We start from the raw sequence: 168,143 nt of genomic DNA, 5'->3' as shown, positions 1-168,143 counted from the left end.
GCTAACAGTTCCTACTGCCAAGCCTGTAGTGGACTTTCACCACCAAGTAATCACCCATGCCGGGCGCACTTAAAAAACCCTTATCCCAAGTAGGATAAGGGTTTGGAAAATATATAGGAATTAATTATTTTAATTCAGAAATATATTTAGCCATAGCATCAAGTTCTGCACCTGAAACTAAACCAGCAGGCATACCGCTGCCTTTACCGTTAGTAAGAATGTCTTTTACTTCAGCTTCTTTTAAACCTGTACCATGCAAGTTTGGACCTACTTGGCCTTTAAGGTCTCCACCGTGACAAGATATGCATTTTTGTTTAGCAACTGCTTCTGGATCAACGTCACCAGATGCTGATTCTTTATCACCAGCTGCTTGTTCAGTTTTTGCTTTGTCTCCGCCTTTAGCGATATCGGCTTTATTTCCTGCTCCTTCTACAGACAAGAAGAAGATTAAACCTAAACCGAACGCCATGATTAAGATATACGGAATAATAGGATTCTTTTTCATATATTTACCCTCCCTCATAAGTTCAATCTATTTCTATAAATAGAATCAGTCAACACTTTATATTGTACTTCATAACTCAAGAAACGAAAAGGCTTTCTGGACAAGTTTTCGCCTGTTTGTGACAAATTTGACACAATAGACAGATTAACAACCAATTTGTCTTGCAATAACCATTCTTTGTACTTCAGAGGTTCCCTCACCAATTTCTAACAGTTTTGCATCTCTTAAATACCTTTCAACTTCAAATTCCTTCATATATCCGTATCCTCCATGAATTTGTATTGCTTCTCTTGCGATTTCCATTGCTATTTCAGTTGCATATAATTTAGCCATTGCAGCCTCTTTTGTAAACATTTTTTGCTGATCTTTTAACCAAGATGCTTTATAAACCATATTTCGTGCTAATTCGATTTTTAAGGCCATATCTGCCAGCTTAAATTGTGTTACTTGGAATGAACTAATCGCTTGTCCGAATTGTTTTCTTTCCTTTGCATAATTTAATGCCTTTGTATAGGCTGCCTGAGCAATTCCAACAGCCATTGCTGCAATTCCTATCCTTCCACCATCTAATGTAACGAGAAATTGTTTAAACCCTTCTCCTTCTACACCCAATAAATACTCTTTTGGAACTTGCACATCCTGTAATATAAGTTCTGTCGTATTTGAAGAATTTAACCCCATTTTTTCATATGGCTCAGAGATTGTAAATCCATTACAATCTGTTGGTACGATTATTGAACTTATTTGTTTTTTACCTTTTTTGTTACCAGTAACAGCAGTTAATGCTAGATGCTTAGCGTAACTTGCATTTGTGATAAACATTTTACTTCCATTTATCGTATAAATGCCATCATCAAGTTTTGCTGTTGTTTCAGTTCCACCAGCATCAGAACCTGCATTAGGCTCTGTTAGACCAAATGCCCCCAAAGATTCACCTGTACAAATTGGTGTTAAAAATTTTTCCTTTTGTTCTTTCGTTCCAAATAAATGGAGTGGAGCACCTCCTAAGGAGATATGAGCAGAATACGTTATTCCAGTGGATGCACATGCTTTACTAAGCTCTTCTGTTACGATTGCAAAACTAACGGTGTCAGAACCTGCCCCACCATAAGTTTCTTCAAAAGGTAGTCCCATTATTCCCATTTCACCTAATTGTTTAAAAATTTCTTTTGGAAACTCTTTTGTACGATCTCTTTCTATTGCTCCTGGAGCTACTACTTCTTCCGCAAACTCTCTTATCATTTTTTGTAACATTTTTTGTTCATCAGTTAGATTAAAATTCATCTACTATCACTCCTCATCGAATTTTACAAAACACTTATATAAAATCATATTTTTCAGGACTAAAAAAAAGAAGCTATTTTTAAAATAGCTTCTGACTTAATCGATTCAGTTCGTGATTTATAAATTTTAAAATAGTTAAATTTTCTTTATAGAGAACAATAGAATGACCATCTTTTGAAATAAGATTTATATAAACAACATATAAAAAATAATAATAATTAGCCCAATAATACCTGAAATTTTAAAATAGATTAGATTTAATACTCTACCAGTTAACAACCATAAAATACAATTGCCAAGTAGAACACCGTATAGAAGTGAAGGTTGTCCATCAAAATAGAAATTCACAATTTTTATCGAAACTCCAAAAATGAGTAGAGCTATTGTGGCATATGTAAAAGTTGTTCTTACTGTCTTATTTGGCTTAAATTTAAAAAGAAATATTAACAACCCTACAATTATGCCAATACTTAAAATAAGCGGAATAAGAACGAATGGAGCCTTTAAAACAAATAACGCCCCAAATATCAAGATGATACCAATGATGGCTAAAATCATTTTCCAATTTTTTGAATAATTATCTGCTAATAAAGAATTGGCGGCATTTATTTTTAGTTGGGTACTATTATTTTCTTCTACTTCTTGACCTTCTGAATATAAAGTCATTAAAAAATCACAATAATGTTCCGGTAATAATTTATTTTTCTTCCAGAATGAGATTTCGTTTAGGATGACTGCTTTCTTTTGACTGTTCATGTATTTGCCCCCAGCTATTGAAACCATTTTCATCCCCAATTTTACCTTAATTAAACGAAAAAAGCACCCCTTTAAAGGGTGCCTTTTTGACTATTCTAGGAAATCTTTTAGACGTTTGCTTCTTGAAGGATGGCGCAATTTTCTTAGTGCTTTTGCTTCTATTTGTCGAATACGTTCTCTTGTAACACCAAAGACTTTACCTACTTCTTCAAGCGTACGAGTACGTCCATCATCTAAACCAAAGCGTAAACGTAGTACATTTTCTTCTCGGTCTGTTAATGTATCTAATACATCTTCTAATTGTTCTTTTAAAAGCTCATATGCAGCATGTTCAGAAGGTGATTGAGCTTCTGAGTCCTCTATAAAATCACCTAAATGTGAATCATCTTCTTCACCAATTGGTGTTTCCAATGAGACTGGTTCTTGAGCGATTTTAAGAATTTCACGAACCTTTTCTGGTGTAAGATCCATTTCTTCACCGATTTCTTCAGGTGTTGGTTCACGCCCTAAGTCTTGAAGTAATTGACGTTGAACACGGATTAACTTGTTAATGGTTTCAACCATATGCACAGGAATACGAATTGTACGAGCTTGGTCAGCGATTGCACGAGTTATTGCTTGACGAATCCACCAAGTTGCATATGTTGAGAATTTGAATCCTTTTCGATAATCGAATTTTTCAACTGCTTTAATAAGCCCCATGTTACCTTCTTGAATAAGGTCAAGGAAAAGCATACCACGTCCTACATAGCGTTTTGCAATACTTACAACAAGTCGTAAGTTTGCTTCAGCTAGTCGTTTACGTGCTTCATCATCACCTTGTTCAATACGTTCAGCAAGTGCAATTTCTTCTTCTGCACTTAGTAAGTCAACCCGACCAATTTCTTTCAAATACATACGAACTGGGTCATTTATCTTAACGCCTGGTGGAACACTTAAATCATTCAAGTCAAACGTTTCTTCATGGTCCTTACCTTTTAGTAGTCGATCTAAGTTTTCTTCATCACCATCTTTACCACCTAATTCAATACCATTAGATTCAAGTTTTTCGATGAATTCTTCTACTTGATCGGCTTCCATTTCATATGTTTGCAATTTATCTGCAATTTCTGCATATGTTAATTCGCCATTTTTCTTACCAATAGCTAATAAGAATTTTTTTGTTTCTTCTAAAGTATGTTCATGTTCTACTACTTTTTTTTCATCAGTTGAACGTTTAGACTTGTCCGCCACAGGTGTTTCCTCCTTCTAACCATCACTATCCCATTACACTTTTGATAGTGAATTCTTTAAATCAATAACTTCTTTTAAAAGCTGCATGGCACTATTCAAATCGTGCATTTTCTCTGCTTCTTGAATAGCATGTTTTTTATCTTGTATAATTTGCTTAATCCTGAATTTTCTTATTTGTTTTAAGCAATCAGAAATTTCTTCCTCAGTATGATCAGGATCTCTTTCTACAAGTGCAGCTTCCATTATGATTTTGCGTAGCTCTCTATCACCAATGACTTCAGCAAAACGCTGGTAATCAGCTTTTTGATGTTCTTCATAAAAACCAATTAGGTGAATATAGATTGCCATATAATCTTCCCGTACAAAGGGATTTTCATCCTCTTCTTGGCGAATTCGATCGACAACGTCAATGTTGTGTAACATATGTGCTAAGAGTAGTCTTTCTGCACGGTCAGTCGCTGTGATTTTATCTTTTTGAAGAGTAATTTGTTGAGTTATTGGTTGCACTTGTTGCTCAAATCGTTTAGAATTCTTTGCAAGCTGTGCTTCCTTTTGACGTAATTGCATTTGTAATGTTTCTTCGGAAATATTCGTGTCCATTGAAATCTGTTTGATATATAATTCTTTTTCAATAGGTGAAATTCCTTCAACTAAAAAGCCTAAAGCCTCATCCACATATTGCAATATGTCATTCTGATATTGAAAATTTTTGTTCCGCCTAGCATACATTAACATAAATGCAACATAACTTTGAGGTTCACTGATTACCTTTTCTTTAAAAGCTTCTGGACCAAATTGCTGTATATATTCATCCGGGTCTAAACCTGTAGGAAGCACTGCAACTTCAATATTTAATCTTTCAGCATGTAACATTTCTGCCGCTTTTCTTGCAGCTTCCCAACCAGCTTTGTCACCATCGTAGCAAACAATTATATGATCAGTTAGACGTTTTAACTTATTCATATGTTGCATCGTTAAGGCAGTCCCCATAGACGCAACACCATTAAAAACGTCTGCTCTCTTTGCCGAGAGCACATCCATAAAACCTTCAAATAAAACAACTTTACGTTCTTTTCGTATAATTGGTCTTGCTTGATCCAAGTTGTATAACACTTGCCCTTTATGGAAAATAGGCGATTCAGGACTATTTAAGTACTTGGCATCTTCTCCTCCACTATCAAGAATACGACCAGAGAACGCAATAATTTTACCTTGCTCATCACGAATTGGGAACATGACGCGGCCTCTGAAACGGTCAAAGTAACCCGAACCGTCCTCTCGTTTGATAATTAATCCGCTCTGTTCCATTTCATCTAAGTCAAAGCCTTTTCGTGTTAAAAGTTGCGTTAAAGAATCCCAATGGGGTAAAGAATAACCTATCCCATTTGTTTCGATTTCTTCTCTGGTAAAACCTCGTTGTTGCAAATACTCAAGCCCTTTTTCGCCTTCTTCAGTATTTAAAAGTAAGTGCTGATAATAATCTGCTGCAAAAGAATGGGCATCTTTCATACGTCCTTCTTCAGGAGAAATAGGATGTGTATGAATATTAGGTGTTGATGAAACATCGACATGAATGCCAACACGTTCACCAAGCTTAGCCGTAGCCTCTTGGAAGGATATATTATCAATGTCCATTAAAAATGTAATGGCACTTCCTCCAGCACCGCAACCAAAGCAATGGAAAATTTGCTTATCAGTGGATACAGAAAAAGAAGGGGTTTGCTCGCCATGAAAAGGGCATAAGCCAAAATAATTCCTTCCTCTTTTTGTCAACTGGACATATTCACCAATAACATCCACAATATCTGTTTTTGAACGTATTTGTTCAATAATCTCTTCAGGTATTTTTTGCGCCATTCCATCACCATCTTTTTTCGCTCATAACTGAATTCGAGATAATTATCAAAAAGTCCTTCATTTTTCGACAAAAAATTTTAAATTTAAGTTAGTATGGGCTAAATACTTGTAATTATTTTTACCACAATTTTTTATTATAAAACATTACACCCGAAAATTCTATTTCTTTTTTAACATTTTCATACTAAAACGTAAAAAAACCTCCCTAGAAAGGAGGATTGCATAGTTAGTTTATTGTTTAGATAATTGAATACGATGAATAATATCGTTAGCTGTTTCTTCAACAGCTTTATTGGTCACATCAATCACCTGACAACCGATTCGATCAACTACTTTTTTAAAATGCAAAATTTCTTCGTTTATCCGTTCCAGTTTTGCATAATTCGCTCCATCATTTAATCCCAAAGCTAGTAAACGTTCTTTTCGTATGCTATTCAATTTTTCTGGAGAAATTACAAGACCAAAGCATTTGGCTGGATCCACTAAAAATAATTCTTCTGGGGGTTCTACCTCAGGAACTAATGGGACATTAGCTACTTTGAATCGTTTGTGTGCTAAAAATTGTGATAATGGGGTTTTGGAAGTTCGTGAAACGCCTATTAAAACAATATCCGCCTTTAGTAATCCTCTCGGGTCGCGTCCATCATCATATTTTACTGCAAACTCGATAGCCTCTATTTTTTGGAAATAATCATCATCTAATTTGCGAACTAGTCCAGGTTCTTCTAAAGGTTCTACTTGTAAAGTATCTCCTAAGATTCCTAAAATAGGCCCCATTAAATCTACACATGGAATATTATGCTCCTGGCACATTCCATTTAAAAAAATACGCATTGTTTCTTTTACTAAAGTGTAAACAATCATAGCATTCTGCTCTACTGCTAGATGAACAATCTCTGTAAGCTGTTCTTTACTCTCTATATGGGGAAAACGTTGAATTTTAGTATCCTGCATTCCTGGTCTAAATTGACTAATAGCTGCTTTTGTAACTAAATCACCCGTTTCACCTACTGAGTCCGAAATGATAAAAACAGTTAAATTATTCATGGAAGCATCACCTCACAAATCATGATTTTCAGCAAGCGACAAGAACGCTCGTGTTATATTTGTTTTTGTCAAACGACCTATGACCTCTAAGCCATCTGGATGTTCGATAACGACAGGTAATGCATCTATTTGCCTTTCAATAAGCTTATGTGCAGCCTGTATTAAACCGTCCGATTTAAAACAGTATGCAATATTTGGCATCCTCGTCATGATTATATGTACGGGAATATGATTCAAATCCTGACTTCCTATACTTGTTCGAAGTAAATCTTTTCTTGAAAGCACACCTGTCAAGTATGAGTTGTGGTCTACCACAAATAGTGTACCCACATCTTCTAAGAACATTTGACAAATGGCATCATATACAGAAACATCCTCAGAAACTACCACTGGTATCGATTGAAAGTCCTTCACTTTCATATTGGTCATGCTATCGATAACAGCTTGGTTTGTCTTTTTACCAGAGTAAAAATAACCGACACGCGGTCTAGCATCCAAAAAACCTGCCATTGTAAGTATGGCTAAATCCGGTCTAAGTGTCGCCCTAGTCAGAGAAAGACGCTCAGCTATTTGTTCCCCGGTAATGGGACCATTTTCTTTGACAATTTCTAAGATCTCTTCCTGACGTTTGTTGAGTTCTATTGGACTCACCGCCTCAAAAAATGTTATACTCAATACTCAATTATTATATACTATTTTTCAATTTATTGCGAAGAAAAGAATCACATGATACAATAAGCATCAATACAAATAAGCAATGAACGGTCTATAAGTACGATTTCATCTACTGAAAGCGAGTAGTGATGGTGAAAGACTACACGAAATCAGAAAAAGGCAACCGGGAGCTAATATTCTTGAAAGAGGGTTACTATTTTTTAGTAGCCAATCGGGGTGGAACCGCGGGTCTATATGCACTCGTCCCCGGGTACAAAATTGTGCCCGGAGACGGGTGCTTTAATATTTGGAGGGATTTTCTAATGGCAAAAACAATGGAAAGCATCGTAAGCTTAGCCAAACATCGTGGCTTTGTCTTCCCTGGTTCTGAAATCTACGGAGGTTTAGCTAACACTTGGGATTACGGTCCACTTGGTGTTGAATTGAAAAACAACGTAAAAAAAGCATGGTGGCAAAAATTCGTTCAAGAATCACAATATAACGTAGGTCTTGACGCAGCTATTTTGATGAACCCAAAAACTTGGGTAGCTTCTGGCCATGTGGGTAACTTTAATGACCCTATGATTGACTGTAAACAATGTAAAGCTCGTCATCGTGCCGACAAACTAATTGAAGAAGCAGCACTAGAAAAAGGCGAAGAAATCATCGTTGATGGCATGCCTTTCGATAAAATGGCTGATGTTATGAAAGAATATGACGTACACTGTCCTGATTGTGGCGCTCAAGATTTCACTGAAATTCGCCAGTTCAATTTAATGTTCAAAACATTCCAAGGTGTTACAGAGGATTCAACAAACGAAATTTTCCTACGTCCAGAAACTGCACAAGGTATTTTTGTTAACTTCAAAAATGTTCAACGCTCTATGCGCAAACGTACACCATTTGGTATTGCACAAATCGGTAAATCATTCCGTAACGAAATTACACCGGGTAACTTTACTTTCCGTACTCGTGAATTTGAACAAATGGAACTAGAATTCTTCTGTAAGCCAGGAACAGAACTTGAATGGCATGCATATTGGAAAGAATTCTGTAAAAACTTCTTATTGAACTTGAATATGAATGAAGATTCTATGCGTCTTCGCGATCACGAAGATGAAGAACTTTCTCATTATTCAAATGCAACAACAGATATTGAATTTAAATTCCCATTTGGTTGGGGCGAATTATGGGGTGTTGCATCTCGTACAGATTTCGACCTTAAACGACATATGGAACACTCTGGTGAAGATTTCACTTATATTGATCCAATTTCAAACGAACGTTATGTACCATACTGTATCGAACCATCACTTGGTGCCGATCGTGTGACATTAGCATTCTTATGTGATGCATATGATGAGGAAGAATTAGAAGGTGGCGATACTCGTACAGTACTTCACCTACACCCTGCTCTAGCACCATTTAAAGCAGCAGTATTACCTCTATCTAAAAAATTATCTGATAAAGCTACTGAAGTATGGGCTGAATTACGTAAAGCTTTCCCAGTAGATTATGATGAATCACAATCTATTGGTAAACGTTACCGTCGTCAAGATGAAATTGGTACACCATTCTGTATCACTTACGACTTCGATTCAGTTGAAGACGGTCAAGTAACAGTACGTCACCGCGACTCTATGAACCAAGAACGTATGCCTATCGCTGAAGTTAAAGAATATATCGAAAAGCATCTAGCTTTTTAGTATCAATACTCTAACCTAATTTTCGCTATATCTAGATAAATCAAAACCAACATTTAAGATGGCGTTAACCGACAATGGTTGCGCCATCTTTTTTCGCATTCATGTGGAATAATACCTGAAATAGTGAAAAGTTTTCGAACTATATCGACTTACCAATTGAGAAGTGTTATCATAAATGCGTGATTAGATGTGAAAAAAATTTGGAGTGAACAACATGTCATTAAATGAATTGAAACTTGGTGAAAGCGCGATTATCGTCAATTTATCAACATTAAATAAATATATTAAAAGAAGATTATTAGATTTTGGGATTTTAGAAGGCGAAGAAGTCTTGTTAAAAAATCGAATGCCATTTCATGGTCCTTTCATGATTGAACATAACGGTCAAATGTTAGGGATTCGATATAAAGAAGCTATGCAAATCGAGATTGAAAGACAATGGTAAATATAGCGCTAGTAGGGAACCCTAATACAGGAAAAACTTCATTATTCAATTATTTGACTGGCTCTTATGAATACGTCGGAAATTGGAGCGGCGTTACAGTTGAAAAGAAAGTTGGAACATTAAAGGATAAATTAGGTCATCTAATTGACCTACCCGGAATTTATTCATTAAGTCCATTATCAAAAGATGAGAGTGTTGTTTCTAAATTCTTTATCTCAGAGGAATTTAATAGCATTATCAATATCGTAGATGCTTCTCAATTGGAGCGGAATTTAGTCTTAACCATTCAACTTTTGGAATATGGAAAGCCTCTTATCATCGGGCTGAATATGTCTGATGTTGCCAAGCATCGAGGAATTTCTTTGAACGAAGAAAAACTATCTGAAGCCTTACATACACCGGTTGTTTCCATTGTTGCGAGAACTGGTGAAGGTTGTAACAATATGATGAATTATATGACTTCACTTAATACGAAGCCTGTCGAGCAGCTAACATTAAATTATGGAAAAGATATTGAAAATGGCATTGATCAATTATTATCAATTTTGCCACTAGAAGATATTCAACATCTTCCTCATCGATGGCTTGCGTTACAGTTTTTCGAAGGAAATGTAGTCATACGAAATTATTTAGAAACGCTTGTTTCAAAAGAACTGTTGGATAAACTGTACCAACAAACTGAAGCAGAACTAAAGAAAAGTAATCATATTAATAGTATAGCTCAAAGGATTTATCAGATAAGAAAGAATTACATTACAACTATTTTAGAACAATCTGTGAGTCATGAAAAACAACAACAAGTTCATTTGTCTGACAGAATTGATGCAATCGTTACAAATAAATATTTAGGAATGCCTATCTTTTTATTATGTATGTTATTCATGTTTAAACTAACATTCGATTGGCTTGGAACCCCTCTTTCAGATTTATTGGATCAATTTATTTCTGGTAGATTAACAGATTGGATAACTATTCTATTGAATGATCTTGGTACATCTCAGTTTATTCAATCGCTAGTTTTAGATGGTATAGTTGCTGGTGTTGGCGGTGTACTTGTTTTTGTACCACAAATCTTTATCTTATTTTTCTTTATTTCATTTTTGGAAGACTCAGGTTATATGGCACGTGCGGCACTTGTGATGGATAAGTTAATGGAAGCTGTTGGTCTAAACGGAAAGGCTTTTATACCGATGATTATTGGTTTCGGCTGTAATGTGCCTGGTGTAATGGCAGCGAGAACGATTGAACAGCCAAAAGAACGATTAATCACGATTTTGTTGACTCCATTAATGTCTTGTTCAGCAAGATTACCTGTCTACGCATTATTTGTCGGTGCATTTTTTGCTGGTCATCAAACAATTATTGTCTTTTCACTTTATTTGTTAGGGATTACTTTGGCATTACTGATGGCGAAAATCTTTTCAAAGCTTTTACTTAAGAGTGAAACTTCTATTTTTGTAGTGGAATTACCTCCTTATCGAATTCCTCAATCAAAAACATTATTAAGAAGTACTTGGGATAAAGGAAAGGGTTTTATTCGTAAAGCCGGTACATTCATATTCGGAGGTTCTGTTATTATTTGGCTATTATCATATGCTGGTCCAGGTGGATTAGGTGTAGAAATGGATGATAGTTTTCTAGCAGTAATTGGTGGATTATTTGCACCGATACTCGCTCCCCTTGGGTTTGGTACATGGCAAGCTGGAGCATCCCTTTTAACAGGATTTTTGGCAAAAGAGGTAGTTGTTTCAAGCATGAATATTATCTATCATGCTCCAAATATGGATAGTTTACAAGGATTGTTAACACAAGCTTACAATCCATTGTCATCATTTACATTCATTGTTTTCATCTTACTATATGTTCCTTGTCTAGCTACTGTTGGTACGATAAAAAAAGAAACTGGTTCAACAAAGTGGACATATTTTGCAGTCGTTTACGCGTTGATTTTAGCATACATCATTGCGTTGATTATTTACCAAGGTGGTAAACTATTAGGATTTTAAGGAAGGAAGCATCGAGATGATCGCTAATATTATTATAGGTCTACTTATTTTCGGATACGCAGGATGGACTATTTATCGCCATATTCAAAAAAGTAAGGAAGGTAAATGCGGTACATGTGAACTAAAAAGTAATTGCAAAAGCTGCGGCACACCGACTGCTATCAAATCAAATAATAATGACCATATAAGTACATTACACAAATAGGTACGGGGTTATCCGATTTTAGGATAACCTCTTTCTTATGGTGAAATATTAATACATCAATTGAATAGTGACCAACATTATTAGAGATTACCCTCACCACTATCAATTTTCAGATGAGGGTATTACTCTTTAATGCAAGAAAAAGTTTTGACGTTTTTCTATCGTCAGTGAATTTCCTCTATTTTTCTTTTACCACAGAAATGCCGAAGCTAGACCGATTCCTACGATTGCCCCAAGAGCGATTCCTACGCCAAATCCTGGTCTATAATATCCGTATCCCGGTCCGTATCCATAACCACCCCAACCCCAGCCTAGGCCATATCCGCCCATTCCACTTTGTGGGTTAATCCATACCATTTTTTGATCTACTCTTGTAATTTGTCCTACATGTACTGTTCCATCATTACATCTAATTCTTACCATTTTCCCATGATATCTATTACATAAATTATACGCATCTGCCGGATTCATGTTCACCCTCCTTCCAAACTTATATTGCATATGAGTATGCATTGTATTATATGGTCAGTGAAATAGAATCTTATGGATAAAGGTCTAAGGAATAAAAATTCATATTCACTTAAATTTTCGAAAGCAATAACATTTTCAAAACATAACATAAATATAAAAGTAAAAGAGGATGAGGTAATTGTCAGTAATTCAAACAAAACAATGGCTTTATGAATTTATAAATAGATGTAAAGAGAAATCGATTCTTGACTATCCTACTATTCAACGTGAAACGCTCTGTGACCCATTAAAAAAGGTATTCCCTAATATTGCTCCTCAATCATTACATCACGAATTATTAAATCATGGATTATTTGATCCTTTTGAATGGTTTAAAATTGAAACAGTAGTTGAGAAAATGGAAGAATTAAATGTTTGGAAAATTGTGCAGAAGGAATATAAAAAATTAAAGAAATTGTGGAACGGACCAAATGTTCCAATATATATTTTTCCTATAAAAGGGATGGGATTCAAAAGAGATTTTCGGAAAAATGGTGTTGCTTATAAAGAAGGTGTCTTTTTATTCTTTTCGAATAGTCTCTCTGAAACGGAAATAAAAGCAATGTTTGCACATGAGTATAACCATGTATGCCGTATTCACCTTAATAATCTATCACTAGATCAAATTCCTTTAAAAGAGTCAATTATTATTGAAGGACTTGGAGAATATGCAATAAAAGATTTATACGGTGAAAAGTTCGTCGGTCCATGGACAAATCTCTATTCATATGAACAGTCTTTAGAAATATGGAAGAGATACTTTTTAACTTCATTGTATTTAAAAGGTTTAAAGAATCATTATCCTTTCTTATATGGTCAAAAAGGTAGTCCGTTACCTAAATGGATTGGATACCATATTGGTTATCAGATTATTAATAGCTATCAAGAAAAAAATGGTCCCTTCAAAAATGATGAGCTTTATCGAAAATCCTCAGATACAATAATTTCTGGTTCGAAATTCCCGAAAGAATAATTTTTTTATACAGGGTTAGTAATAGTCGAATAAATTATAAAAAAACTATGCAAGAGAACATTTAAATGCACGATAACCTACTAGATGATTATTTTTCTCTACAAAATCATTATGTTCATCCCACAGATTATAAAAATGTATCGGTATTTTTTCAGATTCATCGATATCATCAATCTCACTTGGAAGGAGGAATGGAGGCGTTAGGATTTCTTTTACATTTGTAAATCCTGCCTGCCGCAAACACGTGATCCATTCTTCTTCCGTTAAAACTTGATTGACCCCATATAATTCTAAAATTTTTTCTCTTACTTCGTTTGATAATGGTTGCTCGGCAGTCATTTCAATTATGATCATACTACCTTCTCTTTTTAAAACTCTTACTAACTCTTTTAAAGTCTCTGGTATATTTGTAAATGAAATAACCGATTCAGATAGTACAAAATCAAAGGTTTCATCAGCGAATTTCATTTTTTGTACATCACCTAAAACGGTTTTAATATTAAGCCCTTCGTTCACAAATCTTTTTTTGGCTTTCTCCACCATCATTGAATTTATGTCGATTGCTGTTACACTACATCCAAACTTTTTTGTTAAATAAGATGCGGTTTGTCCTGTACCGCAACCAATATCTAGTACACTAAAATGCGGTTCAATTTTTTCTTTTTCAAAAATAGATTGAGTTAGCGCAAAACCACCAGGATGTGCACCACCAATACCGAAATAGGCAAGTAAATCTAAATATTGATTCATCAAATAACCCCTCTACAATAAGATACTGTTATTGTATGCGAATGAGGGAAGCTTCAAAGTGTACGAAAACCTAGAAATATATGAAACTAGTCAATCAATGAAATACCTCTAAAAAATAAAAAATACTCCTCATTAGTTAACAAATAAAATTTGTTTAGACTATGAGGAGTATTTCATTTACCTTATCGATTTAAAGAAATTGATATGGTATGGGGAAATCATTGTAATCCCCCAAAAAGTTCATGCTATTAATCATTTTCAAATACTCTTTTTGAGTATAGTTGAATAATATATAACATTGTGGCGACAATCAGTAATTTTACAGAACTAGGATGGTATTTCGACTTTTACAGTCGTCATAAAGCGCATTGCCCTACTTATTGCAGTAGGTACAACAGATGCATGATTTTCATCTTCTGCTTTATAAAAAGAAATATTGTTCATAAATCTTGGTTGAAGTAATTCGTGCATCTTTTCCGAATCTTCAACCATAAATCCTTCTTCACTCCCAACAGCCACAAATAAGGGAGAAACTTTACAATCTTGATCATTTATAAATGATTGCGCTAAATTTTCTATTTCATATTGGTTCCACCAAATAGATGGACTAAATGCAATGTAACGGTCAAAATAATGCTTATTCATAAACAAAAGCCAGAGTACATAATACCCTGCAAGAGAGTGACCGAATATAATTTCATCACCATGGTTTGGAAATTTTTCATGTATTGCCGGTTTCAATTCTCTCATGAGAAATTGAGTAAATTTTGTTGCTCCTCCATTTTTACGAACCTTTCCCTTTTGCAATAAACGCTGGGGATATATATACACCTTCGCCGGTGCAGTAAAATCATAAAAGCGACGATCTCGCATATCCTCACCATGCTCAATACTTACGACAATTGCCGGACAAACCTTTGTCTTGGGTGAATTTAAACATTGCAATTTAATCGTTTGATTGGCAAATGTAAAATATGAACTACCATCTAAAATATAATAAATAGGCAACTGATCTGAATTTTTTACATTCTCAGGAATATAAATTTGAACAGTATACGTATAATCTGCACACGTAGAATGTATTTTAAAAGTCTCTATACTTGGGGCCATTTATAATCCTCCTAAGCCTTAGTCTTAATTAGTAAATAAAGAAAATACGGAATACCGATGATAGATACAACTATCCCAACTGATAATTCTAAAGGTGCAAATACCGTTTTGCCGATAAAATCTGCGAAAATTAAAAGAAAAGCTCCCATTAATGCACTAATAATGACAACAGAGCGGTGATGATTTCCAACAAGCTGTTTTGCGATATGAGGAGCCATTAGGCCGATAAACCCAATGCTTCCCGAAACAGATACACAAGCACTTACTAAACCAACACTTGCAATCATTAACTTTCTTTTTTCGCTCTCTGTTTTAATCCCTAAACTGATCATATTCTCTTCCCCTAGTTGGAAGTAATCTAAGAGATGCGCTTTATAAAAAATATAGATAGCCAAAATGACTACCCATGGTAAAATTGTCCAAATAAACATCCAATCAGCATTATAAATGGAACCATTCATCCAAACTGCTGCCGCTTCAAAATCAGATGCATTCATCTTTAAAGAAAAGAATAATGACAATGCACTAAAACCACTGTTAATCGCGATTCCTGTTAAAATGAGCCTTTGCATATCAAGTCGTTTTTGTTTATAAGCGAATGAGAATATAATAGCAGCTGCTAATCCTCCTCCAACAAAACCGAAAATAGGCATCATCATAACAGCTAGCCAGTTCTGAATATCTGCCTGAACTACTTGAATTTGAAAGAAAAACATAAACAATACAATAGCTGTCCCTGCTCCTGCATTTATGCCTAGAATCCCTGGATCTGCCAATGGGTTTCTCGTAATCCCTTGTAATACAACACCAGCAAGAGCTAATCCTACTCCTACGATGGCCGCAATAATAATGCGTGGTAACCTAAATTCAAAAATAACTAGTTTAAACCGTTCATCATCTTCAAATCCTAAAATTGTTTTTAAAACATCTTTTACACTAATATCAAAGACGCCATTTGTAATATGTATATAGCTTGCAAGAGCAATGCAACCTAGCAACAATACTGCTATTAGAGATGTTGTAAGTTTTTTATGCCGCATGTTTCCCACCTCCATGCGTACGAATTAAATATAAGAAAAATGGTACACCAATCAATGATGTAACTACTCCAATTGGCGTTTCAAACGGAAAGTTTATATAGCGACTAATTAAGTCACATAAAGATAAATACATCGCACCTAAAAGTGCTGAGAAAGGAATAATTCTACGATAATCTACTCCTACTAAAAAGCGAGTAATATGCGGAATTACTAATCCAACAAATCCAATTTTACCAACAAGAGCTACTGCTGTTCCCGTTAAACAAACCACAGCTATCATGCAAATGATTTTGATCCATTTCGTATTTTGCCCTAAACCTGTAGCTATATCTTCTCCTAATGATGTTATCGTAATAGATTTAGAACTAGCTATTGCAAGTATTAAGCCAAGAACGCCAAATGGAATGGAAATGATCAATAATTTAGGATCGACCATATGAATTTTAGTATTATACCAAGAACTAATAGATTGAGATGCTTGAAAATACATTGCAATCGCTGTCGCTATACTACTTAGAAAAGTACCTATAACTGTCCCTATAATCGCTAGTCTAACTGGTGACAATCCATTCCGAATAAGCGACCCAAATCCAAAAACAAGCCCTGCGCCTAAAGCAGAACCTAGCATTGAAAGTAAGATTAATTGGTAATTCGCAAGTCCAGGTAAAAAAATCATTGCTAATGTAATAACAAAAGCTGAGCCATCATTCACGCCCATTAATGATGGAGACGCAAGATAATTCCTTGTAATCCCTTGCATTATTGCACCAGCGACTGCTAAAAATGCTCCAACAGACGCTACTGCTACAGCTCTTGGAAGTCTACTCGTCCAAATTATTTGGTGATTTACACTTGTTGCATCATAGTTTATGATTGCCTGCCAAACCGTTGACAAAGGAATATCCTTTGTACCTAGTATGATAGAAACAATCATAACAGCTATGATTAAAACTGGTGATACAAAAGAAATAACAATTGCATTCCAGCGCTGTTTATTCATTGTGACACCTCATTTATATAAAAAGAATACACTTTCAAAAATATAGTGTTTTAATAATGAGAAAAAGAGCAGATGGACGAGAAAAATAGATTCTCTCCAACTGCTTTGTTGATAAAATGGACAAATCAAACGAAGCTTTTAAGATACGTTTGGGTCAATTGACTGAAAAGCATTAGGCTATTCGCTTTTTCAAACTTACTATTTTAGAAGGTCTTTAGAGATTGCATCTAAAAATCTTGTTTTAGACCAAGCTGTTCCTCCTTGTGCTGAAGGAGAAATACTATTGACAAATACTTTGTCATTTTTAGCAGCATTTACACTTTTGAAGATATCATTTTTTAATACTTCATCTAATGCTTTTGGTGTTTTAGTATTTTCCGATTCGTCAAATTGAAGGAAGATCACATCAGGATTGATTTTTGATAATGTTTCGTATGATAATTCCATTTGTGTTTTTGCATCTGCTATTTCTTTTGGTACCTCAAGTCCTAAATCATCATATAAAACAGGATTTAAATAAAGAGAAGGGCCATAAGCCATCATGGTACCACGAACACGGATAATCATTACTTTTTTATCTTTTAGTTCTTTAACCGCTTTATCTTTTAATTCAGCTACTTTTGTTTCATAATCACTAATTACTTTATCCGCTTGGTTTTCTTTACCTGTCAATTGACCTAATAATTGCAAGTTTTCACGCCATTTTTCTGCAACAAAAGTGTATGGGAAGGTTGTTGCCACTTTATCATATTTAGCTAATTTTTTTGCATCCATTTTATCAGAAGCTAAAATGACATCTGGTTCAAGCTTTAGCATAGCTTCTGCATTTGGTTCAAATTTATTTCCCACAACAGTCGCTCCATCAAAGTCATCTTTAAGATATTCTGGCATATCGTTTCCGGCTATTGAAACAACACCTGTTGGCTTGACACCAAGAACTGCAGCATCTTCCATAGATTCTAAACTTGCTGCGATAATATTATCTGTTTTAGCTGGCACTGTATATTCCTTACCAAGGTATGTAATTTGTTTTGTAGTAGATTCCTTGTCAGCACTTGCACTACTTTCCGATACTTTTGTATCATTTGATTTTTTTGTATCACTGTTTGAATTGCATCCTGTTGCAATTGCTAAAGAAAGTAAAGCAACCGCTCCTAATTTCCAATATTTCCCCATATTGATCCTCCTAGTAAATTATAAATTTTCATTTATTGATAATGATTATCATTGCCGATTATTAATTTACCAAAAAGATTAGAAAATGAGAATGGACAAAATGTTTTTTCGCATGGACTTTTGCCGATTTATGTAATCTCTCTGCGATATGCTGTCGGAGATACACCTACATATTTTTTAAATATTCTACTAAAGTAAAATGGATCATCATAGCTTAATTGAAAGGCAATTACTGCTATGGAAAGATCACTCTGACGAAGCATCTCTTTTGCCTCTTTCATCCTTAATTCGATGATATAATTTGATGGATTTAACCCAGTATGTCGTTCAAATAATTCTGTAAAACGACGTCTATTTATTTTAAAACGCTTTGAAATTTCTGCTACTGAAATTTTCTCTGTATAATGTTGATGCATAAAATCCACCGCTTGTTCAATTACTGTGTCCCTATCGGATTTACTGTTTCGTTTTGCACCCTGCACTAGTTCTTCAATAATTTGATGGAACAATGTTCTCGCCGTAATTTTAGAGATGGGACCTGGAACAGAATACGCCTTTATTAACTCTTTAATATATCGAGTAATTCTTGTTTGATTGTCCACTTTTAAAGAAAAATGTTGATGATAAAGCTGATATACTTCCTTCTCTTTAGCTGGGATTTCATAATGTAATACCACATACCTCCAAATTTTCTCGCTTGAATTATCTACTTTTATACTCATTTGGGGCCCTGCATGGACGATTGTACCTATCCCCATTGCAAAGGTTTGATTATTCAATGTAAAATTTGCACTTCCTTGCAAAGGGATAATAAGACCACACATTCCAGGTGCTGTCCTACGTCCTACATCACTCTTACCTGGATTTAAATTGGCAACAAATATATTGGAAAAAGATACAGATGCATTTGCATAATAATTTATAATCTCATTTAATGAAATGTCCATTTTTCTATTCTCACCCACAATTGAAAACGATTATCAATTAACATGGTAATATGTAGAAAGTGAATTGTAAAGATTTTTTAAAGGAAAACTGCTATTAATGCTACTATAAAAAAATGCACCACCGTTTGATTTTTTATCAATCGGGGTGCATTTCATGTTCATGAATTTTCTCTACTTATATTATTTTTAAATGTTTTTTAATGTTCATGATGATGACTATGTCTTTCTTCTAATTTACAAAGGATTGTATTATCATGTTTGTGTCGGTCATTTTCTAATTGAACTGTCATATGCCCTATCCCTAAGTGCAATAATTTATGTTCGAGTTCTTGTAAAATAATTTGGCTATCTTTTACTGTAAGCTTTCCATCTACAACTACATGGCAAGAAAGTGCATTTTGACCACTTGTAATACTCCATATGTGTAAATCATGAATAGCAAGTATGCCCTCCGTTGTTTGGAAAGTACTAATAATATCATCTGTCTCAACATTCGAAGGCGTCCCTTCCATCAACACATGTATAGAAGCTTTCGTAACACGCCATCCACTTGTTAAAACAAGTATTGCTACAATTATACTGGCAACCGGGTCTGCCCATTCCCAACCGAATAACATGATAAGAATAGCCGCGATAATTGCACCGACAGAGCCTAACATATCACTAATGACATGTAAAAAAGCGGCACGCATGTTCAAATTATCATGTGTATCACCACCACGCATTAAGATCCACGCAACAAGGATGTTTACCAATAAACCGATTATTGCAATGATAAGCATACCACTTGAAGCAATTTCCTGTGGTTTCGTAAAGCGTTGTATTGCTTCTACACATATAAAAATAGCTATTAAAATTAATGTCACACCATTGAAAACAGCTGCTAAAATTTCAAAGCGTTTATATCCATACGTATTTCTATTATTAGCCACCTTCTCACTTATCGTAAAGGCTAATACACCCACCCCAAGTGCAATGGCATCACTTAACATATGCCCCGCATCAGATAACAGTGCTAGGCTGTTTGTGTAAAGACCACCTACAACTTCAACTATCATATAAGATGTAATAATTATGAAAGCTATCATTAAGGTCTTTTTGTTTGCACCATGTGTATGATCATGACTGTGACCGTGCTCATGTGAATGTCCCATTATTCATTTCACCTCTAATTATGTTTCGCATGCTCAATCGTTTGTTGTAGAATGGCCATGACATGCGCATCATCTTGTGAATAAAAAACTGTCGTCCCTTCGCGACGGAATTTCACTAATCTTAAATTTTTCAAAAAACTTAATTGATGAGAAACAGTAGACTGTTTTAAATTTAACTTCTCACCAAGTTCACTAACAGAACATTCTTTTTTACTCAATAAGTTTAAAATACGAATTCGAGTTGGATCACTGATTGCTTTAAATGTTTGAGATACTAAAAATAAAATTTCTTCATCTAAATCTTCATTATTGAATGAAATTTGTTCCTCAATCACGTGAACGCCCCCTTTTTTAATGTTCTTAGATTCTTTATATGATTAGTTGTTCATATATACATATTATATGTACGATGAATTGAAAAAGTCAAAACAATTGAATAAAAAACAAAAAGCCACGATATAGCTTTTTATAGCTAGTATCGAAGCTTTTTATGATTGATGATCTTCCTCGTCCTTAGTAAAGTGTGCATCGAACAGTAATGGGGTGCGTTCTAATTGGTCTATAAATGAGCGACTTTTAAAGCGCATACCCGTTTGTTCTTCATATATAGTCGTAACAATTTTACGGATAAATTTCTTTGTTTCTTTTTTTAAAGTTAGCTTACCAATTTGGTCTATTGGTACACTATAGAACATCCTTATAAGCTTTAGCTGTGTTGGTGTTAAACGGATAAGATATGGATCTCGTTGGAAGCAACGGTGGCATAGGAAACCTCCCTGTGTAAACGAAAACGCAAATTCTCCTTCAACTGAACCACAACTTGCACATGCATGTAGAATAGGCTGTACGCCTGTGTAAGGTAACATTTTCCACTCTACGAACATGGCAATTGCTTCTGGATCATATCCTTCTTCTATTGCATGTAGTGCTTGTGTTAATACATCAAATGCATAGGGTTCTGGTTTTTCAGATTCTACTAAACGATCAATAATTTCAACAACATAGCTAGCGTATGCTGTTGCTACAATATCTTCTTGAATATGCCGCATAGATTCTAAAGGTTCCCCTTGTTGCAATGTCCCCATGCCACGGCCTTGTTGAATCATAAAAGTACCATGTACAAAGGGTTGGCTAATCGCAGCTAAACGGCTAGACGGTTTTTTTGCCCCTCTAGCCATTGCTGCAACTTTGCCAACCTCTCTTGTCATTAGTGTGACGACTTTATTTGTTTCGCCATACGGTCGTGTTTTTAAGACAATGCCTTCCCATTTATTCAGCAATTGTCTTCACTTCCTATTTCCTAGTATTCATCATCACGGTATCCATAATCACGAAGTTGTGATGCACGGTCACGCCAGTCTTTTTGTACTTTGACCCAAAGTTCTAAATAGACTTTACTTCCAAGTAATGTTTCAATGTCTTTACGAGCACGTGTACCAATTTCTTTTAACAAGGCACCACGTTTACCAATGACGATTCCTTTTTGTGAATCACGTTCAACAATAATAGAAGCATTGATGCGTACTAAGTCCTTATTTTCATCTTTTGCAATTTTTTCAATTTCAACAGCTATAGAATGTGGTACTTCATCGCGTGTTAAATGCAATACCTTCTCACGTATTAACTCTGCAATTATAAATCGTTCAGGATGGTCTGTTACTTGATCTGCTGGGTAATATTGTGGGCCTTCTGGTAAGTACTTTTTCAATGTATCAAGTAGTTGTTGTACATTGTTCCCTTGTAGTGCTGAAATAGGTACAATTTCTGCAAATTCGAATTCTGCTTTATACGAATCGATAATATTCAAAAGCTCATCAGGATGCACTGCATCTATTTTATTGACTACTAAAAAGACAGGTGTTTTCGTGCCTTTTAGCATTTCCATTACATATTTGTCACCTGCGCCAAGTTTTTGAGTCGCATTTACCATGAACATAATAGCTTCAACTTCACGCAAAGCATTTTTAGATACTTTTAACATGAATTCGCCTAGTTTATGTTTTGGTTTATGAATTCCTGGTGTATCAATGAAAATCATTTGAGCATCATCTGTTGTATAAACACCTTGAACTTTGTTTCGAGTAGTTTGTGGTTTGTCACTCATGATTGCGATTTTTTGTCCGATGACATTATTTAAAAATGTAGATTTTCCTACGTTTGGACGTCCAACAATTGTGACAAATCCTGATTTAAAAACTTTATTTTCCTGCATTCAATAAATCCTCCGGTGAAAATGCGCCTGGTAACAACTCTTTTACAGTTGTTTCTTGCACATCGCCTTTCATATTTGTTAAGTAAACTGGCATATTCGGTGCACAAAACTCTGAAATAACTTGTCGACATGCTCCGCATGGTGAACAAGGACCTTCTGTATCTGCAACAATTGCAATTGCAGCAAAATCTCTTTCACCCTCAGAAACAGCTTTGAACATTGCAGTACGTTCAGCACAGTTAGTCATAGAATAACCAGAGTTTTCAATATTACAGCCTTTAAATACTTTGCCGTCAGTTGTTAACAGCGCTGCTCCTACTTTAAATTTTGAATATGGAACATAAGCTTTTTCGCGGCCTTCTTTTGCAAGTTCTATTAACTGTTCTTTTTCCATTTCATACACCTCAATCCCATAAATTTATCCATTTCGGTATAAAGATAAGTATACCGATTATAACACTTGCACAAGCAAAAACAAGCACAGCCCCTGCTGCTATATCTTTTGCAGCCTTTGCTAATGGGTGTATTCCAGGAGAAGCAAGGTCAACAACCCTCTCAATAGCTGTATTCATCATTTCAAGTGACAGCATAATAGCCATCACAACGATTAATATAATCCATTCTAGCTGAGATAGGCCTGTAAATACACCTGCTACTACAACAATAAACACCATCATTAAGTCAAAACGAAAATTTTGTTCGACCATTACTTGTTTAATGCCTTCAATCGCATATTTAAAGGAATGTAAAAACTTACGCACGATCATTATTTTCACGAGATAATCCATAGGATTCTAATATCTCATCTTGTTTTCCAAACATCACTTTTTCATCTTCAGGAACCATATGATCATAGCCAAGAACATGTAGAAAACCATGTACAGCTAGAAAACCAAGTTCACGTTCAAATGAATGGCCGTATTCTTCTGCTTGTTCTCTTGTACGATCAATTGAAATAATGACATCGCCTAAAATACGTGGCATTCCTTCTGCAATAATAGGTGTTTCACCTTCGCCCACTTCTTCAAGAGCAAAAGAAATAACATCTGTTGGCGCATCTTTGTGGCGGTACTCTCGGTTAATCTTATGGATTTCTTCGTTAGTGACGAAAGTAATGGAGATTTCTGTACCATCTTCAATATTTTCAATCTTCGCTGCATGTTGCAAAAGATTTTCCACTAATGCAATATCAGATTCCTTTACTTTTCCTGTTTCATCTAAAAAATCAATATTCAAACTCATTTTATGCCTCCTAGGCTTATTTTGGCTTCGGATATTCGATACGTGAATGGAAGGTTCCATTTAAAGTTTCACAAAAAACGCGTTCAGCCGTTTTCAGTTCACGGATAGAAAGATCACATTCATCAAACTGTCCGTCTAGCAATTTATCTTGTACGATATTGTGAACAAGCTGTCTGATACCTTCCGATGTTGGATTCTTCATCGAGCGTACAGCAGCTTCTACACTATCTGCTACACTTATTATAGCAATTTCTTTCGTTTGTGGCTTAGGTCCAGCATAACGAAATGCTGATTCCTCCACATCTGGGTTATTTTCTTTCTCTTTAAAGTAAAAGAATTTCACCAAGCTTGTACCATGATGTTGTCTTGCAATATCTACAATTTCCTTTGGCATTTTATGCTGCTCTAATATTTTAACACCATCTTCCACATGTGCAATAATTATATCTTTACTTGTATTCGGTGGGAGCTGATCATGTGGGTTAATACCTGACATTTGATTTTCCACAAAAAAGCCTGGCCTTTTTGTCTTTCCAATATCATGATAATAACAACCTACTCGAGCTAGTAAGCCATCAGCTCCAATTGCTTCACAAGCAGCGTCTGCTAAATTTGCTACCATCACACTATGATGATAAGTACCAGGTGTTTCTACTAAAATCTTCTTTAATAATGGATGATTTGGATTAGATAGTTCAATCAAGCGATACGTAGATAACAATCCAAATGCTGATTCAATGAAAGGAAGTAATCCAAGCATCAATGCTCCCGATAAAATAGCTGAAACAATTGCTGCTAATAAATAGTAAGCTAATTCTCTTACCTCGTAATTGGACTGAGATAAAAGCAAATAAAATGCGATAAAGGCAATATTTACTGCAGCTACATATAAGCTTGTTGTCATCACACTAGATCTCTTCTTGGCATTTCGCATAAAATAAATACTAGCAAATCCGCTGAAGATAATATATAGAGATACTTCCATTTGCATAACAGAAGAATAACCTTCTTGGAAGACAATTCCTCCAACAGCTGCTGTCATAATAGTGGTCAGCAATGCAATACGTTCGTTCACCAAAACTCGAATAAGCATAGGTACGACTGCCGCCGGGAATAGAAAACCAATTGTCACATCAAAGTCACTCGAAACTAAATTTAATAATTCCATCACAATGATAGAAGTTAAATATACAATCATTGTAATAATTAAATTACGTGTTTTTAACTTTTTATCAGCTTTCCAATTATAAAATGCTACATAAAAGAAAGCCATTTGTAAGAAGATAAAAAGCCCTAATCCAACAATCGGTTTCTTAGATTGCTGATTTGACAGCATCCCTGTTATTTCCAATTGGTGATATACTTCTCTATCAATCAGTTGTCCTTCTTGTACAATAATTTGACCTTGTAGAATTCTTGTTGGGTCGACATTTGCCTTTTCTTGCTCAATTCTTTCTTTCGTTAACTTATTATCCTTTTTTTCAGTCTCTACAATAGATGTTCTGGCTAATGTTATAGCAATAGATTGAATACTTTCAGGTATTGTATAACTTCCTCGAACTATTTTTTCTACACTTGCTTTTTCATCTGATACTTGTTCTTGACGAATAGGCTCCGATAAAGATTTAGTGATAATAGAAGTCAAAGTATCTCTTGTTTTAATAAGATCTTCTTCATTTTGCGCGAGTAATGTTGATATTTCTTGACCAGTTAATCGAACAGTTTGTCCATTTGTACTAATCTCATCTAGTTTATTTCTTAAATTTTTTATCTGTTCTTCCTTTTCTATGTCTTTTTTAGATTTGCTCTTTTCTTTATTAATCGTCTTTTGAACTTCAATTATGTAATCAAATGTAGAACTAATAATTGCTGCTTGGTTTTTAGCAATATCAGGCGAAAAAGTATAAACAGGCTTAACTTCGCTAGCAATTTTTTCTCTGTCACTTTCCGTTTTTTCCGTATCTTCTATTGTTTTGGTGGAGCGAATTGTTTCAGGTGACAATTGGAATAATTTAATGTCATATTGCTCCCCTTCAATATCCTTGACCATTAAGAAAAATTGTATGATTCCCGTTAGAAATAATAAACTTGCTAGTAATAAGGGGAAACGTACATATTGGTTGAGTGTTTTTATGATATTAATCATCTCGTCACCTCCTCTTCTTATCATACCAATAGAAAAGAGATTTTCCATCATTATTTTATAGAATATTAGTAAAATTATTTTATTTATCCTTTAAATGGAAAGTTCTATGTACGGTTCAATCACTATTATAGGTGGCTTTTTATTTTTTAAGAAATGCAAAAAATCAGAGATACAATTGCACCTCTGATTTCATGCTATTTTTGTTGTTCGTATGCTTGAATTATTTTTGCAACAAGCGGATGTCGGACAACATCACCTTGTTCTAAAATTCTGAATTCAATATTTTTAACGTGGCGCAACGTTTTTTCTGCACTAATTAGACCTGATTTTGCTCCATGTGGTAAGTCAATTTGTGTTTCATCACCAGTAATCACCATTTTAGATCCAAATCCTAATCGTGTTAAGAACATTTTCATCTGTGCTTCCGTTGTATTTTGTGCTTCATCGAGAATGACAAAAGCATCATCCAATGTTCTTCCACGCATGTACGCGAGTGGTGCGATTTCAATTGTTCCACGTTCAATCATACGTCCTGTTTGTTCTGCGCCTAATACATCATGTAACGCATCATATAACGGTCTTAAATATGGGTCAACTTTTTCTTTTAAATCTCCTGGTAAAAAGCCTAAACTTTCACCGGCTTCTACAGCTGGTCTTGTCAAGATTATTCGTTTTACTTGACTATTTTTTAAAGCTTGAACTGCCATCACAACAGCTAAGTATGTCTTCCCTGTTCCTGCTGGCCCAATACAAAATACTAGATCCTTATGGCGAATTGCTTGAATATACTGTCTTTGACCTATTGTTTTTGCTCGTATAGCTTTTCCTTTTGTATTCCGCGCAATAACTTCATCATAGAGCTCCGCAAAATATTCAATCGTTCCTGTTTTAGACATCTCAAGTGCAGAGACAACATCGCGCTGATTAATGTTAATACCTTTACGAATAACTTTTAATAATTGCTGTACTAATTGACTTGCGTGTTGTTTATTTTCTTCTTCTCCAACAATGACAATTGAATCACCGCGGGTAATCATCTGAATTTGGAAAGCTTCTTCGATTAATTTTAAATTGGCATCAGATATGCCCAGAAGCATGACTGCTTCGTTTGGATCTTGCATTTGTAATTGAATAGGTTGTTGTTCTGTCATGCTCAATCTCCTTGGTTAATCGCTTGTTTAATCGCAATATTTTCATTTACTAAAAACAATACTTTCCCCTTTACTGTATCATTATCAATTGTAACATTCAAAAGTTTTTCTTGTTTAACGACTGTTTTACGGGGTAATTTTTCTAAATACTTTTGATGCAATAGTGGTATCACAAAATCCTCCACTGATTTTTCATCGATTGTCACCTTCTTTTTAATCAATTCTTGTTGTATATAAACTTCCCCAATCATTGAAAACCATTTTGGAAGGTTTGCAACTTTCCATTCTTTTTCAGTCTTTTTTTCATTTGCCCAACGGAAATGATATGTTTTTTCCCCCATGGTTTGATAAGTAATCTCCTTGGGTAACGAAAACTCTGATTCTATCCAATAATCAGCATAAACTTCACCTTCTGCTCCATAAATGATATCCTTTTCACCACGTTTTAAAATTCCAGTTACTAATAATTGTCCATTTTTTACAGCATCATTTTCTTCTACTACTCGTTCACCTTTCGATAAATTAAAATGAGTAACAACACCATTTTTTTTAGCAATTAAATTTCCTTTAATAGGGTCATTAATGACTTCATTTTCAATAATAGGTGCAGCCAGAGGTTCAAATATTATTCTGCTCCCTCTGCGATGGATGTGTACCCAAGATAAATCACGATGCTTTGTCAATATATTCTGCCTAATTATAGTGTCATCAGGTTTATCCCTTTTCAGAAATGGTCCTGCAAGATGCATTTCATGTAATGTTTCAAATAATTCATCCGTCTGTTCAGGTGTAGCATTTTCAACTGAAACTTGCCATATCCACTGTGAAAAGAAAAAAGGAATTGCGAATAATATCAGTAAACCGGCATAGACAATCCATTCTTTTCTTAAAACGTGGTCATCATCTAATGATTCAATGCGGAATGTAATACCATATTGATACCGTAGTTTCCTAATTATACGTAAATTTTTTCTAGTTGTATGGAATGATACTTCATTTTCTGTAGTGATAAGATGACGTAAGACAATATTATTTTTTGTTAAGGCAGTTAAAAAAGCTGGGACTCTTTTCGTTCGTTTAATACGAATGCGAACAATACGATATTCTCGACTTTTTTTCATACTTCCTAATCCTCTATTCTGGTTAGCTCAATTTTTTTTAAGTTTTCCATGTCAAGTGCTAAAAGCTCATCTCGAAGAAGCTTTACATGAAATGAATCTGCTTCAATTTTTATACGATAATCTTCATGTATAAAAATCATATGGTTATCTGCAATTGTCTCAAGCAATAAATCTCCTCTGATTCGCATATGCTGGAAGTTTTCAATTTCGACCAGAGGCATTACTTGAAATAGCCTTTTCGACATAAAAAACCTCCTCTCTTTTTAGCATATGCTTAAAGAGAGGAGGGCATGTTATCTTTTCGATTTAGGCGGGCCTAAAATTTCAGCCATAACCATTGCTTGAGCTAACTCATTTGGGGTTTGAGGAAATTTAAAGCTGTTGTTTGTTTGATTATTATCATCTTTTGCAACTTGCTTTTTTGTAACATTTTGAAGCATTTCAGAACGGTCATAAGAAGTGTGATTCAAATGTTCAAAAACATTTTTTTCAATATTTCTCTCTTGTTTCTGAATCATTTCATTTGCCTGTTTTCTCAACTCATCAGGCTGTGGAATCTTCTTTTCTACCTCTTGTATAACGTTCTTTGAAGCTTCAGTAAGCTTTCTACGCATTGTTTGCTCTATTTTCTTTGGCTCAGAGCGTTGGACTCTACGATTAACAGGTGGAGGCGTGTTGGATTGCTCTTCTTTGTTTTTTAAGAAATAGCCTATAAGTGAAGAGATGACGAGTAAAATAATCGCTTCCAAGTTACACCCTCCTTTCTTCGTTTAAGTTATTGTTCCTTAGTGTTGTTAGCGTCATGTCCATTTTGATTCATTTTACCAATTGAATCACGCATTCCTGTATCAGCTTGAATGTTTTTGTAATTCATATAATCCATAATACCGATATTACCTGTGCGTAAAGCTTCTGCCATCGCCATAGGAACTTCTGCTTCTGCTTCAACTACTTTTGCTTTCATTTCTTGTACCTTTGCAATCATCTCTTGTTCAGAAGCAACTGCCATTGCACGACGTTCTTCGGCTTTTGCCTGTGCAATATTTTTATCTGCTTGGGATTGTTCAATTTGAAGTTCTGCCCCAATGTTCTTGCCGATATCAACATCCGCAATATCGATGGAAAGAATTTCAAATGCTGTACCTGAGTCTAATCCTTTTGATAATACAGTTTGTGAAATGGAGTCTGGATTTTCAAGTACATCCGTATGGCTTTGTGAACTACCAATCGTACTGACAATCCCTTCACCTACACGGGCAACGATTGTTTCTTCACCGGCCCCACCGACTAAACGGTCAATATTTGCACGAACAGTTATACGTGCTTTTGCTTTCACTTCAATACCATTCATCGCAACACCAGCGATAAATGGTGTTTCGATAACTTTAGGGTTAACAGACATTTGTACTGCCTCTAAAACATCACGCCCTGCTAAATCGATTGCTGCACAACGTTCAAATGTTAGAGAAATATTCGCACGGTGAGCTGCTATTAATGCATTTACTACTCGATCGACATTACCACCTGCTAAATAGTGACTTTCTAATTGGTTAATAGTAACAGGTAAGCCTGCTTTATGTGCTTTGATCAAAGGATTAACAATTCTTGATGGGATAACCCGACGTAAACGCATCCCTATTAATGTGAAAATACTAATTTTAACACCTGCAGCTAATGCTGAAATCCATAATGCTACTGGCACAAAAGTAAATAGAATTACTAGCGCTAAAAAAGCAACAACAATTCCGATAATTGTAACGATGAAACTACCACTTAATGCTGTCATTGTTCTCCTCCTATACTTTATGAGACTCTCGTACGACTATACGAACGCCTTCTACTTTAATAATAGTGACTTTTTTATGAGCTTCAATATAGCCACCTTCTGATACGACATCAATGCGCTCATCTCCTAACATCGCTGTGCCAGAGGGACGAAGAGGTGTTGTCGTAATCGCTTCCAATCCTAACAAATCTGTACGACTCTTATTGGATATATATCCTTTTTCAGTATCCGTTGAATCCTTTAAAACCATTTTGTTTAGCATATTCAGTTTTTTACCAAAAAACTTCATCATAATCACCATTCCTAAAACTGCCATAATTAAAGCAGTCAATATTGCATATGCCATATGCGTCGTATCTGCTCCTGAACTCAACAAACTAATAATAATTGCAACAAACCCTATGATTCCTACAATACCACCAGGCAAGATCAGCTCCAGTAATAATAAAATAATACCAAATACCAGTATAAATATACTTTGCCAAGTTGCAAATCCTGTAATCATATGAATTACGTAAAAAATTAATAGCGCCAAGATGCTTATAATACCGCCAAATCCAAAATGTGGTTGAAATAACTGAAAGACAATACCGATACTAGCTATACAAAGTAAAATGGCTACAACAAAAGGATGCGTCATCCACAGTAACATGCCATCTGTCGTATGAGTTGTTAAGTTGTCACTGGCATAACTTGGACTAGAAACATAAAACACTAAGAACATTGCAATAATCAATATTTTTGTTTTCTGCATTCTCCTTTACATTTACCCCTCCTCCGTCTAAAAACCTATCATTATAGTATACGGATAAATCCACAATAAGTTTCATTTATGCCTTTTTAGAATTTCTAATAGCATGAATGGACAACCGTACAAGAATTATTAAACTTAAGAATAACCCCAAGAACGAAGCCGTATTTAGATAAATGGCAGAAGCCGAATTGATGAATTGTGAAATGGCCAATAAAGATACGGAAATAATGCCAATTGTTATACCGACGATTAACAACATAAAATAGGATAGCCATTGGTTGACAAATGTGCTACTGGCTTTCTCCGAAAAAACATCTAACTTAACGGTTACTTTGCCTTTTTCTATGGTCTCTGCCATATTTTCAAATCGTCTTGGTAAATCTCTTAAAGAAGGTAATAACATGATCAATTCTTGTTCTAACAGAGCTTTTGTTTCTCTAATATTTGAAACAGGTAGGAATTTGCTTTTGTTGTCTGAAGTAAATAGTTTTGCTTCGGAAAACAAATCGAAATCTGTATCTAAAAAATTCAACGTCCCCTCCAAAGTAATTAGCGCTCGTAATGCTACACCTACCATTGGATATAGACGTAACTCATGCTTCTGCATAATGGTAAAAAGAGATTGAACAAGTTCTTCTGCAGAAATTCGCTTGTAAAAGATTTTCCTCATGATTGATTTTATCATCTTGAACTAATTTCTTTACTCCTTCAAGTACTACTTTAGGATCATTCCGCTCAATACCGATAAACATCGTGCGTAAGCCTTGTTGTTGTATCGGTCCAATTCTTCCTACAGCACCAAAATCTAAGAAACAAGCTTGACCAGTTTCCTCAAGTACATAAATATTCCCAGGGTGTGGATCTGCATGGAAAACGCCCGCTACGAGCAACTGATGTAAGAATGTAAAGTAAATGGAGCGCAATAATTCTTTCTCTTCAATTTTATGTTGTTTAAGTAGTAATGCGCTATCTTTTATACTTACCCCTTGTATGAACTCTATAACTAAAATCATTCGATTACTATACTCTTTATAAATTTTAGGAATTTTTACAATCTTTTTGTTTTTGCCTAATGAATTTGTTATTTGTTCCATATTTCTAGCTTCAATTTCAAAATTAATCTCTTCACGAAGATTATCAGCAAAACCTTTTGCTAGTTGAAATATGCCAAGATTTTCAGCCCAAGAAGATTCTTCTGAAAGCCAATTCGCAAAATGCAGAAGAATATCTAAATCTTGATTCATAACTGATACTACTTCTGGGCGTAATATTTTTACTATCACTTCATCACCATTAGCTTTTAACTGCGCTCTATGTACTTGACCAATTGAACCTGCTGCTAGTGGTTCGTCATCAAAATATTTAAAAATATCCTCTAAAGGTTGTGATAGATTTTCTGATAATTGTTCATGTATTTGCTCTGTTGTCATTGGTTTAACAAATTGCTGTAATTTTGATAATTCTAAAATATATGCAGAGGGAAGGATATCTTTTCGAGTTGATAATACTTGACCAAACTTGATAAAGATTCCACCGCAATCTTCTAATGTTTTTCGTAAGATACTCGCAAGAAAACGGTCATTTTCATATGTCCTTTTATAGCTTAAAGTCCGTCCAATACCTTGTCGAAAGGCAATTCTGAAAACTTGAGAAAGGCGTCTTTGTCTTCTCCAACTACCGCGTAATCTAGTTATTATATTTCGGTTTCCTGTTAATCGTTCTCCTCGCTCTCCTAATTTAATCGGATCAAATAATTCTAGGATTAAGTAAAACAACATGGCGATTAACAACATACTTCCAATCCAAACAAGTGTACTGATATTTGTGACTTCTTGAATCATATCTTCTTTCGGAAAATCTGTATGACGCAAATACGAGTACCAATAAACAAATGTCGTAAATACAACGCTTAGCGTAGCTGATAATACCTTTTTGATAAAATTAAGCTTTGTCCCAATAAGACGCCCACTAACGAAATAGATCAGCAATCCTATTCCTATCAGTTGTAAAGCTGTCCATAAATAATGCATGGAATCACCTTCGCATAATAATTTCGTTACTTCTATTAAACCACAATACATTTGGTAAGGCTTGTAAAAACATTTAGTATGCTATTCAAATTTTTGAATAGCTAAAGGAATTATGTAATAAGACTGTTGAAAAATAAATAAGCCGAGAAACCAATTAAGATTTCCCGGCTTAGATTATTTGCGAGTTTAATAAATCATGATAGTGCGTGTTTAGAACGTAGGGATTGTCTAGGAATGGATATTACCACTTACGTTTACGTGCAGCTTCTGATTTCTTTTTGCGTTTTACGCTAGGTTTTTCATAAAATTCGCGTTTTCTTACCTCTTGAATAGTACCACTTTTAGAAACAGTACGTTTGAAGCGGCGAAGAGCATCTTCAAGCGATTCGTTTTTTCTAACGACAGTTTTTGTCATCTCTTTTTCCCTCCCTCCGAACACACGTCAAAACAGCAACATTACTTATTTACATAATAACGTTGTGTACTAAAGAATTATAACGTATATCTAGGCTTAGGTCAATACTATTGGGCGAATTAATAGTCTGTTTTTGAAATTTGTCCTTTTATAATTTTAACTCCAGAACTTGCACCGATACGAGTAGCTCCTGCTGCTACCATAGATTCTAAGTCTTCTAAACTTCTAACACCGCCTGATGCTTTAACTCCAATTTCAGGGCCAACAGTTTTACGCATTAATGCAACATCTTCTGCTTTAGCGCCTGCTGTTGAAAATCCAGTTGAAGTTTTAACAAAATCAGCTCCTGCTTTAACAGATAATTCACATGCTTTGATCTTTTCTTCATCTGAAAGAAGGCATGTTTCGATAATAACTTTCACTAAAGTACCGTTTGCAGCTTCAACAACAGCTTTAATATCATTTTCCACTACATCATACTGTTCGCTTTTTAATGCACCAATATTAATCACCATATCAATTTCTTCTGCGCCATTTGCGATTGCATCTTTTGTTTCAAATGCTTTTGTTGCGCTTGTAGAAGCTCCTAATGGGAATCCAATTACTGTACAAACTTTAGATGTTGCATCTTTTAGCTCTGATGCAGCTAAGCTAACCCAAGTGGGGTTTACACAAACTGAAGCAAAACCATATTCTTTTGCTTCTGCACAGATCTTTTTAATTTGTTCTTCAGTTGCTTCTGGTTTTAATAATGTGTGATCAATATATGAAGCATAATTTTTTGTCATTTTGTAAAACTCCTTTAATAACTAAGATGTACGTACATCTCAAGTCTAACATGAATAGCTATATCCTTTCCATTAAAACAAATATAAATAAATGATTTTCCAAGTATAGATTGCCCTTGATATATTCCGATAGTTCTGAAAACAATAAAAAGAAAAAGTGCACAATAAGAAGAACGTTCTTGTCTTTTGTGCACTAGCTTTTACTTTGTTTTATCTAAATATTCACTAACACCATCAGAAATTGATGTCGATAACTTATCAAGATAATGGCTGTTAGATAGATTTCTGTCTTCTTGTGGATTAGAGATATAACCTAACTCTACAAGAATAACGGGTACTTTAGACCAATTAAATCCTGCCAAATCGCTACGATAAATAAGGCCATTTTGGTAGAGTACAAAATCCTTTTCTACTTGTTTAACAATGGTTTGAGCAGCTATTTTACTCTCTCGGAATACTTTCTTCGTGTAAGGATTATCCTTTCCGGGGGCTATGATTGAGAACCCATGTACATTTGGATTTTCCGCACCATCAGCATGTATTCTGATGAATAACGATGACTGACGTTTGTTTGCGATTTTAGCGCGCTCAATATTCGATAAGTCTACTTCATTTGTATACCGAGTTAAAAAAACTTTATAACCCTTTTTCTGTAGTTTTTTTTGCAGCATTTTAGAAGCATCTAAAGTAATCGCATACTCACTCTTTTTTGTTATGGCACCTCTTGAACCGACAGTCGCTTTAAATTTGGTCATTTTAGATTTTGGTGCAACAGGTTCTTGTCCCAAATTTGCTTTTTCTTGATGACCTGGATCAATGGTAACCACAATATCCTTTTTAACCTTTTTGGGTCGTACTTGCTTTTTCTCTTTTATGTTAACTTTTGGTGCTTCTTTTGTTGTTCCCTTGGTTAAATCTTTCGATGGCTTTGTAGAAACAGTTGAATTCATATAATTACGATTACTATTTTTTAATAATCCTTGGTCTGTTTGATGATTGACGATTAACACAGCACTTGAGACAACGAGTGTCATAATGATTAATATAAGTGCCAACTTTTTCATCTGCATCGCCTCAATTCATTTTTCTACATTCAATAATATAACTATAACAAAAAAGCCCAGCTTTGGTCGCTAGGCTTTTTGACATATTCTAAAATTAGGCTTCAACAGTGTCCAATACGCGAACGAATTGTGCATGTGAATGTGGATATCCTGCCTTGTCAATTTTGACTTTGACTAGTTTACCAATCATATCTTCAGTGCCTTCAAATACAATTTTCAAATAGTTCGGAGTATAACCAGTCACTAATCCAGCTTCTTCGCCTTCTTTAATCACTTCTTCTGGAATGATTTCAAGAACTTCACCTTCAAATTTTGAAGCGTATTCTTTAGCTAATTGATCATTTAAAGTTAACAAACGATGTACACGTTCATTTTTAACTTCTTCATCAACTTGGTCTTCCATTCGAGCAGCAGGAGTACCTGTACGTTTTGAGAATGGGAATACATGAAGTTCTGCAAATTTATGTTTTGCGATGAAGTTATAAGTTTCCATAAATTCTTCTTCAGTTTCACCAGGGAAACCTACAATGACGTCTGAAGTTACAGCTAAGTCTGGTAATACTTCACGTAAGCGATCTAAACGTTCTCCGAAAAATTCCATCGTGTATTTACGACGCATCCGTTTTAAAACTGTGTCAGAACCAGATTGGATAGGAATGTGTAAATGATTGACAACAATTTTAGAATCACGTAACACTTCAATTACTTCATCTGTTAATTGACTTGCTTCAATTGAACTGATTCGTAGACGTTTTAAACCTTTAACATTTGCTTCAATATCTCGTAGAAGTTGTGCCAAATTATAGTCTTTTAAGTCTTGTCCATAACCACCTGTATGGATACCTGTTAAAACGATTTCTAAATAGCCAGCATCCACAAGTTGTTGTGCTTGACGTACAACTTCTTTTGGATCACGAGAACGCATTAAACCGCGTGCCCATGGGATAATACAGAAAGTACAGAAGTTATTGCACCCTTCTTGAATTTTCAAAGAAGCGCGTGTACGGTCAGTGAAATAAGGTACATCCAATTCTTCATATACTCTGTTTTTCATAATATTTTTTACTGCATTGATAGGTTGTCGTTCTTGCTTGTATTGTTCAATATATCCAAGCATTTTCGTACGGTCTTGTGTTCCGACTACTATATCAACACCTGGAATAGCCATAATCTCTGCAGGTGAAGTTTGTGCATAGCATCCTGTTACACAAATTACTGCATCTGGATTTTGACGTATCGCACGGCGAATGACTTGACGACTTTTTTTGTCCCCTGTATTCGTAACTGTACATGTATTAATCACATATACATCCGCTTGATGATCAAATTCTTTACGTTCATAACCTTCATCTTTGAACAGTTGCCAAATTGCTTCTGTTTCATAGTGATTCACTTTACATCCAAGTGTGTGAAAAGCCACTGAAGACAAGGCTGCTCACCTCTTTCATTCAAATTCATAAGAAATAGCAGAAAGCACATAGAAAGGTGCTGTTTCTGCTCGTAATATTCTAGGTCCTAGTGATATGCACTGACATCCTAATTGTTGTAGAGCTTGTGCCTCTTCGCGGGCAATTCCACCTTCTGGACCGAAGATAACAAGCATTGATTTATAATCATACACCTTTTTTAGTTGTTCGGCAAATCTCGTACGTACTTCTTGTTTCGCATCTTCTTCATCCGCAAGAAAGACTACATCATAGTTTTCTACTTCTTGTAAAAGTTTTTTAAAACTAATAGGTTCTTCAATTGTCGGAATATGTGTACGATGCGATTGTTCAGCTGCTTCTTTTGCAATCTTTTGCAAACGTTCTTGTTTCTTTTTGCCTTTTTTATAATCCCATTTTACAATTGAGCGTTCCGCCTCAAAAGGTATAAAAGAGTACATTCCAAGCTCTGTTGACTTTTGAACAATTAAATCTAGCTTATCACCTTTAGGTAAACCACAAGCAATCGTTACATGAATCGGAAGTTCTGGAGAACGGAGTGTACGTGTTGTTTTTTTCACATGCACTCCTTCTTCAGTTAGATTTGCAATTTCACAAATGGTTGCTTCACCATTATGTACGACGATAATTTCATCGCCAGCACGCATTCGCATGACTTTCGTTATATGGTGAGCGTCATCCCCGACGATGATGGCTAATTCATTGTCAAATGATTCGTTGATAAAATATCTTTGCATAAGTACACTCCATTAAATTTCAGCTTTGCGTGAAACAATTGTAACCCAGTCTTCCATCATCATAACCTCTTCAATCAAAAAGCCCGCTTTTTCAAGAGATGCTTTCACATCTTCTTTTTTTGCTTCGATAATACCTGATGTGATGAAATATCCACCTGGTTTAACAACCGTATATGCATCATCAGTAAAAGTCATAATAATTTCCGCTAATATGTTCGCGACAACAATTTCAGCAGGTTCTTTTACCGTATTCAATAAATTCCCTTGTACTACATCAATATGGTCTTGAACTTTGTTTAGCTTAACATTTAATTTAGCGGATTTCACAGCTACTTCATCCAAGTCAAGTGCATGAATATGTTTTGCACCTAACATAGCTGCTCCAATTGCTAACACACCAGAGCCAGTCCCTACATCAATAACTGTAGAATCTTTTGTAATATATTTTTCAAGTGCTTGCAAACTCATAACTGTAGTAGGATGAGTCCCTGTACCAAATGCCATTCCGGGATCTAATTCAATGATTAGTTCATCACTATCAACCGGTTCATACATTTCCCATGTCGGAACGATTGTAAAGCGATTGGAGATTTTCACTGGGTGGTAATATTTCTTCCAAGCAGTTGCCCATTCTTCTTCGTTCACTTCACTAATAGAAACTTCATTGGCACCTATATTAATATCAAAATTAATCAGATTAGTGATTGCAAGTTTGATTTCTTCTACTGTTTCTCCTAAAAAGCTTGTGACAGGTAAGTACGCCTTTATAATTACTCCATCTACTGGGAAATCGGATGGATCTAAATCATATATTTCACCAAATTCATTTTCATGAACTTTGATAAGATCTTCTGAATCTTCAATTACAACTCCACTTGCACCGGCCTCATGCAATATATTTGAGATAGGTTCAACAGCTTCATTTGTAGTATGGATGGATAATTCCGACCATTTCACTTACAATCACTCCTCTAATTATTCACCTTTAAATTTTTTCTTTAACTTATCAATTAATGAGCTACTTTGTTCCTCAGGAATATCACCTGAAACATTAGCGAACTCACGTAGTAATTCTTTTTGTTTTTCCGTAAGTTTTTTCGGAGTTTTAATTTGAACAATGACATGTTGGTCACCTGTACCATAACCATGAACGTTTTTGACACCCTTACCTTTCAAACGGAAACGATCACCTGATTGTGTACCTGCAGGTATTTTCATTTTCACTTTGCCATTGATTGTCGGCACTTCAATTTCATCACCAAGGGCAGCTTGAGGGAATGTGATTGGTAATTCTAAATAGATATCATCACCATCACGTTCAAATTTATCGCTAGCTCGGACATGGAACACAATGTATAAATCCCCTGCTGGACCACCGTTTATACCTGCTTCACCTTGACCACTTAAACGTAATTGTTGGCCGTCATCCACACCTGCTGGAATGTTGACTTTAATCTTCTTACGTTTTTTAACAGTACCTGCACCATGACATGTTGAACATTTATCTTTAATGATTTGACCTGTACCTTGACAGTGGCTACATGTGCGACGGTTAACCATTTGACCAAATGGTGTGTTAACTGTTTCTGATGTTTGACCAGATCCATTACAGTATGAACATGTTTCTTTTGAAGTTCCTGGTTTAGCACCAGTACCATGACAAGTTTCACAAGTTTCTTCTCGAGGAATTTCAATTTCTTTTTCTTTACCAAAGACAGCTTCTTCAAAGCTAATTGTCATTCGGTATTGAAGATCGTCGCCTTTACGTGGTGCATTCGGATCGCGGCGAGTTCTTCCGCCACCACCAAAGAATGAACTAAAGATATCTTCAAAGCCTCCAAAGCCTTCAGAACCACTAAAGCCTCCGAAACCTCCGAAGCCTTGATTTGGATCTTGATGTCCAAATTGATCATATCGAGCACGTTTTTGATCATCACTCAATACTTCATAGGCTTCTGCAATTTCTTTGAATTTTTCTTCTGCCCCTGGTTCCTTGTTTAAATCAGGATGGTATTTTTTTGATAGTTTACGATATGCTTTTTTAATTTCATCTTTAGATGCTGTTTTTGCAATACCTAAGACTTCGTAGTAATCGCGTTTTTCCATCTTCCACACTCCGCTCTATTCACATAATTATTATTGTATCATGTATCGATAATATGGCAAAAGTAATATTTTGCGAGTATCTTTTATTTTCTCATATTCGATTTTTCTAGAAGAACTTTAATTTAAAAAGCCAAAGCCCGAGAGCGGTCTTTGGCTTTTCAATATTTCTTTATTACGATGAATAGTCAGGCTTTCAGCACTCTTATTTGTCGTTTACTTCTGTGAAGTCTGCGTCAACTACACCATCGTCTTTTTTATCTGTTGCTTGGCCTTCAGCACCTGCTTGAGCTTGTTGAGCTTCTGCAGCTTTTTGGTAAACTTTCATCACTAATGGTTGAAGAACGCCTTCTAATTTTTCTTTAGCTGATTTAATTGTTTCGATTTCACCAGCTTCAAGAGCTTTTTGTAATTCTTCTTTTGCATCAGTTACTGATTTCTTTTCATCTTCAGTAATTTGATCTCCTAGGTCAGTGATTGTTTTGTCTACTTGGAAGACTAATTGATCTGCTTCGTTTTTAAGATCTACTTCTTCTTTACGTTTTTTATCAGCTTCAGCATTTGCTTCTGCTTCTTTAACCATACGTTCGATGTCTTCTTCTGATAGACCTGAATCAGATTGGATAGTAATATTTTGTTCTTTTTGTGTACCTAGATCTTTTGCTTTTACATTAACGATACCATTTTTATCAATATCGAATGTTACTTCGATTTGAGGTACACCACGTGGAGCTGGTGGAATATCAGTTAATTGGAAGCGACCTAAAGTTTTGTTATCAGCAGCCATTGAACGTTCACCTTGTAATACGTGAATGTCTACTGCAGGTTGGTTATCAGCAGCTGTTGAGAATACTTGAGATTTAGATGTTGGGATTGTTGTGTTACGATCGATTAATTTTGTGAACACACCACCCATTGTTTCAATACCAAGTGATAATGGAGTTACGTCAAGAAGTACTACATCTTTAACATCACCAGTTAGTACACCACCTTGAACAGCAGCACCCATTGCTACTACTTCATCAGGGTTTACACCTTTATGAGGTTCTTTACCTGTTGCTTTTTTAACTGCTTCTTGAACTGCAGGAATACGAGTTGAACCACCAACAAGAATTACTTGGTCAATATCTGAAGCAGAAAGGTTAGCATCTGATAATGCTTGACGAGTTGGAACCATTGTACGTTCTACTAAATCTGAAGTAATTTCGTTAAATTTAGCACGTGATAGAGATACTTCTAAGTGTAATGGACCAGCTTCACCAGCAGTGATGAATGGAAGTGAAATTTGTGTAGTTGTTACACCAGATAATTCTTTTTTCGCTTTTTCAGCTGCATCTTTTAAACGTTGTAGAGCCATTTTATCTTGTGATAAATCAATACCGTTTTCTTTTTTGAATTCTGCTACTAAATAGTCAATGATTTTTTGGTCAAAGTCATCGCCACCAAGACGGTTATCACCAGCAGTAGCTAATACTTCGAATACACCATCACCAAGTTCAAGGATTGATACGTCGAAAGTACCGCCACCAAGGTCAAATACTAAAACTTTTTGATCTTGATCCATTTTTTCTAAACCATATGCTAGTGCTGCAGCTGTTGGTTCGTTAATAATACGTTCAACTTCAAGTCCAGCAATTTTACCAGCATCTTTAGTAGCTTGACGTTGAGCATCATTGAAGTAAGCAGGAACAGTGATAACTGCTTTTGATACTTTTTCACCTAGATAATCTTCAGCGTATTCTTTTAAGTGTGTAAGAATCATTGCTGAAACTTCTTGAGGAGTGTATTCTTTATCTTCAACTTTAACTTTATAGTCAGTACCCATGTGACGTTTAATAGAGATAATAGTATTTGGGTTTGTAATTGATTGACGTTTAGCTACTTCACCAACTTGGCGTTCACCATTTTTGAATGCTACAACTGATGGAGTTGTACGAGCGCCTTCTTTGTTTGCGATTACTACAGGTTCGCCACCTTCTAATACAGATACGCAAGAGTTAGTTGTACCTAAGTCAATACCAATAATTTTACTCATTTGAATTTCCTCCTAGATTTCTATTCATCAAATTATGATGTGATTTATTCATTAACTTTAACCATTGCTGGTCGGAGTACACGATCTTTTAGCATATAACCTTTTTGCAATTCTTGTAACACAATTCCTGATTCTTTTGAGTCATCTTTTTCTTGCATTACTGCATGATGAATATTCGGATCAAATTGTGCATTTTCTGTTGCAACTGGTTCTAAGCCTTCTTTTTTTGTAGCTTCTATTAATGAACGGTAAACCATTTCGATTCCTTGTTTCATCGATTTGGCATCTTCCGTTGTTGCCTCTACTTGTAACGCACGTTCAAAATTATCTAGCACTGGTAATAAATCAGTTAATAAATTTTGAGCACGATACTTTTCTTGTGCTACACGGTCAATTTGGTTACGACGTTTTAAATTGTCGAAATCGGCGCGTAGACGTATATAACGCTCTTCTTCTTGTGCTAGCTTTTCTTTTAACAGCGCTAGTTCATCTGGTTGTTCTTGGGATACATTTTCTTCCGTTGTTTCTTCAGTAGTTGTTTCTTCGTTTTCTACTGTTTCATCTAATGAAGTTTCATCAGAACTTTCTACAGTTGACTTTTCTTCATTTTCAACTAATTGTTCTTTTTCTTCTCTTGTCTGAGACAATTGTCATCCTCCTCTAATGTCGATCGTTACCGGATTCTTTTCGTAATCTCATTTGACATAAAATCCAATATTGAAACTACTCTTTTGTAATCCATCCGTGTAGGACCGATGATAGCAATAGATCCTTTTTGCTCTGTACCAATTAAATAAGACGCAGTAATAACACTACAACCTTCCATAGCTAAGTGATTATTCTCAGAGCCTATTCGAATATGAATACCTTGTTCATCTAATGGGAAAATCGTTTGAATTTGACTTGTCTTCTCCATTAGTTCCATTAACATTCGGACTTTATTTAAGTCATGGAATTCTGGCTGGTTAAGCATGTTCGTCTTTCCACCATAGTATATTTTACCTTCTCCTTGATAGTTGTTAATATCAAAGATTGACGATAGCAGGCCATCATAAGTGCCTATATGTTGTTTAATCACTGCCGCTGCCTCTTGCTCAAGCTTATTATGAAGCTGCTCAAGCGGAACACCGACAAGTCGATCATTTAAAATGTTCACGACTTTTTCAATATCCGAAGGTGAGAAATTCTTCGGTATTGAAATCAAGCGGTTTTCAACATGACCATTGTCAGTAACAATAATAGCCACGGCTGAGTCAGCTGTTAAAGGAACAATTGAAAATTGTTTTACTTTATGAAGCTGAACATCTGGACCCAAAATAATGGAAGTATATGTCGTCAAATCCGATAAAATAGCTGCAGATTTACGAATCACCTGTTCCGTTTCCATCATCCGATCTTGAAACAAAGATTGGATGGTTTTGATATCTTGAGTAGTAATAACTTGAGGCTTTAACAAATGATCTACATAAAATCTATAGCCTTTTTCTGAAGGTACTCGCCCGGAAGAAGTATGCGTTTTTTCCAAATAACCTAGATCCTCTAAATCAGCCATCTCATTTCGAATGGTAGCTGCACTAAAGGTCATCCCATCTTTCTTCGCAATTTGGCGAGACCCTACTGGCTGTGCTGTCGCTATGAAGTCATCTATGATTACTTGCAAAATTTGCAACTGTCGATTTGTTAGCATGATCATCACCTCTCGTTGTTAGCACTCACGATAGAGGAGTGCTAATACAATTATTAATTTATCACCTCTATATTATGATGTCAACGGAAATGCATAGGTTTATAGCAAAAATTCTTCAAATACTTCATTTCCAACAAAACGTCCTTTACGGGTTAGTTTTATATAGTCTCCTTCGATAGCAATGAGTTCTGTTTTCAATAGCTCCTGTATCTGTTTTTCATAAATACTTTCTATTGTGCAATTAAATTTGGTAAAGAAATGTTTTTTGCTTACGCCTTCTGTTTTGCGTAAACCTAAAAACAACTCTTCTTCAATACGTTCTTGCTTTGTTTCAGTATGTGTTTCATGAATCGGCTTATCCCCGTTTGCAATAGCTTCCATATATTTTTTTAGTGGACCATGATTTGAATAACGGATTCCTTTACTATACCCATGCGCTCCGGCACCAAGCCCAACGTATTCATCATTATCCCAATAAATACGATTATGAAGAGAAGAATAACCCTCTTTACTAAAATTACTAATTTCATATTGATGAAGGCCATGCTGTTCCATTTGTTGCATTAATACATCATACATTTCAGCTTCTAAGTCTTCGCCTGGTAATCGTAATTTTCTTTTTGCCATGAGATTATAAAAAATAGTTTTGGGCTCCACGATCAATGAATACGCTGAGTAATGTGGCAACCAAAGTGAAAATGCTATATCTAAAGTTTCTTTCCATTGCTCCATTGTTTGACCAGGTAATCCATACATCAGGTCGATACTAATATTTTTGAAACCTATTTTCTTAGCTTCTTCAATTGTTTGAAAAACATGTTTATTTGAATGGGTTCTTCCTAGTTTTCTTAATAAGTCTTCTTGGAAGGCTTGTACACCTAAACTTAACCGATTGACACCGCCATTATAGAGCACTTCTAGCTTTTCTTTAGTTAGTTCGTCCGGATTTGCTTCTGATGTAAATTCTGTGACATGTTCCATTGGTATATACATATGGATTAAGGTCAATAATCTTTTCAATTGTGTAGGTGATAATGATGTTGGTGTCCCTCCACCTAAAAATACTGTTTCAATGCTTTGAAAATCACTTTCTGCTGCCCATAGTCGCAGTTCTTCACCTAACGATTCTATATATTCATCGACTGGCTGATTTTTGAAAAATACCTTGTTGAAATCGCAATAGTTGCAAATCTGATGGCAAAATGGAATATGAATATAAATACCTCTAGCCAATCTAAAACCCTCTTTCAAATTATCTTTCCATAAACTTTTTATCAATTGACATTATGTATAGTGTAAAGGATTATACGCTATTATCAAAATTTCCCGTATTTTTTAGGAAACAACATCATTGCACCCTAAAAACGTTATCATAAAAGCCGTATGCTGAATTCACATACGGCTTACTTATGTATTACTTTAAATATTCAAATCGATTCAAATTATAGCATTCATCACATGCAACTTCTACTTCAATTGCGTCCTTGTCAGTAAAAGTAATTTTTGCGACGTTACCAGCCATTTCTCTTGAAGCACTTACTGTTTCAGAAGTGATGGGTGGGTTAAAATATACACCTTTCCATTCAAATACACGACCACAATTAAAACATTTATGGGTGTCTTTGATCTTTTCAATATTTCTCATAGCAATCGCCTCCAGCTATATTATTTCATAATTCCATTCAAATTAACCGAAAAAAAGTGACTATTTTAGGAAGTTTTTTCATACAGTAAGAGGCAAAATAGGAGCGATTATTTGACCGCTATTTATTAGAAAGGAAGCATATATCTTTTTCAAATAAAAAAAGAAGCATTTGTTTTCGCTTCAGTAATTTGGCTAAATAGCAGTTTTAAGTTGCAAATGTTGTACATCATATATGTTATCTTGCTTTTTTATTTCATCTAATTTTTTTTGCATATGATCGATATGTCCTTCAAATGCATCTAGATTATTTTCAATCGTTTTCATTAAACGCTCTAGGTAATCTACTTCTTCATTTAATACCATTTTATCATTCCTTTATTTACATTTAACACTGTACTAATAGTGTAAAACTAATGTAGTAAATGAAAAATACCCATAAATAATCACTAAGTAATTTTTCAAAATACTACTATATTTTATATTACTTATTTTGAGAATTAATATCATTTCATTTGACCTAATACTATTTTACCCATAAAACCTATTTGCGTCTAGGGTTTTGACAATTCTTTTTGAAAAACTATAAAAAAATGATAAAACCATTAATTCAGCTTTGAAATAACTTGTTATCTTGTTATCTCTTTACCTTACTCCCTAATATCTCTTCACTTTTATCTATGAAATCGGGTCTTTCATAGATTTCGTTACATAATAGACCTAAGAAATTTTCTCTTGAATATTCCTTAATACTGACTAACTCCTTAGTTTCTAGTTGCTCTAAATAATTATCCAAGGTAGGTACTTTACGAAGATAACAATAAGTTTGAGGAGCAAAAAAATTCGGTTCTATTTTTCGTGCGTCATCTAATGAAACAAACTTATTAAAAATTTCAATTTTTTCAATTGGAATAACATATTTAGCTCCCTCTTCTTGATGAAGTTTTAATCTACCAACAGTTTTCCATTCACTTGTAATCTTATCATCTAATAGTAAATCATTGATTTTTTCTTTTTCAGAAAAAATTATCTTTCCTACAATAGACTTCACTGGGCTACTTAGATAAATATACGCTTCTATTTTTCCATTTGGAAATTGCCTTCTATACTCAAATTGTTTTAGCCCACTACATAACGCTGGAAATACACGTGGTTGGAAGCTCAATATTATTTTCATGTTATCATTTCCTCCCAAAGTAAAAATACTTTCATAGTAATTTAAAAGCTATTTTTGATTTCAGATTATCATCTTGTTCCCAGTTCATCATATAACTTCACGTTCTATAAGGAACTGGGAACACTGCAGGAATGTTATTGATATAGACTCTTACCAGAAAAATTCTCCAGTGTTTTCTATAACATTCTCAACAAAAGTTACAAACGATTCTTCTGTCGCCTCGGGCATTATATGTCCTACATAAATTGCACCTTGCGAAGAATGCTTTTTAAGCTTACGCGCGTCCATTATTATATATCCAGCATCCGGGAATTGGCCGATAGGATAATCTTTTGTTGGTTCAAGATCATCTTCTTCGCGATCTTCTTGTACAATTAAGAAATTCTCACGAATTTCGTCCAAGCCATAAAATTTATATTCAACAAGATATGTACTAAACAATGTCATGCCATTATGATGTAATAAAAATTCTCTATAATCATAAGGAATAGTTATACCTAATTCTATTTCTAAAGAATTAATCTCGCCTTCTGTTGCAGGCTCTTTAAAAATACATTCTTCTCGTAGAATATTTTTATCGTCTCTGTCTAATAACCCTCTAGGATGAAGTCTAGTTAAGTTCTCATCTAATTGACTTTTTAATTTATCTAATACAGTTTTAATATTTGCCATTTTAATCTCACCTCTCTTTAATAACTATTTAATTTACCAGCTGAGAACTTACTCCATATACTATAGGTTTTATATGATGCAAATCAATTTTATCTTCCTTATAATACTGGATGAGCCATACATTTCTTCTCGTCCTCGGTCATATTTTTCCCCTTCGCCCAATCGTTACGAATATTAGAGGCTACTTTTTAGACCACTTATCTTTATAATCAGGAAATCTATAATTTTGCTGACCAAAAATAAAAGCGGTGGCAATACGGTGGCAAAATCCACCTAGTATTACACATCCGCTTATTGTTAATCAAACAAAACGTTGAGATATCAATATTACTTTTTCGGTTGGTCGTCGTCCATTTTTAATACTGCCATAAAGGCTTCTTGCGGAACTTCAACGGAACCAACTTGTTTCATACGTTTTTTACCTTCTTTTTGTTTTTCAAGAAGTTTACGTTTACGTGAGATATCCCCACCGTAACATTTCGCCAATACATTTTTACGCATTGCTTTAATCGTAGAACGTGCGACAATTTTTTGTCCGATAGCAGCTTGTACGGGTACTTCAAATTGTTGGCGTGGGATAAGCTCTTTTAGCTTTTCAACAATGACTTTACCACGTTCATAGGCAAAATCTTTGTGTACGATAAAGCTTAATGCATCGACTTGCTCTGCATTTAATAAGATATCCATTTTCACTAGATTAGATGGTTTATAGCCAATCAATTCATAGTCAAAAGAAGCATATCCTTTTGTGCTAGATTTCAGTTGATCGAAGAAATCGTAGACAATTTCAGATAACGGAATTTCATAAAAAATATTGACACGTGTTGTATCGATGTAATCCATTGTTAAGAAATTACCACGTTTTCGTTGGCAAATTTCCATAACAGCACCAACATAATCATTTGGCACCATGATGTTTGCTTTTACATATGGCTCTTCTACACGATCTATTTTTTGTGGTTCTGGCATCATAGATGGGTTGTCCACTTTTACTTCTTCCCCATCGGTCATGTGTACATGGTAAATAACACTAGGCGCAGTAGTAATCAAATCAATATTAAATTCACGTTCAATACGTTCTTGAATAATTTCCATGTGAAGTAGACCTAGGAATCCACAACGGAAACCAAAACCTAGTGCTTGAGATGTCTCTGGTTCGTACTGTAACGCAGAGTCATTTAGCTCTAATTTTTCAAGTGCATCACGTAAATCATTGTATCTTGCTGTGTCGATTGGATATAAACCGCAATATACCATTGGATTTAGTTTTCGATAACCTGGTAAGGCTTCAGAGGCTGGATTTTCTGCAAAAGTAATCGTATCCCCTACTCGTGTATCACCAACATTTTTGATAGAAGCCGTTAAATATCCAACATCTCCGACTGTTAAAAATTCAGTTGGTGTAATTTTAGGTGTATGAACACCAACTTCGATTACTTCGAATTCAGCACCAGTTGCCATCATACGAATTTTATCTCCTGGCTTCACTGTTCCTTCAACAATTCGAATGGATGTAATAACACCTCGATATGCATCGTAAACCGAGTCAAATATCAATGCTTGTAAAGGTGCTTCAGGATCACCAGTTGGCGCAGGAACTTTTTCTACAATCTGTTCCAGTATTTCCTCTATACCAATGCCAGCTTTTGCAGATGCTAAAACAGCTTCAGAGGCATCTAATCCTATGACATCTTCAACTTCTGTTCGAACACGTTCAGGGTCAGCTGAAGGAAGGTCAATTTTGTTGATGACAGGTAGTATTTCTAGGTCATTATCTAAAGCAAGATATACGTTTGCTAAAGTCTGTGCCTCAATCCCTTGTGCTGCATCTACAACTAAAATTGCACCTTCACAGGCAGCTAAGCTTCGTGACACTTCATATGTGAAATCGACATGTCCTGGTGTGTCGATTAGATGAAAAATATACGTCTCTCCATCTTTAGCAGTGTATTTTAATTGTACTGCATTTAATTTAATCGTAATTCCACGTTCTCTTTCAAGATCCATAGAATCTAGAAGTTGTTCTTTCATTTCACGTGCAGTAAGTGCATGTGTTTTCTCTAATATACGGTCTGCTAATGTAGATTTTCCGTGGTCAATATGCGCGATAATAGAGAAATTTCGTATATGTTCTTGTCGTTTAATCAGTTCTTCTCGATTCATGCGTTCCACTCCTATTTAAACTACTAGAATTATAGCAGTGATTCGCCTTATATTGCAATGTTAGGATGATGCTGGTTCAACAAATGCTTCTTGGATCGCTCTTCCCAAAATAGCAATTGAACGATTTAACTCTTCTTCATTGTTATTAACTCCACCAAGTTCGATTAAAATAATCTGTTTGGATAGATCTTGATTATAAATTCCATTAACCCCATCACCCGTTTTTCTCAATACACCTCTTGATATTCCCGGAACAAGGCTATTTAGCTTTTTCGATAATTGTTCAGCATAGGCTTCATTTGCCTGGTATTGCTGATTCTTTCCTCCAATAACAAGAGCCATTCGAGCATATGAAGAACCTTTATAAGTTGTTGTGGTTACTTTTTTACCAGCAGAATCTCTATGAATATCCATGATTAAATCATAATCTTTTTTTCCAATTTGATTTTTCACATAGGGACGGACTGCATCGTATGCCTGATAGAATGTCATATCTTGTTTTTTCATAACTTTCATCGCATCTACATTCAATAAATCCGTATTAATATTATTTTGTTTAAAGTGTTTGACAAATAAGTTTCCTAAGGATTGGACGTTTGTCGCATCATGATAGACTGTAATGGTTTGTTGCCGTTCTTTCAACATTGGATAGTATGCTTCATGAGAGTGGGTGAAATAAATTAATGTGTTAAAACTTTTTCCTTTTTTTGTTTCAGATACTTTTGTTGGAATTGTCTTGTTGGCTGCATAAGCAATTTTAGTGTCCTGTTTTGACGATTCAATAACATGTTGCTTTTCAGCCAAAAATGGTAACTTTGCTGCAAGAATCGGTAGTGAAAAAAAGATTGCTAAGAATAATAAAATAAATTTCCATCGATGTTGTTGTCTCCGCATCCAATATCCCTCCTCCAGTTACTTTATGGAGAAAAGATATGGATTAGAACTTTATGCGACGCTTAACCATCTTGTACAAACGCTTGCAAGCATTGATACATAAGCTGAAACCCAATCATCAATATTTTTTGGCGTAACAAATAATCGTTGTTGTCCGGTTAATGCTTCCTGAAACAGTTGTAACCTTTCTTGTCTTTCCCATTTTACCCATTCACCAAAAATCGGCAATAATGCTTCCGTCAAAATTTTAGTATTTTCATCTACAGAATAGGAAGAAACGGATAAAGCTGATGAAGGTCTTTTATCTTCGTCTATTTTTGCAGAAATATATTTAAATAACGATTCGACTGCATCTGTAATTAGAACAGGACCATCAACTACTGTCGGTAATCCAATAGCAGTTACTGGACATCCCATTGTCTCTTCGGAAATTTCTTTTCTAGAATTCCCAACTCCAGCACCAGGTTGAATACCTGTATTGGTAATCTGAACGGTTTTGCAAAGTCGATCACTAGAATTAGTAGCAAGGGCATCAATAATAACGATTAAAGAAGGTTTAATATTATCAGCAAGTGCTTTAACGAATTCACTTGTTTCATACCCTGTTTGCGCGGTAACTCCAGGTGCATAAATAATACAATTATCTTGGATTACTTCCGCTTGATTATGCAGATGGTCAATTGTTAAAGGTCCAATTGCATCCGGTGTAATTGTTCGATTCCCTAGACCAATGATTAGAACTTTTTTTAAACTTGCTTTTGAATGAATCTTTTTTAAAGATTTGATAATAGTTTCTTCGAAAATTTTAAGTCCTTCAAGGTCATAAGCTTCTAACGATGGTACTGATAATGTTATATAGGTACCTTCTTTTTTCCCTATATGTTCTTCACCTTGTTTAGATACAGTTACTTCTGTGATCTTTACGATTTCATCCCAGTTTTCTTTAATATCAATTCCGTTAGAATTTCTTAACTTCGCTCTTTCTTCTTCTGTCTTATGTTTGATGTATGCTTCTGTTTCATCAACTAAATCTGTTGTTGACCATTGAAAATTTTCCATATTCTCACCTCGTTTCTATTCTGTACATTGTGTCAAGTAAATATTCTTTGCAATTCGCTCTTGATTTTTCTATTAGGATTTTGATATAATGATGCTTGTTGTATAGACACATGAAACAGTTGAGAATTTACTCATCTCGATCCTTTTTAGGAGGTGAATGTTAATGCCAAATATTAAATCTGCTATCAAACGCGTGAAAACTGCTTCTGAAGCAAACGCACAAAACGCACAAGCAAAATCTGCTATGCGTACTGCTGTTAAAAAAGCTGACGCTGCATTAGTCGCAAAAGATGAAAACGCAAAAGAATTAGTAAAAGTTGCTGTTAAAACTTTAGATAAAGCAGCTTCTAAAGGCTTAATCCACAAAAACGCAGCTTCTCGTCAAAAAGCTCGTTTAATGAAAAAAGCTTAATCCATTTGGATTCAAAAAGACTAGAGAATTATTCTCTAGTCTTTTTTTGTATACAAGTATTATAATGGGCGCATCAAGAACAATTCCAAAAATCGTTCCCGCTTACCACTCATAGATTTTAATTGTAAATCTACTTCACTTAATCCATACAAAGCTTTGAGTAAAGATTCTTCAGATACTTTCCGTCGATCTTCTACTATTCTTTTTACACGATACGGATTTACCTTTAATTGTTTTGAAATTTGTTGTGAATGATATCCTTTAGACAATAGATAATATACATTAGACATCAAGCGAATTTGAGATGCCAATAAAGCCACAAGCATTATAGGCTCTTGCTTCTGTCTTATTAAATCATGATAAATTGAAAGTGCCTCCGCAACATCGTTTCTCATATACGCATTGAGCATCTTAAAAGCATCTTGCTCTAATGTTTTCGATACTAATTCTTCCACTAATGCAACCGTTATATTCTTATCCTCACCAAGATATAAACAAATTTTCTCAATTTCAGAGCGTAAATGTAACATATCCATTCCGACTAATTCCATTAATTTTGCAATTGCTTCTTCATCAATTGTTTTAGCAAAGGATGAAATTTCGTTTTTAACCCATACTGATAAATCATTCTCTTTTGGAGTCTCTGCTAGCATGTATACCGCATGCTCTTTCATTTGCTTCGTTACTTTTTTACGTTCATCAAGCTTTTCATACGGTGCAATAAAAATAGTGATGGATGTATCTGAAGGAAACTCTAGCCATTTTGCAAGTCTCTTCAAATCATGATCAATTTTTTCTTTTGTTTTGTCTGTTGCTTTTAAAAATGATGCATTCTTAGCAATAATCAATTTTTTGCTAGAGAAAAAAGGAATCGTATCTGATTCATCAATCACAAAGTCTACTGGCTTTTCATCCAGATCAATTGTAATTGTCTCAATTTCTCCACTTTCTTCTAGCTTAGATTTAATACGATGGATTGTTTCGTCTATAAAATAGGATTCAAGCCCTGCTAAAAGATAAACAGGTGCTAGTTTTCCTTTTTGTATATCATTCCATAATTTTGAGAACATGGTCTTCCTCCTAGCACAACACTAACTCTAGTATACATTCATTTTGAGTAAAGGGAAACTCAGCAAGTTGTAGTTCAACTTCCTTGAAATATAGTTAAGCAATAGACATTTTACTGCTTATATACTCTCTAATTATTTTTTCTAAAGCACTTCAATTTAGGTGAGAGAATCTTTCTTCTTATGAAAACGGTTGAATATGTGAGTATGTCCAAATTGTGTCAAAGCCGATAGAACTATGTAATTTCGCCATTCAATATAGCTTTTTTGAATGCGTTACCGTATAATTAATAAGAATTAGGAGGGATATTAATGAATCCATTTGAAAAAGATGTACAAAGTAAAAGAAATGACGCTATTGATTCAGGTGTAGGCTTCGGCGTATCATTCGTATTCTTCGCACTTATGTTCATTATCGCTACTGTTATCGATTACGTAAATCTATAAGCGTCTACACAAAAAAGCTTTGTCACTTTGACAAAGCTTTTTTCATTTCTACTAATTGAGATGTTGTTGTAATCTCACAGTTTTCTTTTGTCATTTTCAGTTCAATCGAACCTACTTCTGCAGTGTTTAAAGTAGGTAATCCAAGTTTTTGAAATCGCTCAACTACTTCTTGACTCGGATGTTTGTACCGATTATTTAACCCCGTTGAAAATATCGATAGTGAAGGTTTAGTATGTTTTAAAAATGCTTCTGCACTAGATGTTTTACTTCCATGATGTCCTACTTTCAATATACTTAAATGAGTAATTTTCTGCTCATTATTTTTAACAAGTTGCATCTCCCCATCTTCTTCGAGATCACCTGTTAATAATATTTTATACTTACCAAAGCTAACTAATAATACAAGTGAATCATTATTTCCCTCGTACTGTGTGTCCGTTGGAGATAAATATTCGAAATAAGCATCTCCCACTCTCCACTTTTCATCTGCTATTTTCTCTTTTAGCGGTATTTTTTCTTTTTTTATATGAGCGATAATATCTTCCATCACTGACTTCTCCCATGAGTTGGGACTTACATGAATTTCTTTTACTTTTATTTCTTCCATCACTTCTTCTGCACCCTCTGCATGATCCGCATCCGCATGCGTAATAATCATTGTATCTACCGCTTTTATCCCTCGGCCTTTTAAGTATGGAACAACAATTCGCCTTCCAACTTCATATTCCGTCTTCGATTGCTTCCACTTTTCCTGCTCAAAACGTAATAATCCACCCGTATCAACTACGTAAACTTTTTTACGATACGGTAACTCAATTACTATGCTATCTCCTTGTCCAACACTTAAAAACGTGATACGGATATCTTTATGCATTCTAGGAGCAAGATGAATAACAAGTGCAGGTATTAAAATACATATCAAAGCCATTTTAAATTTTCTTTTCTCTATATAAACGAAAGCACATAAAACACCTAAAAACGCTAGACTACACAAAAGCACACTTGGTCTTCCGGTAACCCACATTTGATATGGGATTGACTGGCACCACATAATTACCTTTGTGACAAATCCTCGAAGTGGCTCATAGATTAAAAATAGCACTTGTGCACCTGGTTTAAATAGTAGCGTTAAAACAAATAAAACAAGGTTTACCGGCAATATTATGAATGAAAATAACGGCACAAATACAATATTAGCTATAAATGATGATAGGCTTAATTCGAAAAAGTGATAAATTAGAAGTGGATAGACAAGTAATTGGCATACGCTCGTTATATAAAAAGATTGAAAAAGCGCACTTTGAGTTGATTGTAAAATCACGTTAGAAAATACGAGTGCTACCGTTGCCAAATAGGATAATTGAAAACCTATTTGAAATATTATACTCGGTTGATACAATACAAGAGCAATAAAACTTAAAGATAACGCATCATCAATCGATAACTTCTTAGAAAAGATTTTGCTAATCATTATCATTTCTACTACCGTAACAGAGCGCCAAACAGAGGGAGCACCACCTGCTATACATGCGTATAAAGGTAAGGCAATGATAATTATAATTGTTGCATGTTCTCTTCTTATATGAAGCCTTAATAACAGTTCAAATACTAACAGAGAGACAAGGGCTACATGAAGTCCTGAAATAGCAAATAGATGTGTGATTCCTAGTTTTTGATAGGCTCTATTTAACTCTTGGTCTACATTCTCTTGTTCTCCAATAATAAGTGCTTGCGCTTCTGCTATTAAACTGTTTGGAAATGTAGCTTCAATGTGCTTCTTTACACGAAATCTCTGCTCAGCTAGTAAAGATGAAAGAGAGTTTTTCTTTTCTTTATATGTCGATTGTTCGATTTCATATATTCCTTGTGCAGCATGACTTAAAATGTAATTTTCCATTGAAAAAGCAAATTGATGTGAGGGCAATGTTGGAGGGACTAAATTACCTTTTACCAGGAAAGTGTGACCACTTAAGGAAATTTGCTCGTAGTTCTGCTTTTCATGCTCAGATTGAAAGGTTTGAACCGCGTACACTTTTGCTCCATTTTCTAAATAAGCAAATCCTCGAAGTTTTGCTCCGTTAATTGTATAAGTGTCTGTCCAAGTTAAAGTTGTTTCTTTTGGAATATCCATTTCTCTATGTTGTAGTGTTTGTGAGATATAAATAAAGGCAGAAAAAGAGATGCCAACAAGGATTACAATTATCCAAGTGTTTTCTTTTTTCCACCTTAGAAAAAGACTAAAAGGGATTAACAACCCTAATAACCAAATGTTTATATGTGCCGCAAGTGAGGCTAGTAATATTACAAGTGCTACAAAAATTAGTTTATGTCTAATGTTGATAGACCAAATAATTCTTCCACCTTCTGTTCATATGGCTCCAATTCTTCAGCTGTTGCACCATGATTACGAAGTTTCGACAATAGATCAACATATAGTGCGATTTTTTCATTACTTAAAAAGTCAATTTTCCGTTCGTCAAATGGGACATGTACGACTTCTACTCCTGCTTGTTCCAAAAGTTCTAATGCATATGGGTTATTTTTATAATCTGTTGCATAATATAAGCTTTTAATACCTGCTTGAATAATAGATTTTGTACATGGTAAACAAGGAAAATGTGTGACATATAAATCTGCACCATCAGTTGGTGTACCGTATTTCGCACATTGTAACAAAGCATTTACTTCCGCATGTACTGTTCGAACGCAATGATTGTCTATTACATAACAACCTTTATCAATACAATGGTCATCACCAGAAATTGAACCATTATACCCACCTGCAATAATTCTTTTATCTCGAACAATCGTAGCTCCGACTGATAATCTTGTGCAAGTACTTCTTAATGCTAATAAATGGCTTTGTGCCATGAAAAATTGGTTCCATGTAATACGCTCCATATGAATGCCTCCTGATTAGTTGTACTACTATTAGTTTAGTTTTAGAAACTAGCTTTTTCAACAGTCAATATTTTGCTTCAGTTTACAGTCAGATAATCTTTCAACGATTCGAAAGTCTTATCACCAATTCCAGTTACATTTTTTAATTCTTCGATAGTCTTGAAAGGGCCATTTTCTGTGCGATAAGCAATAATAGCTTGAGCTTTAGCAGGTCCAACTCCATTTAATGTTGTTAATCCTGCTTCATCGGCTGTATTAATATTCACTAAATTCGAATTTTCTCCATGTGCTGTGCTTCCTTGTGTTGACGGTGCAGATGTAGACGTTTGCTGTGATGCAATAGCCAGAACCTCTTCTGTATCTTCACCTTTTTGAGGTACATAAATGACCATTTCATCTTGTAATTTTTGCGCATGGTTAATCTGACGCGACTGTGCATTCTTCGCATAACCGCCAGCAAGTAAAATGGCGTCAATGACACGACTATCTGCATCTAACTGATAAACACCAGGATTTTTGACCGCTCCCTTAACATCTACCATGATTGAAGTAGTGGCTACAATACCTTGTTTTTGGGCGTCTTGTTGATTCTTTTTCTCCTTTGGTTCTGTTTTTTCTGTACTTGCTTGTTGATCATCCTGAATAGTTGAGAATAGCTCGTCCTGTGGGGGTGTGGACGATTGTTTGGAGATATAAAATATGACTAAACATACTAATAATACAGCAATGGGGGTGCCGTACTTTTTAGCATTTTTCTTCAAAAAAGAAGGAATTAGCTCACACATCCTTTCTTCTCAGAAGGCAATTGATATGGAACTAATTCCAATATAAATGATTTTACAATATTTGAAAAGTCTATTTTATAGCACGGAAGAAAATTCTTTCTGATTCTTCAGTAGGTGACGTATCAGTAAAGTCTGCTGTAACAAAAATTTCATGAAAGCCCGCATGACGTAACATTTCGATATATATTTCTATCGGGAAAGTTCGTTGATAATGGTATTCTTCAAACCGTTCGTATAAACCGTTTTGCTGTTGCACATAGAAAACCATATCATGATGAACGGAATGCGGTGCTTCTCCTGGTTCTGTTACCCATAAATACGTAATTTCACCATCGTCATATGTAAATGGAGAATCCATGAAGATCTCGTCCATTTTAAACAATGAATGTACATCAAAGAATAATTGTCCTCCCTGTTTTAGGGATTGATAAATACGCGAAAAAGTTTCTTGAACAGCCTCGCGCTCTTGTACATAATTTAAAGAATCTATTGCAATTGTTACAATATCCAATTCTTCAAAACCTTCGAGCTCATCCATTGACATACAATATAAAGGAACATTATAACTTTGCGCTATGAGTCGCTGAGATGCTATCATCAGCATCTCTTCAGATAAATCCAATCCACTTACTTCATAACCATTTGAAGCAAATTTTGCAGTCAGTGTCCCTGTACCACATCCTATATCTAATAACTTTTTATGTTGTGCTGAAGGTGCATATTTTTCAACCCAACGGACATAGTCGTCGTACGGAACATCTGTCATTAATGCATCATAAACTTCTGCAAATCGACCGTAGCTACTCATTCTGGCTCAACTGCTACAAATTTTTCGGGTGCATCTCCCCATAGACGTTCTAAATTGTAGTATTGTCGTTCATCCTTATGGAAAACGTGACATACTACATCACCTAGGTCTACAAGTATCCATCTAGCTGAATCAAAGCCTTCCATGCGTTTTACTTGGTATCCAGCTTTGTGTGCTGCATCTGCAATTTCACGTGCAATAGCTTGCGTTTGACGATCAGAATTACCGTGGCAAATTAAAAAATAATCTGCTAGTAAAGAAATCCCTTGCATATTTAGTATGACAATATCTTCTGCGCGTTTGTCATCTGCTGCTTTAAAGGCAATATCTAATAATGTACTTTTTGTCATTCTTTCACTTATCCTTTCTTTTGCAATAACAAATCGTTATAGCATTCAAATGAATCAGGGAATACAGGTTGATGTTTGCTAATTAAAAATGATATTGAATGCGCTAAGCATTTTATCATCAAATCGTGTAATGCCAAATCTTCAGATGCTTTTCTTAATTCATCTACACCTGGAAATTTACGATTTGGTTCAATCATATCTGCTATATAGACAATCTTTTCTAAATTGCTTTGTGCCACTCGTCCCGTAGTATGGAAACGAATCGCATTTAATACATCATCATCTGTAACATTAAATTCTGTTTTTGCAACATACGCACCTACTGGACCATGCCACAATTCATGATGATATTGAAGTAATGTCGGATCCATCTTTTGATCAATAATGGTTTGTCTCATCCAATCACGGTCAGCATATTTACATGAATCATGTAAAATAGCTGCTAACTCAGCTTTTTTAGGATCTTCTCCAAAACGTTTTGCAAGTTTTATGGCTGTATCCGTCACACCTATTGTATGGATATAACGTTTTTCCGGCATACGGTCTTTCATCGCTACTAATAGTTCATCGCGTTCCATATAGACCTTCCTCTCGTATATACTGTTCAACGGCTGTCGGCACTAAAAATGTCACAGTTCGTCCTTCTTGTAATCGATTGCGAATCATCGTTGAAGATAAATCCATAAGTGGTGCTTCTATTAGCTGTACCGGCAAATTTGTAACACCAGAAGTACCTGGTCGATGAACACCAACAAAATGAACTAACTTTGTCAGTTCTTTTATATGGTACCATTCATCCAGCATATCTATCATATCGCCACCAATGATAAAATAGAATTCTGTATCAGGCTCACGTTCTGTCAAACCTTTCAAAGTATCATATGAATAAGATACTCCTCCACGTTCAATTTCATACAGTTCTATGTTAAAGTATGGAATCGATTGAATAGCAAGTTCCGTCATATGCAACCTGTCTTCTGTAGTGGCATCTTCCGGTTTTACTTTATGGGGTGGTACAGCATTTGGCATAAAACGGACTTCATCCAATCCAAGAACATCATAAGCCTCATTGGCCATCAATAAATGTGCCATGTGAGGAGGATTAAAAGTGCCACCTAGAAGACCAACTTTTTTCATCTCATCAAATCCTTATTTTACTTTTGGTAATTCGATTTTACGATGTTCGCGTTTTGATGCTTGTTTATATAAAACAACTGTTAAACCAATTAGTTGAACAAGTTCTGCATTTGTTCCTTCAGCTAATTGCTCAGCTACTTCATGTTTGTCGACTTCACAATTATCTAAAATACGGACTTTTAATAATTCGCGTACTTCTAATGCTTGTTTAATCTGAACAAGCATTGCTTCATTTACTCCACCTTTCCCAACTTGAAAAATGGGTTGTAAATGATGTGCTTCCGCACGTAAAAAACGTTTTTGTTTACCTGTTAACATGTGATTATTTTCCTCCTAATTGCTCAAGCAAAAGACTACGTACGACTTTTGCTTCAGGATACGAATCTGTCCAATAACTATAAGCAAGCGCACCCTGATGGATGAACATACCGAGTCCAGTTACGACAGTCGCTCCTTTTTTCTTTGCTTCAATTAAAAATGGTGTCATTAAAGGATTATACACAATATCTGCAACAATTGCAGTGCTTGATAATCGGTCCATTGAAATAGGTAATGCAAATTCACTATGATTTAATCCAGCTGATGTTGTTTGAATAAGAATTTCAAACTTGTTCAGTTGTTCAGATGCCGTTTCCAATGATAGAGCATTCGCATCAACATCTAACTCATCACAAATAGCTTCCGCTTTGGAAACAGTACGATTAGCAATCGTAATATGCGTATATCCTGTAGCAACCAAAGCAAATGCAATACCACGCGCTGCTCCACCTGCTCCAATGATTAATACCTGCTGATTACGATGATTATCTCCTATCTCATCTTCTAAAGAACGGACAAAACCTAAACCATCGGTATTATAGCCTTTATACGTACCATCTGATTGTCTAACTACAGTATTCACTGCTCCCATTTTTCGTGCCATTTCATCGAGATCATCTAAAAACGGAATAATTTTCTCTTTATGAGGAATTGTAATATTCCACCCACTGCACCCCAGTAGTTTTAAAGATGCAACAGCTTGTTCTAAATTCTCTGGCTTCACATGTAATGGAATATAACTAGCATCTCTACCTTCTTCTGCCATCCAAGCGTTGTGCATAAGTGGCGACATTGAATGTTCAATCGGGTCGCCAATTACTGAATACCATTTTCTCAAAATTAATTCCCCCTAGATTAAAGAAGGACGAACTTGAACTTCTACACCTTCTGGGGCATATGCTGCAACTACTACGTTTGGATCTTGAATTGTTATCCAGCCTAGGCCTGAGAAAACAATATCAGTTTTTGCTTCTTTAATCGAAAATTCATGACGTACTAATTCTGGTAGTTGATCAATATACTTTTCAGATGGCGGAGCAAGTAATTCGCCTTTATGATTTTTATATAGTTCATCTGCATTCTCTAATTTTGTACGATGAATATTTAAATCATTTGCAATATACACCGTGAACGCTGATCGTTTTCCTTTTATAAAGTCAAAACGTGCCAAAGCACCAACAAATAATGATTGTTCTTCATTCAGCTGGAATATTTTCGGCTTAATCTCTTTTTTAGGCATTATATATTTCAACTCTGTTGGATCAATATAATGTGCCATTTGATGGTGATTGATAATTCCTGGTGTATCATAAATCGCATGACCGTCATCCAGTGGGATTTCAATCATGTCGAGTGTTGTACCTGGGAAGTATGAAGTAGTAATAATATCGCCAGCACCGGTAGCTTGTTTAATAATTCGGTTAATGAAAGTAGATTTCCCTACATTCGTACATCCAACAACATAGACATCTTGCCCATTTCGATATTCATCGATAGCATCCATGGCTTCTTGCATACCTTTTCCTTTATGTGCACTAACTAATAAAACATCGATTGGTTTTAAACCAAGTGCTTTAGCTTCTCTCTTAATCCAATTAATCACCTTATTCTTTTTCACGGATTTAGGAAGCAAATCTGCCTTATTTGCAATTAGTAGTACAGGATTGTTTCCTACGAATCGATGTAGGCCTGGTAACCAACTTCCATTGAAATCGAATATATCTACAATTTTCACGATCAACCCTTTATGTTTTCCTAAGCCATTTAAAATACGTAAGAAATCATCATCTGTTAAAGATACTGGTTGAAGCTCATTGTAGTTTTTCAAACGGAAGCAGCGTTGGCAAATCACATCTTCTTTTTCTAAAGTAGATGCAGGTGCGTATCCTGGTGCATTTTTGTCTTCTGTTTGGATTTGTGTACCACAACCGATACAATGTGGCATTTCGTTCATTATTTTTCCTCCCAAGTTTTAATACCTTTTTTGCTTAAATATTTGTAAACACGTCTTTCGATAAAACGATTAAAACGAGTTACAAGTCCATCCGATTGAGCTACTGGTTTTACTAAGATGGTATGTAATTTTTTACGGTTTGCACCCATCATATCTGTAAGCATTTGGTCGCCCAACATTAAGACTTCTTCTGGTCTCATTTTTAATAGCTCAAGTGCTCGTTTAAACCCACTAGAAAGTGGTTTTCGTGCTTTATATATATAAGGAATTCCCAATGGATCAGCAAATTTTTTGACACGAGGTTCTTTATTGTTTGATAATATGACGATTTGAATTCCAGCATCATGCATTTTCTTGAACCACTCTATTAGTTCCTCTGTTGCATCTGCTCGATTCCATTCAATTAGTGTATTATCAAGGTCTGTAATAATCCCTCTTATGCCCGTTTTCTTTAGCTTTTCAGGCGTAATGTCAAATACTGAAAAGACAAATTCCTTTGGCATGATCAATTTATACAAATTTCTTTCTCCTATTCTTATAAGTACTTCAGTTTTTTCGCACTGCAACTAACTTCTAAAATTATAACATATGTGCGAACGCTTGACCCACCTGTATGTGCGTTCCTTGTACAACATTCTCTAAAAATTGAATGCTGTTTTCATTAAATAACATTACAACCGTTGAACCAAACCCAAAAAAACCAACTTCTTCCCCTTTATTCCATTCTTCTTTTGTATTAGTAATATGAATCGAATTGACAAACATCGCTCCAACTTTAATAAAAGCACAACGCGATCCGTTATTCGTGACCAGTTCTGTAATTTGACGATAGTTTTTTGAAATTGGTTGATTTCCATATGTTAATCCTAGACTGTTAACAGGGTACGATTTTCTCCCAAGTGTGAATTGGTTAACTACCTTTCCGTCAATTGGGCTATGGAACCGGTGGTAATCAGCCGGGCTAAGGTAAAAGACAATATATTTTCCATTTACATACTGGTCAACAATTTCTTCTTTAGCTAATAAGTCCTTTAAATCATATGATTTTCCTTTGACATAAAATATAGTGTTTTTTTGAATATCACCAAATGATTCAATTTTTGCATCTACAGGACTTGTATAAACATGCTTACCAACTTCAATAAGTCTTGCATCTTCTTTTAAATGTCTAATAAAGAATTCTTGAAGATTTTGAAATTCTTCCTTTTTTTCTGAAACCTCATCTAGTTTTATTCCGTATATATTTATGTAGGATGAAATCAATCTTTTACTAATTCTTGATGTTGTAAATCGCTTAAGTAAAAAAGATGACCATCTTCCATTCGTTAACTCGACTATTGATTGGTATATTTTTTCTCTTAACAATTCAATACCTCTTTCTGAAATAGTTTTACAGTAACACTTAAAAAGCAGTATAATATTATAATACTGAACAAATAAAGGAGTGCTGTCCATTGTTTCTTATTCATAAAGTGGATACCACAATTAAAAAAATGAAATCACATATTGCTAATTTAATTACAATCGGAAATATCTCATTTGGTGGAGCCTCAATAATGGCGACTATACATGAATCATATAATTTCGCAGTTTTATTTATTTTTATCGCTGCGTTTTTAGATCGTTATGATGGTAAAGTAGCTAGAAAATTTAACCAAGAGTCTGAACTAGGTAAACAACTGGATTCCATGAGTGATATTATATCATTTGGAGTAGCTCCTGCGATATTAATGTACGAAATGACTCTGATGCAATTTGGTACAATCGGGATGATTGTAGCTGTATTATACATCGCTTGTGGAGCATTCCGTCTCGCTAGGTTTAATATTACTGAATCGAACGGTTACTTTTGTGGTTTACCTATAACAGCAGCAGGCGCTATTTTAACGGTATCATTTTTCTTTATACCTCTATTTTCAACTGTTTTTTATATGTTTTTGTTCCCAATCTTATCTATTTTGATGATTAGTACATTTTCTTTAAAAAAAGTATAAAAATTATTTTTTAATGATCTACCAATGTAGGTCATTTTTTTGTTGTAAAAAAGAGGTTCATGTCATATGTTGTATTAAACACTTACGAAAGGATGACGATCATAAGTACCCTTTTAACAGCCATCCTACAGCTTTGGGTTGATCTCCCCGTATTACTTGGCTATTTAAAAGGGCAATCATTTCCTCAGCCCTTTACGAAGGAAGAAGAAGCAGAATGTCTTGAACGCTATTTAAATGGTGATGAATCAGCCAAAATGGAACTAATCGAAAGAAACATGCGCTTAGTCGCGCATGTAGTTAAAAAATTCCATCCAAAACATGAACAATTAGATGATTATATTTCAATAGGAACAATTGGTTTGATGAAAGCCGTTGCCAGTTTTACACCTCAGAAGAAAACCCGATTAGCCACATATGCTGCACGATGTATTGAAAATGAAATTCTTATGCATTTAAGAAGCCAAAAAAAGGTACAAAAGGATGTTTCCCTTTTTGAAACAATTGGTTCCGACAAAGATGGAAACCCTCTTGAAATCGCTGATTTTCTTCAAAGTGATGCACCCTCTACTGAACAACAAATTGAACGCCTTGAAGAAGAACAAAAACTGTATGAACACCTAGATTTACTTGATGAAAGAGAATTATCTATTATTCAACAACGGTATGGACTTGGGCAACAGGAGGCCAAAACACAAAAAGAAATTGCTCAGGAGATGAATATCTCAAGAAGTTATGTGAGTAGAATTGAGAAAAGGGCATTGATCAAACTTTATCAGCACTTTAAGCGTAAAAACTCCTGATTTATAGCTCATTAATTGTTCCGAAAGGTTCCTTACATCTTACTAATCTAAGAAGGATGAGGTTGCCAAAAATATGACGTAAAAAAGGAGTTGCCCAAATTGTCTGGGAAACTCCTTTTAACGTGTAATTTAGAACATTAGTCTAAGCAACTTCTGAAACCATAATTAGGCTTAAAATTGCAGTTATAGCCATAGAGCCAATCATGATGAATGTCATATTAACCCCTCCAAACATCCCTAGAATGTAGTAACTTATTTACCTATATCTTATCACTCTCGAGATGTCTTACTAGGGGGTGTTTTTGAACATATAAGGTCAAATAGATGACAGAATTGTGACACCTTATAACTTAGAAATAACTTTTAATACAATTTGTGTTGAATGTTTTGCAGCAACTGGTAAAAACTCATCAAAGCTTATATTTGATTGTTTACCTGCTATATCTGATAAAGCACGAATCACTACAAATGGAGTACCAAATTGATAACAAACTTGTGCAACTGCTGCTGCTTCCATCTCAACTGCTTTCATAGTTGGGAAATAACCTCTTACTTTTTCAACTCGAACTGGATCATTCATAAACGAATCACCTGTTGTGATTAAACCAACTGCAAATTGATGTTCTCCTATTTCTGCTACTGCTTCTTCTGCAAGTTTCATCAATTGCTCATCAGATTTAAAAGATGCTGGCATTTGTGGGACTTGTCCCATTTCATATCCAAAAATAGTTGCATCTACATCATGGTGACGCACTTCATCGGAAATAACGATTGCACCTACTTCTAGATTTTCATCATAACCACCAGCAGAACCAGTGTTAATCACAACATCTGGTTTATATTCGTTTAACAAGATAGATGTGGACATCGCAGCATTTACTTTACCGATACCACTTTTTAATAACACTACATCTTTTCCAGCGTATGTACCTTCTGTATATTCACTATTAGCAATAGTTTTAGTTGATGTATTTTGAAGTGTGCTTCTTAATAATTCTACTTCTTCTTCCATTGCGCCAATTACAGCAATTTTCATTTGATAAATCTTCCTCTCTTATACGGTGCTTTTCTATCAAGCTTTAGTAAAAACTTTGAATCAGTCAAGTTTTCAGTTCAAATGATCCATATAATCTATCTTCAAAATTATTGAAATACCTTCACAATAACTGATACTTTGGCGTGACAAGCAACCTTCTCTTTTTAATCTAAAGCAAAAAACGGTTATCCGTCAAGAACCGGATAACCGTCTTATATATTAATATGCACCTTTATACGTTTTTAGTACTTCTAATTTTGTTGGTTTCCAACCTTCTTCAGGAACCCATTTCAACGATACGCGATAACTTTTTTCCTTATCTTTTGATGAAACAATCCCAACAGATGTATCTGGACTGCCTCCATTTTTTACATACCATACAATCATATCTTTTTCATCTAGACCAGCTGTATTTGCAATGGTTGTAATTTTTTCGTTCCAATCGACAGATCCTTTAGTATAGCTAGATACATGGGAACTGCCCTTATCTTTTTGAGAAGTTTTTGTAGGTTTCCAATTTGAGTCAGTAACGACTTTTAATACATTAGCATCCCCAGATGTTTCAGTAGTAGCTGTTTCACTTTCTTCATAGTTATAACTACTAGAGTTGGAATTAGTTGCTGTAGAATTGCTTTCTTCATCAGTTGCTAGATTACTATTATTTTCTTCACTTGTATTTTCTGCTGCAGAATTTACATCATTCGTATCTTCTGTCTGAGTTTGATCTTGTTCATCCTTTTTTTGAGATTCCTCAGCTTGTTTAGCTTTCTCTTTTTCTAGCTCTTTTGAATTATTTTTTTCTACTATTTTTTCATCTTGCTTATCATTGTCTTGTTCAACTGTTTTTGCCACTTTATCATTTGCAGTATCTTTGCTATCTGATCCGCCAATCACGATAAAACCAGCAACTATTAATATTAGGACAACTACTACTCCGATTAAAACATTTAAAATTTTGTCCATTTTTTTCTTACCTGTATTTTTAGGCTTTTTTTCTTTTGGTTTATATCGACGTCCAATTTCAGCCATATGTACTCCCCCTGTTCATCTTTAAATTTGGTTCTAGGTTGAAGCTAACAAAGGTTGCCTATATCATAATTATCATAGCATAGAATGGAATATATCTTCTAGCAAATACCAAAAACGCAACTAATGACATCTATATGAACCATTGTTAGGAAATATTCTAACTGATGCATAATGTAATAACTTTTTTGAATGAAAGAATTCTGAAATCCATAGCTTTAAGTGAAAAAGCGAGTATGAGAAGGATTCATCCGTTCTCATACTCGCTATAAAAGTCTTTTTAGTAAATCAAAAATAAATTATTTGATTTCGATAATTTGAACGTCCATATCTCCACCAGGAGTGACGATTTTAACTTTATCGCCGACCTTGTTACCTAATAGACCTTTGGCAATTGGTGAATCATTTGAAATACGTCCTTCAAATGGGTCTGCTTCTGCTGAACCAACGATTGTATAAGTTTCTGGATCTTCATCTGGAAGCTCTTTGAATGTTACAGTACGGCCGATTGTAACAATGTCAGAAGCACTTGTACCTTCTTCAATAATCATTGCGTTACGAATCATAGTTTGAAGAAGTGTAATACGTCCTTCTACGAAACCTTGTTCGTCTTTTGCTGCATCATACTCTGAGTTTTCAGAAAGGTCACCGAAACCACGAGCTATTTTAATACGTTCTACTACTTCTTTACGTTTTGTAGTGATTAAGTATTCTAATTCTTCTTCCAATTTTTTCTTACCAGCGGCAGTCATTGGATATTGTTTTTCAGTTGACATTTACATTCACTCCTTAACTTACATCTTAGCTTAATGGCTCTGTTAATCGATATTTATATATGTGAAGAATCCGCTTTATATAGACCAAAAGAAGTAAAGCCCTTCCACTAGTGGACACTCGATTGAATCGTTTATATGCATGATATGCTCACAATAAAATTCATATGAAATAAACATAGCCTAACTTAATAAAAATACTATGTCGCGATTTCAATAAGAATGCGACATAGTTTTTAAAAAGAATATTTGTTCATCATTTACCATGATATTACACAATACTATCAGATTCAAGGATTGTTTTAATTTTTGTGACCATTAAATCAATCGCTACCTCATTTTGTCCGCCTTCTGGAATAATGATATCTGCATATCTTTTTGTTGGTTCTATGAATTGGTTATGCATTGGACGAACAACTGAAAGATATTGTTCAATAACCGAATCCATTGAACGTCCTCGTTCATTAATATCCCTTAAAATACGGCGAATAATACGTAAATCTGCATCTGTATCTACAAATAATTTAATATCCATTAAATCCCGTAGACTTGGGTCACTTAAAACAAGGATTCCTTCCAAAATAATGACATCTTGTGGATCAATATGAATCGTTTCCTTTGAACGAGTATGAAGTGCATAATCGTATACTGGTTTCTCAATTGCTTCACGATTTAAAAGACGTTTTATATCTTCAATTAATAAATCAGTATCAAATGCATCTGGATGATCGTAATTCGTTTCCAGACGTTGTTCAAACTCTAAGTGACTTTGATCTTTATAATAATAATCTTGTTCAATTACAACTACTGAATGCTCTTTAAATACATCATGGATGGCATGGGTAACACTTGTTTTACCTGAACCAGAACCTCCAGCAATTCCAATTAGGACTGGACGTTTTTTTCCCATTATCGCATCTCCTTGCGCATCATATTATGCGGATATAATTTATGTTCACATTTAAAGCGAACGATTTGTAATGGGTGTCGTGCAGCATCTAAAGATTCTCCATCTTCATCCCAAACTTCATTAATTACAACTGTAAAGTTTTCAATTTCAGGGCCAAAGAATTCTACTTCATCTCCTGGTTTGAAGTAATTACGTTGTTGTAATGTTACCATTTTTGTTTCTTCATCGTAATCTAAAACCATACCTACGAAGTCGAATTTTGTTTGTTTACCATGTACACCAAACATTTGTTGTTCGTATCCTGGTTCTCCTTCAAAGTATGAAGAAGCAGTTTCACGGTTTGCACATTTATCTAATTCTTCAAGCCATTCACGTTTAATCTTGAAGTGATCTGGGTCTGCACAATAAGCATCGATTACTTTACGATAAACGCTGACTACTGTTGCAACATAATGGATAGATTTCATACGTCCTTCAACTTTTAACGAATCGATACCTAATTCAATAATTTTCGGAATTGATTCGATAAGTTTTAAGTCTTTAGGGCTCATAGCAAATGCTTCATCACCTTTATCAAATAAAGGTTTTGACTCACCATCTTCTACTGCATACAAATCATAATCCCAACGACATGATTGACAGCAACCTCCACGGTTTGAATCACGTGCAGTCATATGATTAGATAATACGCATCGACCTGAATAAGCGATACACATTGCGCCATGAACGAAAGATTCGATTTCGATATCTACCTTTTCTTTCATCAATTTAATCTCTTCTGCACCTGTTTCTCTGGCAAGAACAACACGTTGTAAACCTTCTTCTTTCCAATATTGAACAGCTTTCCAGTTTGAAAGAGATTGTTGTGTACTTAAGTGAATTTCAAGTTTTGGTGCAACTTTTTTACTTGTTTCAATGATTAACGGGTCAGCTACAATAATTCCTGCTGCTCCAGCATTTTCAAGTGCACGTAGATAATCTTCGAGTCCATCCATATTGTCATTATGAGCAAAAATATTTGTAGTTACATAAATTCTTGCTCCATATTTTTTGGCAAACTCTACACCTTCATGAATTTCCTCGATTGAGAAATTCCCTGCATTTGAACGAAGTCCAAACTCTTGTCCACCTATAAACACTGCATCTGCGCCGTAGTGAACAGCAATTTTCAATTTTTCTAAGTTACCAGCTGGTGCTAATAACTCTGGTTTTTTGACGATAACTCTTTTACCGTCACGTATTTCACTAATATGATCATTTTGTAATAATGTCACAGGATCTCCTCCTTCCTAATAGACAGTTTCTTTAAAGAAGAAGCCGGTATCAAGTGGGCGTAGTTCAGGTTGAATTTCTTCAATTTTCGCTAATAATTCTTCTTTAATATCAAAATAAGTATCTGGTGATTCTGCATAGGCATCGATTGCTTTACGATAACATTCTGTTACTGTTACAACATATTCTTCAGATTGCAAGACACCTTCAATTTTAAAAGCGTCAATCTCTGCTTCAAATAATTCATCTAGTTCATCAATGATACACATATCATTTGGACTATATATGTGTGTTCCATTTAAATCTTCATAGATCGGATATCTACTATTACGTTCTTTATCATATAAGTACATATTTCGTGCACTTTTACGATTTTCAACTTCCATAGCTTTTCCTTCATACATGAAATAATGGCCTAGTAGTGGGCGTTTTGACTGGAACATACATGTCATACCATGTACTTGTACTTGAATTTCAACTTCAGCATTTTCTTTAATCTCAATAATTTCTTCCATGCTCAATTCACGTGCTAGTACTGCACGAGTTGCGCCACGTTTTCCCCAGTAATTTGCTTGGAACCAGTTAGTGGCAATTGTTTCAGGACTCCAATGTAATGGAATGTCCACTTCTGCTTCTCGTTTTGCAATAATTACAGCAGGATCGCCAAAGACAATCCCATCAACGCCTATTTTCGCTAATTTTCGCATATATGGCGCAAGCCCATCTACACGATCGTTATGGAAAATGGCATTCATAGCAACATAAACTTTTTTCCCTGCATCATGTATTAAAGTTGTAGCTTCTGCTACTTGTTCAATAGTAAATTCTCCTGCTAAACGCAAACCAAATTGTTGTTCACCTATTAAAAAAGCATCTGCTCCGGCTTGGATAAGTGCTTTAACGTGGGCAATAGATTGTGGTGTCACGAGTAATTCAGGTTTTTTCATCAATGGTCACCTCTTTATACAAATCAATAACCCATCACCAACTGGGAAGAATGAGGATTGATAGTCCGGATTGGCAATAATCCATTCAGCAAATTGGTGTAGATTTCGAATCATTGTTCTTTTTCGCTTTGGCACGTCTTTCATATCTAAATCTGAAAGGCCATGCATATACATATTATCGATGTATAGTATTCCGCCTTTTTTCACAAGTGGGCTATACTTTTCAAAAAACTTTTTATATTGCCCTTTTGCAGCATCAATAAAAACAGCATCAAAAGATGGATAGGTACTTTCTACATCCACTTCTAACGCGTCTCCTTCAAGTAATACAATATGATCTTTCACATCGGACTTTGATAGGAATTGCTTCGCTTGTTCAATCCTTGTTTCATCACGTTCGATTGTAACAATTTTGGCATCCTTAACGGTTTCAGCCATACGAATTGCTGAGTAACCAATAGCACTTCCGATTTCTAGAATTGTGGCGGGATTTTGTATACGAAGCATTTGAAGTAAGATTTCAATTGCTGGTAATTGCATAATAGGAACATAGTTTTCTTCTGCAAATTGTTCCATTTCCATTAGTAATGCATTACGTGGTTGAATGAAGGATTTTGTATATGCATCCGAAATAGCCATTCAACACTCACTCCTTCATTTCTGATCCAGTAGCTAAATGAGCTACTTTTGTTATTAGATTGGTTGTTTATGAATACTGTTAAATCATATGATTCGTAAAAAACACTATCATAATCAAAACCTTATTATAAAAATACACTTTATCTTATCATGAAAATAGAAGAAAAGCGAGAGTCGCCTTTCTTCTATCTGGTTATTTAATATGTTGATCGACTTTATTTAAATGCTCATTGTATGTTTTAGAGAAATGGTTGTTTCCTTTTTCATCTGCTACAAAGTATAGATAGTCGGTTTCAGCTGGATTAATAGCTGCTTCTAACGACTCTTTACCTGCATTAGAAATTGGACCTGGTGGTAATCCTGCGTTCTTATATGTGTTGTATGGATTATCGACTTCTAAATCTTTGTACAATACACGAGATTTATGTTTTCCTAAAGCATAGAGAACAGTTGGGTCTGTTTGTAATGGCATTTTTTTATCAATACGATTGTAAAATACGCTTGCAATTGTTTCACGATCTGCTTTAGCTGTAGCTTCTCGTTCGAGCAATGAGGCAAAAGTCAAAAATTTATGAACAGACATGCGTTTTTCTTTCAATTGTACTGCGTATGATCCTACAACTTCATCTGTTTGAGCAACCATTTGTTCAGCTATCTCTTCAAGTTTAGGTTTTTCTTCAAAGAATGGATATGTTGATGGGTATAAATATCCTTCTAGTGCATAACGAATATTCTTGTTGTATACAGCCTTAGTGACCGTTTTAGGATATTTTTTTCTCATATCCTTTACAAATTCTTTACTTGTCACTAAATCCATAAATTCCTTCTTAGAGTAGTCGGTACTTTTAGATACTCGTTCAGCTATTTGGTCAAGAGTCAATCCTTCAGGAACGGTTATCGTAAATTCAGGTTGGCGATAAACTTTTCCTGTTTTTAAACTTTTAATAATTTCATCAATGGTCATTGATTGTGTTAATTCATATGTACCAGCTTGAAAGGCTGATTCATTTTTGAATTTTGCATAGTATTTAAATACTTTAGCATTTTTGATAATTCCTTTTTCTTCTAAAGTTTGCGAGATTGAATCTAAAGAAGAACCAATTGGAAATTCTATTTTTACTGATTTGTTAGCACTTTCGTTTACAGGTTTCAATGCACCTTTTATATAGAAATACATACTAATCCCTACAACAAGTACTAGTGCTACAATTATAGTCGAAATGATTAATACAATTTTTCGAACAAGCTTTTTTTCTGCTTGTCTTTCTTTTAACATATTGATTTGATCTTTTTTTGATGAATTTGTACTCAATTGCAAGTCCTCCTTTGAAAAGAGTATATCTCGCTTATTGTAAACTTATCCAGCCTGATGATTGGACTCACTTTCAATAAAAAAAGCGGAATGCTAAGTACTCATTCCGCTTGGGCGATTTTACTCGTTACTCTTCACCAAATTCAGCATCAAGAGTGTTTAATACTTCTTCAACCATATCCCATTCTTCGTCTGTTTCGATAGGAACAAGTTCTCCACCTTCACCATCTTCAGCAGGGTTGATTGCAGATGCAAAAATTTCTACTTCTTCGCCTTCTTCTGCGCCTTCTTTATAATACAGTACATATGATTTACCGAAGTCGTCTGAATCGAAAGTGTATAGTACAGCGTATACTTGTTCATTTCCTTCATCGTCTACTGCAATAATATGTTCGTGATTGTGTTCGTGTTCTTGTGTCATTTCCAGTCACCTCTTCTGATTATTTGAGTTACTTATTCTTGCTCAATTCCTTCATCTAATTCTTCAATAACAGATTCAATATAATCCCATTCTTCTTCGGTTTCGATTGGTGATAATTCACCATCTGTACCATCATCAGAAGGAATAAAAGATGATGCGAAAATTTCAACAGTACCATCTTCATCTTCAGAACCAATTACAGAATAAAGGACATAAGATTTTCCAAATTCTGCGGAGTCAAATGTATGAAGCACTTCACAAAGTTGCTCATTACCATCTTCATCAACGACTGTGATATGACGTTGTTCTAATTCTTCTTCCATTTTTTCACCTCATAATTGTTTTCGGTCTAAAAATCCTTGTAGGATCATGACCGCAGCCATCTTATCAATGACTTTTTTACGATTTTTGCGTCGAACATCTGCTTCAATAAGCAATCGTTCTGCTGCCATCGTAGTTAAACGCTCGTCCCAAAGTGTGACAGGCATTGAAAAAGTATCTTCTAAAAGCTTTGCATAAGCTTGTGATGCTTCTCCTCTGGGACCAATTGTATTATTCATATTTTTCGGGAATCCAACAACGAATTCCGTTACTCCATATTGTTGGACGAGTTCACTGATTCTTTCGATACCGAATTCACCATTTTCCTCATCAATTTTAACAGTTTCAACGCCTTGAGCTGTCCACCCAAGGGCGTCGCTAACTGCTACTCCAACAGTTTTGGAGCCTACATCTAAACCCATTATTCTCATCATTTTGCTCCGTTATTCTTCTTAATATAGAACTTAACTAGTTCTTCTAAAATTTCGTCACGTTCAAGCTTACGAATTTTGTTACGAGCATCTTGATGACGAGGAATATAAGCGGGATCTCCCGATAATAGGTATCCAACTATTTGGTTAATCGGGTTGTACCCTTTTTCTTCTAGTGCTGCATGAACATGAAGCATGGTTTCTCTTACTTCTTGTTCCATAGATTCTTCTGGGAAATTAAATTTCATCGTTTGATCAAACTTACTCATGCTCAGCACCTCACTTTAAAGTTGTTGGAAATTAAAACATCTTATAATTTTTAGTATACCTGATTCTTAATGCCTTTTAAATAGATTTTACATAATTATACACAGAATCCAACGCTTCTGCCAATTTTGAGCCATCTTTTGCTCCAGCCATTGCCATGTCAGGGCGACCGCCGCCTTTACCACCGCATTGTTCTGCTACATGTTTGACGATATTACCAGCGTGATAATTTCCACCTGCTATATCTTTTGTTACACCTGCACATAACATAACTTTTTCACCAGCTGTTGCTCCAAGAACAATTATGCTGTTATCCATTTTACCTTTTAAATCATCCATTAATTGGCGTAATTGATTATTATCTTTTGCATCTACTTTTGTAGAAAGAACTGTAACATTACCAATTTGTTGAGCTGCAGAAAGAATATTAGATGCTTGAGCTCCAGCAATTTTAGCTGAAAGTGATGCATTTTCACGTTGTTGTTCTTTTAACTCATGTTGTAATCCTTCTACACGAGCAACCAAATCTTTTGGATTTGCTTTTAGAAGTCCCGCAGCTTGTTCTAGAATATGTTGTTCTTCTTTTGCGGCAATATATGCTGCTTGTCCTGTAACTGCCTCGATACGTCGAGTACCTGCCCCGATACCACCTTCGGAAATAATTTTGAAGAAGCCAATTTCAGAAGTATTTTTTACATGAATACCACCACATAATTCAATTGAGTAGTCAGATACTTGAACAACTCGAACAACATCACCATATTTTTCTCCGAACAATGCCATTGCTCCCATTGCTTTTGCGTCTGCAATCGGCATTTCTTCGATAACGACTTGAATGCCTTCCCAAACTTTTTCATTGACAATTTGTTCGATTTTTTCTAATTCTTCTTTTGTCACAGCACCAAAGTGAGAGAAGTCGAAACGTAAACGATCTGGCCCTACATATGAACCTGCTTGGTTTACATGTTCGCCAAGAGTATCTTTTAATGCGCGTTGTAAAAGGTGAGTTGCAGTATGGTTTTTCACAATTAAGTTTCGTTCAGCGCGATCGACTTTTGCGAACACTTCATCTTCTACATGCATTTCACCAGATTCAATAAGTACAGTGTGTAACGGTTGACCATTTGGTGCTTTTTGTACATCTTTGACAGATGCAGTGAATGAATCGTTTGAAATTGTACCATGGTCTGCGATTTGTCCACCCATTTCTGCATAAAATGGTGTTTCAGCTAAAATAACTAATACTTCGTCACCTTCAGATGCTGTTTTTGCTTCTTGTCCGCCAACAACCATTGCAGCAACTCTTGTATTTGTTTCTAATGTATCGTAACCAACAAAAGTACTTTCTTGTTTTAAGTTTGCTAACACTTCTGATTGTACATGCATAGAGTCAACATCTTGACGAGCATTACGAGCACGCTCACGTTGTGCTTCCATTTCAGCTTCAAAACCAGCTTCATCTACTGTCATACCTACTTCTTCAGCATATTCTTCAGTAAGTTCTACTGGGAAACCATACGTATCATACAAACGGAATGCATCAGCGCCTGGAATAACTGTTTCACCTTTTGCTTTTTGTGATTCTACAACTTCATTGAAAATAGCTAAACCATCGTGTAGTGTTTCATGGAAACGAACTTCTTCGTTTTTAATAACACGTGAAATAAATTCTGCCTTTTCTTGTACTTGTGGATAAAAATCAGCCATAATTGCACCAACAGTTGAAACTAATTCGAACATAAATGGCTTTTCAATACCAATTTGTTTTGCATAACGAACAGCACGACGCAATAAACGACGTAATACATAGCCTCGGCCTTCATTTGAAGGTAGAGCACCATCACCAATAGCAAATGCTACAGTACGAATATGGTCTGCGATTACTTTGAATGGTGTGTTTATATCTTCTTCACTACCGAAAATTTCATTGAAATCTATTTCGTTAGGGCGTTTATATTTGCGATTTGCAAATTCTTCAATTTTTTCAATGATTGGCATAAATAAATCTGTATCAAAGTTTGTAGGTACATTTTGGACAACTGAAGCCATACGTTCAAGTCCCATACCTGTATCAATATTTTGCTTTGGTAGTGGAGTGTAAGTACCATCTGGATTATGGTTGAATTGTGAGAACACAAGGTTCCAGATTTCTAGATAACGTTCATTTTCCCCACCTGGATATAATTCAGGGTCTTTTGGGTTATTGCCATATTCTTCGCCACGATCATAGAAGATTTCTGAGTTTGGACCACTTGGACCTTCACCAATATCCCAGAAGTTACCTTCTAAACGGATTAGGCGTTCTTCAGGCACACCGATTTCATCTTTCCAAATATTATATGCTTCTTGGTCTTCAGGGTGAATTGTAATGGATAATTTAGCACCATCGAATCCCATCCATTTTGGATCAGTTAAAAATTCCCAAGCAAAATGAATAGCTTCTTTTTTAAAGTAATCACCGATAGAAAAGTTACCAAGCATTTCAAAGAAAGTATGGTGTCTTGCTGTTTTACCAACATTTTCGATATCGTTTGTACGAATTGCTTTTTGAGCATTTGTTATACGTGGATTTTCAGGTATAACGGAACCATCAAAGTATTTTTTTAATGTTGCTACACCAGAGTTAATCCAAAGTAATGATGCGTCATTAATTGGAACAAGTGGCATACTTGGCTCTTGTTTATGATTTTTTTCTTCGAAGAATTGAATGAATTTACGACGAATTTCTGCAGATGTTTGCATAGAAATTATTTCCTCCTTTAATACAATAAAAAAAACCCCATCCTCTTAAAAGGGACGAAGGTTATATTCGCGGTACCACCCTAATTATAATAATTTACACTATTATCTCTTACTTTACCTTAACGCGGTTAACGACAGTTTTTAACTGCACTCAGGACGAGCTTTTCCAAATTGGAAGTTGAAGATTCTCGCAGCCAAGGAATCTCTTTCTGAACACTTTCCAATAAGTACTTTTTTCCTTCAACGATTTCTAAATATAGGGTTTAAAAATAGTACATTTGCGTTATATGACTAGTTGTATCCATTTTTTCTCTTTCTTATTTTAAAAAATGCCTGTCATTATGTCAATTCTCATTATTCATAAAGTCATATGGACTAATACCATTCATGCCGATCATGGGATGGATGCTATATACATTCTCCATAGTCAGCTTAGCAGGTTCTCCATTCGTTTCTGCTAAATCTGATTCTATAGGGGCTTCTTCTACATTTATCGTTTCTGATGATGAGTCAACATTTTCTATAGGACTTTTCACTGTTTTTTCAACAGGTGTATCACTCATTAACCGATCTGCCAGACTAGTATGCCTTTTTGAATCATCAGTTCTTTGGAAACCATAGATAAAAGTATCAGGTTCTCCACAAAGGATAAGAAAGTTTTTAGCTCTTGTAATACCCGTATAGAGTAAATTCTTCCGAAGCATTTTAGAATAGCTTCTAACAATCGGCATAATTACCATTGGAAATTCGCTACCTTGGGATTTATGAATCGAGCAACAATACGCTAGTGTTAGTTGATTTAAATCACCTTTTTGATATGTTACTTCAATACCATCGAAAGAAACTATTAATAAGTCTGTTTTTTCAACCGTTTCTTTCGCTTTTATAATGGAAATTACTTCCCCCATATCTCCATTGAATACATTATTATTTGGTTGGTTGACGAGTTGCAATACCTTATCACCAATTCGATAAATCGTATCTCCAAAAGCAATTTCTTTTGTTTTTTCGCTTTTCTTAGGATTCAAAAGTTCTTGCAACAATTTGTTCAAAGCATCAATACCAGCAGTTCCCCGATACATCGGTGCTAATACTTGTATGTCATGAATAGAAAATCCTTTTTTTATGGCACTTTTCACTACTTGACCAACTACATCTGCAATTTGCTCTTGACCAACTCGGATAAATGATCGATCACTTGTTTTAACTGTTAAGTCTTGAGGAATTTCGCCTTGTTTCATCTGATGTGCCAGTTCAATAATTGAAGAACCTTCTGATTGACGATAAACATCGGTAAGTTCAACAGTTGGAATTGACTTCGAGGCAAGTAAGTCTTTTAGTACTTGCCCTGGCCCAACTGGTGGTAGTTGGTCTTGGTCCCCAACAAAAATCACTTGGCAATCATCGTTCAATGCTTTTAATAATTGGTGAGCTAACCAAGTATCTACCATCGACATTTCATCCACGATTATAAGTCTACCCGCGACTTCGCGATCTGAATCTTCATCTTTTTCTTGACCTGTAAATCCTAATAATCGGTGAATAGTCATCGCAGGGAGTTCAGTAGATTCGCTAAGTCGTTTTGCTGCACGACCTGTTGGAGCAACTAAAACAATTGGAAAATCTTCATCTTTTTCGGCATACTCCTTTGGATTCAATGACAACCCATGCAATTCTGCATAGACATCTACAATTCCTTTGACAACAGTTGTTTTCCCAGTACCTGGACCACCTGTTAAGATCATTACAGCGGAATTAATGGCGGTTTCAATTGCTTCGATTTGCGTTTCTGCGTAACTAACACCAAACCTTTCCTCAGCATCCCCTATTCGCTTACGAATTTCTGATGCTGGAAAAGCAGAATGTTCTTTGTTTTTTTTGACTAGTTCAGTTATTTTCGATGCAATACCAATTTCCGAATAATAGAGTGAGGGCATATAGATTCTTGTTTCTTCGCCACATACTTTACCATCTTCACCTAATTCGATAATACATTTTGAGATATCATCGTATTCTATCGCACATCGTTGGCTTGTTTCTAGAAGTCGTTTAGCTTCAGGTATTATTTCACTAGCATCAAGAAAAACATGTCCTTCTGATAGTGCAGCTACATTCAAAAGATGTAAAATCGCAGCTTTAATCCGATCTGGATGGTTTCCTGTTATATGTAATCTTGCACCAAGTTCATCTGCACGTTGGAAACCAATTCCTTCAATATCTTCAATTAATCGATAAGGATTTTTTTGCAACACTTGCAATGTTTCACCTTCGTACATTTGGTAAATCTTCACTGCAATTTGTGCGCCAAATCCCCATTCATTGAGTTGAATCATAATGCGATCGAGTCCAAGATTTTGTTCCAAAACTGAACGTAGTGTTTGCTTTTTTTCTTCAGTTAATCGAGGAATTTCATCTAATGCATCTGGGTTTTCAATAATCACTTTGATAGCATTTGCCCCTAGTTTTTTGACGATAATATCAGCAGTACGACGACCGATTCCAGGGAATAAATCACTAGCTAAATATTGAACGACCCCAGTTTCAGTTGCTGGAATCTCTTTTTCAAAAGTAGCAGCTTGAAACTGTAGGCCGTATTTAGGATGTTGCTTCAGTTGACCTGTATAGCGGTATATAGCATCCTCGACAACTTTAGGAAAATAACCTGTGACGATTATTTCCTTTTCTTTATAGTCCGTATTTGTTTCTTGAATTTTCAACTTTACAATTGAAAACAAATTTTGTGCATTATGAAAAATGGTAACGACAGGTCGACCGACGATAAAAAGCTGCTCGTCTGTAAATAATGTTAAATTCCCAGTCAACTCTGTCCCCTTCTTTCAAATTAGTTCTTTTTCATCGCAAGCATGTCATGAATATATCGTGCTTGTTCAAATTCAGGTTGTAATGTATAAGCTTGTTTTAAATGATACATTGCATCATCAATTTGGTCGGTAGAAACAGCATATAATACTCCTAAATTATAGTGAGCATCTGCATTATTCCAATCTTCATCGATGACAAACTTTAGTTCTTTCTCTGCTTGTTCAAATAATTCTAATGTACATAGCATAATGCCATAAGATAGTCTTATTTGTAAATCTTGCGGTGCAAGTTCAGCTGCTCGTTGCATATAAGGCAGGCCAAGCTTATGTTGTCCTTCATGTTCAAAACTTTTACCTAACATATAATAGGCATCAGCACCTTCAATTCCATGACGAATTGATTTCTCATATAATTTTGCAGCTTCTAAATATCTTTCTGAATTATAATATAAATTCGCTAAACCGTAGTATGCTGTTGCCGTATTTTCATCTAATGTTATTGCTTTTTGGAAAAAACGTTCTGCTCGTTCTATATCATCCATTGATGCTAGTAGATTACCGAAGTTAATATAACCCACTGGATCATTAGGATTTTCGTCTATTGCTTGAGTAAATGCTTTAGCTGCATCTTCATAACGTTTTTCTTGAATAGCTTTTACGCCTTCTTCATTAAAATCCATTTCTATCACCTCTATATTACCCAACGTAAGTTAGTTTTTCGCCATTTTTAAATACTTCATCAATCGTAGCGCCACCTAGACATTCATCTCCATCGTATAAAACAACAGATTGTCCTGGTGTGATAGCACGCGTTGGTTCACTAAAGGTAACTTGCCATTTATCTTCGCCCAAAATTTCTACTTCTACAGGTACGTCCTTTTGACGATAACGGAATTTAGCTGTAGCTTTGAACTTTTTAGGCATTTCGCGATGTGTTGTAAAACTTGTTTTCACTGCAGTTAAGCTAGTAGAAAATAGTTTATCGTTATAGAAGTTTTGACCAACTAATAAGACATTTCTTTCTAAATCTTTTCCTAGTACAAACCATGGATCACCATCTCCGCCGATTCCAAGGCCATGACGTTGTCCAATTGTGTAATACATTAATCCATCGTGTTTGCCCATCACTTGACCATCAAATGTTTCCATATTGCCTGGTTGCGCAGGTAAGTATTGACTTAAGAACTCTTTGAAATTACGTTCTCCGATAAAACAGATACCTGTTGAGTCTTTTTTCTTGGCAGTTGCTAAACCTGCTTCAGCTGCGATTTCACGGACACGAGGTTTTTCTAATTCTCCAATTGGGAACATAACTTTCGACAATTGTTCTTGAGATAATTGGTTTAAGAAATACGTTTGGTCTTTGTTTTGATCGACGCCGCGTAACATTCTTGTTTCACCGTCTCGTACTTCTACTCGTGCATAATGCCCTGTTGCCACATAATCAGCACCAAGTTTTAAAGCATGTTCTAGGAATGCCTTAAATTTGATTTCTTTGTTGCACATAACATCAGGATTTGGTGTACGACCTGCTTTATATTCCTCTAAGAAATAAGTAAATACTTTATCCCAATATTGTTTTTCAAAGTTTACTGCATAATAAGGAATTCCGATTTGATTGCAAACTTTAATGACATCTTCATAATCTTCTGTAGCTGTACAAACACCATTTTCGTCTGTATCATCCCAGTTTTTCATAAAAATACCGATGACGTCATAGCCTTGTTTCTTTAATAAGTAAGCCGTCACAGAAGAATCGACTCCTCCAGACATTCCGACGACAACCCGGGTTTGTGAGGGGTCTTTCGTTACGTTCATATTGTTTCACCTTTTTCTATTATTTCACTAGACGTTTTACGATCTCGATTGTTTTAACTGCAGCTGTTTCAATGTCCTCCAGTGTTAAGCCATAGCCAAAGCTAAAGCGAATAGAGTTGCGGAGTTCATCGGCATCTTTTCCGTACATAGCAACTAGTACATGTGAAGGATCGATAGAACCAGCTGTACATGCAGAACCACTTGAAGCTGCTATACCTGCGATATCCAAATTAACTAAAAAAGATTCTACATCCATTCCTTTAAAGCTAATATTTAAAACATGAGGTAAATAGTCAACTTCATCACCATTTACATGATAAGTGATACCTGCTTGATCTAATTTATCTAAAAATGTTTTGCGGAATTGTTTAAATAATTGTTGTTTTTCTTCAAAACTATCTTGTGCAATTTTTGTAGCTTCTGCTAAACCAACAACTGCCGGTACATTTTCAGTTCCTGCACGACGTTTGCGCTCCTGTTCTCCCCCGAAAATAATTGGTTGAATTTTTGCGTTATCACGTTGATATAAAAAGCCTAAGCCTTTCGGGCCGTTCAATTTATGAGAAGAAACAGATAGTAAATCTACTTGTAATTCATTGACATCAATCTTTTGAATACCAAATGCTTGAACTGCATCCGTATGGAAACTCGCTTGATGATCCTTTAATAAGGCACCGATTTCTTTAATCGGTTGTAATGTACCGACTTCGTTGTTACCAAACATAACTGTTACCAAAATGGTATCGTCTCGAAGAGCTTTTTTTAGATCATCAAGTGAGATCATTCCTTTTTCGTTGACTGGAAGATATGTCACTTCAAAGCCTTCTCTTTCTAGTTGTTGGCAAGTATGAAGTACTGCATGATGCTCGATTTGTGTTGTAATAATATGGCGACCTTCTGCACGTCTTGCATGTGCTGTACCAGTAATCGCTAAATTATCAGCTTCACTACCACCACTGGTAAAGATGATTTCGCGGTCTTTTGCACCAATAGATTTTGCAATTACTGTTCTTGCTTCGTCCAAATATTTGCGAGCATATCGACCAATGCCATGAATACTAGAGGGATTGCCAAAAACTACTCCCATAGTTTCTGCCATCTTCTCAATTACAGCTGGATGCATAGGAGAAGTTGCAGCATGGTCAAGATAAATTTCTTTCATGATAAAAAACTCCTTTTAAATATAAAACATATAGCCATCGTCATTATGTTCTTCTGTATAAGTTGCTAAATCATCAAGTGTTGTTGTTTCAAGTACGTCTTTTACAGCATCTCGAACACGTAACCAAAGCTCTCGTTGTGGTGGAGCTTCTTCTTCAATACCTTCAACAGGTTGAATTGGACCTTCTAAAACTTTAATCACATCTGCTGAAGAGATTAAATGGGGTGCTTTTGACAGCATATAACCACCGTATGCACCACGAACACTTTTTACAAGGCCTGAGTTTCTTAAAGGAGAAACAAGTTGTTCTAAATAAGCTTCTGATAAGTTGTTCTCAGATGCAATTTGTCTAAGTGGGATTGGTCCTTGACCATATTCTTTAGCCAACTCAATCATAATAGTTAGGCCATAACGACCTTTTGTTGATATTTTCATATATACACCTCTAAAATTAGCTATTTGTCTAGATTAAAGTATAGCATATTTCCTTTCATTCTACTCGGGAATGATTTATGATTATTGTTACGAGTTATCGAAACTTGTCTAATTATCAAAACAAGTAATTTTATCTACTACTTTATCACTTATAACATAAATTTTTCTTAGTAAAGATACATTAAATTTACAACAACTTACTGGATACAAATAAATGAAGGAGGTGTCTGCATGCCGAACGAACCACTTGCTTTTCGTATGCGACCACGTAACCTTGATGAAGTTGTTGGTCATCAAGAAATTATTGGACAAAATACTACATTATATAAAATGATAAAAAATGGGCATATACCTTCTATGTTACTTTACGGTGAACCTGGTATTGGAAAAACATCGATTGCCTTTGCAATAGCTGGTTCTTCTAAATTACCATTTTTCGCCTTGAATGCTACACGTGCAGGAAAAAAAGATGTGGAGGATGTTGTAGGCGAAGCAAAATTATCAGGACAAGTCATCTTATTTTTAGATGAAATTCATCGTTTCAATAAATTGCAACAAGATACTCTACTTCCACATGTTGAAAACGGTTCAATTGTATTAATAGGGGCAACAACCGAAAATCCATTTCACGATGTCAATCCTGCCATTCGATCCCGCTGTGGAGAGATTAAGCAACTTAAGAGATTGACAGATGATGATATTGATACATTGATACTTCGAGCTTTAGAAGATAAAGAACGCGGACTAGGTCGTTATAAAATCCGCATGACAGATGATCAACGTACACTCATCGTACAAGCTGCACATGGAGATGCCCGAAAAGCACTAACTCTTTTGGAGTCTGTCTACTATTCTTCAGATGAAGAAAACGATGAGACGATTGTACAAGATTCAATCGTCAAAAATCTAGCAGAACGCATCGGAGTTTATGGGGATAAAAAAGGAAGTCACTTCTATAATCTTATTTCAGCATTACAAAAATCTATTCGTGGAAGTGATGTAAACGCAGCAATCTACTATTTAGCGAACTGTTTGGAAAATGGTGATTTGGTTGCGGTCAGTCGACGATTGCTTGTAATCAGTTATGAAGATATAGGTTTAGCTGCTCCTGAAGTAGGTTCACATGTTCTTGCAGCAGTACAGGCTGCTGAACGTCTTGGAATGCCGGAAGCACGTATTCCGCTTGCACATGCTGTTATTGAAATGTGTCTAGCAGAAAAATCCAATTCAGCTATTGCTGCTATTGATGCAGCAACAGCAGCTATTCACGCTGGTAAAACAGGAGACATCCCGATGCATTTACGAGATGCTCACTATGCAGGTGCAAAAGTACTCGGCGTAGAAGGATATCAATATCCGCATAATACACCTATTGGTACATTTGGTGGCTGGGTAGATCAGCAATATTTACCCGATGAACTAGAAGGCACGGAATTCTACAAACCAGTCATTGCAGGACAAGAAAAACGCATGGCAGGAATCTATGATCATTTGAATAGTTTAAAAAAGAATAGAAAAAAATAGCCTATTTATTAGTAATCTAAGACTATGGACGACCCTAACAAATTTAGAGTTTGTCTATAGTCTTTTTATAGTTTATTTTATCCAAATAAGTAGAACAATAATCATCTTGAATCCATTAGTTATATAAGGATATTACCGACAAACACTTTTTAAGACTATTTCGAAGAGGAATTAAGTCACGATTGGATTCAACTTTAATATAAAAACTTTTTAAGAATGTCTTACAGTTTGAATATAAAAACCAATACTGTTCTTCCTCTATCTGTTCTTTTTGATTTTTTAGTTGTATCGGTATATTTTGCACTAATGTTTCGATCTCTTTTTGCTCCAATCCTCTATTTAACATTTCTAATATGGGAATCAAAATTCTTTCGTCTTCATCATGTATATAAACACTTGTAGAAACGAAAATCTTATTCCATAGCATTTTAAGTATTTCTATAAAGGATTCCTGATTTATTTTTGGATTCTTTATAAGTTCTTCAAAAGCATCAGCTACATGAGCTATACTGTGTGCCCATCCTTTTACTGAAACATAGCCCCTTAAATCATTCTCTAAATTTATATAATCGATTAACCTGTCCTTAATTTTATAAACTGTACTTTTGGAAAGAAAATTATCTTCGTTATCTCTATAAAGAATAAGTGCCACTAAAAGTGAAGTAAAAGATCTTATGAAAACTGTATCCGTTCCATTTTCCTCAATTCCTTTAAATAACAATTCATTTATACTCAAGTCTAAGAGTTTTTTTAACATGTTATGTTCGAGAATATTTTTCTCTATTATTAATTGACAAAATGAGCCATATATCAAGTTGTCCCTTAACTCACTATCAATTGAACCGATATGGTTAATCATTGATTGAACTATAAGCGACTTATTCTTTTCATCCCAGTCGTTTTGTCCATTTTGAATATCCTTTAAAACCATTCTTAGTTCATCTTCATCTAATAAAATTGTGTTTGTAAGTAGATTCAATATTAATCACCTTTGCAGATATGTTTTTTTACAATACTTTTTACTTATCATAATTCAACTTTCGCAGTTGAAATTTCATTTGTCTCTATCCTACATATTTTTTGAATGAAATGTGGTACTTTTGATTGTTAGAAATCTGTTCTTTCTTGACAGATTTATTTATATTTATAAATTTGTATGTTGATTGGAGTGGATGGCGGTGACTCCTGCGGGAAAGCGAGACAGGTGAGACCCCGGAACGAAGTGAGGAGACTCACCGCTCGCCCGCGGAAAGCGTCCGCCAGTAACGGAAATCAACAGATTATCATAGAAAAAAACAAGGCCATCAAGAGTTAAATTCAATGCACCCTGATTTTTCCATTTTAAAAGTTTGGATTTAAGATATTACGTAGTAACTTTCAACACAGTTTTAATTTTTTGAATAACCCCACCAGAACTATAAGTCAGTACGCTTCGTTTATAGAATGAAAAACTAATATAGAACAGTACGATAACTGTAACGATTAAAACAATTAATGCAATAAGTGGTTCTGCAGGTGACAAGTCCGTCGCACCTATTCGAAGCGGCATAACCATCACTGTCGTAAATGGGATAAAAGAAAAGACTTTTACAAGCAATGTATCTGGATTGGATAAACCTGATAACAATACGTAAAAACCCGCCATACCAACGAACATAGCTGGCATCATCGTTTGGCCCGCTTCCTCTACTTTAGAAACAAGTGAACCAAAGAGGGCACCCATAATTAAGAAAAGGAAAATAGATAACAATAAGTATGCAAGAGTGTATAGAACATAACTTATCGATAAATGATCAACAATATCCGCAACTTTCCCCCACTTTTCTCCTCCGTTTACTATTAACAATAGAATAATTTGTACACCAAATATCAATATGACTTGCGTAAATGCTAATAAATAAGTACCCGTAATCTTTGCCAAAAAGTGGGTTGAAGGTTTAACACTTGCAAGTAATACTTCTAATACCCGTGAACCTTTTTCGGAAGCAACATCTGTCGTAATAATAGATAAAAACGAAATAACGATTGAGTAGACTATTGAACCTACTAAAATAGAAGCTCCAATGCCTGCCGCTTTTTCATCCTCGCTCTTTCCACTTTCTTTTTCAGTATTTAAATTTTTCATATTAATCGGTGTTTCAGATTCAATAATTTGAGCTGCTTGTTCAGCCGATAAATTGAGTTGTTGTACCGAATAGATTTTTCCAGCATACTGAATCATCGAAGATAATTTCGTTTGATCATTGAATTCAAGTGGTGTATATGTGGCAATTTCAGCGTTTAACTTACCGTCTTTTTCATTTAGAAAGACTGCCGCATCTAATTTCTCATCTTTGACCTGTTTTTCAATTTTTGCTGAATCATCATTAGAAAAAGAAAATTTCAAATCGTTATCTGATTGAAATACTTCTTTAAAATCCTGTTTTGTATTGTTAATCATAGCAATCTTAAGTGGTTCTTCGGAAAAAAGAGCAGCTTTAATATCAGACCAAAATATAATCCCACTGATAATTGCAACATATAATAATGTCCCAAAAATAAATGATTTTGCTTTAATCTTTTGCTTATAAAGCTGAGTTACTAATATCCAAAATTTAGACATGCTCTCCACCTACCAAGTCTTTGAAGATTTCATCCAGCGATAAATAATCCATACTAAACTTCTCCATATATTTTCCTTTTCCAAGAGTATCAAATAATTGTTCTCCGTACGATTCATCTTCCAATAATAAGGTGAAACCATCTTTTGTTTCTTTAACATTCCCAACACCAGGAAGGGCAAATAGTTGTGATTTATCCAGATCTGTACGGATACTTAGTTTAATCTTGCCGTATTGCTCCTTTAAATCTACTAAACTACCAGTAAATAAAGACTCACCTTTTTTTAATATACAAAGATGATCACAAAGCTCTTCCACATTATCCATTTGATGACTTGAGAAAAGAATCGTTGTACCTTTTTCTTTTAGATATAAAATTGCATCCATTAATAATTGCCGATTAACAGGATCAAGACCACTAAAAGGCTCATCTAATATTAGAAACTCTGGTTGGTGGATAAAACTTGCGATTAGCTGTACTTTTTGCTGATTTCCTTTTGACAGTGTTTCAGCCTTTGCTTTTCGTTTATCATCCAATTCAAATCGAGTAATCCAGTAATCTACTTCTTGTTTCAAATCCGTCCTAGTCCACCCTCGTAATACACCAAAAAAATAAAGTTGTTCTTCTACTGTCATAGTAGGGAAAATACCACGTTCTTCTGGCAAATAGCCAAGTACATCTCGATTGACTCTATTCATCGGTTGACCATTCCAAGATATATTCCCCTCAGTCGTATCCTGTAAATCTAAAATCATACGAAATGTTGTAGTTTTTCCAGCTCCATTCTGTCCTATTAATCCAAAGATTTCTCCTTTTTCAATAGTAAAAGATAGCTGGTTCACTGCTTTAAAATCATGATACCTTTTTGTAACTTGCTCGATTACTAGTGCCATAAACCTTCTCCTTTTTTAAAAATTCTGAACATAATACTTATACGTTTCTAACCACGAAATGTATTCACCTTAATTGAAATTAAATAGATATGGTTATCATAAATAAAATGTTTGTCTCTTTTGTAAGAACAAATAGAAAAATCACAACAAAAGAACTTGATGCTACAGTTAAAATTATATATCAATTTAACTAATAATGGTAAAAAATAAAATTTCATATTACCATATTTAACTAATATTCCTATTACATAATAAAAACCGTATTCACAGATTAATGTGTAAATACGGTTTTGGTAAATATATTAGCCTTGTACTCGATTAATTTTAATATCTTTCAAAATATCACGTACTACCCAGCTTGCAGCTATTAAACCTGCTGTAGAAGGGGCAAAAGCATTTGATGATGGTGGCATTTTAGCTTTTCTAATTTCAGCATCCGGTTTACCAACTGTTTCGGCAACATCTGGTCGAATAACAATTGGACTTTCATCAGAGAAAATAACAGGAACACCTTTTTTAATGCCATCCTTACGTAATTTTAAACGAATGACTTTAGCAAGTGGGTCTGTATGCGTTTTTGATATATCTGCGATTTTAAAACGAGTTGGGTCCATTTTGTTGGCAGCACCCATACTAGAGATAATTTTAATCTTTCTTTTTAGACATTCTTTAATAATATGAATTTTGTATTTCACAGTATCTGAAGCATCAATGACATAATCAGGTTGATAGCTAAAGAATTTTTCATATGTTTCTTCTGTATAGAACATATGTAAATCGATTACTTCACATTCCGGATTAATATCCGCAATTCTTTCTTTCATAACTGCTGATTTTGATTTACCGATTGTAGATATATAAGCAACTAATTGACGGTTAATATTCGTAATATCAACATCATCCTTATCTACTAAAATAATTCGACCAACACCACTTCTTGCGCATGCTTCAGCAGCAAATGAACCAACACCACCAACGCCTAGAATGGCAACGGTCGTATTTTTTAGTTTATCTAAACCTTCTTGTCCAATTGCAAGCTCATTTCTTGAAAATTGATGTAACATGAACGTCTCTCCTATTAATAAAGTAATCCTATTCTTTTACTTATATAATTGCTCCATCAAAAATATAAACCTAAAGTATGTAACAATGCAAGTAAAGTATAGAAAAAACTCTAGTTTACATCTTTCCTAAATTGACACCGCAATACTTTTGAGTTCTAACATTCAACATCAATACCCTCTGAAAAAATTACTTCGGATAATTTTGCAAGAGCTTCTTCTGCATCTGATCCTTCTGCAGAAATTGTAATTTCTGCCCCTGATAGTTACTTTCCCTATTCGTTTATGTTAGTTTTTTCAATTAAGCATATAATGTTGCTTCGACGTAATACCCATTTGTTTACATGCATTTGTAGAAGACATAGCAACTAATTCTTGGAGTGTGCAATTTGTAGCTTTTCGCATGTTTCGAACTGCTAAATCCATCGTTAATACACTTCCAGCTAAGGAGCCATTTGGTAAATATGCTCCTTTTGGTGTTAGATGAACTAGTTGTCCACCTAAATCGTAATGACCGTTTGGTTCACCTTTTGCTCTCATTGCATCCGTAATAAGAATAATATTATTTGCCCCTTTGACACGGTAAGTAAAGTCAACTGCTCTTGGATGAACATGGATAAAATCAACAATCAACTCTACCTTCACATTTTCAGATAGCAATACGCCTCCCACTACTCCTAATTCACGATGATGGAAAGGTCGCATTTTATTATATAAATGTGTCACTTGTTTTACACCTAGAGAAATGGCTTTTTCTACTTCTTCAATTGTTGCATCAGAATGACCAATCGATATGACAACACTCTCTTTGGCTAAAGCTTCTACAAATTCAAAACCACCATTTACTTCTGGTGCAACTGTGATTTCTTTTATTTTATAGCCACTTAATCTTTGCCATTGTGTGAATTGATCAATAGATGGGGGAATAATATGTTCTACTGGTTGTGCGCCAGCACATTTTTTTGAAATATATGGACCTTCAACATGAATACCAATAACTTCTGCTTCATTTTCTGCACTTTCAAAGTTAGCTATATTCTTTAAAGCCGATTTAATTGCTTGTTGTTCTTGTGTCATAGTAGTAGCTAAAAAGCTAGTTGTCCCCTCTTTAACTAATGATCTTGCTATTATATGAAGTGACTCTGTTGTTGCATCCATCGTATCTTTTCCTGCTGATCCATGAATATGCATATCAATATAGCCTGGAAAAAGTATTTTGCCACTACCATCAATTTCTTTATCCGCTTTTAATCGAAGTGAGGATCCAATTTTTTTGATTTTCCCATCTTCAACAAGTATATCTGCAATGTACTCTTTTTCATTTGCATTAATAATCTTAACTCCAGATATAAACAATGTTTGCACCGATATCATACCCCCTTTTTTAACAGACTATAGAAATACTTATTATCTATTTAATGTATTTTATTAATGTATTCTGACGTTATGAATTTAGCATCTAACTATATAAAACGATTTTCGTATTTTGAATAATCCGTATCCTTATATTAATAATGATGCACCAAAAAAACTCCAATCCTATTAGAATTGGAGGTTAATGGTCTCTTTAAATAGCAAATCCCAATTATGCCGTTGTTTTTACAAATCGCTTTGAACCCGCACTCTTTGCAGGTGGGTGTCGTATTTGAAACTTTAAAAGTCCCATTACAGGCATGTTTGCCATTCCAAAATGACAACTCCCAACGATATTATGTTCGGTCAAAACTGATTAAGTTTCAACAAACATATCAGGATTTGCTGTTGATTTAATACTAACATTAATGTTCAGAAAAATCAAAATAAATAATGATAATTATCTGTTAAATTTGAAAATAAATCTCCCTTTTCTATACATAAAAAGAGGATATCCCATAAGTGTGATTACACGCTTATAAAGATATCCCCTTATTTAAAAGCTTTTAGATGAGTCTAGTCTTCGTCGGCTAAAGTTTTAGTACGAATGTGTAAGTCATCTAATTGAGCGGTTGCAACAGAACTTGGAGCATCTGTTAGTAAGCAACTTGCTGAAGCTGTTTTAGGGAATGCGATTGTGTCACGTAAATTATCGCGACCAGCTAATAGCATGATGAAACGGTCAAGACCGAATGCTAAACCACCATGTGGAGGAACGCCGTATTCAAATGCATCCATTAAGAAACCAAATTGTTCTTGTGCTTGTTCTTGAGTGAAACCAAGTACTTTGAACATTTTTTCTTGTAATTCTTTTTCATAGATACGAAGTGAACCACCACCAAGTTCGTAACCATTTAATACGATATCGTATGCTTGAGCACGAACTTCGCCAGGAGCTGTTTCCATTTTATCAAGATCTTCATCAAATGGACGTGTGAATGGGTGGTGAGCTGCAGTATAGCGTCCTTCTTCTTCTGAGTATTCAAGTAATGGCCAATCAGTAATCCATAAGAATGCGAATTGTGATTCGTCAATTAAGTTTAATTCTTTACCTAGTTTTTTACGAAGTGCACCTAGAGCATCAGCAACAACAGATTTTTTATCTGCTACGAATACTAATGTATCTCCTGGTTCTGCTTTCATGCGTTCAACTAATTTTTGACCATATTCATCTTGGAAGAACTTACCGATAGGACCTGTAAGACCATCTTCAGTGACTTTAATCCATGCAAGACCTTTTGCACCATAACGGCCAACGAATTTTGTTAATTCATCTAAGTCTTTACGAGAATATTTGCCGTTTGCACCTTTAATGTTAAGACCTTTAACTTGGTTACCTGCTTCAACTGTTTGAGCAAATACTTTAAAGTTACATCCATCAACAACATCTGTTAAATCGATTAACTCTAAACCAAAACGAACATCTGGTTTATCTGAACCATAGCGAGACATTGCTTCGTCATATTTCATACGTTGGAATGGACGTGGAATATCGATTCCTTTAATTTCTTTCATCACTTTTTGGATTAAGCGTTCGTTAATATCAAGAATTTCTTCTTGTGTTAAGAAACTCATTTCCATATCGATTTGAGTGAATTCTGGTTGACGATCAGCACGTAAGTCTTCATCACGGAAACAACGAGCGATTTGGAAGTATTTTTCAAATCCAGATACCATCAATAATTGTTTAAATAATTGTGGTGATTGTGGAAGTGCATAAAATTCACCTTCGTGAACACGTGATGGAACAAGATAATCACGAGCACCTTCAGGAGTTGATTTTGTTAAGATAGGTGTTTCCACTTCTAGGAAGCCTTCATCTTGTAAGAAGTTACGTACCACTTTTGTTACGTCAGAACGTAATTTAAATGTTTTATACATTACAGGACGACGTAAATCTATATAACGGTATTTTAAACGTAAATCTTCGTTTACTTGGATACGATTTTCAATTTGGAATGGTGGTGTTTTTGATTTGTTGATTAATGTTACTTTATCAACATAAACTTCAATCATACCAGTATCTAAGTTAGGGTTAACCATATCTGGTGTACGTGGACGTACTTCACCTTCTACTTCGATAATATATTCACTACGGAATGTATCTGCAAGATCTAGTGCCTCTTGAGAGTTTTCTGGTGTGAACACAACTTGTGTTAAACCAGTACGGTCACGTAAATCGATGAAGATTAAACCACCGAAGTCACGACGATATTGTACCCAACCTTTTAATACGACGCGCTCGCCAATATTTTCAGCGCGCAAAACTCCACATTCATGTGTGCGTGTTGCCATGTATGATTCCTCCAATTAATGTGTTTGTAAATAGTTTACCAAGTCATGGAATGGTACTTTTTCTTGGTTGCCTGATTCCATATTTTTCACACTTGCAGCATTTTCTTCTAGCTCTTGTTCGCCAAGTACAATCACCCATTTAGCACCTTGACGATCAGCTGCTTTCATTTGTGCTTTCATTTTACGACCTGCGTAATCTAGTTCTGTCGCAATACCTTTTGTACGGAAAGTACTTGCAAGCTCTACAGCCTTTTCCTTTGCTGCATCGTCCATTGCGACGATGAATAGATCAAGTGAAGAATCTGTATCAAGACTCTTTTCTTCAGCTTCAAGAGCTAGTAATAAGCGTTCAATACTCATCGCAAAACCGATACCAGCCACATCAGGACCGCCAACTTCTTCAACTAGTCCGTGATAACGACCACCACCACAAAGTGTTGTAATTGAACCAAAACCTTTTGATGTACTCATAATTTCAAATGCTGTGTGGTTATAGTAGTCAAGACCACGTACAAGGTTAGGATCCACTTCATATTCGATTCCTAAAACATCTAAATAATGTTTTACTTGCTCAAAGTAAGTTGCTGATTCTTCGTTCAAGAAATCTGTTAAAGCAGGCGCAGTAGCCATTAATGGGTTGTCGTGATCTACTTTACAGTCCAAAATACGAAGAGGGTTTTTCTCTAAGCGATTTTGGCAATCAGAGCAAAATTCATGAATATGCGGTTGGAAGTGATTAATAAGTGCTTCACGGTGCGCATCACGAACCTCCTTGTCACCTAGTGAGTTAATGACTAATTTTAAGTCTGTTAAACCAACAGCACGATAGACATTCATCGCTAGTGAAATAACTTCTGCATCAATAGCAGGGTCTTTACTGCCAATAGCCTCAACGCCAAACTGTACGAATTGGCGATAGCGACCTGCTTGTTGGCGCTCATAGCGGAACATTGGACCAATATAAGATAATTTAACTGGTTGGTCAGGTTGACCGAACATTTTATGTTCTACATAAGCACGAACAGCACCGGCTGTACCTTCTGGGCGAAGTGTTAAAGAACGACCACCACGGTCTTCAAATGTGTACATTTCTTTTTGAACGATATCTGTTGTATCGCCTACACCACGTTGGAATAATTCAGTAGACTCGAACATTGGCGTACGAATTTCTTCATAACGATACGTATGGCATAAATGACGAATAATTCCCTCAACTTTTTGCCATTTTTCTGATTGACCAGGCAGAATATCTTGTGTGCCTCTAGGTACTTTAAAACTCATAACAGTCTCCTTTCTATATTTAATAGCTCAACCAACTAAGCTGCCAACTCAATTTCGGATAGTTTGAATAATTGAGATTGTCTAAAATCCCAAAGAAAAATAAAAAAGCCCTCATCCCCTGCATTACGCAAGGGACGAGAGCTATTAAGCTTCCGCGGTTCCACCCTAGTTGATCTAGCTAATACTAAATCCTCTCAAATCGGATAACGGCCGATACCGTTTTCCCCTACTAGATAAATCGTTCGAAGAAAAGCCTCTCAAGTGTTTTTCACTAATCAGTACTATAGAAAAGCTTTCAGCCACGTCTTTTCCTCTCTAAAAAGTACTTTTTGATCGTTACTTTCTTGGTCATAGGCATACATTTTTTCTTAAAGATTACTTCATATGATAACATTTCAGCGAAATATGTCAACTGTTTGAAAAAACTTATAGTTTTTTATCTCTTTTCATCTTACAATGGAAGAAAGGAGGAAGAAAATGAATACTATTAAACTAAATACAGCGACTATTGTCTCAATTTGTCTAGTTTTAATCTTTTCAATGTTCGCAGTAGTTCCCAATGCAAATGCCGCTTCTACGAAGTTAAAGGTTACTGCAACTTCGCTTAATATTCGAACTGCTCCTAACACTAGTTCAAAAGTCATGACGACTGTAAAGAAGAATACTACTTTGCTAAAGGTAAAGAAAAGTGGAAATTGGTATCAAGTGAAGTATAAAAACAAAACGGGTTGGGCTTCTGCCAAATATTTAAAAACTGTCAAAACAACGGTTTCAACCGCATCAACTACTTCAAAAATTGTTACTTCTAAGACGGACAACCTTAATATTCGAAAATCCAATTCCATTAACTCTAAATCATTAGGAAAATTAAACAAAGGAAAAACTGCTACATATATCCAACAAAAAAATGGTTGGGTAAAGATTAAAACTTCAAGTATTACTGGTTGGGTTAGCGCTACATATGTAACAATTTCTAACAAAGCTAAAACTACAAGTCCTAAAATCACAAATGCAAAAAAGAATTTATACTTTGTCGTTACAGCTAACTCTTTAACTGTAAGATCAAAACCAGATTCGTCTTCAAAATTTTTAGCTTATGTAAAGAAAAACGAATCTCTATTAGTTTCTCGTATTGCTAGTAATAATTGGGTTGAAGTAACATACCAAACAGGAAAAAAAGGTTGGGTTTCTGCAAAGTATGGTACTCAAAAAGTTAAAGAACCTACTACAAGTTCTATCACTGTTGTTGTACCAGAAGAAACTACCTACTATTATGTTACAGAACCAACCGGTCTAACAATAAGAGATAATTATAGTGCAAGTGCTAAATCTCTTGGACAAGAAGTACCATTTGAGACAAAGGTCCAAATTTTAAAACAAGCAAGTAACGGATGGATTTATGTCAATTACGATGATATTGAAGGTTGGATTAACGGTAGTACTTACTATGGATTTGCTTCCACAAAGAACATAACATTTACTGCTGAAAAACCATCTAAAACAAAATACTTTGTGATGAAATCTGGTACTTTAAATGTTCGCTCTTTACCAACTACTGCAGCTCCTTCTCTTGGTAAAGTTTCGAAAGGAAACTACTTTAAAGTTTTACGAGTGTCTAATAATAATTGGGTTGAAGTTCAATATACATCAAAACAAAAAGGTTGGATTTCAGCGAATACCGCAAGTAGTAATATCACTACTAAGAAACCAACAACAACCGTTTCTGACAGTGTTAAAGGCTCTCTAAAAGGGATAAAAATCGTCATTGATGCAGGCCACGGTAAACAAGATAACGGCGCTTCTGGTAATAAGGTTGTAGAAAAAACATTAAATTTAAAAGCCGCAAAAGAAATTCAGGCTGCGATTGAAAAAGTTGGCGGAACAGTGTACATGACACGTACTAATGATGATCAGTTCTTAACACTTGATCAGCGTGCTGCCTATGCAAAACAAAAAGGTGCAAATGCCTTTATTAGTGTTCATCACAATTCTGCTAGTCCATCTGCTACTGGCTATGAAAGTTATTATTCAAGTTCAGCTAAAGTAAGTAGTAAAAAATTTGCAGAAGCCATTCACAACGGTATTAAAGATGCTGTTGAAGAAGAATACCCTCATTACAACGATCGTAAATTAAGAGCAATGGACTTTTACGTTGTAAGATATAATTCTGTTGTTTCTGTACTATTAGAACTAGGCTTTGTGTCAAATTCTTCAGACGCTAAATTAGTAAATACGAATGCATATCGTGAAACTGTAGCAAAAGGTGTTGTAAACGGTCTTTTATCTTATTATGGTCGTGATTAACATCTAATGAAATGCCAACAAAAAACACCTGATTTATAATCAGGTGTTTTTTGTTTACTTAGATTCAAGAATAATTGTAACAGGTCCATCATTTGTTAGTTTTACATCCATCATTGCACCAAAGACACCTGTTTCAACATGAAGTCCCAGTGCACACAGAGTACTATTAAAGTATTCCCATAAACCAAACGCTTCTTCAGGGCGGGCTGCATCTGTAAAACTTGGCCGATTCCCTTTTTTTGTATCAGCATATAAAGTGAATTGAGAAACAGATAAAATGTCTCCCCCATGTTCTTTAATAGAGTGATTCATCTTACCTTCATCATCTTCCCAAATACGCATTTTAACAATTTTCTTTGCTAAGTAATCTGCATCATCTTTTGTATCTCCATGTGTAATTCCAACTAATAACACATATCCTTGATCAATTTTCCCTGTTACTTTTCCATCCACTGTAACAGATGCTTCTTTACTTCGTTGCAAAACGACTCTCATTAAAATATCTCCAATCTTAGTGCATTACACGTTGAACAGAATAGACATCTGGAATTTGTTTTACGCGATCTACTACTTTATATAGATGTTGAATATGTTTGATTTGTAAAGTTAGACTAATGGTAGCAATTTTATCACGATCAGTTCGTGCACTAATACCACTAATCGAAGTTTTCGTTTCTGTAACGACTTGTATCACTTCGTTTAACAAGCCTACTCGGTCAAAGCCTGAAATTTCAATATCTACATTGAATAATTTATGTTGTTCTAAATTGTGTCCCCATTCAACATCGATTAATCGTTCACGATCTTCTGATGTTTGGATATTCGAACAATCTGCACGGTGTACAGAAACACCACGGCCTTTTGTGATAAAGCCAACTATGTTATCACCTGGTACCGGATTACAACAACGAGATAAGCGAATGAGTAAATTATCCAATCCCTTAACAATTACACCTGTTTCAGTAACCTTTTCTTTTGAAGGTGCTTTCATCTCTTTTGTAATTTTCTCTAAAGTTTCCTCTTGACTACGTTGTTTTCTGACACGCTCAGCAAGGCGATTAACGACTTGAAGAGCCGTCATACCATTAAATCCTACAGCTGCAACTAAATCATCTTCGTTGGCATAATTCATTTTCTCACATACACGTTTAAAGTTTTCAGATGTAAGAATTTCTTTTGGGTCAAACCCTTGTTCAATGATTTCCTTTTCAATCATTTCTCGACCTTTGTTGACATTATCTTCACGCAATTGCTTTTTAAAGAATTGCTTAATCTTATGCTTTGCTTGTGACGATTGTGCAATATTCAACCAATCTCGGCTCGGTCCAAATGATTGTTTAGAAGTCATAATTTCTATAATGTCACCTGTTTTTAAAGGTGTATCAAGAGGCACCATTTTCCCATTTACTTTGGCACCAATTGTTTTGTTACCGATTTCTGAGTGTACACGATAAGCAAAATCAATTGGTACTGAACCTGATGGTAATTCAATAACATCACCTTTTGGAGAAAATACATAAACCATATCAGAAAACAAATCGAATTTAAGAGATTCCATAAATTCTTCTGCATTAGAAGACTCATTTTGGAATTCTAAAATTTCACGGAACCAAGTTAACTTATTATCAATATTCGATTTATTATTATCTACTGTTTTGCCTTCTTTATATGCCCAATGCGCAGCAACCCCGTATTCAGCAATTTTATGCATATCTTTAGTACGAATTTGGACTTCTAGAGGATCTCCATATGGCCCTATTACAGTTGTATGAAGTGATTGATAAAGGTTTTGCTTTGGCATTGCAATATAGTCTTTGAAACGACCCGGCATTGGCTTCCAAAGCGTATGGATAATTCCTAGTACTGCGTAGCAATCTTTAATACTATCCACAATGACTCGTACAGCTAGCAAGTCGTAGATTTCGTTAAATTGCTTGTTTTGCAATACCATTTTGCGATAAATACTATAAATATGTTTCGGACGTCCTGATAAATCCGCATTAATGCTGATATCATCTAGTTGAACATGAATTTCATCCATTACAGATTTTAAATAGTCCTCACGTTCAACTCGTTTACGTTTCATCAGATTGACAATGCGGTAATATTGCTGAGGATTTAAATAACGAAGAGCAGTATCTTCTAACTCCCACTTAATAGCTGAAATTCCTAGACGGTGAGCTAATGGAGCAAAGATTTCAAGTGTTTCTTTTGAGATACGGCGTTGTTTTTCGACTGGTAAATGTTTTAACGTTCTCATATTATGTAATCTGTCTGCTAATTTAATGAGAATGACACGTATATCTTGCGCCATTGCTACGAACATTTTGCGATGATTCTCGGCTTGTTGTTCTGCTTTTGACTTATATTTAATTTTCCCTAATTTTGTAACACCATCTACAAGCATTGCGACTTCTTCACTAAATTGTTCAACCAGGTCTTCTCGTGTGACAGGTGTATCCTCAACGACATCATGCAAAAAACCTGCTGCAACTGTTTCTGGATCCATTTGTAAATTCGCCAAAATACCTGCAACTTGTACAGGATGTAAGATATATGGCTCACCTGAACTTCTGAACTGTTCTTTATGTGCATCCTTTGCCAGTTCATATGCTTTTTTTACGAATGCAACGTGTTCTTCATTCATATATGATGTTAGAATTGAGAAAACTTCTTCTACTGTCATCACTTGATCTTTCGCCATGTTAGCCCACCCTATTTCATAATTTTTCCGATTAGGTATAAAGTTAATTGTATAAAAAAAATAGCCTATTTGTAAAGGCTATTTCCTCGAAAAAATTGATAATTCGACAAATTTCACATAGTTTTGAAGCAATATCTTCAAGGATTCACAATATGTATTAAAAATCATAAAAGAAAACCCTCATGCAAATGCAATGAGGGCTAAAAGATTAGTATTTCATAAGTGTAAAGACATCATAATTTTGAATTTTATCGCGGCCATGTAATTCTTCTAATTCGATTAAGAAAGCACATCCGACAACTTCCCCACCAAGTTGTTCAACTAAGCGAATTGCCGCATCTACTGTACCACCAGTAGCTAGTAAATCATCTACGATTAATACTTTTTGACCTGGTTTTACTGCGTCTTTATGCATTGTCAATGTATCTTTACCGTATTCAAGGCCATAATCTGCAGTAATGACTTCACGTGGTAATTTACCTGGTTTACGTACTGGTGCAAAACCTATTTCAAGTGCATAAGCAACCGGACATCCTGTGATAAATCCACGTGCTTCTGGACCTACGATCAATTCTGCTCCAACTTTTTTTGCATATTCTACAATTTGGTCGGTTGCATATTTATATGCTTTACCATTATCCATAATTGTTGTGATATCTTTAAAAGAAATACCTTCTTTAGGCCAATCTTCTACGATTGTCACATATTGTTTTAAATCCATTATTATTGTTCCTCCTCAGAAACTGATTGACCATTTAAACGAAGGTCAAACCACTCTCTTAAATCCTTATAGGGTGCATACAATAGGGTTTGTTCTAAATCCATTTGTTGCGCGCGTTGTTGATAGATTTTCGCACTTGTTAACTCTTTTTTCGGTGGATGATCTACAACTTTCGCGAGTCCATTCTCTATTGTAACAAATCCAAGTTCAAAAAACACCTGTGTCATAAAAATAAGCATATCTCGGCTCCAACCTTTATGCTTTGCCAACTCATTTAAATGTTGTCGTAATTGAAATACTTGTCTTTTTCTTAAAAAAGTATAATACCAGACAAACTGCTCTCTTGTAGGCATTCCATCAAAATAATGAGAATCTGGGATGTAAAAATGTGCATAAATTCTGCTTGGTTTTACATTTTCTAAAAGCTGCTCTAACATTTGAACATTTTGTGGCAAATCTAAAACTACAATATATTTCATACAACTTTCTTCTGATATATCATCCGAATAACTTTGAATTTTTTTAGGTATTAAAGATTCATAATAGTTTAAAGTTTCTTCCCTGAAAGCTATAAAAGTTGCACTTTCAAGTGGGATTGTTTGGAGCCACCTAGCAACTTGTCTAATTCCTCTAAGATCAAATAATTGCCATTCATCAGTATGAACATCTTGTAACATCAATTGTGGCTTCTTTTTGCCATTCCATTCATTAATTTGTAAATCGCCTGCAAAGTATACTTTGATACCATATGTTAACTCGTCAGCAAGATTCCCTTTATGGAATCCTACAGCATCAAGTTCATAATTATTTGAAACTATTTGTATTTTTATATGATCTTCGTTGGCACCAATTTTTCGCATTGATTGAATTGAAGCATCTTCAATTCCATAGACAGGTTTGGCAAAACTAGTACCGAATGGACCTAGCATACGGACGTCTTCGATTGCATGTATATCAATTTCCTCAAGAGTGAGCGGTATATCAATATCTAAAACAGGTGTTAAATCCTCTTCTGTTAAACATTCTCTAGCTTGCTTGTCTAATCGATAGCGCAGTTCGTCAACATCTTCCATTGCGAGTGTCATCCCTGCAGCCATAGGGTGCCCCCCAAAAGCCGGTAAGATATCTCTATTTTTTGCAAGCTCTTTATACATATGGAATCCTTCTATAGAACGTGCAGAACCTTTGGCAATCCCTTTTTCCACATCAACTGAAAGTATAATAGTTGGTCTGTAATATTTTTCTACTAATCTTGATGCAACTATTCCAACTACTCCAGGGTTCCATCCTTCTTCTGCAATGACTAATACTTGTGAATTTCCAATTTCTTCATCATTTTCAACCATTGTAATAGCTTGTTCAGTTATATTTTTAACCATTTCTTGCCGTTCTTTGTTCTGCTCGTTCAAATATTCGGCCATCGACATCGCTTCAGACATATCTTGAGACATTAAGAAGTCAACACCAGGAGCTGCATCTCCCAATCTTCCTAATGCATTTAATCTTGGCGCAAAAGCAAAACCAATTGTTTCTTCATCAATTTCTTGTTGATTTACACCGGATACTTTGGCTATTGCTTTAATAGCGGGTCTCGTAGAATATTGCAGTGCTTCAATACCAGCTTTTACTAGATATCGATTTTCATCTAATAGTGGAACTAAATCGGCTACAGTCCCGATTGCCGCAATTTCCAATAAGTGCTTTGGAAATTCTCCATATAATGCGTGTGCCACTTTAAATGCAACACCTACACCAGCCAATTCTCCAAAAGGATAATGTCCATCTGGGTGTCTTGGATGGATGATAACATCTGCTGGAGGTAGTGTTTCACCTGGTTCATGGTGGTCCGTGATGATTACATCCATCCCTAACTCTTTAGCCAACTGAACTTCTTTGTTTCCAGCAATCCCATTATCCACAGTAATAATAAGTTGATAGCCTTTTTCATGTGCTTCTCTAAATAATCTTTCACTAGGCCCATAACCATCGGTAAATCTATTTGGAATCATATGTGAGACATCAGCTCCTAAATCTTGAAGCGCCGTTTTCATCACAGTTGTACTTGTAATCCCGTCAGCATCGTAATCCCCATATATTAATATTTTTTCTCTATTTTGTATGGCTTTATTTATTCGTTCAACAGCTTCTTTCATGCCGTGCATTTCAAATGGGTCATGGATAGCATGCTCATCTATCATTAAAAAAGCACGAGCTTCTTCAATTGTTGTGAAACCACGTGCTACTAAAATTTTTGCTGATATAGAAGAGATTTTAAGTCCGTCAACAAGATTTTTCACTAGTTGTTCATCTGGGCGATTAATACGCCATCTTTTTTCAGTTGCTGTCATTATGTCACTTCCTCATGAAATTCATTATACAAAATATATGCTCATTATTGAAAGTAGAATACTATTTTAAATCGAATGCGTGGATGATAGAGATAGAATAGCCAAAGAAAAGAGACATTTTCTGTTTAAGTTTGAACAAAAAGCGTCTCTTTCCATTTTGGAAAATTCGTTATTATAAATGTTTGTTATTCAGTTTCTTCTACATTACTATTGTTTCTTTAAATTATTTTAAGACATATTCAATTGCAATTGGTCTAGATAATTGTTTTCCTTTTGAAGTTTTGACACCTTTGTTATTTATGAAGATTACGTAATTTCCTTTCGCTAACGTTTTGGTTGTTGATAGTTTAATTGTTTTTCCTTTTGTATCCTTTTTAAGTTTAAAACCAGTTATTTTTTTACCAGCATGAATAATCGACACTTTACTTGTTGTTAATGTTTTAGTTTTTAAAGCTGTGCCAAATGTAATAGTTGTTGTTTTTTTTGATTTAAGACTTTTTAAGTTTGATGCTTTTACATAACTAGATGTTGAAGTAGAAGAAATAATAACTAGTTTTATCTTCTTATTATAATTAGAGAGCAATTTTTTTTGAGACTTTGATAAACCTTCTTTTATTGAATAAAGGTAGGCAAATTGTGTTTGGAACGTTAATGATTGTCCTTTTTCAACTCGAGAAATCCAACTTGTAATAGTATTTCTATATTTTTTTATGTACTGTTCCTCTACAGTTGGTTTTATCGTTGTAAAGGCAATATCTTTACCTGCTGAAGCAATATTATTAGCACTCACTGATTCAACTAAAACTTTGTAGGTAGTACCCTCTTTTAAATTAGTAAAAGTATAGTCATGTCCTGTTGTTGTAGCAATTCGTTTATTATTTATATATATATTATATTTTTCAGAAGGTATTATAGAATTTTCTTTGGGCGCAAATGAAATCATTGCTGAATTTTCTGTGATGTTATGAACTTCAAGCTTTTGGACGTCATCTGGTGTTGTTAAATTATAATTCACTAAACCATATCCATAGTATGGATCTTTTCCTTTACTTCCTAAATCTATTGTATAATTTCTGAGAACTTTACGAAGCTTTTCGTTATTATAATCTGGATATTGCTGGGTTAGTAATGCTAAAATGCCCGTAACATGAGGAGCAGCAAAAGAAGTACCAGAACCTTTTTCGTATTTGCCATTAATTCCTAAGCTATAAATATCACTTCCTGGTGCTGTAAATTCCACCTTTGAACCGGTGTTTGAAAAATAAGAAATCTGATTGCTACGATCCACTGAAGAAACAGCAATCACACCATCATATCTTGCAGGATATTCTACATTTTTTCCGATACCATCATTTCCTGCAGCAGCGACAATTGTTAAACCAGCGTTATAAGCTGCTTGGATCGCATTTTTTAAGATTGGGTCATCATCTGGAGTTCCAAGCGACATATTAACAATATCTATCTTATTTTCAATCGACCATTCAAGTGCTTTTAATATAGATTCCATACTTGCTCCATCTTTTTCAAATACTTTTAGACTATATATCGTAGCATCCGGAGCAATCCCTACAATATTGCCGTATAATTGGCTTGAAGTTAAACTTGCAGCAATGATTCCTGAGACAAATGTGCCATGCCCATCTATATCATATGGTGAACTTTCATCAATACGAGTTGTTGGATTATCATCTACAAATGAATATCGCTTCACATTAGGTAATGAGCTATTGATAGCCACACCTGTATCAATGACTGCTACCTTTACATTTTGCCCTGTTAAACCGGAAGCCCATGCTTTTTGTGCGTTAACCGCATTGATATTCCAATTTGGTGTAATTGTTGTAAGTATTGAACTAGATGTATTTTCGATTTGAAGTGTTACTGGATTTTTTTCAACAACTTTAATACCAGATGTCTTCTTTAAAGAATTGATTGCTTCTTTTGAAAATGTCCCCTCAATCGTATGTAGATTTTCATATGTATGTTCCGTTTTAGTTGCCTGTTTTAAAACTTGCTTTTTACCGTCGTCATCATTATAAACGACCATCACATTTTGATATTGCTCATCTTTTGCTTGAGAAAATAATGGGGAAATCACGAAAATAATACACATTGTCAAATATGCTACGATCCATTTTTTTGTACTCATCATTTAATTCTCCACTTTCTATTAAAATTTAGCACATCCCACCGCACCAAATTTTTACGAATCCGCAAAAGTAGTTCTAATAACCTTATTTTATTACATATTAAGTACTTTATACACTTTTATAATATCATAATTTTATGCCTATTTTAATACTTTATTAATACTATCCAGTAACATTTATACTATTTTTCAAAATAAAAACCAACCTACTGAAATACAATAGGTTGGTTTTTCATTTTTTAAATACTGGAGAAATAGATTACACTACAGGCTCGTCTGATCCCCATTGTTTTTTCTTTTTATCTACATCAACATGCCCTTTTTTCTTCATTTCACGTACTTTTAATACGTACCAAATTTGGGCTGCAATGTAGATAGAAGAATACATACCTGTTACTAAACCAATTAATAACGCGATTGAGAATGTGGATATAGAGCTTGCACCGAAGATTAATAGCGCTACAACTACTACAATTACGGTCATAACTGTATTAACAGAACGTCCTAAAGTTTGACGTAATGATTTATTGACAATATGCGCTAAATCGTCAGCATCTTTAATCTTCTTAACGCGATGTAAGTTTTCTCGAATACGGTCAAATGTTACGATTGTATCATTAATTGAGTAACCGACAATGGTTAATACAGCTGCGATAAAAGTAATGTCTACTTCTATACGGAATAGACTGAATATCGCTACCATAAAGAATACGTCATGAAGTAATGAGGCAATTGCACCAATACCCATTCGCCATTCGAATCGGAAAGCGACATAAATAATGATACCAAGTGCTGCCCAAAGTAATGCTTTTACAGCATTTTTCGCTAATTCTGTACCGATTGTTGGTGAAACTGTACTAATACTAGGTGTATCACCATATTCTTTTTTGAACTCAGCATTTAACTTTTTAACATCATCTTTTGAAAAATCGTGTTTATATCGGATGACTGCTCGGTCATTTTTGTTTCCTGAAATGACAATATCATCTGAAGAAAAACCAATTTTATCAATATAAGATTCTACATCATCTTTCGTTAATGCATGATTAGATGTAACTTCAACACGAGAACCATGTGTGAAATCAATACCAAGGTTCAGTTTGAAAATACCTAGTATAATCATACCTGCGATGATTAAGACTGCTGATAATGCGAAGAATTTATTGCGATTGTGTACAAAGTCGAAACGATCGAAATGTGTTGATAGATCAAGTGTATCAACACCCTCTTCAATCTTATGAACACGAGATTTTTTGACACCAAATAATCCAACTTTTCCATCTAAATAACCACTATTAACAAGCAATCCTAATAGGATACGTGTACCCCATACAGCTGTTAGAAAGCTGACTAAGATTGAAATGATTAATGTTGTCGCAAAACCTTTAACGGAGCTTGTACCAAAAGCAAATAATACGCCAGCTGCAAGTAACGTTGTAATATTCGCATCAAAAATCGCAGTGAATGACGATTTTGAGCCCGAATGGAACGCAGCTTTTACAGATTTACCAACACGTAATTCTTCTTTGATACGTTCATACATAAGGATATTCGCATCAACTGCCATCCCTATCCCAAGAACTAAAGCAGCAATACCTGGTAGAGTTAAGACTACATGAATCCAGTCAAACAATACTAAAACAATAAATGTGAAAATAGTAAGTGTAATATCTGCTATTAAACCTGGTAAACGATAAACCAATAACATAAAGATAAAGATTAGCGCTACACCAATAATACTAGCAAATACTGTACTATTTAAAGCTTCATCACCGAACTGTGCACCAACAGAAGTTGAATACATTTCAGTAAGTTTAGCAGGAAGTGCACCAGCATTTAAAATACCTGCTAAATCTTTAGTTTCTTGTACTGTATAATTACCAGTGATTTGAACATCTTTTGAATTGATTGTTTGAGTAACTTGTGGATTAGATTCAAATCTAGGATTTTTTTTCAAAACTTCTTTTTTATAAGAATCTTTTCCTTCATCGAAGTCTAACCAAATTACCAATAAATTATTAGGTGATCCCATTGCAGCAATCTTGCTAGTTACTTGACCAAACTTATCAGGGTCCTTCAGTTTAAGTGTAACCATCGGACGACCCTCTTGGTCAAATGCTGCTTTTGCTCCGCCTTGTTGCAAATCATTACCGTCTAATAACACTTTGTCATTGACGTCACGGAAAGTTAGATTTGCTTGGTTTGAAAGAACTTCACGTGCTGATTCTTGATCCTTAACACCTGCTAATTGAACACGGATACGATTTCCGCTTTCAATTTGGATGCTTGGTTCACTAACACCAAGAACATTGACACGTTTACTAATGGCCTCTGCTGTTGCTTTAACATCACTTTCCGTGATTTTCTGTCCTTTTTTCAACGGTTCTACTTGATAAAGAACTTCGAAGCCGCCTTGAAGATCTAGGCCTAAGTTAATATTACTTAGTACGCCTTTAACGGTCGTTCCCATAAGTGCGCCAATTACAACGACAATCATCAGGAACGCGACGATTCGGCTTTTTAATTTCATTAAAACTTCCTCCTCAAACAATACCGCGGTATTACTAATGACAGTAGACAATTCTTAATGTCCGTTTTGTTAGCTAGTTGTCCTGTCACTACTTTGTATAGAAGTGTTGTCCTAGTCAGTAAACTATCTTCCAATTACGAGCATGAATTGCCCTTATGAAGCGTAGAATTCTTCTAAATACATAATTCTAATTCTATTGATTCTAGCTTACATTTTATTGCATAACACGTTTATTATGAAACAGGTTTGTCTACCTGTCAAATCAATCCCATATACTATTTACAATTTTATGAAGAAATTTCTTGTGAACTTGAGTTTCCTTTACCTATTAATAATTGAAATTCTTCTTCGTTAATAGGAGCAAACCAATTTGAACTTTTTAGTTCTTCTACTTGTGTGAAAGTCATATACTGAGCAGCAGTTAAAGAAAATATATCTTCAATTACTTTATGTAAAGCTAAATCGGATTCATCTATCTTTCTCCATTTTTTAGAAACCAAAAATCGCCAAATATCTTGTTCAGTAATATGTTTTAAACCTTCCATCTTAAAATCAGCTTTTCTAATCGATAGGACAGGTAATACTTTTTGAAACAATTGCTCATATTGAACTACCAATATACTCACGTCCTTTTCCGTATTTTGAACGTACAAGATTTATTCTTCCGATGAAATTGTATATATAGAAAGAAGGGACCTTATGACTTCATTTTTCCATGGCACATTTTTATTAATGGGAGCGGTTCTACTCTCTAAATTATTAGGATTCTTATATCGAATGCAATTTATGCGAGTTGCTGGTGAAGACGCTGTTGGAGTTTACATGACAGCATATCCAGCATTTATATTCTTTTTATCCCTTGTCCAATTAGGTATACCAACTGCCATTGCGAAAATCGTTGCAGAACTAGAGGCAAAAGGTAAAAGAGTTGAAATTAGTAAGTTAATGCGAACATCAAGACTATTAAGCTATATATCTATACTTATTTTCTTTCCACTTATACTATTATTCATCCCGTATTTAGCTGAAAATCTCTTACATGATAATCATGTGCGAATGCTTTTATATGTCTCATTGTTCACTGTTCCACTTTCAATTGCTTCTGCTCTTTTGAAAGGATTATTCCAAGGCCTTGCACGTATTGAAGAAACAGCTTGGTCCCAAACAATCGAACAAGTCATTCGAATTGCAATGATTACATGGCTTTTACCATATGGCGTTGTACAAGATAACCCAGCTATGACAGCAACCTACGCAATGGTAATTACAGGGCTCGCTGAAGCAGCTGCTCTAATCTATTTGTATTGGAAATATTTACATGCAAAACAAAAAGGACTCGTGCTATCATCGACTGGTTATTCTTCTCCAAAACCGATTTTAGATATTGCGTTACCATCAACAGGTAGTAGACTATTTGGATCTTTTACTTGGTTTTTAGAACCAATTGTATTTTTAAAAGCTTTGACTTTAGCAGGATTAACCGCTGCAGCTGCAACAAAGCAATATGGCATTATTTCAGGTGTGCATATACCATTATTGCTGTTCCCATCATTTATTCCTTTTGCTTTAGCTGTTGTACTAATTCCCGCAGTAAGTGATGCTGTCGCCCGAGGCAATCAATCATTGCTAAGAGAGAGAGTGCATATCGCTCTAAGATTATCCACAATTGTCGGTTGCTTTAGCGCTGTTTTCTTTTATCTATATGGTGATGAATTTGCAACCAAGCTTTTCCATCTATCAGAAGATAGAGGGTATATGAAATTATTAGCACCTATTTTCTTCTTTTATTACATTCAGAGCCCATTAAATTCTATCTTGCAAGCATTAGATGAAGCAAAAGCTGCTATGATGAATTCTGTATATGGCGGAGTTGGCAAACTTTTAGTAATGCTCGCTCTCGCATCTCAACCAGAAATTGCGGAAACGGGTGCTGTTATTGCAATCGGTTTTGGTGTACTCATCACTTCCTTCTTGCATATCGCAACTATTCGAAAAAAGAAATATGTCGATACCGGGTTTAAGTTATTTATCATACCTTACTGGGCTTCCATTTTAATCGTTGTTTTTCGCGAATACATTATTCCTACTTCTCAATTTAACCTATGGATAAATGGTTCGATTACTCTTGCGATCATATTTGTTGTACTAATGTTTACCAATCAAATTCGTATCAATGATTTTCGTTACTTAACGAAGACATTAAGAAAAAGACTATGATTTCAATTGGACATGGATCTTACCATCTTCAAAACAACAGTAAAAAATTTTACTATGATCGTCATGTCCAATTTTACTTAATTCACTTCTTAACCATCGTTCGCTTTTTTTGATTAATAATAGATGTCTTTTTTGAATCTCACCGTCTACTATTAATGGCAAAATTGGCGGTAAATTATCCTTCATAAATACCGACAGATTTCCGGATGGTTCTAAAAATGCATACGCTATTTTTTGTACAGAACCTATGTCTTTTTCTCTAAGCTGTTGGAACAAATCATCTAAATTATAACGCTGTCTTTTCATCTCTTTTTCTAAAAGTACACCATCACGAATAATTATTGTTGGATCACCATCTATTTTATCACGAACTTTCTTACTTTTTAAGGAAATAAATGAAATAGTTACTTGTATAACTAATAGGATGATCATTGGTAAAATGGATTCAAATAAACTTCTTTTCGGGTTATCCACTGCAAACGAAGCTACATCTGCAATTAATATAAAAATCACCAAATCCATTACGCTTAATTCCCCAACTTCACGTTTCCCCATTAACTTGAAAATAATTAAAATGACAAAGTATAGGAAGAACGTACGAAATGCGATTATTATAAAATCGTTCACATCATGACCCCTTTTTAACTTCTATCCTTTGTCTTTCCCATAAAATTATGCATTATAACAAAAGAGAAATTGCAACTATTACTAATCCACACATAAGTAATATAAAAACAATGAACCCTAATGAGCGAATCCATTTTGGTTTAGTAGGTACTCTAACACGATTGCTTCCTGAACGATTTTGAAACATACGCTGTTTTGCAGTCAAGCGTGCATGAATCGTATCATCATCAAATCCTAACTGTTCAATTTTCTTATGAATATTGTGTTGTCTTTTAGACACCGTCACTGCTTCCCTTCAGAATGGTATACTATTAATTTCTACAAATATGGAAAAAAGCCTTTATTTCAAGAGAAATAAAGGCTTTTTAATGTATGAATAGTATTCAACTCACAATATTATTTATACGATAATAATTATTTATTAAATTATTTTGTAGCTGTTGCTCCATCTAGTACTTTCCCTATTGCAGCACGTTCAAAACGTAATTTTGAGCCATCTTCAACTTTGATCAACACTGATGAGTCATCGATTGCTTCGATTTCACCGTGTAAACCACCAATTGTAACAACCTTATTACCTTTTGCCAAACTATTTTGCATTGATTGAGTATTTTTACGTTGTTTTTGAGCTGGACGAATCAACATAAAATACATTAACGCAAAAATAATAATCATCGGTATTAGACCTTGTAAACCTTGCATTTATATCCCCCTTTCTATCTCTAGCATTTATTATACAAGAATTAGAAATTTTTTGCATTTGGTTTATTAAAACCATATTGTTCAAAGAATTCTTCACGGAAGTCACCAAGGCGATCTTCACGGATTGCTTGACGAACTTGACGCATCAAATCTTGTAAGAAGTATAGATTATGATATGAAGTTAAACGAATACCAAATGTTTCATCTGCTTTGATCAAATGACGAATATATGCACGTGAATAGTTTTTGCAAGTATAGCAATCACAGTTAGGATCAAGTGGTCCAAAGTCACGAGCATACTTAGCATTTTTCACAACTAAACGTCCTTGACTAGTCATACATGTACCATTTCGTGCAATACGAGTTGGTAAAACGCAGTCAAACATATCAATACCACGAATGGCTCCATCGATTAATGAATCTGGTGAACCTACTCCCATTAAATAACGTGGTTTGTTGGAAGGTAACAATGGTGTCGTATATTCAAGCATTCTATTCATAATATCTTTTGGTTCACCAACTGATAAACCACCAATTGCATAACCAGGGAAATCAAGAGAAACTAAATCCTTCGCAGATTGTTTACGAAGGTCTTCGAATTCCCCACCTTGTACTATCCCAAATAACCCTTGGTCTTCTGGACGAGCATGCGCTTTTAAGCAACGTTCTGCCCATCTTGAAGTTCGTTCCACAGAATTCTTCATATATTCATACGTAGCTGGATATGGAGGGCATTCATCAAATGCCATCATAATATCTGAACCAAGAGCATTTTGAATTTCCATTGATTTTTCTGGGCTTAAGAAAAGCTTGTCTCCATTTAGATGGTTACGGAAATGAACGCCTTCTTCTTCAATACGACGAATATCGCTTAAACTAAATACTTGGAAACCGCCTGAGTCCGTTAAAATTGCTCGATCCCAGTTCATAAATTTGTGTAGCCCACCTGCTTCACGAATAATTTCGTGACCTGGACGAAGCCATAAGTGATACGTATTACTTAAAATAATGCCAGCACCCATTCCTTTTACTTCTTCTGGCGACATTGTTTTAACTGTTGCTTGTGTGCCAACTGGCATAAATGCTGGTGTTTCAAAGGAGCCGTGCGGTGTATGCACAATTCCTAACCTTGCACCTGTTTGCTTATCTGTTTTAATAAGCTCATATCGAATTGCTTGAGACATGTATTAATTTCCTTTCTTTGCTTTTGGTCGGATGAACATTGCATCACCGAAACTGAAGAAACGATATTTATTTTCTACAGCAATTTTATATGCATTTAACACATTTTCACGGCCTGCGAGTGCACTGATCATCATAACAAGCGTAGATTTTGGTAAGTGGAAGTTTGTAACCATTCCATCAATTGCTTGGTATTCAAAACCTGGGTAGATGAAAATAGTTGTCCAACCTGATTCTGCAACAATTTGGCCATCATTACGATGTGCAATTGTTTCAAGAGTACGAGTAGAAGTTGTTCCAACTGCGATGACACGTCCGCCATTTGCTTTTGTATCATTGATCACTTTTGCAGTTTCTTCAGATAGGTTATAAAATTCTGCATGCATATCGTGTTCTTCGATATTTTCAACACTTACTGGACGGAAAGTACCGATTCCGACATGTAATGTTAGGAATGCTACTTTTACACCTTTTGCACGAATTTGATCTAACAATTCTTCTGTAAAGTGAAGACCTGCTGTTGGAGCAGCTGCGGATCCAAGTTCTTTAGAGTAAACAGTTTGGTAACGTTCTTGATCTTCTAGTTGTTCATGAATATATGGTGGTAATGGCATTGTACCAAGTTTTTCAAGAATTTCGATGAAAATTCCTTCGTAATCGAATTTAAACATACGGCCACCGTGTTCTAATTCGCCAGTACATGTTGCTTTTAGTAAACCGTCACCAAAAGTGATTTCAGTACCCACTTTTACACGTTTAGCTGGTTTTACAAGTGTTTCCCATTGGTCATCACTTGTTTGTTTTAATAATAATACTTCAATATGAGCACCTGTTTCTTCTTTCACACCGATTAAACGTGCAGGTAATACTCGAGTATTATTTAGAATTAGGCAATCCCCTTCATGTAATTCATCCAAAATATCACGGAAATGATGATGGGAAACTTCACCAGTTTCACGATCTAACACCATAAGACGACTAGAAGCACGGTCTTTTAATGGTGTTTGTGCGATTAATTCTTCTGGTAAATAGTAATCAAAATCTTCTAATTTCATGTTAAACTTCCTTCTTATTATTTGGTTTGTTAATGGATTTATAGAAATATCCAATTTCACATCAAATTATGACCCTGATGGATAAGCAAAGCCAAAATGTTCATATGCAAGTGCAGTAGCTATGCGACCTCTTGGTGTTCTTTGGATAAAACCAATCTGCATTAAATATGGTTCATATACGTCTTCAATAGTCATCGATTCTTCTCCAATGCTTGCGGCAATAGTATCTAACCCTACTGGTCCCCCACGGAAGCGTTCAATCATATTCTCAATTAGTTTATGATCTATATGATCTAATCCAAGCGGATCAACTTGAAGAAGTTCTAATGCGTCTTGTGCTAATTTAAGGGTAATATCACCGTCTCCAATTACTTGAGCATAATCACGCACTCGTTTTAAAAGACGGTTGGCAATTCTCGGTGTTCCACGAGAGCGCCTTGCAATCTCTCCTGCTGCAATTTTATCGATATTCACTCCAAACAATTCAGAGCTTCTACGAACAATTTCAGTCAATGAATATTCATCATAGTAGTCTAAACGTAATAATACACCAAAACGGTCTCTAAGTGGAGCAGATAGTGCTCCAGCTCTCGTTGTTGCACCAACTAATGTAAAAGGAGGCAAATCTAGTCTTACTGAACGTGCTTGAGGTCCCTTCCCTACTACAATATCTAAACAAAAGTCTTCCATAGCAGGATATAAAACTTCTTCAATAGCTCGTGGTAATCGATGAATTTCATCGATAAATAAGACATCTCCCGGTTCAAGTGAACTGACAATAGCAGCTAAATCTCCTGGTCTTTCAATCGCTGGGCCACTTGTCATACGAATATTAACGCCCATTTCATTGGCAATAACTGCTGCCAACGTTGTTTTACCAAGTCCAGGAGGTCCATATAGCAGGACATGGTCAAGACTCTCTTCGCGCATTTTAGCAGCTTCTATGAAAATCTTCAAATTCTCTTTTACTTTATCCTGCCCTATATATTGCACAAGGTTTTGGGGACGTAACGACAATTCATACTGATCATCATCTTTTGTAGCTTCACTTGAAACGACACGGTCATCCATTGTATTACCTCCTTTCTATCTACTGTTGTTTTAACAAAAGTTTCAAAGCTTGTTTCATATACTCTTCTGTTGTGCTTAAACGATCATCTTCATCCAATTGTGGGTGAATCTTCGTAAGCTCTCTTTCAGAATAGCCAAGAGCACTAAGGGCTAAAAGCGCCTCCTCTAATTCATGCTTATTCGGATTTACACCGAACAATGGTAATTCGTCGTCAGCACTAGGTAATTCTATATCTCCAAGTAAACTATCTAACTTCCCTTTCAAATCTAAAATCATTTGTCTAGCTGTTTTCTTACCGACTCCAGGGAATTTTACTAGGAATTTTTCATCCTCTTGTTCAATAGCAGAAATTACTTGACTAGGGTTACCACTTGCTAATATTGCCAATGCACCTTTTGGTCCAATTCCTGATACTTGAATAAGTTTGCGGAATAATTCACGTTGTTCTAACGTTTTAAAAGCAAATAATAGTTGTGCATCTTCACGTACATGTAAATGAGTAAAGACCTTTATTGTTTCCTTATTCACTTGAAATGCAAATGGATTTGGCGTATATAATTGCCAGCCAATCCCTTGTTGCTCAATCACAATATATTCAGGCGTTACACGAGTAACAGTCCCCATTATGTAGTCATACATAGCAATTCTCCTTTTGTTCAACGCTATCGATTATAGCATAATTTTATATATGTCATAAAACGTCAACCTACTTTAATAGTGAAAAAAGATAGGCCAAAACCGGCCTATCCTAGAAAACTTGCTTTTATACTATTTTCACTTACCACAATCATACCACAGTTTTGGCCATGAAGAGAGCGCGACTTCCGTAAAGCTTATTAGTTCTTCTACAAATGCCTGTTGTCTTTCCGTTATTACGTTTTTTACATACATCCATTCACGTAATAACTCGTTAGGAAAACGTAATGTCTGTAAGTATGTTTCTGGTACTCTTTTAAGTGATGGTTGTTCTCTAAGTAATGCATTTAAATTGTAATTTACGTTTGGCAGTACCCGATGCATCCACATAATCAGTTCTTCCTCTGGGTGCCCATAAGAAGCCAAATCAAAATCTATTAAAATGTTTTTCCCATTCGAACTCTTTAAAAAGTTATGATGTACGATATCTCCATGAAGTAATGTCTTTTCACTTTTTAAAGGTTCTAGGTGTTTAAATCCTGCTAACGCTTCTTGAGCATATAAGATTAACTGATTACAATTGTCTGCACCAAGGTATACAGATACTTGTGTATAATGCAACATGAATTTCTGTAACCTTTCTTGCCATTTAAGTCTCAAATCATATGTTGGTAAACGAAATTCTTCTTTTGACCAATCTATTTTTTCTCCGGTTTGATGTAGCTGATGTAAAATTGCTAGAGAATTTGTACGATCCAATCTGGATTGATAATTAAATGCTCTAGCATTTTTTATCCATGGTTGTATAAGTATGTTTTTATCTTCTAACTTAACTTCTGATAACGTATGCGGAAACTGAATGTCAGCAAGACTTTCATGAATCGCTTTTACTTTTTTAGCAACCGCTAAATTATCGTACTTTTTCATAACAAATTCTTTTTTATCTAACTGACAATGCCAGACATTAGATTTAATCTTCTTTTTCACGTCGAAGTTGCTCACGTATTACCACTCATTACCTGCTTGCGGGAAATCTTGCATGTAATATGGTTGTGGTTGTGGATAATGATGAACTGGTGGATACGGTGAACAACAATGTCCATGTCCAGGCCACATCATATGTTGGTATGGCATTGGCTGATAAGACATTGGTGGTGCAAAGTTCCAAGATTCAGCATGCTGTGCATAAGGAATCGCCGGCATGTTCTGCCACGCATCTACTTGTTGCTGTTGAGTAGTTTCATATATTGATGATTCACATTCTCTTGTAGATTCTGGCATATTCCAGTTTGGCGCAGCCATTGGCATTTCTTCCATTGGTGACATCATGGATTCGGACCATTGTTGAGCCATATTCTGTGTTGGCCATTGCTGCATCATTGGCGCTGGCTGCATTGCTGCGGGCCATTGCTGCATCATCTGTGCTGGCTGCATTGCTGCGGGCCATTGCTGCATCATCTGTGCCGGCTGCATTGCTGCAGGCCATTGCTGCATCATTTGATGTCCACCACAGCCACACGGTTGTGGTTGTGCTACGATTGGTTGACATGGGATTGGCATTGGTTGGCATGGAATTGGCATTGGTTGACACGGCATTTGCACCGGTACTGGCATTGGCATTGGTGGTGGAGTAGGGATCGGGATTGGTGCTGGCATCTGGACTTCCTTTGTACATGGTTCACAGATTGGTTCCTGCTTATTTTCATGTTCCGGTTTGATAAAGAATTCCTCCTCATGTTGTTCTATTATCTCGATTCTTGCTCTGACGGGGCGGGCTTCTTCATATGGATGTATATGAGGTATTGGTTTGGGTTCTTCAATTGGTATAGGCATTTCTTTTGGAGGTGCTTTTGGTTGCTCTTTTACTTTAATCGGCTGTTCTTTTGGTCTTACAATTGGTTGCTCTTTTGGTTTTGGTAAGACTGGTTGTTCTTTCGGCTTTGAAATTGGCTGTTCTTTTGGCTTTGGTGCCACCGGCTGTTCTTTTGGTTTTGCTATCGGTTGCTCCTTTGGCTTTGGCGCTACTGGTTGCTCTTTTGGCTTTGCTACTGGTTGCTCCTTTGGTTTTGGTGCCACCGGTTGTTCTTTTGGTCTTACTACCGGTTGCTCCTTCGGCTGCGCTACAGAAGATTCTTCCACCTGTTTCTGAGGTAATTCCTTTTTGGGCGCATCAGGTAAAAATAATTCCATTCCTGGAACAATGTAATCAGGATTAGCTAAATGGGCGTTTAATCTTTTCATGTCCTCAAAAGGAACACCGTATTGCCTTGCGATTTTCCAGAGAGTTTCGCCCTTTTTGACAGTATGAACGCGCACGTTTTTCCTCCTTCCGTCTCTATACAATATGAAAAGCATCATTATTTGGACACTCGAATCTTATTTGTTTACGCCTTTCATGTTACACTATGAATGTAGAAGTACTATTTATGCTTGTATTTTGAGGTGTTATATATGAAAAAATTACTTGGTGAAGAGCGGAGAGCGTTTTTATTAAATTTATTAAAGACAGAAGAAACAGCCATCACTGGAACTGAATTAGCGAAAAGAGCAAGTGTTTCAAGACAAGTAATCGTCAATGATATTGCCTTGTTAAAAGCGAGAAATGAACCAATTATCGCCACTAGTCAGGGGTATCTATATTTTAATCAGCATGAAAGTGTACAAAATTACGAACGTCAAATTGCAGCTTTGCATACTTCAGAGCAAACAGAAGACGAATTAAACACTCTAGTTGATGCAGGCATTACGGTAAAAGACGTAACAGTTGAACATCCAGTATACGGTGAAATAACAGCTAATATTATGGTTAAAAATCGATTTGATGTACAACAATTTTTGAAAAAGCTTCAAGAAACTAATGCAAGTCCCTTAATGGCATTAACAGACGGCGCTCATCTCCATACCATTTCTGCTCCATCCGAAGCGCAACTAGACTTAGCTGAAAAATTATTAAAAGAAAAAGGGTATCTACTTTCGTAGAAATAAAAAAGTGTCCAAATTTATGATTTGGACACTTTTTTTATATCTTGTTTGGAATGATGCTTGTAAGTGTAATAGCTTCCTAGAGTCTTAACAGAGCAACCGAGAGCAGCAAGTTCCTCCATAGCACCATTCATCATTGGAGCATTTTCATCTTCTAACACATCTAAGATGAAGAAATAATTACCTAAACCTGTTTTTAAAGGTCTCGATTCGATTTTGCTTAAATTAATCTTACGCCATGCGAATACAGATAAAATTTGATGTAATGCACCTGAACGATCGTCTGGTAATTCAACCATAAGCGTTGTTTTAATCTGTGCCTCACGTTCTGCTAATTCAATACGGCGATTCTTTTTGGAAAGTATGACGAACCGAGTATGATTAAAATGGAAATCATGAACTCCTGGTTGCACAATTTCTAAATTATATGTTTCGGCTGCAGCTAAATTTCCAATTGCAGCGATACAATCATCTGGATGTTCAGAAACTAACTTCGCTGCTGCTGCAGTAGATGTTGTTTGATGTAAAGGAACACCTTTAAAGCGATAATATAAATATTTATGACATTGCGCTAAGGCATGAGGATGAGAATAGATACCCTGGATATTCTTCTCCCAATTTTCTACTTGCTTTTTATGTACCATTAAATGTTGCTCAATAGGTGTTAATACCTCTCCTACAACGTATAAATTAACTTCATGGTATAAATAGTCGATAGTCAACGGGACAGTACCCTCTAGAGCGTTTTCTAAAGGAACAATGGCTAATTCAACTTGTTCTTCAGCCACAGCTTCAATACATTCCGGAATAGTTTTATATGGAATCATCCATTCATTTTGAAATAGTTCTTGTGCTGCTAAATTAGTAAACGTACCTTTTGGACCTAAATAAGCTACTCTATTTTCCCATTCTCTAGCTGCCAAATCGAAATGCCTCCTTATAATGCGCCTGAACTAATTACCTCTGCTGACTCTACAAAGTCTAATTTTTTAAGACTCTGTAATAATTCATCTAACTCTACATCCATTGCTGTCACATCTAGTGATAACGTAACATTTGCTCGTCCTTGAATCGGAATCGTTTGATGTATTGTTAGCACGTTGCAATGTGTATCTGTTACGGTGGATAGTAGTCGAGCTAGCGTCCCTTTTCGGTCCTCTAGCTGTAAAAAAACTGTTAAAATACGTTCTTGTACAATAGAGTGAAAGGGGAAAACAGCATCTCGATATTTATAAAACGCACTTCTTGATAAATCGACTTGTTTAACAGCATCCCATATAGAAGTAACAGCACCTGTTTGCAACAAGTGCTTTGCTTCTAATGTTTTTTGCATGGCATCTGTTAACACATCTTCGCGTACTAAATAATAGCGTTGATCTGCAATGTTTTTCATCTTTTTCCCCCCTATAATTACTCTACAAAGTCAAACTCAAATTCTAATAAGCGAACAGTATCACCGTTTTTAGCACCGCGTTCACGTAGTGCTTCATCAACACCCATACCACGTAATTGACGTGAGAAACGACGTACTGATTCTTCACGGCTAAAGTCTGTCATTTTAAATAAGCGTTCAATTGTATAGCCTGTTAATACATAAGCTCCATCATCATCACGACTGATAACAAAATCTTCACCTTTAGCTTCATGTTTATATAGAACAGTTGCGTCTGTTTCTTCATCTTCTATTTCATGAAGTGGGAATTCAGGTGTTTCATCTAATAAATCTGCAACTGCAAATAACATCTCTTTTAATCCTTGACGAGAGACAGCGGAAATAGGGAAAATTTTTGCATCCTCAGCTAGTTGATCTTTGAATACTTTTAAGTTTTCTTCAGCATCAGGCATGTCCATTTTATTTGCAACAATAATTTGTGGACGTTCTGTTAAACGCATATTATATTGTTCTAACTCTTTGTTGATAGTCAAATAATCTTCGTATGGGTCGCGACCTTCCATACCAGACATATCAATAACATGGACGATTACTCTAGTACGTTCGATATGTCGTAGGAATTGGTGTCCTAAACCTACACCTTCAGAAGCCCCTTCAATAAGTCCTGGAAGATCGGCCATTGCGAAACTTCTTCCATCATCAATTCGTACCATTCCTAAGTTTGGTACAATTGTTGTAAAATGATAAGCTCCGATTTTCGGTTTTGCTGATGTAACAACAGATAATAATGTAGATTTCCCTACACTCGGGAATCCAACTAAACCAACATCAGCTAATACTTTTAACTCTAATATAACATTAAGTTCTTGTCCTGGCTCCCCTTTTTCAGAAAGTTCTGGCGCAGGATTTGCAGGTGTAGCAAAACGAGAGTTACCACGGCCTCCACGTCCACCTTTTGCGATGACCGCTTTTTGACCATGTTCAACTAAGTCTGCAATTACTCTACCTGTTTCTTCTTCGGTAACAACTGTACCAGGTGGGACAGAAACATATAAAGGCTCTGCTTTTTTACCATGTTGGTTTTTACTCATACCATGTTCTCCACGGTCAGCTTTGAAATGGCGTTTATAACGGAAATCCATTAATGTACGTAATCCTTCGTCTACTACGAATACTACGTCACCACCCTTACCACCATCTCCACCAGCAGGGCCACCATTTGGTACAAATTTTTCACGACGGAAGGCTACCATACCATTCCCGCCATCTCCACCTTTAACATACACTTTTACGTGGTCGACAAACATTAAAGTCTTTCCTCCTGACTCGAAATGACATATTGCCATTCCTGTTCTGAATATTGCTCATCTTCAATCGTTAGCTTTGAAGTTAACGGTTGTTTGAATACTTCTTTTTCGTTCCAATGACCTTTTGCATGAAATACAATTTCAAATTGCTGTTCTGTTGAATAAAGTTGTAACGAAAGATTTTGTTCAGTAAATGGATCTAATGATGGGTAGATATGCAAGATGGATTGTTCTAAATAATTAGAAATAGCATCATCTAATGTAGAATCTACTTCATGTTCAACTATACTCTGAATCGTAACATGGAAGCTTGGGTATCGCCATCCTAATGTATGGATCCATTCAATTGTTTTGGGAAGTCCTAATTTATTGATATTGAAAAAGGTTTTACTTTGTTCAGCAATTTCCTCTACAGCATTCTTTGCTGAATCTGTTCTACCTAGATCAAGATTCATTTTAATCAGTTGAAGTTGATTTAGAAAGTCATGGTTAGCAAAACGTAGTGCTTCATTTACGGTGAGTGTCTTAATGTTCTTCATCTTTCACTCTCCTTCGATGAGATGTTCATCTTACAGTATACCAATTTTTAAATGATTTTGCTCCTAATAAGAAAAATTCGACTTTCACAAATTATTGTAAAAGCCGAATTTGTATTGCAAATTTCATTTTTTAGAATAAATTTTTTGAATATAAAAAGGACTGCACTAATGCAGTCCTTTTGTATTCATTATGCTTCTTGAGCAACTGGGTACACGCTGACTTTACGTTTATCGCGACCAAAGCGTTCAAATTTAACAACGCCATCAACTTTTGCGAATAAAGTATCGTCTCCACCGCGACCAACGTTTTCTCCTGGATAGATTTTAGTACCGCGTTGACGGTATAAAATAGAACCAGCAGTAGCGAATTGACCATCAGCACGTTTAGCACCTAAACGTTTTGCTTCAGAGTCACGACCGTTCTTAGTAGAACCTACACCTTTTTTAGAAGAGAAGAATTGTAAATCTAAAGATACTAGTAACATATGTTCCACCTCCTAGATCATCTTATATTTTAACTCGATAAAATCTCCATAACTAGCAACCATCGTATATACTTGTGTTACCATTGTTTGAAGAATAATTTGCAGTTTTGCATCGGTTTCAGCGTCAAGATCATTTTGGTCAATTATGCAGGATAGATATCCCCCATTTTCACCTTGTTCTATGCCTGGTTGTAATTGTAGTAGTTGTCCAATTGCATTCACCGTACCAAAGGCAATGGCGGATGCGCCCGCACAAACTAAATCATGACCAGGTTCACCAGAATAGGCATGACCTGAAATTTCAAATCCATAAGATTTACGATTTTCATCGCTATGAATTCCAACAGTGATCATATTATCACCTCACTATTAAGCGTTGATAGATTCAACAACTAGTTTAGTGTAAGGTTGACGGTGACCTTGTTTACGACGGTAGTTCTTTTTAGCTTTCAATTTGAAAACAACAACTTTTTTAGCACGGCCTTGTTTTTCAACTTTAGCTGTAACTGTTGCGCCTTCAACGAAAGGAGCTCCAACTTTAACATCTTCGCCACCAACGAAAAGAACTTTGTCAAAAGTAACTGTTTCACCAGCTTCAGCGTTGATTTTTTCAACGTAGATTTCTTGGCCAGCTTCTACTTTAACTTGTTTACCACCAGTTTCAATAATTGCGTACATAACTGCACCTCCTCAAAGTCTCAGACTCGCCCTCAATAGGTGATTCACAAGGAATTCTTAAAGTAACCTTTTCAGTGCGGTTGTAGCACGGGTGCTACATAACGTTAAAATATTACCACACAAAAACTATGACGTCAACCTATTTAACACAACGTTTTCAAATGCTTGTTCATATTTTCTGTATCGAAAAGCTTGGATATTTTGAAAAAAAAGCAAAACAAGAATAAGCATAAAATAGATAGATTGCGGAAAATACCAAAGTGAAATTACAAAACAGGTGATACAAAAAGTAATTGATACTAATAAAAATGACGTTTTGGTAGCTTGTAACGACTTTTTTTCACTCCATATTATTTCTAAAATCCGACCTCCATCTAGTGGCCAAATAGGCAATAAATTGATCAACAACAAAATAATTTGTATCGATTGTAAAGGTTCACTTAAAGTTTTTGGTAAGAAAAATGCGCATATATATATGATCAATGTTGCAATTGGACCACCTAAAGCGATTAACAATTGCTGTTTTTTCGTTATTAACCATCTCGTTGCAAATTGAATTTCTCCTCCATATGGCATGATTATGCATGTTTTTATTTTGACTTTTAATATATAGGCAATGAGTAAATGGCCAAATTCATGCAAACATAGCGATATGAAAAGTAATGCATAGTTAGAGAATTGCCCAGTAATGATCAACCATACTATTAAAGGCAAGAGTGTAGGATGAAGCTTAAGCTTCCGCATCAACGAAGCCAATCCTTTAACGAATCTGGATCCAACATTGCTCCTTTTCTTTCTACTTGCAAATAGAACGTCCCTGAATCCATTGTTGCAAGAGGTTCTCCCTCTCTAATAGTCGTATATGGTAAATAGTCTAATGATTTTAATAATCCATACGTTACTCTTTCCCCTGTTTCGTATGTAATTGTCATTGTTTTACCAAGAGACTTTGTATGTCCTGTAAAAATAACAAACCCTTCATGCTTCGCATAAATAGTCAAAGGCTTATCGTAGGATAATAACACTCCATTCGAAAAGGATTGCATTGTGTTAAATTCACCTATCCGTGAGTCTATAACAGGAGCTGTAACAGTTACTTTTTCATCATGAAATACATCCTTTGTCCAATTTGTAAGAATTAATAAATCATCGTTTGATAATACGTAGGCCGTTACATCACTATTTATTATTTGCTTTTTTTCTAATACGATTACACTAAATAATAAGAATGCGACAAACAACATTAGTTTCCACTTTTTCAAGAACTACCACCCCAAAACTGCATTTTCTTTCAGTTTATGAGCCAAGCATCGTAAAAATGAAAAAAGAGTCTCTAGAGATTATTACCTCTCTAGAAACTCTTTTCATAAATGTCTAAATAATTATTTAGCAAATAAAGCTTTAATTTTTGCAAATACACCTTTATGTTCATTTTCTAATGACATAAGCGGCACAGATTCACCTAAAATTCTACGCACAATATTACGATAAGCAATAGCAGCTTGTGTAGAAGGCTCCATTACAATCGGTTCACCTTTGTTTGAAGAACGGATTACTTGTTCATCATCAGGAATGATTCCTAATAAATCTATAGATAGATGTGTTGTAATTTCATTGACATCCATTGAATCTCCGTTTTTCATTAACTGTGGTCGAATACGGTTAATAATGAGTTTAGGCGGTTCTATTTCTTCTTGTTCTAATAAACCAATAATTCGGTCAGCATCACGAACTGCTGAAATTTCAGGCGTTGTAACAACAATCGCTCTGTCAGCACCAGCAACGGCATTTTTATAACCTTGTTCAATTCCGGCAGGACAGTCAATTAGGACATAGTCAAAATCTAGTTTTAACTCTTCCACTAACGTCTTCATTTGCTGAGGAGTTACAGCATTCTTATCGGAAGTTTGAGCAGCTGGCAATAAAAATAGTAAATCATCAAAACGTTTATCTTTTACCAATGCCTGCTGAATTTTACAACGCCCTTCAACAGTATCTACTAAATCATAGATAATACGGTTTTCTAAACCTAAAATCACGTCTAAGTTGCGCAAACCAATATCTGTGTCTATTAAGCATACTTTTTTATTTTGAAGGGCCAATGCAGTACCTAAATTGGCAGTAGTAGTTGTTTTCCCTACTCCACCTTTACCAGAAGTAATTACAATAGCTTCACCCACATTAGCTTCCTCCCTTAAATGTCGATAAATTTGGTCTTAAAATACGTAAATCCTGTAAACGGTCAATAGCAATTTGTCCGTTTGAATGAATATAAGCACATTCCATTTCAGGTTTTTCTGCTAGAATTGTCACCTCATTGGTCATCAATTCCATTAGATCCGCAATCTTTAAATGAGTTGCTTCTAACCATGAAGCAGCAATCACACAATCACGATTTCCTTGTGCCCCTGCATGTGCAATCCCCTTCAAACGTCCCATAACATAAATACTACCTCCAGCAACTACTTTACCATTGGGATTAACATCGCCAATAACAACAAGATCGCCTTCAGCTCGTATTTCTTGTCCAGAACGTACAATTCCTATGTAAGTTGCAGATTGACTTTTCAAAAGCTTTTGGTTACATTCTTCCACAGTAATAACATCACTTTTAATCTTTGAAACTTTCAGGTGTTTGGATTGTTGCACAATATGAAGAATTTCTTTTAATTGCTCTTGACAGCAATATCGGTTTCCTACATGAATTGTTACTTCTGCCTGTCCTTCTAGACCATCTTCAGTGACTTTACGCTTTAATTCATCCAATAAATCAGAGTAAGCGCATTGATCATCAAGCTGAAGCACGAGTCCTTCTTTTGTTCCTTTGATCAAGACTAGTTGCTTAGTTGTCAAATGCTTCACCCCACGCTTCACTACTATAACGTTAATCGACTTGTGTTTTTCAATAGTCGAGCTTCAATCAAATACTTAAATGTCCAACCTAGCATGATTAAATAGATACAGTTTGCAATCATAGTTGGAATAAGTCTTTGATTTAAAAACTCTGTAAATGGAACCGAAGTAAAAGAAATCAATAAGAAAAATTGATGTAAAACAATCTCTAATAGGGCTACAAGCACCAATGAAAGAATTGTTGATATAGCTAGATGTTGATGGATATATTTTACTGTATAACCTGCTATAAAACAAATAAACGGGTAGAGGAATGTATATAATCCAATAATATCAATATAGAAAATATCATACAATACCCCAAATACTAATCCATACCACATCGCACGTTTACGGTCATAGTAGATTGACAAGAAGATTAAGTAAATAATCAAAAATCTAGGCACTAGGTAATATAAATGGCCATGCCATTTAATGGGTGAATAGAGTGAAAACTCCGTTTCTAAAAAGAACAATACAACAGCTACAAAAGGTATAAGAAATCTAGCCATTATTTTTGAGCTCCAGTTCCTGTAATAGCTTTATTTGTATTATTGCCATCAGAACCATCAATAGTAATCGATTGACGATTAGCAATTACAACATGATCCAACATAGAAAAATCAGCCGCTGGTTTCACATAAGCTAGTTTTGTTAAGCCATAGTCATCCGTAGAAACTTTTGTAATTTCACCAATCAATACACCTTTAGGGAAAATCCCTCCTAGACCAGATGTTGTAACTTTATCACCCTTTTTAACAGGTAAGCTTGAATCGATTCTTTTTAAAATCAATTCACCACGTTTTGGTTCAAAACCTTCAACAAGGCCAAATGCTTCTGATTTTTTATTTGCCACAACAGCAGATACACGATAATTTGAGTTATTCGTAGATAATAACTCAACTTGAGATGTATAAGGTGTTGTTTGAACAATTTTACCTATTAAACCTTTTGAAGTTAGTACTGCCATATTAACCTTTACACCGCTCATAGAACCCTCATTTAGAATGAGTTTTTCTTCCCATTGATCAGGGTTTCGTGCAATGACATTTGCTTGAATTGGATTAAAGTTACGTAAATCATCTTTCTTTCCGACTAAATCTTTTAACTTGTCATTCTCAACTTTCAATTCATTGACTTTAGCTTGTAATGTTCCAAATTCCTCCAAGCGCGATTTTAAACGTTTATTTTCATCGTAGGTGTTTAATAAATCATCTACATTATTGACGAATCCTGTTATATAGCTAGCTGGTTTTGCAACAATAGATTGCACAAAACCAACAGTATCTTTAATTATTTGTTCAGGAAGAGAAGCGTTTTGACGATCGCGTAAGGAAAAGCTAATCAATGCCACTAAGAAGATTACGCCGACAAGCAGCAATATCAATCGCTTATTCGAGAAAAACTGTGGCATTGTCTAATCCCCCTTATTTTGTTTGGTGACGACGCATTAAGTCGATATGATCTAATGCCATACCAGTACCAATTGCAACACAATCTAATGGATTTTCTGCGATAAATACAGGCATTTTTGTTTCATCACTAATAACCTTGTCCAAATTTTTAAGTAAAGCGCCACCGCCAGTTAACACAATTCCTCTTTCCATAACGTCAGCAGAAAGTTCTGGTGGAGTTTGTTCTAATGTTTTTTTCACGCCATCGATAATTGCAGCGATTGATTCTTTCAATGCATCTACAATTTCAACAGATGAAATTTCGATTGTTTTCGGTAATCCTGTTACTAAATCACGTCCGCGAATTTCCATTTTTTCTTCTGGACCTTCAGTGCTTGCAGAACCAATTTCCATTTTAACTGATTCAGCTGTACGTTCACCGATTGTAAGGTTATATGTCTTACGAATATATGCTGTAATAGCAGAGTCCATTGCATCCCCACCGACGCGTACAGATTCACTTGTTACGATACCGCCTAAAGAAATAACTGCAACTTCAGAAGTACCACCACCGATATCTACTACCATACTACCTGTTGGTTCCCAAACTGGTAGATTTGCACCGATTGCTGCTGCAAATGGTTCTTCAATTGTATAAGCTTCTTTAGCACCAGCTTGACGTGATGCATCGATTACTGCACGTTGTTCTACAGATGTAATGCCGTAAGGAACACAAACCATAACATTTGGTTTCTTCCAGTTACCACCTGAAGCTTTCATAGCTTCTTTCATATAATATTCAATCATCGCAGTTGTAATGTCGAAATCTGCGATAACACCATCTTTCATAGGACGAATTGCCACTATTGAACCTGGTGTACGACCAATCATATTTTTGGCATCATTACCTACTGCAACGATTTCGCCAGTTTTTGTATTTTTCGCTACTACAGAAGGTTCTCTGAGTACGATTCCTTTACCTTTTAAAAATACCAATGTATTTGCTGTGCCGAGGTCAATCCCGACATCTTTTCCACCTAATCCAAACACTATTCTGTTCTTCCTTTCTCTTTTAGCCATAACTTTCGTAGCTGTTCATAAAATCATAAGTTTCATTATAACGGAAAAGAGCAAAAAATTACAGTCCTACATGTACCCTTTCTCCTTTAAACTTATAAATTGATGATCTCCAATGATGACATGGTCTAATAATTCGATTCCGATGATTAAACCAGCTTCTTGTAAACGCTTAGTTACATCTATATCTTCTGGGCTAGGAGAGGGGTTTCCTGACGGATGATTATGTGCACAAATAATTGAGGCAGCCGATCGCTTAACAGCTTCACGAAAAATTTCACGGGGATGTACAATACTTGCATTTAAACTCCCTATAAAAATCGTTTGCTGATGGATAATTTGGTTTTTAACATTTAAAAATAGCGTCACAAAATTTTCCTGCAATAAAGATGACATGTCTGGCATCAAATAAGTGGCTGCATCTTGTGGTGAGCGAATGGTGAAACGTTCATCGGTCCTTTTTTTATGTAAACGTCTACCTAATTCAATTGATGCTAACAATTGGATAGCTTTTGCCTCACCAATTCCTTTGATACACATGATTTCTTCAATTGTCGCATTCTTTAATTCGTGAAGCTGTTCAAAATGAGTTAATACGCGATTTGCAACATGTAGAACAGATTCATGTTTTGTCCCTGTTCGAAGAAGAATTGCTAATAACTCTTGATTTGATAAACTATCTGCACCTTGTCGCTTAAGTCTTTCTCTCGGCCTATCATCAAGATGAACGTCACGAATCATTAATGGATTTTCAACACTAGTTGAAGTTGCCATAAACTGATTCCCCCTCTTCAACAGATATAATCTCTTTATCTGTTAAAAATTTTTTCAGTACATCTAATGGTAACCCCGCAACATTATATTTACTTCCGTCAATCCTCTTCACTAAATTCTGTCCAACTCCCATTATATTATAACCAACATCTTGTTCAAAAGGTTCCCCTGTTTCGATATATTGTACAATTATTTTTTTGGATAAATGGTGCATTAAAACTTCAGATTCTACCACAAATGATGAGATTTTATCATCATAACGGATTCCCACTGCTGAAGTAACTAAATGTCTTCTATTTGATAGCTTTTGAAAGAAAGTTATTGCTTCATGTCTACTACGGGGTAAAGGCAAGATCTCGCCATTAAAACTAACGACTCTTTTAACATTCATATAACATAGGGAAGGGTGTGGAGCTTTCATCCGTAATAATTGAACAACAACAAAACTGTTTACAAATTCAATAGGGTTAGTAGGTAGCGTAAAATCCATTGATACATTTTGGTGAACAACTGAAAAAGGGAGCTGCAGTTTTCCTAACAACTCTTCACAATTTCCTTGTGGATTTAATAATATAATGTCTTTTTTTAACTGAATTGACATTCTATCAACCTCCTTTTTAGTCATCATAATCCAAAAGTAAAAATTAGGGAAATTTACGAAAATAAGCAAAAATGTTATTTTGAATACTATTTAACTATCAAAATTTAATTTGTAAACAGTCATTTTGGGATACATAATGCTCTAAAATCATTAACTTTACGATTTCCAATTCTTTCGAAACCTTAGTGGCAGTAGTAACGGCCGTCTTCCAATCAACCGGTGTTGCCTGTCCAGATTTAGAATCGCTAATATTTAATTTTGCCACTTTGTCAACAGCTAACAATTGAGGTATAATTTTTACCCCCTTTTCTTCACATGCAGCACCATTTAAAACAAAAGGCTTCACAAAAGAGTCTTTAGTTACAATCGATTTAATCTTCTTCTCACTATTACTAATAGCTCCCCACAAATAGAATTGCTTATCAGCTCTAATAATAGAAACATTCTCAAATTCAGGATGTGCTGCTAAAAAATCTGAAGCAGCTTGTGATGATGAGTAAACTCCATACTGCATTGCATAGAATTTGACTGGTTTATTTTCTACACTAGCACTTTTTTGTGAATCTACAGAAAGAGTTTCCCCATTCGAATCTCCTACTTTTTTCTCAACTACCTGTAATAGGAAGAAAAATAGTAGTACACCTGCAGCTCCAATAATGACACCATGTATAACCGCAGCAAGTAAAAACTGCTTTTCTTCCTTTTTCTGTCTTGTATTAAATTTCATATCGACATCACCCCTATTCAATACCCTAGCAGAATAGACATAAAAAAAGGCGAGACTGATGTCGTCTCGCCTTAAAAAGTTTTCTCGCTAAAATAACAAATTCATATACCATTCGAGTATATCTGTACCGTAAAAATACGTCACAACACTCCCTAGAGCAATCCAAGGTCCAAAAGGCACAGGGTGTTTGCGGCCTTTCTTTTGCCATACTAACTGTGAAACACCTGCTACAAGGCCAATGATAGAAGAGACAAACAGTGCCAAGATCGTTAGTTTACTTCCTAAAACAAGGCCAATGACGAAAAATAGCTTTATATCTCCACCACCCATTCCACCTTTCGACACAAAGGCTATCAAAAACAAAATACCAAACCCAATGACTGCTCCAACAAATGCGTCCCACCATGGGTTTAAAGGTGAAAAGATCCGAGAAATAATGAGTAAAATACCAAATGGCAATAAAACCTTATCAGGTATTAACATATATGCTATATCAGACACTGTAATAATAATTAGTAGTGATATAAAAAGAATAGCGACAACTAGTTCTAGTGTAAATCCAAAGTGTAAATAGGCGAAGGCATATAAAACCCCTGTTAACAGCTCCATTAATGGATGGAAAAATCCAATCTTTGCCCCACAACTACGACATTTTCCTCGTAAAAAAAGATAAGAAAATACTGGTACTAAATCGAGTGCAGTTAATCTCCTATTACACCCTTCACAATGGGAAGGTGGAGAAATAATAGATTGTCCTTTTGGCACTCTTAAACCCACTACATTAAAGAACGAGCCAAATACTAATCCAAATATCATAAAAAATACCGCATAAACTATTTCCATCATCTTTTCCCTCTCTATCTATACCAAAAGACAGAAATCTCCCTGAAAGGCTTTACTGGAGAATTACTGCCTGTTTTTGTTGTGCTCATTTCTTTTCGTTTTGTTCATCCAGTTGACCGACATAATAGAAGGTAGTAAGTTGAATAGTCGCTTGTAATGGATCTTCTTTCGTATCCGCAGATGAATTTGTTACCTCTATATTGGGTGTTTCATAAGAAACAGAGTCTATTCGCATGATTCGAGGCAAAAATTCAATTTCCCTCAAAAACTGTTTAATCTCTTTTTTATCAGTTGCATCAACCGTTAAGTTCATCGTTAATAGTTTCAAGGATTCTGGCAAACTACTAGTAGCAATAGGTGACACAGGTGCTATATTTTTTTCACTATTTTGCGTAGCATCTGTATTCTGGTTATTTGAATCTGGTGCAGTCGTATTTAAATTTTGTGATTGAGTTGAGTCAACCTGTTGCGCATCTGTGGATTGGGTAGATGAATTACTATTTGTTGCCCCATCTTTTTGCTCTTCTGTGTTAATTGTTTCTTTCACAGCTGCATCATAATTATTAAAAGCAATATCGACAATTTCCGTGTTACTAACAGATTCTAATTGCTCAATCGAATCGATTAAGCTATCAAGCTCTCTTTCTGTAGGGACTTCTGTTTTTAGTTCAGACGTACTCTTTTTCTCTGCCTGCTGATTAGATTTTAAGTTATCTAATTGTTTCTCCAAGTCTTTTGATTCTGTTTTTAAATTTGTAATTTGGTATTGCAAAGAATCTCTTTCTTCCATCTTTGGATAAACTACATAGTAAAAAATCGCAAATCCCAATACAAATACAAGTGCTGCGATAAATAAGGAAGTTAGTTTTTTGTTCGTACCAAATGATTTCATGGGCGTTCACCCTCTGCTAGTAGATTTGCTTGATTGATCTTAAGTTGAATGGTTGCTTTATAGCGAGGGACAAGCAGCTCACTCGCTGTCGCGTTTTGGTACTCTGCTTTCTCTGGTTTAAAAGAAGAAACAGAAGAAACTTGCACATCTGTATACAATTTATCTGTCATTAAATTTTGAACATATGTAGAGACACCATGTAATGTTTCAAAATCTGCTGTAATTTCAACGCCTGATTCACCATATGTAATATCCGTCAATTTTTCATAAGATTCTAGATGACTTTCAATACTGTCAATAATCGGTGTAACAGGGTATGAAACAGCTTCAACAAACTTCACTGATTGTTCAAAAGAACCTGGTGATTCCTTTTGAAAATTAGCAATTTGTTTATGATAAGAATCTACCTCGCTCGATAATGCTTGTTGTTGTGAGTCAAGAGATTTTATATCACTTGCAAGCGAAAAATAATATAAACCAAATACGAGCGCCATTAAACCAGCTATTAAGACGGCAAGCCATACAGCTGGTTTTTGCGATGTACTTTTTTCCACATTGGGTAAGAGGTTAATATCTGGAATCATGCCTTGACAACCTCCTTCAATGCCAAACTAATGAGACTGGCTTGTGATGCTTTAAAGTTTGGAAACTCTTCTTCCATTACTTGATCTGTTAAAACGTGAACAGGTAAAGTAACTTGACTTTCTATCATTTCTGCAATGTATTCCAGCTCAGGAGAGTCTCCCAATACGACAATTTGATCTACCCCTTTTTCCCCTTTGTTCAATGAATATTGATAAAAGTTAATAATTCGTTCAATTTCAGCTAGCGGCTCAAATAGCGCGTTTTGATACTGACTAATCTCATCATTGTAAAAATAATCAAAATCATCTTCTGTATAACGCGATTGCCATTTACTACGCTCTGTCTCAATCGTTTGGAAACGCAAAAACTCTACCTCGCCAAATGAATAGATGACGAGCGACAATTCATTGATTGACCAGTTGGCTAGCAATGTTGTAGTATTCACCAAATTTGGTAAGAGTAAATTGACTAAACGAATCAATGAAATCACTTTAATATCTGCTACAACAGGTGTTAAGCCTGCATCTGTCAGTAATCCAACTACTTTTTGCACTTCTTCCGCATTCGTTGCGAAGATTGTTGCTTTACCATCGCCTTGCTTCGCATCATAAATATCAATCAGAGGATTTTCAAATGGTAGATGGATCGTTCGACCAATCTCCATCTCCACATACTGTTTAATAGATACAACATCTTCTAATTCTTGCGGATGCTCAATAGCTTTCATCATTACCGTACTTTCCGGTACATAAAAGCTCACATTTTGGCCCTTAATCCCCCAATTTTTCACATGATCTTTTAACAATTCAAAAAATGCTAGTTCATCCTCGATAATTCCATCGACCACAATACCTTCATCTAGCGGAATCGAGTGAACCTCTGCATGTGCTAAATCATTCGAACTGGACGCTAACACTTTCAATGCAAAATCATTATATACAAGCGACACTTGTCGCTTCTTCTTTCCAAAAAACATATGTATTCCTCCCACATGAAAGCTTTAATACTTCGGTGGAGAAAGCCGAATCATCGATGTAAAGTCAAAGTTGGATTGTTGGCTTTCTTCAACGAAAGATTAAAATTGGATAGTAGCGGGGAGCTGCTGTGTTCAAAAGAGATTATTTATTACCCATCAGTTCCGCTAACTCTTTACTTGTGATTGTTTTATTTGTAACTTTATCTTTAAATTTGCCATTTAACTTGCCAAATCCTTCATAAACAAGAGAATAACCTTTATCGACTTTTGTAACTGAATCACTAGAAGTTAATTTAACACCTTCCTTTTCAACATAAGGCTCTAATTCATCACCTGTGCATTTATTAGCATCTTTACAAGCCCCATCCGCAAATGCAATTTTTGAAGCAGAGATAATTTGAGACGCATCAGCAAGAATAGCTTTATCCTTAGAATTATTAATAATATTCCCAATCGCAGGAATTGCAATTAAAGCAATAATCGCAATAATAACGATAACTGCTAAAAGCTCGATTAAAGTCATGCCTTTTTGATTTTTCATCAATTTTTTCATTTTTGTTTTCATTGTTTTTCCTCCTTTTTTATATGTAGGTTCTTCACCTGGGAAATTTTGTGTAACATCGTCTTTCATTTCTTTTTCACCTCCTTTCAATTGTTCTTCTTTACATTTGTTCATATAGGCTAAACATCGGTAGCATAACTGCTGCCATGATAAATCCAACTACAACTGCCAATAAAAGAATCATGATTGGCTCGATTAACGCTTTCAATGAATCTACTGTTCGGTCGACATCATCTTCATAGAACTCCGCAATTTTCTCCAGCATATAATCGAGGGAACCTGTTTGTTCGCCGATTGATACCATTTGTGTTACTAAAGGAGGGAAAACCCAACTTTGCACTAATGGCTCTGCTAACGAACTCCCTTTTTCAAGTGAAGACTTTGATTGTTTTACAACTTCTTCAATGACTGGGTCTCCAATAATTTTCTCAACAATTGCTAATGCATTTAAAATCGGGACAGAACTACTAAACAATGTAGCGAGTGTCCTTGTCATTCGAGCAATTGCCGATTTTTGCAACACTTTTCCGAAAATCGGCATTTTCAACAGTGCATAATGAATATAAAAATTAAATTTTGTGTTGTTCTTATAGAGATATAGGAAAACGCCAATGACCACTATTCCCCCGAGTAGAAATATCCACCAAAAGTTTTTTAATGAATCACTTAAGGCTAGTACCATTAATGTAATGGCGGGTAACTCAGCACCAAAGCTCGCGAAGTTTGCGGTGAATTTTGGCACTAACCAAATGAGCATAAAAGCAGATACAAAAAAGATGAGAATGAGTAAAACAATTGGATATGCCATCGTTGACTGGATCTTCTTCTTCAATTTAAAAGACTTCTCGTAACTAAATGCCATACGGTCTAATGTATCATCCAAATTTCCTGTTGCTTCACCAGCTTTCATCATATTGACAAATAGCACAGGGAATATCTTTGGGAATTTCGTTGCGGCATCCGAAAAAGCAATCCCAGAACGTAAGTCTTCTTCGACACCATTTAGTGCTTTTTTTAAGCCTTTGCTTGATGTTTGTTCAGATAGAATATGGGTAGCCTCAACAATGGATATCCCAGCTCTTATTAATGTTGCAAATTGCCGGCAATAGATAACAAAATCTTCATTTTTCATGCCATTGCCAATCGTCAAATCTTTGTGCAATAAGCTCTTGGATTCTTCAACTTGTCTTGGATTAATACCTTTATCACGCAATTTTTTAATCGCTAGTTGTTTTGAACCCGCTTCAATCGTGCCCTTTTCCATTGCCCCTTGCATAGTACGGCCGCTAAATCGATAAACTGTCATACAAATTCACCTGCATTCATATAAACTTTTGCTGTATCAAAATCGATTAGTCTTTTGGCAAGTAGCTGCTGTATTGAGCTATCAATTGTATGCATACCAAGTGCTCGATTCGTTTGCATAATATTTGTCAATTGATGTACTTTGTCATTGCGGATTAAGTTAGCTACTGATGATGTATGTATCAAAATTTCAGTAGCAGCAATACGACCAGGCTTGTCTATTCGTTTAAATAGACGTTGAGAAATAATTCCTTGCAAAACATTCGCTAATTGAATACGAATTTGCCCCTGCTGATGAGGAGGAAAAACATCGATAATGCGATCAATCGTTGTAGGTGCACTGCTCGTATGAAGCGTTGCCATCACTAAATGACCAGTTTCTGCAGCAGTAATTGCTGTGGAAATCGTCTCTAAATCTCGCATTTCTCCGACTAGAATAATATCTGGATCTTGGCGAAGTGCAGCACGAAGCCCATTTGCAAAGCTTTTCGTATCTGAACCAATTTCACGTTGATTGACAATTGACTGTTTGTGCTTATGCAAATATTCAATTGGATCTTCTAATGTGATAATATGTTTTGCTTGATTTTCATTGATATTGTCAATCATCGCTGCCAATGTAGTCGATTTTCCTGAACCCGTGGGACCCGTTACTAGAATAAGCCCTTGAGGTTTTTGACATAAATCTTTTAATACAGTAGGCATTCCTAATTGTTCAATGGTCGGTATTTCCGCTGTAATCTTACGAGCGGCTAATGTACAACTATTGCGTTGATGATAAGCATTCATACGAAAACGACATCTTCCTGGTAACGAATAGTTAAAGTCTACTTCGCCATTCGTCTCAAATTCTTCCATCCGATGAGGTGGCAACACATCACAAATCATTCGCTTTAAATCCTCAGGCGTTAGTATTTCTTCTCCATGCGGTTGTAATTGACCGTTGATTCGATAATAAGGAGGTACCCCTACAGTTACATGTAAATCCGAAGCATCCTTTTCTTCAGCAAACGTTAGTAAATCTACAATTGATTTTGTCATTTCCTCACATCCTACTCATCTGTCGCCACACGTAATATTTCTTCGGTTGTCGTTAGACCATCTGCTACTTTTAATAGTCCATCTTCTAATAACGTGCGATATCCATGCTTGTACATATGTTTTTTTATATCTGCTAGACTTGCCTTATTAAGTATTAACTCTTTAACTTGTTCATCTACTACCAAAATTTCGTGAACTGCTAGCCTTCCTCTATACCCCGTATTATTACAAGATGGGCAACCTGACCCACGTTTTACTTGTGAAATTGGAATTTGATGTTTCTCAAATATACCTGATTCTCGACTTGATAATTGTTGGTATTCTCCACAATCTCGACAAACTCGACGAACAAGACGTTGTGCTACCACGCCAACCACTGAAGAAGAAAGTAAAAAAGGTTCAATCCCCATATCAAATAGGCGAGAGATAGATTCAGCTGCACTATTCGTATGTAACGTGCTTAATACTAAATGTCCTGTTAAGGATGCTCTTGTTGCAATTTGAGCAGTTTCTAAATCTCGTATTTCTCCAATCATGATAATATCTGGGTCTTGGCGCAAAATTGAACGTAAGCCAGTCGCAAATGTTAAGCCAATTTCTTCACGGACTTGAATTTGGTTGACACCTTCCAATTGATATTCCACCGGATCTTCAACCGTAATAATATTAACCTCTTCATTATTCAAGTAGGTAAGAGCAGTTGATAATGTAGAAGATTTCCCTGATCCTGTTGGACCTGTTATCAATACAATTCCATTTGGTTTGCTAATCATTTCTTTAAAATGATTTAAATTTGCTTCTGAAAAACCCAGTTTATGGAGATCTCCGTGTGAATTGTTTAAATCTAAAACACGCATAACCACTTTCTCACCGTAAACAGTCGGTAAAGTAGATAATCGTATATCAACTGGATGAAGATTAATATTAGCTTTAATCCGTCCATCCTGTGGTAAGCGATTTTCTGTAATATTTAAATTCCCCATAATTTTTATACGCGCAATAATCATATTCTGCATCGTTTTCGGTAAAGATCTTTCAGTTCTTAAGACACCATCAATTCGATACCGAATGCGAAGTTCTGTTTCTTGAGGATCAAAATGAATATCACTTGCTCTTTGAACAACAGCATTTGAAATAATTTGATTGACGAGCTTAACAATTGGCGAATCATCATCCAGCATTTCGTTTTCATCATTCTTTTCTGTAGGCATAAGATCATTTAATGCCGCATCCATTGTTTCTTGTAAGTCATAGTACTTACTAATCGCTCGTCGTAAATCATCTTTTGTCGCAATACAAGTTTCGATTTGACAGCCTGTAGCCATTCGCACTTCTTCAATCGCAAAATAATCCATTGGGTCTGCCATTGCGATCAATAACTTATTCTTTTCACGGGATAAAGGCATAAGTAAAGCACGTTTTGCCAAACCTTTAGGAAGCAACTGTATTAGGTCTTGATCAATAGCAAACTGACTAATACTAATGTGCGGAATGTCTAATTGAATTTCTAATACTTCTATAAGTTGTTGCTCAGTTAATAAGTTTTCGCGTATTAAAAAGTCACCAAGCTTTTCATCTTTGCTCTTATTATGTAAAGCAAATTCTAATTGTTCCCCTGTTATAGCCCCTGCTTCAACTAGTAAATCACCCAATCGTTTCCTAGTCGTTAAACTCATCATATTCACATCCTACAATGTTATTTAGTATCTTTTGGTGTTAATATATCGCCAGATTTGTTATAGTAACTGCCTTTCGGTACAGATCCACCATTTTTACTCTTTGTAGCTTCTTTATGATTTGCTGAAATTGAATTTTGCTCTTTACTATTTGAACTTTCGCTATTACTATTTAAATTTCCGCTCGAATTATCCTGATTACTTAAATCCTCAGAAACTGATTGTCCATTTGAACCTACTGAATCTTCGTTTGTATCATCATTATTATTCGTTGGTTGAATAGATGATTTTTCGATAATTTCATTTTGTGGAGCATAGTAATTTTGACTTATGAGTTGGGTCTTTGAATCACCATTTCCCTCTGTAATAGTTCGATAGATTAATAGCTGTAAACCCGGTTTCGCTTGTTGAATTTTTTTACTTTCACCTTTCGATAAATTCTTAGAGTAGCGATAGATTTTACGCGATTGAACTGTCTTTTTATCTTTCTCTGAAACAACGACTTTTGGGCTACCTGGCAAAGAAAATAATTCGATTTTTAGAGTATTCAATTTAACAGAAGCTACAATTTTTGTAGGAACTGTACTATGAGAGATGAATTTCAAATCCTTTTCTAAAAAAGGACTTACGGTAGCTTCGTATCCCGGTTTTATATAAGTTGGGATTTTCTCAGCTTGATGTCTTTCCATAATTTCAAAGCTACTTTGCAAAACTGCACTATATAATGCTGATGCCACAAGCGTCATAGAATCATCGTTGCTACCAGCTTTTGTGGCGATATCATTAAAAGAAAACGGCGTTTCTGGCTCAATCATAACACCATCTAATTCTTTAGCAATTGCTGTAGCATCTAAAACTTGAGCATCTTTTAGTGCAATTGACTGAAATGAGATACGCTCTGCATCTTTCATAGAAAAATCGTTCACTTTTATATTAATAGGAGATTTTTTCAAATAAGATGCTGCTTCAAGTACTTGTGATTTTATTTCTAAATTATGTAGATTTGTTTCACTTTTAATTTTTTTCATTAACGACGCACTTGCTCTAACATCTAACGGTTCATCAACAGTAGGAGAATCTTGCCAAAATGCATACCAAGGCTTTTCAGTATGCTGCTTAAATTTTCTAATAGATTTATCAATATTAAATAGAAAATCATCGCCACTTAATATTATTTTCTTAGAACCAACTGTTACGTAAATTTCTTCACTTTCCCAGTCTTCTATTGCGGCATTTAGTTGTCTTTTTATCTCTTTATCTGATAATTCATCCACAATAACAGTTCCAATCGTTGATCCATTAGAAGTTGCATACGCAGTAACATCCGCATTTTTTAAAGAAATTAGTAATATTGATAAAAATAGTATTATTGCCATTGTTTTAGACAAAAATCTCATACTTATATCCCCTATCAAAATCATTCTATTACGCATATATTTTTAACTTTATTTAACATTATATCTTATTCTTCTGAAAAAATCTGTGACTTTTTACATCTTTTTTGTTCAAAAAAATAAAAAAATAAATAATTAATATGATTTTTTTCATACAAATTATCTAAATTAGTGTATATAATATATATGCATGGATTAACTGTAAATTTATAGAATATCGTTCATGATATTTTCACCATATTAATCTAGTAACGATTTAATACTAAAGTAAAAAGATTATGAGAAAGGATATTAAAATGATGTCAAATAATGTTTATCGTAGCGAAAGAGGGGCGACATTAGTCGAGGTCATTGCTTCATTTGTCATCTTAGTCATTCTATTAGTATCATTTTTCACCTTTTTCATTCAAACGAAGCAAACAACGAAAAATTCAGAGGAAATAGTCGATGCAACTTATATAGCCCAAACTGAAATGGAGAAAATTTATCGTTTGAGCACTAACAATTCTAAATCTAATGCGGAAATTTCGATTACAAAAGATATTAATGCCGGAGGATTGGGCTATACAAAAGAATGCACTGGTTATGAAAGTCAAGCAAATTATACTCTTTATAAAAATGAGCAAAAAACAAACCCAAATGTAACTATTATTTTAAAATTAACAGAGAAAAAAAAGCTTCCAGTTACACTTACTAATGCACAAATTAAAGTTTATGTAACTAAAGGAAATAATAAAATTGATAACATTTGTGTAAAAGATGAAGATATTAAGCAAAGAAAAAAGGCACAAATAGAAAATATTATTGAATGGAAGGCTGGATCATAATGCGAGAAAATTTACATAATGAAAAGGGAATCTCTCTAGTTGAAATCCTTGCAGCAATAGTCATTATGAGCATTCTTTCTATATTAATCTTATATTTACTTACTAAAAGTACTACACAATATAATGAACAACTAAATGAAGCCAACCAATTAAATGACATTTCCTATGTACTAAAAATTATTACGAAAGAGATTCGAAAAACGACTGTTGATAATATTCAACCCATAAATAATGGTATTAAAATCAATAACACGAACTATCGATTAGATAATTCTACTCATACTATTTATAAATATACGGGGAATCCAGACGACTTTTCAAAAAATGACGAAGTTCTTGCTACGAATGTAGAAATATTTGATATACAAAGATTTTCATATTTAAATAGAGCGGAATGGACTATTACTATAAAAGATATGAAAAAAGAGGGCGTTCATAAAGCGAAAGAAATAACAACTACAATTGTGTCAAGGAGTGGAAAGGAATGAAAAAAGGATTTTATCAAAAATCATATTTTAATAATGAAAATGGATACACTCTTATTATCGTAATTCTTACACTTGTAGTAATAACTATTCTAGGATTAGGTTTGATGGGGACAACAGCTAATTCTTTAAAAATTTCATCACATGAGCGTGACAATCAATCAGCCTACTATATCGCAGAAGCAGGATTGGTACAAAAAAGAGCGGAAATAAAAGAGAAATTAAGTTCGGAAGAAACTGTTAATGAAGCTATAAAAAAAACATCTTTGTACTATAATTCACTCTCTAAATCTGAAAAAGAATCATTTAATTTCGCAGACTATGCTGTGAGTTTAATTTTAGGCCCAGATTCAACCACAACATATAGCAGCGATAATGGTGACTTTGAAAAACAATTTAATAAAGAGACAAAAGCAACAGTAAAGTCTAAAAAAATCAATAGTTTAATGTATAAAATAATCTCAGAAGGTAGAATAGGCACAATACAAAGTAGAACAATTTCTCAAGTAATTGATATCTCAAATACTTCAGATAACCCAGATAATCCAACTTCATTATCTAATAATACGGTTTACGTAGCAGGGCATATTCAACTAAATGGGAGTGCTCAACTTAAAAACATAACTATTGCTTCACCTTCACCATCAAAGGATGGGCATACGATTAATGGAAACTTAGATAAGGTAAAGTGGAACACTCCATTCAACTATAAGTTACCTGAGTTTCCCAGTAACCAGTTTAATAACTTTCCATCTAATTCTATAAATTTCAATTCTGAAAAAATCACTCTAGATAAAGATGTAACCATACAAAATTTTAAATCAAACTCTTTAACGATTGATGTTGGCTCTTCAAATCGATCAATTTATATTACTAATCTGGATTTATCAGGTAAAACCATAAAAATAATAGGATCCGGCAAGTTAACGATTTATATTAATAATTTAGCTCCACTTAATAAAAATGCATTTATTAATTCAGAGGGTAATAAGGATAACCTACAAATCTATGTTGAAAACCAAATCAATATTAATGGAAACTCATCACTTTCTATTGACGGTTCAATCTATGCATATAACGGAATTAACACAAGTAAAAAATTATATGTGGCTGGAGATATTATTATCGGAAAAGGAGATTTACACATTAATGGGAATGGGAAAGATAACTATATAAGTAGCGTTTCTGCAAACGGTATATATGCACCTAATTCTAAAATACACTTTAATGGGGGTAGTAAAACAGAAATAAAAAGTAATATTATTGTAAATGAAGTAATATTTAATGGTAATTCCACCATAGAAGGTATTGGGGACGAAACGTCCAATGAAAATAATGACAATATTAATAACAATAAAAACATTATTTTTAGATTAAATCCCCATTCTATTATCGAAAACAATTAATTCATAAAAAAGCAGAAGAATCCTATAGTTCTTCTGCTAACCTATTTAGTACACCCATCAAAACCCAGCAACCCGATTTCTCCCCTTTTGCTTTGCGCCAATATACATTGCTTGATCGGCGTTTCGTAGTAATGAAGGGCCATCATCGGCATCTTCATATGCAGAAGATACACCTATGCTAGCAGTGACATGCACGACTAGATGTGAGACATCTTCTATTAAATCTGGAGAAATTTCAAATGGTTGTTGCTCGATAGCTTTACGTAGATGCTCTGCAATTTTTAATGCTGCTGCTTTTGAATAGTTTGGTAGAAGAACGACGAACTCTTCCCCTCCGTATCTAGCAATGGTTCCTTGAGCAGCTACTTCTCTTCGTAAAAGATCTGCAATTCCACATAAAATATCATTACCACTTTGATGACCGTAATTATCGTTAATTCTTTTAAAATAGTCGATATCGAGCATGATCAAAGATAAATTACCAATATTCTGACACTTTAGTTCATCCATCATTTTTGTTAAATGCTCATCAAAGTATCTATAATTATATAAACCCGTCAAACCACAACGTTCGCTACTTTGTTTTGCATTTTCTACATATCTTGCTTTTTCTAACGAAACGATAAAATATGAACAAATAAGTTCTAAGATTTTAATTTGGTAATCTTTAAAGAAGTTTTTCTTTTTAGAAGTTAATAATAAGATTCCTTCCATACTTTTTTCTCTTAATAGAGGTAGCGCTAAAATACTTTGAGTATCAGAGGGTAAATAGTCATTTGAACACAAATCTAATTCTGAGCGTTTATTTATCCCAAATTTTGTTTCTGTAGTTAATATTTCAGTTAATAGACCCGTACTTAGTTCTTTGTGTGTAACGTTTTTCAAAATCATTTTTCCATTTTCATATGCCCTTAAAACTGAAAGAGTACCTGTCTGTTTTCTTCGATCAATCATATAAAGTCCATCAACAGAAACCATTTGGGGCACACGATCCATAAATAAGTCGAGTGTTTCTTCTGAACTTAAGCGATCAGCTAATTGATGTCCAAAGTGCGCTGCGTTAGAAAGCTCCTTATTTAACTTACTCGAAGTCCCATACAGTTCTAATAATTTTATCGCAATAAAAAATGGAATGCCGAGTAAAATGATAGCAATGACACCTACATGCTCACCTAAAATATACAAACTGATCCCCATCGGAAGCACAAAGCAACAGGTTAGATAATCCCATGCATCTTCCATCGTAAAAAATGGTGATCTATTTCCTAATAAAAGACCACTAAGTTTTAGTAAAATATGATTTGCTGTAATATTTACCAAGATATAAAGCAAACCATAACCAACTATCTCCTTAATACCATCTGTATGGATTTCTCCACCAAATTCTAAAAAGGCAAAACCACTTAGAAATGAAACAAGTAAGAACATAATCGAATTCCATGGCATACGGTAAAGTTGTTGCCGAGGTAGTTGTAAACGATAGATAAAAGGAATCATCGAAATTTGGAAAACAATAATTTCAATAAATAATCCAAATCTCAAAAATACAGCAAGACTTACCCATTGAATTAGGAAATAAGGTACACCATTAATATTCGCTGGCCAATAAGCAGTTACAAGACTTAAACAAGTAAGTCCTAGTAATAATCCCCAATCTATATCACCAGTAGGAGGGTATTTGAGATATATAGCATAGATGCTTAAAGGAACAATAGCAATCCATGCGATAAAGATCATTATTTGAAAAGTAAATGACTTTTTCATACTTCCCTCCCACTCAATCTTAATTTATTGTAAATTATAGCATAAATAATTTCCATTTCAATACAAATATATAGGTTATTTAAACCTTATTAATAGTGTATTCCTCCATTGGGCTAAAAGATAAAGCGACCCTGTCATAATAATAATACCACTCATATCTAGCTTTTTTTCCATAATTTGAATTATATTATCTTTGGATACAGATTTATTTTCACTATGACTTAAGTCGTATATCATATTAGCTGGCATTGCCCGTTCATTATCTACATCAACAAAAGTAAAACTATTACCTACTTCTTCTAATAACCTTAAAACACCTTCTACATCTTTATCCTTTAATATCCCCATAACAAAATGAATCTTTTGTCCTGGAAATTCTTCTTTAATCGTCTCAATAAGTGTTTTTGCACTTGCAGGATTATGTGCACCATCAAGATATAAGTTTTGAGTGATTTTTTCAAAACGTCCAGCCAAATGTGCTTCGTGAACACCTTTTTTTATCTTTTCTACATTAATTTCTATACCCTGTTCTTCTGCAAATTTTATAAAGGCGGTAATCGCAAGAGCCATATTACTACGTTGATGGGCACCTGGCATGATACGTTTCAAATGTGAAATTTCATAATTAGGTTTATAGTATCTTTCATCATCTTCCGTTACTTCAATAGAGAAATCTTTGTCGTACACATAGAGTGATGCATTTTGTTTTTTTGCTTCATCGATGAAAACCGTCATTGCTTCAGGTGGAAGCTCTCCGGTAATAATTGGTCTTTCTTTCTTAATAATGCCTGATTTGTGATAAGCAATTTTAGCTAACGTATCTCCTAAAAAGCGGGTATGTTCTAATGAGATACTAGGTACAACTGAAACAATAGGGATCATTACATTTGTAGAATCATAACGGCCACCCATACCACATTCGATAATCGCAATATCGGGTTTAAATCGACTAAATGCCAGATAGGCTGCTACTGTAAGAAGCTCAAAATCCGTTAATCTTCCACTTAAACCTGCCTCACTCATAATTTCAAAAATTGCATCCATCTCATTTGTTGTAATTGGCATTTCATTAAGCTGGATTTGGTCGTGAACATCTTCTATACATGGAGACATAAATGTAGCTGTCTTTAAGCCATGACTTCTAGCAATATGTTCAATAAATGTTACTGTAGAACCCTTTCCATTTGTACCAGCTAGATGAATTACCGGTATACTATTTTGAGGATTTCCCACTAAAGCTAATGCTTCTTTCATCGCATCTAATCCTGGTTTAATCGCTGGATCGCTGGAAATTTGCCAACGTTCCTTATATTCATCTAATTTAGGAATCATCTTAACACTCCGTCCTATATATTCAATCATTTTCGTGCTAAACTTTTATATATTATTATAGCACTGTGTTAAGGGGATTTTTATGATGAAAACTTGTTGGATTATATACAATGGTAGTCTTGTAAATGACAAATTTCTCGACCAAGCAAGACTAATGGCCGAAGCATGTGAACAGCTTAATGTTCAACCAATTATTTATAAAAATTATGAAATTATGATGAAGCTAGACGAAAAACTTCAAAACAAACCCGATTTCGTCATCTTTTTAGACAAAGATATTCTACTCGCAACTTTCTTAAAAAATAGTGGTATTCCAGTTTTTAATGATCCTGAGGTCATTGAGACTTGTGATAATAAGGCCAAACAATACATACAGCTCGCAAAAGCAAATGTACCAATGCCAACGACAATTATTGCACCAAAGGTCTATGCTAAGTTTACTATTCGAGATAGCGGTTATTTTAAAAATGTTTTACAAACATTAGGCTTACCCATGATTATTAAAGAAGGTCATGGATCATTTGGGATGCATGTCTATCTGATTCATACAAAGGAAGAATTTTATGAAAAAGTGGATGCACTTAGAGGTGTAGATTTTGTCTTCCAACAGTTTATCGATTCAAGCCGTGGTCGCGATATTCGGGTCAATATTATTGGTGATGAAGTCGTGGCATCCATGTATCGCCATTCTGAAACTGATTTTAGAGCAAATATCACAAATGGTGGTCATGCAGAAAAAGTAGTGTTGACGGATACACAGAAAGAAGTGGCTATTCAAGCAGCTAAAGCAGTTGGTGCTGAATTTGCAGGTGTAGATTTATTATTCGGACCAGATGAAGAGCCTCTAGTTTGTGAAGTAAATGCTGCAGCACATATTCGAAACCTTTATAATGTTACGGGCATTAATGTAGGTGTTAAGTTTGTCGAGTATATTTTGAAGAAAATTGGGTGATTTGATGGAAAAGGCTTATCTTATATATGAACGGGAAGACTCTAAGAAAAATACAATTTTTATCGAACAAATGATAGCTGCAGCACGGGGAGTGGAAATCGAGCTTATTTTAGCAATAGCTGATGAAATTGAGCAAAATATTATGGATATACCTTTCAATGGGGCACTATTTGTTTGGAATCGTACACGTAATCCTGAAATTGCTAAAAAGTTAGAATCGATTGGCATTAAAGTATTTAATCGTTCAACTGTAAATGAGCTTGCGAACAATAAAAAAGAGACCTTAAAGTTTGCCCATCTACACGGAATTCCTACCGTTCCTATCTTACGTGAAGAACAAATACAACAGTATCCTATTATTATTAAAACAATTGATGGACATGGTGGGAATGAAGTTGCTCTATGTAACTCAAGTGAAGATCTTAAATTTTTTCAATTAAAGTGGCGAGGGCGAAAACTATTAACGCAACCTTATATTGAGACAAACTCCACAGATGTACGGGTATGGGTTGTAGGTTCAAAGATTATTGGTGCTGTTAAAAGAAAAGGAAGTCACGATTTTCGATCTAATTACACTTTAGGCGGATCTATTGAAAAATATAATCTATCTCATGAGCAGCGTTTACAAGTGTTGACACTTCAAAAAGCATTAAATAGTAATTATATCGGCATTGACTTTTTACTACGACCGGATGGCAAATGGCTCTTAAACGAAATTGAAGATCCAGTCGGTGCAAGATCATTTTACAATTTATATGATGAAGATTTACCTACTATATTAATGGACTATTTCGTTCAGGAATTGGAAGGTTTATAGTTTCTTGGTGATGCGGGGGTGTCTGATGACTCTCCCGTATTTTTATTAGCTGTTTCTCACGCGATTTTCGGGTGGTCTCCCGCGGTTTCGACTGCTCCTCCCGCGGTTTTCAGTCTGTCTCCCGCGATTTTGACTAATTCTCACGCGATTTTGACAATTTATATCCTACTACATTTGTTAATTAGATTTATAATTTAAATAAGGAAGCATATATTTTACCCTGCTTGTTTTTCCCAATTTTATTAAATTCATATTTTTCAACATTCTATAAGATTGATCAACACTTTTTATATTAAGAAATTTTCTACATTCTTCATTGGATATTTTATTATTTATTATTGTTAAATAATCATAAATTGCCCTTTCATGAGCTTTTGAACTTTTAGAATAGCAATTAGGGCATCTCCAGTAATGGGATAATCTCTTCATTCCAAGTGTATTGCACTTATTACAGATTACACCATTTGAAACATCCTCTCGCGGAATATTATATCGTTCAATTAATGGGTAAGGTATAAATTCCTTATGCTTATCTAAAATGGAATGCCTCAAATATTCTAGCTCATCGTCAGTAATAGAATCGCATTTTGTCACAATCCTTCGTAAGAATGGCTTTATTTCATTTTTTTGTAGGACTGTAGTTTTGTTAGAACTTTGCTTAATAAAGCTTGATGTAAAAGGAAAAATTATTGCTCCGTAGACTGGAATATGAATATTTTTATTTTGGAAAAATTTTTGAAGTTGGTAAATATATTCTTCTAATTGAGGCTCTGGACTTTTAAAAACATGAATTTCACCATCAGGTAGTGTACGGATAAGTTGACTAGGATTGTCTGTCAATTCAATAGCGCCTTTAATATTTTTCACTTCAAAAATAAATGCATAGTAACGCGTTAATATTAAAATGTCAATTTGGATATGGCTTTCTATAGACAAATAGAGATCATGAAAAATGTAAAACTGGTATGGTAATTGGAGTTGCTCAAGAGAGTTCATTACAACTTTTTCGCCAAAGTTTCCTGCTTTAATACGGTTATATTCGTTCAATAACTCTTGCCTTTTTGGATTTGACAATGAGAGTCTTTGAATTAGTCCATATAGTGCATCTAAATAATGTGTATCAGAATACCCTTTTCCAATCAAATTGCTTCCTCCTTCCACTCTAGGTCAAACAAAGTATAAAAGGGTTCCCTAAATCATGCAAAGTAGCGAAATTAAAAAGCGTGCATTTTTTATTTGATAAAAAATCATTTTTTTATCATTTTCATTTATTTAAGCGAAATAAATACAAATTTTACTATACAAAAAATAGTTTTGCTTAATTTTGATATTTTCTATTTCTGCGATTTTCTCAGTTACTCATTCCTACTCACGCGATTTTCGGTTGGTCTCCCGCGATTTTGACTGCTCCTTTCGCGATTTTCGTTCGGTCTCCCGCGATTTTGACTAATTCTCCCGCGATTTTGACAATTTATATCCTACTTCACTTGTTAATTAGATTTTTTATTAGCTGTTTCTCCCGCGTTTTCCGGTTGGTCTCCCGCGATTCCAACTGCTCCTCCCGCGATTTTCAGTCTGTCTCACGCGATTCTGTCTAATTCTCCCGCGGTTCCGACAATTTATATCCCAAAACTCATCTCATCCATAGTAATCTACATAAAAAAACGCCCAAGCTACAAATAGTTAGCTTGAGCATTTTTTCTTTGTATTAAAAACTACATATTTTTCAATTCAGCAATACGTTTTTCTACAGTTGCAAATTTTTCTAGGTAATCTGCTTCTTTTTCACGTTCAGCAGCTACTACTGCTTCTGGTGCTTTTGATACGAAGCGTTCATTGTTTAATTTACCTTGAACACGTTTTACTTCTTTATCCCATTTTTCAAGTTCATGAGTAAGACGTTCAATTTCAGCAGATACATCGATCAAACCTTCAAGAGGTAAGAATAGTTCAGCTCCTGATACAACAGCTGACATTGTTTTCATAGAAGGTTGTAGGTTTTCACCTAAAGTTAGTGTTTCTGGATTACAGAATCTTTCGATGTATGCTTTGTTTTCTTCAAGAACTGCAAGAGTTGCTGCATCTTTAGCAGAAATGTACATAGGTACTTTTTTGCTCATTGGTGTATTTACTTCTGCACGGATATTACGAACAGCACGAATGATATCCATTAACAATTTCATATCTTGAGATTGTTGGTTGAAAGTAAATTCTGGGTTCACAACTGGCCATGAAGCTTGTGTAATTGATACACCTTCATGAGGAAGGTTTTGCCAGATTTCTTCAGTAATGAATGGCATTAATGGATGTAATAGACGCATAGTATTGTCTAAAACATATGCAAGTACGGAACGTGTTGTTTTCTTAGCCGCTTCGTCTTCACCGTATAATGGCAATTTAGCCATTTCAATATACCAGTCACAGAAATCATCCCAGATAAAGTTGTGTAAATGACGACCAACTTCACCAAATTCATATTTATCTGCAAGACGAGTAACTTCTTCGATTGTTTCGTTTAAGCGAGTTAAAATCCATTTATCTGCAACAGATTTTTCGCCAGTTAAATCGATTTCATCATATGTCATGCCATCCATGTTCATAAGAGCGAAACGTGACGCATTCCAAATTTTGTTAGAGAAGTTCCAAACAGCTTCTACTTTTTCTGTTGTATAACGTAAATCTTGACCTGGAGATGAACCAGTTGCTAAGAAGTAACGTAAAGAGTCAGCACCATATTTTTCGATAACATCCATTGGGTCAACCCCGTTACCAAGCGATTTAGACATTTTGCGACCTTCACCGTCACGAACTAAACCATGGATTAATACATCTTTAAATGGACGTTCGCCTGTGAATTCAAGACCTTGGAAGATCATACGAGATACCCAGAAGAAGATAATATCGTAACCTGTAACTAACGCACCAGTTGGATAGTATCGTTTGAAATCTGGGGCATCAGTATCTGGCCAACCCATTGTAGAGAAAGGCCATAATGCAGATGAGAACCAAGTATCTAATACGTCTTCATCACGAGTCCAGTTTTCTTCATCTGCTGGTGCTTCTTTACCAACGTAAACTTCACCAGTTTCTTTATGATACCAAGCTGGAATTTGGTGACCCCACCATAATTGACGAGAAATACACCAATCGTGGACATTTTCCATCCAACGAGTATATGTGTTTTCAAAACGATTTGGCACGAAGTTTACCTTTTCTGCTTCTTTTTCTTGAAGTTCAAGAGCAGCTTTTGCAAGTGGTCCCATTTTAACAAACCATTGTGCTGAAAGATAAGGTTCTACGACAACACCAGTACGTTCTGAGTGACCAACAGAGTGAGTGTATGGTTCAATGCGGATCAATACGCCCATTTCTTGTAAATCTTTAACGATTTGTTTACGACATTCGAAGCGATCCATGCCTTGGTATTTACCAGCATTTTCGTTCATCGTACCGTCTTCGTTCATCACGATAATACGTTCTAAATTGTGGCGATTACCAACTTCAAAGTCATTAGGGTCATGTGCTGGAGTCATTTTTACAACACCAGTACCGAATTCCATATCTACATAATCATCGGCAACAATTGGAATTTCGCGACCTACGATTGGAAGAATTGCTGTTTTACCTACTAAGTGAGCATAACGTTCGTCTTTTGGATTTACAGCAATACCACTATCACCAAGCATTGTTTCTGGGCGAGTTGTTGCAATTTCAAGTTTGCCAGAACCGTCAGCTAATGGATATTCCATATGATAGAAAGCACCTTCGATATCTTTGTAAATAACTTCGATATCAGATAATGCAGTTTTTGCTTGTGGATCCCAGTTTATAATACGTTCACCACGGTAGATTAAACCTTTTTCATAAAGCTTAACAAATACTTCTTTTACTGCATCTGAAAGACCGTCGTCTAAAGTGAATCTTTCACGAGAATAATCAAGAGCCAATCCTAATTTTGCCCATTGTTGTCGGATTGTGCCTGCAAAATTTTCTTTCCATTCCCACGTTTTTTCGAGGAATTTTTCACGACCTAGATCGTAACGAGAAATACCTTCTTCACGAAGTTTTGCTTCTACTTTTGCTTGTGTCGCGATACCTGCATGGTCCATTCCTGGTAACCAAAGAGCATCATATCCTTGCATACGTTTCATACGAACAAGAATATCTTGTAATGTTGTATCCCAAGCGTGACCTAAGTGTAATTTACCAGTAACATTTGGTGGTGGGATAACGATTGAATATGGTTTTTTACCACTTTCAGGTTGAGCTTTAAAAAATTCTCCTTCAAGCCACCATTCGTAGCGACCTTGTTCAATCGACTGCGGATCGTATTTTGTAGACATTGTTGTAGTTTGTTCAGTCAATTGGATGACCTCCTTTAATACTCGCTATCAGTAAAAGTAAATGGGGAGAAAATAAAAAACCTCCGCCCCTAAACAAAGGGCGAAGGTATTATTCGCGGTACCACCTTAATTTCAGCAAAAAGCTGACACTTCATCTGATAACGGCTTTTCACCGGTTTCTGCTACTAATTTGTTCACAGAAACTGCTCCAGGGCTACCTTCAAACGTCTACTTGAGAAACTTGCACCAACCGTTTCCTCTCTAACAAGTAGGAGCGTTCTACTCCTCCCCTTCTTCGCATATATATAGCTGTATTCATTTTACCGAATTAAAAATTGTTTTTCAAGCATTTCAAATTTCTGATTTTAAATCATATTCCCCACTTAATACTTTTAGACATTGAAGCAGAAAATAACATTTGCAAAACTCCAAACTCAATTGAATAATAATTGATATCAAAAGATATTTCGATATAACGTTATAATTTAAAACCATAAATACATTCTTATCATTAATAAATGAAATTATTTAGAATGGAATCAGGGCATTCATCATCATTCACTAAAAAATTTATGTACAAAGAAGTTGATAAAGACAAAGCACCATTACATCACAGAAAGATTGCAAAAATAAAAGATCTATACTTTGTAGAGTAAACTGCATAATAACTTTCCTACTTAACTACAAAAATCCATTCCTAGCAACATATAATACTAGGAATGGATTTTTCATTTTAAAAGAAAGGAGATTGAAACATGAAAAAGGGTCGTTACAATCCATATTTACTCCCTCCTTGGTTGCGCAAGACAAGGTTTTACTGTAAGAATATCATCATACCTATATCCTGCTTTCAATTCATTCGAGTCATTTTTGTACCGACATCTTTAGACGTTGTCTTACTGTTAATCTTTTTATTACTTTGGTATTTGTTATTTACGGATACCATTTAATTGAATTTCAACAGTTGTATAATGTTCTTCTAAGTCCCACAATAGTTCGCTTATGATTGATTCTTCGTCATCATATGCTTCAGTAGATGTATCTGAGAGGTCGACTAAATCTGTACTTTCTACAGGTTGTACTACGGCCTCTGACGATTCATTCTGTAGCTCTTCATAACTACATTCTACTTGATACTTAACCTGACAAATACCATCATCTTGCATCTCTACTTTAATATCTCGTGCATTTAATTTAACAGATGATTGTGGGATTTCTTTTGGCAAACTAATTTCAAAGGGATTAGCATATTCAAAATATGCTTCTTTTTCTTTCCATTCCACGTCATCTATTAGAGTGCACTCATTCGATAACTGTTTTACCCTTTCCTTTTCTTTATCAAATTCAAGAAAAGCTGATAGGTGATAAATGCCCGAAATTGTGAGTGATAAATCATCTACTTGTTGCTCCCAATGTGGTACTACTTTTATCTCACTTACTTTTACTGGGCAGCCATATGATTCTGGAAAAATAAATGATTCATTTATTTCCCTGGTAATATTTTTCACTCGCTATCCCTCCTCTATCTTCATATATATGCAAAAAAAATGAAAACAGAACTTTTCGAAAAATAATAAAATGAAATTATCTCACCCTTACCAAAAGGGATATTCAAATCTTATACCCTCCCATTAGATTTAATAAATCTAGTGGGAATTTTGAATATAAGCTACATTCTTGATAGTAGGAACATATATCAATAATTATTTTAATATAACAAGTAAATTTCAAAATAAAAAAAGCCAACGAAAATTAAATTTCGTTGGCCATTGTTATATCTTATCTTGCTAATTTCTTAAATACTTTTTGGAATGCTGTTACTGTTTTTGCGATATGTTCTTCTGTATGTGCAGTTGAGAAGAATACACATTCAAATTGGGATGGTGGAAGGAAAATTCCTTCTTCAGCCATTAATGCATAGTAATCAGCGAATAATTGTAAATCAGCAGTTTTTGCTGTTTCAAAGTTAATAACTTTTTCATTTGTTAAGAAGTAGCCAATCATAGATCCTACACGGTTTACTGTGTGTGGAATATGGTATGTTTCAGCTGCTTCGCGGAAACCAGCTTCTAATTGGTCGCCTAATTTTTTGAAGTATTCATATGATTCTGGTGTTACGTGATTTAATGTTTCTAGGCCTGCTGCCATTGCTAGAGGGTTCCCTGAAAGTGTACCAGCTTGATAAATTGGACCAGCTGGAGCAACACGTTCCATAATTTCACGTCGTCCACCGAAAGCACCTACTGGAAGACCACCACCGATTACTTTACCAAGGCAAGTAAGGTCTGGTGTTACACCAAGATATCCTTGCGCACAGTTAAAACCTACACGGAAACCAGTCATAACTTCATCGAAAATTAGAAGTGATCCAGCTTTTGTTGTCACTTCTCTTAAACCTTCCAAGAAACCTGGAAGTGGAGGTACACAACCCATATTACCAGCAACTGGTTCAACTATAATTGCAGCGATATCTTCCCCATATTTTTCGAATACTTGTTGTACAGCTTCTAAATCGTTATAAGGAACAGTCAATGTATTTTGAGCAATTCCCATTGGTACTCCTGGACTGTCAGGTAAACCTAGTGTTGCAACACCTGAACCAGCTTTGATTAATAATGAATCACCATGACCATGATAAGAACCTTCAAATTTTAAGATTTTATCACGTCCAGTATAACCACGTGCTACACGAATTGCACTCATTGTTGCTTCTGTACCTGATGAAACCATTCTCACCATTTCAACAGAAGGCACACGTTTAATCACTTCTTTGGCTAACTCATTTTCAATAACTGTAGATGCGCCAAAGCTTGTACCTGTTTCAGCAACTCGTTTAATAGCTGCTACTACATCAGGATGTGTATGTCCAATAATTAGTGGTCCCCATGATAGAACATAGTCAATATAGTCATTACCATCTACATCAGTAATAATTGCTCCGTGACCTTTTTCCATTACGATTGGATCCATATTTACTGCATTAAATGCGCGAACTGGGCTGTTAACCCCACCTGGCATTAAATTGATTGCTTCAGCAAATGCTGCTTTTGATTTTTCATGTGAACGAGCCATTGATTATTTTTCCTCCATCCATCGAACTGCATCTTTTGCATGATAAGTGATGATTAAATCTGCACCTGCACGTTTCATGCCAGTCAATGTTTCGAGAACGATTTGTTTTTCATTTACCCAGCCATTTATTGCTGCAGCTTTAACCATCGCATATTCGCCACTTACGTTATAAGCTACAACTGGCAAGTCATAGTTATTTCGTACATCACGAACAATATCTAGATATGAAAGAGCAGGTTTTACGATTAAGAAATCTGCGCCTTCTTCTACATCACTTGTAGCTTCTCTCATCGCCTCATAACGATTTGATGGGTCCATTTGATATGTTTTACGATCACCAAATTTAGGTGCTCCATCTGCCGCATCACGGAATGGTCCATAGTAAGCTGAAGCATATTTCACTGCATAAGACATGATTGGAACATCTTCAAATCCAGCTTCATCTAAACCTTTACGAATAGCAGCTACAAAGCCATCCATCATGTTAGAAGGTGCAATAATATCTGCGCCTGCTTGTGCTTGTGAAACAGCTGTTTTTGCAAGAATATCTAATGAAGGATCATTTAAGATTTTATGATCTTCTGAAACGACACCACAATGTCCGTGTGAAGTGAATTCACATAAACATGTATCAGCAATCACTACAACGTCTGGATAGTTCTTTTTGATAAAACGTGTAGCTTCTTGCACAATTCCGTGATCATGGAAAGCTTGTGTTCCTACTTCATCCTTTTCAGCTGGAAGTCCAAATAAGATAACAGATGGAATGCCAAGAGATACGACTTCATCCATTTCTTCACTTAAACGGTCTAGAGAAAATTGATACACACCTGGCATTGAATCTACAGGATTTTTAATATTTTCTCCATCAATTACGAAGATTGGATAGATAAAATCTTCTTTGTGTAAGTATGTTTCTTTTACCATCGCACGCATTGTTGCAGATTGACGTAAACGACGATGTCTTTTAAAATTCAATTCTGTCATGATTCTTGTTCCCTTCTTTTAGCCAGTTCGTCAATAATGGCCATCATCGTATATTTTTTTGGTATTATATCTACCGTAACTCCCACTTGGTGTAACGCAGTTTCTGTTACGTGACCAATTGCTGCAACCTCAAAGCCGCTCCATCCTATATCGGGTGCTATATGCTTTGCAAAAACATCTACTGCAGATGGACTTGCAAAGATCACAGTAATAGATTGACATGGCGATTGTTTGATCAAATTTTTTATAGCAGAAGTATACTCAAGAGTTTGAATGGTTTCATAAACTGTCCATTCTTCTACTGGAAACGGTAATCCCTCTCTTATAGTAGCCTTTGCTAAACTACCTTTCAAGAATAGACAACTTTTTAATTGTCCTACATGCTTTGGGAATTCCTTTACAAAAACATCTGCACTATATGTAGAAGGCATAAAATCAATTTTCAGGCCTAATGCTTCAATTGCTTGAGCAGTTTTTTCGCCTACTACAGCAATTTTAGCAACACATTTATCTATAGTCTGTTTAAATCGTTTTAGTTTATTCGAAAATGATTGCACCGCATTTTGACTTGTGAAAATAAGCCATTCACAGGCAAAAGCACGATTTAGCATATCGAAATCCTCTGAAGTTTGGACTTCTCTAACAGTAATAAGCGGTAAGTGATGTACTTTACCGCCTAATTCTATTATTTTAGAAGATACTGAGTGAGTCATTTTCGTGCCAGTTAGAACAATTTGTTGTCCTTGTAATGGCAAATTATTTGGCATTTTGCTCAGCCTTTACTTTTTGAATCAAATCAAATGCACCTTGAGCTGTTAACTTAGTAGCTACTTCTTTCCCAGCTGCAACAGCATCTTTTGATACAAGAGATTCTTTATAAAAAACAGATGCATCAGGAGCTGCTACAAGGCCAGTAAAGTTAACTTGTCCTTCGTTATAACGAGCAAATCCAGCGATTGGCACTTGGCAACCACCATCCATAGCAGCTAGGAATGCACGTTCAGCTTGAGCTTCTTCCCATGTTGCTTTATCTGTTAGTTTAGCAAGTTCTGCAAGTAATTCTTCGTCATCAGCACGACATTCGATTCCTAGTGAACCCTGTCCAACTGCTGGCATACAGATATCTGTAGATAGATACTCAGTTACTACTTCATCATTCCAGCCTAGTCTTTTAAGTCCTGCTGCTGCTAAAATTATTGCATCGTATTCATCTGTTTCAAGTTTTGCCAAACGAGTATCTACGTTACCACGAATCCATTTAATTTCTAAATCAGGTCGAGCAAGTAATAATTGTGCACTACGACGTAAACTACTAGTACCTACAACAGCACCTTTAGGAAGATCAGCAAATTTTACATGACCTTTTGATATAAACGCATCACGTGGATCTTCACGTTTTGGAATACAACCAATTACAAGTCCTTCCGGAAGTATAGCAGGCATATCCTTCATACTATGAACAGCAAAATCAATTTCTTTATCATATAATTCTTGTTCAATTTCTTTTACGAATAAGCCTTTCCCGCCAACTTTAGATAATTGAACATCAAGGATTTTATCACCTTTTGTAACTATTTCCTTCACTTCAAATTCAAATGGTGCCCCTGCTTTTTTCAATTGGTCAATGAACCAATTTGTTTGAGTTAAAGCAAGCTTACTTCTTCTTGAACCTACAATAATTTTACGCACTTACAATCCAACCTTTCTATTAATACCAAAAGTGAAAACTTGATAATCGACTTCCTAAAAAGAAGTTGATAATTACAATCAAGAACGCATAGACATGTGTCCAAGCATACATAGTAGTATGTAGTTTTCCTTTGCGATTTCCATATAAAATTAAACAATAGATTAATAAGGATACAAAAGAACCAATTATTTTCGCATCAAAGATTGTAAAGTGATCAAATGATGTAATTCCCCATTGTAATCCTAATATTAAACTAATAAGTAGAAACGGTATACCTGTTAATAATGCTGCTGACATACCTTTTTGGGCTTGGTCCAAAGATGGAAGCCGTGTCCATTGTTTTGTCCATTTCTTTTTCTTAAGTACATTATAAAGGATTAAATACAATGCAGAGAAAACAAATGACAAAGAAAATGCAACATATGACAAAATTGCGAACGTTACATGTATAAAGAGTAACTCAGAGATTAGCGTATGTCCTACAGGTGACTGAGCAATCTGACTGGGTGCAAATGTATGAATGGTCATAAATATAAACCCAAGCACATTTAAAAAGAATACCGGCAAATCCACACGGTATAAGCAATGCAATAATATGGAGATTGTCACTAATAACCAAGCATAAAAATAAATGCCTTCAAATAAGGACAAAATTGGGAAACGATGTGTTTCTATAATATAAAGACCTAAGAAGATTGACTGCATCACCCAAACAATAGATACTAACCAAAAAGCAATTCGGTGAGCCTTTGCATCCTTATTAAGGTAATCAATAAAATAAAAGACAAGACTGATCGCATATATGACGGTCATTGCTTCATGCAGCCTTGTCATTGTCAAATCAGTCATAACCGACTCCTTTGTACTTTTGTTACTTTATTCAACTTTATTCAATTAAAAAAGCGTCTTCGCACCTCTAAGTTTATCACATAGACACGAAAACGCCTTCTAAAAAGTTCTTTAATATGACAATTTAGCATCAGCCTTTTGGGTTTCTAACGCTAATTTTTGCATGCGTTCTTTTTGGTGAAGTTGTTGTTTTCGAGCTTCTTCTTCTACTTCTTCTTCAATCCCAAAAATTTGTTGGAATAGCGCTAGTTGCTCTTTCGACTTTTGAGAACCCGCCATTTCTTTTGCTTGCAAAATTGGTTCTTTTAACAATTGATTGATAATCGATTTCGTATGCTTATTTAATACCTTTTTCTCACGTTCCGTTAAGTTAGGCATTTTATTTTCAATACTTTGCATAGTATCATATTGAATTCGAGCTGCTTTTTGTCGAAGAGCTGCAATAACAGGTACTACGCCTAAAGTAGCCATCCAATCTTTGAATTCATCAATTTCTGTATCAATCATTGATGTAATTTGCTCAGCTGCACGTTGACGTTCTGCAAGATTTGCTTCAACAATGCCGTGCAAATCATCAATATCATATAGAAAGACATTTGGTAAATCTCCAATTCGTGGGTCAAGATCACGCGGAACTGCGATATCTACCATAAATAAAGGTTTTCCTTTACGTAAATGTTCAACGTATTGCATCATGTCAAAATCGATTACATAATCTGTTGCACCAGTTGAACTGATTAAAATATCAGCTTCTAAAAGTACACATTGAAGCTCTTGCATTGACTTAGCAGTACCATGGAATTTCTCAGCTAAAACTTCAGCCTTTGAGAACGTACGGTTAACGACTGTTACTTTTCCGACACCACTACCATATAAGTTTTCAGCAGCTAATTCTCCCATTTTACCGGCACCCAAAATAGCTACATGCTTATTTGATAAAGAACCAAAGATTTTCTTTGCAAGTTCCACTGCTGCATAAGAAACAGAAACTGCATTTTCGCCGATAGCTGTTTCACCATGTGCACGTTTTGCAAAGGTAATTGCTTGTTTGAATAATTTATTGTAAACAGTTCCAGTAGTCCCTAGTTCTTGAGCCTTTAAAAAGCTTCCCTTTACTTGTCCCAAAATTTGAGTTTCCCCAAGAACCATAGAGTCAATTCCTGAAGAAACTTTGAATAAATGCATCATTGAATTATCTTCTTCACGAATATATAGATGCGTTTCAAACGATTTCACAGGAACATGAAACCACTCTGCTAAAAATTGCTTGATATAATAACGTCCTGTATGCAATTGATCTACAACTGCATAAATTTCAGTACGGTTACATGTTGAAACGATTACATTTTCTAATACACTTTTTTGACTTTGTAATGCTCTCATCGCTTCGGGAAGTTCTTCTTCTGTAAATGAGAATTTCTCACGAATTTCGACGGGCGCTGTTTTATAATTCAAGCCTACTACTATGGTATGCATGAAATTATACACCTCTCACGTTCTAATTAGCGATTTCAATTATAACATATATACAAATCAATTCTTGTCCTCAATTGTGAACATGATATGACATAAAATCGACATTAATTCATTTAAAGTTCTTTAGAATTATTATAATCTATATTTTATCAAATCATACACACGAGCACAATATTGTTGCTTTTAGATTAAATTTTCAGATATTTAATTGACAATGAATCGTTACTTTTGAACTCTAAATGAAGATTTCTAATACAATCAGATGTTATAAAAAACCTGAAGGATCATCCTCCAGGTTTTATGTAAGAATTACATTCTCTTTTCGATTTCAGCCCAAGCTTCTTCGATGCCCATTCCCTTTTCAGACGAGAACAGAATAAGGGGGTCGCTTGGATCCATATCAAGTACTTCTTTTACAATTTTTTTATGTTTGGCATAATTTCCTTTTTTAATCTTATCCGCTTTTGTTGCAATTACAATCGTTGGGATATTGTAATGTTTTAAGAAATCATACATCATACAATCATCGTCAGTAGGTTCATGACGTATATCTACAATTTGGACAACAGCTTTTAACACACTTCGTCCAGTTAAATATTGTTCTATCATTTTCCCCCATGCTTCACGCTCTGTTTTAGAGACTTTAGCATAGCCATAACCAGGTACGTCAACAAAGAATAATTGCTCTTCAATTTTATAGAAGTTTAATGTTTGTGTCTTTCCTGGTTTTGATGAAATACGAGCCATACTCTTTCTACCAATCATTCGATTGATAAAAGATGATTTCCCAACATTAGAACGACCTGCTAGAGCAAACTCTGGCAGACCGTCCTCTGGATATTGTGATGGTCGAACAGCACTGATGACCATCTCTACATTATTGACTTTCATGAAATCCCTCCGTCTAACGCTAATTCCAATACTTCATCTGCGTTTGACACGAGCTTAAATGTGAGCCCCTTTCGAACACTTTCTGGAATATCATCAATATCACGTTCATTGTCTTTCGGTAAAATAATTGTTGTTAAGCCTGCACGATGAGCACCAAGTGATTTTTCTTTTAAACCGCCAATCGGAAGAACACGACCTCTTAAAGTTACTTCACCTGTCATCCCAACCTCACGTCTTATTGGACGCTTGGTTATTGCAGAAGTTATTGCTGTTACCATTGTTACACCTGCAGATGGACCGTCTTTTGGTACAGCACCTTCAGGGACATGTATATGAATATCATGCGTTTCAAAGAAATCTTCCTCAATACCCAATTGTTCTGATTTTGAGCGCACATAAGAAATGGCTGTTTGAGCAGACTCTTTCATAACATCCCCTAACTTACCGGTTAATTGGATTTTACCTTTACCTGGAGTAAGGGATACTTCAATTTGAAGAGTGTCTCCTCCAACAACTGTATAGGCTAAGCCTGTTGCAACGCCGATTTGGTTTTCTTTTTCAGCTTGTCCATGATGGAATCGATGTTTTCCAAGTAGATCCTCTAAATTTTTTGAGGTAATAACCACTCGCTTTTTATCGCCCGACACAATTTGTTTTGCAGCTTTTCGACATAGTGAAGCCACTTGACGTTCTAAACCGCGTACACCCGCTTCTCGAGTATAATAACGTATTAAGTCAAGAACTGCATCATCACGTATTTGTAATTGAGTTTTTTGCAATCCGTTTTCTTCCATTTGTTTCGGGATTAAATGTTTTTTGGTTATTTCCTGCTTTTCAACTTCTGTGTATCCTGCTATCGAAATAATTTCCATTCGATCTCGTAAAGGACCAGGAATTGTACTTAAATCATTAGCCGTAGCGATAAACATAACATTCGATAAATCATAAGTTTCCTCTATATAATGATCGCTGAAAGTACTATTTTGGTTTGGATCTAATACTTCTAACATTGCTGCAGAAGGATCTCCGCGGAAATCATTTGACATCTTATCGATTTCATCAAGTAAGAAAACAGGATTGATAGTACCTGCTTTTTTCATCCCTTGAATAATACGCCCAGGCATAGCCCCAACATAGGTTCTTCTGTGCCCACGAATCTCAGATTCATCGCGCACTCCCCCAAGTGATATTCTAACAAATTTTCGATTTAAAGATTCAGCAATTGATTTGGCTAAAGAAGTTTTCCCAACCCCAGGTGGTCCTGCTAAACAAAGGATTGGGCCACGAAGTGAGTTCGTCAGCTGTTGTACAGAAAGGTACTCTAATATTCGTTCTTTTACTTCTTCTAATCCTTCATGATCTCGATTAAGAATCTTTTCTGCAACATGAATATCTCGACGATCTTTTGTCGTCGTACTCCATGGTATAGAAAGGAGCCAATCTAGATAATTTCGGATCACACCACTCTCTGCAGAAGCGACTGGTATTTTTTCATAACGTCCTAATTCCTTTAATGCAACATTGCGCGTTTGTTCTGGCATATCTGATGTCTCAATACGCTTTTTAAGTTCTGTAACTTCTGCCTGTTTACCTTCACGGTCTCCAAGTTCCTCTTGTATTGCTTTCATCTGTTCACGTAGATAAAACTCTTTTTGTGTTTTTTCCATTGCGCGTTTTACTTTGGTATTAATCTTCTGTTCCAGATTTAATACCTCTTGTTCATCATGTAATCGTTGGATTAATAGTTTGATGCGCTCTTTTACATCTATTGTAGAAAGGATTTCTTGTTTTGCTTGCATTTTTAGTGGTAAATAAGAGGCAATCGTATCTGCAAAACGTCCAGGTTCTTCAAGATCTGCAACAGTTTCATAAGCTTCATTTGAAATTTTACTAGATGACTTTGAATATTTTCCAAAATAGGATAATAACGTACGCATCAATGCTTCTGTTTCAATGTCGACTTCTTTTGCGTCTTCTAAATTTTCTATCTTAGCAGACACGTAATCATCAGAAATTGTAACTTTTTTGATTTTGGCACGATTAAGACCTTCTACAAGGACACGTAATGTGCCATTTGGCAATTTCAACATTTGCTTGACATAAGCAACTGTCCCTACTTGGTACAAATCCTCTTCAGTAGGATTTTCCACACTCATGACCTTTTGTGTGACAAGAAAAATTAAATTATCATCAGCCATCGCTTTTTCCAATGCTACAATCGAGCGTTCACGACCTACATCAATATGTAATAATATCGTTGGATAAACGAGTAACCCTCTAAGTGGTAATAGTGGTATGTCCTTTTTTCTAGTTACCTCTGCCATACGGGTGAACACCTCCGAGTAATTTTAAAGATCACATATCTTATTGTATCTTTTGAATTTATTATTTACACATTAAGTATGTTACAGAATACTCTTTTCATGCACAATATTAAGTTTAATCTGCTCTTATGATTGATGTAGTTTCATCTTATATAAAAAAACTGGCAACGAACAGTGCTGATTGGCACTTGTTCGAAGCCAGTTCTTCAATCAGTTCTTATGCAGACGTTTTTTTGTTGTCTGACTCTAACTCTGTACCATCTTGTAATAGAAGTTTTGGTCGAGCTTTATCTGTAACAGTTTCCTTTGTAATAATACATTTTGTAATATCATCACGAGAAGGTAATTCGAACATGACATCTAACATAATATTTTCTATGATGGAACGTAAGCCACGTGCGCCTGTTTTACGTTCGATAGCTTCTTTTGCAATTTCATATAATGCACCCTTTTCAAACTCAAGGTCCACATTATCAAGTTCTAACATTTTTTCATATTGCTTAGTTAAAGCATTTTTTGGTTCTGTTAGAATTTGAACAAGCGCATCTTCATCTAATTGTTCTAAGCTTGCCAATACTGGTAATCGACCTATAAATTCAGGGATCAAACCAAATTTAAGCAAATCTTCAGGGATTAAATGCTTCATCAAATTTTTATCATCCATATGTTGCTTTGTATTATCAGAACCGAAACCAATTACTTTTTCACCCATACGGCGTTTAATAATTGACTCGATTCCATCAAATGCACCACCTACGATAAACAAAATATTAGTTGTATCGATTTGGATAAATTCTTGGTGTGGGTGTTTACGACCGCCTTGTGGTGGAACGCTTGCTGTTGTTCCTTCAAGGATTTTTAAAAGTGCTTGTTGAACACCTTCACCTGAGACATCACGAGTGATTGATGGATTTTCAGATTTACGTGCAACTTTATCGATTTCATCGATATAGATAATCCCTTTTTCAGCACGTTCGATATCATAATCAGCTGCTTGGATTAGTTTAAGTAAGATATTTTCAACATCTTCCCCAACGTAACCAGCTTCAGTTAAAGAAGTCGCATCTGCAATTGCAAATGGTACGTTAATAATACGCGCTAAAGTTTGTGCTAATAATGTTTTACCGCTACCAGTTGGTCCGATTAGTACAATATTAGATTTTGATAACTCTACATCATCAACTTTACTGTTTGAATTTATACGTTTGTAGTGATTATATACAGCTACTGATAACGCTTTTTTTGCACGTTCTTGTCCGATGACATAATCATCCAAAGTATCTAGTATTTCTTTTGGCTTTGGAATGTCTTTTAGCTCAACTTCTTCTTCAGTACCAAGTTCTTCAACTACGATTTCAGAACAAAGATCGATACATTCATCACAAATATATACCCCAGGTCCTGCAACCAGTTTACGAACTTGTTCTTGTGGTTTACCACAGAATGAGCATTTTAAATTGCCTTTTTCATCATTAAATTTGAACAATTATTTCACCCCTATTCATGCAACAATGTTACAAGATTCATCCTAGATTATCAAATATTACGAACTCTATTACATATTTGTTCTTAATATGTATCATTAAGAATTTTCTAAATTTATATTAAGAAAACAAGGTACGGATTAAAAACCCGTACCTTGTTCAGGTTTACTTTATAACAAATTATTATTCAGTTACTTTAGCGTTTTCAACTAAGAATTCAACTGTTTTACGAATTTTCACATCGTGTTCAAGTACAGTTGTTCCACCTAGTACTGATTTGATTTGTTCAGCATCCATTTTGAATTGTTCAGACATTTTTTCTAATTCAGCGTTAATATCTTCTTCAGATGCTTCGATTTTTTCAGCTTCTGCAATTGCTTCAAGAACTAATGCAACGCGAACGCGTGATTGTGCATCTTCTTTCATTTGAGCGCGTAAAGCTGCTTCATCTTGACCAGAGAATTGGTAATATAGGTCAAGGTTCATACCTTGCATTTGTAAGCTTTGATCATATTCTTGTAGCATACGGTTGATTTCTGATTCAACCATTGCTTCTGGAATATCGATTGTTGCATTTTCAGCAGCTTTTTCAACTAAATCATCACGTAATGCTGTTTCTGAAGCACTTTCTTTTTCAGCAACAGTTTTTTCTTTTAGTTTAGTGCGAAGTTGGTCTAAAGATTCTACTTCTGCATCGATTTCTGATGCTAAATCATCATCTAATTCAGGAAGTTCTTTAGCTTTTACTTCTTTTACAGTTACTTTGAAAGTAGCTTCTTTACCAGCTAATTCTGCAGCATGATATTCTTCTGGGAATGTTACAACTACATCTTTAGATTCGCCAGCTTTTACGCCTACAAGTTGTTCTTCAAATCCTGGGATAAATGATCCAGAACCGATTTCTAATGAGTAGTTATCACCTTTACCGCCTTCGAATGCTACGCCATCTTGGAAGCCTTCGAAATCGATTACAGCTGTGTCGCCTTCTTCTACAGCGCCATCTTCTTTTACGACTAATTCAGCAAGACGAGCTTGTTGCTCTTTTAGTTGTTGTTCAATTTCTTCATCAGTTACTGTAGTATCTTGTTTAGTTACTTCTAAACCTTTGTAGTCACCAAGAGTAACTTCTGGTTTTACAGTTACTTTAGCAGTAAATTTGAAGTCTTTGTGTTTCCCTAGATCTTCCATTTCGAAATCGATTTCTGGTTGATCAACAGGTTCGATACCAGTTTCATCAATAGCTAAAGGATAATTTTCGTTTACTAGAAATTCTAATGCATCTTGGAATAATGATTCAACGCCAAATTTCTTTTCGAACATTTGACGAGGCATTTTACCTTTACGGAACCCTGGTACATTAATTTGTTTTACTACTTTTTTGAATGCTTTATCTAAAGCTTCATCAACTTTTTCAGCAGCAACTTCTACTGTAAGTAATCCAGTGTTGCCTTCTTGTTTTTCCCATTTTGCTGACATTTATAAATACCTCCAAAATTAAATTCAAATGTTGGACAATTCACTCGTTAATACGACTTTCACAACTGTTTTAGTATATCATAGATAGCTATAGTTTCAACTGATTTCACACATCAAACAGCTCAGACTGTTCTTCAAGTAGATTTATAAGGTCTAATAAATCATAATCTGTTTCTTTTACCTCTCCAAACATCGCATGTACGAAATCAATATAACCGTCTGCCACTTCCTCTGGTGAGTACTGAAACCATTCAAATGGATAAGTTACAAACATATGCCTTGTCAACAAATATTGTACCATTTCCAAAGTTGTTGGTTCTTGTTCTAATAATTCTTCTACAAGTTTCAATACTTTTTTAGCAACAGGCAATTCATCAGGGAAATCTAGATCTATAGGGTTTATAGTACATTCTTTATCAAATTTTCTCACTTGTACTTCTATATCAATTTCTTGTTGGACAAGTAAGTACAATACAAAACTTTGAATCATCGGATGTGCGCGATTATCTTCAATTATTGCAACTAATAAGTTTTTCAGTGGACGAAGGTTCAGTTCACGAATAGCTTGTAGATGTTTCATTTGTTGCAAATTTGTTTGAGCAAAAAAGGTATCTGCTTTAAGTTGTTCAGATGTCTTTTCTAATTCCATATCACCTGGTTGCTCATTACTTTGCGAATCAGCAATCATAGCATTAAGATTTTTTATACGAATGAATTTATCTTGGGACTCTGGTGGGATTACATCTTCCTCAAGTAGAGAACTGATTAATGTCTCAACTTGATTGAATTCTTTTAACTCCATTAATACCGTCAAATAAAGTTCCATAGTTTCTATGTATAATTGTGGACCTATAGCTAATAATTTCTCGCAAACAGCTTTCGCTTCTTGGAAATTTCTTGTTTCATACAAAGAAAATGCGTAGATACTTAATAGTCCTTCATCATCATCTGTATACTGCAAAGCTTCACGCAATGATTCAACAGCTTTATCATATTGATAATTTTCGGCAAACTTTTGACCTTCAGTTATTAGCCTATCAACTGCCCCAGGGAACACAATAACATTTTCATGTTTTTGAAGTTTTCTTCTTTTATTACGCAATTGTGTTCACTCTCCCTGAAATCATCATAGCATATTTTTATTTTAAGCATAAACAATTTTATATGACAAAAAACAATGTTTTTTTATATTATTTCAAAATGGTGACGCTTAACCATTATGGGTGAAAATGATAACGTTTATGCCATCTGAAATAAGTTTTATTTTCTTTGTTTATCGTAATCTTCTTATTAGCTGTCAATTGAAATCTACTGTATTCTTCAGGTTGAATTTGTTGAGAAATGTGTAATTTCCCACTACCATCTAACGAGATAAGTCCTTCTTCATATAAGACTGCATGGTTTGCACAAAGAAAAACACCGTTATAAGGATCATTTCTTTCTTCTAATAGACTATCTTTAATAGGTTTAGCATGAGTTGCTCGCATCATTTTTGGTAGATTAATATGACATATTGGACATTGACCATCCCATAATGATCTTTGACGTTCTATAAATAATGATTGCTCTTGTAGAACCTGTTGTTTGACTTCTTTATCTATATAATCTAGTAATGTAAACAATGGATTCGTCATTTGAATAGCATCAATAGATAATGATAATTGTTCTTCCGTATTCTTTTTGTTTAAAGTTCGAATGATACTAGAAAAGGCTAATGTCATTTCCTCATGGCAAGGATATAAATAACCACCATTTCCACTACCATCCTCTTGAAAAGCCGAATATTTCGTTGGAAGTAAAGGATAAATTTCTTGCCAAAAGTCCCTTATGATTAAAGGAATATCTAATGTAAAGTATTTGGTATAAACAACATGTCCTTTTTCTTCAGTCTGTAAACGGAACAAAACAGGTTTTGCTTTTTCTACACAATCACTTTGAGCAACACTAATCGCAACAATTGACCCTTTGACATAATGGAAGAGAATATCACCCTTCTTCACTTGTTTCATCCGGGCCCAAAAGTGAGGTTCTAGCCCTGCCTTATCATAGATTGGTGACCAAATCACCCCCAAATCCTTGTCTTCCTCATAAGTTTCTCCTTGCATGACGATGAAGCTACGCATCTAAAAACACTCCTTACTTCCTGTTGCTTGTTACTTCTATTATAACCCTATTGAGTTATGATTGAGAAAGATCTCGCTCTCTGCTACCGAAAACAAAAACCGGAAAAGCCCTTGTTCCAAGAGATTCCGGTTTTATGAAATGTTATTTATTTTTTTGTTATTTATATATTTTATACTCGCGTTTATGCATACCTAATATATAAAACAGTACTGTCATCAGTGCTATGAAAATAATCCCTACAATTAATGAAATCCGTGTCTCATCATTCATCCACATGCCTACTAATACCATCAATAAGAATAGGATGGTTACAAAGTTACTTACTGGTGCAAAAGGCATTTTAAATGGATGAGTTTTCATATCTTCTGCATGTACTTTTCTAAAACGAATTTGAGCGATTAATAAGGCAAACCAAGGAATCATACCTGGTAATACGCTAGCACTATAAACATAAACGAATAGTTTAGACGGGGCTACAAAATTTAAAACAATCCCAATCACTAAACCGATTAAAACAGCGATAGTTCCCCAATATGGAACACCATTTTTAGAAACTTTCAAGAAAATTTTAGGTGCCTGACCATTTTCAGCAAGTGTATATATCATACGCCCAGCACTGTAAATCCCACTATTACATCCAGACATCGCTGCAGTAATAACAACAAAGTTGATGAAACCAGCTGCTACTGTAATACCGATTTTTGCAAATGTTACAACAAATGGACTTCCAACTGCTTTTAGTTCATCCCAAGGATAAACTGTAACAATGACAAAAATTGCACCAATATAGAATATTAAAATACGCCAAATAATTGACTTTGTAGCTTTTGTAATGGATTTTTGAGGATCTTTTGCTTCACCTGCTGTAATACCGATCAATTCCACACCTTGATATGCAGCAACCACTAGTGATAATGCAAAGAAGAAGCCTTTAATGCCACCTGTAAAGAATCCACCATTTGACCATAAATTTGAAAAGCCAATGGGATGTCCACCGTTTCCAAGACCAAAGAAGATCAATCCAACCCCTGCTATAATCATTAAAATAATAGTAACAATTTTAATCAATGCAAACCAAAATTCAAATTCACCAAATGATTTAACTGATACTAAGTTAGCAATACCTAAAATCACTATAACAACAATACCAGGTGCCCATGCAGGAAGATCTGGAAACCAATATTGCATGTAAGCACCAACTGCAATAACTTCTGACATTCCGACAATTATCCATTGGAACCAGTTACTCCAAGCTGTTAAATAACCAGCTAATGGATGAATATATTCATGTGCAAATGTAGCAAAAGATCCCGTTTTCGGCTCAAGATAAAGCATTTCTCCCATTGCACGCATGATGAAATAAACGAAAATACCGGCAATTGCATAAGCAAGCATAACAGATGGCCCTGTCCAGCTAATTGTACTTGCCGAACCCATAAACAAGCCAACGCCAATTGTTCCACCAAGGGCAATCATTTGGATATGCCTTGCTTCCAATCCCCTTTTCAGTTCTTTATTTGTCATTTTTAATCCTCCTATGTATTAACACAGATGTATTTACTATTACTTTCACTTTATATATTGTTCAATTATTTCTTCAATCATATTCAAACCAAATTTATATAAAGCAATAAATTGTATTGTATAAAAATTTATTTACGTCTTTAAGTGTAAACATTTTCGTGGAAAAACACAATTGTCTTTCTGAAAAAAACACTTATTTATAGCAAAAAACATCTTGTATATAAAAAAAAAGGATTAAAAGAGTTATTTTTAATATAAAAAATATTTTATTTTGGGAAAAATGACACAAAAAAATGATTTATGAATAGCAATCTCATAAATCATTTCTTATATTAACCTTATTCGTTACTTTTCATCATTGTATGAATCACTCGCATTCAAAACATTCTTAACTGCATCTACTCGCACTTTACTATGACAATCTTCACAAAACATAAATTGGCTTTTTCTTCCTTTATACATACGGAAAGCCAAGCTTCCTTCAGCTAATTGGAAGTTTCTTCTGCAGCTATTACAAACAACAGAATAAAACAACATTCATTCCTCCTCATAAATATAGATTGATTTCGTTCTTCCGCTAAATCATTTAGCGAAAAAATAAAATACTTACACTACTATATTGCGCATAATACCTAACATTTTATGTATAAATTCTATGATTTGAGCTGATTTTACCATTTTATAACTTAATTCTGTATTTTTTATTTATCTTGCTGAACCATGAAGAATCAATATCATTGTAAAAATACTTCTTGCATTATGAAATCCTTTGATTTTACATTATATTTTTCTTAGTTTAATCTTTTAATGAGATATTAAGGAGCATTCCTGTTAGAAGTATTTTCGGGGACTTGAAAACAAAAAAGCCCTCTTGTATGATGCTTGAGTGGTCAA

167 protein-coding genes, 1 other RNA gene and 4 other annotated features are annotated in these 168,143 nt (G+C 35.1%); of the genes, 19 read left to right on the top strand and 149 right to left on the bottom strand.

The features are described from left to right. Positions 1-124: 124 nt before the first annotated feature. From cccA to Q0977_RS04560, 7 genes are all read right to left on the bottom strand, one after another. Positions 125-505 carry a cytochrome c550 gene (gene cccA, locus Q0977_RS04590; RefSeq protein WP_299510977.1) on the bottom strand — a complete coding sequence of 127 codons (381 nt, stop codon included), beginning with the start codon at positions 503-505 and terminating at the stop codon, positions 125-127. Between the two features lie 144 nt (positions 506-649). Then, complete coding sequence (locus tag Q0977_RS04585; protein ID WP_299510975.1) at positions 650-1,789, bottom strand: acyl-CoA dehydrogenase family protein; 1,140 nt, start codon at positions 1,787-1,789, stop codon at positions 650-652. 186 nt (positions 1,790-1,975) lie between these two features. Next, complete coding sequence (locus tag Q0977_RS04580; protein ID WP_299510973.1) at positions 1,976-2,545, bottom strand: hypothetical protein; 570 nt, start codon at positions 2,543-2,545, stop codon at positions 1,976-1,978. 90 nt (positions 2,546-2,635) lie between these two features. Continuing rightward, positions 2,636-3,778 (bottom strand): RNA polymerase sigma factor RpoD, encoded by a 1,143-nt coding sequence (gene rpoD / locus Q0977_RS04575; protein WP_299510971.1) that lies wholly within the window; start codon positions 3,776-3,778, stop codon positions 2,636-2,638. Between the two features lie 33 nt (positions 3,779-3,811). After that, positions 3,812-5,635, bottom strand: coding sequence for a DNA primase (gene dnaG, locus Q0977_RS04570; RefSeq protein ID WP_299510969.1), 1,824 nt, complete (start codon positions 5,633-5,635; stop codon positions 3,812-3,814). A 231-nt stretch (positions 5,636-5,866) separates the two neighbouring features. Next, on the bottom strand, positions 5,867-6,682 hold the full coding sequence (locus Q0977_RS04565; RefSeq protein WP_124218001.1) for a pyruvate, water dikinase regulatory protein: 816 nt from the start codon (positions 6,680-6,682) through the stop codon (positions 5,867-5,869). A 12-nt stretch (positions 6,683-6,694) separates the two neighbouring features. Continuing rightward, positions 6,695-7,333 (bottom strand): helix-turn-helix transcriptional regulator, encoded by a 639-nt coding sequence (locus Q0977_RS04560; RefSeq protein ID WP_124218000.1) that lies wholly within the window; start codon positions 7,331-7,333, stop codon positions 6,695-6,697. A gap of 326 nt (positions 7,334-7,659) precedes the next feature. Between Q0977_RS04560 and Q0977_RS04555 the strand changes: the two genes are divergently transcribed. From Q0977_RS04555 to Q0977_RS04540, 4 genes are all read left to right on the top strand, one after another. Then, positions 7,660-9,042, top strand: coding sequence for a glycine--tRNA ligase (locus Q0977_RS04555; RefSeq protein WP_299510963.1), 1,383 nt, complete (start codon positions 7,660-7,662; stop codon positions 9,040-9,042). Positions 9,043-9,256: 214 nt separating this feature from the next. Then, positions 9,257-9,487 carry a FeoA family protein gene (locus Q0977_RS04550; protein ID WP_119414843.1) on the top strand — a complete coding sequence of 77 codons (231 nt, stop codon included), beginning with the start codon at positions 9,257-9,259 and terminating at the stop codon, positions 9,485-9,487. Beyond that, positions 9,481-11,493, top strand: a complete 2,013-nt coding sequence (feoB, locus tag Q0977_RS04545) for a ferrous iron transport protein B (RefSeq protein ID WP_119414842.1) — start codon at positions 9,481-9,483, stop codon at positions 11,491-11,493. The genes Q0977_RS04550 and feoB overlap by 7 nt, the downstream gene beginning before the upstream one ends. Before the next feature lie 16 nt (positions 11,494-11,509). Further along, positions 11,510-11,698: a FeoB-associated Cys-rich membrane protein gene (locus tag Q0977_RS04540; protein WP_119414841.1), complete on the top strand. Its 189-nt coding sequence runs from the start codon at positions 11,510-11,512 to the stop codon at positions 11,696-11,698. 189 nt (positions 11,699-11,887) lie between these two features. On the opposite strand, the gene Q0977_RS04535 is transcribed toward Q0977_RS04540, so the two are convergent. Then, positions 11,888-12,169, bottom strand: a complete 282-nt coding sequence (locus tag Q0977_RS04535; protein WP_119414840.1) for a hypothetical protein — start codon at positions 12,167-12,169, stop codon at positions 11,888-11,890. Between the two features lie 178 nt (positions 12,170-12,347). Between Q0977_RS04535 and Q0977_RS04530 the strand changes: the two genes are divergently transcribed. Further along, positions 12,348-13,181 (top strand): DUF2268 domain-containing protein, encoded by an 834-nt coding sequence (locus tag Q0977_RS04530; protein WP_299510955.1) that lies wholly within the window; start codon positions 12,348-12,350, stop codon positions 13,179-13,181. Positions 13,182-13,226: 45 nt separating this feature from the next. Here the strand turns inward: Q0977_RS04530 and Q0977_RS04525 are convergent, their stop codons facing one another. The 40 genes from Q0977_RS04525 to gpr form a co-directional block, all read right to left on the bottom strand. Beyond that, positions 13,227-13,931: a class I SAM-dependent methyltransferase gene (locus tag Q0977_RS04525; protein WP_233548018.1), complete on the bottom strand. Its 705-nt coding sequence runs from the start codon at positions 13,929-13,931 to the stop codon at positions 13,227-13,229. A gap of 327 nt (positions 13,932-14,258) precedes the next feature. Beyond that, positions 14,259-15,041, bottom strand: coding sequence for an alpha/beta hydrolase (locus tag Q0977_RS04520; RefSeq protein ID WP_119414837.1), 783 nt, complete (start codon positions 15,039-15,041; stop codon positions 14,259-14,261). An 11-nt stretch (positions 15,042-15,052) separates the two neighbouring features. Further along, positions 15,053-16,081: an iron ABC transporter permease gene (locus tag Q0977_RS04515; RefSeq protein WP_119414836.1), complete on the bottom strand. Its 1,029-nt coding sequence runs from the start codon at positions 16,079-16,081 to the stop codon at positions 15,053-15,055. After that, a complete protein-coding gene (locus Q0977_RS04510) occupies positions 16,071-17,081 on the bottom strand; it encodes an iron ABC transporter permease (protein ID WP_299510951.1) in 1,011 nt (336 codons plus the stop codon). Before Q0977_RS04510 ends, Q0977_RS04515 begins: the two co-directional genes overlap by 11 nt. A gap of 198 nt (positions 17,082-17,279) precedes the next feature. Further along, the gene (locus Q0977_RS04505; RefSeq protein WP_119414834.1) at positions 17,280-18,257 is read right to left on the bottom strand and encodes an ABC transporter substrate-binding protein; all 978 of its coding nucleotides are present in this window, start codon (positions 18,255-18,257) and stop codon (positions 17,280-17,282) included. 128 nt (positions 18,258-18,385) lie between these two features. Continuing rightward, positions 18,386-19,204 carry a helix-turn-helix domain-containing protein gene (locus Q0977_RS04500; RefSeq protein WP_119414833.1) on the bottom strand — a complete coding sequence of 273 codons (819 nt, stop codon included), beginning with the start codon at positions 19,202-19,204 and terminating at the stop codon, positions 18,386-18,388. 197 nt (positions 19,205-19,401) lie between these two features. Next, positions 19,402-20,358 carry a cation diffusion facilitator family transporter gene (locus tag Q0977_RS04495; RefSeq protein WP_119414832.1) on the bottom strand — a complete coding sequence of 319 codons (957 nt, stop codon included), beginning with the start codon at positions 20,356-20,358 and terminating at the stop codon, positions 19,402-19,404. A 14-nt stretch (positions 20,359-20,372) separates the two neighbouring features. After that, complete coding sequence (locus Q0977_RS04490) at positions 20,373-20,693, bottom strand: metalloregulator ArsR/SmtB family transcription factor (protein WP_119414831.1); 321 nt, start codon at positions 20,691-20,693, stop codon at positions 20,373-20,375. Positions 20,694-20,846: 153 nt separating this feature from the next. Then, positions 20,847-21,638 carry a DNA repair protein RecO gene (gene recO / locus Q0977_RS04485; protein ID WP_119414830.1) on the bottom strand — a complete coding sequence of 264 codons (792 nt, stop codon included), beginning with the start codon at positions 21,636-21,638 and terminating at the stop codon, positions 20,847-20,849. 20 nt (positions 21,639-21,658) lie between these two features. Continuing rightward, positions 21,659-22,570 carry a GTPase Era gene (gene era, locus Q0977_RS04480; protein ID WP_119414829.1) on the bottom strand — a complete coding sequence of 304 codons (912 nt, stop codon included), beginning with the start codon at positions 22,568-22,570 and terminating at the stop codon, positions 21,659-21,661. Then, entirely contained in the window at positions 22,557-22,964 is a 408-nt protein-coding gene (locus Q0977_RS04475; RefSeq protein WP_119414828.1) for a cytidine deaminase, read from the bottom strand. Before Q0977_RS04475 ends, era begins: the two co-directional genes overlap by 14 nt. A gap of 10 nt (positions 22,965-22,974) precedes the next feature. Next, a complete protein-coding gene (locus Q0977_RS04470) occupies positions 22,975-23,337 on the bottom strand; it encodes a diacylglycerol kinase family protein (protein ID WP_119414860.1) in 363 nt (120 codons plus the stop codon). Beyond that, positions 23,324-23,812: an rRNA maturation RNase YbeY gene (gene ybeY / locus Q0977_RS04465; RefSeq protein ID WP_119414827.1), complete on the bottom strand. Its 489-nt coding sequence runs from the start codon at positions 23,810-23,812 to the stop codon at positions 23,324-23,326. Before ybeY ends, Q0977_RS04470 begins: the two co-directional genes overlap by 14 nt. Before the next feature lie 16 nt (positions 23,813-23,828). Then, entirely contained in the window at positions 23,829-25,958 is a 2,130-nt protein-coding gene (locus Q0977_RS04460; RefSeq protein ID WP_119414826.1) for an HD family phosphohydrolase, read from the bottom strand. A 194-nt stretch (positions 25,959-26,152) separates the two neighbouring features. Further along, positions 26,153-27,109, bottom strand: coding sequence for a PhoH family protein (locus Q0977_RS04455; RefSeq protein WP_119414825.1), 957 nt, complete (start codon positions 27,107-27,109; stop codon positions 26,153-26,155). Positions 27,110-27,111: 2 nt separating this feature from the next. After that, positions 27,112-28,230 (bottom strand): sporulation protein YqfD, encoded by a 1,119-nt coding sequence (locus tag Q0977_RS04450; protein ID WP_119414824.1) that lies wholly within the window; start codon positions 28,228-28,230, stop codon positions 27,112-27,114. A 5-nt stretch (positions 28,231-28,235) separates the two neighbouring features. Then, positions 28,236-28,475 carry a hypothetical protein gene (locus tag Q0977_RS04445; protein WP_119414823.1) on the bottom strand — a complete coding sequence of 80 codons (240 nt, stop codon included), beginning with the start codon at positions 28,473-28,475 and terminating at the stop codon, positions 28,236-28,238. 48 nt (positions 28,476-28,523) lie between these two features. Beyond that, the gene (locus Q0977_RS04440) at positions 28,524-28,979 is read right to left on the bottom strand and encodes a hypothetical protein (protein ID WP_119414822.1); all 456 of its coding nucleotides are present in this window, start codon (positions 28,977-28,979) and stop codon (positions 28,524-28,526) included. A 26-nt stretch (positions 28,980-29,005) separates the two neighbouring features. Then, positions 29,006-30,016 carry a flotillin-like protein FloA gene (floA, locus tag Q0977_RS04435; RefSeq protein WP_119414821.1) on the bottom strand — a complete coding sequence of 337 codons (1,011 nt, stop codon included), beginning with the start codon at positions 30,014-30,016 and terminating at the stop codon, positions 29,006-29,008. A gap of 10 nt (positions 30,017-30,026) precedes the next feature. After that, positions 30,027-30,770, bottom strand: coding sequence for an NfeD family protein (locus Q0977_RS04430; protein ID WP_119414820.1), 744 nt, complete (start codon positions 30,768-30,770; stop codon positions 30,027-30,029). A 76-nt stretch (positions 30,771-30,846) separates the two neighbouring features. Beyond that, positions 30,847-31,302: a hypothetical protein gene (locus Q0977_RS04425; RefSeq protein ID WP_299510933.1), complete on the bottom strand. Its 456-nt coding sequence runs from the start codon at positions 31,300-31,302 to the stop codon at positions 30,847-30,849. Positions 31,303-31,363: 61 nt separating this feature from the next. Next, a complete protein-coding gene (locus tag Q0977_RS04420) occupies positions 31,364-32,800 on the bottom strand; it encodes an AarF/ABC1/UbiB kinase family protein (RefSeq protein ID WP_299510931.1) in 1,437 nt (478 codons plus the stop codon). A 241-nt stretch (positions 32,801-33,041) separates the two neighbouring features. Further along, the gene (gene rpsU, locus Q0977_RS04415) at positions 33,042-33,215 is read right to left on the bottom strand and encodes a 30S ribosomal protein S21 (RefSeq protein WP_010287987.1); all 174 of its coding nucleotides are present in this window, start codon (positions 33,213-33,215) and stop codon (positions 33,042-33,044) included. Positions 33,216-33,334: 119 nt separating this feature from the next. Next, positions 33,335-34,003 carry a deoxyribose-phosphate aldolase gene (gene deoC, locus Q0977_RS04410; RefSeq protein ID WP_119414818.1) on the bottom strand — a complete coding sequence of 223 codons (669 nt, stop codon included), beginning with the start codon at positions 34,001-34,003 and terminating at the stop codon, positions 33,335-33,337. Positions 34,004-34,203: 200 nt separating this feature from the next. Then, positions 34,204-35,067: an N-acetylmuramoyl-L-alanine amidase gene (locus tag Q0977_RS04405; protein ID WP_158582314.1), complete on the bottom strand. Its 864-nt coding sequence runs from the start codon at positions 35,065-35,067 to the stop codon at positions 34,204-34,206. A gap of 94 nt (positions 35,068-35,161) precedes the next feature. After that, positions 35,162-36,496 carry a tRNA (N(6)-L-threonylcarbamoyladenosine(37)-C(2))-methylthiotransferase MtaB gene (gene mtaB / locus Q0977_RS04400; protein ID WP_119414816.1) on the bottom strand — a complete coding sequence of 445 codons (1,335 nt, stop codon included), beginning with the start codon at positions 36,494-36,496 and terminating at the stop codon, positions 35,162-35,164. Between the two features lie 15 nt (positions 36,497-36,511). Further along, a complete protein-coding gene (locus Q0977_RS04395; protein WP_119414815.1) occupies positions 36,512-37,249 on the bottom strand; it encodes a 16S rRNA (uracil(1498)-N(3))-methyltransferase in 738 nt (245 codons plus the stop codon). Between the two features lie 12 nt (positions 37,250-37,261). Then, on the bottom strand, positions 37,262-38,206 hold the full coding sequence (gene prmA / locus Q0977_RS04390; RefSeq protein WP_119414814.1) for a 50S ribosomal protein L11 methyltransferase: 945 nt from the start codon (positions 38,204-38,206) through the stop codon (positions 37,262-37,264). 18 nt (positions 38,207-38,224) lie between these two features. After that, on the bottom strand, positions 38,225-39,355 hold the full coding sequence (gene dnaJ, locus Q0977_RS04385; protein WP_119414813.1) for a molecular chaperone DnaJ: 1,131 nt from the start codon (positions 39,353-39,355) through the stop codon (positions 38,225-38,227). A 202-nt stretch (positions 39,356-39,557) separates the two neighbouring features. Then, positions 39,558-41,387, bottom strand: coding sequence for a molecular chaperone DnaK (dnaK, locus tag Q0977_RS04380; protein WP_119414812.1), 1,830 nt, complete (start codon positions 41,385-41,387; stop codon positions 39,558-39,560). Between the two features lie 44 nt (positions 41,388-41,431). Beyond that, the gene (gene grpE, locus Q0977_RS04375) at positions 41,432-42,034 is read right to left on the bottom strand and encodes a nucleotide exchange factor GrpE (RefSeq protein WP_124217194.1); all 603 of its coding nucleotides are present in this window, start codon (positions 42,032-42,034) and stop codon (positions 41,432-41,434) included. A gap of 26 nt (positions 42,035-42,060) precedes the next feature. Next, positions 42,061-43,074 carry a heat-inducible transcriptional repressor HrcA gene (hrcA, locus tag Q0977_RS04370; RefSeq protein WP_119414810.1) on the bottom strand — a complete coding sequence of 338 codons (1,014 nt, stop codon included), beginning with the start codon at positions 43,072-43,074 and terminating at the stop codon, positions 42,061-42,063. A 99-nt stretch (positions 43,075-43,173) separates the two neighbouring features. Then, positions 43,174-44,307, bottom strand: coding sequence for a radical SAM family heme chaperone HemW (gene hemW, locus Q0977_RS04365; RefSeq protein WP_299510915.1), 1,134 nt, complete (start codon positions 44,305-44,307; stop codon positions 43,174-43,176). A gap of 181 nt (positions 44,308-44,488) precedes the next feature. Continuing rightward, positions 44,489-44,719, bottom strand: coding sequence for a hypothetical protein (locus tag Q0977_RS04360; RefSeq protein WP_299510913.1), 231 nt, complete (start codon positions 44,717-44,719; stop codon positions 44,489-44,491). A 192-nt stretch (positions 44,720-44,911) separates the two neighbouring features. Continuing rightward, positions 44,912-45,043 carry a hypothetical protein gene (locus Q0977_RS04355; protein ID WP_299510911.1) on the bottom strand — a complete coding sequence of 44 codons (132 nt, stop codon included), beginning with the start codon at positions 45,041-45,043 and terminating at the stop codon, positions 44,912-44,914. 310 nt (positions 45,044-45,353) lie between these two features. Beyond that, the gene (locus Q0977_RS04350) at positions 45,354-45,893 is read right to left on the bottom strand and encodes a hypothetical protein (protein WP_299510909.1); all 540 of its coding nucleotides are present in this window, start codon (positions 45,891-45,893) and stop codon (positions 45,354-45,356) included. A gap of 150 nt (positions 45,894-46,043) precedes the next feature. Beyond that, positions 46,044-46,565 carry an SMI1/KNR4 family protein gene (locus tag Q0977_RS04345; RefSeq protein ID WP_119414806.1) on the bottom strand — a complete coding sequence of 174 codons (522 nt, stop codon included), beginning with the start codon at positions 46,563-46,565 and terminating at the stop codon, positions 46,044-46,046. A gap of 327 nt (positions 46,566-46,892) precedes the next feature. After that, positions 46,893-48,728 carry a translation elongation factor 4 gene (gene lepA, locus Q0977_RS04340; RefSeq protein WP_119414805.1) on the bottom strand — a complete coding sequence of 612 codons (1,836 nt, stop codon included), beginning with the start codon at positions 48,726-48,728 and terminating at the stop codon, positions 46,893-46,895. A 60-nt stretch (positions 48,729-48,788) separates the two neighbouring features. After that, positions 48,789-49,622 carry a stage II sporulation protein P gene (gene spoIIP / locus Q0977_RS04335; RefSeq protein WP_119414804.1) on the bottom strand — a complete coding sequence of 278 codons (834 nt, stop codon included), beginning with the start codon at positions 49,620-49,622 and terminating at the stop codon, positions 48,789-48,791. Positions 49,623-49,673: 51 nt separating this feature from the next. Continuing rightward, positions 49,674-50,681, bottom strand: a complete 1,008-nt coding sequence (gene gpr, locus Q0977_RS04330; RefSeq protein WP_119414803.1) for a GPR endopeptidase — start codon at positions 50,679-50,681, stop codon at positions 49,674-49,676. 163 nt (positions 50,682-50,844) lie between these two features. Between gpr and rpsT the strand changes: the two genes are divergently transcribed. After that, complete coding sequence (gene rpsT / locus Q0977_RS04325) at positions 50,845-51,093, top strand: 30S ribosomal protein S20 (protein ID WP_119414802.1); 249 nt, start codon at positions 50,845-50,847, stop codon at positions 51,091-51,093. 59 nt (positions 51,094-51,152) lie between these two features. Here the strand turns inward: rpsT and holA are convergent, their stop codons facing one another. Next, the gene (gene holA / locus Q0977_RS04320; protein WP_119414801.1) at positions 51,153-52,163 is read right to left on the bottom strand and encodes a DNA polymerase III subunit delta; all 1,011 of its coding nucleotides are present in this window, start codon (positions 52,161-52,163) and stop codon (positions 51,153-51,155) included. Between the two features lie 309 nt (positions 52,164-52,472). Here holA and Q0977_RS04315 point away from each other — a divergent pair, with 309 nt between their 5' ends. Further along, positions 52,473-52,607, top strand: coding sequence for a YqzM family protein (locus Q0977_RS04315; protein WP_119414800.1), 135 nt, complete (start codon positions 52,473-52,475; stop codon positions 52,605-52,607). A gap of 22 nt (positions 52,608-52,629) precedes the next feature. Here Q0977_RS04315 and Q0977_RS04310 read toward each other — a convergent pair whose 3' ends face one another. The 12 genes from Q0977_RS04310 to Q0977_RS04255 form a co-directional block, all read right to left on the bottom strand. Beyond that, positions 52,630-54,738: a DNA internalization-related competence protein ComEC/Rec2 gene (locus Q0977_RS04310; RefSeq protein ID WP_299510900.1), complete on the bottom strand. Its 2,109-nt coding sequence runs from the start codon at positions 54,736-54,738 to the stop codon at positions 52,630-52,632. Between the two features lie 188 nt (positions 54,739-54,926). Next, a complete protein-coding gene (locus Q0977_RS04305; protein ID WP_124217189.1) occupies positions 54,927-55,508 on the bottom strand; it encodes a ComE operon protein 2 in 582 nt (193 codons plus the stop codon). 77 nt (positions 55,509-55,585) lie between these two features. Further along, the gene (locus Q0977_RS04300; RefSeq protein WP_119414798.1) at positions 55,586-56,293 is read right to left on the bottom strand and encodes a helix-hairpin-helix domain-containing protein; all 708 of its coding nucleotides are present in this window, start codon (positions 56,291-56,293) and stop codon (positions 55,586-55,588) included. Between the two features lie 70 nt (positions 56,294-56,363). After that, positions 56,364-57,101 (bottom strand): class I SAM-dependent methyltransferase, encoded by a 738-nt coding sequence (locus tag Q0977_RS04295; RefSeq protein ID WP_119414797.1) that lies wholly within the window; start codon positions 57,099-57,101, stop codon positions 56,364-56,366. Further along, on the bottom strand, positions 57,098-57,451 hold the full coding sequence (gene rsfS, locus Q0977_RS04290) for a ribosome silencing factor (RefSeq protein WP_119414796.1): 354 nt from the start codon (positions 57,449-57,451) through the stop codon (positions 57,098-57,100). Before rsfS ends, Q0977_RS04295 begins: the two co-directional genes overlap by 4 nt. A gap of 8 nt (positions 57,452-57,459) precedes the next feature. Further along, complete coding sequence (gene yqeK / locus Q0977_RS04285) at positions 57,460-58,029, bottom strand: bis(5'-nucleosyl)-tetraphosphatase (symmetrical) YqeK (protein ID WP_119414795.1); 570 nt, start codon at positions 58,027-58,029, stop codon at positions 57,460-57,462. Then, the gene (locus Q0977_RS04280; RefSeq protein ID WP_119414794.1) at positions 58,016-58,588 is read right to left on the bottom strand and encodes a nicotinate-nucleotide adenylyltransferase; all 573 of its coding nucleotides are present in this window, start codon (positions 58,586-58,588) and stop codon (positions 58,016-58,018) included. Before Q0977_RS04280 ends, yqeK begins: the two co-directional genes overlap by 14 nt. A 12-nt stretch (positions 58,589-58,600) precedes the next feature. Continuing rightward, entirely contained in the window at positions 58,601-58,906 is a 306-nt protein-coding gene (gene yhbY / locus Q0977_RS04275; RefSeq protein ID WP_119414793.1) for a ribosome assembly RNA-binding protein YhbY, read from the bottom strand. Between the two features lie 4 nt (positions 58,907-58,910). Further along, on the bottom strand, positions 58,911-59,744 hold the full coding sequence (aroE, locus tag Q0977_RS04270; protein WP_119414792.1) for a shikimate dehydrogenase: 834 nt from the start codon (positions 59,742-59,744) through the stop codon (positions 58,911-58,913). A 12-nt stretch (positions 59,745-59,756) separates the two neighbouring features. Then, a complete protein-coding gene (gene yqeH, locus Q0977_RS04265; RefSeq protein ID WP_119414791.1) occupies positions 59,757-60,860 on the bottom strand; it encodes a ribosome biogenesis GTPase YqeH in 1,104 nt (367 codons plus the stop codon). After that, a complete protein-coding gene (locus tag Q0977_RS04260) occupies positions 60,860-61,363 on the bottom strand; it encodes a YqeG family HAD IIIA-type phosphatase (RefSeq protein ID WP_199670661.1) in 504 nt (167 codons plus the stop codon). The genes yqeH and Q0977_RS04260 overlap by 1 nt, the downstream gene beginning before the upstream one ends. A gap of 76 nt (positions 61,364-61,439) precedes the next feature. Further along, on the bottom strand, positions 61,440-62,225 hold the full coding sequence (locus Q0977_RS04255; protein WP_233548017.1) for a phosphatidylserine decarboxylase: 786 nt from the start codon (positions 62,223-62,225) through the stop codon (positions 61,440-61,442). A gap of 89 nt (positions 62,226-62,314) precedes the next feature. Here Q0977_RS04255 and pssA point away from each other — a divergent pair, with 89 nt between their 5' ends. Both pssA and sigK read left to right on the top strand, forming a co-directional pair. Next, entirely contained in the window at positions 62,315-62,854 is a 540-nt protein-coding gene (pssA, locus tag Q0977_RS04250) for a CDP-diacylglycerol--serine O-phosphatidyltransferase (RefSeq protein ID WP_119414788.1), read from the top strand. A 101-nt stretch (positions 62,855-62,955) separates the two neighbouring features. Then, positions 62,956-63,654, top strand: a complete 699-nt coding sequence (gene sigK, locus Q0977_RS04245) for an RNA polymerase sporulation sigma factor SigK (RefSeq protein ID WP_119414858.1) — start codon at positions 62,956-62,958, stop codon at positions 63,652-63,654. Between the two features lie 343 nt (positions 63,655-63,997). Here sigK and mtnN read toward each other — a convergent pair whose 3' ends face one another. The 18 genes from mtnN to Q0977_RS04155 form a co-directional block, all read right to left on the bottom strand. Further along, positions 63,998-64,690 (bottom strand): 5'-methylthioadenosine/S-adenosylhomocysteine nucleosidase, encoded by a 693-nt coding sequence (mtnN, locus tag Q0977_RS04240; RefSeq protein ID WP_119414787.1) that lies wholly within the window; start codon positions 64,688-64,690, stop codon positions 63,998-64,000. A gap of 219 nt (positions 64,691-64,909) precedes the next feature. Further along, entirely contained in the window at positions 64,910-65,719 is an 810-nt protein-coding gene (locus Q0977_RS04235) for a YrrS family protein (protein ID WP_119414786.1), read from the bottom strand. A 296-nt stretch (positions 65,720-66,015) separates the two neighbouring features. Then, entirely contained in the window at positions 66,016-66,492 is a 477-nt protein-coding gene (greA, locus tag Q0977_RS04230; protein ID WP_119414785.1) for a transcription elongation factor GreA, read from the bottom strand. A gap of 268 nt (positions 66,493-66,760) precedes the next feature. Continuing rightward, on the bottom strand, positions 66,761-67,399 hold the full coding sequence (gene udk / locus Q0977_RS04225; RefSeq protein WP_124217187.1) for a uridine kinase: 639 nt from the start codon (positions 67,397-67,399) through the stop codon (positions 66,761-66,763). Then, on the bottom strand, positions 67,399-68,673 hold the full coding sequence (locus tag Q0977_RS04220) for a U32 family peptidase (protein ID WP_119414783.1): 1,275 nt from the start codon (positions 68,671-68,673) through the stop codon (positions 67,399-67,401). Before Q0977_RS04220 ends, udk begins: the two co-directional genes overlap by 1 nt. A gap of 15 nt (positions 68,674-68,688) precedes the next feature. Continuing rightward, positions 68,689-69,618, bottom strand: a complete 930-nt coding sequence (locus tag Q0977_RS04215) for a peptidase U32 family protein (RefSeq protein ID WP_119414782.1) — start codon at positions 69,616-69,618, stop codon at positions 68,689-68,691. 6 nt (positions 69,619-69,624) lie between these two features. Next, positions 69,625-70,257: an O-methyltransferase gene (locus tag Q0977_RS04210; RefSeq protein WP_119414781.1), complete on the bottom strand. Its 633-nt coding sequence runs from the start codon at positions 70,255-70,257 to the stop codon at positions 69,625-69,627. 193 nt (positions 70,258-70,450) lie between these two features. Further along, positions 70,451-71,569, bottom strand: a complete 1,119-nt coding sequence (gene mltG, locus Q0977_RS04205) for an endolytic transglycosylase MltG (protein WP_119414780.1) — start codon at positions 71,567-71,569, stop codon at positions 70,451-70,453. A 127-nt stretch (positions 71,570-71,696) separates the two neighbouring features. Beyond that, positions 71,697-71,990, bottom strand: a complete 294-nt coding sequence (locus Q0977_RS04200; RefSeq protein ID WP_119414779.1) for a DUF1292 domain-containing protein — start codon at positions 71,988-71,990, stop codon at positions 71,697-71,699. Positions 71,991-72,022: 32 nt separating this feature from the next. Beyond that, positions 72,023-72,313 (bottom strand): DUF1292 domain-containing protein, encoded by a 291-nt coding sequence (locus Q0977_RS04195; protein ID WP_119414778.1) that lies wholly within the window; start codon positions 72,311-72,313, stop codon positions 72,023-72,025. Between the two features lie 9 nt (positions 72,314-72,322). After that, positions 72,323-72,742: a Holliday junction resolvase RuvX gene (ruvX, locus tag Q0977_RS04190; protein ID WP_119414777.1), complete on the bottom strand. Its 420-nt coding sequence runs from the start codon at positions 72,740-72,742 to the stop codon at positions 72,323-72,325. After that, entirely contained in the window at positions 72,742-73,011 is a 270-nt protein-coding gene (locus Q0977_RS04185) for an IreB family regulatory phosphoprotein (RefSeq protein ID WP_119414776.1), read from the bottom strand. Before Q0977_RS04185 ends, ruvX begins: the two co-directional genes overlap by 1 nt. Positions 73,012-73,087: 76 nt before the next feature. After that, complete coding sequence (alaS, locus tag Q0977_RS04180) at positions 73,088-75,751, bottom strand: alanine--tRNA ligase (RefSeq protein WP_119414775.1); 2,664 nt, start codon at positions 75,749-75,751, stop codon at positions 73,088-73,090. A 47-nt stretch (positions 75,752-75,798) separates the two neighbouring features. Continuing rightward, positions 75,799-76,004 (bottom strand) — a binding site (T-box leader). A gap of 91 nt (positions 76,005-76,095) precedes the next feature. Next, positions 76,096-78,573 (bottom strand): ATP-dependent RecD-like DNA helicase, encoded by a 2,478-nt coding sequence (locus tag Q0977_RS04175; protein WP_299510875.1) that lies wholly within the window; start codon positions 78,571-78,573, stop codon positions 76,096-76,098. Positions 78,574-78,593: 20 nt separating this feature from the next. After that, positions 78,594-79,253, bottom strand: coding sequence for a lipopolysaccharide assembly protein LapB (locus tag Q0977_RS04170; RefSeq protein WP_119414773.1), 660 nt, complete (start codon positions 79,251-79,253; stop codon positions 78,594-78,596). A gap of 16 nt (positions 79,254-79,269) precedes the next feature. Continuing rightward, positions 79,270-80,391, bottom strand: a complete 1,122-nt coding sequence (gene mnmA, locus Q0977_RS04165; RefSeq protein WP_119414772.1) for a tRNA 2-thiouridine(34) synthase MnmA — start codon at positions 80,389-80,391, stop codon at positions 79,270-79,272. A 19-nt stretch (positions 80,392-80,410) separates the two neighbouring features. Beyond that, positions 80,411-81,553 carry a cysteine desulfurase family protein gene (locus Q0977_RS04160; protein WP_199670657.1) on the bottom strand — a complete coding sequence of 381 codons (1,143 nt, stop codon included), beginning with the start codon at positions 81,551-81,553 and terminating at the stop codon, positions 80,411-80,413. 15 nt (positions 81,554-81,568) lie between these two features. Beyond that, positions 81,569-81,988 (bottom strand): cysteine metabolism transcriptional regulator CymR, encoded by a 420-nt coding sequence (locus Q0977_RS04155; RefSeq protein ID WP_119414770.1) that lies wholly within the window; start codon positions 81,986-81,988, stop codon positions 81,569-81,571. Positions 81,989-82,219: 231 nt separating this feature from the next. On the opposite strand from Q0977_RS04155, the gene Q0977_RS04150 reads away from it, so the two are divergent. Then, positions 82,220-83,512 (top strand): replication-associated recombination protein A, encoded by a 1,293-nt coding sequence (locus Q0977_RS04150; protein ID WP_119414769.1) that lies wholly within the window; start codon positions 82,220-82,222, stop codon positions 83,510-83,512. A 115-nt stretch (positions 83,513-83,627) separates the two neighbouring features. Here the strand turns inward: Q0977_RS04150 and Q0977_RS04145 are convergent, their stop codons facing one another. From Q0977_RS04145 to hisS, 9 genes are all read right to left on the bottom strand, one after another. After that, the gene (locus tag Q0977_RS04145) at positions 83,628-84,491 is read right to left on the bottom strand and encodes a DUF2785 domain-containing protein (RefSeq protein ID WP_119414768.1); all 864 of its coding nucleotides are present in this window, start codon (positions 84,489-84,491) and stop codon (positions 83,628-83,630) included. Positions 84,492-84,875: 384 nt separating this feature from the next. Continuing rightward, the gene (locus Q0977_RS04140) at positions 84,876-86,114 is read right to left on the bottom strand and encodes an ABC transporter permease (RefSeq protein ID WP_124217185.1); all 1,239 of its coding nucleotides are present in this window, start codon (positions 86,112-86,114) and stop codon (positions 84,876-84,878) included. After that, on the bottom strand, positions 86,107-87,006 hold the full coding sequence (locus tag Q0977_RS04135) for an ABC transporter ATP-binding protein (RefSeq protein WP_119414766.1): 900 nt from the start codon (positions 87,004-87,006) through the stop codon (positions 86,107-86,109). The genes Q0977_RS04140 and Q0977_RS04135 overlap by 8 nt, the downstream gene beginning before the upstream one ends. 302 nt (positions 87,007-87,308) lie before the next feature. Further along, on the bottom strand, positions 87,309-88,070 hold the full coding sequence (locus Q0977_RS04130) for a ThiF family adenylyltransferase (RefSeq protein WP_119414765.1): 762 nt from the start codon (positions 88,068-88,070) through the stop codon (positions 87,309-87,311). Positions 88,071-88,225: 155 nt separating this feature from the next. Beyond that, the gene (locus tag Q0977_RS04125) at positions 88,226-88,318 is read right to left on the bottom strand and encodes a hypothetical protein (RefSeq protein WP_299510984.1); all 93 of its coding nucleotides are present in this window, start codon (positions 88,316-88,318) and stop codon (positions 88,226-88,228) included. Between the two features lie 46 nt (positions 88,319-88,364). After that, the gene (gene nagA / locus Q0977_RS04120; protein ID WP_299510866.1) at positions 88,365-89,432 is read right to left on the bottom strand and encodes an N-acetylglucosamine-6-phosphate deacetylase; all 1,068 of its coding nucleotides are present in this window, start codon (positions 89,430-89,432) and stop codon (positions 88,365-88,367) included. Positions 89,433-89,641: 209 nt separating this feature from the next. Continuing rightward, positions 89,642-89,825: non-coding RNA, 6S RNA (ssrS, locus tag Q0977_RS04115), on the bottom strand. Positions 89,826-89,996: 171 nt separating this feature from the next. Next, positions 89,997-91,775, bottom strand: coding sequence for an aspartate--tRNA ligase (aspS, locus tag Q0977_RS04110; protein ID WP_299510864.1), 1,779 nt, complete (start codon positions 91,773-91,775; stop codon positions 89,997-89,999). 15 nt (positions 91,776-91,790) lie between these two features. Further along, on the bottom strand, positions 91,791-93,056 hold the full coding sequence (gene hisS / locus Q0977_RS04105; RefSeq protein ID WP_119416154.1) for a histidine--tRNA ligase: 1,266 nt from the start codon (positions 93,054-93,056) through the stop codon (positions 91,791-91,793). A 127-nt stretch (positions 93,057-93,183) separates the two neighbouring features. Then, positions 93,184-93,417 (bottom strand) — a binding site (T-box leader). A gap of 116 nt (positions 93,418-93,533) precedes the next feature. Here hisS and Q0977_RS04100 point away from each other — a divergent pair. Continuing rightward, positions 93,534-95,360 carry an SH3 domain-containing protein gene (locus Q0977_RS04100; protein ID WP_299510862.1) on the top strand — a complete coding sequence of 609 codons (1,827 nt, stop codon included), beginning with the start codon at positions 93,534-93,536 and terminating at the stop codon, positions 95,358-95,360. A gap of 54 nt (positions 95,361-95,414) precedes the next feature. On the opposite strand, the gene dtd is transcribed toward Q0977_RS04100, so the two are convergent. From dtd to Q0977_RS04065, 7 genes are all read right to left on the bottom strand, one after another. Continuing rightward, positions 95,415-95,855 (bottom strand): D-aminoacyl-tRNA deacylase, encoded by a 441-nt coding sequence (gene dtd, locus Q0977_RS04095; RefSeq protein WP_299510860.1) that lies wholly within the window; start codon positions 95,853-95,855, stop codon positions 95,415-95,417. A gap of 16 nt (positions 95,856-95,871) precedes the next feature. Beyond that, positions 95,872-98,064 (bottom strand): bifunctional (p)ppGpp synthetase/guanosine-3',5'-bis(diphosphate) 3'-pyrophosphohydrolase, encoded by a 2,193-nt coding sequence (locus Q0977_RS04090; RefSeq protein WP_119416157.1) that lies wholly within the window; start codon positions 98,062-98,064, stop codon positions 95,872-95,874. 208 nt (positions 98,065-98,272) lie between these two features. Continuing rightward, entirely contained in the window at positions 98,273-98,785 is a 513-nt protein-coding gene (locus Q0977_RS04085; RefSeq protein ID WP_119416158.1) for an adenine phosphoribosyltransferase, read from the bottom strand. Between the two features lie 2 nt (positions 98,786-98,787). Beyond that, positions 98,788-101,133, bottom strand: a complete 2,346-nt coding sequence (gene recJ, locus Q0977_RS04080; RefSeq protein ID WP_299510856.1) for a single-stranded-DNA-specific exonuclease RecJ — start codon at positions 101,131-101,133, stop codon at positions 98,788-98,790. Positions 101,134-101,356: 223 nt separating this feature from the next. After that, on the bottom strand, positions 101,357-103,282 hold the full coding sequence (locus tag Q0977_RS04075) for a S8 family serine peptidase (protein ID WP_299510854.1): 1,926 nt from the start codon (positions 103,280-103,282) through the stop codon (positions 101,357-101,359). Positions 103,283-103,541: 259 nt separating this feature from the next. After that, positions 103,542-105,812, bottom strand: coding sequence for a protein translocase subunit SecDF (gene secDF / locus Q0977_RS04070; protein WP_299510852.1), 2,271 nt, complete (start codon positions 105,810-105,812; stop codon positions 103,542-103,544). 287 nt (positions 105,813-106,099) lie between these two features. After that, positions 106,100-106,429, bottom strand: coding sequence for a post-transcriptional regulator (locus Q0977_RS04065; RefSeq protein WP_158582366.1), 330 nt, complete (start codon positions 106,427-106,429; stop codon positions 106,100-106,102). An 82-nt stretch (positions 106,430-106,511) separates the two neighbouring features. Here Q0977_RS04065 and Q0977_RS04060 point away from each other — a divergent pair, with 82 nt between their 5' ends. Then, positions 106,512-108,029, top strand: coding sequence for a polysaccharide biosynthesis protein (locus Q0977_RS04060; RefSeq protein WP_119416163.1), 1,518 nt, complete (start codon positions 106,512-106,514; stop codon positions 108,027-108,029). On the opposite strand, the gene Q0977_RS04055 is transcribed toward Q0977_RS04060, so the two are convergent. The 9 genes from Q0977_RS04055 to Q0977_RS04015 all read right to left on the bottom strand — a co-directional run bounded on the left by Q0977_RS04055 (position 108,024) and on the right by Q0977_RS04015 (position 115,619). Next, the gene (locus Q0977_RS04055; RefSeq protein WP_119416164.1) at positions 108,024-108,656 is read right to left on the bottom strand and encodes a DUF421 domain-containing protein; all 633 of its coding nucleotides are present in this window, start codon (positions 108,654-108,656) and stop codon (positions 108,024-108,026) included. The genes Q0977_RS04060 and Q0977_RS04055 overlap by 6 nt on opposite strands. Positions 108,657-108,708: 52 nt before the next feature. Beyond that, positions 108,709-108,936 carry a hypothetical protein gene (locus tag Q0977_RS04050; protein ID WP_299510847.1) on the bottom strand — a complete coding sequence of 76 codons (228 nt, stop codon included), beginning with the start codon at positions 108,934-108,936 and terminating at the stop codon, positions 108,709-108,711. Positions 108,937-109,082: 146 nt separating this feature from the next. Further along, a complete protein-coding gene (yajC, locus tag Q0977_RS04045) occupies positions 109,083-109,358 on the bottom strand; it encodes a preprotein translocase subunit YajC (protein ID WP_119416166.1) in 276 nt (91 codons plus the stop codon). A 41-nt stretch (positions 109,359-109,399) separates the two neighbouring features. Beyond that, positions 109,400-110,542, bottom strand: coding sequence for a tRNA guanosine(34) transglycosylase Tgt (gene tgt / locus Q0977_RS04040; RefSeq protein ID WP_119416167.1), 1,143 nt, complete (start codon positions 110,540-110,542; stop codon positions 109,400-109,402). A gap of 3 nt (positions 110,543-110,545) precedes the next feature. Further along, entirely contained in the window at positions 110,546-111,595 is a 1,050-nt protein-coding gene (gene queA / locus Q0977_RS04035) for a tRNA preQ1(34) S-adenosylmethionine ribosyltransferase-isomerase QueA (RefSeq protein ID WP_119416168.1), read from the bottom strand. Between the two features lie 66 nt (positions 111,596-111,661). Next, on the bottom strand, positions 111,662-112,666 hold the full coding sequence (gene ruvB, locus Q0977_RS04030; protein WP_119416169.1) for a Holliday junction branch migration DNA helicase RuvB: 1,005 nt from the start codon (positions 112,664-112,666) through the stop codon (positions 111,662-111,664). Between the two features lie 19 nt (positions 112,667-112,685). Next, positions 112,686-113,306, bottom strand: coding sequence for a Holliday junction branch migration protein RuvA (gene ruvA / locus Q0977_RS04025; RefSeq protein WP_299510842.1), 621 nt, complete (start codon positions 113,304-113,306; stop codon positions 112,686-112,688). A gap of 135 nt (positions 113,307-113,441) precedes the next feature. Further along, positions 113,442-114,305: an aminoglycoside phosphotransferase family protein gene (locus Q0977_RS04020; RefSeq protein ID WP_119416171.1), complete on the bottom strand. Its 864-nt coding sequence runs from the start codon at positions 114,303-114,305 to the stop codon at positions 113,442-113,444. Between the two features lie 3 nt (positions 114,306-114,308). Further along, positions 114,309-115,619, bottom strand: coding sequence for a LysM peptidoglycan-binding domain-containing protein (locus tag Q0977_RS04015; RefSeq protein WP_299510839.1), 1,311 nt, complete (start codon positions 115,617-115,619; stop codon positions 114,309-114,311). Between the two features lie 126 nt (positions 115,620-115,745). On the opposite strand from Q0977_RS04015, the gene Q0977_RS04010 reads away from it, so the two are divergent. Next, complete coding sequence (locus Q0977_RS04010) at positions 115,746-116,282, top strand: transcription repressor NadR (RefSeq protein ID WP_299510982.1); 537 nt, start codon at positions 115,746-115,748, stop codon at positions 116,280-116,282. Between the two features lie 20 nt (positions 116,283-116,302). Here Q0977_RS04010 and pheA read toward each other — a convergent pair whose 3' ends face one another. The 26 genes from pheA to Q0977_RS03880 form a co-directional block, all read right to left on the bottom strand. Further along, positions 116,303-117,208, bottom strand: a complete 906-nt coding sequence (pheA, locus tag Q0977_RS04005; protein WP_299510837.1) for a prephenate dehydratase — start codon at positions 117,206-117,208, stop codon at positions 116,303-116,305. A 14-nt stretch (positions 117,209-117,222) separates the two neighbouring features. After that, complete coding sequence (locus tag Q0977_RS04000) at positions 117,223-117,678, bottom strand: ACT domain-containing protein (RefSeq protein ID WP_119416193.1); 456 nt, start codon at positions 117,676-117,678, stop codon at positions 117,223-117,225. 17 nt (positions 117,679-117,695) lie between these two features. Beyond that, positions 117,696-118,985, bottom strand: coding sequence for a GTPase ObgE (gene obgE / locus Q0977_RS03995; RefSeq protein WP_119416194.1), 1,290 nt, complete (start codon positions 118,983-118,985; stop codon positions 117,696-117,698). Then, complete coding sequence (locus tag Q0977_RS03990) at positions 118,985-119,524, bottom strand: Spo0B domain-containing protein (RefSeq protein WP_119416195.1); 540 nt, start codon at positions 119,522-119,524, stop codon at positions 118,985-118,987. The genes obgE and Q0977_RS03990 overlap by 1 nt, the downstream gene beginning before the upstream one ends. A 188-nt stretch (positions 119,525-119,712) precedes the next feature. Next, a complete protein-coding gene (rpmA, locus tag Q0977_RS03985) occupies positions 119,713-120,009 on the bottom strand; it encodes a 50S ribosomal protein L27 (RefSeq protein WP_102691199.1) in 297 nt (98 codons plus the stop codon). A 12-nt stretch (positions 120,010-120,021) separates the two neighbouring features. Further along, positions 120,022-120,363 (bottom strand): ribosomal-processing cysteine protease Prp, encoded by a 342-nt coding sequence (locus tag Q0977_RS03980; RefSeq protein WP_119415800.1) that lies wholly within the window; start codon positions 120,361-120,363, stop codon positions 120,022-120,024. Positions 120,364-120,378: 15 nt separating this feature from the next. Next, complete coding sequence (gene rplU / locus Q0977_RS03975; protein ID WP_119415799.1) at positions 120,379-120,687, bottom strand: 50S ribosomal protein L21; 309 nt, start codon at positions 120,685-120,687, stop codon at positions 120,379-120,381. Between the two features lie 12 nt (positions 120,688-120,699). Next, positions 120,700-120,779: a sequence feature (ribosomal protein L21 leader region), on the bottom strand. 34 nt (positions 120,780-120,813) lie between these two features. Next, positions 120,814-121,431 (bottom strand): site-2 protease family protein, encoded by a 618-nt coding sequence (locus Q0977_RS03970; RefSeq protein WP_299510828.1) that lies wholly within the window; start codon positions 121,429-121,431, stop codon positions 120,814-120,816. Continuing rightward, positions 121,431-121,949 (bottom strand): peptidoglycan DD-metalloendopeptidase family protein, encoded by a 519-nt coding sequence (locus Q0977_RS03965; RefSeq protein ID WP_119415797.1) that lies wholly within the window; start codon positions 121,947-121,949, stop codon positions 121,431-121,433. The genes Q0977_RS03970 and Q0977_RS03965 overlap by 1 nt, the downstream gene beginning before the upstream one ends. A gap of 120 nt (positions 121,950-122,069) precedes the next feature. Continuing rightward, positions 122,070-122,867, bottom strand: a complete 798-nt coding sequence (gene minD / locus Q0977_RS03960; protein WP_119415796.1) for a septum site-determining protein MinD — start codon at positions 122,865-122,867, stop codon at positions 122,070-122,072. Between the two features lies 1 nt (position 122,868). Beyond that, positions 122,869-123,540: a septum site-determining protein MinC gene (gene minC / locus Q0977_RS03955; RefSeq protein ID WP_119415795.1), complete on the bottom strand. Its 672-nt coding sequence runs from the start codon at positions 123,538-123,540 to the stop codon at positions 122,869-122,871. Positions 123,541-123,563: 23 nt separating this feature from the next. Then, complete coding sequence (mreD, locus tag Q0977_RS03950) at positions 123,564-124,091, bottom strand: rod shape-determining protein MreD (RefSeq protein ID WP_119415794.1); 528 nt, start codon at positions 124,089-124,091, stop codon at positions 123,564-123,566. Continuing rightward, entirely contained in the window at positions 124,091-124,993 is a 903-nt protein-coding gene (gene mreC / locus Q0977_RS03945; protein ID WP_119415793.1) for a rod shape-determining protein MreC, read from the bottom strand. Before mreC ends, mreD begins: the two co-directional genes overlap by 1 nt. Before the next feature lie 13 nt (positions 124,994-125,006). Continuing rightward, a complete protein-coding gene (locus Q0977_RS03940; protein WP_119415792.1) occupies positions 125,007-126,023 on the bottom strand; it encodes a rod shape-determining protein in 1,017 nt (338 codons plus the stop codon). A gap of 96 nt (positions 126,024-126,119) precedes the next feature. Beyond that, a complete protein-coding gene (gene radC, locus Q0977_RS03935) occupies positions 126,120-126,791 on the bottom strand; it encodes a DNA repair protein RadC (protein WP_147414477.1) in 672 nt (223 codons plus the stop codon). 16 nt (positions 126,792-126,807) lie between these two features. After that, positions 126,808-127,425 (bottom strand): nucleoside triphosphate pyrophosphatase, encoded by a 618-nt coding sequence (locus Q0977_RS03930; RefSeq protein ID WP_158582352.1) that lies wholly within the window; start codon positions 127,423-127,425, stop codon positions 126,808-126,810. A gap of 97 nt (positions 127,426-127,522) precedes the next feature. Beyond that, positions 127,523-128,152, bottom strand: a complete 630-nt coding sequence (locus Q0977_RS03925; protein WP_299510809.1) for a hypothetical protein — start codon at positions 128,150-128,152, stop codon at positions 127,523-127,525. An 87-nt stretch (positions 128,153-128,239) separates the two neighbouring features. Then, entirely contained in the window at positions 128,240-128,995 is a 756-nt protein-coding gene (locus tag Q0977_RS03920; RefSeq protein WP_119415804.1) for an A24 family peptidase, read from the bottom strand. 85 nt (positions 128,996-129,080) lie between these two features. Further along, on the bottom strand, positions 129,081-129,887 hold the full coding sequence (locus Q0977_RS03915; RefSeq protein ID WP_119415788.1) for a hypothetical protein: 807 nt from the start codon (positions 129,885-129,887) through the stop codon (positions 129,081-129,083). Next, the gene (locus Q0977_RS03910) at positions 129,884-130,471 is read right to left on the bottom strand and encodes a PilN domain-containing protein (protein ID WP_299510804.1); all 588 of its coding nucleotides are present in this window, start codon (positions 130,469-130,471) and stop codon (positions 129,884-129,886) included. The genes Q0977_RS03915 and Q0977_RS03910 overlap by 4 nt, the downstream gene beginning before the upstream one ends. After that, on the bottom strand, positions 130,468-131,448 hold the full coding sequence (gene pilM / locus Q0977_RS03905; protein ID WP_299510802.1) for a type IV pilus biogenesis protein PilM: 981 nt from the start codon (positions 131,446-131,448) through the stop codon (positions 130,468-130,470). Before pilM ends, Q0977_RS03910 begins: the two co-directional genes overlap by 4 nt. Positions 131,449-131,590: 142 nt before the next feature. Beyond that, the gene (locus tag Q0977_RS03900; RefSeq protein WP_299510800.1) at positions 131,591-132,079 is read right to left on the bottom strand and encodes a prepilin-type N-terminal cleavage/methylation domain-containing protein; all 489 of its coding nucleotides are present in this window, start codon (positions 132,077-132,079) and stop codon (positions 131,591-131,593) included. A 31-nt stretch (positions 132,080-132,110) separates the two neighbouring features. Beyond that, entirely contained in the window at positions 132,111-133,316 is a 1,206-nt protein-coding gene (locus Q0977_RS03895; protein WP_299510798.1) for a type II secretion system F family protein, read from the bottom strand. Further along, entirely contained in the window at positions 133,313-134,356 is a 1,044-nt protein-coding gene (locus Q0977_RS03890) for a type IV pilus twitching motility protein PilT (RefSeq protein WP_299510796.1), read from the bottom strand. The genes Q0977_RS03895 and Q0977_RS03890 overlap by 4 nt, the downstream gene beginning before the upstream one ends. A gap of 11 nt (positions 134,357-134,367) precedes the next feature. Beyond that, positions 134,368-136,032, bottom strand: a complete 1,665-nt coding sequence (locus Q0977_RS03885; protein ID WP_299510794.1) for a GspE/PulE family protein — start codon at positions 136,030-136,032, stop codon at positions 134,368-134,370. A gap of 20 nt (positions 136,033-136,052) precedes the next feature. Further along, positions 136,053-137,429 (bottom strand): VanW family protein, encoded by a 1,377-nt coding sequence (locus Q0977_RS03880; protein ID WP_299510792.1) that lies wholly within the window; start codon positions 137,427-137,429, stop codon positions 136,053-136,055. Between the two features lie 296 nt (positions 137,430-137,725). Between Q0977_RS03880 and Q0977_RS03875 the strand changes: the two genes are divergently transcribed. The 3 genes from Q0977_RS03875 to Q0977_RS03865 are packed head-to-tail and all read left to right on the top strand — an operon-like array spanning position 137,726 to position 140,144. After that, complete coding sequence (locus Q0977_RS03875; RefSeq protein WP_299510790.1) at positions 137,726-138,253, top strand: hypothetical protein; 528 nt, start codon at positions 137,726-137,728, stop codon at positions 138,251-138,253. Further along, positions 138,253-138,741 carry a prepilin-type N-terminal cleavage/methylation domain-containing protein gene (locus tag Q0977_RS03870; protein WP_299510788.1) on the top strand — a complete coding sequence of 163 codons (489 nt, stop codon included), beginning with the start codon at positions 138,253-138,255 and terminating at the stop codon, positions 138,739-138,741. Before Q0977_RS03875 ends, Q0977_RS03870 begins: the two co-directional genes overlap by 1 nt. Then, entirely contained in the window at positions 138,738-140,144 is a 1,407-nt protein-coding gene (locus tag Q0977_RS03865; protein WP_299510786.1) for a pilus assembly PilX N-terminal domain-containing protein, read from the top strand. Before Q0977_RS03870 ends, Q0977_RS03865 begins: the two co-directional genes overlap by 4 nt. Before the next feature lie 57 nt (positions 140,145-140,201). Here the strand turns inward: Q0977_RS03865 and Q0977_RS03860 are convergent, their stop codons facing one another. Together Q0977_RS03860 and Q0977_RS03855 are read right to left on the bottom strand one after the other, a co-directional pair. Further along, positions 140,202-141,908 (bottom strand): sensor domain-containing diguanylate cyclase, encoded by a 1,707-nt coding sequence (locus Q0977_RS03860; RefSeq protein ID WP_299510784.1) that lies wholly within the window; start codon positions 141,906-141,908, stop codon positions 140,202-140,204. A gap of 75 nt (positions 141,909-141,983) precedes the next feature. Then, positions 141,984-143,240, bottom strand: a complete 1,257-nt coding sequence (locus Q0977_RS03855; RefSeq protein ID WP_299510782.1) for a folylpolyglutamate synthase/dihydrofolate synthase family protein — start codon at positions 143,238-143,240, stop codon at positions 141,984-141,986. A gap of 85 nt (positions 143,241-143,325) precedes the next feature. Here Q0977_RS03855 and Q0977_RS03850 point away from each other — a divergent pair, with 85 nt between their 5' ends. Together Q0977_RS03850 and Q0977_RS03845 are read left to right on the top strand one after the other, a co-directional pair. After that, positions 143,326-144,192: a RimK family alpha-L-glutamate ligase gene (locus Q0977_RS03850; RefSeq protein ID WP_299510780.1), complete on the top strand. Its 867-nt coding sequence runs from the start codon at positions 143,326-143,328 to the stop codon at positions 144,190-144,192. A gap of 4 nt (positions 144,193-144,196) precedes the next feature. Then, positions 144,197-145,009: a RimK family alpha-L-glutamate ligase gene (locus tag Q0977_RS03845; RefSeq protein WP_299510778.1), complete on the top strand. Its 813-nt coding sequence runs from the start codon at positions 144,197-144,199 to the stop codon at positions 145,007-145,009. Positions 145,010-145,186: 177 nt separating this feature from the next. Here Q0977_RS03845 and Q0977_RS03840 read toward each other — a convergent pair whose 3' ends face one another. Then, on the bottom strand, positions 145,187-146,152 hold the full coding sequence (locus Q0977_RS03840; RefSeq protein ID WP_119415775.1) for a nuclease-related domain-containing protein: 966 nt from the start codon (positions 146,150-146,152) through the stop codon (positions 145,187-145,189). A gap of 572 nt (positions 146,153-146,724) precedes the next feature. Further along, on the bottom strand, positions 146,725-149,373 hold the full coding sequence (locus Q0977_RS03835; protein ID WP_299510775.1) for a valine--tRNA ligase: 2,649 nt from the start codon (positions 149,371-149,373) through the stop codon (positions 146,725-146,727). Positions 149,374-149,445: 72 nt separating this feature from the next. After that, positions 149,446-149,657: a binding site (T-box leader), on the bottom strand. Between the two features lie 450 nt (positions 149,658-150,107). Between Q0977_RS03835 and Q0977_RS03830 the strand changes: the two genes are divergently transcribed. Continuing rightward, complete coding sequence (locus Q0977_RS03830) at positions 150,108-150,302, top strand: hypothetical protein (RefSeq protein ID WP_119415773.1); 195 nt, start codon at positions 150,108-150,110, stop codon at positions 150,300-150,302. Here Q0977_RS03830 and Q0977_RS03825 read toward each other — a convergent pair. The 15 genes from Q0977_RS03825 to Q0977_RS03755 form a co-directional block, all read right to left on the bottom strand. After that, positions 150,282-150,860 carry a hypothetical protein gene (locus tag Q0977_RS03825; RefSeq protein ID WP_119415772.1) on the bottom strand — a complete coding sequence of 193 codons (579 nt, stop codon included), beginning with the start codon at positions 150,858-150,860 and terminating at the stop codon, positions 150,282-150,284. The genes Q0977_RS03830 and Q0977_RS03825 overlap by 21 nt on opposite strands. A gap of 271 nt (positions 150,861-151,131) precedes the next feature. Next, on the bottom strand, positions 151,132-152,424 hold the full coding sequence (hemL, locus tag Q0977_RS03820) for a glutamate-1-semialdehyde 2,1-aminomutase (protein ID WP_119415771.1): 1,293 nt from the start codon (positions 152,422-152,424) through the stop codon (positions 151,132-151,134). Positions 152,425-152,427: 3 nt separating this feature from the next. Beyond that, positions 152,428-153,411, bottom strand: a complete 984-nt coding sequence (gene hemB / locus Q0977_RS03815) for a porphobilinogen synthase (protein WP_299510770.1) — start codon at positions 153,409-153,411, stop codon at positions 152,428-152,430. Beyond that, positions 153,408-154,178: a uroporphyrinogen-III synthase gene (locus tag Q0977_RS03810; RefSeq protein ID WP_119415769.1), complete on the bottom strand. Its 771-nt coding sequence runs from the start codon at positions 154,176-154,178 to the stop codon at positions 153,408-153,410. Before Q0977_RS03810 ends, hemB begins: the two co-directional genes overlap by 4 nt. Further along, positions 154,168-155,100, bottom strand: a complete 933-nt coding sequence (gene hemC, locus Q0977_RS03805) for a hydroxymethylbilane synthase (protein ID WP_119415768.1) — start codon at positions 155,098-155,100, stop codon at positions 154,168-154,170. The genes Q0977_RS03810 and hemC overlap by 11 nt, the downstream gene beginning before the upstream one ends. Positions 155,101-155,119: 19 nt before the next feature. Then, positions 155,120-155,950, bottom strand: coding sequence for a cytochrome c biogenesis protein CcsA (ccsA, locus tag Q0977_RS03800; RefSeq protein WP_119415767.1), 831 nt, complete (start codon positions 155,948-155,950; stop codon positions 155,120-155,122). A 111-nt stretch (positions 155,951-156,061) separates the two neighbouring features. Then, positions 156,062-157,426 (bottom strand): glutamyl-tRNA reductase, encoded by a 1,365-nt coding sequence (gene hemA, locus Q0977_RS03795; protein ID WP_299510765.1) that lies wholly within the window; start codon positions 157,424-157,426, stop codon positions 156,062-156,064. Positions 157,427-157,735: 309 nt separating this feature from the next. Further along, complete coding sequence (gene yihA / locus Q0977_RS03790; RefSeq protein ID WP_119415765.1) at positions 157,736-158,317, bottom strand: ribosome biogenesis GTP-binding protein YihA/YsxC; 582 nt, start codon at positions 158,315-158,317, stop codon at positions 157,736-157,738. Continuing rightward, the gene (gene lon, locus Q0977_RS03785; RefSeq protein ID WP_299510763.1) at positions 158,314-160,641 is read right to left on the bottom strand and encodes an endopeptidase La; all 2,328 of its coding nucleotides are present in this window, start codon (positions 160,639-160,641) and stop codon (positions 158,314-158,316) included. Before lon ends, yihA begins: the two co-directional genes overlap by 4 nt. A gap of 217 nt (positions 160,642-160,858) precedes the next feature. Continuing rightward, the gene (clpX, locus tag Q0977_RS03780) at positions 160,859-162,127 is read right to left on the bottom strand and encodes an ATP-dependent protease ATP-binding subunit ClpX (protein ID WP_299510761.1); all 1,269 of its coding nucleotides are present in this window, start codon (positions 162,125-162,127) and stop codon (positions 160,859-160,861) included. Positions 162,128-162,308: 181 nt separating this feature from the next. Then, positions 162,309-163,601 carry a trigger factor gene (gene tig, locus Q0977_RS03775; protein WP_299510759.1) on the bottom strand — a complete coding sequence of 431 codons (1,293 nt, stop codon included), beginning with the start codon at positions 163,599-163,601 and terminating at the stop codon, positions 162,309-162,311. Positions 163,602-163,707: 106 nt separating this feature from the next. Further along, entirely contained in the window at positions 163,708-164,703 is a 996-nt protein-coding gene (locus tag Q0977_RS03770; protein ID WP_299510757.1) for a tetratricopeptide repeat protein, read from the bottom strand. A 115-nt stretch (positions 164,704-164,818) separates the two neighbouring features. After that, positions 164,819-165,724 (bottom strand): HNH endonuclease, encoded by a 906-nt coding sequence (locus Q0977_RS03765; RefSeq protein ID WP_119415760.1) that lies wholly within the window; start codon positions 165,722-165,724, stop codon positions 164,819-164,821. A 157-nt stretch (positions 165,725-165,881) separates the two neighbouring features. Further along, positions 165,882-167,249 carry an amino acid permease gene (locus Q0977_RS03760; RefSeq protein WP_299510754.1) on the bottom strand — a complete coding sequence of 456 codons (1,368 nt, stop codon included), beginning with the start codon at positions 167,247-167,249 and terminating at the stop codon, positions 165,882-165,884. 345 nt (positions 167,250-167,594) lie between these two features. Next, entirely contained in the window at positions 167,595-167,786 is a 192-nt protein-coding gene (locus tag Q0977_RS03755; protein ID WP_119415758.1) for a DUF2197 domain-containing protein, read from the bottom strand. Positions 167,787-168,143 lie beyond the last annotated feature (357 nt).

Source organism: uncultured Rummeliibacillus sp., from assembly GCF_934216135.1.
Classification (GTDB): domain Bacteria; phylum Bacillota; class Bacilli; order Bacillales_A; family Planococcaceae; genus Rummeliibacillus.
The sequence above is the reverse complement of the archived record's forward strand: the minus strand, read 5'-3'. Positions and strand labels throughout refer to the sequence as shown.

What these genes read in the sequence shown, in the direction of transcription:
- cccA (WP_299510977.1), bottom strand. Translation starts at nt 505, where the DNA reads ATGAAAAAGAATCCTATTATTCCGTATATCTTAATCATGGCGTTCGGT.
- Q0977_RS04585 (WP_299510975.1), bottom strand. Translation starts at nt 1,789, where the DNA reads ATGAATTTTAATCTAACTGATGAACAAAAAATGTTACAAAAAATGATA.
- Q0977_RS04580 (WP_299510973.1), bottom strand. Translation starts at nt 2,545, where the DNA reads ATGAACAGTCAAAAGAAAGCAGTCATCCTAAACGAAATCTCATTCTGG.
- dnaG (WP_299510969.1), bottom strand. Translation starts at nt 5,635, where the DNA reads ATGGCGCAAAAAATACCTGAAGAGATTATTGAACAAATACGTTCAAAA.
- Q0977_RS04565 (WP_124218001.1), bottom strand. Translation starts at nt 6,682, where the DNA reads ATGAATAATTTAACTGTTTTTATCATTTCGGACTCAGTAGGTGAAACG.
- Q0977_RS04555 (WP_299510963.1), top strand. Translation starts at nt 7,660, where the DNA reads ATGGCAAAAACAATGGAAAGCATCGTAAGCTTAGCCAAACATCGTGGC.
- Q0977_RS04550 (WP_119414843.1), top strand. Translation starts at nt 9,257, where the DNA reads ATGTCATTAAATGAATTGAAACTTGGTGAAAGCGCGATTATCGTCAAT.
- feoB (WP_119414842.1), top strand. Translation starts at nt 9,481, where the DNA reads ATGGTAAATATAGCGCTAGTAGGGAACCCTAATACAGGAAAAACTTCA.
- Q0977_RS04540 (WP_119414841.1), top strand. Translation starts at nt 11,510, where the DNA reads ATGATCGCTAATATTATTATAGGTCTACTTATTTTCGGATACGCAGGA.
- Q0977_RS04535 (WP_119414840.1), bottom strand. Translation starts at nt 12,169, where the DNA reads ATGAATCCGGCAGATGCGTATAATTTATGTAATAGATATCATGGGAAA.
- Q0977_RS04525 (WP_233548018.1), bottom strand. Translation starts at nt 13,931, where the DNA reads ATGAATCAATATTTAGATTTACTTGCCTATTTCGGTATTGGTGGTGCA.
- Q0977_RS04520 (WP_119414837.1), bottom strand. Translation starts at nt 15,041, where the DNA reads ATGGCCCCAAGTATAGAGACTTTTAAAATACATTCTACGTGTGCAGAT.
- Q0977_RS04515 (WP_119414836.1), bottom strand. Translation starts at nt 16,081, where the DNA reads ATGCGGCATAAAAAACTTACAACATCTCTAATAGCAGTATTGTTGCTA.
- Q0977_RS04510 (WP_299510951.1), bottom strand. Translation starts at nt 17,081, where the DNA reads ATGAATAAACAGCGCTGGAATGCAATTGTTATTTCTTTTGTATCACCA.
- Q0977_RS04505 (WP_119414834.1), bottom strand. Translation starts at nt 18,257, where the DNA reads ATGGGGAAATATTGGAAATTAGGAGCGGTTGCTTTACTTTCTTTAGCA.
- Q0977_RS04500 (WP_119414833.1), bottom strand. Translation starts at nt 19,204, where the DNA reads ATGGACATTTCATTAAATGAGATTATAAATTATTATGCAAATGCATCT.
- Q0977_RS04495 (WP_119414832.1), bottom strand. Translation starts at nt 20,358, where the DNA reads ATGGGACATTCACATGAGCACGGTCACAGTCATGATCATACACATGGT.
- era (WP_119414829.1), bottom strand. Translation starts at nt 22,570, where the DNA reads ATGCAGGAAAATAAAGTTTTTAAATCAGGATTTGTCACAATTGTTGGA.
- Q0977_RS04475 (WP_119414828.1), bottom strand. Translation starts at nt 22,964, where the DNA reads ATGGAAAAAGAACAGTTAATAGAACTTGCAAAAGAAGGCCGCGAAAAA.
- Q0977_RS04470 (WP_119414860.1), bottom strand. Translation starts at nt 23,337, where the DNA reads ATGATCGTGCGTAAGTTTTTACATTCCTTTAAATATGCGATTGAAGGC.
- ybeY (WP_119414827.1), bottom strand. Translation starts at nt 23,812, where the DNA reads ATGAGTTTGAATATTGATTTTTTAGATGAAACAGGAAAAGTAAAGGAA.
- Q0977_RS04460 (WP_119414826.1), bottom strand. Translation starts at nt 25,958, where the DNA reads ATGATTAATATCATAAAAACACTCAACCAATATGTACGTTTCCCCTTA.
- Q0977_RS04455 (WP_119414825.1), bottom strand. Translation starts at nt 27,109, where the DNA reads ATGACAGAACAACAACCTATTCAATTACAAATGCAAGATCCAAACGAA.
- Q0977_RS04450 (WP_119414824.1), bottom strand. Translation starts at nt 28,230, where the DNA reads ATGAAAAAAAGTCGAGAATATCGTATTGTTCGCATTCGTATTAAACGA.
- Q0977_RS04445 (WP_119414823.1), bottom strand. Translation starts at nt 28,475, where the DNA reads ATGTCGAAAAGGCTATTTCAAGTAATGCCTCTGGTCGAAATTGAAAAC.
- floA (WP_119414821.1), bottom strand. Translation starts at nt 30,016, where the DNA reads ATGACAGCATTAAGTGGTAGTTTCATCGTTACAATTATCGGAATTGTT.
- Q0977_RS04430 (WP_119414820.1), bottom strand. Translation starts at nt 30,770, where the DNA reads ATGCAGAAAACAAAAATATTGATTATTGCAATGTTCTTAGTGTTTTAT.
- Q0977_RS04420 (WP_299510931.1), bottom strand. Translation starts at nt 32,800, where the DNA reads ATGCATTATTTATGGACAGCTTTACAACTGATAGGAATAGGATTGCTG.
- rpsU (WP_010287987.1), bottom strand. Translation starts at nt 33,215, where the DNA reads ATGACAAAAACTGTCGTTAGAAAAAACGAATCGCTTGAAGATGCTCTT.
- deoC (WP_119414818.1), bottom strand. Translation starts at nt 34,003, where the DNA reads ATGACAAAAAATTATGCTTCATATATTGATCACACATTATTAAAACCA.
- Q0977_RS04405 (WP_158582314.1), bottom strand. Translation starts at nt 35,067, where the DNA reads ATGAAAAAGTTGGCACTTATATTAATCATTATGACACTCGTTGTCTCA.
- Q0977_RS04395 (WP_119414815.1), bottom strand. Translation starts at nt 37,249, where the DNA reads ATGCAAAGATATTTTATCAACGAATCATTTGACAATGAATTAGCCATC.
- dnaJ (WP_119414813.1), bottom strand. Translation starts at nt 39,355, where the DNA reads ATGGAAAAACGCGATTACTACGAAGTCTTAGGTATTGCAAAAACAGCA.
- dnaK (WP_119414812.1), bottom strand. Translation starts at nt 41,387, where the DNA reads ATGAGTAAAATTATTGGTATTGACTTAGGTACAACTAACTCTTGCGTA.
- hrcA (WP_119414810.1), bottom strand. Translation starts at nt 43,074, where the DNA reads ATGCTAACAAATCGACAGTTGCAAATTTTGCAAGTAATCATAGATGAC.
- Q0977_RS04360 (WP_299510913.1), bottom strand. Translation starts at nt 44,719, where the DNA reads ATGAGAAATATTGAAAAGATCAAAGACACCCATAAATGTTTTAATTGT.
- Q0977_RS04355 (WP_299510911.1), bottom strand. Translation starts at nt 45,043, where the DNA reads ATGAAAACGATTGAAAATAATCTAGATGCATTTGAAGGACATATCGAT.
- Q0977_RS04350 (WP_299510909.1), bottom strand. Translation starts at nt 45,893, where the DNA reads ATGAAAATAATATTGAGCTTCCAACCACGTGTATTTCCAGCGTTATGT.
- Q0977_RS04345 (WP_119414806.1), bottom strand. Translation starts at nt 46,565, where the DNA reads ATGGCAAATATTAAAACTGTATTAGATAAATTAAAAAGTCAATTAGAT.
- lepA (WP_119414805.1), bottom strand. Translation starts at nt 48,728, where the DNA reads ATGAATCGAGAAGAACTGATTAAACGACAAGAACATATACGAAATTTC.
- spoIIP (WP_119414804.1), bottom strand. Translation starts at nt 49,622, where the DNA reads ATGCGGAGACAACAACATCGATGGAAATTTATTTTATTATTCTTAGCA.
- gpr (WP_119414803.1), bottom strand. Translation starts at nt 50,681, where the DNA reads ATGGAAAATTTTCAATGGTCAACAACAGATTTAGTTGATGAAACAGAA.
- rpsT (WP_119414802.1), top strand. Translation starts at nt 50,845, where the DNA reads ATGCCAAATATTAAATCTGCTATCAAACGCGTGAAAACTGCTTCTGAA.
- holA (WP_119414801.1), bottom strand. Translation starts at nt 52,163, where the DNA reads ATGTTCTCAAAATTATGGAATGATATACAAAAAGGAAAACTAGCACCT.
- Q0977_RS04315 (WP_119414800.1), top strand. Translation starts at nt 52,473, where the DNA reads ATGAATCCATTTGAAAAAGATGTACAAAGTAAAAGAAATGACGCTATT.
- Q0977_RS04310 (WP_299510900.1), bottom strand. Translation starts at nt 54,738, where the DNA reads ATGGATATTCCAAAAGAAACAACTTTAACTTGGACAGACACTTATACA.
- Q0977_RS04305 (WP_124217189.1), bottom strand. Translation starts at nt 55,508, where the DNA reads ATGGAGCGTATTACATGGAACCAATTTTTCATGGCACAAAGCCATTTA.
- Q0977_RS04300 (WP_119414798.1), bottom strand. Translation starts at nt 56,293, where the DNA reads ATGTGTGAGCTAATTCCTTCTTTTTTGAAGAAAAATGCTAAAAAGTAC.
- Q0977_RS04295 (WP_119414797.1), bottom strand. Translation starts at nt 57,101, where the DNA reads ATGAGTAGCTACGGTCGATTTGCAGAAGTTTATGATGCATTAATGACA.
- rsfS (WP_119414796.1), bottom strand. Translation starts at nt 57,451, where the DNA reads ATGACAAAAAGTACATTATTAGATATTGCCTTTAAAGCAGCAGATGAC.
- yqeK (WP_119414795.1), bottom strand. Translation starts at nt 58,029, where the DNA reads ATGGAACGCGATGAACTATTAGTAGCGATGAAAGACCGTATGCCGGAA.
- Q0977_RS04280 (WP_119414794.1), bottom strand. Translation starts at nt 58,588, where the DNA reads ATGAAAAAAGTTGGTCTTCTAGGTGGCACTTTTAATCCTCCTCACATG.
- yhbY (WP_119414793.1), bottom strand. Translation starts at nt 58,906, where the DNA reads ATGTTAACAGGTAAACAAAAACGTTTTTTACGTGCGGAAGCACATCAT.
- yqeH (WP_119414791.1), bottom strand. Translation starts at nt 60,860, where the DNA reads ATGAACGAAATGCCACATTGTATCGGTTGTGGTACACAAATCCAAACA.
- Q0977_RS04260 (WP_199670661.1), bottom strand. Translation starts at nt 61,363, where the DNA reads ATGCCAAAGGAATTTGTCTTTTCAGTATTTGACATTACGCCTGAAAAG.
- mtnN (WP_119414787.1), bottom strand. Translation starts at nt 64,690, where the DNA reads ATGAAAATTGCTGTAATTGGCGCAATGGAAGAAGAAGTAGAATTATTA.
- Q0977_RS04235 (WP_119414786.1), bottom strand. Translation starts at nt 65,719, where the DNA reads ATGGCTGAAATTGGACGTCGATATAAACCAAAAGAAAAAAAGCCTAAA.
- greA (WP_119414785.1), bottom strand. Translation starts at nt 66,492, where the DNA reads ATGTCAACTGAAAAACAATATCCAATGACTGCCGCTGGTAAGAAAAAA.
- udk (WP_124217187.1), bottom strand. Translation starts at nt 67,399, where the DNA reads ATGGGAAAAAAACGTCCAGTCCTAATTGGAATTGCTGGAGGTTCTGGT.
- Q0977_RS04215 (WP_119414782.1), bottom strand. Translation starts at nt 69,618, where the DNA reads ATGAAAAAACCTGAATTACTCGTGACACCACAATCTATTGCCCACGTT.
- Q0977_RS04210 (WP_119414781.1), bottom strand. Translation starts at nt 70,257, where the DNA reads ATGGCTATTTCGGATGCATATACAAAATCCTTCATTCAACCACGTAAT.
- Q0977_RS04200 (WP_119414779.1), bottom strand. Translation starts at nt 71,990, where the DNA reads ATGACACAAGAACACGAACACAATCACGAACATATTATTGCAGTAGAC.
- Q0977_RS04195 (WP_119414778.1), bottom strand. Translation starts at nt 72,313, where the DNA reads ATGGAAGAAGAATTAGAACAACGTCATATCACAGTCGTTGATGAAGAT.
- ruvX (WP_119414777.1), bottom strand. Translation starts at nt 72,742, where the DNA reads ATGAGAATAATGGGTTTAGATGTAGGCTCCAAAACTGTTGGAGTAGCA.
- Q0977_RS04185 (WP_119414776.1), bottom strand. Translation starts at nt 73,011, where the DNA reads ATGAGTAAGTTTGATCAAACGATGAAATTTAATTTCCCAGAAGAATCT.
- alaS (WP_119414775.1), bottom strand. Translation starts at nt 75,751, where the DNA reads ATGCAAACATCTGCAGAAATTCGTCGTAAATTCATTCAATTCTTCGAA.
- Q0977_RS04170 (WP_119414773.1), bottom strand. Translation starts at nt 79,253, where the DNA reads ATGGATTTTAATGAAGAAGGCGTAAAAGCTATTCAAGAAAAACGTTAT.
- mnmA (WP_119414772.1), bottom strand. Translation starts at nt 80,391, where the DNA reads ATGAACGTAACGAAAGACCCCTCACAAACCCGGGTTGTCGTCGGAATG.
- Q0977_RS04160 (WP_199670657.1), bottom strand. Translation starts at nt 81,553, where the DNA reads ATGAAAGAAATTTATCTTGACCATGCTGCAACTTCTCCTATGCATCCA.
- Q0977_RS04155 (WP_119414770.1), bottom strand. Translation starts at nt 81,988, where the DNA reads ATGAAAATATCAACAAAAGGTCGTTATGGCCTAACTATTATGATTGAG.
- Q0977_RS04150 (WP_119414769.1), top strand. Translation starts at nt 82,220, where the DNA reads ATGCCGAACGAACCACTTGCTTTTCGTATGCGACCACGTAACCTTGAT.
- Q0977_RS04140 (WP_124217185.1), bottom strand. Translation starts at nt 86,114, where the DNA reads ATGTCTAAATTTTGGATATTAGTAACTCAGCTTTATAAGCAAAAGATT.
- Q0977_RS04135 (WP_119414766.1), bottom strand. Translation starts at nt 87,006, where the DNA reads ATGGCACTAGTAATCGAGCAAGTTACAAAAAGGTATCATGATTTTAAA.
- Q0977_RS04130 (WP_119414765.1), bottom strand. Translation starts at nt 88,070, where the DNA reads ATGTTACATCAATTTTCAAGAAATGAGCTTGCAATTGGACAAGAAGGT.
- aspS (WP_299510864.1), bottom strand. Translation starts at nt 91,775, where the DNA reads ATGGCAACACGCACACATGAATGTGGAGTTTTGCGCGCTGAAAATATT.
- hisS (WP_119416154.1), bottom strand. Translation starts at nt 93,056, where the DNA reads ATGAGTTTTAAAGTACCTAGAGGCACACAAGATATTCTGCCTGGTCAA.
- Q0977_RS04100 (WP_299510862.1), top strand. Translation starts at nt 93,534, where the DNA reads ATGAATACTATTAAACTAAATACAGCGACTATTGTCTCAATTTGTCTA.
- dtd (WP_299510860.1), bottom strand. Translation starts at nt 95,855, where the DNA reads ATGAGAGTCGTTTTGCAACGAAGTAAAGAAGCATCTGTTACAGTGGAT.
- Q0977_RS04090 (WP_119416157.1), bottom strand. Translation starts at nt 98,064, where the DNA reads ATGGCGAAAGATCAAGTGATGACAGTAGAAGAAGTTTTCTCAATTCTA.
- Q0977_RS04085 (WP_119416158.1), bottom strand. Translation starts at nt 98,785, where the DNA reads ATGGATTTAAAACAATATGTGACAATCGTAGAAGATTGGCCTAAAGAA.
- recJ (WP_299510856.1), bottom strand. Translation starts at nt 101,133, where the DNA reads ATGACAGCAACTGAAAAAAGATGGCGTATTAATCGCCCAGATGAACAA.
- Q0977_RS04075 (WP_299510854.1), bottom strand. Translation starts at nt 103,282, where the DNA reads ATGAGTACAAAAAAATGGATCGTAGCATATTTGACAATGTGTATTATT.
- secDF (WP_299510852.1), bottom strand. Translation starts at nt 105,812, where the DNA reads ATGAAATTAAAAAGCCGAATCGTCGCGTTCCTGATGATTGTCGTTGTA.
- Q0977_RS04060 (WP_119416163.1), top strand. Translation starts at nt 106,512, where the DNA reads ATGACTTCATTTTTCCATGGCACATTTTTATTAATGGGAGCGGTTCTA.
- yajC (WP_119416166.1), bottom strand. Translation starts at nt 109,358, where the DNA reads ATGCAAGGTTTACAAGGTCTAATACCGATGATTATTATTTTTGCGTTA.
- tgt (WP_119416167.1), bottom strand. Translation starts at nt 110,542, where the DNA reads ATGTCTCAAGCAATTCGATATGAGCTTATTAAAACAGATAAGCAAACA.
- queA (WP_119416168.1), bottom strand. Translation starts at nt 111,595, where the DNA reads ATGAAATTAGAAGATTTTGATTACTATTTACCAGAAGAATTAATCGCA.
- ruvB (WP_119416169.1), bottom strand. Translation starts at nt 112,666, where the DNA reads ATGGATGACCGTGTCGTTTCAAGTGAAGCTACAAAAGATGATGATCAG.
- ruvA (WP_299510842.1), bottom strand. Translation starts at nt 113,306, where the DNA reads ATGTATGACTACATAATGGGGACTGTTACTCGTGTAACGCCTGAATAT.
- Q0977_RS04000 (WP_119416193.1), bottom strand. Translation starts at nt 117,678, where the DNA reads ATGAAAAACATTGCAGATCAACGCTATTATTTAGTACGCGAAGATGTG.
- obgE (WP_119416194.1), bottom strand. Translation starts at nt 118,985, where the DNA reads ATGTTTGTCGACCACGTAAAAGTGTATGTTAAAGGTGGAGATGGCGGG.
- Q0977_RS03990 (WP_119416195.1), bottom strand. Translation starts at nt 119,524, where the DNA reads ATGAAGAACATTAAGACACTCACCGTAAATGAAGCACTACGTTTTGCT.
- rpmA (WP_102691199.1), bottom strand. Translation starts at nt 120,009, where the DNA reads ATGTTACTAGTATCTTTAGATTTACAATTCTTCTCTTCTAAAAAAGGT.
- Q0977_RS03980 (WP_119415800.1), bottom strand. Translation starts at nt 120,363, where the DNA reads ATGATCACTGTTGGAATTCATAGCGATGAAAATCGTAAATCTTATGGA.
- rplU (WP_119415799.1), bottom strand. Translation starts at nt 120,687, where the DNA reads ATGTACGCAATTATTGAAACTGGTGGTAAACAAGTTAAAGTAGAAGCT.
- Q0977_RS03970 (WP_299510828.1), bottom strand. Translation starts at nt 121,431, where the DNA reads ATGCGGAAGCTTAAGCTTCATCCTACACTCTTGCCTTTAATAGTATGG.
- mreD (WP_119415794.1), bottom strand. Translation starts at nt 124,091, where the DNA reads ATGGCTAGATTTCTTATACCTTTTGTAGCTGTTGTATTGTTCTTTTTA.
- mreC (WP_119415793.1), bottom strand. Translation starts at nt 124,993, where the DNA reads ATGCCACAGTTTTTCTCGAATAAGCGATTGATATTGCTGCTTGTCGGC.
- radC (WP_147414477.1), bottom strand. Translation starts at nt 126,791, where the DNA reads ATGATTCGTGACGTTCATCTTGATGATAGGCCGAGAGAAAGACTTAAG.
- Q0977_RS03930 (WP_158582352.1), bottom strand. Translation starts at nt 127,425, where the DNA reads ATGTCAATTCAGTTAAAAAAAGACATTATATTATTAAATCCACAAGGA.
- Q0977_RS03925 (WP_299510809.1), bottom strand. Translation starts at nt 128,152, where the DNA reads ATGAAATTTAATACAAGACAGAAAAAGGAAGAAAAGCAGTTTTTACTT.
- Q0977_RS03920 (WP_119415804.1), bottom strand. Translation starts at nt 128,995, where the DNA reads ATGGAAATAGTTTATGCGGTATTTTTTATGATATTTGGATTAGTATTT.
- Q0977_RS03915 (WP_119415788.1), bottom strand. Translation starts at nt 129,887, where the DNA reads ATGAAATCATTTGGTACGAACAAAAAACTAACTTCCTTATTTATCGCA.
- Q0977_RS03910 (WP_299510804.1), bottom strand. Translation starts at nt 130,471, where the DNA reads ATGATTCCAGATATTAACCTCTTACCCAATGTGGAAAAAAGTACATCG.
- pilM (WP_299510802.1), bottom strand. Translation starts at nt 131,448, where the DNA reads ATGTTTTTTGGAAAGAAGAAGCGACAAGTGTCGCTTGTATATAATGAT.
- Q0977_RS03900 (WP_299510800.1), bottom strand. Translation starts at nt 132,079, where the DNA reads ATGAAAGACGATGTTACACAAAATTTCCCAGGTGAAGAACCTACATAT.
- Q0977_RS03895 (WP_299510798.1), bottom strand. Translation starts at nt 133,316, where the DNA reads ATGACAGTTTATCGATTTAGCGGCCGTACTATGCAAGGGGCAATGGAA.
- Q0977_RS03890 (WP_299510796.1), bottom strand. Translation starts at nt 134,356, where the DNA reads ATGACAAAATCAATTGTAGATTTACTAACGTTTGCTGAAGAAAAGGAT.
- Q0977_RS03885 (WP_299510794.1), bottom strand. Translation starts at nt 136,032, where the DNA reads ATGAGTTTAACGACTAGGAAACGATTGGGTGATTTACTAGTTGAAGCA.
- Q0977_RS03880 (WP_299510792.1), bottom strand. Translation starts at nt 137,429, where the DNA reads ATGAGATTTTTGTCTAAAACAATGGCAATAATACTATTTTTATCAATA.
- Q0977_RS03875 (WP_299510790.1), top strand. Translation starts at nt 137,726, where the DNA reads ATGTCAAATAATGTTTATCGTAGCGAAAGAGGGGCGACATTAGTCGAG.
- Q0977_RS03870 (WP_299510788.1), top strand. Translation starts at nt 138,253, where the DNA reads ATGCGAGAAAATTTACATAATGAAAAGGGAATCTCTCTAGTTGAAATC.
- Q0977_RS03865 (WP_299510786.1), top strand. Translation starts at nt 138,738, where the DNA reads ATGAAAAAAGGATTTTATCAAAAATCATATTTTAATAATGAAAATGGA.
- Q0977_RS03860 (WP_299510784.1), bottom strand. Translation starts at nt 141,908, where the DNA reads ATGAAAAAGTCATTTACTTTTCAAATAATGATCTTTATCGCATGGATT.
- Q0977_RS03855 (WP_299510782.1), bottom strand. Translation starts at nt 143,240, where the DNA reads ATGATTCCTAAATTAGATGAATATAAGGAACGTTGGCAAATTTCCAGC.
- Q0977_RS03850 (WP_299510780.1), top strand. Translation starts at nt 143,326, where the DNA reads ATGAAAACTTGTTGGATTATATACAATGGTAGTCTTGTAAATGACAAA.
- Q0977_RS03845 (WP_299510778.1), top strand. Translation starts at nt 144,197, where the DNA reads ATGGAAAAGGCTTATCTTATATATGAACGGGAAGACTCTAAGAAAAAT.
- Q0977_RS03830 (WP_119415773.1), top strand. Translation starts at nt 150,108, where the DNA reads ATGAAAAAGGGTCGTTACAATCCATATTTACTCCCTCCTTGGTTGCGC.
- hemL (WP_119415771.1), bottom strand. Translation starts at nt 152,424, where the DNA reads ATGGCTCGTTCACATGAAAAATCAAAAGCAGCATTTGCTGAAGCAATC.
- hemB (WP_299510770.1), bottom strand. Translation starts at nt 153,411, where the DNA reads ATGACAGAATTGAATTTTAAAAGACATCGTCGTTTACGTCAATCTGCA.
- Q0977_RS03810 (WP_119415769.1), bottom strand. Translation starts at nt 154,178, where the DNA reads ATGCCAAATAATTTGCCATTACAAGGACAACAAATTGTTCTAACTGGC.
- ccsA (WP_119415767.1), bottom strand. Translation starts at nt 155,950, where the DNA reads ATGACTGATTTGACAATGACAAGGCTGCATGAAGCAATGACCGTCATA.
- hemA (WP_299510765.1), bottom strand. Translation starts at nt 157,426, where the DNA reads ATGCATACCATAGTAGTAGGCTTGAATTATAAAACAGCGCCCGTCGAA.
- yihA (WP_119415765.1), bottom strand. Translation starts at nt 158,317, where the DNA reads ATGAAAGTCAATAATGTAGAGATGGTCATCAGTGCTGTTCGACCATCA.
- lon (WP_299510763.1), bottom strand. Translation starts at nt 160,641, where the DNA reads ATGGCAGAGGTAACTAGAAAAAAGGACATACCACTATTACCACTTAGA.
- tig (WP_299510759.1), bottom strand. Translation starts at nt 163,601, where the DNA reads ATGTCAGCAAAATGGGAAAAACAAGAAGGCAACACTGGATTACTTACA.
- Q0977_RS03765 (WP_119415760.1), bottom strand. Translation starts at nt 165,724, where the DNA reads ATGCGTAGCTTCATCGTCATGCAAGGAGAAACTTATGAGGAAGACAAG.
- Q0977_RS03760 (WP_299510754.1), bottom strand. Translation starts at nt 167,249, where the DNA reads ATGACAAATAAAGAACTGAAAAGGGGATTGGAAGCAAGGCATATCCAA.
- Q0977_RS03755 (WP_119415758.1), bottom strand. Translation starts at nt 167,786, where the DNA reads ATGTTGTTTTATTCTGTTGTTTGTAATAGCTGCAGAAGAAACTTCCAA.